The organism is Candidatus Dormiibacterota bacterium, assembly GCA_035635555.1.
Lineage (GTDB): Bacteria > Acidobacteriota > Polarisedimenticolia > Gp22-AA2 > Gp22-AA2 > Gp22-AA3.
Window position 1 is genome coordinate 1 of record DASQAT010000001.1, and the last position, 173,028, is coordinate 173,028.

Genomic DNA, 173,028 nt, shown 5'->3' on the forward strand with positions numbered 1-173,028 from the left:
CGCGCCTCGCCAACCCGGGCCAGGCCGACCGCGACCACGACGGCCGCGGCGACGCCTGCGACAACTGCCCCGACGCCCCCAACCCCGGCCAGGAAGACACCGACGGCAACGGCACAGGCGACGCCTGCGGGCCGTAGGATCAGCAGCCGGCTCAGGATCCCTCGGATAGCCCGCGCCGGCGGAACACGGTCGATGTCTCGTCGGCGCGCTGGCGGACCCAATCCGGGTGGCCCTCCATCGCCTCGACGAGCGGCGCATCGCGCGGCAGGATCGCCAGGGTCACTCCCATCGAGACGAGCGCGTCCGACCAGCCGGGGCGCGCCATATAGATGTCGGCGTAACGCTTGAAGAACTCGTCGCCGTACATGTCCCACCGGCCGTCCACGAAGACGCGCGCCTGCGGCCATTCCAGTATCAGGTAGCCGCCCCAGACGTCCGGCGTGAACACCGGGCCCGCGGGGACCGTCCCGTCCCGCTTGAGCGCGGCGACCGCGCCGACGGGGAATTGTCCGGGGTCGAAGCCGGCGCGCGGCAGGAGACCCAGGATCGCCAGGATCCAGACGATGACGATCGCGGCGACGGCGTAGGCGCCGCCGCTGCGCTCTTCGCGCAGACGCAGCGCCGCGAGCTGATCACGCGTCGGTCCATCCAACCGGGCCCGCAGGAGCGACGAAACACCGCCCGAGATCACCAGCGCACCGAAGAGGGTCATCAGCTCGACGTGGCGGATCGACGCGAAGGCCATCGCGGTCGTCAGGGCGAGAGCCAGGAGCGTGCCCGGATGGAACGGGCCGGTCGGACCGCGCCGCGGGCGCTCCGCTCCGCGCAGCCCGCCCACCACACCCGCGATGCACAGACCGGTGAAGACGAACAGCGCCAGACCGGCCCGGTCGTCGGCCGCGGCCGGGGCGAACTCGGTCGTGGCCTTCAGGGCGGGGCCGTGAATCGTGAAGAACGAGATGAGATGCGCGGGCAGCCGCCAGCCCCACGGGTTGAGGAGCGTGCAGGCCGCCGCGACGACACCCGCCGCGACCAGGGGCCGGACCAGGGATCGGCTTCCGGGGGCGCCGGCTCTTTCCGGCGACGGCGCGGCCTGGACCGCGACGACCTCTCCGAGCCCGTAGCAGAGCAGGACACCGAACGCGACGAGGAAACCACCGTGCAGATTGGCCCAGAGGAGAGCCAGCGGCGGGAGCCAGAGGAGGAGACGGCTCCCCGACCGTCGGGCGACGACCGATTCGAGAGTCACGGTCCAGAGGACGAGACACACGACGGTCAGGAGGTGCGGCCGCGCCAGCCAGTGCGAGGACGCGGTCGCCGCTGCGGCCACGACGGCTCCGAACGCCGCCAGGACATCGTCGCCGCGGCGCACCAGGAAACGGAACAAAACGACATGCGGGAGGGCGATGAGCAGGGCCACCGCCGCGACCAGGCCGTTCCACCCACAGGCCCTGTACAGGAGGGCGGAGCCGAGATCGGCCAGCCATTCGTGCGCGAACCATTCGGCGCCGGCGTGGGTGCCGGAGAAGGGGTCCACCCTTGGAATCTGCCGGTGATCCAGGATCCAGGACCCGGTCGCCACGTGCGTCGCCGCGTCGGCGTCGCCGAACAGCCGGCCTCCTCCGATCGAAGCCACGAGGATCACCAGGAAGACGACCAGAAGATCGGCGAAGCCCGGGCGCAGCCACGCGTGGGAGAACGCGGCCCGTCGCGGGGCGACGCTCATCGCGGAGCGCCGGCCCGTTCCAGGTACCCCAGGAATTCCGCGGAGGGCTGCAGAAAGTTGATGCCCATGCCCACGCGGCCGGTGGACAGGAACTGCACCGGCCCCTCGCGCGCCCACACGACCTCGCCGCGCACCTGAAACGTGCCGTCGGGGAACTTGAGCTCGAGGTTGAGGACGGTCCCCGGCGCGAACACGCGGATCGCGCGCACCATGATCCCGCTGCGGGAGACGTTTCCGGAATATCCGATGAACTGCGGCTGGTCCGGGCCGTAGCGCACTTCGACGCGGCGGCGCGCGCGCTTGCTCGACTGCTTTCCCTTCGTCATGGTCCGGACACGCTCCTGGCGCGCGCGCGATCCTACCATCACACGGGGACTCGCATTCGGGAGCCCGGCGTGAGGGGATTCGCCGAGCCCCGGTGGCCTCAGGACCCGCCCGTGTCGAAGAACCCCGGACCCACGCGCATGAAATGCGTGATCTCCGGCGGCAGGAAGTGGTAGAGCACCGTCGACGCGAGCGTGTGCGCCAGGGCGAGGGCGAAGAGGTTCGGGCAGCGGCGGAACAGGGCGCAGAAGCAATAGGCCGCGCCGAAGGTCACGACCGTCAGGAACGGGTTCGGCAAATGCAGCGCCCCGAAGATGGCCGCGCAGGTCAGGTCGTGGGCGACCTCACCGCGCACGACACCGGACAGGCGCCGGCCGATGACGCACTGCAGGCCGTATTGCTGGAACAGCGCCCACGGGTAGCCCCACAGGAACGCCAGGGCCGTTCGCAGCGGATCCAGCGCGACCCCGCCGCCGAGGCGCACCCCGAGGGCCGCGGTCAGGATCAACGCCGGCACGATCACGAAAAACGCCTCCCGCAGCGCCCGCCCGAAGGTGTCGAGACGGATCCCCAGGTCGGCGGCCGTGTCGTTGTGCCGCACGTGCAGGAGGAACGCGAAGGCGAAGAACAGGACGAAGCCGGGCGCCGCGTAGGCCCTCGATCGCGGCTCGATGATCCAGATAAAAACCAGAAGATAGACGACGACGAGGACCACCTCGAGGGCCGTGACGAAATCCTCCCGATCCAGGGGGAGCGCCGCTTCCCGCGCCTGCGCGTCGCTCATCTCATCCCTTGAAGAACAAGGACCAGGTCACGTCGACGAGCGTGTGCGCGATCGCCGGAGCCAGGATGCGGCGGGTGCGCAGGTAGACCCAGCCGTAGGCGAGACCCGCGAGCGTCGCCAGGATTCCGTAACGCCAGTCGGGCGCGTGCGGTCCGTTGTCGAGGTGCGCGGCGCCGAAGACGAGCGACGCCACGACGAGCCCCACGAGCGGCCTGCCGGTGCAGCGCACGAGCGTCGTCTGGATGAACCCCCGGAACAGCACCTCCTCCGGAAGTCCCGTGAAGATCAGGATGACCAGGCCCCCCGCCAGCCCGAACAGGGGTGCGCCGTCATGCACGCCGAAGATCAGGAATCCGGTCCGCAGACCGATCGGGACCCCCACGGCGGCGAACGCGGCGAACGAACCGGTGGCGGAGGCCACGTCGCGGGCCCCCACGCGCAGCGTCAGTCCCGCGGGGTCGAAGCCCCGCGCCACGAGCATGAGGTAGAGCAGGAGATCGAGGCCGAGCGGACTCATCAGGAAGGAACCGGTGCTCCCGTGCGGCCATGGGAAGGATGTGACCAGGAGACGGAGCTCGACCGGCAGCCAGATGCACAGGACCACGAGCGTGTCCCCGACGAGCCGCAGCCTGCCGCGCGGCAGGACGACCGCCAGCACGGACGGAACGCCGATGTACAGGACGAGGCGCAGGATGCCGGCCAGCGTCGCGACGCCCGGGATCGACCAGTAAACCAGGCACGGCGCGAGCAGGACCGCGGGCAGCGCCGCCGCGCGCAGCGGCCGGCCGTCGACCCAGACCTTCAGGCTCTTCACGCCTCGACCCGACAGGAGCACGGGGAGCGGCAGAAGCAGGAGCCCCAGCGCGAAGAGGGACAGGACGAGCCCGACGATCTCCCGCGGCTCCATCCCCGCGCGCCGCGAGACCAGATAGACGGCGCCGACCGCCAGAGCCACCGCGAGGACGGCCCGCGCGACGCGCCGTGGGCTGAGGAAACCGCTCGACGCACTGGAAGGAGTCATCGCTATAGAGATACCCCCGGCGGGGCGCCGGGGCAAGGTTCAAAGGACGTCCTTGAGGCGTTCGCGCGAGATGTTGGCGCCGCACAGGACGATCACGATCGTGTGATCGGCGCGTCTATCCTTATCTTTAATGCAGCCGGCGACGGCGACGCCCGCCGCCCCCTCGATGAGCGTGTGGTGGCTGTCGATCACCAGCCGCATCGCGTCCCGGATCTCATCCTCCGTGACGAGGATCGAACGATCGACGTATCTCCGGCACGACTCGAGAGTGATCGCCCCGTCCTCGACCGCGCCCGCGGTGCCGTCGGAGAGCGTCGGCTTCGACTCCATCGCGAGGATCCGGCCCGCCCGCAGAGAGTGGTGCATCACGGCGGAGTTCCCGGGCGAGCAGGCGACCACCTCGATCCGCCGGCCGATCTCCTTGAGGTAGCCGCCGATCCCGGAGATGAGACCTCCGCCGCCGAGGGCGACGTACAGTGCGTCGATCGAATCGAGCTGACGGGACAGCTCCAGACCGATCGTCCCCTGGCCCGCGACGACGGCGGGGTCGTTGTACGGAGAGACATACACCTGCCCGTTGTCCGTGGCGTAGCGCCGCGCGAAGATCTCGGTCAGACCCGAGTCGATCGCGTGCGTGCGAACCTCCGCCCCGTACGACCGGATGTTCGCGATCTTCGCGGGCGAAGCGTTCTCGGGGACGTAGATGATGCCCGGAATCCCCAGCTCCCTGAGGCCATAGGCGACCGCCGCGCCGTGATTGCCCGACGACGCCGTGACGATCCCCCGGGCGCGCTGCTCCGGCGTGAGCGACAGCAGCCTGTTCATCGCCCCGCGCAGCTTGAACGAGCCGGTGATCTGGAGGTTCTCCATCTTGAAGAACACGCGCGCGCTCCCCGTGAGGCCGATCCCCCGCGACGCATCGACGGGCGTTTCGCGCACGTGCGGACGGATGCGCTTCTCGGCTGCGGCGACCTCGGCCTTCAGATCCACGGTCGGGCGGACCTCCACGGGGACAGGTCGACACGCTACCATGAAACGGAGAGGGGGCGGGGGGCCAGCACGGTGACAAGCAGGCCGGTGATAGTCTACAAGGTGGTGCCGAGAGTGTTGCGGCCGGGGAACGAGCCGCGCATCCGTCCGGCGTACGGCGCTCCCCGGGCCACGCCACGCGAACGGTCAAGCGGAGGCCAGGTGCTCCCCACTCGAATTCGACGAGTCCGTGCTCCTGGAAGCGCGATCTGTCCGGCTCCCGACCGGCCCGCCGGACGCGCGCATTTCCAGGCACGTGTCGCGGCCCACGACAATCCAGTGTCCGCCGGCGGACATCAGCCGGGTGTGCCCTCGAATCGTCGCGCGCAACACTCTCCGCGCCACGTTGGGTCGCATGGGATCTGACGCCCCGCCTCCCCATCGCCGGAATCTCCTGTCGTACGTCGAGCACCTGTCGCGCTTCGGCCCGCGCGACGCCTACCTGTGGAGGGAGGGGGTCCGGTGGCGCCGCCGCACGTATGCCGACCTGCATCGTCGCATCCTCGCGTGCGCGGCGATCCTGCGGGACGCGGGGCTGCGGCCGGGCGACCCCGTGCTCATGCAGGGGCCGGACGGCGCCGACTGGGTCGAGTCGCTCCTCGGGACGTTCTGGGCCGGCGGCGTCGCGGTCCCGCTCGAGACGGGCACGCCGGACGATCTGCGCGCCCTCATCGCCTCGAGGTGCGGCGCGCGCCTTCTCCTGGCGCCGGCGGGCGCGTCCCCCCCGGAGGGTGTGCGGCGCATCGACTTCGGATCGTGGGGAGAGATCGCGGCCGCGGCCCCGTCCGCCGGCGCCGACCCGGGACCGGAGGAGCGGGCGGAGATCATCTTCACGTCGGGGACGACGGGCGACCCGAAGGGGGTCGTGCTCACGCACGGCAACCTGATCTCCGACTTCGCGTCGATCGAGCGCGGCTACTTCAGGCGCGAGGCCCTCGTCCGCCGTTTCGGGGAGGTGCGCTTTCTCTCCACGCTGCCCCTGTCGCACATGTTCGGGCAGGCCCTCGACGTCTTCCTGCCGCTCACGATGGGACTGACGATCGTGTTCGTGCCGGCGCGCCCGGCCGACGTCATGGAGGCGGCGCGGCGCATGCGCGCCTGGGGGCTGTTCAGCGTGCCGCGGCTGCTCGATCTTCTGGGTGCGGAGGTCCGGCGGGCGCTCGCCTCGGAGGGAAGGCTCGAGGATCTCCTGCGACGCCAGGAGCGGCACGCGGGCCGGCCGTTCTACCTGCAGGCCCCCCTCTTCTGGCGCGTGCAGCGGATGTTCGGCTGGCGCTTCCGCCTGATCGTGTCCGGCGGGGCCGCGCTGCCGGAGTCCGTGGACCTGTTCTGGAGGCGCAGCGGCTACCTCGTCGTGCAGGGTTACGGCCTCACCGAAACGGCGCCGATCGTCTCGGTCTCCAATCCGTTCGACCGCAGGGCCGGAAGCGTGGGACGGCCTCTCGCGTCCCAGGAGGTCACTCTGGGGCCCGGCAACGAGATTCTGGTTCGCGGTCCGAACGTGATGTCCGGCTACCTGGGGACGGAGCCGTGCACCACGCCGGAAGGCTGGTTCAAGACCGGCGATGTCGGCGAGTTCGACGACCGGGGCCGGCTGCGGATTCGCGGGCGCCTGAAGGAGGTCCTCGTCACTTCGGAGGGGGAGAACGTCTATCCCGCGGACGTGGAGTCGGCGTTCCAGGGTCTCCCCGGCGTGCGGGACGCCGCCGTCGTGGGCCTGCCGCTGGAGCGCGGCGATCGCGTGCATGCCGTCCTGCTGCTCGCCCCGGGTACCGATGCGATGGACTCGGTCCGCCGCGCCAACGAACGCCTCCTGCCGAAGCAGAGGGTGCGCGGCCACACCGTCTGGCCGGAGGACGATTTCCCCCGGACCCACGGCGGCAAGGTGCGCCGGGGTCTGCTGCGCGAGCGCGTCCTTGCCGTGGAGCGCGGCGCGTCGGGCGACTCCGCCTCCCGCACGATCGAGAGAGCCGCGTCCGCGGGCGGAGTGCGCCGGCTGATCGCGAGCCTGGCGCGCGTCCCGCCGGAGAGTCTTCAGGAGACCACCCGCCTCGCGGAGGGGCTCGGCTTCGCGAGCCTCGACCTGGTCGAGCTGGCGGCGTCGTTCCAGGATGAGTACGGTCTCCGTCTTCCCGAGGATCGTCTGGGCTCCGCGACGGTCGGAGACCTCGAGCGGCTGGCTGCAGCCGCCGCGGCCGGCGAAGCGCGGGGGACCGGGGGGCTTCCGTCCGGCGTGGTCGATGGGTCCGCGGGCGCCGAGCCGGCGCGGACGACCCGCGGCGCGGGGCCGGCGTCCGCCGCCGGCGGGCAGGCCACGCGCGGCGGTCTGAGGATGCCGCGCTGGACGCGATTCCCGCCCGTCCGCCTGGCGCGGAGGTGCATCGAGGAGATTGTTCTCGTCCCGTTCGTGCGCTTCTACGCGCGACCGGAGGTCGAGGGGCTGGAGCATCTGAAGGGAACGCGGCCACCGTACCTGTTCGTGCCGAACCACCGCAGTTTCATGGACACCGGTCTCATCAAGGCGATGCTGCCGCGTCCTCTGCGGGGGCGTGTGGCCCCCGCGATGACCACCCGCTACCACCGCGTCTTCTTCGGCGAGGCTCCGGGCGGTCGGGCCCGGTATCTCAAGGAGCGGCTCCAGGTCCTCCTGCTGGAGCTCCTCTTCAACGTCTGGCCCCTCCCCGAGACCGCGGGTCTACGCGCCAGCCTGTTGTACGCCGGGGAGCTCATGGATGAAGGGTTCTCGATTCTCGTCTTTCCGGAGGGCCGGCACGTTCGGCCTCCCGGCATCGATCCGTTCAGGAAAGGGATCGGGATCTTCGCGCGCGATCTGCGGGCGCCGGTCGTCCCCGTGTACATCGAGGGAACGGACGAGGTCCTCCCGGAGCGGCGGTATTGGCCGCGCCGCCGCCGGACGCGCCTGGTCATCGGCCCGCCCGTCGGCATCGGTCCCGACGTCGATGCCTCGGAGGCTGCGGCCCTGATCGAGGCGGCCGTCAGACGTCTGCAGACGACACGGGGCTGACCTGTCCCAAGGCCGGCCGGGCCGCGCGTCCTGTCCTCCGCAAAGGACCGGACGCGTCCCCTCGGGACGACACGTGTCATGCCGGTGTCCGCCCGCGGGCGCCTCGAGTCATCACGACACGCCTCGATCTTCTTCTCGAGAAATTTTCCGCTGCACCGGCGAAGCATATTGGAGGTCAACGACTTGCGCCGTCGTCGCCGGCCGGGTCCCGGCCCGGGCGGGCGGCCGTCGGGAGCGATTCCAGGGGCGGCGGCACGCTCCCTGCTAGGACCGCTCTAATGTCACTCGACCATTCAATTGAATGTCTTGGTTCAACGGAGGCACCATGGACTCAAGAAGATCCGCGCCGGTCGCCGGATGGGGGGCGTGCATCGCGCTCCTGTCGTCGGCGATTGTCTTCGTCGTCTTGTCGAGCGGTTGCGCCCAGGGGCCGAATCTGGGCTTCTCGAAATCGGTCCCGGCGACGCCGGAAGAGCTCCTCACCGAGCTCAAGGACCATCAGCAGAAGATCGACAAGGCGACGGAAGACATGCTGCAGCGCATCAACGAGTTCAATCAGACCAGGCAGGGCGGCCAGCGCACCATCCAGTTCAGCGAGATCTTCGGCCAGGACTTCACCGACCAGCAGAAGGACGTCCTGAACCAGATGATCACGCAGGAGAAGGACGTCTCCTACAAGTCCATCCTCCAGCAGATCGTCGCCGACCGCGACTCGATCCAGGGGCTGCAGGAGAAGGTGATGCATCTGGAGCAGTCGCTGCCGGACCAGTTCGTGGTCGCCAAGAAGGGGGACAAACAGCACGATCTGGCGATGAACTACCTCGTCAGCGACGCGAAGCTCGATGAGGCGAAGGCCAAGACGCTCCTCAATCAGGTGGACCAGACCGACGAGCTGCTGGCCGGGAACAAGGTCTGGTTTTTCTACGACCAGGGGCGCGACACATTCCGCACCTATGTCACCCAGGGCGAGGCGGGCCAGACCCCCCTCGCCGTACGCCGCGCCATGAAGCGCCGTCTCATCAAGGAGAGGGACCAGGCGGTGGCCCAGAGGGACGAGGCGTCGGCCGCGAGGGACGAGGCGGTGCGCACGGTGAACGACCTGCAGCAGGTCAAGACGGGTCTCGAGGCGGACATCTCCGGTCTGCGGCAGAACAAGGCGGCCCTGGAGGCCAGCGTCGAGCGTCTCTCGGGCGATCTGGCCTTCCGTACGAACAGCCTCTTCTATCACGCCGCCAACGTGCGCGACTTGAAGGACAAGGGCGTCCTGACATCGGTCCTGAAGCGCGTCCAGGACGTGAAACCGGTCAATTACGACACGGCTCTCGATCTGCGCGATTCGAACACCATCACCCTGGCCCCGGCGGCGTTCGGGCTGGACCATATCGGAAGGGTCCGCGTGCTCCCGAACATCTTCCAGGAAGGACGTGATTTCAAGATCGAGACGTCGGAGGATTCCGGCGTCGCGAAGATCACCATCCTGGATCCGGAGCTGTTCAAGGGCAAGGAAGTCCTGCTCGCCGTCGGCGGGTAGGACCCGCGACTGTGCGCCCGCCCGGAAGGCCTCCGGGCGGGCGACTTGTGCCCCGGGCGGTGCGCGAGCACCCCACCCAGACCCCCGCTCCCCCGCCCGGGGATCCCTTCCTCTCCCGACCCGCCGCAGTGATCTCCCGGCCGCATTGATCCCACGCGAGACCTGGAAAGCCGAGAGCCCTCAAGTCGGCCCCCCGCGCAACGCCCGGGGGAGCTGCGCGGGGAGAATCCCCTTCGGGGTTATCATGGGCGGCTTTCCGAGGGAGCGATGACACGTCAGGAGGACAATCCGACCGTGCATCCGGACGAGACGTCCGGAGCGATCGGTCCGGTCACCCCGCCGGAGCGCATCGCGTCCGTCGACGTGCTGCGTGGGTTCGCGCTGTTCGGGATCCTCCTCCTGAACATCACAGCATTCGGACTGCCGAACGCGGCCTTCTCCGATCCCACGGTGGCCGGCGGCGCCTCGGGAGTCAACTTCGCGTGGTGGTTCGCCAGCCAGGTCCTGTTCGAAGGGAAGATGCGGACCATCTTCTCGATGCTCTTCGGGGCGGGAGTGGTGCTCCTCACCGGACGAGCCGAGAATCACGGCGGCGGCGCGCGCGTCGCCGACATCTACTACCGCCGGACGATGTGGCTCATCGTGTTCGGTCTCCTGCACGCCTACCTCATCTGGTCGGGCGACATTCTCTACGGCTATGGCGTCGCGGGCCTGTTTCTCTTCCCGTTCCGCCGTCAGTCCGCGAGGTTCCTTCTCGCGGCGGGTCTCATCGTCCTGGCGCTCGGAGTGCCCAAGTCGGTCCTGGAGGGTCGCCGTCTCGATTCGCTGCGCGTCCGGGCGGGTCAGGCGGACGCGGCCGCCGCCGGCGGCAGGGGGCTAACCGAGGAGCAGATCGAGGCGCGAAGCGAGTGGCGCGACACGCTCAAGGGGATGAAGCCGACCGCCGCCCAGGTCCGGGAGGAGGTCGAAGCGCACCGCGGGGCCTACGTCGCGCTGTTCCTGAGGCGGATGGACGAGGTGTCGGAGGGGGAATCGACCGGGTTCTACCGGTTCGGCTTCATCGACGTGGCGGGGATGATGCTCCTCGGAATGGGATTGCTGAAGCTCGGCGTCTTTTCCGCCGCGCGCTCCTCCCGATTCTACGCGGGCCTCGCGCTGTGCGGATACGGCGCCGGCGTTCCGATCACCTGGTACATCACGCAGCGGGACGCCGCCTACGATTTCGAGCCGGCGCAGATGTTCTTCGGCTGGAGCGGGTACGACCTCGGCCGGCTCGCCGTGGCCCTCGGGCACATCGCCGTCGTCGTGCTGGTCTTCAAGAGCGGCATGATGCCCGGCCTCACGCGCCGGCTGGCCGCAGTCGGACGGATGGCCCTGACCAACTATCTGGCGACGTCGATTATCTGCACGACCCTGTTCGAGGGATACGGCCTCGGTCTGTTCGCTCGGCTGCAGAGGGCCGAGCTGCTCCTCGTCGTCCTGCCGATCTGGATGGCCCAGCTTCTCGGGAGCCCTCTGTGGCTGCGCCGTTTCCGGTTCGGGCCGATGGAATGGGTGTGGCGCTCCCTCGTCTACTGGCGCCCGCAGCCGATGCGGCTGGCGGCGGCCCTGCCGCCGGCACCGCTCCCCGCCGCCGCGGCGCCGCGCGTCCCGTCGTCCGGTCGATGACACGGGACGGGACGCTCGGATTTTTCCGGGCGCTGCGGCGCAAGTATCGCGAGGATCACGTCTCGATCCTGGTCAGCAGCCTCGCCTACTACATCTTCTTCTCGTTCTTTCCGATGCTGCTCCTGCTCGCGTCGATCATCGGGTTCGTGTACGGCATGGGCGAGGAGTACGCGCGCCTGCCGCGGCAGCTCCTCGGTCTTCTGCCGTTCAGCTCCGAGTACATGACGAACGCCCTCGAAAAGATCATCCGCGCGCGGCGCAGCCTGGGTCTCCTCGGGTCGGTCCTCCTGATCTGGAGCGCCACGGCCGCCTTCGACAACATGCAGCAGATCCTGAACCGCATCCACCGCGCTCCGACCATGCGTCCGTTGTGGCGAAGGCGTCTGCTCGGTCTCCTCCTCGGGCTCATCGTGATGCTGTTCATCCCCCTGTCCGTCGGTATTTCCGCCCTGCGCCCCGTGATCGCAAGCGCCCTGACGGAGCGGACGCTTCCCGGCCGGTGGGAGTCGGCCCTCCTGACGCTGTGCATGGCGGCGCTCGGGATCGCCTTCAACTTCATCCTCCTCCTGACCCTCTACCTGTTCGGCCCCTCGGTCCGCCGGCACTTTCCGCAGACGTGGGCCGGCGCCCTCGCCGGGGCGGTCCTGTGGGAGGCGACCAAGGCGGTCTTCGGCCTCTACGTGCGCTCCCTGTCCTCCTACAAGATGCTCTACGGTTCGATCGGCTCCGTCATCGCCGTCCTCCTCTGGTTGTACGTGTCGGGGACCATTTTCGCCATCGGCGCGGAGGTCAATTTCGTCCTGGCGGCGAGGCGCTCCAGGCACGCGCCGGCGGGGCGCTGAGGGAAGGCTCTCTAGAAAGCCCGCGACTCCCGATCCCGTCACGCCTTGTCCAAGGAGCGGCTGAGCGCCTGCGAGCATCGGTCATGGTCCCGGTGTCTCCCGGCCCTCGAGGCCGCGGGACCCGGGGGCGGCCTCGTGCTCGGCGAGGAGCGCGCGCAGGGCCCGGGCGATCCGCCGGCGATCGGCCTGCAGCCGCAGCGCGCCGCGCGCGTTGCGCAGGAATCGGAGGGCCTCCCGCGTCCGGCCGAGATGTCTTTGAAACAGGTCGCGGCGCTCCACGTATATCCGCCACGAGGGGATCAGGGTCAGCGCGTAGATCGCGGCCACGACCGCCCCGGTCGTCCGGCCCCGGCCCGCGGAGATCCACAGGAAGACGATGAGGATCTGAGCGGGCAGGGCGATCGCCGCCCCCAGCCACCCTCCGTACGTCGACCAGGCCACCTGCTGCACGAGCGGCGAGCGGGTCCCGCCGTCGGCCTTCCGCGACTCTTCGATGCGGCGTGCGAGGCCGCCCAGGAGATACGAGCTCCAGCGCGGCAGGAGGCTGTTGATCCAGCCGTACAGGTTCAGCAGGAGAAGGGTCCCGTGCGCCAGGAGGCCGCGGAGGCTTTGCCACAACGCCAGGGTCGGATGGCGCTGGCGGACCGCCTCGTCGGTCAGGCCGGTGTCGAGGAGGCGCCGGTCGTAACGCGCGAGCTCCGTCTCGAGATCGGCGACGCGCCGCGGTTCCGTGCGGTTGACCTGCTGCAGCGCCCGCGCCACGCGCTGCTGGCGCTCGACGCGCGACTCCATCGGCGCGTCCGGGCTTCCGAGCAGGTCGGCGGCGCGGTCGATGAGCCCCCCCAGCTCCTCCTTCTCGATGTTGACGACGAGGTCGCCGATCTCGCGCTGCAGCCTTTCCGTGCCTCGCTCGACGACCTCCGCCTCCCCCGCCGCGGGGTCGGGATGCAGGTCCCTCAGGCGGAGCGGCGCGCCGATGCGGATCAGTACGTCGCTCCGGAAGCGCTGCTTTGCGGAATAGCTGATCCCCACCGGGACCCAGGCCACGCCGAGACGGAAGCCGGCCGCCTGCTCCGCGGCGTAGCCGAAGCGCACCGCTCCCCTGCGGATCACGTGCAGGTGCCGGGCGTCGGTCGAGATCCCCTCTCCGAAGATCGCCATCACCTCGCCTGCCAGGAGTCTTGGAACACACGTCTCGACCGCCCGGCGGTTGCGTTCCCTGGCCAGCTCCTTGTCCCCCCCGTACTCCATCGGGCGCGCCACGCCGACGACGCCGACCGACCGCGCCAGCCAACCGAGAACGGGCGCCCGCGTCAGCGTGTCCTTGGCGATGAAGTTGACCCGGCGTCCCGTGATCTGGGTCCCCACGAGACAGGCGTCCGCGACGGAGTTGGGATGGTTGGCGACCAGGATGACCGGATCGGCGGCCGGGACACGGTCGCGGCCGGTTACTTCGATGCGGCCATAGTAGAGACGAATCGTCTGGTCGAAGAGGGTCCTCGCGAAGCGATACAGCCAGCCCCTCGGCACGAAGAGAGCATACCATCCGTGGAGACACGGCACCCCGTCAAACCGTTCCGGGAGGGTGTGCTAGTATCCACGGTCAGAGGCACCGGGCTCTACCGCTGCGGTACCATCAGGAGAACACACATGACGACGCGCGACGTACGCGGGAGGCGGCTGCCGTTTCCCGTTCTGCTGCTGCTTCCCTTGCTGGGTGCTCCCGTCTCCGCGATGACCCTCGATGACTACGGCTCACCGTACACGTCCGCCGGGGAGGTCCAGGCGGCCCAGAAGATCCTGCTGGGCGATCACTACTTGAAAGCCGGCCGCTACGAGGCCGGACGCATGGACCAGAACACAATCGACGCCGTCCGGGTGTTTCAAAGGAGACACTCGATCCCGGACAGCGGGATGCTCGATCGGGAGACCGTCGCGCAGCTCGTTGCCCACGGGTCCTCGCTCGGGGCCGAGTCCGCGACCGCAGCGGGTTCGGGAGCGCGGACGATCCAGGGATCGACGGTCGCGGCTCCGGCCGGCGCCCGGGGGGGCGAGGTCTCCGGGACGGCTCCGGGCGCTCGCTCGATGCCTGTGACGGCGGGCCCGGTCCCCTGGATGATCGCTCTCGGCGCGACGCTCCTGGGCGGAGGTCTTCTGCTGGCGCGGCGCCGGCGGGCCTGACGCCGGAGTGACTCTCTCGAGGGACGGAATGCGCCGCACGGTCGGCCACGTTGCCCTGATCGCCGGGGCGTCGCTTCTCGTCTGCGCCGCTTCGATCACAGTCCGGGGATGGATCTGGCAGGGGCGGCACGCCGACCTGTTCGCGACCGCAGCGGAACCCGCCTCCGGTGCCACCCGATCCGTCGGCGCTCGCGTGGCGCCACGTCCGCCGCGACGCGGCGAGGCGCTCGCCCTGTTGCGCGCGCCGCGCCTGGGAATCGAGACGGTGGTCGTCGAGGGAACCGACCCGAGGAGCCTGTCGCTGGGACCGGGTCACCTGGAGGGGAGCGCCCTGCCCGGAGCCCCGGACAACTGCGTCATCGCCGGCCACAGGGACGGACCGTTCGGCCGGCTGCGCGCGGCGGAACCCGGCGATATCCTGGAGCTCTCGGGTCGAGCCGGTGACGTGGCACGCTATCGGGTTCTGTCGGTCGAGGTCGTCGGCCAGGACGACACCCGGCCGCTGGAACCGTCAGGGGAGCCCCGCCTGACCCTCGTCACGTGCTATCCGTTCCACGTCCTCGGCCGCGCCGGCCGGCGCTTCGTCGTCCGGGCCGCACGCCTCGACGATCGCGGGGCGCAGGAACTGCTCTAGCGCCTGAAGCGTGCCAGGTCGAGATCCTTGGCGGCGAGGTACAGGAACATGGTCGCCATGGCGTCCTGGTCGACCCCCGACGTGTTGTCGTACACGCTGACCACCTCGTATTGGTGATCCTTGTAGAGCGGGATCCCCTCCGCGCTCGACAGGAACTCAACCTCCGCCAGGCCGACGCGATCCGGGACCTGCCGCGCGTGGCTCGTGTAGACGGTCGTGCCGCCGGTCAGATCGCGCAGCTCCACGGACTCTGCGAATGGGTGCAGGTGCGCGGCCACGTAATGCGGCGTCGTGTCGTAGGGCAGGGCCAGGAGCCTCGTCACCAGGGTGTGGTTCTCCTCGCGGCCCGGCTTGACGATCCAGTGTCCCGAGAAGGTGCGCCCCTGATCGTCCTTGAGGACGGCGGAGTACTGCGTGCCGGCGTCCACCCCCACCTGGCACCCCTCGCCGTGCAGCTTCGCGTCGATCTCTCCGGCGCGCAGGGCGAAGTACCCGTCGCTGCCGCCGATGAGCTTCATGCCGAACACGGCTCGCGGCATGAGCGGCGTGAGTGGACGCGCCAGATCGCGATCGCGCACGAACTCGATGCTGATCCGGTGGCGCACCTCGAACGCGTGATCGGCGATGTTGTGGTTGAGCACCTGGGCGGCGACCTGCACCGTCTGGTTCGACAGCACCGGCACACCGAACCCGGGCGGCAGGCGGATCGAGAGCTGTCCCTGCGCCAGCGAGAACAGCCGGCCGCTCGACGGCTGCAGCGCCGTCGGGAACTCGTACAGGACACCGGGCCCGGGGCGGATGCTCAGGTTGGTGTGGCACATGAACTCCCGCGACATCTCCGTCTCGCCGTCCGGGGCCGTCATGACCGCGTCGAATCCGGTGATCCACAGAAGCTCCGGGCCGGCTCCGGGATCGATCTCGAAACGCAGCGTCCCCATCGGCCCGGTCATCGACTTGTAGATCCTGTCGATTGTGTAGGTCTCGGTGAGGATCTCCTTGCTGTAGACAGCTGCGCCCTGCACCGACGCCGTGGCCCGGGGCGGCTTCACGATCGGCAGGCGGCTCGTGGCCCGATCCCCGAGCCCGTCGCCCGGGCCGCAGCCGGCAGCGGCGGCGGCCGCCAGGAGGACGGTGACGACGAGTGTCGCGGATCGCACGGCCTGCGGACCCTTGCGAGAGAACGTCGGCGTACGGGCGGGTCGTGTGTTCAGGGTCCCGGGCCTCCGGTCTCGTCGTCGACCGCCAGCCGCCCGCGCAGCCAGGCGCCCAGGTCGGCGATCTCGTCGGCGTTGACCTCGTGCTGCATCGGGTAGGCATTCCAGTTCACAGAGTGCCCGACCGCCTGCAGCCGGTCACGGGCCTGCTCCCCCAGCTCGGGCGGGATCATCGAATCGTACAGACCATGCGCCTGGAAGATCGGGATCCGCCGGTTCATGTCGCTCCACTCCTTCTCGAGCGCCTCCGCTTCCGGCAGGTAGGTCGAGAGCGCCACGACACCCGCCACGCGTTCCGTGTAGCGCAGGGCGACGTGCAGCGCGACCACGCCCCCCTGGGAAAACCCGGCCAGGACGATTCTGGTGCTGTCGAGGCCGCGCTCGCGCTCCCGGTCGACCAGGTCCGTGACCTGGGCCACCGACTCGCGGATCCCCTTCAGGTCCGGTTCACTCCCCACGCTGAGCCCCCGGATGTCGTACCAGGCCCGCATGACGAGCCCCATGTTGATGGTCACCGGACGGCGCGGGGCGTGCGGGAAGACGAAGCGCACGCCGAGCCGATCGAGCCCGAGATACGAAACGATCGACTCGAAGTCGTGACCGTCGGCGCCGAGGCCGTGCAGCCAGATCACGGCGCCACGCACCGGTTGGCCGGTCACCACCTCGACGCCAGGCAGGTAGTCCTTCAATCCAGCAGCCTTTCGCAGCGCTGATACGGCACCAGGTCCTTGAAGCCTGATGCCCCGACGACCACCTGGTCGCCGAGCTTGACGCCGTCCCGCCCACCGACCTCTCCGCAGTACAGCTCCGCGACGAGGACCATGTTCTCCTGCAGGACGCGCTCGCCGTTCGGCTGCGGATCGCCCGGGTAGGCGACGCTCGGGCTCTCCTCCTCCAGTCCGATGCCGTGGATCATGACTTCGTAGCGCTGTGGCATGAACTTCGCCGGCAGGCGCGGCGCCCGGTCCGCGAGGTCACGGCAGGTGATGCCCGGGCGGATCAGCGCCCGCAGAGCCGTGAGCCAGTCGTGCGCGATCCTGTACACCTCCCGCTGGGCGGGCGTCGGCCGGACGTCGCCGCACAGGAACGCGCGCGACACGCAGAAAAAATACCCTTCGATCCCCACAGCGTCGGTGTCGACGTAGACCAGGTCACCCGGTTCGAGGACGCGCGCGGTGGCCTCGGCGCGCCAGGGGTTGGTGTTCGGGCCCGAACAGACGGTGCTGGTGGCGAGGTGCTCTCCGCCGCGCCGCAGCAGGGTGTCGGCCAGGACGGCCAGAAGCTCCCGCTCGCGCACGCCCGGGGAGACGGCGCGCTCGAAGTCGGCGAGCATCTCCATCAGGATGGCGCCGTTCAGCTCGAGCAGCGCAATCTCTTCGGCCGTCTTGATTTCGCGTGCGGCGATCGTGACCGGCGCCGAGTCGACGATTGCGATCCCCTCCCGCTGCAGGGCCAGGTATCCGGGCGTCCCGAGCCGGTCGACGGCGAGGGGGCGCCCCCCGACACCGATCTCGCTGAGCGCCGCCGCGGTTTCGCGCGCGAAGGTCCGGGCGTGGGCCTCGGTGTCGTCGTAGAACTCCCAGGCGTGCATCGGGCGGACGTCGGACTCGAGGCCGCGGAACAGGTGCATCGAATTCGGGTGCTCGTAGAGGATCGGCCGCCCCTCGGCCGGGACGAGAGCACAGCGGACGAAGGTCGTGTTGCTCCAGATCGGCATCGCGGAGGCGCCGGTCGCGTAGCGGACGTTCGGCTCGTTGAACAGCAGGCAGGCATCGATGTCCCGGGCGCGCAGCGCGGCCTGCAGCCGCGCGAGGCGTCCGGTCCTGAGGCGGGCGGCGTCGACTGGATCCGGCATCGGATACAGTATGCTCGGTTCCCGGGATTGTGCGCGCGACATTCCACGGAACGAAACGGGAGGTGATTCGATGAAACGCGCCGTGTCCCTGGGGGCTCTCCTCCTTCTGACGATGGTCGCGGCGGCCGGGGCCGGGACCCGCCCCCTGAAGCCCGCCGACATCTTCAACCTCAAGGAGGTCTCCGATCCCAAGGTCAGCCCCGACGGACGCTCCGTCGCCTACGAGGTCACGTCCCTGGACGCCGATCGGGACGAGAGCGACACCGACATCTGGATGGCGCCCCTCGCGGGCGGGGAGGCGATCCGGCTGACGGCGAGCCCGTACTCGGAGACGAGCCCGCGCTTCAGCCCCGACGGGCGCTACCTCGCCTTCCTGTCGGACCGGGACGGGACCTGGACCCAGGTCTGGCTCATGGACCGGCGCGGCGGCGAGGCGGTCCGGCTCACGGATTACAAGGCCAACGTGTCGGCGCTCGCCTGGTCGCCGGACGGCGGCCGCCTGGCGCTCATCGTCAAGGATGTCGATCGCGACGATCCCGAGACGGCGGGCGACAAGGGTGGCGCGGCTCCCGGGGACAAGGAGAAGCCGCCCAAGCCGATCGTGATCCGTCGGCTGAAGTTCAAGAGGGACGGCGAGGGTTACCTGACGGACCTCCGCCACCACGTCCACGTCTTCGACGTCGCGACCAGGAAGAGCATCGCCGTCACCACCGGTCCCTACGACGACGGCGAGCCGGCGTGGTCTCCGGACGGCCGCTCGATCGCCTTCACCAGCAACCGGACCCCCGATCCGGACAGCAACGAGAACACCGACATCTTCCTGGTGGAGGCGAAGGCGGGCGCGGTCCCGCGCCGGCTGACGACGTCGCCGGGAACGGACGGCGCCCCGGTGTTCAGCCCGGACGGCCGCGCGATCGCTTTCGTGGCCGGCGGCGACCCGAAGGACATCTGGTACGGCACCCTCGATCTGGGCCTGGTCCCCGTCGGCGGCGGCCCCGAGACGAACGTCACCCGCACGCTCGATCGCGTCGTCGCCGCGCCGCTCTTTTCTCCGGATGGAAGATCGATCCTGTTCATGGTGGAGGAGGGAGGGAACAGCCATCTCGCCCGCGTTCCCGCGGGCGGCGGCCCCGTCGAGCGCGTCGTGGACGGCGAGCTGGACGTCCAGGCGTTCGACGTGGGAAAGGGAGGGGAGATCGCCGTCCTCTCGAGCCGGCCCGACCAGCCGTCCGAAGTCTCGGCCCTGGCAGGCGGCGCCCTGCGGCGGGTCAGTCACGTGAACGACGCCTTCCTGAAGGGGATTGCCCTCGGACCGGTGGAGCGCTTCAAGGCGAAGAGCCGCGACGGAACGATGGTCGACGGTTTCCTGGTGCGGCCGCCCGGCGCCCCGGCGCGGGCCAGGCTCCCCTCGGTCCTCCTCATCCACGGCGGGCCGAACGGCCAGTATTCCACCGCCTTCGACGAAGAGTGGCAGATGCTCGCGGCCCGGGGCTACGCCGTCGTCGGCGCGAACCCGCGCGGCTCGACCGGCTACGGGCGGGCGTTCAGCCGCGCCATCTTCGCCGACTGGGGGAACAAGGACTACGACGACATCATGGCGGCGATCGATCACGTCGTGGCGACGGGCGCCGCCGACGCGGACCGGCTGGGGGTCGGCGGCTGGAGCTATGGCGGAATGCTCACCGACGTCGTGATCACGAAGACGACCCGCTTCAAGGCGGCGGTCGCCGGCGCCGGCGAGGCGAACGGCTTCGCGAACTACGGGGTCGACGAGTACGTGTACGCCTGGGAGATGGAGGCGGGTCTTCCGTGGAAGAACGTGCAGACCTGGATGCGTCTGTCTCCGTGGTTCCAGATCGACAAGGTGAAGACTCCCACTCTGTTCCTGGGAGGCAACGAGGACCACAACGTGCCGATCGTGAACTCGGAGCAGATGTACGAGTCGCTGCGGCGGCTCGGGGTCGAGACCGAGCTGGTCGTCTATCCCGACGAGTTCCACGACATCACGCGGCCGAGCTTCCAGAAGGACGTCCTCGAGCGTTACATCGCCTGGTACGACAAGCATCTCAAGGGAGCCGCCCGATGAATCGCGCCGTTCGCCTTTCGATCCTCGCCCTGGCCCTCGCCTGCGCCGCCGCGGCGGCGCGAACCGCGGGCCCCTCCGACCCGGACACCCCCGAGCCGGGCTCGGTGGAGGGGATCGCCCGCTTCACGACGGAGCCGCGCTTCCTGAGCCCGTGGGTGGCGTACGTGCCCGCGTCGGACACCGTCCCGTCCCCCACGAAGCGGCTCGGCCACCTGGTCGGCGCCCCCGGGGAGCTGACGCACGCCGGGGCGATCCAGGCGTACGTGCGGGCGCTGGCGGCGGCGTCCCCCCGCGTGCATGTCGAGACGATCGGCCGGACGGAGGAGGGACGCGACATCGTCCTGGTCGCGATCGCGGACGAGGCCGGTATCCGCGATCTGGCGCGGCTCAAGGGGGCGACGGCCGCCCTCGCCGACCCGCGCCGCACCAGCCCCGAGCAGGCCGAGACGATCATCGCCACGGCGCGGCCGATCTACTACTTCAACTGCGGCCTGCACGCCGACGAGACCGGCAGCGGCGAGATGTGCATGGAGCTCGCCTACCGGCTCGCCGTCTCGGAGCAGCCGATGATCCGCGGCATTCGCGAGCGGGTGCTGGTGCTCATCAACCCGATCGCCGAGCCGGACGGCCGCGACAAGGTCGCCGACTGGTTCTACCGTTACCTCAAGGGAAAGACGGATTTCGACGCGCTGCCGCGCATGTCCCCGCCGTACTGGAACCGCTACGTGTACGTGGACATCAACCGCGACGCGCACCAGAAGGCATTCGCGGTGACGCGCGCCGTGCACGACATGTTCTTCGACTACCACCCGACGGTGGTGCACGACCTGCACGAGTCGATAGCACTGCTGCAGACCTGGAACGGCACCGGCCCGTACAACCCGCACCTCGATCCGATCGTCACCAGCCAGTTCATGGAGATGAGCCTGCACGAGGTCACGGCGCTGACGGCGATGGGGATGCCCGGAGTGTGGACCTGGAACTTCGGCGAGAACTTCGGCCTGCACTATCTCGACTCCGTGGCCATGAACCACAACAGCATCGGGCGAGGCTACGAGACCTTCGGGAACACCACGCCCGAGACGACGTCACGCAGCATCGCGGGGGGCGGCGGCGAGCAGGAGGACTACCTGAGCGTCGAGTGGTACCGGCCGGTGCCCCCGCCGCAGAGCTTCCGCTGGTCGATGCGCGACAACGTGAACTACCAGGAGACCGGCGCCCTGACGATCCTCGACTGGAGCGCCCGCCACGCCGAGGAGATGCTGAGGAACTTCTACCGCACCGGCTACAACTCCTGGCACAAGGGGGTCGCCGAGAAACCCTGCGCCTTCGTCATCCCCGAGGACCAGGCCGACCGGCTGCGCGTGGCCGCGATGATCAACCGTCTCCGGGACCAGCACATCGAGGTGGGCCGCCTGACGTCCGATCTGAGCGTGGCCGAGGGGACCTTCCCGCGGGGGTCGTTCATCGTGAGGCTCGACCAGCCGTATCGCAACTACGCGGTCGATCTCCTCGAGCCGCAGCGCTTCCCCGCGGAGGCCGAGAACATCCCGTACGACGACGTGTCCTGGGCCTTCCCCGTCGGGTTCGGGGTGACGACGGCGCGCATCGACGACGAGCGCGCGCGGACCGCGCCCCTGGAGCCGCTGCGATCCGACGTCGTGCCGGGCGGCCGGGTCGCCGGCGACGGGACCGTCTTCCTGCTGCGCGACACCGGGCAGGAGGCGCTCCTGGCGGCGCGCGCGCGGCTCGCGTCGTTCAAGGTCGAGATCGCCGAGAAGGCGTTCCGCAGCGGCGGTCAGGACTACCCGGCCGGCTCGTGGATCGTGCCGCGCCGGGACGGTCTGCGCGCGGCGCTCGACGCCGCGAGCCGCGACCTGGCGCTCGATTTCCGCGGCGCGCCGGGCCTCCCCGACGTCCCCCGCCACGAGACGACGCTGCCGCGGCTGGGCCTGTGGGTGCCGTGGGCCGACACCGACTACATGGGATGGATCAGGCTCACGCTCGATCGCGAGAAGATCCCCTACGCCTACCTGCGCGACGAGGACGTGCGGGCCGGCGGGCTCAAGGACAAAGTCGACGTGATCGTCTACGGCCCCTTCTGCCGCCTCGAGCTGCAAGGTCAGATCCACGGTATCGCGCCGACCGCGGGGCCGATGCCGTTCAGCAAGACGCCCGAATACCCGAGCCTCGGTCTGCCGGTCTCCTCGGAGGACATCACCGGCGGGCCCGGATACGTCGGGCTGGAGTCGATCCGGCGCTTCGTGGAGGAAGGGGGCATCCTCCTGACTCTGGGGAGCGGCTCGGCTCTCGCCCTCGAGGGGGGTCTCGTCCGCGGCGTGCGGCGCGCCCCGGAGGGAAGAGTGTTCACCCCGGGGAGCGAGCTGCGCCTCAGTTTCGACCGGCCCGATCACCCGATCTCATACGGCTACGGCGGCGAGACCACGGTCTTCCGCAACGACGAGCACGTCTACAACCTGCCGCTGCGCTGGGACACCATGGCCTACTGCACGTCCTGCCTGGAGGGGCCGGTCGACCGGCGCCCGGTGGTCGCGACCTGGGGGGGCGCCGGCCCGATGGTCGTCAGCGGCGGCATGCGCGGCGAGTCCGATCTGAAGGGACGACCCGCGGTGCTCGACCTGCCGATCGGCCGCGGTCACGTCGTCGCCTACAATTTCAGCCCGATCCACCGCGACATGAACCGCTCGGATTACCGTCTGCTCTGGAACGCCGTCCTCAACTGGAGCGCGTTGCCCCGCTGAGGGGAGGCGGGCGGGGGCAGGCCAGGGGGGCGGGGCACGGGTCCGGCCTCGCTGATCGCGAGGCCTCCCCTCTCTTCGGCCTTCGCCGCCCACCGCGCTGTGAAACGCGCGGCGGGGCCCCGGCTCAGGCTCTCAGAAGGCCCCGCCCCCCTGGCCTGCCCCCGCCCGCCCCGCACCACGGCGAGTGCTTGAAACTAAAAAACAAATGTGTTCTGCCGTCTTCGAGGACGCGGGACGGCATCGGTGATGACGGGGTCTCGTGGTCGGCGTCGTCTCCGCGGTGCGGGGCGGGCCCGCAAGGGGGGCGCGGGGCCTTCTGAGACCTCGCGACGGGGCCCCGCCGCGCGCTTCACAGCGCGGTGGGCGTCGCGAGGCGAAGAGAGGGGAGGCCTCGCGAACAGCGAGGCCGGACCCGTGCCCCGCGCCCCCCTTGCGGGTCCGCCCCCGGCGGCCTCAGCGCGTGGCCGTAGCCTCCGGGACGACGATGTCGCCGAGGTTCAGCTCGCGCCCCTTCCGCCCGAGCGCCGCGAGGTCGCCTGCGACCAGCGCCTTCCATTCGGCCTCCAGGCCGTCCAGCTCGCGCACCTGGTCGGTGAAGACGTCGCGCTCTCCCTTCGTCGGCGCGCCCGTGCCGTCGACGGCGAAGCTGAGCAGCGGGCTCAGGCGCGCGTACAGTCTCGCGCCCTTCGCCAGGATGTCGTACTCCACCTCGGCCTTCGGCTGGTGGATCTTCTCCTCGAGGGCGTCGCACTTCGACACCAGGTCCTTGGCGGCCTTCGTCCAGTCCGCGGCGCGCGCGCTCCCCTCCAGGGCCTCGCCGCGCAGCGCCACCTGCTCGCGCACGGAACGGATCTGCGCGACCAGCAGCGCAAGTCTCGTGACCTGCGCCTGGACCTTCTTCGCGAAGGCCACCTGCTCGTCGATGTCGGGCTTGGGAACGCTGAGCCGGGGATCGTTGCGCACCTCGAGCGGGGCGGTGACCGTCTTCCCGTCGACGGTGAGCCGCACGGTGTAGGTCCCCGGAACGGCGCGCGGGGCGGCTTTCGGGTTCCCCTCGGTCTTCGCCTTCTTGATCACCGTGGCGCTGTCGTACTCGAGGTTCCACACGGCGCGCTGCACGCCGGCGTCGGTCGACAGGGCCGCCTTCTCCGGGGGATGGCCGGGACCGTCGGGGTCGTCCTCCTCGAAATCGGGCGGTTCCTTCTTGCTCGACAGCTTGCGCACGACGGCGCCGCCCGCGTCGACGATCTCCATCGTGACCTCCCCGTCGATCTTCTTCTTGAGGAAGTAGCTGATTGCGGCGCCGTGCGGGGGGTTCTCGCCGGGCCCCTCGCCGTGGAACGACGAGCGGTACTCCCAGCGGACCGCGGGCCGCGGCGGGAAGAGGTGCACGGCGCTTCCCGCGATCTGGCTGGACCATTCGCGGATCGGCGTCAGGTCGTCGAGAATCCACATCGACCTGCCGTGCGTCGCGAGGACGAGATCGTCCTCCTTGACGACGAGATCGTGCACCGCGACCGTCGGCAGGTTCAGGCCGAGGACCTGCCAGGTGGCCCCGTCGTCCCGCGAGAACGAGACGCCCCTCTCCGTGCCGACGTACAGGAGCCCCTTGCGCTTCGGGTCCTCGCGCACCGCGTGCAGGTAGACGTCCTGAGGGAGCTTCGCCGCCAGGCTCTTCCAGGTCCTGCCGTAGTCGGTCGTCTTCCAGATGTACGGATGCGTGTCGTCCATCCGGTGCGCATCCACCGTGACGTAGGCGGTGGCGGCGTCGAAGGGGGACGGCTCGATGGAGCTCACCGTGCCCCAATCCGGAATCCCTTTGATGTTCGCCGTCAGGTTCGTCCAGTCGACGCCGCCGTTGCGGGTGACGTGCACCAGGCCGTCGTCGCTGCCGACCCAGATGAGCCCCTTCTCCTTCTGCGACTCGGCGACCGCGAAGATCGTGTCGTACCACTCGACCCCCGTGTTGTCCCCGGTGATCGGCCCGCCCGACCACTTCTGCTTCGTCTTGTCGTTGCGCGTCAGGTCGGGGCTGATGGCCTTCCAGGTCTGGCCTCCGTCCTCCGTCCGGAACAGCACGTTGGCGGCGTGGTAGACGACCTTCGAATCGTGCGGCGAGACGTGGATGGGGGCGGTCCACTGGAAGCGATAGCGATTGTCCTCGGCGCCGTGGCCCGACCAGTTCTCGGGATAGGCCGAGACGTTGCGCGCCGTGCCGGTGCGGTGGTCGTAGCGCGTGATGATGCCGAAGTACTCCCCCGCCCAAACGACGTTCGGATCGGACGGATCGGGCGCCGTGAACCCGGCCTCACCGCCGCCGACGTCGTAGCAATCGGCGTTGGCGATGCCGTCCGACGACAGGCTGTCGCTCGGACAGGAGGCGGTTCCGAGGTCCTGCATCGCCCCCGACACGCGGTACGGCACGGAGGTGTCCGCGGCCACGTGGTAGAACTGCCCGAGAGGCAGGGCGGGCGCCGTCCAGGTCTCCCCGCGGTCCCAGGACAGGTCCACGCCGCCGTCGTTCCCGCCGATGATCCGCTTGGGGTCCTTCGGATCGATCCAGAGGTCGTGGTGGTCGCCATGGTGCGCCCCCTTCACCTTCTTGATCGTCTTGCCGCCGTCGAGCGTGCGGAGCATCGGCACCTGCGGGAACCAGACCACGTCCGCGTTCGCGGGATCGACGGTGAGCGTCGTGTAGTACCAGGCGCGCTGCCTCAGGGCGTGGTGCCCGCTCACGAGGTCCCAGGACCCGCCGCCGTCGTCGGAGCGGAACAGCCCCCCCTTCTCCGCCTCGATCAAGGCGTACACGCGGCGACCGTCGGAGGGGGCGACCGCGCAGCCGACCTTCCCCCAGATCCCTTCCGGCAGGCCGTGCCCGGTGAGCTGCTTCCAGCTGTCGCCGCCGTCGCGCGACACGTACAGACCGCTGCCCGGGCCGCCGCTGGTCATCTGCCACGGGCGCCGGCGCGCCTGCCACAGGCCGGCGAACAGGACGTTCGGGTTCGAGGGGTCGAGACAGACGCTCGAGGCCCCCGTGTCCGCGTCCTTCTTGAGCACCTGCTGCCAGGTCTTTCCTCCGTCCCGAGTGCGGTACACGCCCCGCTCGGGATTGGGACCGAAGGCGTGGCCAAGGACCGCCGCGAAGGCGACGTCCGGGTCCTGCGGGTGGACGACCATCGTGCCGATCTGCCCCTCCTGTTTCCAGACGTGCGACCAGGTCTTCCCCCCGTCGGTCGACTTGTAGATGCCGTGTCCTGCGGCGACGTTGCCGCGGATGTTCGCCTCCCCCGCGCCGACATAAAGGACGGCGGGGTTCGAGGCCGCCACGGCGATCGAGCCGATGGAGGCGTCGTCCTGGTCGTCGAAGACCGACTTCCACTCGAGTCCGCCGTCGTCCGACTTCCAGACTCCTCCCGAGGCGGACGCCGCGTAGTAGACGAGGGGGTTGCCGGCGACCCCCGCGACCCGCGCCACCCGGCCGCCTGCCGCGGGGCCGACGAGCCTGAATTTCAGGCCCTTGAGCTCCTCCGGTCCTTTCGAGGGCTTGTCGGGCTCGTCGGCTGCGAAGGCGAGGGGGGCCGCGACGAGCAGGGTACAGAGCAGGGTGACGCCGACGCGAATCGGATGACGGGGCATGGTCTCTCCTCTCACCAGCGGATGAAAGGCTCGCTCCTCCCGGACACTCAGCAGGGGGAGCGGGATTCTACCCCATTCTCGCGGCGCGGATGAGATCGGGGATGGGCGAGGGCCCGGACCTGCTCCTAGTCGAGACGGCGGACCGCCATGAGCGTGATGTCGTCGGCCTGGGCGGCCCCCGAGCGGAAGGCCCTCAAGTCGTGCAGGAGCGCCCCGACCATGTCCGGCGCCGCCTGCGCGACGTTTTTCGCAAGGTGGCCGGTGAGGCGGTCGATGCCGTACTCCTCCCCCGAGTTGTTGCGCGCCTCGTTGACGCCGTCGGTATAGAGAAGGATGGTGTCCCCCGGCGACAGCCGCAGACGGGTCGAGGTGAAGCGCGCGTCGCAGAACATCCCGATCGGAATCCCGGTGGGGGCGACCCGCTCGATGTCCCGGCCGCGGACGATCAACGGCGGGACATGCCCGGCGTTGCTGATCTCCACCTCGCCGCCGCGGAGGGCGCGCCCCAGGACGAGTGTCGCGAAGTGGCTGGGGAGCGCGCTCTCGCAGAACAGGCCGCTGGCGCGCGTGACCAGCTGGTCGAGCGGCAGGTTCAGGGGCACCAGGGCGCGCAGGGTGGCGTGCAGGTGCGCCATCAGCATCGACGCCGCGACCCCCTTTCCGGAGACGTCGCCGATGGCGAAGTAGAGGCTGCCGTCCTGGGCGCCGACCGCGTCGCAGTAGTCCCCCGAGACCGGGCCCGCCCCTTCGTAATGACGGGCCACCTCGTAGCCGGGGAACCTCTGGCTGGGGGGAGGCAGCAGACCGCGCAGGACCTGCGCCGCGAGATCGAGGTCGCGCTCCAGGGCCTGCCGCTGGGTTCGCGTCAGGTGATCGAGGCAATACTCCATCAACGGGTCGGCCACCAGTCGATCGGCCTCGATCGTGTCGTGGCAGGACTCGCAGATGCCGAACGTCCCCTTGTCCATGCGATTGAGCGCAGCGTCCACCTCGCGCAGCAGACGCCGGACCTGCTCGTCGCCGGGGATGAGATCGGCGGCGTCCTCGAGCTTCTGGCGCCTTTCGGTGAGTTGATCGCGCAGAAGGGCTTCGACCGGGCTGGCCATGATTCACCTCTCGCACTGGGCTTACGCGCCGGGCGGGTGATTCGGGTGCAACATACATCAGATGAGCGGCGGCGGGGGGAGGTTTCGGCGGAGCTCGGCTTGCCGCAGGCGGGCCCGCGCCTTCCGCAGGACCAGGCGCACGCGGCTGCTGATCCAGCCGCGCTCGACCGGGCCCGGCACCGCTTGCGCCCTGTCCCCCGCTCGGGCAGAATGACGGCACGCGGGGCCGCGGAGGCGCCCGCGCACCGGATCGAAAGAGCCGTGGGAGGAGAGATGATGCGATGGGTCGTCCTTGTCGCCGCCGGCGCGCTCGTCGGGGGAGTCTCCGTCGCGCGGGGAGCCGTCCCGTCGGGAACCCCCGAGACGTTGCACACGTTGGCCTCCGAGTACTTCCACTGGCGCGATCAGAGCTACCCGGTGGCGAGCAGCTCGCAGGGGCTGCACACGTGGGACGACCGGCTGACCGATTATTCCGGCACGGCGGTCGCGGCGCGGCGAAAACACATCGCCGAGATCCAGGCCCGGGTCCGTTCGATGCCGGGGAACGGCTGGGCCAAGGACGATCGGATCGACTGGCTCCTGTTCCGCTCGCAGATCGACACGATCGAGTTCTTCAACCGGGTCCTGGATCCCGAGGCGACCGATCCCCAGGTCTACGTGGACGAGTGCAGCAACGCCATCTTCTCTCTCCTGAAGAAAGAGTACGCCCCTCCGCGGACACGGGCCCTCGCGGCGGCGGCGCGGCTGAAGGGGATGCCGGCCCTGCTGGATCAGGGGAGGGCGAACCTGACGCGTCCGGTCGGTCTCTACGCCAGGCTCGCCATCGACGCGGCCCGCGCCATCGACCCGCTGTTCAAGGACAGCCTGATGACCCTTGCCTCCGACCTGAAGCCGGCCGAGCGCGACGATCTCGCCAAGACGGCCGACGCCGCGGTCGCCGCCGTGCACGGATTCGCCGACTGGCTGCAGAAGCGCCTGCCGCAGATGGCCGAGTGGAAGCCGATGGGCGAGGCCCATTACAACGAGCTGCTGCGGCGCTCCTATCTCCTGCCGCTCGACGCGGGTCAGGTGGAGATGCTCGGCCGGGCGGAGCTGGCGCGCTACCGGGCGCTGGAGGCGCTCCTCCCCGACCCCTCGATGGCCGACCCGAACCCCGCGCGCAGCCCCTCCGTGCCGAAGGACCAGGAGGAGTTCCTGAAGGCTTACGAGAGCCGTGAGGACGAGATGATCCGCTTCCTGAAGGAGAAGAACCTGGTGACGCTGCCGCCCGATCTCGGTCACTTCTCCATCCGGCAGCTCCCCGCGGCGTTCAAGCCGACGAGCCCCGGAGGGTTCATGAACCCCCCGGGGATCTACGACAGCGATCCGGGCGGCTTCTACTTCATCCCGACCTACGACCCGAAGAGCGCCAACTTCTACATCCGCGCCGCCATCGAGGACCCGCGTCCGATCCTGGGTCACGAGGGGATCCCCGGCCACTTCATGCAGCTGTCGATCGCCAATCACCTGAAAGACGAGATCCGTCGCCAGCACGGCGACGGCGTGTTCATCGAAGGATGGGCCCTCTACACCGAGGAGATGCTGACGCGCACCGGCCTCTACCCCGAGGGATCGGCGGCGCAGGGGCAGGTGCTCCGTCTGTCGCGCTACCGCGCCGCCCGCATCGGCGTCGACGTCAACCTGCACACCGGTCGCTTCACGTTCGAGCAGGCGGTGAAATATTTCATGGAGGCGGGGGGCCTCGACCGCGAGGCGGCCGAGGGGGAGGCGGCCGGGGCCGCCTCCTCGCCCACGCAGAAGATCACCTACATGGTCGGCAAGTGGCAGATCATGCGGCTGCTCGGTCTCTACCGCGACCGCAAGGGGAAGGAGTTCCGCCTCGGCGCCTTCCATGATGAACTTCTGAAAAGCGGGAGCCTGCCGCTGTCGATCGTCGAGTGGATCCTGCTCGACGATCCCGGTACGCTCGAGGGAGTGCTGAAGCCGGACGCAGCGCCGAGGGCCAACTCAGCTCGATAGCCCGATTCCGAGAAGGTCGAGGACTCGCAGCAGAAGTCCCGGCCGCCCGCCGGCATCCACTCGGCGCAGGGCCCGTGTGACCACCCGCACCGAGGCGGATCGCAGCGGCTCGGGCGGGTAAGGGAACGGCTTCCTGCGCACCAGGGAGAGATCGAGCAGCGGGCTCGGGCGCCCCAGCGTCAGGTGCGCCAGGATCTGTCCCGCCATGTGCGTGTTGGCGATGCCGTGCCCCGTATAGCCCAGACCGTAGACGACTCTCCCGTCCTCCGCCGAACCGAAGAAGGGCGTGAAGCGCGTCGTGGAGCAGATCGGTCCGCCCCAGGCGTACGGGAACTGCAGATCGGCGAGCGCCGGGAAGTGCCTGCGGAAGCTGTCGCGCAGCTCGGCGTAGTGCCGCTCGGAGTGATCGCAGCTCGCATCGACGCGGTTGCCGGGGTAATACGCCGCCTCGCTCGTTCCCCACAGCACACGGTTGTCGCGTGTGAGCCGGTAGTACTTGAAGAAGGCGCGCACGTCGGTCACGCCCTGGCGCCCCCGCCAGCCGAGGGGCTCCATCCGCTCCGCCGTGAGCGGCTCGCTCACCAGGATGTAGTCATAGAGCGGTATGAACCGGCTCAGAAGGCGCGGGAAGATCAGGTGCGTGTAGGCATTGGTCGCCAGGACGACGCGGCGCGCCAGGAGTTCGCCCTCGGCCCCCGCCGGGACGGAAGCCTGGACGCGCGCCGCCGCGGCCTGCAGGCGCAGCGCGGCGGCCTGCAGACGGGTCGCCGCCGCGCCGGTCGCCTCCATGTGCGACGAGGTCCCCGGGATTCCCGGGACATGGGCCGTGCGCAGCCGCACGCCGTCATGAGTGCGCTCGACGTCCGTCACGCGGGTCCTCTCGTGGAAGACGACCCCCGCGCGGACCGCCTCACGCTTCAGTCCCTCCACGAGCTTGACCGGGTTGACGAGACAGCCGCGAGGATTGAAAAGGGCCCCCTCGTAGCGCTCGCAGTGCACCTCGGCCCGCGTCTCGGCGCGATCGAGGAGCCGATAGTGCGTCATCCCGAGCGTCCGGGCGACCTCGAAGTCCTCGCGCAGATCGTCGACCTGCGACGGGAGGAGGGCGACATGCAGCTGTCCCGTACGCTCCAGATCGCAATCGATGCGGTTCTCCTCCAGGAAGCGCAGCATGCCCTCGAGGTTCTCGACCCCCAGGCGGGCCAGGCGGGCCGCCTCGGCGCGCCCGAAGTGGGCGATCGCCAGCCCGTGCGAATGGTCGATGCTCTCGCCCACCATTCCGGCGTTGCGGCCGCTGGCCCCGTACGCGGCGATCCCCTGCTCCAGGACGACGACCTCCAGTTTCGGGTCGAGGCGTTTGAGGAAGATCGCCGTCCACAGCCCGGTGAACCCCGCGCCGATGACGGCGACGCCCGCCTCGCGCCGCCCGACGAGCGGCGGATCCGACTCCCTCCGCCTCTCGGCGAGCCAGAAGCAGGCCTGCTCGATCGGCCGTCCATTCCCGGAAAACCCGGTCATCGAGGAACGCTCCTCCCCTCGGGCGACTTGCGCCGCGATTTTATCACGCGAAAAAAGCGGCCATCGGAACCGCGTCGCCCGCGTCAGGCGGCCGTGTAGCCGCCGTCGACCGGCAGCAGGACGCCGGTGAGGAAGCTCGCCTCGTCGCTGGCGAGAAACACGACCGCGTCGGCCGCCTCGCGCGGCCGGCCGATGCGGCCGATCGGGTGCGCCTCCCCGAGACGCGCGCGGAACGCCTCGACCGTGAGGCCCAGCTGCCCCGCCTCCTTCACGAACAGCGGCGTGTCGATCTCGCCGCAGCAGATGGCGTTCACGCGTATCCCGCGCCGCGCGTAATCCAGGGCCATCGCCCGGGTGAGCTGGGCGACCGCCCCCTTGGTCGCGCAGTACGCCGCCGACCCGTGGTCGCCGACCAGACCGGCGACCGAGCAGTTGTTCACGATGACGCCCCTGCCCTGCGCCAGCATGCGCGGCACGACGTGCTTCGAGACCAGGTAGACCGACGTGAGGTTGACCGCCAGGATCCCCGCCCATTCCTCTTCGGGGATCTCGTGCACTTCATGCGGCACGAACACGCCGGCGTTGTTGAACAGGATATCGATGCGGCCGTGGGCGGCCAGCACCTCCTCGACCAGGCGCTCGACCTGGTCGCCGCGCGACACGTCGCAGGCGATGGCGGACACCCGGGCGTGCCCCCCGTCCTTGAGCCCGGCCGCGGCGGCTTCGCCCCGCTCGCGCGCGATGTCGGCAATGACGACCCGCGCCCCCTCCTCGAGGAAGCGCTCCGCGGTCGCCAGCCCGATGCCCGACGCGCCGCCCGTGATCAGCGCGATGCGATCCGTGAGTCTCATGCAGTCCTCAGTTGTTACCACATCCGACGCCGACGGGTCCATTGATTCCTGCCCGCGAGCGGGACGATAATCCACGCCGTCCAGCACAGGGCCCAGGGGCCTGGTCTCACGACGTGATACGCGGTGCTCGCGCGCGTAAGGCGGCGCCGCACCGGGAGGGGGAAGGCATGGCGAGCAGGGGGTACGACGTCATCGTCATCGGCGGGGGGCACAACGGGCTCGTGAGCGGCGCCTATTTCGCGCGCTCCGGCGCCCGCACCCTGGTCCTGGAGGCCCGCCACAAGGTCGGCGGCGCGGCGGACACCAGCGCCCCGTTCCCGAACCATCCCGAGATCAGGGTCACGACGTACTCGTACGTGATGTCGCTGATGCCGCCGACGATCATCCGCGAGCTGAAGCTGAAGGACTTCGGCTACAAGGTCACGCCGTTCGGCCCCTACTACCAGGCCTATCCCGACGGCCGCGCCATCAAGGTGTTCGCCAGCGATCACGCCCGGAGCCATGCCTCGATCGCCCAGTTCTCGAAGAAGGACGCCGAGACGCTGCCGAAGTGGGAGGAGTGGCTGAAGGGGGTGGCCGACGTCCTCGGACCGCTGCTGCTGCGCGTGCCACCCAAGCTCGGCTCGATGGCCCCGGGGGATCTGCTGGCGCAGGCCCGCACCGGGTGGAAAGTGCGCGGCCTCGGGGTGCGCGGGGTCGCGGACGTGACCCGGCTTTTCTCCATGAGCGTCACCGACCTCCTCGACGACTGGTTCGAATCGGACGCCATCAAGGGGATGCTCGCGATCAACGGAGTCATCGGCACCTGGGCCGGACCCGACGAGCCCGGGACGGCGTACGTCATGCTGCACCACTCGATCGGCGACGTCGGGGACGGGCACCTCGGCTCGTGGGGCTTCCAGGAAGGGGGCATGGGGGGGGTCTCCGACTCCATCCGCCGCTCGGCCGAGAGCTTCGGGTGCGAGGTCAGGACGAAGGCCCCCGTGGGGAAGATTCTCGCGCGCGACGGCCGGGTCACGGGTGTCGCCCTGAAGAGCGGTGAGGAGATCCTCGCCCCGGTGGTGGTGACCACCATCCACCCCAAGATCGCCTTCCTGCAGTGCCTCGACAGGAAGGATCTCCCCTCCGACTTCGTGACCGACATCGAGCGCTGGAAGACGCGCTCCGGCGTCGTGAAGATCAACGTCGCGCTGTCCGAGCTGCCGAGCTTCCGGGCGGACCCCGGCACGAATCTGCAGGAGCACCACACCGGGTCCGTCGAGCTGTGCTTCTCCCCGCGCTACGCCGAGCGGGCCTTCCAGGACGCGCACATCGATCGCAAGGCGGCCACGGCACCGTTCGTCGACGGGACGATCCCGACCTCGCTCGACCCGACGCTGACCCCCAAGGGCGTCCACGTCTTCTCGATGTTCACGCAGTGGGTGCCGGACGACTGGAGCAAGGAGCCACACCGCGAGGAGCTGGAGGCCTACGCCGACCGGATCATCGACCTGTACACGGAGCTGGCGCCGAACTTCAAGCGCGCCGTCATCGACCGGCAGGTGATCGGCCCCTACGACATGGAGAAGGAGCTCGGGCTCATCGGCGGGAACATCTTCCACGGCGAGCTGTCGGTCGACCAGCTGTTCCACATGCGGCCGGCCCCCGGCTACGCCGATTACCGCACGCCGATCAAGGGGCTGTACCACGGCTCCTGCGCCACGCACGCCGGCGGCGGCGTCAACGGAATCCCGGGCTGGCAGGCGTTCCGCCAGGCGAAGGCGGACGGAGCGATCAGGAGAACGGCATGAACACCGTCGAGAAGTACCGCCTCTACGTCAACACGCACTTCCTGAAGAAGGTCCAGCCGATCGTGGTCGATCGCGCGCAGGGGGCGAAGCTCTGGGACGAGGCGGGGCGGGAGTACATCGATCTCTTCTCGGGGATCTCGGTCGTCAACGCCGGGCACGTCCGATCCGAGATCGTCGAGGCTGCGGCGGCGCAGATGCGCCGACTCGTTCACTGCAACTCCTACCTCTACCACAACCGGCCGACGGCCGACTTCGCCGAGGCGCTGGCGTCGATCATGCCCTCCCGGGACCTCCGGGTCTCCTTCTTCGGCAACAGCGGCGCCGAGGCGATCGAGGGGGCGATGCGGCTCGCCAAGCAGTTCACCGGGAAGAGCGAGTTCGTCGCCCTCGAGTTGTCGTTCCACGGACGCACCGTCGGCACCCTGAGCGTCACCGGAAACTGGAACCGCAAGAAGAAGGGTGGGCCCTATCTGCCCGGGGTGGCCTTCGCCGCCGCCCCCTATCCGTACCGCAGCCCCTACGGCACGGACCCGGCGATCGTGGCACGCGAATGCGCGCGCGATCTCGAGCGGGCGATCGACCTGCGCACCTCCGGGGACGTGGCGGCCTTCATCGCCGAGCCGGTCCTGGGGGAGGGCGGCATCATCGTGCCGCCCCCCGACTATTTCAAGCGGGTCAAGGAGATTCTCGACCGGCGCGGCATCCTGTTCATCTGCGACGAGGTCCAGTCGGGCTTCGGACGCACCGGTCGCATGCTGGCGATCGAGCACTCCGGCGTCGTGCCGGACATCGTGGTCACGGCCAAGGGAATCGCCGACGGATTCCCCCTGTCGGCGTTCACCACGCGGGAGGAAATCGCCAAGGCATTCACACCCGGAGACCATCTCTCGACTTTCGGCGGCAACCCGGTCTGCTGCGCGGCCGCGCTCGCCAATCTCGAAGTGTTCCGCAAGGAGAGGCTCGTGGAGCGCTCGGCCTCAGCGGGAGCGAGGCTTCTCGCGCGGCTCCAGGAGCTGGCCGCTCGCCACCGGCTCATCGGCGAGGTGCGTGGTTGCGGACTGATGGCCGGCGTCGAGCTGGTGGAGGACCGGGACACGAAGACGCCGGCCGCCGATGCGGCCGGCGACGTCCAGGCGCGCATGCTCGAGGATGGCTTCCTGATCGGCGTCGGCGGCTACCACGGCAATGTCCTGCGGCTCCAGCCGCCGCTCGTGATCGACGACGCCGACCTGGACCGCTCCGTCGCCGCCCTCGACAAGGCGCTCGCCGGGGCCGCCCGCTGAGGTTCGCGGCTCCCTAGGAAGCGTCCGCGTCGAACCGTCTGCGCACCCGGATCCCGTACTCTCCGATCCCGCGGTAGAACGTCGAGCGCTCCTCCGGCCCGAGTGTTTCCGGCAGGACCACGCCGGTCCGGCCGATCTGCCCGCGCAGCAGCATCAGCGCGAGGGTCGCCGCGGGCACGGAGGTGACGAGCGACACGTCGCTCGTGCCCCGCACCAGAGCACTCGCGGTCCGGAGATCCGGCGACTCCGACCACAGCGTGACGCGCATCCGGCGGCCGTCCTTCCGGCCGCTCACCTCGCACACCACCATCGATTGGCTGTTCAGCCGGCCGCCCTCGACCAGATCCAGAAGTCTCCGAGGGGCGATCGTCCTGGGGAGCTTCTTCATCAGGACGTCGCGGGAACTCACGCGGATCCCGCCGACCGCCACCGGCTCCTCGTCGAGCAGACCGAGCCCCTGGACCAGAAGCCGCCAGGCATCGATATCGGGCTCGCCGATCTTGTAGTCGCAGAAGCGCACGGGCTTTCCGACAAACAGCGGCAGGGTCACTGGCTCCTCGTGGGCGTGCAGATACACCTTGCCGCGGCGTCCGATCGGCGGCGGGAAGTCGTACATCTCCTCGCCGCTGAAGATGGGCACCCTCTTCGGCGTTCCGTCCTCCCAGATCAGCGGCTCGGTCGCGCAGTCGAGCAGGAAGACCGGCAGCGACCAGAGCGCCACGAACACGTCGCACGTCGTGACGGAGTAGTCCCGGATGCGGATGGCGTCGACATCGTCGAGACGGTCCGCCCCCTCCCGCGCCATGACATTCGTCAGCCCCGGCGCGCTCCCGCCGTTGACGAGGGCGGTCCTGCCGGACGCCTGCCATTCCTCCGCATGCTCGAGCTGCTCGATCGGCAGGCCCCGCCGCTCATAGAAGCGGGTCGAGGACAGGTCGAGATAGTGACAACCGGCCCGCAGGGCGGCCAGCATGACGCGCGGGATGAATTCCGGCAGGGCGGTGTTGACGACGAGGTCGAAGTCTCCCGACTTCAGGAAGAGGATCGTTCCCTCGAGGTCGCCCGCGTCGACCCGCCCCGTCCGAATCTTGGCGCTGCCGAGGTTGGCGGCCGTTTCTGCCGCCCTGTCCGGGTCGATGTCGGCGAGGACGAGCGTGCCGACGTCGTCCGCCCTCGACAGGACGTCCGCGACGACGTTCCCCTGCGCCCCCGCGCCGAGGACGAGGACGCGCCGGGTCTGTCCCTGCCGCATGGAGAGATTCTACATGCGGGCGGCAGGGGGGGGAACCGGGTTACGTTGCTGTACCCGGGCCCCGGGGACGGTGCGCGCTTGATTCAGCCGGGCCTGAGAATTAAGTTTCCGGGGCAGGGAGGAGACTGGCCGGAAGAACCTCATTCATGAGCAACATCGAGACCCAATCCGGCGGCTCTCTCATCCTCATCGCGGACGACGACCCGACGATGCGGGGATTCCTGCGCGAATCCCTCGAGGCCGAGGCGTTCAAGGTCATCGAGGCGGTGGACGGCGCGCAGGCCGTGTCGCTGTTCACGAGCCAGAAGCCGGACCTGATTCTCCTCGACGTCAGCATGCCCGGGATGGACGGATTCGAGGCCTGCGCGGCGATCCGCCGGCTGCCGGGCGGGGACGTGACGCCGATCCTGATGCTCACCGGCCTCGACGACTACGAGTCGGTCAGCAAGGCCTACGAGGCGGGCGCGACCGACTTCAGCGTGAAGCCGATCAATGTCCTCGTCCTCATCCACCGGGTCCGCTACATGCTCCGGGCCAGCCGGACGCTCGCCAAGATGCTGCAGAGCGAGGAGCGGCTCGCCAAGGCGCAGCGCCTCGCCCGTCTCGGCAACTGGGAATGGGACCTGAACTCGGGCGAGCTGCACTGGTCGGAGGAGATGTACCACCTGTTCGGGATCGACCCGGGAAACTGGGCACCTACGCGCGACAAGCAGCTCGAGCGCGTGCACCCCTCCGACAAGGACACGGTGTCGCGCGCCCTGGTGGAGGCCCTGCGCAACGTGCGTCCGTACAGCCTCGACTTCCGCATCGTCCTCCCGGACGGAACGGAGCGCTCCGTCCATGAAGAGGCCGAGGTGATTTTCGACAAGAACCGCACCGCCGTGCGCATGCTCGGGGCGACGCAGGACATCTCGGATCGCAAGGAGGTCGAGGGGCAAATCCGTCTCCTGGCCTACTACGACGGTCTGACGCTCCTGCCGAACCGGCGTCTGTTCATGGAGAAGCTCGACCTGGCGCTGGAGAACGCCCGGCGCAGGGAAGGCAGCCTCGCGGTCCTCTTCCTCGATCTCGATCGGTTCAAGCAGATCAACGACACGCTCGGGCACAGCGCGGGCGACCGGCTTCTGCAGGGAGTGGCGGAGCGTCTCCGGAAGTGCCTGCGCAGCAGCGACGCCGTGGCGCGGGGCGAGGCGATGAACCTGACCGACGACGTGGCGCGGCTGGGAGGGGACGAGTTCATCGTCTCGATCACGAACATCGCGCGGGGGGAGGACGCCGCGCGGGTCGCGCGGCGCGTGCAGGAGGCGCTGGAGCCACCGTTCAAGCTGGACGAGAACGAGGTCTTCGTGACCGCCAGCATCGGCATCAGCCTGTTCCCGCAGGACGGGGACGACCTCGAATCGCTTCTCAAGAACGCCGACTCGGCGATGTACCACGCCAAGGACGCGGGGCGCAGCAACTACCAGTTCTACAGCAAGTCGATGAATGCCGCCGCACTCCAGAAACTTACGCTCGAGAACAAGCTCCGCCGCGCCCTGGAGCGCGAAGAGTTCCAGCTCTATTTCCAGCCCCAGATCGACGTGCGCTCCTGGTCGATCATCGGCGCGGAGGCGCTCATCCGCTGGCGCCATCCCGATCTCGGCCTCGTTCCCCCGGCGGAATTCATCGGGCTCGCCGAGGAGACGGGGCTCATCCTGCCGATCGGGGAATGGGTCCTGCACACCGCCTGCGCCCAGGCGAAGGCCTGGCAGGACGCCGGACACGGACCCCTGGTGATGGCCGTCAACATCTCGGGACGCCAGTTCCGCGGCAAGAACCTGGCGCAGACGATCGGCCAGACGATCGGCGCCTGCGCGCTCGATCCGCGTCGCATCGAGCTCGAGATCACCGAGAGCGTCCTGATGCACAGCGTGGACGAGACGGTCAACACCCTGAAGACTCTCAGGGCGATGGGTCCGCGGATCGCGGTCGACGATTTCGGGACCGGCTACTCGTCGCTCAGCTACCTCAGGCGTTTCCCGATCGACACGCTGAAGCTCGACCAGTCGTTCATCCAGGACTCGGTCAAGGACCGGGGCACCGCCGCGATCGTGGCGGGCGTGATCGACATGGCGCACGGCCTCGGGCTGGAGGTGATCGCCGAGGGGGTCGAGACGGCGGAGCAGCGCACGCTCCTGTTCCAGGACGGCTGTCACATCATGCAGGGATATCTGTTCGGCCGGCCCGTCCCCGCCCCGGAATTCGAGCAGCTTCTCGTCACCAAGAGCAAGGGGCAGTCGCTTCCGGCCCAGACCGGGACCTAGGCGTCCCCCTTGCCCCGCCCCGGGCGGGGTGTCAAGCGGCGGCGCGCGCCCTGCGGCCCCGCGTCGCGAGGAACAGGAGCGCGGCCACGGCGATCACGGCACCCGCCACGGCCCACTCGCGCCCCGTGACGCTCGTCAGCATCCAGAGGATCACGGCGCAGGCCGCCCAGGGGATCGCCCGCTGGGCGCGCGCCCGGAGGGAGGCCCGGGTCGAGACCTCCCGGCGCCGCAGCTCCCGGGCGGCGAGGCAGCACGCGCCGTAGAGGATCAGGGTCGCCAGGTTCGCGAGGATCGCCAGCGTCTCGAATCCGTTCGTGATCGCCAGAAGACAGACGAGCCCGCTCTGGAGGAGGATGGCGACGTACGGAGTGTGGAAGCGCGGATGGACCGCGGCGACCTGCCGGGGGAGAAACCCGTCTCGCGCGAAGGCGTAGAGGGCGCGCGGGACGGCCAGGGTCATGCCGCTCACGTAGCCGAACATCGACACGATCGCCCCGGTCAGCATCAGCGTCCGCCCCCAGGGACCAAAGACGCCCGCCGCCGTCTCCGCCAGAGGCGCCCGCTGCGTCGCCAGGCCGGCCCCCAGCACCCCCTGCGCCACCATCTGGAGCGCGAGGTAGAGAAGCGTGATCACCGACATGGCCACGAGGATGGCCCGCGGCACCGTCTTCCGGACGTCCTGGATCTCGCCGCTCGGGACGAGGGCGCTCTCGACGCCGCTGAAGGCGAAGATCAGGAGGATCGAGGCGCGCGCCACGGCGGCCGGCGCCGGCCGGAGCGTCCAGACGAGGTTCGACGGCCGGATCGCCAGCACGCCGGCGACGACGAGGAGGAGAAGCGGCAGGAGCTTGGCCAGGGTGGCGACCGCGTTCACGAGGGTCCCCTGGCGCACCCCGAGGACGTTGACGCCGGCGAGCAGGAGGAAGATCCCGACCAGGATGAACCCCCGCGAAACGGGCCCGTCGAGGGGCGGGACCAGTGCGCCGATCGAATCGATGAAGATCGTCGAGACCGCCGCGACCGCCAGCGTGCCGAGCAGCCAGACCAGGACGCCGGCGAGGAATCCCACGAACGGTCCGAAGGCTACTTCGACGTAGGCGTACGGCCCCCCCGTCATGGACACGCGGCTGCCCGCCTCCGCGAAGCAGAGCGCGATCAGCCCCATCGCGGCCGCGCACACGAGGTAGGCGATCGGCGCGGCCGCGCCGAGCGACGCCGCGGCCGCCGCCGGCAGGCGGAAGATCCCGCCCCCGACGGTGACGTTGACGATGCTGGCGGCGAGCCCCCAGGCCCCGACGACCCGGAGGAGCGAGGCTTCGGCGGCAGGTTTTCGCATGGCGGGCAGAATTGTAGGTCAGCGCGCCGCGAAGCGGCGTGACGATCGCGGATTATCCGAGTCGGGAGCGGCGGACCGGGCTCGCCTGGACCGGTTCCTGTCCCTGGTCCAGGACCTCCCTCACCTTGCGCGCCAGGCCGTCGGGAGTGAACGGCTTCTGCAGGAAGGCGGTCCCGGGGTCGAGGATGCCGTGGTGCACGATGGCGTTGCTGGTGTAGCCGGACATGTACAGGACCTTCATGTCCGGCCGGAGGGTCGCGAGACGCTGGGCCAGCTCGCGGCCGCCCATCTGGGGCATCACGACGTCGCTGAGCATCAGATGGATTGCGCCCGTGTGCTGCTTGCAGATCTCGAGAGCCTCGAGCCCCTCGCCGGCCGCGACCACCGTGTAGCCGTTCATCTCGAGCATCTGGCGGACGAGCTCCCTGAGCTCCTTCTGGTCCTCGACCAGCAGGATGGTCTCGGAGCCTCTTGGGATGTCCGAAGGCCGGCCGTCGCGCGTCAGCCTGTCGACGACCCCCTCGGCCTGCGGCAGGTAGATCTTGAAGGTCGTGCCGCGTCCCGGCTCGCTGTAGGCCCAGACGTTGCCGCCGCTCTGCTTGACGATTCCGTAGACGGTCGATAGCCCCAGCCCCGTCCCCTTGCCGGGGCCCTTGGTGGTGAAGAACGGCTCGAAGATGTGGGCCATCGCCTCCCGATCCATCCCGCACCCCGTGTCGCTCACCGCGAGCAGGATGTAGGCGCCCGCGCGGACGCCGACGTGCCTGGCGGCGTAGGTGTCGTCCAGATCGACGTTCGCCGTCTCGAGCGTCAGCTTGCCCCCCTGGGGCATCGCATCCCGCGCGTTCACCACGAGATTCATGATCACCTGCTCGATCTGTCCGGGGTCCGCCTTGGTGCGGCGCAGGTCGGCGGCGGGGGAGATGATCAGCTCGACGTCCTCGCCGATCAGACGTCTCAGCATTTTCTCGAGGTCCACGACGATGGTATTCAGGTCCAGGACCTTCGGCTCGAGGATCTGCTTCCGGCTGAACGCCAGGAGCTGCCGCGTGAGAGAGGCGGCACGCATCCCGGCCTTCCGGATTTCGTTGATGTCCCGGCTCATCCGATCCTCGGCCGGGATGCGCCCCAGCAGGAGCTCGGTGTAGCCGTTGATGATCGTCAGGAGGTTGTTGAAGTCGTGCGCGATGCCCCCCGCCAGCCGTCCGATCGCCTCGACCTTCTGGGACTGCCGCAGCTGCTCCTCGCTGCGGCGCAGCGCCTCTTCCGCCTTCTTGTGCTCCCGGCGCTCCTCCGCGTCCCGGAGCTCGCGCTCGACCGCGGCCCCCAGGCGGGTCAGCTTCCCTTTGGTCAGGAAATCGTGCGCGCCGCTCTTCATGGCGATGGCGGCGGTCTCCTCCCCGATCGTGCCGGACACGATGATGAACGGCAGGTCCATGCTCCGTCGCTTGATGATCTCGAGGGCGTGCATCGCCGTGAACTGCGGCATGGCGTAGTCGGAGATGATGAGGGACCAGGGCTCGCGGTCCAGGGCCTCGTTCATGGCCGCCTCGCTGTCGACGCGATGATAGACGGGCTCGTAGTTCTGGCGTCTGAGCTCGCGAAGCAGGAGCTCGGCGTCGTTCTCGTTATCTTCGAGGATCAGGACGCGCAGCGGTCGTGTCATCGTCCCATCAGGCCGGCATGGGCGGCGAAGCGTTGGTGACCAGCCAGTAGAGGCCGAGGTGCCCCGCAGCCTTCACGAACTCCGCGAACTCCACCGGCTTCTGGACGTAGCTGTTGGCGCCCGAATCGTACGCCCCGACCAGATCCTTCTCCTCCTTCGAGGACGTCAGGATGACGATCGGCAGCAGCTTGGTCCGCGGGTCGGCCCGCAGGCGGCGCAGGACCTCCAGACCGTTCACCTTCGGCAGCTTCAGGTCCAGGAGGACCACGGCGAGCTGGTCCAGCCGGATCCGGGGCGGTTTCCCGGAGGACCCCAAAAGATAGTCCAGCGCCTCGCTGCCGTCGCGCGCCACGACCACCTCATTGAGGATGTTGTTCTTCTTCAGCGCCCGCAGGGTCAGCGCCTCGTCGTCCGGGTTGTCCTCCACCAGCAGCACGATCCTCTTGTCCTCCATTCGTTCCTCCCTTTCCGAGCGTGAAATAGACCGTCGCCCCCTTGTCGGGAGCGGCGATGGCCCAGACGCGACCGCCGTGCCGGTTCACGATCCGCTGGACGGTGGCCAGACCGATCCCGATGCCCGGGAACTCGTTCTGGCCGTGCAGACGCTGGAACGCGCCGAACAGCTTGTCGACGAAGGCCATGTCGAAGCCGGCGCCGTTGTCCTGGACGAAGTACCTGGTCTCACCCGAACCGCCGTCGATGCCGAACTCGATCCGGGCCGGGGTCCGCTTGCGGGTGAACTTCCAGGCGTTCCCGATCAGGTTCTGCAGGACGGCGCGCAGGAGCGCCTGGTCCCCCTCCGCGACGGCCCCTTCGGCGACCACGCACTCGACCTGACGCCCGTCCTCGCTCTGTAGCAGATCAGCGACGATCTCCCGCGCCAGCGAGCTGAGGTCGACGCTCCCACCCTTCACTTCGGTGCGGGTGACGCGGGAGAGGTTCAGGAGGCCGTCGATGAGCTGGCCCATCTTGACGGAGGACGCGACGATCCGCTGGAGCGAGTCCCGGCCCGCCTCGTTGAGGGAATCGGCGCAGTCCTCCATCAGGGCGTGGCTGAACCCCTCGATGCTCCGAAGGGGCGCTCGCAGGTCGTGCGACACGGAGTACGAGAAGGCCTCGAGCTCCTTGTTGGCGATCTCGAGCTGGGCGGTGCGCTCGGCCACACGTTGCTCCAGGCGATCGCGGGCGGTCCGGAGCTCGGCCTCCTGTTGCCGGATCTCCTCGAGCATCTCGTTGAAGGCCCCGACGAGCGAACCGATCTCGTCCCGGCTGCCGCCCGTGGCGCGGACGGAGTAGTCCTTCTCCAGCGTAACCTTTCTCGCGGTCTCGGCGAGCCCGAGGATCGGCTGCGCGATGTCCCGCTGCAGCCGCGTCGATATGACGAGAGAGATGAGCAGCGAAAGGAGCAGCACGCTGGCGAAGATCACGACGTCCCGCGCCATCGTGCCTGTGATCTCGCTGAGGTCCGATGCGATGACGACGGTGCCGATCGTCTTCCCGTCGAAAAGGATCCTCCTCGACAGGAGGAGCCGATCCTCGAGCATCCGGGCGCCCGGGCCGGTGTCGAGGGCGCTCTCGACCGGCAGGGTCGTCCCGGCGGACGCGTCGCGGACGTACGTCGCGAACAGCCGGTGGTCCGCCGTGTACAGTCCGGCGGCGCGGACGCGCGGATCGGCCTTCAGCGCCGAGAGCGTCGTTTCGGCGGACTTCGGATCGCTGAACAGCAGGGCGGAGAGGCAGTTCGCCCCCACGATGTCGGTCTGGACCGACAATCTCCGCACCAGTTTCTCGCGCAGCTCCATGAGGTCGAAGCTGATGATCACCGCGCCGACGATGAGCAGGGCTATGGTCTTGCTGACGATGCTGGCGAGGACCAGCTTCCTCTTGATCGAACCGCCGCCGAACAGTGCCATGCGTCCTAGACCCCCTCACGTCCGGATCCGTCGACGATCCGTCCGAGTTTCATGAGCTGGGCGCTGATCTTGAGATGGGCGCGCTGCACGGCGGCGACGTTGATGTCGAAGCGCACCTTCTTGTCCTCCGTCCGGAACGCGATCTGGCCGCCTCGCGAGGCGAACCGATCCAGGTCGCCGACGGTCAGGACGGACGCGCCTTCCAGGGCCTTGAGGATGGAGGGAAGGCGGTCCCGTTCCGAGTTGCTGATGAAAAGAACGTGGCTGTCACGGGCGTCCTTGATGTTCGCGAACCTCTTGACCACGAGCCTCCTGCTGTTCACGCTCTTGCCGCGGAAGGTCTCGTCGAGGATGGCGCCGAACGGATCCTCCCCGAGCACACCGACGACGACCGTCTCGGCGGTGCGGGAGTACGTCTCGGAGGGCCAGTCCACGAAGGTCGTGAAGTAGTAGAGGTAGGCGGCCTTGATCTGGTACTCGGAGAGCACGCCCTTGGCCGTCTCGTCTCCGCGCGCTCCGCCGCCCGCCGCCAGGAGCATTCCCCCCAGGCACAGGACCAGGAGTCGGTGCCGGGACGCCGCTACCATCGTCGCGCGATCCGGCCGTACACACTGCGCTCGACCTCGACCCTCGCGACGCTTCCCCCGGCGAACTCCGCGTGACGGGAGTCGAGGAGGTTTTGCCCGGCCACGGCGAGCTCGAAGCCGGCGCCGAGACGCCGGCTGAACAGCACGTCCATCTCCGTGTAGGCGTCGACCGACTGGCTCGGCAGCCGCCCGACGTACCTCAGGGTCACGTCCAGCCCGAAATTCCGCGGCAGGTCCAGCGACGACCTCAAGTTAGCCATGCGGCGCGGGCTCGATCCTTCCGTGGAGTTCTCCGTGGTCGTATCGAGGCTGTCCGACGACGGGAGCAGATCGATCTCGAGAAAGGAGCACGAGCCGGCGAGACGCCAGCGGCCGGCGGGGTGCCAGTCCAGCGAGAGCTCCGCGCCTCGCGCGTCCGCCGTCATCCCGTTCCCGAAGCCGAGCGGAAGGACTGTATGGCTCGGCGGTGGGGAGGTCTCCGTGAAGGGGACGCCGGGCTCCAGGCTCAGCAGACGCGCGTAGTCGTTCTGGAACAGCGCCAGGTCGACGAACAGACGCTCCATCGCCTGGAGCCGGTAGCCCAGCTCGTACGCCGTGAGCCGCTCCGGCTTGAAGTCCTTCGATCCGATCAGACGCGCGAATGTCGGCGTCGTGGGCTCGACGAACGCGGTCAGCGACAGATCGGTCTCGATCCGCGACGGCACGCGCAGCGCCCGCGAGGCCGCGGACCAGAAGACCTGCTTCGATGACGGGCTGAACACGACGCGCAGGTTCGGCTGCGAATTGAACCCGCTGTAGTCGTTGTGCTCGAACTTCGAGCCCACCGTCAGGGTCCATTTCGAGGGCACGATCCGGAACTCGTCCTGCACGAACCCGCTCAGCACGTCGTCGGTCCGATCATGGGGGACGATCTGAAGCGTCGGCACGGATTCGGTGACCCCGGAGGTCAGACGGTAGCCGGCGCCCCACAGAAGGTCGTGGCGCGAGGCGATACGAAGACTGTGCCGGAACTCGACGTCGTAGGTGTCCCGATCCTCCGTGAACACGGCCAGGTCCCGGTGCGTTCGGTCGCAATAGAACTGCAGCGTCGTATCCGAGCCCTCCTTCAGGCGGTGCTTCCACAGGCCGAGCAGGTGGCCCCCGGAGAGGTCGGCATCCTTCTCCACGAGCTGGATGAACGGCGACGTGTAGGTCGTGATGGCTTCGCGCTGGCCCGCCTTCCCGGAGTAGAGGTCGCCCTGGAGCGTCAGGTGATTCTGTTCGCCCCGATCGGCGTCGGCGCGGAACCCCGCCAGCCCCAGGTGCCAGGCGTCGAAGTCGTCCCCGTTCTGATGGAACTCCGCGTCCCGATCGGAGTACTTGGCGTACGTGCGGATCGCCACGTCGCTCTTGGTCCTCCATCCGAACCGGCCGGTCGCCACGGCCCGGTCTTCGTTGCCGCCGCGCAAAGAAGCGTACGAACCCTGGGTGGCCTGGGCGCTCTTGGTGATGATGTTGATGACCCCGTTGACCGCGTTCGCGCCCCACAGCGTCGCGCCCGGGCCGCGGATCACCTCGATCCGATCGATATCGTTCAGGATGACGTCCTGCACGTCCCAGTAGACTCCGGCGAACAGCGGGGAATAGACGCTGCGCCCGTCGATCAGGACGAGCAGCGACCGGGAGAGCGTGCTGGTGAAGCCGCGCACGCCGACCGCCCAGGTGCTCGAATTCGCCCGGGCGACCTGCACCCCGGGCACCAGGCGGAGGAGGTCCGGGAGGGTCGTGGCCCCCGAGCGCCGGATGTCCTCCGACGTAATCACCTGCACCGCCGCGGCCGCGTCCATCAGCCGCTCCGGCTTCTTCGAGACCGACGTGACCTCCAGGTTCATGACGGCCTCGAGGCCGATGGTCGTGAGATCTGCGGGGGGCTCCTCGCAGCGCGCCGCGTCCCCCGAAGCGGCGGCCGCGGCCAGGAGCGTCGCCGCCAGGAACGCTCCGAGACGCTGTGCGCTGGACTGCACGCGGAGGTGTGGGACAACCGCGAGGGGCACGGTGCCGGCGAGTCGTCGAGCCACGAGACGCCTCCGCACAAGGATCGTCCATCGAAAACTGCGTACTTCTACGCAGCCGGGAACACCCTCAACGCCAGTCCGTGATTCAAGTTAGGGCGCGCGACGTCCAAGTCAAGGACACGCGCCGATCGATCGCCGATTCCACGGAGCGAGGGAAAGACCGAGGACGGATTTGTAATGCGGACCCCGTGCGTCCGGGCCCGGAGCGCCGAAGCCTACCCCGCGCCGGCGGACTGTTCCTCGGGAAGGGCGGCCGCCGAGGGGGCCGGCGCGAAGGTCAGCCTGCGGCGGAACTCGACCTGGAGCAGCGCCAGGACCAGCACCGCCTGGATCGCCGTCGAGACCACGGAGAGATACCATACCGCGCGGATCTCGAAGCCGGCGCGCCTCGAGAGCAGGAAGGCCGGAAGCGCGAACAGAAGAAGACGCAGGGAGGAGCAGGCCAGAGGCGGCAGGGTGTGCCCCATCCCCTGAAACATGCTGGAGCTCGTGAAGATCAGCCCCATCGCCAGGAAGTTGTAGGAGATCACGCGCAGGTATTCGCCCCCGAAGGCGACGACGTCCTGATCGTTCGAGAACGCGCCGATCAGGGCCTCGGGCGCGATGTGGCTCAGGATCGTGAACAGGACCATGAAGGCGGAGACCAGGATGGAGGCCGACCTGAACGTCTCCCGCACGCGCTCGGCGCGGCGCGCGCCGAAGTTCTGCCCGGCGAGCGGGGCGGCGGCGAAGCTGATCGCCACGACCGGCAGGAACATCGACTGCATCACACGGGCTCCGATGCCGAATCCGGCCTGCGCCGCCGCGCCGAAGCCGCGGATGATCGAGTACACCAGCACCATGTAGACCGACATCAGCGCGAACTCGCCCCCGGCCGGCAGGCCGACCCGTGTCATGCCCCACCAGATCGGGCCCTGCGGCTTCCAGCGCGCGATCGAGACTTTCAGATAGTTGCCCGGACGCAGAAAGTAGATCCAGAACATCACGGTCCCCACGACCATGGCGATGAACGTCGCCAGGGCCGCTCCCGCCACGCCCAGCGGGTGCCCCGTGCCCCAGCCGAGGATCAGGACAGGCGCCAGAAGGATGTTGAGAACCACGGTCAGGATCTGGATGCCGACGGTCGGCTTGATGACACCGCTGCCGCGCAGCGCCGATCCCATGGCGACGATCACGAACTGCAGCAGCATCGCGGGGATGAACCAGTTCAGATACTGGATTCCCAGCCGCGCGGTCGCTTCGTCGGCCCCCAGCCATCGGCAGTAGGGCCCGCGCAGAACGAGCCCGAGGACCGCCACCACGAACCCCACGACCAGCGACAGCACGAACGCCTGGTTGAACACCAGGCCGGCGTGGTCGTGGTCCTTCTGCCCCACCGCGTGCGAAACGAGCGTTGTCGTCCCGACCCCCAGGGTCTGCGTGATCGCCAGGACCACGATCATGAGATTACCCGCCAGCCCGACGGCGGCGATGGCGTCCTTCCCCAGCCGCCCGACGAAATAGAGATCGGCCAGGTAATAAAGGGTCTGGAACAGCATGCTCACAGCCATGAAGGAGGAGAGCGCTATCAGGTGCCTGTTGACGGATCCCTGGGTGAGGTCGTGCATGGCGCCGGATCATACCACCGGCCGGAGCGCCGGCGTCCTCGACGGCCCACGGCTTGCGCGACCGGCCGACGTGGTGGACAATACCGGCCCTTCGATGCACAAAGGAGACGGACGGTGAGAGGACAGTCGGCGTTGTTCGTCGCAATTCTGGCGTGCCCGGTCACGATCGCCCCGCTCGTCGCGGCCCCCGCGATCGAGAAATCGGTCGTCCGCATCGTCAACCACGCGCAGCGCCCCAGCTGGTACACGCCGTGGGGGACCGGGGCGATGCAGTGGGCGACGGGAAGCGGCTTCGTCATCGAGGGCGGGCTCATCATGACGAACGCGCACGTCGTCAGCGATTCCCGCTTCCTCGCGCTGTTCCTCTACGGCGACCCGAACCCGCACGAGGGGCGGGTCGTGGTGGAGGGGCACGACTGCGACCTGGCGCTGATCCGGCCGGTCGAGCCGAAGATTCTCGAGGGCGTGCCGGCCCTCCCGATCGGCGGCCTCCCCTCCCTGCGCTCCATGGTCGAGACTTATGGATATCCGAGCGGCGGGGATCAGATTTCGTCGACGCAGGGTGTCGTGTCGCGGATCGATCGCCAGCTCTACGCCCACTCCGCCGCCGACGGGCACCTGGCGGTGCAGACCGACGCCGCCATCAACCCGGGCAACAGCGGCGGTCCCGTCGTCCAGGAAGGGAAGATCGTCGGCGTGGCGTTCCAGAACAACAAGGCGATGGAGAGCGTCGGGTTCTTCATACCGACCGAGGTGATCCGTCACTTTCTCGCCGACGCCAAGGACGGAACGTACGCCGGCTACCCGGACCTCGCGGTGCGGACCGCCTCGCTGGAGAACCCGGCCGCCCGCCGACTGGCGGGCATGCAGGAGGGGGAGTCGGGCGTGCGTGTGGACTGGATCGCGCCGGACAGCAGCGCCGACGGATGGCTGCGGACCGGCGACATCCTCCTGCGCATCGAGGGAGAGACGATCGCGAACGACGGCAGCGTCGCGTCCGGCGAGCTGCGGCTGCCGTTCGGGCTCCTCGTCGACCGGCGTCAGATCGGCGAGACGCTCCCCGTCCGGATCCTGCGCGAGGGAGCCCGGAAGGACCTGGGCATCCCGCTGAAGGGATACCCGGAAAACCTGCGCTACTCGAACCAGTACGACCGCCGGCCGCGCTACTACGTCTACGCGGGCCTGGTGTTCGTGCCGCTCGACCGCGAGATGGTCAAGACCTTCGGCGACGACTGGATGTCGGACGCCAGCTCCGAGCTGGTCTACGAGCTCTTGTTCCGCCCGCAGGGCGAGCCCGCTCTGCTCAAGAAAGAGCGCGTCGTCCTGCTCCGGCGTCTGGATTCTCCCGTGAACGCGAACATCCCTTTCTTCAAGAACATCCTCGTCGACAAGGTCAACGACAAGACGATCGATTCTCTCGAAGACCTGGTCCGGGCCATCGAGGAGAACAAGGCGCCCTACCACGTGTTCGAGTTCGGCTACTTCGGCCGTGTGGCGGTTCTCGATCGCGCGGAGGCGGACAAGGCGAACGCGCAGATCCTGAAGGATTACGGCGTCGCGAAGGACCGGAACCTGTGAGGACGATCACCTGCATCCTCCTGTCCGCCCTGGCCACCCTGACGCTCGCCGCCCAGACGACGCGCGTCTCCTTCGAGTCCCAGGTCGTGGTCCTCGTGGTCACGACGCAGGACTACGACGAGTGGCGGCCATGGGAGAAGAAGACCCCCGAGACCCGGACGGTGCAGGCCGTGGTCCTGGACGGGTCCCTGATCGCCACGACCGCGGACCTCGTCGAGAACGCGACGGTGATCTTCGTCGAGAAGCACGGGCGCCCCCTGCGGGAGCCGGCGCGGATCGTCCACGTCGACGCCGACGCCAACCTTGCGCTCCTCACCGTCGACAAGCCCGGCTTCTTCGCGGATCTCACGCCCGCAGCGCTCGCGCCGTCCATGCCCACGGAGGGACAGGTGAGCACGGTCCGCTGGCGATCGGGGCAGCTGGAGATCTCGGCGAGCCGCATCTCGCGGATCGAGGTCGGGACCAGCTACCTCGGCGCCCTCGAGCACGCTTCCCTGATGGTGGAGACCGATCTGTCCGGCGGGGGCTGGTCGGAGCCGCTGTTCGCGGAAGGCCGCCTCATCGGACTGACCTTCGCCCAGGACGAGAAGAGCGCGACCGTGACGCCGGTGGACATCCTGCGCGCCTCCCTCGAATCGGCGCGAACGCCGGCCGGGTATCGCGAGTTCGCGAACCTCGAGCTGTCCTGGGAGGTCAACCGGGATCCGGCGCTGACCCGGTATCTCGGCCTCGAGGGGGAGCCCCGGGGGATCCTCGTCACGCAGGTGCCCTGGGGCAGCTCGGCCTGCGGCGCCCTGTACCCGCGCGACATCCTCCTCGGTCTCGACGGCCACGCCATCGACGCGGCCGGCAACTACCAGCACCGGCGCTACGGTCAGCTGAAATTCACGCAGATCGTCGTGGACGGGCACCATGCGGGCGACGTCATCCCCGGAGAGGTGCTGCGCGACGGGAAGAAGGTCCCCGTCCGGCTCACCCTCCGGCCGGCCAGGAGCGCCAACGACCTCGTGCCGGTGCGCACGGGCGGCGCGGCCCCTCCGTACGTCATCGAGGGGGGTCTGGTGTTCCGCGAGCTCGACGGGGAATTCCTGCGGACCTGGGGAAAGGACTGGGAGAAGAAGGCTCCGCCGTTCCTGATGACGGGCTACGACCTGTTCCGTACGACCCAGACACCCGGCCGGCGCCGCGTCATCCTCCTCGCCTACGTGCTTCCGTCCGCCTACAACCTGGGATACGGCAACCTGGAGACCCTGCCCGTGGCTCGCATCAACGGTCGCGACGTCGATTCGATCGCCGATGTGGACGAGGCGTTCCGGCACCCCGAGGGAGAGTTCCACAGGATCGTCTTCCAGCCGAACCCGGTGCGCGCCGAGCTCGTGCTCGATGCCGCCACACTCGACAAGGCCACACAGGAGATCCTGGACGAGTACCAGATCCCGGAGCGGCGCCGTCTGCGCAAGACTCCGCTCCCCGATCTCGGGGGCGCCTGTCCTGACCGCCCCGCAACGCATGGCGCGCCCTGACCGTCAACAGGAACATTCCGTCTCACGTGTAACCGCCGGAGGATCCCGGTCGTCTGCTGTTGGGGGCGCCGCGCAGTCTTCTTCCGTCTGCCACGCGCTGCGGGAGGACTCGGTCGTGCGAAGAATCGACACACAGTGGACCGGTCGGGCGCAGACGTGGCGCCTGTTGACCCGGCCGGCGTGCCTGCTCATGGTGGTGCTCCTGGTGCTCTCCTGCGGCGGGGCGAGTCTGGAGAGCAAGGCGCTCGATCGTCCGATCACGGTCGATGGCAAGGCCGAGGACTGGCGCGACTCTCTGACCTATTTCAAGGATGCGGGGATCGCCGTCGGCGCCTTCAATGACCAGAAGGACCTCTATGTCTGCGTCACGTCGTGGAACCAGGAGATCAGCCTGGAGGCGATGAACCAGGGCCTCACAGTCTGGTTCAGCCCCGGCGGAGCGGCCGAGAAGCGGTTCGGGATCGAGTACCCGCTCCTGCAGGACAGGCTCGGGCACGACCGGCAGGGGGCGAAGGAGCAGGGGGATCCGCTGTTCGCGGAACAGGGAACCGTCAGCCACGTCGCGCTGCGCGGACCGGGCGTGAACGATCGTCGCATCCTCGCCGTCCCGGATGTCCCCGGACTCGAAGTGACGGCCGCCGCCGTGAACGGCTCTCTTGTCTACGAGCTCAAGGTGCCCCTTGTGAAAAGCGACCAGCATCCGTATGCCGTCGGCGCACCCGCCGGCGGGGCCGTGGACGTCCTGTTCGAGACCACGAGCATCCAGGTCCTGCCGGTGCCCCCTGGAGACGAGGGGAGGGCGAGGGGCGGAGGCATGGGAGGCCGCGGCGCAGGAGGCTCGCGCCGGGGGATGGGGGGTGGCCGGGGCCGCGGCATGGGGCGTGGCGCCGTGGGGAGCGGGTCGAGCGATGCCGAAACCGGCTCGAGCCTGCCGAGGATCCCCAAGCCGATGCAGTTCACGCTGAAGCTTCGGCTCGCGCCGTAGTGTTGAGGCGTAACCGGCCGACCCTCGGCCGCGTCTTGATTGAGTGAACGGGGCGCCGAGCGCCCCATCTCGTGAGGGAGGACTCCATGAATGCAGGAACGAAGGTTTCGACGGCCGCCATCGGTCTGGCCCTTGCCGGCCTGTTGACGGCGGGCTTCACCCATGCGGGAACGCCGCCGATGGGTCGCGGTCACGGCGGGCACGGCGAGCCGATGATGCATCTTCTCTCGCAACTCAACCTCAACGACACGCAGAAGACTCAGGTCCATGCCATCCTCGAGGACGAGCACCCCAGGCTGGCGCCGCTTTTCGAGGCGAGCATGAAGGCGCACCAAGCCCTCCAGCAGGCGATCCACGCGCGGAATTTCGATGAGAGCGCCATCCGCGCCGCCGCGGCTCAGGCCGGGATCGTGGAAGGGGACCTCGCCGTCGAGAAGGGGCGCATGGCATCCAGGATCCGTGCGGTGCTGACCCCGGACCAGCAGAAGCAGATGGACGCTCTGCACGAGCAGGCCGCCCGGCACCACGGGGCGTGGGGCGACGCTCCGGCGGAGGACCCGGCCGACCCGGAGTAGCACCGGGACCGGCGGCGCGAAGGGCGCGGACTTGGACGGATGGCGAGTGCTACAATGCGCCAGCTAGGGGACCCGATGAACACGACCGATCGCGGAAGACTCCTTCGCACCTACCCCGTGCTGAAGGAGCTGCCGCCGGAACTGCTCAGGAGGGTCGAAGAGACGGCGAAGCCGATCCAGGCGCACGCGGGCCAGCGGCTGTTCGGCGACGGCAGCCCCTGCACCCATTACCCGCTTCTCCTCGAAGGCACCATCCGGGCCTCGAAGTCCAGCCCCGATGGTCACGAGATCCTCCTCTACCGTCTCAACCCCGGGGAGAGCTGTGTCATCACCGTCGTGGCTCTCCTGGGCGAGACGACCTATCCTGCGATCGGAACGGCCGAGTCCAGGCTCTCTTTGTTCGGCGTCCCCCGGAGTGTCTTCGTGGAGCTGGTCCTGCAGTCCCCCGCCTTCCGGGTCTTCGTCTTCGACTCTCTCTCGCAGAGGATGGCGCACCTGATGGCCCTCATCGACGACGTGGCGTTCCGCCGCGTCGATCAGCGGCTCGCCCTGCGGCTGCTCCATCACCGGCAGCCGATCACCGCCACGCATCAGATGCTCGCCGATGAGCTGGGGACGACCCGCGAGGTCGTGAGCCGGACCCTGGAGGCCTTCCAGGAATCGGGGATGCTCAGGCTCGGGCGAAAGAGGATCGAAATCCTGGACCGGAACGCGCTGGATCGGGTCCATCGGATCGAGGCCGGCTCATGAGAGGGAGCCCACCCTCCGGTCCCGAGTCGACGATCAGCTCGTTCAACGTCTTCCCAGGACCGGAGGGGAACGCTCCCTCAGGGTGATGGAGGGTGTGGGCAGTGGTTGCAGCGAGGCTATGCCCGCCCCGGTCCCCCTTCTGTGACTCTGGTCACGCTCGGATCAATTTTACAAACTCGGAGAGGGGGGCCGCCGCTCCTACCGGACAATCTCCAGCCTGGCGAAGGTCCGCCTGAAGTCCTGCTCGGGGAGGAAGGTGCTGAAGAGGAGCTCGTGCCCTCCGGCTGCCACCACCCGGACGGGCAGGAGGCGATCGTCGTGACGCATCGCGTCCGGGAACCCCTGACTTTCCCCCCGCTCGTGGACAATCCCATTGAAGACGTCGAACATCACGACCCTGCGGTCGCGCAGGTACTCGTAGGGGGCATCGTGCTCGTGCCCGACGACACCGCGCTCCTTGAGCGGAAGCCGCGCGATCGTGGCGTCGTTGATACCGCGGCGGTCCACGGTCGGCCAGTCCGTGTAGTAGGGCACGGCCCCCGCGCCGCCCACGCACAGGACCAGGTCGGGAGGAAGTGAGCCGTCGTCGATGAGGCCGCGCAGGAACCGCCCTTCCGCGGCGCGTCTCTCCGCATAGGCCTTGATGTCCCGGAGACTGGCGACTCCGCTGTGCTCCCGCCCCGGATCGGGGGCCTGGGCCGCCAGGTAGGTGGTGCCCAGGAGCGCCACGGCGGCGGCACCGGCCAGCGCGCCTCGCACGAGACGCGGTCCCGGGATCCATCGCAGGCCATCCCCGACGAGCAGGTAGAAGAAGGGCATCACGACGACGAGAAAGCGGTATTCGAACCGGTCGCCGCCGATGAAGGCCAGGTACGCGAGATAGCCGCCCAGCATGAAGAGATAAAGCGCCGGGGCGAAGCGCTCCCTGCGCAGGAGCGGCAGAAAGAGGAGCGGCAGGAACCACACGATCCGGTAGTCCTCCGCGAACAGGCGGATATAGCGCAGCCCCTGCTCCCACCACGCCCCGGCGACCTTCGCGTAGAAGGTGTTGGGCAGCCATGCGCCGTAGTAGGTGTAGCGCCAGACCACGTGCGCCGCGACCACGTCGACATAAGGGAAGGCCCAGATGAGTGCGGAGCGCACGCTGCGCCTGCGCGCGAGAAGATCGCCCAGGAAGAACAGCCCCGCGATGCCGGCGAACAGGGCACCCTCCGGACGAGTCAGAGTGGCCAGGGCGAACAGGATCGAGGAGAGGATGGGGAGGGAGGACCCCGTCTCGCGTTCGCGCACGAACGCGACGCTCGCCGCGAACACGAGCAGCGTGAACAGCATCGTCTCCAGTCCCCCCGTGCACCACGCCGTGAAGCTGCGGCCGGCGGCCAGGGCCAGGGGAGCCAGCCAGACGAACGGGCTGCGCCAGCCGATCCTGCGGGCGGTGTCGAACACGAGCGCCGCCAGGAGCACAGCACCGCTCGCGATCCCGAGCAGGTTCGAGAAGACCTCGGGCTTCCCTCCCAGCCGCAGGACGCCCGCCATCAGGATCACCCAGAGGAAGTTGGTGTACCCCTCGACACGCTCACCGGGGTTCCAGACCAGACCCTGGCCCGCCGCCAGATGCCTGGCGTAGCGGAAGCTGATGAAACAGTCGTCGCCGAGGAAGAAATGATGACCAACGTTGTAGCAGAAGAGGACGGCTGTCAGGAGAAAGAACGGGAGGACGATTGCCAGAGCGCCGCCGCGCGGCAGGAGGATGCGACCCCGCTGCGGCCCGGGCTCCCCTGGTGGATCGGCGGTGGCGTCCGCGCTCCTGTCCATCGGCAAGCATTGCAAATTCTAGCGCACCCTTGGCTCCCTCTGGAAGCGTGATGAGGAATTCGAGGGCGCCCTGATCGCGAGCGGCGCTTCGCCCCCCCCAATCATGTTCAGGGACGGCGCGCGATCCAGGCGAGGGTCAGCGACACGCCGATGTCGGGTGTGTTTTCGAAGTTCGCCACGTTCTCGGTGACGGCGAAGCCATAGACCAGCTGCCCGCGGACGGTGCGCAGGCCGAGGCTCGCCTGGAACTTGTCGGCCTTGAGCTGGTCGAGGGTCGTGTCGCGGACCGTGCTCTCGCTGGCGTAGAGTTGGACGATCGCGTTCGTGTGGGGCGTCACACCGACCTCCCAGGCCGCGGTCAGCGTCGGAATCACCACCTGCCTCAGCGCCACGCCGAACACCTGGCCGTCCGTGCGCACGACGCTCGCGCCGAAATAGACCGCCTGGCGCGAGAACTTCCCCTGCAGCGAGGCCTGCAGGCCGTAGTCGTTGCTTCCCGTCGACAGGAACAGGCGCTCGCCGCGCCAGGCGATCTTCATGGCCCCGTCGAGAACGAGCCCCCACCGCGAGCCCGAGAGCGGCCAGGAGTGGCGCAGCCCGATCACCGGGTCCCCCAGGCCCCCCTCGATCGGCGGAGACAGGAAGGACGTCTTGATCCCTTCGACCGAAAGGACTCCCTGGAAGCGGTTGCGGGCCACGAGGTCACGCCCCTCGGTGTCGAGGCCGAACGTCTTGTGGAACCCCTCGATCGTCCCGTCGAGAAATCCGCCGGTGAAGTCGTACGCCGAGAGCGTGAGATAGGCGGACGAGTGGCGCGTGAGGCCGTAGTGGAACGTCAGGTCCAGGAGACCGAACTCGCCGTCCACGAAATAGGCGTCCTGGCCGAGATTCAGGATCGCGTCCGCGTCGGCCTGCGTGAGCGGGCGGCGCTCACCGCGCGCCTCGAGGTAGGACTTCACGTTGTCGCTCATCACGAAGGTGTTGCTGTACGACACGTCGGCCTCGATCGCCCAGGACCCGGGGCCGGCCGAGACCGCGTGGGCCGGGAGCATGTCGAGACGCAGGAGATTGAACGGAGTCATGTCGCGGATCCTGAGCGGCCCGAGGAGCTCGGTCTCGCCGCGCACGGGTGTCGCGGCCAGCCCCAGCAGGACCACGACAAGACCCGCCGGAACGCGCCATCCGGCCCGGGTGATCATCGCGCCCCATCACCTCGTGCTCTTCGGCGCCGCGGTGCCCGACGGAGCGGGCGTCGAGGCCGCCGTGAGCTCCGGCGCCCGCCACCCCGCCGGATCGGAGAGCTTCCAGCCGCCGCCGAGGGCCTTGTAGAGCTGGACGAGGGTCGCGAGACGCTCGAAGCGGATCCGCGCCAGGGCGTTCTCGGCCGGGAAGAGCTGCTGCTGCGCCTGGAGCACCTCCAGATAGTCCGACAGGCCGCCGACGTAGCGCGAGTTCGAGAGATCGACCGCCTGGCGAAAGGAGGCCACGGCGCCCGCCTGCTCCTTCTCGGCTGCGGCGAGCTTCTGGTACGCAACCAAAGCAGTCGCCACTTCCTCGAACGCGCCGGTGACGCTGCGCTCGTACTGAACCTTCGCCTCCTCCCACCGGGCCAGGGCCGCGCGGTGCTCGTTCTTGAGACGCCGCCCCTGGAAGACGGGACTGAGGAAGCCGCCTCCGACCGACCAGGTCCGCCCGTCGCCGAACAGATCCGACACCTGGCGCGACACGCCGCCGAAGGCGCCGGTCAGGCTGAGGGCGGGGAAGAAGTCGGCCACCGCGACGCCGACCTCGGCGTTGGCCGCCACGAGCCGCTGCTCCGCCCCGCGCAGATCGGGGCGGCGCTCCAGCAGGTCCGACGGCAGACCCGCCGGAATCTCCGCGGGCAGGAGCTGATCGTTGAGGAGAGTCCCGCGCGGGATCGACTCCGGGGGCCGCCCCAGGAGGAGGGCGATCCGGTTCTCCTGGGCCGCGATCTGCCGCTCGAGGTCCGGGATGCTCGCCGATGTCGAGGACAAAGACGCCTGGGCGCTGGATGTCTCGAGCGCGGACGCCGCCCCCGCCTGCAGGCGCCGGTCGAACAGGTCGTAGGTCTCCTTGAACGCCCCCGCGGTCCGCCGGGCGATGTCGAGCTGCAGATCGAGCTGGCGCAGCTCGAAGTAGCTGGTGGCGACATCGGAGACGAGCGACAGCAGGACGCCCCGGCGCGCCTCCTCGGTGGCCATGTACTCCGCCAGCGCCGCCTGGTTCAGACGGCGGATGCGCCCCCAGAGATCGATCTCCCAGGTGAGGCCGAGATTGACGTCATAGAGGTTCACCGGTGCTGTGCCGAGCGTCGAGCCGAGCGACTGCCGGCTGCGCGACCAGCCGCCGTCCGCCTGGATCGCGGGGTCGAATCCGGAGCGGACGATCCCGGCGCTCGCCCGCGCCTCTTCCACACGCCAGGCCGCGAGACGCACGTCGTAGCCGTTCTGGAGCGCCTCGTCGATCAATCCCTTCAAGGCGTCGTCCTGGAAGATCTCCCACCAGGCCCGGTCGGCCAGGGAGGCGGCCGCGGTCGCGGCTTCGTCCCCCCGGATCTGATCGGGTGTGGTGACGGGAGGTCTGGTGTATTCCGGCCCCACGGCGCAACCGGTGACGAGAGCACCCGTGAGTGTCACAGCCGCGATCGCAACGAGGCGTCTCATGTCCGCTCCCCTCCTTCCGGGCCCGCGGGCGTGCCCGCCGGAAGCGACTGCAGCATCGACGTCGTCCCCGCCTCGGCCCTTCGCTGCGACAATCGGCCGACCATCACGAAGAGAGCGAGGGCCGCAACGATGACGAGCGCGGTCGCCGCCAGCGCCCCCGCGATCGCGATCTCGCTCCTCAAGTTTCGGACGCGCGACATCAGCAGTCTGATCATTCCCCCACCTCCTGCCGGACCGGCTCGGCGCCGGGGAGCCACGCCTGCCCGGCGCGCAGGAACGACACGCGGTCGAGCACGCTCTCCTGGAACCGCTCGAGGTACAGATAGATGACCGGAGTGACGTACAGCGTGATAAACTGGGACACGACGAGCCCGCCGACGATCACGAGCCCGAGCGGCCGGCGCGAGGCGCCGTCGGCCCCGTAGCCGAGCGCAATCGGGAGGGCCCCGATGACCGCGGCCAGCGTCGTCATGAGGATCGGCCGGAAGCGGTCCATGCTGGCGTCGTGGATGGCGCGCTCGGCCGTCTCCCCCGCCGCCACCCGCTGCCGGGCGAAGTCGACGATCATGATTCCGTTCTTCTTGACGATCCCCATCAGCATGAACATGCCGACGAACGCGTACAGCGAGGCCTGCTCCCCGAACAGGTAGAGCGTCAGGAGGCCGCCGACGAGCGCCGTGGGGAGGGTCGACAGCACCGTGAGCGGATGGACGTAGCTCTCGTAGAGGATCGCCAGGATGACGTACATGACGAACACGGCGAGCGCCATCAGGAGGGTCAGGCTCTTCACTGTGTCCTGGAAGGTCAGCGCCTCCCCCTGCAGACCGGCGCGCAGGGTCTGCGGCACCAGCGGCGCGGCGGCGGAGCGGATGAAGTCGGTGGCGTCGCCGATGGCGACGCCGGGCTTCAGGTTGAAGAAGATCGTGACGCTCGTGAACTGGTTCAGGTGGTTCACGGCCTGCGGGCCGAGCGTGGTGTTCCAGGTGACCAGCTCGCGCAGCGGCACGAGGTTCTTCCCGTCGTCCGACTTGATGTAGAGGAGCGACAGGTCCTCGGGCCTGGCGCGCGCGGCGTCCTCGACCTCCAGGATGACCTGGTACTGGTCCTCCGGTTTCTTGATGAGATAGAGGTAGTTCTGCGAGTAGGCGTTGCGCAGGAGGGCCAGGATGCGCGTCTCCGACACACCGTAGGTCTTCGCCTGGTCCCGCCTGATGTCGATGTCCAGGTTGGGGGTGTTGTTGAAGTAGTCGGACGAGAGCGTCAGGAAGCCCGGGAACTCCCGGAGCTTGCCGAGAAGCTTCGACGCCACGTCGTACACCTCGTCCGAGTCGACGCCCGACACCGTGTAGGCGTACTGCCCCTGGTTCTGGTTGGTCGCCCCGGTGCTGATCTCGAGGACAGGATAGGGACGCAGAAATGGAAAGACGCCCGGGATGCCCCCGAGTCTTCCCATCAGCTGCGCCGCCGCCACGGCGATCGGCCCGCGCGCCGCCGCCGGCTTCAGGAAGGTGAAGGTGATCCCCTGGTTCGAGGCGACGAAGTTGCTGTTCCCCGTCATCGTGAAGTCCATCAGGACGTTCGGGTCCTGATGCAGCGCGTCGTCGACCCGGTCCTGGATGGCGTGCATCTGCTCCGGCGAGGAGCCTTCCTTGCCGATGAACACGCCGAAGACGACGCTGCTGTCCCCGGGGGGCAGGAAGGCCTTGGGGATGGCCGTGAACAGCAGGAACGTGCCGGCGAGACAGGCGGCCCAGACGATCGCCGAGACCCAGCGATGCCGCAGGAACCACCAGAGCGACGCCCCGTAGCCGGCGAGCACCCGCTTCTCGGCCCCGCCGATGACCCGCTCCATCCAGGTCTTCTTCGATCCCTCGCCGCGCTCCTTCAGCATCCTGGCGCACATCAGGGGCGTCAGGGTCAGCGACACCAGCCCGGAGGCGAAGATCGCCACCACGATCGTGACGGCGAACTCGCGGAAGATCCGCCCGACGAGGCCGGTCATGAAGACCAGCGGGATGAACACGGCCGCCAGCGAGATCGTCATCGACAGGATCGTGAAGCTGATCTCCCGGGCCCCGTTGAGGGTCGCGTCGAGGACCGTCTCGCCGCGCTCCAGACGCCGCACCGTGTTCTCCAGGAACACGATGGCGTCGTCCACCAGGAAGCCGATGGCGAGCGTGAGGGCCATCAGCGACAGGTTGTCGAGGCTGTACCCCAGGAGCCGCATCGCGATGAAGGTGAGCAGGAGCGACAGCGGCAGCGCCACGGCCGGGATCAGCGTGTCGGTGGCGCGCCCCAGGAACAGGAAGATCACCAGCACGACCAGGACGAAGGCGATCAGGAGCGTCGCCTGGACGTCGCCGACCGAGTGGACGATCGACTGCGAGCGGTCGTAGATCGGCGTGACCCGCACCGAGCCCGGGAGCTCGGCGGAGATCACCGGCAGCTCCTGCCTGATGCTCCGGGCCACCTCCACCGCGTTCGCCCCGGCCTGGCGGTTGACCGCCACGACGACGGTCGCCGACGGGACCGGGTAGCCGCGCACCCAGAACCTCATGTTGATCCGCTCGTCCTGGACGGAGTCCTCGGCCCGCGCGACATCGCGCAGGTACACCGGGTCGCCCCCCTGCCCCCCGACGATCAGGTTCTCGTAGGCTCCGGCCCCCTCCAGCTGCCCGCGCGGCCGCAGGAGCGCCGTGCCGGCCGCCCCGTCGAGCTGTCCCGCACCGGCGTAGGAGGTGCCGTTCTTGATGGCGGCGGCCAGGTCGTCGACCGAGATCCCCCTGGCCCACATCGCCGACGGGTCGGCCTTGATACGCACCGCCGACTTGGTGCCGAAGACGTTCACGCGCGACACACCCGGCAGGATGCTGATCCTCTGGCCGACCTGCGTGCTGCCGTAGTCGTACAGCTGTCCCGCGGTGACCGAGTCGCTCGTGAGGGCGATGTACATGATCGGCTGATCGTTCGGGTTGGTCTTCGAGAACGTCGGCGGCGACGGCAGGTCCACGGGAAGACTGCCCGTGGCCTGCGTGATCGCCGTCTGCACGTCGGTGGCGGCCGCGTCGATGCTCTTGCTCAGGGCGAACTGCAGCGTCATGCTGGTGTGCCCCTGCGTGCTCTTGGAGGTGACCAGCTCCAACCCGTTGATCTGCATGAACTGCCGCTCCAGGGGCGTGGCGATGTTGTTCGCGATCGTCTCCGGGCTCGCGCCCGGGTAATCGGCCTGCACCTGGATGACCGGATAATCCACCGCCGGCAGATCGTTCACCGGAAGCGCGCGATAGCTCAGGACACCGAAGAGGATGACCGAGACGGTCAGGACCGCGGTCATGACCGGACGTCGGATGAAGGGCTCGGAGAGGTTCATGACTCACCTCGCGCGCCCGCGGGCGTGGGGTCTTGTCTGGCCGTGGCGCTCGGTTCTTCCCGTACCTTCCCTCCGGGGGTCACGCCGAGCTGGCCGTTGACGACCACCCGTTCGCCGGAGCCCAGGCCCTGGTCGATTACCACGAGCTCGCCCTGGCGCTGGCCGGTCTTCACCGGCCGCAGCTCGGCGGTGTCGTCCGGCTTCACGACATAGACGAACTGGCCACGGGCCGACATCTGCGGCGCCGTCGCGGGCACCAGCACGGCCCCCGGGAGCGTCGACAGGACCAGGCGGACCTTGACGAAGCGCCCCGGCCAGAGGCGGTGATCGGCGTTCGGGATGGTGGCGCGGAGGGTGACGTTGCCCGTCCCGGCCTGGACGGCGTTGTCGAGGAACGTCAGCGCCCCGTGAAGGGGGCTGTCGGGCTCATCAGGGAGCCGCACTTCGACGTCGAGCGTCCCCCTCCGCATATTTCCCTGCACCGCCGACAGATCGTTCTCCGTGACGGTGAAGTCGGCGTAGATCGGGTCGAGACGCTGGATGGTCAGCAACGAGCCGCTGTTGGCCGTCACGACGTTACCGATGTCCACGAGCCGCCGACCGGCGCGCCCGTCGATGGGAGAGCGGATGGAGCAGTACTGGTGATTGAGACCGGCGTTCTCCACGGCCGCCTTCCCCTGCTGCACCTGCGCCACGGCGACGTCCACCGCGTTCTTCCGTGTGTCGTACTCCTGCTGCGAAATCGCCTTCGTCTCGACGAGCTGCTCGCCGCGCGCCAGCTGGATACGCGCGAAGTCGAGCGCCGCCCCCGCCTGCGCGAGGTTGCCGGCCGCGGAGTCGAGCTGGGCCTGGTACGGCCGTGGATCGATGGTGAACAGCGCGTCCCCCTTCTTCAGATTGGCGCCGTCCGTGAAATGGATCTCCGTGATGCGCCCCGAAACCTGCGGCTGGATGGAGACCATCTCGCGCGCCACGACCTTGCCGATCCCGTCGAGATAGACCGGCACGTCCCGCGTCACCGCCGCGGCCACCGAGACGGCCGCGGGCGGCCGCTGAAACGCGGAGACCGCGGCCTTTTCACAACCGACGAGTGCCAGGACCCAGAAAACGACGGCGCTTGCCTTGACGAGTATCGAATTCACTTGGTGTTCCTCCTCGGGATGAACTTCTTGAAGCTGATCTTCTGGAGCCGGGGATCGAGGCATCTGGCGAATCGCCTGCAGGCGGAGAAGTTCAGGTCACGGAGCGCCTTGAGCTCCACGGGAGTCAGCTCGGTTCCCGAGCCGATCAGCTCCTGGAGCGCCGCCTCACGCTCCGTCTCGAACCGGCGCCGGAAATCCTCGTCGGTCGCCAGCCGGCCTATCACCTGCTCCACGTTTCGCTGCGACATCGTCCTCACCTCCAGCGCCTGTTCGTACTTCACGACTCGTGCCAACTCTGCGGAGCACTGAGATCGGGCCGGCAAGAGGCTGTCGGAGCGGCACTTGCGCCGCCGCCCCGAATCGGCCGTGCGCGAACGGGGACTGCTTGAAATCAGACAGGTGCGGGAAAACCGTCGGCGAAGCGGGCGCACGGCACCCCCCGAACGTTAGAAACCCCGGGCCGTCGAGCGGCCCGGGGTCCCTTGCGGAGGGAACTGGCTTCAGTGGCGGGAACTTCTGAGGAGGAGAATGAACGTCACGTAGTGCGTCACCAGGAGCCCGGGCACCCAGAACGCCGGGATCCAGTAGGCCGGGCCCATCGAGACGGGAGCCCCGTAGATGGTCGCCAGCGCGATCGCGACGACCAGGTCGAGCGTCCCGACGATGTTGAAGACCCACACCAGCCGCCGTCCGGCGTTCCAGTCCTTGAGCACCGCGGGAATGGACGCGAAGGCGAGAAGGGCGGTCAAGAGGTCTCCCAGCGCGGCCGGATACGCGAACTGCGGAGGCATGCCCGGGTACACGGCCCCGCGGGTCAGGAACATGAGCCCTAGGTGCCGGAGCGAGTGCACCAGCAGAATCGGGACCATCACGGCGCGCGGAGCGAGGTCTCCGAGGCGCGGCAGCAGGTAGATCCGGGCCGCGACGTAGAACACCAGCGTCGTGCCGATCAGGTTGAGCGTCAGGATCCGGTCGAGAATGGTCTGCATGGCTCCTCTTCCTATTTCACACCGCGTGCCAAGCCGCCCGAAATCGAGCGTGAGCGAGACAACGGACTCACATTGCAGAGGTTACGATTGGTGCCCGGCAACGGAACGGGCCGGGATGGATTGCGGGGAATCAGACAGGTGCGCGGAACCGGTCAGCGCCAAGATCGGCCAGCCTCTCCGGCGGGTGCGACCCGGACGGTGATTGGAACTCAGTTTCCGGCGAGCAGCAGCCAGGCCAGCAGGGCGGCGGATTTCTGATCCGCGCCCCAGGGAGCGCCCAGCGGCTGTCCAAGCGCCCGGACCGCCGTGGCCAGCTGCGCCGGAGTTTTTCGCAGCTTCGAAGCCGCACGGTCGACCAGATCGCGCTGGCGAATCCGGACGACGGCGAGATTGCATCGCCGGCATCCCTCCGCCAGCGCGTCGCGGAAGTGATTTCCGTCCGCGGTGTGGATCAGGGCGTGCGAAGCGAGAACGGCGGCGAGACTGTCCCCCTTCCGGCCCGAGGAATCGAGAATCCCCGCCGCCCGGGGCGCGGGCCAGCGCTTGACGGTCTCGTCGATCAAGGCGCGGATCGCCTCGTGCGCCATCGACCCGGCGCTGCTGCGGAGGCGCGCCAGACGCTCCTCGGCCTTGTCCACAGGAAGCTCCTCGACCTCGTGATAGGGCTGCTTCGATCCGGGCAGGCGGGGGTCCGCCATCTCGACGCGGTTGCGTGTCAGGACCAGCGGATTATCGGTGTCCCCGGCGACGATCACGACGGCGGCCCACCCGGAATGCGGTGCGAATCCCAGAACGGGCCGAGGATCAGCCACGGGGCCCGGCGGAGCCTTCCCCCAGGCCGTGCTTCTGCATCCGGGAGTAGAGCTGCGAGCGGGTGATGCCCAGAAGGCGCGCGGCGCGCGAGCGGTTGTTCTTCGACTCCTGCAGCGCCTTGGTGATCAGATCGCGCTCGACACCGTCCAGGCTCACGCCGCCGGACGGGAAGGATTCGGCCGCGCCGTCGTGACTGCGCGCGGGGGTCGGGGGCCCGACGCCGATCGGCAGGTGCTCGACCGTGATCAGGCCGCCGTCGCACAGGATGGTGGCGCGCTCGAGGGCGTTGCGCAGCTCGCGGGCGTTGCCGGGCCACGGGTAGGAGAGCAGCGCTTCGTGGGCCTCGCGCGAGATTCCCGCGGCGGGGCGGCCGACGGCCGGTCCGATCTCCTCGAGGAAGGCCTCGGCCATCGGCAGGATGTCCTCGCGCCGCTCGCGCAGCGGCGGCAGGCGGATCTCGAAGACCCGCAGCCTGTAATAGAGGTCCTCGCGGAACTGTCCGCGGGCCAGGGCCGTCTCGAGATCGCGGTTGGTCGCCGCCACGATCCGCACGTCCGCCTTCATCGGCCGCGTTGCGCCGAGGCGCTGGAACTCGCGCTCCTGCAGGACCCGCAGCAGTTTCGCCTGGACGGCAGGGGTCATCTCCCCCACCTCGTCGAGAAACAGGACGCCCCCCGCGGCCTGCTCGATGCGGCCGGGCCGCGCCGCCACCGCCCCGGTGAACGCCCCCTTCTCGTGCCCGAACATCTCGGACTCCAGAAGGTTCTCCGGCAGGGCGGCGCAGTTGAGCGCCACGAAGGGGCCGCGCGCGCGGGGCGAGCCGCGGTGCACGAAGCGGGCCACGACCTCCTTCCCGGTCCCCGATTCCCCGGTGAGCAGCACCGTCGTCTCGGTCGGCGCCACCTTCGTCGCCTGGGTGAGGACCGCCTTCCACTTTCTCGAGTCGCCGACCACGCGGCGGTAGCCCCGGCTCGTCTCCAGCTCGTCCCTGAGCGCCTCCACACGCTGCTCGAGCCGGGCGGCCCGGTCGCGCGCCTCGGCCGCCTTGCGCTCCTCCTCGGCCAGACGCTGGTGGGACAGCGCAAGACTCACGTGATCCGCCACCCGGCGGGCCACCGGGACGTCCTCCTCCGAGTACTGGCGCGGCGTGCGCGACGCGAAGATCAGCGCGCCGAGACCGCCGTCGAGCCGAAGCGGAATCTTGAGGACCGAGCGGGTCCCGTGCGCGCGGCACCAGGCGTTGCGCCCGCAGCCGTCGTCCGGCTCCTCCTCGACGTCACGGATCAGGACGTACTCGGGCTGCGGCTGGTCGATGTATTTCTCCGCCAGCTTCATCTTCTTCGGGAGACCCTCGACCGGCTCACCCGAGACCGCGTCCACGGTGACCTCGCGGCGGTCGGCGCTCAGCGAAGTGAGCACCAGACGGTCGTGGGGCAGGACCGGACCCACCACCTCGGAGACCCGGTTGAAGACCTCCCGGATGTGAAGGCTCCCGGCCATCGTCAGAAGCAGCGAGTCGATGGCATCCAGGCGCCGCCGGCGCGCGGCGTCGAGGCTCCACAGTCTCTCGTGCTCGAGGGCCAGTCCCAGCAGCGTGGCGATCGGCCGGATTGCCGCCTCGTGCTCGACCGTGAAAGCCGCGGGGCGCCGGGACCAGAATGAAACTGCGCCGGCGAGCGTCTCGCCGCGGACGAGGGGGGCGCGCAGGCCGGACCGCAGACCGCGCTCCAGCAGCAGGCGATCGAGGACGTGGCGCGGGTCGAGCTCGCGCTCCGCGTCGTCGATGCGGATGACGCTCCCGGGCGCCACCCGGATGGCGGGAGAAACATCCTCGGTGCGGAGGGTGCGCGGCAGATCCTCGGTGTTGCCGGAGATGGCATACACCGTCCACGTGTCCGTCGCCTCGAGGCGACCCACCGCCATGATGTCGAACGGCAGGACGGTGGCCGCGGCTTCGGCGACACCCGTGAAGACGTCCTTCAGCTCGAGGGCGCCGGAGACAGCCTGTGCGATGCGACCGAGCGCGACTGCGAGGGGGGCAGGAGCCATGATCGTTGCACCCGGTTCGCCGCGGCCCGACACCGCGACGATCCCGGCCGTCCTGGTTGTCATGTTAGCTCCATCATAGCACGCAGGAATGTCGATCCCGGATCAAGTCAGCAGCCACAGACCACGGGCCATCATCGCGGCCACGAAGACCATCAGCACGACCAGGGCGCCCTCGAGATCGTTGATCCGGGCGAGGAGCGCCACGCGGGCCATTGTGGACGTAGAAGTCGGTCTCCTTGTCTAATCCCGCGAGGACGCGTGTGAGACCGGTGCCGATCCAGAGAAGCGCCGCGATCCCCCAGACGTTGTCCGCGGCCAGCACCCTTCGGATCGCGTCACGATCGAACGTCTTCGATCGCAGGGCCCGGCCCCGCAGGAAGACCGATCCCAGCCCGATGCCGAGCGCCAGCAGGTGCAGGGCCGAAAACAGGGCCGCGATCAAGAGCGCCTCTCCTCGTCAATCCCGGGCGACGGTCCGAGGGCCGCCGCGCGGCATGCCTCTGTCCCGACGCCATCCTACCGTGACATCATGGCTGACGTAGGGAGGCGCCCCCGGGTGACAGGTTTTTTCATGAGATTCCGGCTTTTCGCATGAAGGGGCTCCGGGTCGCGGTCATCCTGCTCGTCGTCCTCGAGGCGGGCTGGATCACCTTCGACGGGGCGCAGGCGCTGAGAACCGGGGGGTATCTGAAGCCCCGCCTCGGCGCCTACGGCGGCAGGGTGGGCGAGTGGACGAGGGTCGCCTCGGTGCTCGGCGCTCCACCCTCGTCCACCCGGGCCAAATGGACGCTCATCGGGTACGGCATCGCCTGGCTGTGCGCGGCGTTTGCGTTCGCCCGCGGCGCCGGCTGGGCCTGGTGGGTCCTGTTCGTCTTCGCCGGCGGCGCGCTCTGGTATTCGATCCTGGCTGTGCCTCTGTTCCTGGCGCAGATGCTCCTGCTGATCGCCGTGCGCCGGGACACCTGACCGCCCGCGCGCGAAGGCGTCCCGCCCTCCCCATCCGGCGGGACGCATTGTCCAGTGAGGCGCTCTTGACCTACCATTCCCGCCGCCCGGGAGGGGCGACGGGCCCCGCTCCGGCAAGGGAGGTGCTGCGATGCCGTTCGGAAGCCTGTGGCTCCCCGTGATCGTCTCCGCCGTGGTCGTCTTCGTGGCCAGCTCGATCCTCCACATGATGTTGAAGTACCACAAGGCGGACATGAAATCCCTGCCCAACGAGGAAGCCGTGCGTGAGGTGCTCGCGAAGGGGAACCTCGCGCCGGGTCTCTACCACACGCCGTACTGCGCCGATTTCAAGCAGATGAAGGACCCGGCGTTCATGGCGAAATTCGAGAAGGGACCGGTCGCGATGATCACCGTCCTGCCGAAAGGGGCTCCGATTCTGCAGAAGCACCTGGCTCTGTGGTTCGGCTTCAGCGTCCTCGTGAGTTTCGTCGCCGCCTATGTCGCGCGCCACACGCTCCACCCCGGCGACGACGGGATGCTCGTCATGCGGATCACCGGCACGGTCGCCTTCGCCGGCTATGCCCTGTCGCAGATGAGCGACTCGATCTGGAAGGGGCAGCCCTGGTCCAACACCGCGCGCGCCCTCCTCGACGGCACGATCTACGCCGTGCTCACCGGGCTGGTGTTCCGGCTGATGTGGCCGTCCGTGTAGGCTGAACCGAGTCTCAGTGGCGCAGATCCGGATTCCGTCCCCCCTGGGCGGGCTCGGTCTCGACACCGGTCACGGCGAACCACTTGTCCTCGCTCCCGGCCAGGATGAACACGATCGGAGCCACGCAGGGGTTGGGGAGGACCAGAGTCGCATCGATGTCGGAATTCCCCCTGACGGTCGCGGGGAATCCCTGAGTGGTGACGTTGGACGTACCGACCGCAGTCTCCGATTCCTCCGTGAGGCAGCTCACGGTCGCCCGGAACGTCGGCTCGTCGTTTTTCCCGATCTCGCCCGGGGGCGTGCGGGGATCGTTGCCGAAGACCAGCCCGCGCACCCTGAGGTGAAGGAGCCCGTTCACGTCCAGAGTTCCGTGGACGGAGCCGGCGATGACCCACGGCGCCTCGTCGCCGACGATCCCCCGAATCGGGTTCGCGTCTCCGATGAATGGTCCGTCCACTCCATACATCCTGTCGAATGCGATGATCCTGGGGACCCGCGAGAGGTCCTCCCGCATGTCCTCCCTTCCCGTGAACGCCAGACTGACAGAGGCCAACAACACGCCGACGACGACGGTTCCGCGGTCCATGGCTTTCCTCCCTTTCTGGGATCGACGGCAGCATCCTAGACCCGGAAATTCCGGCCGGCAAATCACGCCGTGATGCGTGCCATCCGCCGGCTCACGGCTTCCCCGGGGCGTCCGGCCCGTTCGCCACGCAGCCGATGCGCACCTCGGACCAGTCCTCCGGGACAGCGTCGGGGTCGCTGTCGTCACCGCCGTCCCAATGCACGCTCACGAAGCACAGCACCTTCTCTCTCTCGTAGCCGAAGGCCGTGCCGTCCGGTCCGTCGGCGTCGTATTCCGGGTTCTCCTTCCAGCCGCGCTCGACGAACCACGTCCCCAGGCGGACGTCCGGCAGCGGCGTGTTCTTCAGCGCGGCAAACGTCCCGCGCGCGTGGACGCCGCAGCCCGGCCGTTTCTTCGTGCTGCGCGGATCCTCGACCGGCCCATCCGGCCGATCGACGCTCGCTCCGGGAAACGTCTTCAGGAGCGTTGCCGCGGCGTCGCAGGCGTCCAGGACGGCAGCGGGGAGAGCGGAGCGCGCGGGAGATTTCGCGGCGCCCTTCGGCGGACGCGGGGCGGACGCCGGAGGGGCCTGCCCGGAGTCGCCCGCGAGCGTCAACGACACGGCCATGGCGAACATCAGAACGACGTCCGATCCGATCGTTCGAGCATGCATCACGTTCCTCCCGATTCCATCGTCATGGAGGGCCGGCGGGTCTCGACACGCCGGGCTCCGGCTCCCCGAAGAAGCTGCGGCCTCGCCGCTCCGATCCGAAGAGCAGCACGGCCGTCAGCGAGACGATCACCACGAATTCGAACAGAGCGAGGGCCGCCGGATATCCCACTCGTCCGGCCAGGGCGTACTGCAGGCTGTTCGTGGGCGCGGCGAACAGGATGCCGAGCTGGTAGGCGAGCCCGGGCATCAGCCCGCGGGCCGCGTCGGGGGCGAGCTCGTTGAGGTGGGCGGGGATCACTCCCCACGCCCCCTGCACCCCCACCTGCATCAGGAAGGCCCCCAGGGCCAGCACGGGCAGGCTGTGCCCGAAGGCCCAGAGCGGGATCACCGCGAGAGACAGCCCGAGGGCGAACATCATGCTCCGCCGGCGGCCGCTCTCGGAGAAGTGCCCGAAGACGATCGCCCCCAGGACCGCCCCTACACTGAAAAGGATGGCGATGGAGGACACCGTGCCGTCCGCCAGCAGGTGCGTCGTCTTCAGGAAGTCGGGGTACAGGTCCTGCGTCCCGTGCGAGAGGAACATCATCAGAGTCATGAGCGCGATCAGATAAACGAAGCTCCTGCCGTGCCCGGCGACCGCGCGCAGGATCGCGCCGACGGTGGGAGCGCGGTTCTGCTGCCACGCCTCGGACTCGGGCACGCGCAGGCGGATGTAGAGGGCGAGCAGGGCCGGGACACCGCCCAGCCAGAACATCGGACGCCAGCCCCAGGCCGGCAGAACCAGGCGCGCGCAGACCGCGGCCATCAGGTAGCCGATGGAGTAGCCGGATTGAAGAATGCCGCTGAGCACACCGCGCCAGCGCCGCGGTGCTATCTCCATCGCCAGCGAGGCTCCCACCCCCCACTCCCCGCCCATGCCGATGCCGTAGAGCGCGCGCAGCACCAGGAAGACGGTGTAGTTGGGTGCGAAGCCGCAGCCAAACTCGATGAGGGAGAAATAGATGACGTTGGCCATGAGCGGCCGGCGCCGGCCGTAGCGGTCGGCGAGCATGCCGAAGATGACGGCACCGACCGGGCGCAGGGCCAGCGTCGCGGTCAGTGTGGCCACGATCGCCCCCTTGGTCACGCGGAACTCGGCGGCCACGCGGTCCATCATGAACACCAGGATGAAGAAGTCGAAGGCGTCGAGCGTCCAACCGAGGAAGCTCGCGGCGAGCGCGTGCCTCTGCTCGGCGCGGGTGTAGACGCGGGGGCCGGCGGGGCGATCGGGGAGCGTGCTCATACTCGTATCGTACCCTGAGCGCCCGTGGCCGCTCACGCCGCCGGACGATGGCCACTAGGCGTCCGCGCCGTGGTCGGGTAACATGCCGCCCTTCCGAGGAGGAGCAGATGCGGCGACGCACGAGGGTCCTCATCATTGTGCCCTGCCTGTGGCTCTTGAGCCTCGTCCCGGCTCCGCTGGCCGGCGAGAAGCGACCGATCACGGAGCAGGACCTCTTCCGGTTCGTCTGGATCGCCGACCCGCAGATCTCGCCCGACGGCTCGCGCGCGGCGTACGTGCGCGTCACCGTGAACGAGAAGAAGGAGGGTTACGAGACGCAGATCTGGATGGTCTCGACCCGGGGAGAGGCGCCCGCGCGACTGACGGGCGGCCCTCGAGACGCCGGCCCGCGCTGGTCCCCGGACGGCCGCCGGCTGGTCTTCACGCGCTCGCTCGACGACGGCGGGCAGCCGCAGCCTCCGCAGCTGTACGTGCTGCCGGCACACGGCGGGGAGGCGTGGCCGCTGACCACCCTGCCGAAGGGGGCCGGCGCTCCCGCCTGGTCGCCGGACGGCAGCAGGGTGGCGTTCCTGAGCGGCACGACCGACGAGGACATCACCCGTGCCGGGAAGAAGAAGGGATCCGGCGATGCCGAGCGCGAGAGCGACGTGCGGGTCGTCACCTTGGCTGTGTACAGGGAGGACGGCGAGGGGTACGCCGACCCGAAGCATCATTCTCATATCTGGACGGTCGCCGTGCCGGCCGAAGCGGACAATGCCACCGCACCGAAGCGGGTCACCACCGGTCCCTTCGACGAAGGGCCTCCGGCGTGGTCCGTCGACGGGACGCGGATCTATTTCACCTCCGATCGCAACCTCGAGCCCTATTACGAGCTGCCGACCTCGGCGCTCTACGCGGTCCCCGCGGCGGGCGGAGAGATCACGCGCGTCGTGGCGATGGAGGGGGTGGTCGGGCCGTTCCGCCTCGGTCCCGGCGGACGCCAGGTCACGTTCGTCGGGGCGGTGACCCGCCCGCCGCGCTCCTACGATCAGCCCCGGCTGTTCGTGTCGGACACGACGCCGGACTCCAGGCCGCGGTTGATGGCACCCGATCTCGATCGCGACGCCGGGTCCGGCATCATCGGCGACCAGCACGCCCCGCGTGGAGGGGCCGGGCCCTCCCCCTTCTGGACGGCGGACGGCCGCTTCATCATCGCGGCCGTGTCGGATCAGGGCACGGCAAATCTGCGACGCTTCGACGTCAAGGAGGGGCGCACGCGGATGGTCACGAGCGGAGACCAGGAAGTCTCGGGCTGGACCGCCACGCCCGACGGCTCGCACATCGTGGTCCTGGTTTCGACACCCACCAACATCGGGGATCTCCACCTCGTCGAGGCCGACGGCACGCTCACACGGCTGACCGACGTCAACCGGGAGCTCTTCTCGGGGCTGAGGCTCGGGGAGCCGGAGGAGATCCGGTACACGAGCTTCGACGGCAGGACGATCCAGGCCTGGGCGCTTAAACCACCCGACTTCGATCCGCGCAGGAAATACCCTCTGATCCTCGACATCCACGGCGGGCCGCACGCCGCCTATGGGTACAACTTCTTCCACGAGTTCCAGACGATGGCGGCCCGGGGTTACGTCGTCCTCTACCCGAACCCCCGCGGCAGCACGACGTATGGCCAGGAGTTCGGGAACATCATCCAGTACCGCTATCCGGGAGACGACGCCCGGGATCTGCTGGCGGGCATCGACGAGCTCGTCCGGCGCGGCTACATCGACGAGACGAAGCTCGGCGTCACGGGCGGGAGCGGCGGAGGCGTCCTGACCAACTGGCTGATCGGACATTCCACCCGCTTCGCCGCCGCCGTCTCGCAGCGCTCGATCGCCGACTGGTCCGCATGGTGGTACACGGCCGACTTCACGCTGTTCCAGCCCACCTGGTTCCGGGGCGCGCCCTGGGAGCAGGCCGACGACTTCCACGCCCGTTCGCCGCTGAGCTACGTCAGCGAAATCAGGACACCTCTCATGCTCATCGAAGGCGAGGCCGACTACCGGACGCCGCCGGCGACCGGGGGTGAAGAGATGTTCCGGGCATTGAAGTATCTGCATCGCCCCGTGGTCATGGTACGCTTCCCCGGCGAGTCGCACGAGCTGTCGCGCTCGGGCGGCCCCTGGCATCGCGTGGAGCGTCTGCAGCACATCATCAACTGGTTCGACATTTACCTGAAATCCAAGGAACTCCACATCTACGACATCGAGGGTGCGGAGACGCCTCGGAAAACGGCGGGGCCTGCAGGCGGGTGAGCGTGCATCCCTCGGCCGGCGGGGCCGCGGGCCGAGGCGAGGAGACGGGAATGAGGATCGCCGTTCCGAAGGAGACGAGACCGGGCGAGCGTCGCGTCGCGCTCGCGCCGGACTCGTGCAAGAAGCTGGTCCAGGCGGGATACGCCATCTCGCTCGAGAGCGGCGCCGGCGATGCGGCCTTCCTCCCGGATGACGCCTTTCGCGAGGCGGGGGCCGCGGTCGAGACCGACGCGGCGGCGATGGTCGGCTCCGCCGATATCGTTCTGCACGTGAACCCGCCCGCGGCCGACGGCGCGGTACGCGATGAGATCCCGTGGATGCGGCCGGGAACGATCCTCCTGGGGTCCCTGATGCCGCTGCGGAACCCCGAGGTCGTGCGAACCCTGGCGGCCCGCCGGATCACCGCGTTCTCGACCGACGCCGTCCCGCGCACCACGCGCGCGCAGTCCATGGACACGCTCTCCTCGATGGCCAACATCACCGGCTACAAGGGGGTGTTGCTGGCCGCGACCGAGCTGGGCAAGTACTTCCCGATGTTCATGACCGCCGCGGGGACCGTCTTCCCCGCCAGGGTCTTCATCATCGGGGCCGCGGTCGCGGGGCTGCAGGCGATCGCGACCGCCAGGCGGCTGGGCGCCAACGTGTTCGCCACCGACGTGCGGCCCGAGGTGAAGGAGCAGATCGAGAGCCTGGGAGCCAAGTACGTCGGCGTGGAGCTGAAGGAGAGCGCCTCGGCCGGAGGGGGATACGCCCGCGAGCTCTCGGAGGCGGACAAGGTCCGCCAGCGCGAGCTGCTCGCGGAGCAGTGCGCCCTGGCCGACATCGTGATCACCACGGCGCTGATCGGCGGAGTGACCGCGCCCAAGCTCATCACGGCGGCCATGGTGAAGAGGATGCGGCCCGGCTCGATCATCGTGGACCTCGGGGCGGACGGCGGAGGCAATTGCGAGGTGTCGCGGCTCGGGGAGAGCATCCTCGTGAACGGTGTCCGGATCATGGCTCCCCTGAATCTCCCGGCCACCATGCCGACTCACGCCAGTCTCCTCTTCTCGCGCAACCTGGCCGCCTTCATCCTGACGTTCACGAAGGACAAGTCGTTCGTGCTGGATCTCTCCGACGACATTCAGAAGGCGTCGATCATCACCCGTGAGGGCGAAATCCTGCATTCGAGGACGAAAGAGGCCCTGCAGAAGGTCCGCGTCTAGGCCCATTTCACCCAACTGATCTTGAAAGGAGGCGAACACGTATGTCCGGACGGCAGATCGCAGGGCGGGTCGTTCCGCTGATCGGCGCCGTGGCGGCCACCGTGGCGCTTGCGCAGACGCCGGGTGACCTCCCTCCGCCCGCGACCGCGGGCGCGCTCCCGGCCGCGGAGTCCGCGTCTCTTGACTACTGGTCGATGCTCTTCGTGTTCATGCTGGCGACCTTCATCGGGGTCGGCGTGATCAGGCGCGTGTCCCGTCTCCTTCATACACCGCTCATGTCCCTGACCAACGCCATCTCGGCCATCGCGGTGGTGGGCTCGATCATCGTCACAGGGTCCGAGCACCCTCTGCATATCCGCATCCTGGGGGCCATCGCGCTGTTCGCCTCGACGACCAACATCGTCAGCGGCTTCCTGATCACCGACCGCATGCTCAAGATGTTCAAGGGAGACGGGGGCCGGAAATGATTGTCGCCTTCACCCAGCTCTCCTACGTGGTGGCGACGGCGCTGTTCATCCTCGCGCTCCACTGGATGAACGACCCGAAGACGGCCCGCCGCGGCGTCTACGGCGGCGTGGCGGCCATGTTCCTCGCCATCCTCGCCACCTGGGCGCAGCCCCAGGTGATCGTCCACCACGTCTGGATCGTCATCGCCATCGCCCTGGGCTTCATCGTGGGGTGGCCGCTGTCGCGCGTTCCCCTGACGGCGGTGCCGCAGCGGACGGCCCTCTCCCACTCGTTCGGCGGGCTCGCCGCGGGCCTGGTCGGCACGGCGGAATATTTCCTCTGGCTGGGCGAGGCCCCGGTCAACCTCACGCCGTTCCGCATGACCGCCATCATCGCCGAGATCATCCTCGGCTACCTGACGTTCACCGGCAGCCTGATGGCCGCGGGGAAGCTGCAGGAGATCCGCTGGATCCCCCAGCGGCCCGTGACCTTCCCCCTGCAGAACGCGCTCAACATAGGCCTCCTGCTCCTGGCCGTCATCGTCGGCGCGGCCCTGGTCCTCAACCCCGCGGCCCCCTGGTCGGCCACGGCGTTCCTGGTCATCATCGGCCTGGCGCTCCTGTTCGGCGTCCTGCTCATCATCCCGATCGGCGGCGCCGACATGCCGACGGTCATCTCCATCCTGAACGCCTACGCCGGCCTGTCCGCGGTGGCGATGGGCTTCGTGCTCGACAACAAGCTCCTGATCACGGCGGGGGCGCTGGACGGCTCGAGCGGTCTGATCCTGTCGGTCATCATGTGCAAGGCGATGAACCGGTCGTTCTTCAACGTCCTGTTCGGCGCCTTCGGCAAGGTCGAGGCCGTGAAGGCCGCCTCCGGTCAGAAGGTCTACAAGACCGAGACGATCGAGGGGGCGGCGCAGCTTCTCGAGCAGGCCAGCCTCGTCGTGATCGTCCCGGGCTACGGCATGGCGGTCGCCCAGGCCCAGCACAAGGTCCGCGAGCTCTACGATCAGCTGAAGAAGCGCGGCATCACCGTCAGGTTCGCCATCCACCCCGTGGCGGGGCGGATGCCGGGCCACATGAACGTGCTGCTCGCCGAGGCGGACATTCCCTACACCGACCTGGTGGAGATGGACGAGATCAACCCGGACATGCCGCAGTGCGACGTGGCGCTCGTGGTGGGAGCCAACGACGTCGTGAACCCCGCGGCGCGCTACGACAAGTCCAGCCCGATCTACGGCATGCCGATCATCGACGCCGACAAGGCCCGGACGGTCCTCGCCATCAAGCGCAGCAAGAATCCCGGGTTCGCCGGAATCGACAACGAGCTGTATTTCTCGGACAGGACCTGGATGCTGTTCGGAGACGCCAAGGCGGTCGTCGGCGAGCTGGTCAAGCAGCTGTCGGGCGGCTCAGGGATGCACTGAGACCAGCCTAGCGCTGGGGCGCGACCGCGTCGATGAACTGGGTGTGGTGCAGGAAGTCCTGGACCAGGGCGTCCCCCGCCTCGGCGTCCTCGCGCGGCACCGCGAGTGTGACCTCGTGCACGTCGTGGCCGTCCTGGTCGTACAGGAAATAGGCCAGCACGGCGATCTGCTCGCCGGTCTTCGCCTTCTTCTCGCCGACGTAGCGGAACCCGTGGAATGGCGCCGGGATCTTCCCGTCGTCGACGAGTGTTCTGAACTCCCGCTTCTCCATCTCGGCGGTGTAGTCGCGGTGGAACTGCTCCTGATCGTCGAGCAGGCTCTGCGGATGGGCGAAGACCGTGAGGCGCGCGCCGGTCCGAGCGTGGGTCCACTGCGAGCGGGCGTCATGGTTGTCCTTGAAGAACTCCCAGTCGGCCGCCTTGCGGCTGCCGCTCCACGCGCCGTCCGCGGTCGAAACATCGAGATCGCGCTCCAGGCGCGGACGGGCGGCCGCCGCCAGCGGGAAGGCGCCGGCCACCAGGAGCACCGACAGCACTCCGCCCGCGAGGCCCATCTTGCGCACCCGCTCGCGCCGCCCCTCAGGCTCCGGGATCGAGCGCGCCCCGAGGACCTGCCCGACGTGGATGCTCTCGATCTTGGTCAGGAAGAGGAACAGCGCACCGATGGCGAGGGCCGGACCGATCCCGTCCGACTCGGACGAACCCATGAGCATGGCCAGCCACACGGCGAAGAGCATGGCCTCGCCCAGGAAGTCGAGCGTCCCCAGGAGGGGATAGCCGAGGTAGAAGAGACCTGCCCCCGGGAAAGCGAGGGACAGCAGGGTCGCGAGCCGCGTCGACCGGAACCGGACGCGGCAGCCGGAGCACGACTCCGGCGCCGGCGGCACGGCGGCGCCGCACTGCGGGCAGTGCCAGAGCGGCTGAGCCTGCGCGTGCGCGGCCCCCTCGGCAAGGAGCCGCGTCTGCAGCTTGGGAAGCAGAAGATTCAGGAGCTTCTTGTCGCCGCCGAACCGGATCCTCCATCCCTGCTTCTTCCCCTGCGCCGGGACCGCGGTCAGCTTGCCGAACGACAGCTTGAGACCGCCGAGGCCGCGGTACGCGTACGAGCGAATCCGCGTGCCCGGTCCGTTGGCCCGGAAGTTCAGGAGAGCCTCGACGATTCGCTGATCAGTGAAGACGAGGACGACCTGGTGGTAGGCCAGGACGAAGTGGCCGAGGCCGATGGAGTGCAGGAAGGGCGGGACCTGGGTCGCGTAGACGACATGCAGGATGTGCTCGCCGGGCTGCAGGAGGCGCTTCACCATCGGGCGGACCGCGTTCCACTGCTCGCGGCGCTTGCGCTGCTGCCGGCCGCTCAGGAACTTCGAGGCGCCGGGGAACAGGTCATCGGGGGACGACTTCCCCGCCTGCTCCACCAGAGGCCGGTCACCGAGCGGTCCCAGGAACTCCGGTTCGATTTTGTAATCCCCAGCGCTGCGCGCATCCATCGGCTCACCTCCGCGAACCCAAAGTTATTCCCGGAAGCGGCGCCGTCAACCGCCGCGGGCCCCCGATTTGGACGGAGTGCGCTACAATCCGCCCGGCCGGCCCGGAGGACGGCCGATGATCCTGAACGAACGCATGACGTCACCCCGACCCGCTGACCATTCCGCACTGGATCGGCAGGATTCTCCGCGGCCCGCATCAGCGTGGACCGCTCCGCTTGCGGTGGCGGCGCTCGTCCTCCTCACGGCGCTGGTCTTTTACCAGGCGCTGGCCGGGGGAGTGTTCGTCGACTCCGACTTCAGCCAGGTGTTCGAGCCGCAGCGGTCGGCCCTGCGTCAAGGAATCGAGGCCCGGGGCACGCCGCCCGGCGGGTCGCTCTTGTGGACTTCGCGGTTCGGAAACGGATCACCGGTCCTCGCCAATCCGCTGCACGCGGCTCTTTATCCGCCCAATATCCTGTTCCGCCTCGCGACTCGTTGGTCGGTCGCGCGCCTGCTGACGCTTCTGGCGCTCGCCCACATACTCTGGGGAGCGATCGGCGCCTGGTTCCTGGCCCGCCTCTGGAGAATTGAACCGGCGGGCGCCTGGGTGACGGCGGTCGCTTTCGGTTTCTGCGGGCTCAGTGTGTCGGCCATCGCCTCGCTGGCCATCGCGTGGACAACCGCCTGGCTTCCGTGGCTGGTGCTGGCGGGCGAGCGGCTGCGCCTCGCGCCGCGCGGGAGAGTCGTGGCGGCGCTGTTCCTGGCCTTCGTGCTCGCGATGATGATTCTGGCGGGGGAGCCGTTCGTCATCCTGGCGGGCGTGGGACTTCTGGCGATTCTTCAATGCGAGGGCTGGGGGGAGGAGCGGGGCTCACGGCGTCGCGGGTTGGGTGCGCTCCTCGGCGGGGTCGCCGGGGGCGTCGTCCTGGCCTCGCCGGCTCTGGCCGCCACGCTCCGCTATTTACCCGCCTCGGTGCGCGCCGCCGGTTTCCAGGACGAGGGGATCCTGCAGTGGTCCTTGCATCCCCTGGAAATCCTCGGGTTCCTCGTGCCTGGAGCCTTCGGCGATCCCACTCTGCGCGGGCTTCCCGGCTTCTGGGGCAAGGCCCTGGTTCCGGGCAGAGACCACGAGCTGTTCGCCGGACTCTATCTCGGCGGCCTGGTGATCGCCCTGGCCGCCGCGGGAGCGATCGGGTCCAGGCGGCGGGAGCGTCTGCTTCAACTCTGGATGGGGATCCTCCTCCTCCTGGCGCTGGGACGATACGGGCCGTTCTACCACATCCTCGTGCGTCTGCCCGGCGGCGATGCCCTGCGTCATCCCGTGAAGTGGCTGGCGCCCGCCATGCTGGGCGTGGCGCTCATGGCGGGGCGGGGGGTGGGGGTGTTCACGGCCGCGCCCGCGTCCGGTGAGCGGCGCCTCTCGACGGCTGTCGTGTCGATCACGCTCGCCGTCCTGGCGATCGCCGCGCTCGTGGCCTCGGCGGCAACGGCAGGCCTCGACCGTGTCTTCGCGGGCCTGGCGCTGCTCCCGCCGCAGTATGCGCATGAGATCGACCCGCTGACCCGGCTGGTCCGCACCGCCCTGGTGCAGGGCTCGACCCGCTCGGCCTTGCCGCTGCTTGGACTCTTCGCGGCCCTCGCGCTTCGCGCTCGGGCGAAATGGGGCGGGCGACCCCGGGCGGCCGCCGTCCTGGGCTGGGTGGCGGCCGTCCTCGTGACCGCCGACCTGGCGCAGGCGAACCCGCGCCTGGCTCCGGTCGCCCCGGAGAGCTTCTATCGCGTGGTCCCTGCCGCGGCGCGCGCGGTGCTGGACGATCCGGAGGGGCACAATCGTCTGTACATCGAAGAGCCCTGGAGTGTCGACGACGTATTCGTCGATCCGCCGCTCACCGCGATCGATTTTTTCCAGTGGCAGCGACAGACTCTTCAGGTGTATGCGGCCGCGAGCTACAGCATCGATCTGGCGTTCAACATCGACATCGAGGTCTTCACCACCCTCCATTACGCCCGGCTCGGTTACCTGCTCGACAAAGCGCCGCTGCGGGAGAAGCTGATGCTCCTCGGCGCCGCCGGCGCCACGCACCTGGCCACGCACAGACCGTTGAGCGACGCGCGCCTGCGTGCGGTCGCGGTCCAGCCGGGACGCATGGAACGCCCCCTGCGCGTGTTCCGGAACCTCCTGGCCGTTCCCCGGGCCCGCGTCGTGCCGGCCGCCACCGTATACCGCGACAACGCCGGCTTCATCGAGGCGGTCCGGCGCGGTCCCGATGACCTGTTCTTCCGCACGACGCTGATCGAGCAGGCCGACGCAATCCCGGCGGCGTCTCCGGGACCAGCCGCCGGCGAAGCCGGGCCCGGCTCCCCTGCCGGGGCGCGCACGGCCATCATCCACAGAGACACGGGGAGCGAGCTGGCGATCCATGTGACCGGCGCGGGCGGATACCTGGTGCTGAACGACGCCCTGGTTCCCGGATGGTCCGCGACGGTGGACGGCCGGGCGGCGCCGATCATAAGGGCCGATTACGCCTTCCGCGCGGTCCCCGTTCCCGCCGGCGACCACGATGTGATGATGAGATATTTCCCGTGGTAGCAGCGTTGACGGGTGCCGGGCCGAAGAGGACGGCGAGCGGACCTCTTCACAGGTAGAGCACGAACAGTCTCCGGAACCCTTGCCTCTGGAACGCTGCCGGGGCGTCCTTCCACAGATCGGCATTCCCGTACATCGGATGGTCGCAGAGACAGTGCGCGCAGTGCGGACACATCTTCGACAGGTGGGAAGAACCGAGGTGGTTGCACCAGGCAGCTGCGAACAGATCGAACACGCCGTGGCAGTAGATGCACCCTACGCGGTGATCCTGCAATGCGGGATCATAATGGTTCATTGCGTGCGCCCTGTCCGTCAAAGGCGGCACCCCCGATGCGCATCCTGTTTACCTCTCTGGCGCTACCCGGCAAATCCGGATTGATCCGCAGTTTCTGGGGAAATCCCATGTAGGAGGGAGAGCCGGAGGGAGCGGGCTGCGCTGCGGCGGCGGGACGGATCAGGGAGCGGCGGGCCCTCGGACGCGGAGGATCAGGGCTCCGCCAGGTGGTTGCGGATCGCGTAGCGGACGAGCCCGCTGAGGCTGTCGAGGCGGAGCTTGCGCATGATATTGGCGCGATGCGTCTCCGCCGTCTTCTTGCTGATGTTGAGGCGGCCCGCGACCTCCTTGTTGGTCTTGCCGTCCGCAAGGAGCAGCACGACCTCGCGCTCGCGATCGGTCAGCTCGCGGACCGCCGCGGGTCGCCCGTCCTTCGGCGCCGACTGCAGGAACGAGTCCAGAACCAATTCCGCGATCCGGGAGGTGAGAAACGGCTTGTGCCGGGCGACGGACTCGACGGCGTTCACCAGGTCGCGCCCCGCGTCCGATTTCAGGATGTAGCCCCGCGCTCCTGCAGACAGGACCTCTCGCGCGAGGTCCTCGGAGGTATGCATGGTCAGGACGAGCACCTCGGTCTTCGGCGCCACATTCCGGATCTGGCGGGTCGCGTCGAGGCCGTTCAATCCGGGCATCGTAACGTCGAGGACGACCACATCGGGCTGGAGCTCCTTCGCCTTAAGGACCGCCTCCCGGCCGTCCCCCGTCTCGCCGCACACCCGCCAGTCGGGATGGCTCTCGATCAAAGCCTTCACACCGCGTCGGACGACCTCGTGGTCGTCCACGACAAGGATGCGAAGAGATCCCACCTCACGCTCCTTCCTGACGGACGGGGTCACGAGGCGTCCGCCGTCAGCGGAATACGCACCTTGACGGTGGTGCCCCCTGGCCCGGACGCGATGTCGAGCACCCCCCCGACCTGTCTCACACGCTCCTGCATTCCGATGATGCCCACGCCGGCCGGCATCGAATCGACGGAATGCCCCTGATCCTGGATACCGCGGCCCTCATCACGCACCGACACCTCGACGCCGAAGGGAACGCGCTCGATCCGGACCCACGCGCTCGAGCTCCCCGAGTGCCTCTGGATGTTGGTCAGGCTCTCCTGGACGATGCGGAACAGCGTCGTTCTGATCTCGATCGGCAGCATCCCCGGCTCGATCGAGCTCTCGAGTTTCACCTGGATGCCGGTGCGCCGGGCGAAAGTGTCCGCGAACCACTTCACGGCCGAGAGCAGGCCGATTTCGTCCAGGAGCGGCGGGTGAAGGAGGGCGGCGAGATCATGAAGCTCGCGCGCGCACCCTTCCGCCAGGGACCGGCTCTCCGCGAGCGCCGCGCGCGCCTGCGGCGGCAGGTCCTCGGAGTATTTCTCCGCCAGCGCCAGGTTCATCGCCAGGGCCGACAGGCTCTGGGCGGTGCTGTCGTGCAGCTCCCGGGCGATCCGCCGCTGCTCCTCGTCGCGCAGCTGCAGGAGTCGTCCGGACAGCTCCTTCACGATCAGCTCGGTCCGCTTGCGCCGGCTGATGTCCCGTACGGCGAGAAGCATCGTGTTCGTCAGGTCGCCGCCCCGTTCGACTCCGCGGGCGGAGATCACCACCGTCTTTCGCCCGAGACCGGGGAACTCGGCCGTCATTTCGAGATCTTCGAACCCGGTGTTGGCGACGGTCACGCCCCGGAGCTTCTCGAGGACGTGGGGTATGTTCCATTGGCCCCGCCCCAGCTCGTGGAGGTGACGGCCCTCGGTCTCGCCGGCCGGGACCTGGAACATCTCGTAGAACGTCCGGTTGGCCATTTTCACCCGGAGGTCCCGGTCGAGGACCAGGAGCCCCTCACGGACCGTCTCGACGATCGCCTGGGCGAGATTCTCGGACTCCTGAATCCTTTGCAGGCTGCGTTCCAGGTCGTCGATGTCCACGAACGCCAGAACGGCGCCGTGGATCCTGTTGTCGGTTGTCTTGTAGGGACGGATGCGCAACGAGTACCAGCGTCCCTCGCGGTCCTGCACGGCGCGCTCGCGGACGCTGACCGAATCCATGACTTCGACGATCAAACCTTCAAGGTCGGGTACGGCGACGTTTGGCTTGATGTCGGTGATCCGCCGCCCCACGTCGCCGGGGATCAGGTTCAACATCTTCTCGGCCATGGGGGTGAAGCGGCGGATCCGGAGGTCGGGCCCCAGTATCACCATGGCGATGTTGACGCTGTTGAGCACGTTGGTCAGGTCGTTGTTGGTCTGGCCCAGCTCCGTGTTTCTGTTCTGCAGCTCCTCGTTGAGCGTGCTGAGCTCTTCGTTCGCCGATTGGATCTCTTCCTTCGAGGTCTGCAGCTCCTCGTTCGTGCTCTGCAGCTCCTCGTTGGCGGAGAGGATTTCCTCATTGGCGGATTTCAGTTCCTCGTTGGTGGCCTCCTGCTCTTCGATGATCGCCTGGAGGTAGTCACGGGCGGCCGCCAGTTCCCTCCTGAGACGTGCCGCCCCGCGATCCTGGGCTGACCTCGTCTCCCGGGGCGCCTTCTTGACGATCCCCGCCGGCCTCGACCCCGGCGCCTCTTCGAAGGTCACCAGGAAGAAGCGTTGCGCCGACGGCTGGAGCTTGAGCGGGATCACCTCGATGCCGATCGTTCTGGACTTCCCGTCTCTCCGGAGGGCGATCCCCTCGATGCGAGTCGGCTCGTCCCGCTTCCTGGCCTTCTGAACCGCGGCGCGGAGGTGGAGCGCCAGACCCTCGCGGGCCATGCGCAGGAGATTGAGGCTCGCCTGGCCGGGCGCCGGATCCAGATAGCCACCCGTCTGGCCTCGAAACTGCAGGATGTCCAGGTTCTCGTTGATCAGGACGCTCGCCGGGGCATACCGGGCCATCACCACCCGATCGGCCTCCCGGAACAGGTCCGGGCCCCGGCCGGCGCGCGCGACGGCCTCGCCGGTGTCCGCCTTGACGAGGGCGTATTCGTTGGAGACGAAGCTCAAGTTCAGGCGCGAGGGGGTCGCCCTCCTGGCGTAGATCCGGTGCCTGTGATCCACGGGGGTGAACAGCTCGGCGAAGCTGCCGATGGACTCCGAGCTCCCGAGCCAGAGAAACCCGGTCGGCTTCAGGGCATAGTGAAAGATCGGCATCACCTGCTTCTGCAGCTCCGTCTGGAGGTAGATGAGCACGTTGCGGCAGCTGATGAGGTCGAGCCTGGAGAAGGGCGGGTCCCGGGTCAGATCCTGTCTCGCGAAGATGCACAGGTCACGGATCGACTTGCTGACCTGATAGCCGCGATCCACCTTCGTGAAGAAGCGACGCAGGCGATCGGGCGGCACGTCCGTGAGAATGTTCTCCCGATAGATCCCGGAGCGGGCCGCCTCGATCGCCGATTCGCTCACGTCGGTGGCGAAGATTTGGACCGCGACACCGGGCATCCTGTCGCCAAGGAAATCCGTCAGGCCGATGGCGATGGAGTACGCCTCCTCTCCGGTCGAGCATCCCGGCACCCAGGCGCGTATAGACTCTTCCTCCGTCCGGGACCTGAGGATGTTGGGGAAGACTATGGTCTTGAGGGCCTCGAACGCCTCCGGATCCCTGAAGAAGCCGGTCACGTCGATGAGGAGATCCTCGTAGAGCTCCTGGACCTCCTGGGGTTTGTCTTTCATGAACGACAGATAGTCCTCCAGCCGCTCCATCCGGTGCAGGACCATCCGCCTCTTGATACGGCGCTGGATGGTGTTCTTCTTGTAGAGCGCGAAATTGACGCCGGACGCGCGGCGCAGGGCGAGGAAGATGCGGTCGAGGACGCCCTTGTTCTCCTCGAGCAAATCCTCCCCCACCGGCGCTGTGGCACGCACGTACGGATGGCGCACGATACGCGAAAGCTCCAGGGCGATGCGCTCGGGGGGCATAATGAAATCGACGGCTCCCGCGGCGACCGCGCTGTGCGGCATGCCGCCGTGCCGTGCCGAGTCCTCGCTCTGGGCGAACGTGATCCCTCCCTCGGCCTTGATTTCCCTCATCCCGGCCGCGCCGTCCGAGGCCGTCCCGGAGAGGATGATCCCGATCGCCCTGCTCTTCTGGTCCCGGGCCAGTGAGCGCAGGAAGCCATCGACGGGCATGTGCTGGCCGCGGACCTCGCTGCGGGGCTTGAGGCGCAGAATGCCTGCCGATATCGTCATGTCCACGTTGGGAGGGATCACGTAGACGTGGTTCGGCTGGACGATGCTGCCCTCGGTGACCTGGACCACCGGCATCGTGGTTGTCTTGGCGAGCAACGCGCCGAGAAGGCTCTCGTGCGTCGGGTCCAGGTGCTGGACGAACACGAAGGCCATGCCGGTGTCGGTCGGGAGGTGCCTGAGGAGCTCGGTGACCGCCTCGAGCCCACCCGCCGACGCCCCGATGCCGACGATCGGAAATGGCTCTCGCGCCGGATCGGGCGTCGCGTCGGCCGCCTGGGCCCTCAGGGGCGACGACGGCCTCGGGTTCCGGCGCGACGTCCGGCGTTTTCGATGTTCGCCGCTCCTGCCGGGCTCCGTCTCGTTCATGGGTCGCCTGTTTATAGGAGTGACGCTATACCGATGCGCCCGTCGTCGTCAAGACGAGGGGCGAAGGTTTGAGGGCGATGGTGGCAACGAGGATGGCGCTCCGGTGGACGATGTAGGGCTTTTGCTCCGCCCGTCTCAGGTGATGATCCGATGGCTGCGCAGCAGGTATTCGTATATTTTCCTCTGATGGGCCTCGATGGCCGCCACCTGCGCCCGAAAGGGGTGCACGATGCCGATCCAGGTTCTTCTCGCTGACGACCATCAAATGGTGCGTCAGGGTTTGAGGGCGATGCTGGAGAACGAGGGGTTCAGGATCGTGGGCGAGGCCGGCGACGGGCTCGAGGCGGTCCGCGTAGCCGGGCGGGTCCATCCCGACGTCGCGATCCTCGACCTGGTGATGCCGGGCCTCAACGGGCTGGACGCTGCGCGTGAGATCCGCCGGGCATCTCCCCGGACCAGGGTGATCCTCCTCACCATGCACACGGAAGACGCGTTTGTCCTGGAGGCTTTGCGGAACGGGATCAGCGGCTACGTCCTGAAGATCCAGGCGGCCCTCGATCTCATCCAGGCGATCCGAGAGGTCGCGCGCGGGGCGGTCTATCTGAGCCCCGGCGTGTCGCGGGTCGTCGTCGAGGCCTACCTCACCAATGCGGACTTACCTCCCGATCCCCTGAGCCCGCGCGAGCGCCAAGTCCTGCAGCTCGTCGCCGAAGGGAAGACCACGAAGGACATCGCCGTCCTTCTGGGGGTGAGCCCGAAGACCGCCGAGTCGCACCGGACGCAGATCATGTCGAAGCTCGACATCCACCATGCCGCCGGACTCGTCCGCTACGCCATCCGCCGCGGCCTGATCGACGTATAAGAGAGCGACAGGTGCTCCCAGGTCGTGCACGGCGGCGGCGCCGATCCGAGCCGACCCGCTCAGGCGTCTGCGTCAGCCCTGTCTCCGAGATTTGCCCCATGCGGCGACCTGCACGATGCCTCCGCGCTCGCTTCGGGTATCCCCACGCGGCTGGATCGCCGTCTCTCGGCCGGGGAGATGCGCGATCACGGTGAGTTCGCGCCGCTCGCGACAGCCGCACGACAGATTCTCCCGTGAGTTGACGCAGCCATTCTCCTGGCCGCACGCGTCGCACACCACAAACTCGTGCGGTTTCAGGGTGAGCGTCCATTCACCGGGGTCGAAGTCCAGACGCAGGTAGCAGCGTCGCCGCAGTGAATCGTCCATGGACTCGAGCAGCAACTCGTACCGGCGGGGGGAATCGGCCTCGATTAAGACGCTTCCCCACGGCAGGGAGATACGCTTCATGCCCTTCCTCCAACCAAGTGGGTTCTGTTCGTTGTCGGTGACGCGGCGGATCCTAAGAGGCGCGAAGCGGGATGGCCATCCGGGGAAGCATGTAGGGATGGAAGAAAACGACCCTACGCGTGCCGGCCCGCCCTGCTCTTTCCGTTAAGGCCCCGTTCAGGCTCGACGATTAGATTCCATCCTGCTGTCGGGCGATGTGCGGCCCGCGCATCCCCGCGCAGCACACCACCTGTAAGGAGTCCATCCTGATCACGAGGCGACCGGCACGGTGCGGGACAATCCTCCTGGCGGCGGCGATCCAGATGGTGCTCGAAATGCCCGGGACTTTGACCGTTGCCGACGACCAGGCCGCACGCTCCGTCACGCTCCAGGAGGCGGTCGCCAGCGCCGACGGGGCACCGGAGATCATCGCGGCGCGCGCCGGCGAGGCGGCCGCCGAGGCGGCGGTCCGCGTGGCGCGCACGATTCCCGATCTCGAGCTCTCGATGACCACCAACTCGATCACCGCCCGGGAATCCGCCTCGGTCCTGGTCCCCCTGCCGTGGCCCGGGAGGGGGCCGAGGATCGAAGCTGCGACGGCGCGCCTGCGCACCGCCGGGCGGAGTCGCGACGAGGCGCTGTCGACCGCACGTCGGGAGCTGCGGGCGGCCTGGTTCAGCCTCGCCGCGGCCCGGCAGCGCGCCGCGGCGGCGGCGGATAGAGAAACCCGCGCACACCGCAATGCCGATGCCGTCGCGGCTCTCTATAGCGAAGGGCGCGTCGCGCGCCTCGAGCAGGTCCGCGCGGACGCCGAGGCGGCGCTCGCGGTCTCCGACCGCACGTCCGCCGATGAGGGGCTCCGGACCGCGGGCTCGACTCTGGCCACGCTGATGGGCCTCCCGCCCGGTTCCACGGCGACGACATCGGGACCCCTTCCCGAGCCGGAGCCGGAGACATCGCTCGAGGAGGCCGTGGCGCGCGCGCGCGAGGGCGCTCCCGAGGTCCGGGTCCAGGCGGCCGCGGCGGAGGCCGCTGCCGCTCAATGGAAGCTGGCGCGCCGTCTGCGTGCGCCGAGTCTCGGCCTCAACGTCGGGGCCGACTGGAGCGACCCGACGCAGGAGGGGACCAACACCTTCGCGGGGGTGAGCCTCGCCATCCCGATCGCAGGCTCCGCATCCGCGGCCGTCGCCGCCGGCGAGCGCGACCAACAGGCCGCGCTCCTGGAGCAGGCGCGGCGCCTTGCCGCAGTCGCCGCCGAGACCGCCTGGGGGGCGACGCGCGCGGCGCGGCTGCGGTTCGAAGCGATCGATCACGACGTCCTGCCCGCGGCGCGCCAGGCCGCCGATCTGACACGGCTCGCCTATCGCGAGGGGAAGGTGGACGTCTTCCGTCTGCTGGATGCCGAGCGCCTCCTCTCCGACACCGAGGCGGCCCGGGCGGACGCCTACGAGGCTTGGGGCACGGCCCACGCCGATCTCCTGCGTGCGACCGCACGGGACGGCCCGTGAGACCGACCCCGGCCGCCGCGGCGCTGGTCCCCCTGCTCGGTCTGATCGCCTGCGCGCGGGAGACGGAGCCTCCCGCCGACCGCGCCGCATTCGTCAGGACGGCGCGCGCCGAGACCGGCACGATCACCGATTGGATCCGGCTGTACGGGCGCATCGTCCCGCCCCCGGACCGGGACGCGACGCTCGCCCCCCTGGTCGCCGGCGCCCTGCTGGTCGTCCCGGTGCGCGAGGGGCAGAGCGTCAAGGCCGGCACTGTCGTGGCGCGTGTCGAGCCCGCTTCCCTGGACGACGTCGTGCGCGCCGCCGAAGCGGCGCAGCGCCGGGCGGAGGCGGAGGCCGCGTACCGGAAGAGCGCCGCGGCGCGCACGCTGTCGCTCGTGGACAAGGGGGTCGCCTCCCGTCAGGACGCCGAGGCCGACCAGTCGGCCGCGGTGTCCGCCGACGCCGCGCTCGCCGAGGCGTCCTCCCTCCTGGCGACCGCCCGCCGGCGGCGCGGGTGGGCGGACCTGCTCGCCCCGTTCGACGGGGTGGTCGTGCACGTCTTCCGCAGGCCCGGAGACTCCGTCGACGGAACGCCGTCGACGCCGGTCGTCCAGGTCGCGTCCGCCCTGGGCGCGCAGGTCGCCGCGGAAGCGACGGGGGATTCGCTGTCCAGGATCCAGGCGGACGAGCCCGCGGAGGTCGTGGCCACGGGCTCGCCGGACAGAGCGATCCCGGCCCATGTGCTCCGCGTCGCCCGTGCCGTGGAGGCCACGACCGGCTCGGGGGAGATCCGGCTTGCCTTCGACGGCGCCGCTCCCTCCCTTCCACTCGGCCTGGGCGTCGAGGTGCGTATCGCGGTCGGCCGCCACGAGCGCGCCACGACCGTGCCGGCGCGCGCGCTCCGACGCGGGGAAGGACAGGCCGCCGAGGTGGTCGTCGCGCTGAACGGAAAGGCGGTGGTGCGCAAGGTGACGACCGGCTTCTCCGACAAGGACCGGGTCGAGATCCTCTCCGGTCTGTCCCCCGACGAGACGGTCGTCGTGGACGATCCGGTCGGGCTCGCCGACGGCATGGACCTGAAGGAACGTCCGTGAGCGGCGGCGATCTCTACTCGGGACTCGATCGATACCGGACGCTCACCCTGACGCTGACGATCGGGCTGATGTTCGCGGGAGGCCTGTCGCTCTGGGGCCTCGGCTCGGGCATCTATCCCGAGGTCGAATTCCCCCGCATCGTCGTGGTGGCCCGCTCGGGGGACATGCCCCCCGAGCAGATGCAGGCGTCCGTGGTGCGGCCGCTCGAGCAGTCCCTCGCGACGGTGATAGGCGTGCGGCGGATCCGCACGCGGATCATCCGGGGCGCCGCCGAGATCGCCCTGCAGTTCGCGGAGGGGACGGACATGTGGCGTTCCCTCCAGCTCGCCGACGCCGCCATCAGCGAGGCGCGCAGCCAGATCCCGCCCGACACCGAAATCGAGTCCCAGAAGATCACTCCGGCCGACTTCCCGATCCTCTCGTTCAATCTGATCGGCGGCACCGCCACCAGCCGCCGGGAGGCGGCCGATTTCATCGTGCGCCCGGCCTTCTCGCGCGCCCCCGGCGTGGGCAGGGTCGAGGTCGTCGGCGGCGATCCGCGCGAAGTCGAGGTGGTCGTGGACCCCGCCCGCCTCGCGACCCTCCGCTTGCGACCGTCCCTCCTGGCGCAGCGGGTGGGGAACGCCATCGTGCGGCGGGCCGTGGGGCGATTCGACCAGGACCGGCAGCTGGTGACGATCGTGGCCGAGACCCGGGTGTCGGACCCCGCCGACCTGAGCCGCATTCCGGTGGCCGCCGGTCCCAACGGATCCGTCGCCCTTGGAGAAGTGGCGCAGGTCTTCGACGGCGCCCCGGACCGGACGCTCGCGGTCCACGCCCCCGAGGGGGACGCCGTCCAGATCAGCGTCTCCCGCGTGGTCGGAGCGTCGGCCCCGGACGTCGTGCGCGAGGTCCAGGAGATCGCCGCGGCGCTCCGCCTGCCCGAGGCGATCCGCCTGGTGCAGGTCTACAACCAGGGGGAGCTGATTCGCGAATCGATCCTCGGCATCCGCGACGCCATCGTGATCGGCATTCTCCTCACCATCGGCGTCCTGGCCTTCTTTCTGCGGAATGTCCGAGCGGGAATCCTGGCGGCGCTCTCCGTCCCCGTGACGCTTCTCGTGACCTTCCTCGCCATCCGGCTCACCGGGCAGACGCTGAACCTCATGTCCCTGGGCGGGATGGCGGTCGCGATCGGCCTGGTGATCGACGACGCCATCGTGGTCGTGGAGGCGATCACGCGCCGGATCGACGAGGGGGAGGCCCCTGAACTCGCCGTCCGCGGCGGCCTGCGGGAGATGACCGCCCCCGTGGTCGGGACGACCGTGACGACGGTCGTCGTCTTCGTTCCCCTGGCCTTCCTGTCGGGCATCGTCGGGAGCTTCTTCGCGGCGCTGGCTCTGACGCTCGTCTCGGCCGTGCTGATCTCGCTCTTCTTCGCCGTGTTCGTGCTGCCCCTCATCGCCGGCCATTTCCTGCGCCCGCGCCCGGCGGCGCGCGCGGTGTCCGGCAGGGGGCTCGGCGCCCGGTACGCCAGGACCCTGCGCCGGGCCCTCCACCGTCCCGCGGCGATGGCCGCCGGCGCCTGCGCCCTGGTCCTCCTGGGCGCTTTCATCGCCACACGGATCCCGTCGGGCTTCCTGCCGGAGATGGACGAGGGGGCCTTCGTCCTGGACTACTTCCTGCCCGCCGGAACCTCCCTCGAGGCCACCGACGCCGCGGCCCTGCGCATCGAGTCGATCCTCGGCCAGACGCCCGGCATATCAAACTGGAGCCGCAGGACGGGAGCCGAGCTCGGTCCCGTGACCGCCACGCAGCTCAACCGCGGCGACATCGCGGTCCTTCTCAAACCGCGCGGGATGCGTTCTCCCGCCGAGGACGTGATGGACGAGGTGCGCGGACGCGTCGAGCACGAGCTGCCCGGCGTGCGCGTCGAGTTCGTGCAGATCCTCGAGGACGTCCTGAACGATCTCGCGGGGAACCCGCGCCCTCTCGAGGTCCGGATCGTGGGTCAGGATCAGTCCGTCCTGTCGCGATTCGCCGACGAGGTCGAGCGACGCCTCCAGGACACGCCGCACCTCGTGGACTACTACCGCGGCGTCGAGGGGGAGGTGCCGGTCCTGCGCTATGCCCTGCAGGGGGATGCCGCGCAGCGCGCCGGGTTGAGTCCCGCGGAGGTCGGCGAGGACCTGGCCACCGCCCTGCGCGGGTCCGAGGTCGGGTCGGTGCCGCGTCTGGATCGGCTCGTCCCGGTGCGCGTCCGGTTCCCCGACGCCGTGCGCTTCCGCGCCGAGGCCCTGGCCACGTGGCCCCTGGCGCTCGGACCGTCCGCGGCGCCGATCTCCTCCCTCGCCCGCGTGGTCGAGGACAAGGGGGCGAGCGTCCTGCTGCGGGAGAACCTGAGCCCCGCCGCCGTGGCGACGGGGGACGTGGAAGGGGGGGACCTGGGAGGGCTCGTGAAGGAGGTCCGAAGACGGCTTCACGACATGGTCCTCCCTCCCGGCTACCGGATCGAGGTCGGTGGCCGGGCGGAGAGCCAGGCCCGCGCGTTCCAGCAGCTGGTGGTCGTCCTGGTCCTCGGCATCCTCGCCGTCTTCGCCGTCCTCGTGGCGCAGTTCCGCGCCGGTCGCGCGGCGCTCCTGGTGCTGCTGGCGGTCCCCCCGGCCCTCGCGGGAGGGCTTCTGTTCCTGGCGGTCGCGGGGGTCCCGCTTAACGTATCCTCTTTGATGGGTCTCGTGCTCCTGGTCGGCCTGGTCGTCAAAAACGGGGTCCTCTTGATCGACATCGCGCTTGAGCGTCTCAGGGATGGTCTGCCGCTGCCGGTGGCGCTCTCGGGGGCGGGACGACGCAGGCTGCGGCCCATCCTGATGACGACGCTCTGCACCATCTTCGGGCTCCTGCCGCTGGCGCTGTCGCTCGGGGCGGGTTCCGAGCTGCAGCGGCCGCTGGCGGTCGCCGTCATCGGCGGACTCCTGTTCTCGACCATCGCCACCCTGTACATGCTGCCTGCCCTGGCCGGGTTCTTCCTGCGACACATCGGGGAGCAGGCGCCGGGCTCCGGCGCTCCATGAGCCCCGGAGGCGGGCGGCGCATCCTGCTCGTCGAAGACGACGCCGAGACACGCGAGGCCGTGGGGCGGGTCCTCGCCGACGATGGCCACCACGTGACGAGCGTCGATCGCGGCGAGGCCGGGACCCGTGCCCTCGCGGGCGGCGAAATCGCCGCCGTGGTCCTCGACGTCGGGCTGCCGGACGGGAGCGGATTCGATCTGTGCCGCGCCTGGCGCGCCGCCGGCGTGCGCGTCCCTGTCCTGATGCTGACGGCGCGCACGGACGTCTCGTCTCGCGTCAAGGGACTCGACGCGGGGGCGGACGATTATCTCGGGAAGCCGTTCGCCCTGTCGGAGCTGCGCGCGCGTCTGCGGGCGCTCCTGCGCCGTGGGGCCGACCCGGAGCGGCGGCAGGTGCTGCGGCTGGGCCCGGTGACTCTCGACTTCGGCCGCCGCCAGGCCTTCGTCGGGAAGACCGAGGTCCCGCTGACGCGGCGCGAGATCGACGTGCTCGAGAGGCTCGCCTGGGCCCGCGGTCACGCCGTGTCGCGCGCCGATCTCCTGGAGGAGATCTGGGGAGAGTCCACGCCGGAGACGGCGGCGAGCCTGGAGGTGATCGTCGCCCGCGTGCGCCGGAAGCTCGAGCGGGGGGACAAGGAGTCCCTCATCCGCACGGTTCGCGGCTTCGGCTACGCCTTGGCCGGCGGTCCCGGGGGAAAGACGACATGAGCGCCCGCTCGCTGACCACGCGCGTGCTGCGGGGGACCGTATTCGTGGCGCTGGCCACCGCCCTGGCCGGGGCCGCCACGGCGACTCTGATCGCCCGGGGTCTCTGGGAGGCGCACGAGCGCGGCGCGCTGCGCGATCTGGCGGCCGGACTGGCGGGGGCGGTCGAGCGCGAGTCGGCCGAGGAAGGGGGCACGCTGGACGCGGCGGTCGCGGAGGCGCTCCGGGAGAGCGTGACCGCGGGGCAGCGCGCGGAAGTCTGGCGCGGGTCGGTCCTGGTCGCATCGAGCCCTCCGGGATCTCCGCTCGGTCCTCCCGCAGGATCCGGCGCGACGGCGCGCGAGGCGTGGCTCGTCGAGACCCGCTCGCTCTCGGGCGGTCTGATCCTTCTCGTGGCCGCGCCGCGCGAGCGGCTCGCTGAGGGGCTCCGCATCTTCGGCTGGTCGCTGCTTCTCTCCGCCCCGGTCTGCGTGGTGCTCGCGCTGCTCACCGGCCGCGTCGTCGGGCGGCGCGCCGCGCGTCCGCTCCTCGAGTTCCGGGATCGCATCGCCGCGGCGCGGCCGTTCGATCCCCTGCCGCAGGGCCCGCCGCCGGATGTCCTGGAGGTGGCCCAGCTGGAGGCCTCGTTCCGCGGTCTGTGGGAGCGGCTGCGCCGGGCAATGGCGCGCGAGGTGGAGTTCGCGGCGAACGCCGCGCACGAGCTGCGCACGCCCTTGACCCGGATCCGGCTGCACGCCGAGCGAGCCTGCGCCGAAGCCGGCGCCGCGTCCGCGGAGCTGCGCGATCTGACCGAGGAGATCGACCGGGTGGTGCGGCTCGTCGACTCGCTCCTGGTCCTGGCGCGGGATGCCGCCTCCGGGATCCCGGCCGGCGAGGCGGTGAACGTTTCGGATGTGGCCGCGGTCGCGGCGCGGCGCGTGTTCGCGGGGACGGCGCCGCCTCTGATCGAGGCCCCGGACGAATCCCTCGTGCGGGGGGACGAGGCGCTGCTCGGGATCGCCGTGGAGAACCTGCTCGACAACGCGCGCAAGTTCTCTCAGCCCGGCCGGGCCCCGCGAGTCGTGGTCAATGGAGACGGCGCTTCGGTCCGGCTGACGGTCACCAGCCCGGGGACCCGGATCCCGCGCGGCGAGGCGGAACATCTGTTCGAGCGTTTCTACCGCGGCCCCGAGGCCCGGGTCGCGTTCGCCGGGCACGGGCTCGGGCTTCCCCTCGCCCGTCACATCGCCCGTTTGCACGGCGGCGACGTCCGCTGCGTGTCGGGGCCCGACGAGGAAGCGTGCTTCGAGCTGACGTTGCCGGGCTGGCATCCGCTGGAGAGCGAGCGGCCGTCGAGCGAAGAGCGGTCCTGATCCCTAGCCGGCCGGACGGACCACGAGGATCTTCCCCTCCGGCCCGTCCGCGACGTACGCGACCCCTTCGTCGGTGACGACGGCGTTGCGCGCTCCCTTGGCGGTCGGGCTCGAGGAGATCCGCAGCAGCGTGCCTTCTTCGTCCAGACGGGCGACGGTGAGCGTCGCCGCGCCGGCCGCCGCGGCGTACACCGTCCTTTGCGCCGGCAGGAAGTCGAGATTGTCGACGCCCGCCCCCGTCTCCACTCTCGAGAGGATGCGACCATCCGCCGAGGCGGCCAGGGCCTCGACATGGTCGGTGCAGGCCACCATGAGGAAGCGGCCGTCCTCGGAAAGGGCGAGGCCCCTCGGTCCTTCCTCGCCGCAGGCCGGCATCCAGGTCGCAGTCACCTTGCGCGTCTGGGTCGAGATCCGCAGGGTTCGATCCTTGTCCTCGAGGTTCGTGTAGAAGAACCCGTGAGCGTCGTCCACGGCATAGCCTTCCGGATCGCCGTCCAGCGTGATGCGGCCGGCGGTCTTCGGCGCGCCGGGGGTCTTCACATCGAGGATGACGATCGATTGATCCCGGGGGGTCGTGACCCAGACCTCCTTCGTGGCGGCGACGAACGCCACACCGTCGGGCATCGAGGCGAGAGTCGCGCAGCCGCGGCGCTCCAGCGTCACCGCGTCTACCGCGCACACGCTCGAATCGGCGCGGTCCCCCACGTACACGACACCATCCCCCACCGTCGCCGAGCTGGGTCCAACCTTGCGCTTCTTCCCGTTGCGCTCCACATCCGCGACCGGGAATTTCTCGACCCGGCTGATCGCCTGCGTGCGCGTGTCGATCACGTCGGCGCTGCCGGTCCCGCCCGCGGGGACCCAGACGCGGTGCCGGGCCCGATCCACGACCAGGTAGTCGAGGGCGACGCCATCCGCCGGAGCGCCGGGGAGGAGGAGAGACGTCACCGCTGCCGACGTCGCGACCGGCGGCGCGGGAGCGGGCGGCGGGGGCGCAGCGAGGGCGGCGGTCACGACGAACAGGGTGACGAGCGGAAAACGTCCTCCTCTCAGCACATGCATGACAGACCTCCCGTCTGGATCAGGGTCACATCAGTGCTTCTGCAGGCCGGCGAGCGCCGCGAGCACCTCGTCGCTGTGCGCGGCGGGGTCCACCTGGGTGTACACCTTGGCGATCTTCCCCTCCGGATCGATGATGAACGTGTTCCGCGCCGCCAGCTTCGAGCCCTTGTACTCCATCGCCGAGCCGTACGCCGCCGTGACCTTCGCGTCCGGGTCCGAGAGCAGCGTGAAGTTGAGACCCTCCTTGGCGCAGAACCCCTTGTGCGAATCGGCGCTGTCGACGCTGACGCCGAGGATCACGGCTCCGGTCTGTTCGTACTTCGCCAGGTCGCGCTGAAAGTTGTGCGCCTCGAGCGTGCAGCCGCTCGTGAAGTCCTTGGGGTAGAAGTAGAGCACGACCCACTTTCCACGGTAGTCCTTCAGGCTCGTCTGCTTTCCTTCATTCGTGGTGAGAGTGAAGTCGGGAGCGGGCGTCCCGGCCGCCGGGAGCCCGGCGGCGGGGCCTGCCGGTGCGGCCGCCGCGAGCGCGACGGCGCCGGCGACGAGAGCGACGGACGAAAGCAATCTTCTGATCATCGTGACCTCGACTCCTTCGTGAAAGGCGGCGCGGTCATTTGCGCAGCAGCTTGAAAGCGTGCGTCCAGTCGTTCCGCAGGAAACCGGGGACGCACCAGAGGATGCACAGCGGCTCGATGGCGCGGGCGGCCTCGGCCTTCCCCATGTCGGCCGTCTCCCAGCCGAACTGCTCCAGAATGCCGGTGACGGTCTTCTTCGCCCCCGCGTCGTTGCCGCAGATGAACATGGTCGGGGGGCCGCCCTTGAACTCGGGATTGACCATGCAGGCGCTGCCCACCGAGTTGAACGCCTTGACGAGCTTCGCGCCTGCGAACTCGCGCTGCAGCCTCTCCATGAGCGATTCGTCGAGACTGGTGAAGAGCTTCAGGACGCCGTTCGTCGGAGGCGCATCGGCGATCGGGTTCGTCACGTCGACGACCGTCTTGCCCGACAGATTCGAAGCACCCGCCGCGCGCAGCGCCTCGGCGCTCGCCGTCCCCTTCACCGCCAGGACGACCATCTCGCCGGTCTTCGCCGCCTCGGCGAACGAACCGACCCGGCCCTTCGGATTCTTTCCCGTCCACTCCTTCAGCTTCGCCGGCTCGCGCGTCCCCATCACGACTTCGTGGCCATGCTTCAGGAATCCGCTCGCCAGAGTCTTCGCAACGTCGCCCGAACCGAGCACTCCGACTCTCATGGCCTCCTCCATCGTGGGATAGGAGGACTATACGCCACCCGGGCGGGCGCGGCGACCCGCTCATCCCCTCTGTCCCGCCTCACCTCAATGAAAGACCTGGTCCTTGGGCTCGATCAACCTCACATCGCCAAAGTTCGCCTCATAACGTTTGAGATTGTCCTCGAGCGCACCGATGATTCTCTTGAGGTGTCCCGGGGTCACGACGACCCGGGCCACGAGGTGCGTCCCCGCGGGAGAGTTCAGGAGCCAGTCGATGATGAATTCCTCCGGCGTGTGGGACACCAGCATGTTGTTGCTGTACCGCCCACGGGACATCTCGTCGCCCGTGACGACTTGAATCATTCCCTGCGGTGGTGCTTTCGGTTCGTTCGCCATGGTCAGGACTCCCTGTGTGTTGTGTTACAGGACCGACATGATACCGTGAGGGGCTGGCGGTCGAGGACCTTTGACCGCTCGGCTCAATTCACCGGCCGCCGACGACCCCCTCCGGGAGAGCCCCCGGCTCCGGCGACCTTCAGCGTCACGGTGACCGAACGGCTCAGCGGGACAAGGCTGAGAAGGTCCGTCGCGGTGATCTGGAACTGCGCGGTCGTGTTCCCCGACTCGATCGGAGCCGTCATGCCGGCGGAAAGCAGTGCCGTATCACCGCTCCCCAGGCCGTTGATCCGGCTCGTCGACAACCGGACCGGCCAGGGGCCCGACGCCGACACCTGGTAGTTTTGACTGTCCGGGCTCATGTTGATCAGCCCCAGCGTGATGGCGCCCGTCGCACCGGGTGTCAGAGAAATCGTGGATGCCTGCGCCGCCAGCTCCATGTCGTCGCTGCCGCCATTGAGCGCCTCGGCGATGTCCTTGGCATTGCCTAAATCACCGCGACTGGCTTTCGGATCGCAGACCGTGAGCTCGATCCGGCTGAGGGCCTCATTGACGGTGCTGGCGCTGGTCAGGCGGGGGAGATCGAGAGGCCGTCCTCGCGTCAGACGACCCGTCTCGAGATTGAGCCAGACATCGAGGAGCGTCAGCGCGGCTCTCGCCCTGATATCGTTCCGGGGCAGCCGCGGCTGGAGGGCATCGCAACTGATCGAAGCGCATTCCGGGAAGACGCTCGAACTCTTCCCTACCTCCGCGAACAAAGCTTGAAGGTCCGACGGACCGATCTGGTGAAAACCGTCATCGCTGCACTGGTGCGCCCAGAAACCGGCGCCCCGGGGCTGGGAGAGCTCGAAGGCGCCGACATCGCAGCCTGGTCCCTGCGGCCTGGGTACCCCTCGCTGATCGGTCGTGATGGGAAGGCCCTGCTCGTCCGTGCAGGCAGCCGCGGGAACGTGGTCGACGGCACGACCGCCAGGCAGCAGGGCCACGGTGTAGGTGGGCCCGAGGTTGTCGGCCAGCAGCGGAATCGGAGTGCCATAGTAGGGCTGGCTCTCCAGGAACTGCGTCCAATCGATTCCAACCACATCACCACTCAGGCCATCGCTCATTCCCTGGCAGTTTTGGTTTTCGCCCAGGATGCTGCCGCCGAGCGAGGTGATGCTCCCCTCACAATCATCGGGCAATAGCGCTGCATCCGTGAAGTTCCCGGCGATGATGCTGTTTTTGAGAAGGAGCATCCCGGCCGATGGGAAACGGACCCCGCCCCTGACGTTGCCCGCAATCGTGCTGCTCGCCGCGATCGTCGTCGCCCCAGGGGCGGCATATGCGCCGCCGAGTCCACCCGCCCCCATGAAGCCTTCGTTCCGGCCAATTGTGCTGTCGACGATCCTCAGCGTTCCGGCACCGTTTGCCGCGCCTCCGTTGCCTTCCCCCTGGTTACCAGAGACCGTCGATCTGATCAGTGTCAGGGAACCTCGATTTGTGATCCCACCGCCAAAGCCGTATTGCTGCCCACCCGCTCCGGTCCAGTTGGCCATCACCGTGCTCTGCAGAACCGTCGCCGTGCCTTCATTGTTCAGGCCGCCGCCCCGCCAGTACCCGTTCCCACCGACTATCGTGCGTGTCAGCGTCAAGGTACCCAGATTGTGAATGGCCTGTGAGGCGCCGGAGGAATTGCCGGTAACCTGCCCGTCCTCGACAGCCATCGTCCCGGAAGTGTCGTTGAACAGGGCGATCCCTTGCAGGCCGTGGGCCCTGTCACCGTGGCCGGAATTACCGGAAATCGTCGTCCCGACCATCGTGACCTGCCCGTTGCTGTAGATACCCCCGCCGTATGCGTCCTCGCCATCAGCCTGGTTTTGCTCGATGGCGCTGTTGTTCAGCACGAGAGTGCCGCTGTTGAAGATCCCGCCACCCTTGACGGAGTCGTTACGGAATCTGTAGGAGCAAAAATTATTCTCATCACAGGTCTTGCCACTGACCTTGTTGGACCGCACGGTCGAGTCGTTCAGCGTGAGCGTGCCGTTGTTGTAGATTCCGCCCCCCTCCTCAATAATCGGCTTGCCATATGGCCAGGGGACGATCGTCGGTTGCAACAAGCCGTTTCTGACCGTCAGCATCGAGATCGTCACGACCGCCGGCGAGGCGACATTGAATACACGGCCTGTGAGGTTGCCATCGACGATCGTCTGATCCCGGCCCAGGCCCGTGATCGTGAGGTCCTTGTCGATCATCAATTCGCCCGCGGTCAAGACGATCGGCAGCCCGGCCAGAGCGGCGTCAAATTGAATCTCGTCCCCCCGCGAGGCGACCGTGATGGCATCCCGGAAGGATCCCGGCCCGCTGTCGTTGGGGTTGGTCACACGAATGGTCGCGGCCTGCAGCCCCGGAGCCAGAACCGCCAGCGCCCCCAGGAGCGCGCCCAACAGCTCAGCGAATGGCCTCGTCCTCATTGCTGGTACCGTGAGAGATTTGCATCATTATTGATCCAAGCCGCAATCTCTCGCAAGGGGATGGATGATGTGCGCCGGCAGGAGGACTGAGGGGGGGTGCCGGCTCAGAGTTCGGCCGGCACCCCTGATGTAGCGGGATCCCGAACTGCTACTTCTTCTTCTTGGACGTCTTCGTGGCCTTGGCCACCTTGATGGCGCTCACGCCTTCGTGATCCCCATTGTCGTTGTCCTGGCAGGTCAACGTCACCTTCTGCCCTGCCTTGAGTGTTTTCAGCGAGCCCACGGCCTGGTCGAGGACCGGCACGGTCATGTCCGTGCCGGTGTCGTCCTTGAACGTGATTTTCTTGCCTTCCGGGTCGACCGAGACGACCGTGCCGGCCATGTTGTGGGTCTTACCTGACGCGAGCACAGGGCTGCGGTGAGCCAGGACCGAAGTGGTCACGAACACGGCGAAGACCAACAGAAGCACTCTTTTCATTATCCCTCCCCGGGAGCGTTATGGTTTGCCCCGATGTGGCGCGATGCTACCACACTCGCATTCGCCGGGACCCGGCGCGCGATTCAGCGCATTGAAGATGATACCGTCCAGAAATCTGGACAGGCCCTGGAGTTCCGTGTGCCCTGCCCTTCCCGCCGCCTGGACCCTATATTGCCGCGGATGACGAACGTCAACGGCTGAGGAGGGAAGCGACATGCACGCATTGATCTCCTTCGTCAAGAAACATCCGGTGATCGGCGGGGTCTTCTTCGCAATCTTCGGCGTCTTCATGGTCTACGTGAGCATCGACGGCGCGAAGCGATTTCGTCTCTATGAGAACGCCAAGGAGCTCACGGGCCAGGTTCTGTCCATCAGGGAAGCGAGCCGCGTCCCACCCCGCTTCGATCTCACGGTCTCCTGGTCCGACGGTCCATCAGCAGAGCAGACCGTCATCCGGACCGGACCAAAAGCGGCGGACGACCTCAAGGAAGGCGATTCGGTTCAGATCCTCGTGAGCAAGGTCAATGGCGCCGTTATTCTCGCGTCCCAGCGCCCCGAGGACAGCCCGCTCAACCTGGCCGGATTCGAGGCGACGCCTATCATTTTCTTCGGGATCGGCGCTTCGCTGTTCGGAATCCTGCTGGCGCTGTACGGAAAGCGGTGGCTGCAGAGCGTCTAACCCGCTGAGCAGACTCCGCGGCGGTACCCGCAAGTTCCTTGCGCCCAGGTGAGCCTTGACCGCACATTTCCATAAAGGCCACTGCGGCCACCCTGACAAAATTCAGGACCCGTGAGGGCGAACCGTGAACAGTCTGCGAGCCTCTTCCGTGCTATTTCTCACTCTTGCGAACGTCGCAACTGCGGCACAGCTGCGGTCCGACATCAAGTTGTCACCGGGCGGGCCCGTCGGCACCTGGGACGGCTCCTTGGGGGCCGAGCTGATCCTGACGGACAACGCGCATGACCTCGTTGAGCAGTGGAATTTGATCAGGCAACAGCCGGTTGCTCCAGCTTCAGAAGGATGGCCACGATTTGTTCTCATCTATCGCGACAGCAGCACCGCCAAACGGGGAATCCCCCTGCAGGCGGGGGTATTCTTCACGGGCTGCGCCTCCGGCGGGGACGGCCGCTGCGACGCAGTGGTCCGCTACGCCGTCGAGGCGCCCGGCGGACGCAGCTGGATTGAGCCGCTGACGAACACCCTGTGGGCCCGGCCGGCACCCACCGGGGAGAGAGCGACTGAATTCGGGGAAGGGACGCTCGACATCGTCATCGGCCCGGACGACCCCCTCGGCGCTTATACCCTGCAGGCCGAAGTGCTCGACCAGATTTCCGGCAGAAGGGCGTCCCTGTCTCGAACGTTCACCGCCATCGAAGCGGGCGCCGCGGAACTGGACGGAATCAAAGCCGGCGCCCGCGCCGTCCTGGCAGGGGCGGATCGTCTCGAGCTGCTCTCTCTCGATCCCGAAGCCCCTCTGAGGTCATCGTCGAAGGGCTTCCACGGATTCAAGATCCTCGGAAAGACGGTGATCACTTCGGAGGATGACCGGCGGCGTCTCTTCTTCGCATTGAACAAGGGAGAGGCCGAGACATCCGGGATGCTGGCTTCTTGCTTCAACCCGCGCCATGGAATCCGCGCGTCGAAACATGGCCAGATGGTCGACCTCGTGATCTGTTTCGAGTGTCTTCAGGTCGTGGCTTATCTGAACAACGACAAGGCGGGCGGCTTCCTCACCAGCAAATCGCCTCAGCCCGTGTTCGACAGCCTGCTTTCCAAGGCCGGGGTCCGCTTCGCCGACAAGAAAACCAACGGCAGTTGAGAACGTTCGTCGGACACCCCCCGGCCGGCTCGCCGTGATCGGGCCGGCCGGGGAGGCCGGGACAAGGTGCCTTACTTCCTGCCTATGGTCACGGTCGCCGTGCCCGCGGGGGAGACGCAGCCCGCGGCCGAGATCTCGGTCACCGAGAGCGTGACACTTCCTTTGGTGCCCGCCGTGAACCTGATCCGGCTGGTGCCCTGGCCGGCGGTGATCGTGCCGTTCGAGATGCTCCAGTTGTAGCGGCTGCCCGAATGGCTCGCCACCGAGGCGATCAGCCCCGACTGATTGGGTCTTGCTGTCGAGGGGGCCGTGATGACCGGCGCTGCGGGAGGGGCCGCGACCGAGACCAGCGCCTGCGCCGTCTTGCTGCCCACGGCGTCGCGCGAGCAGGTGACTTGAAGCGTCGCCGAGTAATCGCCGGCGGTCCCGTAGGCGTGGGTCGTGGTCGGCGAAGACTGCGTCACGGGCGCGCTTCCGTCGCCGAAGTCGAACCGGTAGGAGACGATCGCGTCGCCGTCCGGATCGTACGATTGCGATCCATCGAAGGTGACCGACAGCGGCGCGCAGCCGGTGTTCGGAGTCGCCTGGAGCACCGCCACCGGCGGGCCTTCCGGGCTGCAGGCCTGATTGGTCCGCACTGTGTACGTGCCGGTGAACGCCAGGCTGTCGGGCATCTGATCGTAGAGCGCCGTCGCGCCGGCGCCGATGTTCGCGGGGTCGCTGCTCTGCGACACTCCCGAGACGAAGCCGCTGATCGTGTCCCCGGGGTTCAGGCCCAGATCGCTCGCCTTGACGACGATGACGACCCTGCTGAAGGGCGAAGCATAGCTGCTGCTCGCCTCGGCAGGTCTGGCTGTTCCGGGGGTCACGAAGCGACCGTCGATTCCACCGCCGGAGTTCGGGCCCGGGGTGTAGGACTGGAAGACCGGCGTCGGCCCTGGCCAGGCCATGTGCACGCCCCTGTAATGAAAGGTCGTGGCCGGGGCGGGGTCGGGTATCTTCATCGCGACGTACCAGGCCGAGCCCGCAGGCTGCGGCGATTCTCCCGCGTCGGTGTTGATGGTGAAGGCCAGCCTGACGACTCCGTCCGTGGAATAGGGCTGCGAGATCTGGAACGACAGCAGGTCCGACCCGGGCGGGGCCGGCGTCGTCGTGATCCCCACCACGGCGCTGGTGTCCCCCGAGGGGTCGGTGAGCCTGGTGAGGCCCGGCAGGGCGCAGACGTTCTCCGGCGGTGGCGGGATCGCCACGGTCAGGTTGACCTCGTCACTCGAGCCGCCGGCGCCGACCGCGTTCTGCGCCTTGACCACGTAGTAGTAGTGTGCGACCGAGGGATCGGCCGTCGCATCGTCGAAGGTGGTCTTGACGTTGCCGGTCTGTCCAAGGAAGACCTCGCTCCCGGGCGAGGTCCCGCGGAAGATCTGGTAGTCGACGATGTCGGAGCCGCCGTTGTCCGGCGCCTTCCAGCTCAGATGCGAGCCGGCCGCATCGCGTGTTCCGGACAGACACGGGGGCTTTGGAGCCACCGGCTCGACCGTGTCGTTGGCGGCGAACAGCCCCTTGCCGCCCGACTGCCGCGCCACGCGCATGAAGGCGGTGAAATCGTTCTCCGCCGTGCCGGCGACGCATCCCGGGCTCACGCAACCGTCGCTGTAGCCGTACAGGACGCGGCCCTTGTCGTCCACGGTGATTTCATTGAAGTCCAGCAGGTTACGGTCCTGGTGGCTGCCACCCTGCTGCCACACCCCGGTCGTGCTCTGGACCGGATCGTTGGGCGTGGCGTTGACCGTGACCCAGGTCCTGCCGCCGTCATAGGTCGTGGCGATGAACGCGTACCAGATCCCCGGGAAACTGTTCGCCTGGTAGTCGCCGGCCACATTCGAGCCGATGAAGCCGCAGGCGGCACGGCCCGGGCTGCCGCCGATCGCCTCGGTGTGCACGGCGTTCTTGATCCCGTGCGACGCGCCGATGTCGAAGTCATTGATCCAGGTCAGGCCGCCGTCATGGCTGACCTTGACGTGGACATGCCCTTCGGGCGGATTGCCGGCCGGCACCGGCTCGTTGTTGACGTAGCAGTAATAAGCGGTGCTGTCGCTGTCGATCGCCACGGAGGGATCGGCCCCCTGGGGCTGGGACAGGCTCCCGCCGACCACGAATTCGGTCCAGGTCGTGCCCGCATCGGTGCTCGTCACCCCTCCCTGTCTGCCGTTGCACTGCCTGACCGGCAGCCAGGCCGTGCCGTTCGGCGCAACGTGCACGTGGCCGTGCAGACCGCCGCAGCCCTGGGGACCGCTCCCCGTATAGGCCGGCACGCCGGGGCCCCAGGTCATGCCGAGGTCGAGGCTGCGCTGGCACATCGCCGGGCCGACGACGTCCTGCGAGCAGTACAGCGTGTTCTCGCCCTGGTTCAGCGGTGTGCCCAGAACGGACAGGGACGCGGGGAACGGTCCGGTCCCGATCGTCTCGTGATCGGCGCCGCCGTCGGGCGGGCCAGCGCCGACCTCGATCCACAAATCCCCATCGTTGTCGCTATAGGCGTAGACCGCGTTGGCTCCAGCAGTCGAGTTCGAGGCGAAGGTGCGTCCGCTCTTCTGATCCGTGAACAGGATCGGGTCGAGCCCCAGGTTGGTGGTGAGAGTCGATCGGTCCTCCCAGAGAGCCTCGCAGCATTCCGGCAGGGCCGGGGTCAACAGCTCCGCCGGCGTGAGGCGCCAGATCGGCCCGAGATTCATCGTCAGGATGCGCCCGCTGTGCGGGTTGAACCCGATGTTGAACTCCCCTTGCGAGCCGTTCTCGGCCGAGGTCCCCTCCGGCGCGTAGAAATTCCGGTAGCGCGGCACGCCCGGCGCCGTCGGATCCGGGCCGCCGAAGCCGCTGCCACCGCCCCCCGATCCCGAGAGCAACTCAATCTTCACGCTGACGCTCTCGCCGGTCGGCGTGTACGGCACGACCTTCACGGTGAATGTCCTCGTGCCATCGGCGACCGGGCTGATGGTCGCGACCTCGGGATTCGCGCTGCTGGCCGACTGGTAATCGGCCGTCTGGCTGCCGTCCGTGTTGATGACGGTCCCCTTATAGATGTAGAGGTCGTAGTCCGACTTGCCGCTGCCGGCATCGATCCAGCTCATCGTCACCTTGATCGCGGCGTTCGGATGCGCGGCGGCATAACCCGACGGCAGCGTCACCGTCAGGGCGAAATCATCGCAAGGCTGGACGGGATTGAGGCATTCGGGGCCGCTGTCCACAAAGAGCACCGGGGTCGGATTGACGCCGGTGAATGGACCGGACGTGTAATTGACGGGACCGGACGCGTCCGTAAGGGTCCCCGACGGCGGCGTGGCGGCCAAAAGCCATGCGCAGATCGGGAGAATCCAGGAAATGGCCGCGAGCAGCACCAAGGTTCGGCTCTTCATTTTCCCCCCTCCATGGACGGGAGTCTTCGGGCTCGGTTGTTTCCCTTAAGGCGGGCGGAAACTACGTCACAATCGAGACGGGGGCTATCAGGTGATTACTGGATAGGCTCGCGTGAATACTACTGCAGGGCGTGTCGGGGGAATACCTGACGCGGAGATTGGACGCTCCCTCACCCGTCCTTCGCGGTGCCGGCGGACCTGCGGGCCGCCCGGGCGTCGAGCACCTCGCGCACCTTGCGGGCCAGAAAGTCCGCGGTGAACGGTTTCTGAAGGTAGGCCACACCATCGTCGAGCACGCCGTGATGGGCGATCACGCCATCCGTGTACCCGGACATGTAGAGCACGCGGATCCCGGGTTGGATGTCGGCGACGCTCTCGGCCAGCTGGCGGCCGCTCATCTGCGGCATGACGACGTCGGTGAGGAGGAGATGGATGGGATGATCGTGGCCGCGGACGAGATCGAGCGCCTCGCGGCCGTTGCGCGCCTGGAGAACATTGTAGCCGTTGATCCGCAGCATTTCACCGGCCAGCAACCGCACGGTTCGATCGTCTTCGACGAGGAGCACTGTCTCTGAGCCGCTCGGAAGCGGCGGGGTCGTCTCAGCGGCCTCCTCCGGGGAGACCTCCCCATCCACGCGCGGCAGGTAAATCTTGAAGGTGGAACCCATCCTGGGTTCGCTGTAGACCCAGATGTAGCCGTCGCTCTGCTTGACGATCCCGTAGACGGTCGCCAGACCGAGCCCCGTCCCCTTGCCGAGCTGCTTGGTCGTGAAGAACGGCTCGAAGATGCGCGCCTGGGTCGCCAGATCCATGCCGCTGCCTGTATCGCTCACGGCGAGCATGACGTAGCTCCCCGGCCGGGTGGGGACGTGCTTCTTCGCGAAGGTCTCATCGAGATCGGCGTTCGACGTCTCGACGACGACCCGGCCGCCGTGCGGCATTGAGTCACGCGCGTTCACGACCAGGTTCATGATGATCTGCTCGACCTGGCTGGGGTCCGCCTCGACGTGTCCCAGGTCCGGCTGGAGCGCCGGGTTCAGCTCGATGGTCTCGCCGATCAGGCGTCGGAGCATGGGAATCATCTTGGTGACGCTCGAGTTCAGGTCGAGCACCTGGGGCTTCAGGACCTGCCTGCGGCTATAGGCGAGGAGCTGCCGGGTGAGGCCCGCCGCCCGCTCGCCGGCGATGCGGATTTCCTCGATGCCGGTCCTGGAGGGCTCCTCCACGGGAAGACGCCTGAGCAGGAGTTCGCATTGACCGAGAATCGCAGTGAGCAGGTTGTTGAAGTCGTGCGCCAGGCCGCTCGCGAGCCTGCCGATCGTCTCCATCCTCTGAGCCAGGCGGACCTGCTCTGCGCGCGTGACTGCCTTCGACGAGGCGGGACCAGCGCGTGCTCGGCGTTTGGGCGGCCGCCGCCTGGCGATGACCCTCATCCCCGGGTCATGACCATCGGGCGCGTAGACGGCGGTGCCGCCACGCGGGGAACTCGTGTCTCATCAGCGTGTCACCTTCCAGGTTCGAGATGTTTTAGTACGCACGCACGGGCGAAGTCATCCGTGGATCCGGGGGGGCCACGTACGTGGAAATTCTGCCGAGGAAACCACCCCCTTCCCGCGAAAGCGCGTCCGTGCAATCACGGACGGTGGTCGGGAGCCACCCCCGATGCCTTCCGGGGCGCGGATCTGCACACTACCCTCGACGACACAGGGAGGGCCTTCCATGCAAGTCACAGCACTCGCCGAAGCGGTCATGGGCTCACGACGATCCAATGGCTCCATTTCTCTTCACGATCTCGAGGTCCGGCTTTCCCGCGCCGGGCTCGAGGAGTTGGCTCGCGCCGTGGCTTCTCTGCGGCAACGCGCGAGAATAATGAAAGAGGACGGACCCAGTGTCGGCCCGCATCCTTGGATCTGACGCCCTTCTAGGACCCCTGCGCGGGCAAATCCGGGACGTGATCGCGGCGCGGATCGCGACGACGCTCCACGAGGCTCTTCTGAAGTTGCTCGGTCGGCCCGGATACGTTCTCCACCCAGACGCATCGTGCCGGGCCGGCACGCTCGCGCTCATGGTTCTCGAAACAGTGAGCCGCGAGCCGATCGGGAGGACAGCGCTTCTGGCCGCCGCGGCGGTGGAGCTCCAGATGGAGGCGGCGTTCGTCTTCGACGAAGTGGCCGACGCGACGCCTGGTGCGAACCGGAGCGAGGATCTTGGCCTGGCGATCGCCCTCCTGACTGCGGGAGCGGCCGCGGCGGTGGAGGCGGCCGCCGACTCTCCCGATCGAGGCGCCGCGATGGATCACTTCTGCCGGGCGTACAGCGAGGCGTGCGCGGGCCAGTTCCTCGACGCCGCGCTCCAGGGACGGGCAGGAGCGACCCTCGAGGAGGCACTTCAGATGACGCGCTTGAAGTCCGGGGGCCTCGGGAGGTTCGTCACCGGGTTTGCGGCCCGCATCACCGGAACGGACCGACACGCTGTCGCACTCTTCGAGCGGTTTGGCGATCACACCTTCACGCTCGCGCAGATCGTCGATGACCTGCGCGACGCGTGCGCTCCGGGTGAGACATCCGATCTGGCGCAGCGGAAAGCGACCCTGCCGGTCGTCTTCTACGGCCGGGTGATTGACTCTCCGGCGGCCGCCGATGGTATGCTATCCTGCGATATTCGCGATACTTACGAGTCCTCGGGCGCCCCGCTCTACGCCGCAATCCTCGCCCATGCGTACTTGAGCCGGGCCAAAGAGGATCTGACATTGCTGGCGCGGCGTGGATATGCGGTCGGAGGGCTCGTCGCTTTTCTCGAGAGCGTGGACTCGGGCGCTGGGGCTACTCTCAGCGCCGCACGGAGCAGTCTGGTCGCCTGACGGGTCACGGCTGGGAGCCTCCGCAATCCTCCTGACCTTTTTTCTGGTCGTGGCGTTCGCAAGCGTCGCGATCCAAACTCCGGGAAGGCTCGGTCTCAGGTTGGGACCGTGCGGGGACAATGTATGCGTCGACTGGGTGATGCCGGCTGGACTTGCCTGGTACGACGGCGCCCGCCCCGGCATGCGGGTCATCGCGCTCGACGGTCTGGACGCCCACGCCGCGGCCGGTTTCCATCCTCTGCGGGAGGTCGCGCTGCTGGCTCCGGGAGGCCGGAGCGTTCTGGCTCGCGTGACGTTCGAGGCCATGAACGTGCCTTTCTGGGCTAGTGCCTCCCTTTGGCTCACCGGGGCTCTATTCGCTCTTCTTGGCTCGGTCGTCCTGGTGCGGCGACCTGATGCGCCAGTCGCCCGTCTCTTCGCGCTCTTCGCAGGGCTCACGGGAGTCGCGCTTGGAGTGTCGCCGGCCTCCGGCGGCCCTCATCCCGTGTGGGCGCTCGTGGTGCAGTTTGTGAGCCTCCTGGGGGTGGCGACAGCCCTGCCGGCGTTCGCCACCGCCTTCGTGGGGGAGTGGAGCGGACCCCGGACCGTCCTCCGGCTTTTCTGGCTGGCCGGCGGCCTGCTCCTGACCGGCTACCTGGTCTCCATTTTCATTCTTCCCTCTTTCTACAGCCAGGTGCGGGTCGCCTTCGCCATTTACTTCGTGGGGAGTATCCTCGCCGCTCTCATCGTGCTCGCGCGAAGGACGTTGTCCCACCCCCCCACACGGTCAGCGCGCGACGCCCGCCTCGCACTGGCCGGTATCGCCTGCGGCACGCTTCCCTTCGTCGGTCTCACCCTGATTCCGCAAAACACCGTGCACAGCGAGATCGCACCGGGATACGTGACCGCGATTCTGTGGGGCGTCATCCCCCTGACCTTCGCGTACGCCATCCTCCGCCACCAGGTCCTCGGCATCCGCCGTCTCGTGCACCGCGGCATGGTCCATGGCATCACGGCGACGATCACCCTGGCTGTCGTCTTCCTCATCGTCGTCGCGATCGACTCCCGCGGCGACGGGGTTCTCCGGGCTGCGCACCCCGCGTGGTCGACCGCCGCGCTCGTCGCGCTCGGGGCTCTTCTCTTTCACGTCCTGTCCCGGGGCGTGCGCGTCCTGGTCGACCGACTCTTCTATCACGACGAAGTCGACTCGGGGACCTTGCTGGCGGCCATGCGCAATGATCTTGTCGGAAGCGCGCACGTCGAGGAAGTCGTGGCCGCCATGGTGAAGAAACTGCGGGAGTCGCTGCGGCTGGAGGCCGTTCTCCTGTTCCTGGGGACGACCGCCGAGACGGTGCGCGTGGCTGCGTCGGCCGGAACGCGCGCGGACGAGAGCATCGAATATATCCGGCCGCGCCTTCTCGCGATGGATCTTGACGAGCACGGAATGTCCGAGACACGATGGGACTCCGACGTGCTGCTCATCGCCCGGCTTGAGACCGGGGTCCACACGCTGGGTTTCCTGGTACTCGGGCCGAAGGAGAGGGGCGAGGTCTTCCTCCGCGAGGAGCGGCGTCTGGTCGAGACCGTCACCCCGATCCTCGCGCTCGCGATTCGCGAAACGAGCCTTCTCGCGGAGCTGCGCGAAGTGAACGAGCGCCTGACGGACGCGCAGGAGGCCGAGCGCGGGCGAATCGCGCGCGACCTCCATGACGGACCGCTGCAGAAGGCGATTCTGCTCGGCGGCGGCGCCGACGTGGCGCTTCGCGACAGGAACGGTGTGGCCCGCGAGCTTGCGGCGGAATTGCGCGAGGTGTGCGCCCGCCTCCGGCCGGCCATCCTCGACGATCTGGGCCTCGTCCCGGCCCTCGAGTGGCTGTTGGAGCAGACCGCCCAGGGATTCACCGTGACGCCGCGCTTGACGCTGCGCGGCATGACGGAAGACGATCGCCTGGCGCCGAATACCGAGCTGGCGCTCTTCCGCGTCACCCAGGAGGCCGTGAGCAACGCCCTGAAGCACGGTCACGCCAGGTCGATCCACGTCTCGCTGTCCAGGACGATCAACGGCGTCGAGCTGTCCGTCACCGATGACGGCAACGGCGCCGCGTTTGCCGGCGATTCGATGCGCGGCCTCGGCATCCCGGGGATGCGCGAGCGCCTCCGTCAGGTCGGGGGGAGCGTCTCGATACTGTCCGACGGAAGAACGGGGACCATGGTCTCGGCCCGCATTCCGTACGTGGTTCACGGAGAACAATGAATCCAGCGATCAAGGTCCTCCTCGTCGATGATCACCTCATGTTCCGCGAGGGAATCCGGAACCGGCTGGCCCGTCACAGCCGGTTCAAGGTCGTCGGGGAAGCCGCCAGCGCCGAGGAGGCGATCAAGATCCTGCAGCAGACCGCTCCTTCCATCGTGATTCTCGACATCCGGATGCAGGGGCCCTCCGGCATCGACCTGGCCCGGCGTCTGCGTCGCGAGTGGCCGGACGTCAAGATTCTCGTCCTCAGCGGGTATGACTTCGACCAGTATGTCCGCGCCCTTGCCCGCATCGGCATCCACGGATATCTGTTGAAGGACTGCCCCCAGGAGGATCTCATCGAAGCCCTCGACGAGATCGCCCGGGGCGGGGTCGTGCTTCCGCCGCGCATCGCGTCGAAGATCATGCGCAGCTACGCCTCGGATTCGGTGAACGAGGGCCGAAACTCAAGATGGGACCTGACCGTCCGGGAGATCGAGGTCCTGGAATGTCTTCACGAAGGACTGCGAAACGCCGATATCGCCTCCCGCCTGGATATCTCTCCCCGCACGGTCGAAACGCACGTGAGCAGCATCATTTCGAAGCTCGGCGCGCACAGCCGAACCGAAGCGGTGCGCAGGGCGGTCCAGGAGAGTCTGATCCGCTAGGAATCCGCGCACGCATCGCACGGCCCTCCACGCTCAACCCGCCGCTCTGGGCCGCACCAGATGCAACGTGACCACGAACAGCGCGGCGCCGATGATCGACCAGACGACTGGGAATGACCCGTCGCCTATGTGAAGGGCCAGCAGCTCGCGGACGCCGAGGGCGCCTGCCAGCCACGAACCGAGCAGAGCGCCCACGAATCCCAGGGCGATCGACGTCAGCCAGCCGCGGTGCGAGTACCCGACGAGCGTCTGGGCCACGCTGCCGCAAACTCCGGCCACCAGCAGCAGCAGGAGAAAATTGAGAGACATGGCCGCACCTCTGGCTTCGAGGCACGGACATTGCTCGAGGACGGGTCGAAGGAGTATCGTGGGGCTTACATGAGCCGAACCAGGATATTCGCCATCGTATTGATCGCGGCCGGTGTATTGGCGCTGCTGTACGGCGGGTTCACCTACACCAAGGAGTCGCACGATCTCAAGATAGGCTCGCTCGAGGTGTCGGTGAAGGACAAGGAAACCGTCAACGTCCCGACCTGGTGCGGCGTGGGGGCGATTGTGGTCGGGACCGTCCTGCTGGTGGCGCGCCGTCAGCGCGCCTGAGGCGCCCCCACCTTCCGTTCCATGGTCTCCCGCTCACCTGCGCGCGCGTCCAGGGGCCGGCCACGCTGGAGACGCGCGCGTTGGATCCGGAAGGGGACCGCGCGGCGCCTCGCGCGGTGGGGCCGGCGCCTGGTCCGGTCCGCGCGACGCTTCATCAGGGCCCTGCGGACCGCGCCGCCTTCTGTCAGGGTCCTCGCGACCGCGATCGTTCTCGTCGCGGTGTGGGCCGTGGCCAACTGGGCGTATCAGGCGATCCGCAAGCCGACCGAGCTGTTCTTTCCCGTCAGCGGCGCTCTCGCAAAATCTCCCGCCGAGACGTGGCAGAGCTACGCGCCGCTCTTCAACGAGCATGCGACCGCCGTCATCACCCCCGCGCTCCTGGCCGCGCTCGCCCAGATCGAAGGGGCGGGCAACCCCCTGGCGCGGACGTACTGGCGGTGGCGTCCGGCCCGGAATCCGTTCAAGGTGTACCAGCCGGCGTCGAGCGCGGTCGGCATGTACCAGATGACGGACGCGACGTTCAGCGAAGGGAAGCGCTACTGCATCCACGACCACGTGGTCGTCGAGGTCGGCGGGTGGCTCGACGCGAAATCGTGCTGGTTCAACGTCCTCTACAGCCGCGTCGTGCCGAGTCATGCGATCGAGATGACGTCGGCCCTCCTGGATCGCGGTGTCGCCGTCGCGATCGAGCGCCATCGTGTCGCCGGCGTCACCCCCGAGCGGCAGCAGGATCTGGCCGCCGTGATCCACCTGTGCGGGCCGACGGCGGGGGACGCCTATGTGGCGCGCGGCTTCCGCCTGGCCGCCCACCAGCGCTGCGGCGACCACGACGTCGGCGCCTACCTGGCGCAAGTCAACGCGATGAAACGGCAGTTCGCCCGGATGGCGGCTGCCGGATAGAAGTTCCCGCCACCCGGTCCGGGCTACTTGGGAATGGAGAACTGTCGAAGGCGACGTCGCTGCTGAAGGGAGGGCCGGCGGGCGGCCGGAGCTCGTATCGCGTCAAGGCGCAGGCCTTGACCCCGTCGACCAGCAGGTCCCTGACCTCCATCGAGCCGATCATGGAGTAGAAGCGCTTCGTCGCATCCAGGTACGCCGCTCGTCCACTGACGCGCTTGATGGGGCTGATGTAGCTGGTGAAGTTCAGGTCAACCCAGTATCGTGTCTCCTGTTGCCATTCAGCGCTCCGACTGGGCGTGAGACTCGACGAACCAGAGGTCCTTGTCGACGTTGCGCGAAATCTCCGTGAAGATGTCGGCGGTGTCCTTGTCGCCGATCTCGTCGGCCCGGTCGATTCCCTGGCGCACCACCGATCCGAAGTAGGCGAGGCTGCGCGACAGACATTCGACGTGCTCCTTGCCGCTGGCGATCGTCAGGGGATATTCGGGAAGCTGCGATTGCTTCACCACGGCGCGGACCGTCCCTTCCGCCGTGCCGCCGAGCTGCAGGATGCGCTCGGCGAGCAGATCGGCGTAATCCCCCGCATGCTCGTACACCTTGTCGAACAGCTCGTGGAGCGCGATGAAATTCGGCCCCTTGACGTTCCAGTGCGCCTGCTTGGCGTGCGTCACGAGATCCACCGCATCCGACAGACGCTCCTGGAGGAGGCTCGCCACCTGAACGCGGACTTTCTCGGGAATGTCATTCTTGGTCTTGTGCATGCTTCGTCTCCGTAAGAATCAGCCCTTGATAAAGGAAATCAGCTCCTCGTTCACCATGTACTTGAGAGTCGTGCACATTCCGTGCGGGGCGGACGACGGGCTGCCCCGTGCCCCAGTCCTTGTAGATCTGCGTTCCGTCCTTGGTCGTGATGGTGTTCATGGGACGCCCTCCTGTGTCGCGCGACTCCCGCGCCGAGGGATGGACTCGATTCCTGACTCGCCCGATGCGAAGGAGTATAATCCTGGCCGACCCGTTCTGCCCAGGTTTTCAGGATGCTTCGACCCGGCGTCGGAACCGCGACGGCGGGCACGGTGACGGACGAATGGCTGAGATGACCCCGGCCGAGATTGAGGCCTTCCCCACCCTGACCGCGGGGCAGATCGCGCGGATCGCCCCCTTCGCGCGCGAGCGCGATCTCGTCGACGACGAAAGCCTGTGGGAGGCGGGGGATCGCAACAGGCCGATGTACGTGATCGTCCGGGGCGAGGTCGAGATCCTGTCAGGGGCCGATCACGTGGTGACCGTGCACAACGCCGGTGCGTTCACGGGGGACGTCGACCTCCTGTCCGGCCGTCCGGTGGTGGTGCGGGCGCGCGCCCGGGGCGCCGCGCGCGTGCTCGAGCTGCCTCCGGCCCGGCTGCGCTCGATGATCCAGACGGACGCGGAGCTGAGCGAAATCTTCCTGCGCGCGTTCATGCTGCGCCGCCTGGCGCTGATGGCCCAGGGCGGGGGGAATATCGTCCTCATCGGCTCGCGCCATTGCGCGGGCACGCTCGCGCTGCGGGAGTTCCTGACCCGCAACAGCCAGCCGCACGGATATCTCGACCTGGAGGGGGACCCGGCGGTCCAGGAGACGCTCGACAAGTTCGGGGTCGGTGTCGACGACGTGCCGGTCCTCATCTGCCGGGGGACCCGGGTGCTGCGCAAACCGACGATCGAAGACGTGGCCGACTGTCTCGGGTTGAACGATCTCAACGAGGCGGTCGTGCGCGATGTCGCGGTCATCGGGGCCGGGCCGGCGGGTCTGTCGACCGCCGTCTACGCGGCGTCCGAGGGGCTCGATGTCCTGGTGCTCGAGGCCCGGTCGCCGGGCGGGCAGGCCGGCTCGAGCTCCAGGATCGAGAACTACCTGGGCTTCCCGACGGGAGTCACGGGGCAGATCCTCGCCAGCAGCGCCCTCGTCCAGGCCGAGAAGTTCGGGGCGGAGCTCGCGGTGGCCCGCACCGTGTCGCGGCTCGGGTGCGATCGCCCCTATCGCGTGGAGCTCGGCGCAGGCGTCGTCGTCCAGGCCCGCTCGATCGTCATCGCGACCGGGGCCAAGTACCGCAAGCCGGACCTGCCGAACCTGTCGCGTTTCGAGGGGGTCGGCGTCTATTATGGAGCGACGCAGGTCGAGGCGCTCTTCTGCCGCGGTGAGGACGTCATCGTCATCGGGGGCGGCAATTCCGCCGGCCAGGCCGCGGTCTTCCTCTCGGAGACGGGCCGCCACGTGACCATGATGGTCCGCGGCGCGGGGCTCGCGCAGAGCATGTCGCGTTACCTGATCCACCGCATCCAGGAGACGCCCAAAATCACGCTGCTCACGAACACGCGCATCGTGGCGCTGGCGGGGGACTCGCGGCTGGAGAAGGTGACCTGGCGCGATGGAAACGGGACCGAGACGACGGCGGACATCCGGCACGTCTTCATGATGACCGGCGCCGACCCGAACACCGCGTGGCTGCAGGACTGCGTCGCCCTCGACGATCGGGGATACGTGAAGACGGGTCCGGATCTCGACGCGGGGGCCCTGGCCGCGGCTCGCTGGCCGTTCGCGCGCCCGCCGATGCTTTTCGAGACCAGCCGGCCCGGCGTGTTCGCGATCGGCGACGTCCGGGCCAACAGCGTCAAGCGCGTCGCCGCCGCGGTGGGCGAGGGCTCGGTCTGCGTCCAGCTGGTGCACAAGGTGCTCTCCGAGTCGGTGGCCTAGGAGGACGCGATGCCGAAACGATGCACGCACCTGGATCAGGTTCGCGACGTGGCCCCGCGAACCCCCGACGGCTGCGAAGAGTGTCTGGCGATGGGAAGTGAATGGGTTCACCTCCGCCTGTGCCTGTCGTGCGGTCATGTGGGTTGCTGCGACGACTCGCCCAACAAGCACGCCACCAAGCACTTCAGGAAGATCCATCATCCGATCATCCGGAGCTTCGAGCCGGGCGAGGACTGGGGCTGGTGCTTCATCGATGAGGTCGTCATGGAGCCGGCGCCCGGCGCCGTAGGGCGGTCCCGATGATCCATGAGGCGTGGCCTCCCCTCCCGCTGGATCAGTGGGAGGACACCTGCAACACCCTGCAGCTCTGGACGCAGATCGTCGGCAAGACCCGGCTCGCGCTCGCGCCGATGCAGAACCACTGGTGGCAGGTCGCGTTGTACATCACGGCGCGCGGCCTCGGGACTTCCCCCATGCCTGACGGCGAGCGCACGTTCGAGGTCGACTTCGATTTCGTCGATCATCGGCTGCTCGTCCGCACGAGCGACGGCCGGACGGAATCGCTCCCGCTCGTGCCGCGAACCGTGGCGGACTTCCACGCTCGCTACCTCGAGGCGCTGCGATCGCTCGGCATCGAACCGAAGATCCGTCCCGTGCCGAACGAGGTCGCGAACCCCCTGCCGTTCGACAAGGACGACGTGCACCGTTCCTACGACCCCGACGCCGCCTGGCGGTGCTGGAGAGTTCTCGTTCAAGCCGATCGGGTCCTGAAGGAATTCCGCGGACGCTTCCTGGGCAAGAGCAGTCCAGTTCATTTCTGGTGGGGGAGCTTCGACCTGGCGTGCACGCGGTTTTCCGGACGAACGGCGCCGCCGCACCCCGGGGGCCTGCCGGGCCTGCCCGACTGGGTGACGCGGGAGGCCTACTCGCACGAGTGCATCAGCGCCGGCTGGTGGCCGGGAAACGGCGGCGGGCCGGTGCGCGAGGCGTCGTTCTACGCCTACGCCTATCCCGAGCCTCCGGGTTGCTCCCAGGCGACGATCCGGCCCGCGGAGGCGTCCTACCACCCCGTGGTGCGCGAGTGGATCCTCCCCTACGCCGCGGTCGTTCGGGCGACTTCCCCCGACGCTCTCGTCCTCGACTTCCTGGTCAGCACCTACGAGACCGCGGCGCGGCTCGGAGACTGGAACCGGGCGGCCCTGGAAAGAGCGGTGCTGCCCGGCGCGACCTCTAGACCGCCTCGGCCAGGGTGAGCGCGAACCGATCGACGCTGTCGATCCATTGCGCCCGGACGCTGAAGCCCGAGCGCTCCAGCATCGAGACGACTTCGGGGGCGTCGTACTTGTACGAGCTCTCCGTCCAGATCATCTCCCCCTCGCCCATCACGAATTCCAGGTCGGCACCGCGGATGCCGATGCGCTGCCTTCGAGCGCTGCGCAAGTGCATCTCGATGCGCGAGTGCTTCTCGTTCCACAGCGCGCGATGGGTGAAGCCGTCGAGATCGAAGTCGCCCTGCAGCTCGCGATTGATCCGGGACAGCAAATTGAGATTGAACGCCGCGGTGACGCCGAGAGGATCGTCGTAGGCGAGAAGCAGATCCCGCTCGGGCTTGACAAGGTCGACGCCCAGGAGGAGAGCGTCGCGCGGATTGAGAGACGCCCGCACTGTCCTGAGGAACGCGTCGCGCCCCGGTGGATCGAAATTGCCGATATTCGACCCGAGGAACAGCGCCAGCCGGCGCCCCTTGACCGACTTCGCGTGCCCGAACTCCTCGAGTCCGGCCTCGTACGTTGTCTCGTGGGGCATGAAACGGACGTTCTTGAAGCCTTCGAGCGCCCGGCTCGCCTGGGCGAGCGCGCTTCTGGACACGTCGACGATGTGCAGATCGAGAGGACCCCGGCCGGACCCGGCCCCGGCAATCAACGCGGACAATTTAGCCCCGCTCCCGGCGCCCAGCTCGATGACGGTCGTGACGCCGGCGTCCAGGATCTCGCGGGCGTGCGCCTCGAGCAGGCGCAGCTCGGCGCGGGTCAGCGAGTACCAGGGCAGCCGGCAGATGGCCTCGAAGAGCGCGGAGCCCAGCTCGTCGTAGAGGTAGTGCGACGGGAGCTGCCGCGGCTGCAGCGTCAGGAAGTCCCGCACGTCGTCCGCGAACCGGCATCTCGAAGCCGGGGTCGTCGTGAAGAGCGTCGTCAGCGTCGGCGTCATGCGAGGTCCCTCACGCACCTGAACTTTGCATAGACGTAGGGGTACCGCGCCCGGAACCAGTTGCGGAAACTGGGACGCAGAAGCTCACGCGCCGTCGCCGACGAGGCCCCCTTCATCACGAAATGATCGCCGTCGAAGAAATCGGCCGAGTACTCCGGGTATGCCGCCATGGCGCGAAACCCCGGGAATGGAGCGAATGGCGTGCTCGTCCACTCCCATCCATTGCCCACGAGGTCATCGACGCCCCAGGCGCTGCGTCCGTCGGGATGGCTCCCGGTGGGCGCGGGGTCCCAGCCCGTGAAGTCGAAGACGCCGTGGCGAGGGTCCGCGGGGGCCTCCCCCCAGGGAAACGGGCGCTCATCCCCCTCGGGCGTGCCGTACGCCGCGCGCTGGAACTCCGCCTCGGTCGGAAGTCTCACGCCCCGCCAGCGGGCATAGGCTTCGGCCTCCGCGTGACTGACGTAGACCGGCCAGGCGAGCGGGAGGGGGATCGGCTCGAACATGCCGCGCCAGGTCCACCCTTCCGATCGACGCTCCCAGAACAGCGGGTGCCGGAGGTCCGCCTGCCGCACCCAGTTCCAATCGTCCGGACGCCAGAAGCGCCGCTCCTGATAGCCGCCGGCGGCGACGAAATCCAGGAAGGCCGCGTTGGTCACATTGCCGCGCTCTATCGCGAAGGCGCGCACCTCCTCGGAATAACGCGGACACTCGTTGTCCCACGCGAACGACACCGAAGCGCGATCGACTCCCATCGTGGCCCGGCCCGGAGGGATCTCGATCCACTCGCGCGACGGCGAAGCGTCTCCGATGCGCGGCCGGTAGCCGGAAGGACATCGTTTCTGATCCCACGGCAGTCGATGCAGCATGTAGTGCAGGGTCTCCTGGTGCATCGCTTCGTGCTCGAGGATCACGAGGACCGCCTCGGAGCGATCGAGCAGCGGATGACCGGGCCGGTCGATGTCGGCATGAGTCAGGGCGTCGATCACCCGCTCGTCGGCTTCCCGCGCGAAACGGTCGACGACCGTCCGGCCGGGCCAGCGCTCGCGGTTGCTCCCGGGATCGCGCGCCGGCTCCTGGTCCGTGGGCGGATCGATGCCGCGCGCGAACAGCGACTCGAGCTCGGGGTCGATGCTGGCCCCTCCGAGGGCGGTCTTCACCAGCGTATTGAAGCTGAACGCCGGCACGTGTCCTTCGTAGAAGACGATGGGATGTCGAAGGGGGATCGGTTCGCCGTAGCGGGCGTTCTCGTCGGTCAGGAGATCGAACAGGGCGCGGGATCGCTCCCTGTTGCGGCGGTACCAGGAGATGAGATCTGCGCGCTCGATCGAGCTCGATCTCTCCGGACGGCGCGCCTGCTCGGTAAGCGAAGGACGCAGCATCGGGGCCCCCCCTCCTGCACAGGGTGCGCGGGCAACCGCAATTCTTCGTGTGGCTCGACCGGAAGGGTACCACCGATCGGTTCCGAAGGGAAATGGCTGACCTGTGGCGGACGGGGCTTTGCGGCCGCCCGGGTCGTCACGAGTCGGGCCGTAGCCGCAGCCCCTTCGGAATGACCAGCCTGCCGAGGCCCGCAAACAGGGCCTGGACCAGAAGGGCGAGAAGAGCGGCAGGCACGGCCCCCTCGAGAATCAGCTCCAGGTCGTCGAGCCGGATGCCGGTGAGGATCGGCTGGCCCAGGCCTCCCGCCCCGATCAACGCACCGAGGGTCGCGGTCCCGACGTTGATGACGGCGGAGGTCTGGATGCCGGCCATGATCGCCGGCGAAGCGAGCGGAAGCTCCACCTTCAAGAGTCTCGCCGCGGCAGAAAGGCCCAGAACGTCCGCCGACTCGAGCAGGGCGGCCGGAATGGCGGCCAGACCGGTGACCGTGTTCCTGACGATGGGGAGAACGCTGTAGAAGAAAAGCGCGGCCACGGCCGGGGGCGTTCCGATGCCGAGCAGCGGAATCATGAGGACCAGGAGCGCCAGCGACGGGATGGTCTGGATGACGCCGGCCACCGCCAGGATGGCCGCCCCCAGCCTCCTTCGGCGGGCGGCGGCGACACCCAGGGGCAGTGCGACCAGGATCGCGGCGCTCAGGGAGGCCGCCACGAGCGCGATGTGCTCGACGACGTACCGGCCGACCCGCCGCGCCCTCCCCTCGCCCCCCGCCTCCCCTTCCATTCCGAGAGCCGAGGCGAGAAAATCGACCGCCACGACCCGCTCGGGGGTGCGCTCCAGCTTGACGCGCGCGTTGAGGCGCTGCATGTCGCTGGCGGCGATGCGCCCTTCGAGGACCGTCAGCGACGCCAGGGCCGACGCCGCGCGCGAGGGGAGATCGAGTCGATAAAGGATGACGGCGCGGTACCTCGGAAAATGTCCCAGATCGTCGTCCAGAACCCTGAGATGGTAATAAGGGATCTCGGCGTCCGTCGTGTAGAGATCGATGGCGTCGACGTCGCCTGCCGCCAGGGCGCGGTAGGCCAGGTCATGATCGAGCGATCGCACCTCGGTCTGCGGCAACCCGTAACGCTTCTTGAGGGTCGGCCAGCCGTCGCGCCGGTTCAGAAACTCCTCGCTGAAGGCAAGCCGGAGCCGCGGGAGTCCGCGCAGATCGGAGATGCGCGTCACCCCCAGCCGGGAGGCGTCTTTCTCGCTCATCCCGAGCGCGTAACTGTCCTCGAACCCGAGAGAGCCGGTCATCCCGACCCCGCGCGCGGCGAGGGCGCTCCTCAGGGACTCATCGCTTCCATCGGGCGGCGCGTCCCGCACGATGTCTTCGCGGATCGTCCCGGTGTACTCGGGATACAGGTCGATCTCTCCCGCGAGCAGCGCGTGCCAGAGCACCTGGGTGCCCCCGAGCTGCGCCCGGTGCTCGGCGCGCGTGCCGGTGCTGCGCATCACCTGTGTGATGACCTCACCGAGCACGACCGATTCGGTGAACTTCTTTGAGCCGACGCGCACTTCGGGCGGGGCGCCGCGGCAGGATGCGCCCCACAGCGCGACGGCGAGAGCCGGAGACAGGACGACAAGACCGCGTAACGGGCGAGTCATCGGACCGCACCGGGCCGGCTCTGTGCATGGATGAACCGGGTGACGAACGGCTCGGCCGGGTGCTCGACGAGGTCCCGCAGGGGACCCTGCTGGACGACGTCTCCATCCCGCAGGAGGACGACGCGGTCGGCGAAGAACTCGGCCTCGACGAGATCGTGCGTGACGAGCACCACCGTCTGTCCAAGCACCTTGAAGATTTCCCGGAGGTCCGTCCGCAGCTCCGCTCGAATCATCGGGTCGAGCGCTCCGAGCGGCTCGTCGAGGAAGAGCAGCTCGGGTCCGAGCATCAGGGCCCGCATCAGGCTGACCCGCTGGCGCTGCCCACCCGAGAGCTGTGCGGGAAAGCGATTCATCCCGTCGCGCGGAAAGTGGGTGAGTTCGATCAACTCCTCGAGCCGGCGCTGGATGCGTCCGGCGTCCCAGCCGAAGTAGCGCGCCGCGAGCGTGACGTTCGCCGCCGCGGTCATGTGCGGGAAGAGTCCGCCTTCCTGGATCACGTACCCCATGCGCCGCCGCAGCGTTCCCATCGTTTTTGGAGCGAGGGGCTGCCCCCACAGGAGCACTTCCCCCTCGCTCGGCCGCGACAGTCCGGTCAAAAGACGCAGAAGCGTCGACTTCCCGGAGCCGGTGGGGCCGAGCAGGACATTGACGCCGGCGCCCAGCGACAGTGTCGTCCTCTTCAAGGCCTCGTTGTCGCCGTAGCGCTTCGCGACACCACGCAGCTCGATGATGGGGGCGTCGAAGGGGGGAGTCAAAGTGTCGATAATTCTATCATCAGGCACAGGCAGGCGAACCCGGGGTTGGAGGTTCCGTCGCCTCGATGGACCGGCGCTCGCTGAAGACCGCCAGGATCTACGACGGCCGCCCGTTGAGCAGGCTCCCTCCGGCCTCGGGGCCTCACGCTGCGTCCGCGGGACCGTTTTGTGCTTGCGATCCGCCCGCCTTCGGCGTACACATTCGGGTCGATGGAGGCCGATTTGTACGCACGGAGCGGGCGTTCCTTCAGAGCGATGACTTTCGTGGCCCTCCTCGGATTCGCGCACGCCGTCGCGCTGGCCGCCGGGGCCCGCTCGTTCAAGAGCGGAACGATCCAGATCACCGCCGACGGCTCGACCGTGTGGGTCGTCAACCCGGACCATGACTCGGTGTCCCGCATCGACACCGCCACCGACACGGTCGTCGAGTTCCCCCTGCCGCAGCCGGGCGGACCGCCGATACGGCACAATCCGTCGGGTCTCTCGGTCATGGAGGACGGCAGCGAGGTGTGGGTCGCCTGCCATGACTCGGATCGGATCTACGTCCTGAGGGGACCGGACGGAGCCGTGCTCGCGCGCATCGATCTTCCCTGGGGTAGCGGACCGTATGGCGTGGCGCTGTCCCGCGATCAGACCCGGGTGCTGGTCACGCTCCTCCGCGGCAGCCGCGTCGGGCTGATTGACCGCGCCACGCGGCAGGTCATCTCGTTGCTGGACACGTTCCGCAGTCCGCTCGGCATCGCCTGGATGGAGGACGGCGTCTCCGCCTGGATCACCCACCGGCATGTTCTCGATCGGCTGCCGCGCGTGAGTCGCGTCGATGTTTCCCCTCCCGGGCCGCGGGTGACGACCCAGGAGCGCACCGACGGCGCGGGACCTCAGGACAACGCGGCCCTTCACGACGCCGATCCGACCCACAACTTCGCCGAGGGCGGGTACCTGAACTTCCGCGGTCATCTGGCGCAGCGTCCCTCCACGACGCGAGTCTGGGTGCCGACCCAGTACGACAACCGCAACCAGACCGTCATCACCCCGGACTCCATCCTCCAGGCGACGCTGCGGCAGATCGATCTGACGACGCGGCGCATCCCGAACACGATCAACGACAAGATCATCCTGTCGGCCCGGCAGGTGCACGATCCCCAGACCTCGATCTGGCTCGGGCCGGGCTGGGATCTGGGCGTCGCTGGACCGGACGACCTCGCTTTCTCGAGCGACGGCGCGACCGTCTACGTGGTGGGAGAGCTCAGCGAGAACCTGGTGGTGATGCCGGCCGCGACGCCTCCCTATCGTGATGGCGTCGCCCCCAGTCCCGTGCTCGTGAGCGTCGGACAGCGTCCGCAGGGAGTCGCCGTCTCTCCGGTCGCCCTCGGCGGCCGCCAGATCGCCTATGTCGCCAACATCCTCTCGCGTGACGTGTCCAAGGTCGACGTCACCAGCTGGTCCGGCTCCTTCGAGCTCGCCCGGATCCCCGTGACACCCTCGACCCCCGAGCCGAGGTCGTCCTCCTTCCTGAGAGGAGATCGTCTGTTCCATTCCTCGGTGGACCCGCGTGTCTCCTCGAACCACAAGGTGGCTTGCGGATCGTGCCACATCGACGGTGAGCAGGACGGGCGGGCCTGGGACCTGCAACATCTCCCGGGAGCGCACGGCCCCCGTCAGACCCAGTCGATCCTCGGGCTCGGTCTGTCGATGGGCCCGCCCGACCCGGTCACGGGGCTCGGCCAGCTCCACCGGTCCGGCGACCGTGACGAGGTGCAGGACTTCGATCACACCTTCCGCGGCCCGCAGATGGGAGGCACCGGGTTCATCTCCGCGCCCCTGCTTCAACCGGACCTCGGCCCGCCCAACGCCGGACGCGATCCCGACCTCGACGATGTCGCGCTGTACGCGCTGACCCTGCCGCCTCTCATGCGGAGCCCGCACCGAAATCCCGACGGCACCCTGTCGGAGGCAGCCGTCCGCGGGGCGACCTTCTTCGTGGGCGGCGGGACACGGCCGGCCGACGCGAGGTGCGCCTCGTGCCACGTCCCGGAGACGGGATTCGTCGATTTCGCCTTTCACGATGTGGGCGAGCGGCACGATGCCGGAGAGGCCGAGCTGAACACGCGGCCGCCGCTGTGGGGCGTGAACACAGCGTCCCTGGTCGGCGCCTGGGACTCTCCGCCGTACGTCGGCGCCGCGCAGGCCAAGGATCCCGAGACTCTCGTCGAGGAGATCCTCGACTTCCGCAGAGCGGGGCGCTCGGCGCCCCATGGCACGGTCTCCGGCCTCACCGGTCGTCAGGTGCAGGACCTCGCGGAGTTCCTCGCGTCCATCGACGGCGGCACCGCCGCCGCAGAAGTGCGCGGTGTGGCCGACCACTCTCCGCCGCGCGTGGTGCGAGTCGAGGCGGCCTCGTTGACGCGGGTCGATGCCTGGTTCAGCGAGAGCGTGTCGCCGTCTGCCGCCGTCCCCGCCGCCTGGACGCTGCACGCGGTGGGCGGGGCCGACGCCCCGATCCTCGCCGCCGCGCTCGATCCGCAGAACGGCGACCGGGTGACCTTCACCGTCGGGCCGCTCCACCATGACTGCGGTCCGGTGACTTACGCGCTCGTCCCGCTCGGGCCGATCTTCGATCTCGCCGACTCGGCCGGCGGCGGCACCGCCAACGCCCTCGACGTCGCCGATCCGTCCAACAGCCGCACGTTCGTCATCGGCGACACGCTCACCGTATCGTTCGGGGCCTCGGGGTACGAGAACTTCACGATCCCGGTGCACGACTCCGGCACGGTCTACGGGAGCCCCGCCGGAGCCAACGGCTCGGTCTGGCTGCGCTCCAACAACGGCGGGACCCAGCGCAACACGGATTTCCTGCGCTTTGAGTGGGAGGCGGCCTTCGCGACGACCGGGACAGCTTCGCCCGGCAGCATCGTCGATGCGTCGTTCTCCATTCTGCCCACCTTCGGAGACGCGCAGGTGATCGAGGCGCGCCGTGTCCTTCAAAGATGGTGGGACTACGGGGGCGGCGATCAGACGCAGAACCCGGTCAATCCCGTCAATGGCCATGGCGGGCCCACCTACAGCTACAGCGAGTTCAACGTGAAAAGCTGGAACGCTCCCAATGCGGGCTCCAGGACCACCGGGGTCAACGGCCAAGCGGTCTCCGATTATCTCGGCACTCGCGACACGGCGTTCGACCCGGATGTCGTCGTGAGCATGAGCGGCCTGGGTCAGCGGGCCGTGTTCGGCGGAGCGGGAGTCCTCGACGCCTTTCGCTTCTGGTTCCAGAACCCGTCTCTGGACCAGGGGTACGCGCTGCAGCTGACGAGCGCGGCGAAGCAGGAGACCCGCTTCCACGCCGGTGAAGAGGAGGTTCGGCATTACGGTCCCGTGATGTCGCTCACCTACGTTCTCCCGGCGACCACCGGCCCGCCTCCGCCGGAGGTCTCCTCATCGGGCTCGGGGGCGCCTCTCATAATGGACCGGGGAGCGGGCGGTGACCTCTTGATCTCGTTCCAGGATCTGGGAGGCACCGTTGGCGGGTACAACATCTATGAAGGGACGCTCGGGGGCGGCTACACGCACGTCCCCAAAGCGTGCGCTGTCGCAACCACCCGGGTCAACGGCCTGCGGCAGGCTCGCGTGACACCGGCCGCCGGTAACACCTACTACCTGGTGACCGCCTCCGATCCATGCCAGGAGGGGATCAGCGGCACCGACTCATCCGGCGCGCCGCAACCCGGCACCAATCTCACCTGCCCGCCGTGACGAGCGAACCAGGACCATCCCCCGTGCGCGCCGCTGCCCCGGCCGCCACCGCCGCCGGGCTCAGCTTCCAGGCCGCCGGACGGGGCGGGGGACGAAGGGTGGCGCCTGGAGACGCCGCCCCTTGTATGCTCTGACCTCTCCAAAGCGGCGTCCGGCCTCCCAGTCCTCGCGCGCGGCGACCATCTCTTCGGTTGTCCGCGCCACGAAGTTCCACCACATCAGGATTGTTTCGCCGAACGGCGCACCTCCCAGGAGCAGCGCCCGCGCCGGATCGCCTTCGCAGGAGAGTACCAGCTCCCGTCGCCCGCAGCCCAGGTAGTAGAGAGTGTCGATCGAGAGCGGCTGGCCATCGAGACGGCACGTCCCCGCGAGGGGCACGAGGGCGTGCTCGTACTCGTGGTTCATAGGGAGGGCGAGCCGGTTGTCGGCCAGCACCGAAACCTCCGCGGCCACCAGGGGCGAGAAGGTGCGCGCGGGCGAGCGCACGCCGTCCAACCGGCCCATGATGACCGTCGCGCCGCCACCCTCCGACTCGACGACAGGAAGTGAGCGATGCTGCTCGAAGGCCGGCGCGGTCTCTCGCGCCTCATTGGGAAGGGCCACCCAGAGCTGAATGCCTCTGAGGTGCCCGCCGTTCTCGGTCGACGTCTCCTCCGCGTGCGCGATCCCCCGCCCCGCCGTCATCAAGTTAAGCACCCCGGGGATGGCCAATCCCTCGAGGCCGAGGCTGTCGTGGTGAAGCAGATCACCTTCGAGCAGCCAGGAGACGGTCTGGAGGCCGATATGGGGATGAGGCGGAACATCCATCGGCTTTCCGGATGAGAAGGAAACGGGGCCGTAGGAATCCAGGAAGCACCAGGGGCCGACCGTCCGTCGCTGACTCCGGGGAAGGAGACGTCGGATCGGGAGACCGCCGAGATCGGTCAGGCGTCCGGGTAGCACCTGAAGCGTCGGCCTGGCGGCCGGTTCGCTGACGCACAATTCGACTTCGGTCGTCGGCAGGAGATTGCTCATCGCGGCACCTCGTCGAACATGGATGATACACCCGGCGTTTCTGCGACAATGAAGGATGCGCATTCGAGAAATCGACCGATTCCTGAGCAGGGCCAGAGCGGCGGGCGCGCTGGGGGCGGTGCTGCTCGCTGGCTGGGCTGGTTGTTCGGACCGCCCCTCCCTTGCGCAGGAAGAGACGGGCGGCAAGCCGCCTACGACGCTCGAATCGGCCGCCCCCGCCGCCCCGGCCCCCGCACTCGCGATGCCACCCCGCCCGGTGAGGGCCCGGTTCGGCCTGGCGCTGAGCGGCGGCGGCGCACGTGGCCTGGCTCACATCGGCGTACTCAAGGCTCTGGAGGAGCTGCGGGTCCCGGTCGACGTCATCACCGGTACCAGCATGGGGGCGGTCGTCGGGGGCCTCTATGCCTGCGGGATGTCTCCCGACGAGATCGCCCGGGTGGTGGAGCGGGTCGACTGGGCCTCCCTCTTCGACGACCGTCCGCCACGGCCCGACCTGCCCTACCGACGGAAACAGGACGAGAGCAGCGCCTTCATCGACTTCGAGCTCGGCCTCAAGAGCGGCAGGATCCTCCTGCCCCGGGGCCTCATCGCCGGGCAGAAGATCGGGTTCCTGTTCAAGTCTCTGACCACCCGCGCGGCCTTCATCGACGACTTCGACCACCTGCCGATCCCGTTCCGGGCGGTCGCGACGGATCTCGCCGACGGCTCGATGGTCGTGCTCTCCCGGGGCGACCTCGCCGACGCCCTGCGCGCCAGCATGAGTCTCCCCGGCACCCTCGCGCCCGCCGAGATCGACGGCCGCCATCTCGTCGACGGCGGCCTCGTCCGCAACCTCCCGGTGGACGTGGCGCGCGACGCGGGCGCCGACATCGTCATCGCGGTCGACGTGACCACTCCGTTCGATCCGGTGGAGTCGCTGAAGACTCTGGCGGACGTGACGCGGCAGGTCGCCGACATGGTGACCCAGGACAATGTGGCGGGGCAGATCCTGAGCGCCGACGTCTTGATCCGGCCCGACCTGGCGGCGATCTCGGCGTCCAATTTTGCGGCCGGCGCGGAGGCGCTCCGGCGCGGGGAGGAAGCGACCCGCGCCCAGGCGGCCGCATTGAGCCACTACTCCCTGCCGCCCGACGCGTTCGAAGCCCACCTCAGGGAGGTGCGGGGGACGCCCGCGGCCCTCCCGGCGCGGATCGACTCGGTCCGGATCGACGGGACGAGCCGCGTGGAGCGGCGGATCCTCGAGAGAAGGATCCGGACGCGCCCCGGCGCGCCCCTCGACCTCGACATGGTGCAAGCCGATCTGTCCCGTCTCTATGGCCTCGGCGACTTCGAGAAGGTCGATTACCGGCTGTCCAGGACGGACGGCGGCGCCGATCTCCTGTTCCACGCCGACGAGAAGCCCTGGGGCCCGAACTATCTTCGATTGGGACTGACGTTCGTGAACGATCTCGAGGGGGACAGCGACTACGGCGTCCGGGCGCGCTACACCCGGACGAGAGTGGACGCGCTCGGGGCCGAGTGGCGCAGCGACGTCAAGATCGGTCGCGATCGCCGACTGACCTCGGAGTTCCACCAGCCGCTCGATTTCTCGGGAGTCTTCTTCGTCGCACCGAGCATCACCGGGTTCGATCAGTTCAACAACCTCTACGACGGCGACCGGCGGGTCGCCGAGTACGAGCCGCGGGGAGCGTCCGTGGCGCTGGACGCGGGTGCCGAGCTCGACCGGTACGGGGAGGTGCGCTTCGGCGTCGTGCGCGGGAAAGTGAAGGGGTCCGCTGTGATCGGGACGAGCACCTTCCCGAAGTTCGACATCTCGACCGGCGGCTTCACCGGGCGGGTCGTGATCGACCGATTGGACAGCCCGTACTTCCCGTCGCGGGGCAGGTACGGTCTCGTCGACCTGTTCCTGTCGCGCCGATCCCTCGGCGCCGATCTTTCCTATGACAAGATGTCGGGGTCGTTCGCGCAGGTGTTCCACCGGGGGCGGCATCGGGTCTACGTGTCGCTCGACGGCGGGACGAACCTCGGCACCGAAGTTCCCTTCTACGACGACTTCTCGGTAGGCGGGTTCGGCTCCCTCTCGGGATTCAAGGATGGCCAGCTGCGCGGCCCTCTCTTCGGCGTGGCGCGCCTCGGCTACTACGTCAGGTCGGGACGGCTGTCGGGACGGTTCGGCCGCGGCGTGTACCTGGGCGGCTGGGTCGAAGCGGGGAACGTCTGGGCCAGCCGATCCGAGGCTCGTTTCGACAACCTCATCTACACCGGGACGCTGGGGGCCGGCGTCGACACATTCCTGGGCCCGGTCTATCTGGTGTACGGCCGCTCCGACGACGGCCATGGCTCGTTGTACCTGAGCCTCGGCCGCACCTCCTTCACCGGCACGAACGCATCTGTCTTCAGGAGTTACTAGCCTGTTTCGGAACGCAAGTCTTGCCTTGGAGGTGCCGTGACGAAAATGCTTGACCGCAGTGAAGCCATTGCACGCGGAGACGCTCCTCCCCCGCCGATCGCCCGACTCATCGGTTTCGACCTCGTCTCGGTCAAACCCGGCGAAGCGCGTGTCGATTTTCAAGCGACGGAGGCCCATGCCAATCCCATGGGTACGCTGCACGGCGGCGTCCTCTGCGACATCGCCGATGCCGCCATGGGAATCGCCTATTCAGCAAGTCTCGACGAGGGTGAATCCTTCACGACGCTCGAGCTCAAGATCAACTTCTTGAAGCCGATCTGGAAGGCGCGGTTGCTCGCTGTCGGCCGGGTGATCAAGCAAGGTCGCACCGTGGGACTGGTCGAGTGCGTCATCACCGACGAGAAGGGAAGCCTGGTCGCGCGCGCGACGAGCACCTGCATGACTCTCCGGGGCGAGCAGGCCCAGGGGAGATGAACGCCGGCTTCGGACGCATGTCGGTAGTGTTCCGAGGGACGATTCATGGATTTCCCTGATGGCCGCAGGCTGCCTTGGGAGTTATAAGAACACGCGTAGGGAGGCCATGACGGTGGGGACCGCCGCCGAACGCATCCGCAGCAGCGTCACGACAATCGGGCTCGCCCATACCCTGCACGATCTGACCCTGAGGGCGGCCAACCGCGCCCTCGTCGTCAAGATCCTCAAGGGCATGACGGCCGAGCGCGTCAACGCCGCCTTCCTGACCTGTCCAAAGCCCTACCGCCCGATGTTCCTCGACGCGAGGACGCTTCGAGAATTTGGCCGGGATCCGGCCAACGGCTTGCCCGAGAGTTTTCTCGATGAGGCTCTCGCCAAGGGGGACGAATGCTACGGCATTCTCGACGGAGAAACCCTGGCCGCCTATGGCTGGTACGCCCGCACGCCGACGCGAATCGATCCGCCGGACCTCGTGCTCCACCCCGGCCGCGAATACGTCTATATGTACAAGGGATACACCCACACCGGCCACCGCGGGCGGCGCCTCCACGCGATCGGCATGACCCTGGCCCTGCAAGAGTACCTGGCGAGAGGTTTCAAAGGGCTCGTCTCGTATGTCGAGTCCAACAATTTCAGCTCGCTCAATTCGGTCACGCGAATGGGGTACGAGATATTCGGCACGGTCCATGCGCTGGAGATGTTTGGAATCCATTTCCTGCACGCCAGCGCCGGCTGGGCGGCGCACGGCGTCCGGGTCGAAAGGGGCTGAGCTGCCGGTTCACTTAGATTCGTTCCGCCGCACGCGCGACGTGTCGTAACGACCGGCCCTCAGAGGAGCTCTTCGATCACGTGAATCGGCCCGTCGGCGAGGATCTTCCCGGTGCCGACGGCGAGTGTCCGGTTCAAGAAGGAGTATTTCGGCTCAGCAGTCTCGAAGCGCGGCAGCGTGCGAAAGTAGGGAGCTCCCGGCGCTCCGTCGTCACGGATCCCCTCGAACGTCATGTGAATGAGGGCGCCGTCTTCGGTTTGAAGCGTGATGCGCAGGTCGAGCTCGACGACGCCGTCGGGGCGTTTGACCGTCCAATCGCCGCCCCCCGGCAGTACCTTGCCGCGAAGCCTGTCCCCTTCGAACGAGCCGCCGGTGATCGGAAAGGTGACGCGCGTGCCGTGAGGTCCGGCGCCGACGTTCTGCGTGGGTGCCGTGTCGAGACGAAGTGTCATCAGGGGACGCGTTCGCATGGCAGGTCTCCTGTCGGCGGGTGGCGGAGGGGAAGCCGCGAGGGGCACGTGCGCGCATCCAGCGAGCGTCGCGAACGCGGCCAGTTTGAGAACGTCTCTTCGTCGACTGTCCACGGCGCCTCAGAGGATCTCGTCGATCGTGTAGATAGGGCCCTCGGCGCGCCGATCGCCGCTCGATACAGCGAGAAGCCGGTTCAAAAACACGTACTTCGGATGCCCGGTCTCGAAGCGCGGCGTGGTCCGGAAGTAGTAGGTCGAGGGGTCGACTCTCTCGCCACGCGCGAGCGCCGCGATCACCTCCGGCGGACCGTGACGAAGTCCGAACGACGTCATGTGGATGAGGGCGCCGTCGTCGGTCTCGAGCGTGAGGCGCAGGTCGAGCTCGAGGACGCCGTCTCCCCGGAGGAGCGTCCAATCACCGCCGCCGGGCAGTACCTTTCCGCGCAGGCGCGGGCCCTCGAAGTGGCCGCTCGCTATCGGTGCTGTGACGCGCGTACCGTGAGGCACTGCACCGATCTTGTGTGGGCCCACGACCGCGACCTGCAAGGTCATCAACAAACGGGATTCCACTCGCCCACCTCGCTTCGCCCTGCTTCGGCTGAATCCGAGCTGCTTGTACCCCGAATCATCAGGGATCGCAAGAGGCACGCATATTCACTCCCGTTGCGGACGAGTAGGCACTTCCTCCCGCTTCGACAATGTCGGAAGGAAGCAGGAGGCCTCGTCGAGATGGAGTTTCGACACACAAGGGGATCTCTGACGCCGGGTCTTTGACGCGCGAACCCGTGCCGGCCAGGCGCGCTTGCGCCCCGCGCATACCCCTCCTAAATTCACCCTGTCCCGCTGTCGCGGCACTGTCCCGCGCAGCAACTCGACGTCTGGGAGGATTCACCGATGCGAATAGACCCGCTCGCGCAAGTCCCGATCGTGGCACTGCTCGCGGCCGGCGCGCTCGCCATGGCGGGATGCGTCTCCAACAGCCGGTACGTGCAGGTCGTGCAGGAGCGCGATCTGCTGGCGGCGAGCAACGAGGCGCTCAAGGGTCAGGTCGACAATGCCAAGCGCGACAGCGAAGCCCTGGCGCAGGAGAAGGCGATGCTGGCCCAGGAGAGGAACGACCTCGCGACCAAGAAGACGGCCCTCGAGGAGAAATTGTCCCAGCTGCAGACGCAGGAGGATGCGCTCGGTTCGAAGCTGCACGAGCGCGAGCAGGAATCCCACCGGCTGCAGGCGACCTACGACGGTCTGGTCGCCAACCTCAAGAAGGAGGTGCAATCCGGCCAGGTCCAGGTCCAGCAGTTGCGCGATGGCCTGCGCGTGAACGTCGCCCAGGACATCCTGTTCGACTCGGGCTCGGCCGAGGTCGACAAGAGCGGCACGGATGTCCTGCTCCGAGTGTCGGCTCAACTCAAGAAATCGCCGCACCAGATCCTGGTCATCGGACACACCGACAACAAGCCGATCGGCCCGGCTCTCGTCAAGCAGTACCCGACGAATTGGGAGCTGGCCGGGGCCCGCGCGGCGAGCGTCGTTCGTCTTTTCGCCGATTCCGGGCTCACGACCAGGCGCCTGCTCGCCGTGTCGATGGCCGACGTCAAACCGGTCGCATCCAACGCCACCCCGGAAGGACGGGCCCGCAACCGTCGGATCGAGATCCGCCTGCGACCGGTCACGGTCGAAGATTAGTGTCCAGTTTCCCGCTACATGAAGTTCCGGGTGTGAAGCGCGGAGAGCGTCTCGGCCTCCTTCGGCGCGAAGCCGAGTCTCTCGAGGCGCCGGCGACGGCCGGTGTCCATGTCATTCTGCAGCCCGACGACGCGGTCGAAGCCGACGGCTATGTCGGCGGGCTCCCACGATCCCGCCGCCAGCAGGATGAGCGCGTCGAAGACTTCTTCGTTGAGCCCGGCCGTGTGCCGGAGGGCATCGTGCCGTCTCTCCACCGCCGCCGCGAGGCGCGAGCGCAGGCCGGGCTCATGGGTGACATGTCGCTGCAGGTGGGCCAGACCGAAGGCGACGTGTCTCGACTCGTCCTGCGCCGCGAGACGCGCCACCTGCCGCGTCACCGGGTCCGGGGCGTTCGCGTCGAGGAACCGCAGAAGCGACAGGAACGAGCCTTCCCCCAGGACGGACAGAAGGAACGACGCGAGAGCGAAATCCGGCTCATCGAGCAGCGTCTTGAGCGAGGCCTGCCCGCCGGCGGTCGAAAGGCCCATCTCCTTGCGGACGAGGAGGGCCCGCCGGGTGAAGACCTCGACGTGCCGCGCTTCGTCCGCTGCCTGGATCGCGAGCACCTGCAGGACCTCGCGGAAGTGGGGATGGATCCGGGCCAGGAAGGAGGCCGGGATGATCAGGGCCGCGATCTCATTCTCGATCAGATACGTCATCACCTGGACCACCGCATCCTCGATCTCCGCCGGATGCGTGATCGGCGCGCTCCAGTCGATCGCGGTCGCCGGGTCCCACTGCGCTGCGGCGGCCTGGGCGTAGAGGGCGGCGGCCTCGTCTGCCCAGACGGCGTCCTTCCGGTCGAGCGTGAAGTCGAAGGCGGGGCTTCCCGGCTCGACGCGCGCGCCGCGGGCCGCGAGGCCCCAGCGTGACGATGGGCGCTCGACCACGCCCCCGTGTGCCGCGGGATCGGGCGCACCGGCCGTCTCCGCGCCGCCCCAGCGACCCACCTCGGCCGGTCCACGCGTGATGAACGCGACCGGTCCGTCCACGCCGGTGCCGGGGGACGGAGGGTTCATCGCGAGGGTATGCCCCTGCGATCGACACCAGCCGCGGAGATGAATCGCCAGCTCCGGGTTTGTTCCCGCCACCTCGAGCCGGGCTCCGGCCGGAATGTCGCGCAGGGCCCGCTTGACGAGGAGATGCCCGCCGCGCTCGAGCCCAAGGTCGCCCAGATCAATCCGCCGCGGGGTGCCGTTCACGCGATCATCCGTTCGTCCCGGCCCTTCCCTTCATCCGGGCGAGCCATCCGTCCAGCGTCCCAAAGACATCGACCGCCCGATTGAGCCGGGCGTATCCCTCGGTGCGGCCGGGGAGCCACCGCTTCAGCCCCTCCAGGTCCAGAAGCGGCCGCGCGACCGGGTCCTCGTACTTCATTCCGAGAAGGAGATCCACGAACCGCCGGATGAGATCGATCGGCGCGTCGTCCAGGACGGTGATGTTGCAGTGATCGTACGAAGGGGTCTGCGCCAGGACGCGTGTCGACCCCGGCCGCAGGGTTCCCTCCTGGGTGAACGCGAGGAGGTTGGCGTCCAGCATGCAGGCCGCCTCCACTCTTCCGGCGATCAGGGCGCGCGCCGCTTCCCTCTCCCCCCCGACGTGATCGCCGTGCTTGCCCACGAGAAGGTCGTGCCTCTCGACACTGACATCCGCTCCCGGACGAAGCCCGCTCTCCGCGATCAGCAGGAGAGGAATGAGCGTGGCCTGCGGCGAGTCCGAAGCGCCGACCGCGACCCCCTTTCCGGCCAGGCCGCCGATCGCCTGGATCTTCGAGTCGGCGCGGATGACGATGACCGAGGTGAGATCGCGGTCGGTGTCGCGCATCGCGACCGCCCTCGCCTTCTTCCCGAGCAGGACTGCGGCCCGTTCCGTCTCGATCCATGCGAGCGGAGAATTCCATGCGACATGGACCTCGCCCGCCAGATGCCCCTCGACGAGTCGCTCGTAGTTCGAATAGAGAACGAAGTCGAAAGGAAAGTCACGGTCGGTGAACCAGGACTTGAACCCCTCCCAGATTGTCACGACCTTGGGGTCGTAGGCGACGGCGCCGAGCGTCAGCGTCTGCACGAGGGTCTTCTCTAGAAAAGCGGCAGGCCGCAGACGGCCTTGCCGATGAAGTCGTAGAGCTGGTCCGTCGTGGGCGCCATGACACTCGCCGCCTGCGCATCGCGGAAATAACGCTCGACGGCAACCTCCCGGCGATAGGCCGCCCCCGCGCAGACGCGCATCGACGTCGCCAGGACCTTGAGCGCCGTCTCGGCGGCGGCCGCCTTGCACTCGAGGACGCGCAGCATCGCGTCCTCGCGCCCCGATTCGACCGCGTCGATCGCGTCGAGAAGGAGGGCCTTGGCCATGTCGGTGTCGACGCGCATGCGCGCGATGTAGGCGCGGATCGTCGGGAAGTCGGCGAGCGCTGCGTCCATGTGAGCATAGCGGCTCCCGGACGCGTGGGCCGCGGTCCGCGCCACCGCCCCTTCCATCAGGCCGACCGAGAAGGCCGCGCTCATGAGATTGAATGCGGGCAGGACGGTCTGCATCATGATCGCGAACCCTTCGCCGTCATCGCCCAGGCGGGACGATTGGGCGATCACGACCCCCTCCGCCGTGACCGGGCGCGAGTCGTTGCCGCGCAACCCCAGCCCGTCGTAAAGGCTCGGCATGCGGATCCCCTTCGTGTCCGACGGGACGAGCCAGAGAGTGCTGGCGCCTTCCGCCTTCACCGGCCGGCTCGACCAGACGTAGGCGGTCGCGCGGCCGGCTGCAGTGATCCAGCTCTTCTGGGCGTTCAGCGTGATCCGACCGTCGGCGCCGCGTGTCGCGGTGCTCGTCGGCGCCCAGAAGTGGCTGCGCGAGCCCGACTCGGAGAAGGCGAGCGTGCTGAGGTGCCGCCCCGACGCGATCGCGCCCCGTACCTCGACCGGGCCATGCTTCTCGATGACCGCCGTCCCCGCGTAGTGCATCGTGAGGACCATCGCCGTCGAACCGCACTCCCGGGCCATGCACTCGACCGCGAGCGTCGCGGCTCCGATCGTCATGCCCATCCCGCCAACCTCGCGGGCGCTGAGGAGGCCAAGAAGTCCCTCGCCCGCGAGGGCGTCCATCGAGGCCTTGGGAAAGGCGCCCTCGCGATCGACGGCCTCGGCGTGTTTCCTCGCGACGTCGACTGCGACGGTGTCGAGCTTCTTCCTGAGTGCGGGGTTGATTTGTGGCATCGCCAACGCTCCATGATCGAACGCCCCCACCCGGGGCGTCCGACATCTGGAGCCGGCGTCAGCCTCGGCTGGGGGGCATTCGAAGGCGGGGCCTGAGTCCCTCAGGCCATGTGAAGGTTCAGATTCGTATCGATCTTTCCATCTACGTCCTCGCCGCGCGGGCCCGGATGGGGCCCGCGAGAATCACCCCATATTATACGAAGCAGCGCCGGCTTCCGATGAGTTTCCCTCAGGGGCAGGCGCCCGGGGCCGCGGCAATCTCGGCATCCCGCGAGCCCTGCTGCGAGGATGTCCCCTCGTCGTAGGTGCCCGGCCCGCTGCAGACGTTGACCTCGCGCGCGAGATACCAGTAGGCGTCGCCGCTGGGCGGCTTCCCCCCATCGGAGACGGAACGCCCGGCCTGGTCGTTGCCGAGACAGATCTCCGTCGCCGCCGTGAAGTTCCCGCCCGAGGACGCCAGACTCGAGATCCGTCCGCGCACCAGATCCCCCGCCTGCCCGCCTGCGAGCGGCGTCCAGGAAATAGTCGCCGAACCCCCGGAGCCCGTGACGGAGAGCTCCGGACTGCCGACGATCGGCGGAATCGAGTCGTCGACCACACCGTCGCAGTCGTCATCGACGCCGTTGCAGACCTCCCCCGAAGGGGGTCCGGGCGAGCATTGGTACTGGATTCCGCCGTTGACGCAGACCGTCCCGTAGGAGCGCTGACAGGCGCCGGTGCCACAGATGGCGCCCGGCAGGTACAGGCCGCCGTCGTCGAGCGGGCGCCCTTTGAATCCGCCCCAGACGATCAGGCGTCCCGGGCCGGAGAGGTATGCCCCCCGGTCGAACGACCGCGGGAGCGGCTCCCCCAGCGTGGTCATCGCCGACCAGGTGCCCGCCGCGTAGCGCCCGCCGCCGCCGATCGGGCGGCCGAGCGTGTCGTCACCCCCCCAGACCAGCATGTCGCTTCCGGTCCAGACCGCAACGTGGCTGCTGCGCGCGGCCGGCGCGCCGCTCTGGGGCAGCGCAAACCACCTGCTCAGCGCGGGGACGAAGCGGGCGCCATCGGCGAGCGCGTTCGACGCGACGTCCTGGCCGCCCCAGACGATCATCTCGGTCCCCGTCCAGATCGCGCTGTGGTGCGCGCGCGCCGTCGGTACGAAGAGGGGGCTGACAGGCGCCCAGGTATTGCTCGCGGGATCGTATATCCCGCCCGTGTTGGTCACGGGCGCGGTCTGCGTCCCGCCGCCCCAGACGATCATCCTGGTGCCGGTCCAGATCGCGGTGTGAAAGACCCCCCCCGCCGGGGCGTTGGTCAGGGACGTGGAGCTCCAGGTGTCGGTGGTCGGATCGTAGACGCCGCCGGTTCGAAGGACGTTGCCGGCCGCGTCGAGTCCCCCCCAGACGATCATCTTGGAGCCGGTCCAGACGGCCGTGTGGTACATGCGAGGCGTGGGGGCGTTGAGCGGGGTCGTCGGGTCGACCCATGCGCCGAGGGAGGGATCGTACTGGCCGCCGGTATTCGTTCTCCCCGAAGCCGTCGATCCGCCCCAGATGATCATGGTTTTTCCAGTCCACACCGCGGTGTGATTGAGGCGGGGGGCGAGGGCGCGGGCCAGCGGGAGCGCCGTCCACAGGCCGGTCGCCGGATCGTAGGTCGCCCCGGTCTGCGTCAGGCCCGAGGCCACAGTACCGCCCCATGCGATCGCGGTCGACCCGGTGCTGATGAGGGTGTGGCCGTTGCGCCCCTCGATGGCCGCTTGAGGAGCGATAGGGGTCCAGTTGTCCGGCTCGGAGACGTAGTCCTCGTCGGCCACGCCGTCGCAATCCTCGTCCACCAGGTTGCACGAGGCGTCGAGCTGGCCTGGATGGATCGCGGCGTTGCCGTCGTTGCAGTCCTGCGCGACGGTGTAGCCGTCCTGGTCCTGATCGCAGGGGTCCGGCCGACCGTCGAACGACAGCTCCATCCGGCCGAACGGATAGCACTGCAGGCCCCCAACCAGGGGGCTGAAGCTGTGCTTCACGAACAGGACGTACTCCTGACCCGGGATCAGCGGGAACCGGACCGTGCCTTCGGCGACGGCCCAGTTGACGGCCGGGACGAGTGCCGGATCGACACCGAGCTCGAGAAAGCCGTCGCTCGCGCCCGGATGGACGGTGGCTCGGCTGTAGAGCCAGCCGTTGGCGTTGGCGGAGCCCTGAAACGTCTCGTTGAACGCGACCTGCGACGATTGAAGGGGGGCGTCGGCGGCCGGGCACTTGTTGCCGCCGTCGCACGCGCACAGCCCGGGGGCCAGCGGGCAGGAGAAACAGCTCGTCGGCACCGGGCAAGGGGTCGTGCAGGGGTAAAGGGCGGGATCGCACTCCGGGGGGACGAACGCGCCGCCGCCGCTGCCGCAGACGAGAGCGCGGCAGAACGTGTCCTTGGGGATGACCGCCACCTGCCCGACCGTGGGGTAGACATTGACCGGGCCGGTGCATTGGCCGGCGACGCAGGTGCCGCCGTGGCAGTTCGCGCTGGTCGTGCACCCCCCGATGTCGGGACACGAGCCAATGACGCGCGAGAACGTCAGGACGGCGTCGCTCCCGCCCGCCGTGAAGAAGGCGTAGATCTTCTGGTACGGCTCGCCGTCGAAGGACCTGGTCAGGTTCTTGTCGAGCTTCTGAGCGACCGCCGGAGGTGTGAGCGGCAGGTGGAGGACCGCCACCGCGGCCCCCGCCAAGGCGATCCTCGCGACACACCGCATCATGGCGCGCACACCGACGGAACGGTCGCGAGGTGCACGGTGATCGCCGCGTCGAGAGGACACGGCTCGGACGACGGATACGGGGCGTAGGTCCACTTCAGGAAGAGCGCGTACTCCTCGCCCGGCAGCAGTCCGAAGATCCGGATCTGCGCCTGCCCGACCCAGGGACTCACCGGCGGCAGGCTAGTATCGGTATAGTCGGGTCCCAGGAACTTGAGATAGGAGCGACCGCTGGCGCTCACGGGCGACGCCTGCGACAACACCCAGCGGGGGTCGGCGACATCCACGAAGGTGTCGGCGAACGGAAGGTCGCTGACCGGGGCGACCGGGTCGGTTTCGCTGCAGGTGTCGCACAGGCAGAGTCCGTTGACGTTCGAGGAGGGGTTGGTACACGAACCGCCATCGCACACACCCGTGGGGCAGGCCGCGGGGGGCGGTCCCGGGGCGCACGCCGCGATGTCGCAGAACCTCGATTTGCGCAGCACCGCCACGTAACCGACCTGGACCGATTCAGGGTAGCGGCAGAGCCCGTTCCGGCACACGCCGCTGGCGCACTGGCTCCCGCTCATGCAGGGCTCGGCGGGGACGGCGCAGTCATCGGCGGGATGCGCCAGAGTCAGAACGGCTTCGTCGCTGTCGGCGGTGAAGAAGGAAAAGAACGGCACATACAAGCGTGTGTCGGTCGGGATCGTCGGGCGCTCGACGCGCTCCTCGACGACCCCCGCGGCGGCCGGCGCGTGGCCCGCCGCCAGAAGGCAGCCGATGAGGGCGGCACGGACCGCCCGCGCGGCGAGGCATCCACCCCCGGTCGGCTCGCCTCGCCGCCGGGCCTCGCGCTCCATCATGCCTCGGTATTCCCGTATCCGGAACATATATAAATGAAGGGAAAGCCACCCGTTTCTTGACGTCAATATACGCCCAAACCCGGCAAGGGGGGTGGGAAGGAGTCTAGAATTCCCGGCATGCGTAGGAAGATCCCTCCGTGTCTCGCATGATGAGCCGCGCCCGCCTCGTCCTGCTCATCCTGCTCGGGGCAGGACCGACGTTGCCGGCATCGGCCGCGGCGGGCTCCGCGTCGCCGCCCCTGCTCGTACCCGGTCACGAGCTGCGGGTTTCGCTCGACGGCGACGAGGGGCGCGCCGTCCTTCTCCGCCTGCGCGCCGGCGACCACGGTGCGGTGCGTCTCGTGCGGCAGACCGCCCCTGTCGCACTGGTCCTCGTCGATCCCTCGGGCACGGAGCGCCGCCGCGTCATCCGCGATCCGGCGGAGACGGCGGACTCGGACTGCCTGCTGCCGGCGAGGCCGGACACCGCCTGGGTGGCCGACGCCGCCGGCGCCTGGACGCTCAAGGTGCTTCCTCCTGCGGGCGCGGCCCCGGTCGAGGTGACGCTCGTCGCCGAGCGCCGACGTCCCGCGTCGGAGGCGGACCGGCGGGCATGGGAGGCGGATCTTCTGGATGCCCGGGTCACGGGGCTTCTCGACGACGGCCGGGCCGCCGACGCGGTGGAGGCGGCGCGCGCGCTGGTGGAGGCGCGCGAGCGGGAGCATCGCGGGGACCGGGTCGCCCTCGCGAGCGATCTCGCCTACCTCGGCCGCCGTTTCGCCCTCATCGGGGCCTGTCAGGCGGGGACCTGGGACGCCGCCGAGACCTACGTCCGGCGGGCGCTCCTCCTGCGTGCCGCAGCGCTCCCGGAGAGCGATCTATGCGTCGCCGAGAGCCGAAGTCTCCTCGCCTCCGTCCTGTACGCCCGCGGCTCATACGAGGAGGGAGAGGTCCTCGAGAAAGCGGCGCTGGCCGCGAAGACCGCGGCCGGACCGGCCGCCGCGCCGCAGCGGCGCGCGGGTCTGCGCGACGTCGGGCTCCTGCTGTTGAAGCAAGGCAAGTACACCGAGGCGGAGCCTTTTCTGCGCGGCGTCCTCGAAGCGATCGATCGAGAGCCCGCCGCCGACGCCGGGGCGCGCCCCCGCGCGCTCCAGGCCCTGGGCGAGCTGCTTCGCGCCCAGGACCGCTACGACGAGGCGCGCGCCCGGTTCCAGGAGGCCCGGACTGAGCTCGATCGTGCGCCGGCGCCCAATTTCGTCCGCCTGGCGGATGTGACCAGCAGCCTCGCCGGTCTCTATCTGGATCTGGCGGAATACGGCGATGCCGAACGCGAGGCGCGGCGCTTTCTCGACATTCTGGACGCCCACCCCGACGCCCTGACGCCGGAGCAGCGGGTCATCGGGCGGAACAACCTGGGGGAGATCTACCGGCGCCAGGGGCGACTCGAGGACGCCGAGCCGATTCTCACGGACGCGCTGGCCGCGGCCCGCCAAGCGCTCTGTCCCGAGAACCCGACGCTGCTGTTCTTCCGCAACAATCTGGCCATGCTGTACGCCGACCGCGGCGAGCGGGAGCGCGCGGAGGCGCTCTACCGCGAGTCCCTCGACGCCACCGAGCGCGCGCTCGGTCCCAGGCACCCGAGCGTCGCCCAGTGCCTGCACGATCTGGGCGGGTTCCTCCAGGCCTCCGGCCGCGCCGCCGACGCGGTGTCGCTCGCCGACCGCGCCCTCGCCATCCGCGAGGAGGTCTTCGGCCCCGATCACCCGGTGACCGCGTCCACGCGTCTGGAGCGCGCCCGGGCGCTCCTGGATTCCGGGAATCCGCCGGAACGGGTCCTGGCCGAGGTCCAGCGCGCCCGCACAGCGCTCGCCGCGAGCGCCGTCGACCCGGAATCGGAGGTGGAGGCCGGCGTGCTCGAGGCCGACCTGCTGCGGCGCCTCGGGCATCGCGATGAGTCGGTGGCCGCTCTGGAGAGGACGCTTCTGGGGATCGAGCGCCTCCGGCCGCGCCGAGGGGGCGGTGAGGCCACGCGGGCCGACTTCCTCCGGCGCCATCTGGCCGACTACGACCGGAGGATCGCGTGGGCCGTCGAGAGCGGCGACGCGGCGGCGGCCTTCGCGTGGACGGAGCGCTCGCGGGCGCGCGCCTTTCTCGACGTCCTCACACTCGGGACCGGTGACGTGCGCCGATCCGTGGCTCCCGCTGAACGGACCCGCCTCGAGGCGCGCGAATCGGAGGCGGCGGCCGAGCTGGCGGAGGCGCAGGCGCGGGCCACGTTCGAGCGCGCCCGGGCCGATCTCTCCCGCGAGGATCGCCGGCGGCGGCTGGTGGATCTGGACGGACGGGTGGACAGGGCGGCGCGGGCCCTGCGGCTGGCCCAGGACGATTTCCGCGCCCACAGCCCTCTGTGGCGCGACGCCATCACCGCCGCCGGCGGGACGGTGACCGCTGAGGAGGCGCGTCGCGGCGTCCTGTTGCCTCCCGGCGGCTGGCTTCTCGAGTACCGCATCGGCGCCGAGGCCTCGTGGCTGTTCGCACTGCCGGCGGACGGCGGCTCCGTCGAGGCCATCCCCCTGGCTCTCGACGGCGACGAGGCGCGGGTGCTGGGCGTCCGGCCGGGTCCGATCACGACGGCGATGCTGGAGACGATCCTGATCGGCCGCGCGAAGGGGGGCGGCGTCCCATTGCTCCTGCGTCTGGCCTCACCGCCGTCATCGGTCGCCGACGACGAGGAGGAGACCGTCTCTCTCCTGGCGGTCCTCCGGAGGGCGCTGATCCCCGATCGCCTCTGGCGCCGGGTGCGGCGCGCGCCCGAGGTGATCCTGGTCCCCGACGGTTCTCTCCTGATGCTGCCGTTCGAGGCGCTCGTGACGCGCGGCGGCCGCGACTGGCGCGATGCACGCCTGTGGCTCGATGACGGCCCGGTGATCCGCTACGCGGCGTCGGCGACGTCGATCGTCAACCTGGCGCGCCGGCCCGCCGTTCCGGCCACCGGTCCGCCGCCGGTCCCAGGGCGACCGCCCGCGGCCGCGTCCCCCTGGGTCCTGTCGGTCTCCGATCCAAATTACGGCGGGCGCTACCCTCCCCTGCCGGGCACGGCGAGGGAGAGCGCGGCGCTTCGTGACGCCTTCCGGTCGGCCGGGTTCCCGGACGCGGTGAAGGTCCTGGCGGGGGACGCGGCGAACGAGCCGGCGGTGCGCGCCGCCCTCCCCGGAATGCGTTACCTGCACCTCGCGACCCACGGACTGGTCGATCCACGGAGGAGCGATCTGCTCGCCGGCCTGGCGCTCGCAACACCGCCGGGCACGCCGCCGGGACCCGAGGCGGACGGCCTGTTCCAGTTGTTCGAGATAGACGCCACGCGCGTGGACGCCGAGCTCGTCGTCCTGTCGGCGTGCGACTCGGGCGTCGGGCGGCGCATCGAAGGGGAGGGAGTGTTCTCCCTGGCGCGTGGATTCTTCGCGGCGGGCGCGCGCCGCGTCGTAGCCACGCTCTGGCCCGTCTCCGACACGTCGAGCGCCGATCTCGTCGGCGAACTGTTCCGCCGCATGGCCGACGACGATGCCGCGGCCCGCGACGCACGGCCGGCGGTCGCCCTGCGCGACGCAAAGCGACTGCTTCGCTCCCGCCCCGACACCGCGGCGCCTTTCTTCTGGGCGCCGTTCACGTTCAGCGGCCTGCCGTAGACGGGCGGGGCGCGGAATGGATGTCGGGGAGCCAATTGTGCTGGGGATGCGGCCATGCCTGGATCACGATCCCCCTGCTGGCCTGGCTGGCCCGAATTATAGGTGCCGTTCTTGCACGCTGCCATGGCTCACACCAGGCACGCGAGGCGAACCGTCTATAATCGTCGGCTCCATGGCGCTCAACGTCGGCAGAAGGCTCGGTCCATACGAAATCCTCGACCCCATCGGGGCCGGCGGCATGGGCGAGGTCTACAAGGCGCGCGACACCCGGCTCGACCGCATCGTCGCCATCAAGGTCCTGCCGGCGCATGTCTCGTCGAATCCCGATCTCAGGGCACGTTTCGAGCGCGAGGCGCGGGCCCTGTCCGGATTCCAGCACCCGCACATCTGCAGCCTGTACGACGTCGGGCGCCAGGAGGACCCCGGCGGGTCGGTCGACTTCCTCGTCATGGAATACCTCGAGGGGGACACGCTGGCGGCGCGCCTCGCGCGCGGCGCGTTGCCGACGCCCGAGATGTTGCGCATCGCCATCGCGGTCGCCGACGCGCTCGACAAGGCGCATCGACAGGGCGTCGTGCACCGCGATCTCAAGCCGGGCAACATCATCCTGACCAAGGGCGGCGCGAAGCTGCTCGACTTCGGCCTGGCGAAGGAGCGGCGTGCCGGCCTGGCCGTCGACTCGATGACCGCGAGGCCGACTCAGGCTCAGCCGCTCACGGCGCAGGGCACGATCGTCGGGACCTTTCAGTACATGGCGCCGGAGCAGATCGAGGGGGCCGAGGCCGACGCGCGCGCCGACATCTTCTCCTTCGGCACCGTCCTCTACGAGATGGCGACCGGCCGGTGTCCCTTCGAGGGAAAGACGCAGGCCAGCGTGATCGCCGCGATCCTCGCCGCCGAGCCGCAACCGATCACCACGCTGCGCCCTACCGCCCCCGCCGCCCTCGATCGCGTCATCCGTACCTGCCTGGCGAAGGATCCGGACGAGCGCTTCCAGTCCGCACACGACCTGCTGCTGCAGCTGCGCTTCATCGCCGCCGACAGCTCAGCACCGGCGGCGGCCGCGGTCGCCGGACGGCGCGGACGGCTGTGGGGCAACCCGCGTATCGCCTGGAGCGTGGCCGCGCTGTCCTCGTTCCTGGCGGTTGGGACGATCTCGATGCTGATGCGCGCCCCGGGGCCCGCGCCGCAGCCGGTCCTGCGCGCCGTCATCCTGCCGCCCGAGAAGGTGGCCCTCGACGTCACGGGCGATTTTGCCGGACCGGCGGTCATCTCGCCCGACGGAACGCAGGTCGCCTTCGTGGCCCGCGCTGAGGGGATCAAGTCGATCTGGGTGCGCCCCCTCAACGCGCTGGCGGCGCATCGCCTCGACGACACCGAGGCTGCCTCGTTTCCGTTCTGGTCCGCCGACAGCCGGCAAATCGGGTTTTTCGCGGAGGGCAAGCTCAAGCGGGTTCCGGCCGCCGGCGGCCCGACGGCGATCGTGGCGACTGCTCCCAACGCACGCGGCGGCACGTGGAGCAAGGACAACATCATCGTCTTCTCGCCGGACTACCAGGGCGGTCTCCTGCGCGTCCCTGCCTCGGGGGGCGCCGCGGTGCCCGTGACAGCCATCGACTCGCACAAACACTCCACGCACCGCTGGCCGTTCTTCCTGCCCGACGGGAGGCACTTCCTCTATCTCGCCACCAATCATGCCGGCGGCGACCCCGAGGCGAACGGCATCTACTTCGCATCGATCGACGGCGGAGAGCCGCGATTCCTGATGCCGTGCGTCTCGAACGCCGTGTACGCCAACGGCCAGCTCCTGTTCCACGCCCAGACGGCGCTCATGGCCCAGCCGTTCGACCCCGGGAGCGGGCGATTCCTCGGCGACCCGGGCGCCCTCGTCGACGGCGTGCAGTTCGATCCCGGCATCTGGCGCATGGTCTCGAGCGTTTCCGAGACCGGGACGATGGTGTACATGCGCGGTTCGGCGGTCCTCGGCTCCGAGCTGGCCTGGTTCGATCGCACCGGCAAGGAGGTCGGGTCGCGCCTGCCGCGGGACAGTTACCGGGACCCGACCGTCTCCCCCGACGGCAGGAAGCTCGCCGTCGCCCTCGGCGATCCGTTGCGCACCATCTGGATCATCGATCTCGCGCAGGGCACGCGGGCGCGCCTCACCTTCGACACCGCGGTTCACATCAATCCCGCCTGGTCGCCCGACGGCAGGTACGTCGCCTTCACGTCCGGCGCCACACCCGGCGCCAGCATCCACCGGAAGGGCGTGGATGGCACGACACCGGACGAGCTGCTCGTCGAAGAGAAGGACGCCACGTTGCAGGCGCCGGCCTTCTCGCCGGACGGCAAGTATCTCGTCTACCTGCGGGCGACCGGGCCTTCGGGAAACGGAATCTACGCCATGCCCCTGGCCGGCGATCGGACACCGCGGGTCGTGGTCCCCTCTCCCTCGGCGCAGGCGGTGCTCAGTTACCCCCGCGTCTCACCCGACGGGCGCTGGCTTGCCTACGGATCCAGCGAAAGCGGACGCTCCCAGCTCTACGTGACCTCCTTCCCGAGCGGCTCCGGCAAGTGGCAGGTCTCCATCACCGGCGGCGACATGGGAGCCTGGAGGCGCGACGGCAGAGAGATCTACTTCACGGGCGGCAGCGAGCTGCAGGCGGCGGACGTCACCGCGGTCGGGGGCCAGTTCAATCCGGGCCCCCCCCGGACCATCGCGCACCTCGGCAACGCCATCGCGAACGGACGCATCTTCGACGCGATGCCGGATGGCAGTCGATTCATAGCGCCCATCGTGCCCACCGACGCCGCATCGCTCATGCACCTGCTGGTCAACTGGCCCGTCGAGCTCGAAGCGAAGAAGTGAGGATGGCGGAGGGCACGATGACAGGCCAGCGCCACCCGATTCTCTTTCCTCTGCTCTTCGCGGCCTTGCTGGGCGCCATCACCCTCATCCTGGGCGAGGTCGCTCTTCGGACGTTCCTCGAGCGAGCGCTGGGCAGGCCCCCCGCGGACGCCGAACGATCCGCCGAGCACCAGTTCTGGCAACGCGACGATTCGCTCGGCTGGTCCAACATTCCCAACGCGTCGGGACGCTTCACCAATGGCGCGTTCGACGGCCAGGTCCACTTCGACGAATTCGGAAACCGCATGAACGCGCCCCGGGGGACCCGGGTGGCGGGCTACCGGAATATCTTCTTCCTGGGGGACAGCACGACCGCCTCGCTGGAAGTCGACGATGACGAGACCGTGCCCGCCCTACTCGAACAGGCCCTCCGGCGCCGGGGCCAACGGGTCAACGTCATCAACCTGGGCGTACGTGGATACGGGACGGATCAATCAGCGCGCAAGGCGCTGATGCTCTCCCGCAGCCTTCCCCCGGATGAAATCGTTTACATGTACGTGGAAAACGACTCCTGGGACAACAACGTGCTGCGGGAGCCCGGCCGCAAATACGGCAAAGGGATCTATCTGCGCCGCGAGGGGGAGCCATTGTTCGCTTCGTACCGCGACCCCGTGCCCGAGGACCCGGAAGACTTCCTTGGCATAGTCGTATTCGATCAGGCCTGCCGTCCCGCCCTGCACACCGGGACCTGGAAAAGAGATCCGCGTCCTCACGAGACTCCGCGCCGGTGGCTGGACGATCATCTCTACCTCGCACGCGCTCTCGGCCGGGTGCGCCACGCCCTGGAGGATCCGGATCCGTCGAGCATCGACCCCGATCGGATGATTCGCGAGCAGGGGATCGCCTGGAGCGACGACTTCTTCCTGGCCTATTCCGACTCCGGGATCGTCGGCCGCCGCTGCGCCTCCTACTTCGACGCCCAGATGCGCTTTCTGCTGGATCGTTTGCGCCGGATTCCAGGACTCAGGCGCCTCAGCGTGGTGCACTATCCAGACTGGGCGGTGGCGAAGAATCTGAGGGAGGGACTGCCGTCGCCGCGAGTGGACAATTTCCGTCTCCTTGTACGCGAAGGGCTGCTGGACGGCTACCTGGATCTCACGGAGCTCTATCTCCGGGAGCGGATCCGCCCGGGGGATGTGCAGTGTCCCTACGACGAGCACTTCTGCGAGCGGGGACCCAATGGCTCGCCACGCACATCCTGCACTGGCTCGAGCCGGCGCAATGAAGCGTGGGGTGCAGACCCTCTTGCACATGGTCGCGGCTGATGGTAGATAAGAATCTGCTTTTGCTCACCCCATTGCTGGTATGGGAACCGGATGCCCGAGTTACCGGCGGTGCCGCCGGCCACGCGGGATGGGCCCGGCCCCCTGTCCCCGGAAGCCTCGATGGGCCGCGAAAGGAGAACGCAAATGTATAGGCCGATTCGCAACGTCGTGCGCTTCGTGCTGTTCATCGGTGTGCTCGCGTTACTCTCGGTAGCGCTGTCCACGTCCCTGCCGAGCAACACGCCCTACGTATCCGCCCTCTCGACGGCGAGCCTTGGCTCGGACGCGCTCGCCGCCCCGAAATGCAACCACAACTTCTGCAGTCACGGCACCTTCTGCGTCCGGGATGTGTCGAGAAATATGAACTGCACGCAGACGGGCACCATGAGCTGTACCGCAGTCTCCTGCTAGCGTAAGCGTCGGGAAGGGGGGCCGGTGGCACCGCCGGCCTCATTCGAGCCATGGATTCAAAAGCATCACTTGACTCCCGGACTGCAATTCCGCTCCTCGGAGAGATCTGTCCGGCTTCCTTTCATCCGGAATGCACACACAACGGTTACGGTTCTTGGCGGTGCGCAGGGAGATCGCGGTTTGCTCGCGCCGATCATGCGCTGCAGAAAATCCATGGCTCGAAGTGCTTTGTCGCGTTGTTCAGAGTATCTGGCCGTGTACGGGGATGACGATTTCGGGGATCGTCCGATCCCCAAAAAACCGGGCAGTCCCCGTCGGTGCAGACGAGAGTCTCGGGAGGAGGGGAGCCCAGTCGCGCCGTTGGTCAGTCCGCATTATTTCCGGGGATGTTCCATCGAAGCGACGGCTGATCTGATCGGTTCCCCGGGACAGCGAATGTCGCAGGAGGAAGGCTCTGCCGGCCACGGGCTCGATTCCGTCCCCCAGCCGCTCGCGTTCTGCCCTTCACGATACTGCACGAGGTAGAAGAACGCTTTCCCCGTAATTGGGGTCGCTCCGATCGGGCCTTCGGAGTAACTGGCCTCGGTCCGCCCCACTGCCAAAACGTGCACGGGTCCAAGCCTAATCTCTCCATTCGACACACTGATTTGACTCACGTCACCCTGGATCACGTCGTACATCTCGGCACCGCTGACCGCGTTCCAGTACAGGTGCGCCATGCCCGGAGTACCGTCGCCCTCCAGGCTCAGCATCACAGGCTCGGGGCCGGTCCCCTCGTCATGCGGCACAGTCACGATCCCCAGAGCTGATGCCGTATTCCCCGACGCATCACGCGCTGCGTAGGTCAGCGTGTACACCCGCCCTGGTCCATCCCCCGAACGCTCCGCTCGCAGCAGCACGGAGGCGTCTGGTGTGCCGATGGAGGCGTCTTGGATATCCCCCGTCGTGTTCCCGTCCCCGATCCCTGACGCGTCGTCGGGCTCGCTGCTGGTTGCAGAGAACAAAGTGACACCCGCCAGTGGATCACAGGCATCCCTCACCTGCCACAACGCCTGCACTGGTACGATGCGGTGGTTGGGTGGCCAAAGCAGTGTAGAACTCAAGGCCAATGTTAGTTGCGGCGGTATCGTGTCGACGATCTCTACCCTCTGCTGGCAACTCGAATGGTTGCCGCTCGAGTCCGTGGCTTGCCAGATGACCACTCTCGCGCCGAGTGGAAGCGTGGCAGGAGCATCGCTCACGACTTGCGGCTTGGTGTCGCAAGCATCGGTGACAAGCGGGGACCCAATGCCCCCCGAGGTCGCTGGACATTCCAGGGCGATGCCCGGGGGACAAGCGATTATCGGAGCAGTCGTATCGCGGAGAACGGTTTCACCGTCGCATTGGGTTCCTGTCCCGTCGGAGCGGCACTGCCGCTTGCCGATCACCTGATGACACTCGTCGAGGTCAGCGCTGCACGCTGCCCCCACGTCAAAGCCTTCGTCGATTAGGCCATCGCAGTTGTTGTCGGTTCCATCGCATGATTCCGCAGCACCAGGATGGACAGCTGGATTGTTGTCATCGCAGTCCCCCTGACACACACTGAACCCGTCTCCGTCACCATCCAAGGAGACAGCGTACCGGCCTCCCGTATTGGTAGGCGGCCCGCCGATATTGCCACCCCACACTACCATGTAGCTTCCCGTCCAGATCGCAGTGGCCCCAGGTCCATCCAAGGGAGCATTCGTCCGGGAGATGAGAGCCCAGGTGTCCGCGACCGGATCGTACCGGCCACCGGCGTCATACGGGCCGTAGCCTATGCTGCCTCCCCATACGACCATGAGCCTGCCTGTCCAGATTGCCGTGTGACCCTGCCGAGCCGCGGAAGCGCCAAGGGTCGACGTGGAGGACCAAGCGTCGGTTGCGGGGTCGTAGCGGCCTCCAGTGTTCAGTGCGCCAAGCGACATGTTGTAGCCACCCCAGACGACCATGGCGTTCCTCGTCCAAATGGCGGTATGCCCCACCCGAGGCGTGGGGGCGCCGCTCGTCGAAGTGGGGGTCCAGGTGTCAGTCGTGGGGTCATACCGGCCACCACTTCTCAGATGTGAAGACCCGTCCCGACCACCCCAAACCACCATGACGCTTCCGGTCCAGACGGCTGTATGGCCCGCACGAGCGGCGGGGACACCGTTCATGGTGGTAGGAGCCCAGGAATCCGTCCCCGGGTCATATCGACCGCCAGTGCTAAACACGGAGAAATTGTTCGCTCCACCCCACACGATCATCTCTTTCCCAGCCCATACGACCGTATGACCTGAACGGGGCAAGGGGGCGTTTATCTGGGACGTAGCATTCCAGGCGTCCGTTGAAGGGTTGTATCGACCGCCGGAGCTCAGAATGCCGCCGGGACTTCCTAGCCCTCCCCACACGATCATTTCGTTTCCCGTCCAAACGGCCGTGTGGAAATAGCGTGCAGAAGGCGCCTCGGTGGTCGCAGTTGGGGTCCAGGTGTCGGTGGCGGGATCGTAACGGCCGCCGGTATTCATGCCACCGCCAAATCGGTCTTCACCTCCCCACACGATCATTTCGTTTCCCGTCCAAACACTCGTGTGGTTCCAACGTCCCGTCGGGGCCCCGGTCCCCGACGTTGGAGTCCAGCTGTCGGTGGCGGGCTCGTACCTCCCGCCGGTGTTGAGCGAACCAGACGCCGATCCGCCCCACACGACCATCACACTTCCCGTCCAAACCGCGGAGTGCTTCCAGCGAGGCGCGGGAGCGTTTATCGTCGACGTAGCACTCCAGACGTCGGTCGCCGGGTCATAGCGGCCACCGGTATCGAGCAACTCACTCGCCGTGGCGGACAACCCACCCCACACGACCATCTCGTTCCCAGTCCAGACGAGTGTCTGACCGAAGCGTGGTGACGGTGCGTTGATCGACGACAGGGGTGTCCACGTATCAGTCGACGGATCGTAGCGACCGGCGGCATTCATGGTCGTCTGGGTGACGCCGCCCCAAACAATCACGACTCTGCCAGTCCAGACGACAGGGTTTCCCACACGTGGCGCTGGCGTTTCGATCGTCGACATGGGAGTCCAAATGTCTGCGGCAGGATCGTATCGACCGCCAGTGTTGAGAGATGAGCGGCCGTCATAGCCGCCCCACACGACCATGACGCTGCCAGTCCAGACGGCACCCGCCTGTTCGCGAGGCGAAATTGCGTTGACCGTCGAAGTGGCCATCCAGGTATCGGTCGTCGGGTCATATTGTCCACCCGTATTCAGCCACGGTGAAGCAGGCGATAAATCCGTAAGCCCGCCCCACACCACCATCCGCGTGCCGGTCCACACAGCAGAATGTTTGGTCCGAGACAATGGGGCATTGTTCGTAGAGGTCGGGGACCAAGTGTCCGTGGTCGGATCGTACCGTCCACCGGTATTGAGAAAGCGGCCTCCCTGGCCACCCCACACGACCATGAGGCTTCCTGTCCAGACAGCAGTGTGGTTGGAGCGATCCGATGGCGCGTTGGTCGTCGAGATGTCTGTCCAGGTATCCGTGGCGGGATCGTAGCGGTTGCCGATGCTCGATTGCGAGTGTCCGCCCCACACGAGCATGAGACTTCCAGTCCATACTGCGGTCTGGCTGTCGCGCGGAATAATACCGAGCGACTGATTGTCCCACGTGTCGTCCGCTGGGCACGTCATGCTGGGGACAGGGAGCGAAAGGTCATCCTCGGCAACAGTGACTTGCTCGAGAGGCGGCTCATCCAGCGACGCCTCGACAGAATGCCACCACACGCCCCACTCCAACTTTGCCAGAGAGTACGTAACAACATCCATCTCACTTTCGCTCTTGGACAAGATGACACGGACGCTGAGGCTATCTCTGTCTTCTTCGATTGGCCCAATCTCGCCGATCTGTTCCGGCAACCGCGCACGAAGTCGATCGAATTCCTCAGGCTCGACCAAGCCCTCGGGCAATTCGCGTTCTTGATGATGAGCTGCTTCTATTGACGCTTCGGGCTCTCTTCGCCGCTCAAAACCGCCGCGCAGAAGACGCGTCACCCTTCTGGATGGGTGGCTCGACCACGGATTGATTGTGCCTTTCACGAGCTGCTCACGGAGCGCTTCAATCGCCTGGCGCTGCTCGTCGTGAATATTCCTGTCGTACGCGAAAAAGCTTCTGGTCAAGCGGTCGATGAGCCTCGGACCAGTCAAGCATTCTTGGATGAGGAAAGGATCGCTCCCAAGTGCTGCATACAGTTCACGGAGTCTTTCGGGCATCCGGGTTTGCCGGGCGATGCGCTCCGTCTCCCTTCGGAGCATTTCGGCCGTCACCGGCGTATGCCAGAACCTCTCAAGCGCCACCCTTTTCTTGAGGTAGGTTCTCACTTTTTGTTCGAGAATTGAAACGGGGACGGCCTTTTCGAACGGCTTCGTCGCGCCAATCTGGTGGGAGTAGTAGACACGTTCAATGGCTTCTTGCGCCTTGACCCGATCCTCGAAGGTCAGATCGCGCGCAACTGCTTTGACCGAGGGAGCAAGTGCGACAACCAGCGAGAGCAATGCAGGTGGAGCGAAACGACGGCGCATGGCTGCCCTCTCCTTCAGACTCAGGTCGAGGCCGACTTCGACGGCTCTCGGCGCTGGTGGAATGGGGCAAGAGATGCAAATTGTGTACGCCAGACGGGGCCTTCTGTCAAGTAGTTCCGATGCCACCTCCGGTGCCCGCCACGCCTCTCCTGCGTCAGTCCTTGTCGGAAGAGGCCCCCGCCGTCGACTGCGCCGGCTTCGCGTTGTCCTCATCGGCCCGAGCAACGGTGGGGGCGACCGTCTCTCGCACCACGATCCCTCTCTACACCTGCGGCACATACAGGACAGCAGACTGGTGGAGACGGCTAGACGGCCACGCGGCGGAGCTCTCTGTCTGCGGGCGTCACATGCTGCCGACGAGATTGAAGAATGCGCCTCGGTGGTCGTAGCTCAGGTTGGTCAGGTCATCGGAGAAGTCGGTGAAATTGTAGCCGGCTCCGACCTTCAGGTGCTTGCCGAGGTAACGATAGATCGCGCCCAGCCCGCCGCTCCGGCGTTGACTGACATCCGGGAGATCGAGCATTCGCCCCTCGACCATGCCCTCCCAGTCCTTGCGGAACCGCCAGTCCGCACGCAACACCACGAGGTGCGCGGCGTTGTCGAAGAACACCGGCTGCTCGCGATCAAGGCTCACCTGTCCCAGGCGGTAGGCATACTTCCCGCCGATCGACCAGGCGGCCGTAAGGTCGTAGGTCAGATCGAACGCCGCGATGTGGCTCTTCTGTATGAACCCGGCCGGGGTGTCCTGCGCTCCTACCTGACCGGTGGTCGGGAGGTTATAGAAGTACGTGTACTTGGCCAGGGCGCTCAGCCGGTCGTGCCGCACCGGACGGTACGCGTAACCGACCACGGCCTCGGTGTAACCGCCGTTGTAGAACTCGCCGAGCGAGCTGTTGCTGAACGAGTGGTTCAGCTTGCCGATCACGCGCCAGTCCGGTGTCAGCTGGAACTTGAAGCTGTTGCGGAACAACCACGCGGTCCTTGCATCATGCGACGTGTCGAGTTGTTCCGCGTCATCCTGGCGATACTCGATCGCGCTCGAGAGCTGAACCGTATCCCGGTTGTAACCCATCCGGACTCCAACCGCCGTGCGATCGGTCTGAGCGCCGGTCTGTGAATCGATCAGCGTGCCGAACTCGGCGCTGCCGCCGAGGTTCCAGCGCTCTTTTGCCACGAGGTTGACCCCCGTGGCGTGCGTGAGGCCGCTCTGGGACCCTACGTCCTGGTGACGCTCCTCGAGATAGACGCTGGACCTGTCGGAGAGCCTTTGCTTCACGCCCGTGACCATGCTGCTCCGACGGACCGGCACGCTGGCGTCCGGTTGGTCGTTTTCCAGCAAGTAGTTCAGGTACAGACTGGTCCGCTCAGAAACCAGGAAGCTGGTGCCGAGCCTGCCGCCGGGCCCAAGGTCCCCGTCGGATGCCTCCCCGTCGAGCTTGAAGCGTTTCGTCAGGCGATAGGAGCCGCCCGCGCCGATGCGCCCGTTGCCTTCACGGTCGCCGCTCGAAGCGACCGTATCCTGGACGAAGCCATAGGCGCGCCATGAGGTGCCCGGGTCGAACGCGACCTGCGCGACCGCGTCCGTGCGCTCGCCCTGTTCCTGGGTCAGCGGGACAACCGGCGAGCGGTCCTCGCGCAGATCGTTACGCACGCCGGTGCTGACGCTCCACTTGTCGGTCAGCCTGTAACCCACGTCCAATTCCATCGCCCTGCGCTCGAGCCCCAGCTGTTCGGTGCTCTGATCGCCCTTGGCCGCCAGGCTCAGACGACTCGTCACGGGCATCTTGAACGTGCCGCCGTATTGCTCGATGTCCTTGATCGTCGACTGGTCCGGAGCCGAGTAGCCGGAGTCGCGATTCTGCTCATAGAGAGTGAGGCGGCCCCTGGCTCCCGTGATGAAGTCGCCGAACCCGACGCTCAGGTCGGCGCGATAGGCTCCGGCTTTCGCATCCGTGAACGACAGGGGGTCGAAGCCGGAAAAGCCGAATCCGCCGTCATTGGACCGCAGCGAGCTGGAAACGAGACCTTCGCTCTGGCCCGCCTGCACCTTGAACCAGGAATCGGTGCTCTTCCGCAAGGTCAGGTCCGCGGCGCCGAGCTTGCTGGTGACGTCTCCTTCGTGGTTGGAGTTGGCGGTCAGTCCAACCCGCACGTGGTCGCCAAACCAGTAATGGCCCTGGCCGCCGGCGGCCATCGCGTTCAGATCGCCGAAGCCGGGCGTGAACTCATAGCGCGCCACCAGAAAGGCCTCGTCGCCGCTCACGCCGCTGGTGCGCACAAGCAGGTTGTCGGCGGCATTCCACGACAGTGGCTCGGAAAGCAGCAGCCGGCCCTGCAGGTAGTCGATGTCGTAGTCGATGCCGGGCCGCAGGTCCACGACCCCCGTGACGATCTGCGAGTCCTTGTCGCGGATCTCGATACGCACGCGCTCGGAACCCGTCAGGATGTCCTGGTGGTGCAGGAAGTAGAGCGACCCGCCGGTTCCCCGGAACTCCTCGAAGCTCGGCACTGTTCCGGGTTCGGCGGCGAATCCGTCGACGCCGCTCCGTCGCTCGCCAAAGCTGGTGGTGTCTTCGGAAACATAGTGCGCGTTGGCGCCGTACAGTCCGCGATCGACCTGGGCCAGCTCGTTGCCCAGAAAGCCGACCTTGAAGTTGCCCCACATCCCGTAATTTTCGCCACGGCTCGCCTTGACGTAGAGCTTGCCCAGGGTCGGCGCCATGTCTTCCACGGAACCGTCGTCGCCGAACGTCGGGTAGTGAGAGTCGGGATCGATGCGCCGGAACAACGAATCGGGCGACTTGTCGAGGAAGTTGCTGAACATGTCCTTCACCGGACCTTCGCGGGTATCCGCGCTCGCCGTCAATCGCCAGGTCTCGTTCACCTTGCCGTTCACGTAGAACGCCAGACGACCGTCCACGGAGGAATCGAAGGGCTGCGGAGCGTTCTCGCCCTGGAGCAGATCGACCGGACCGTGCGAGTGGGTGTCGGACACCGTGAGGTCGGCGACGCCGACGTAGAACAGGTCCCGGCGCTTGAACTCCAGGTCGCGAAGATACAGAGAGCCGTTCCCTCCATCGTCGAGCACCGCGACTTCGACCGTATGCGCGCCGGGCGGAAGGATCTCCTCTGCGACGAAGTTGCCTTGCGGGTCGACCGGAACCTGGCGGCCTGCCACCCAGACCGTGTGGCCCATCGGTATACCGCTGCCCTGCACCCTCACCGTGCCGCCGTTCATCGGAATCTGGTGGCGCGCCAGGTCACTCTCGCCGTAGGCGGCCAGCAGCTCGCTCGGCGGCGCGGCCGCGGCCGGCGCGCCCTTCACCCCTTCCGCGGGCTCCCCGCCGCCGGACTCGCGGACCAGCCACAGCGGCCGCGCATCCGTCTCGTCGAAATGGCCCGCCGCGTCATAGGCCCGCAGCACGTACTTGAGCTCGCGCACCGGCCCCCGGAGGCTTTCCGCATGCGGCTGCCACTCCGCCTGGCCCGCCTCGTCGACCGCGATGATTTTGAGCGGTGCGGCCTGTAATGACTTCTCCGGCTCGAAGATTCGTATTTCGGCACGCTGGATGAAGCTCGAATAGTTGTTGTACATCCGGAAACGCACGACCGATGCCACTGGACCGCCGCCCTCGCGGCTCACCGCCACGGCGACAGGATGCGCCGCGACGGCGAGCCGAGGCCGCGACTCGAGATTGTCGAAGTGGAACTGGATCCTGGACTGGTCGAGCGCGACGTCGGTGCAGCGCTGGATGTCGGAAGAGCTGCGACCCGGGTCGTCGATCGGCTTGCCGTCCACGGTGATTCGCATCACGTTCAGATCGAAGGGGCTCTGCGGACTGATCTCCCGGTTCATCCGCGTGACATCCACGCCATCGTAAGTGTCGAGCGGCACCGGTTCGTCGTACACGACCTGCACGCGCACGAACGATCTCTCGCCCTGAACGAATCCGCCATTGACGACGTCGTCGGTCTGGACGTAGCCGCGCCCCTCGTGCTCCGCCCGGGCACCCGACAGCTGCGGATCCTGCAGGACGAGGTCCATGGCGCGGCGCGCCCGCGCCGCGGAGAGGCCGACGTCGTCGCCGTACACGTCCGCGGTGCGCCGGTCGAGGCGCTCGTTCTTCGTGTAGCCGATGAACCGGAGGCGCGGGTTGGTCCGATCGGCGATGTCGGTCAGGGCGCGATGCAGGTCCGCCGCGTATCCGGGCGGAATGATGGGCTGGCCGTCCTGGAGCGCGAGCTCCGCAAGGGTGCCCCAGGGGGGATCGTAGACCTTGGTCGTCAGTTCCTCGCCCACATCGCCGGGACAGAGCTGCGGCTCGTCCGGCAGCTCCTGGAGCGGATCGTCGTACCAGAACTCCGCCTCGATGCGACGATTCAGCGCCCGCCCCTGCGCCGTCTCGTTGGAGGCGACCGGCTGCGAGGCGCCGCGACCGTCGCTGTCGATCGCCGAGGTCTTCAGCTTGAGGGCGTCCTTCATGGCCAGCGCGACGCGGCGCGCCCGCGCCTTGGAGAGCGCAAGCGGGGTACCGTAGATGCGCTCGTCGCGGGCGCTCAGCGGGGCGTCGTCCGTGTAGCCGATGAATCTGACCGTCAGGTTCTGCTTGTCGTGCAGATTGGCGAGCGACTGCCGAATCTGCTGGATGAAGGCTTCGGAGATGGGCGTGGTGTCGTCCTCGTACCGCAGCGGAACGACGAGGTTCCTGACGCGCGCCCGTCGCTCCTGGCCTTCCTTGTACCGCATCTTGCACACGGTCTCCGTTCGGCAGACCTTGATCCGCTTGGTGTCGTCCGGGACGACGACTTCCTCTTCCTTGGAGGCTTTCCGGACTTCGTCGTACCAGACTTCCACTTCGACGCGACGGTTGAGCGCCCGGCCCTCTTCGGTGTCGTTCGAGGCGACCGGCTGCGTGTCGCCGACCCACTCGTAGGTGATCGCTTCGGGCGGCAGCCCGAGCGTCTTCTTGAAATACTCGGCCACCTCGCCGGCGCGCTCCCGCGAGAGGCCCATGTTGTCCCCGAACTGGCGTGCCAACGGTTCGGAGAGCCGCTGCGAATCGGTGTGCCCGACGAAGTGGACGCGGACGTTTTTCCGATACCGCATGCTCTCGAGGATCCGGGTGAGCTTCGTGACGTAGTCGGGCGGAATCTTCGCGACGCCGGATTCGAAGTGGATCGGCGGGACGACGTTTCTCAGCTTGACGGTTTCGAGCTTCTGGCCGACGACCTGCCGGGTCTCCAGCCGATCGCCCCGCTCGCCTTCGCGCAGCGTCTGCTCCTGTGCCCATTGCCGGAAGGTCTGGTCAGAGGACAAGTGCCGCTCGACCGCCTCGCCCGGCTTGTCCTCGTCGGGCGAGGCGTCGCCCGCGGAGGCGGTCATCGTGAACCCGACCAGCAGGAACGCGAGGAACAGCGGCAGAATGCGGCGGGTGTTCATGCCTGTCACCCGCCGCCCGGCGCGCGCACGTCGGGTTGCTTGGGCGGGCCGCCCCGGCGCCAGAAGATTTCGGGCTCGATGGTGAGCGGGTAGGAGTTCGCCGCGTCCCAGGCATCGGTCACCTGCCGCTTGACCGCTTTCACCCGCCGGTCGACCAGGGCCGCGTCCTCCGTATCGGCGACGTAGGACAGCCGCAGGACCGCCGGCGCCTTCCGCAGCTCCTGGACCAATAGATTGATTCGCGGGCGCCATTGGACGCGGATGTCGGTCGAGCCCGGCTCGAACGCCGCATCGGACAGGTCGATGGCGACCACGCGGTGGATCGACGCCCCGAAATCGATGCGCAGGGCCTTGCCCCGCGTGGCGCGCTTGACCTGCAGCTGGTCCGTCGACATCCGGAAGCCGCTCGGCAGGGTCCGGTCGTCGAGCTTCAGGACGAAATTGCTGCCACGGCCCTCATGGGGCGTGATGGCGCAGGTGATGTGGTACCGCCCGTATCGATCCGTCGTCGCCGCCAGACCCCGATCGGTCACCACACGCACGCCGGCCAGGCCGCCTTCGCCGTCGTCCTGCACGCGGTTGCGATTGGCGTCGTTGAAGACCTTGCCGATGACGTCGGTGCAGTCGAACGTCGGGTCGGGCACGATCCGCACGGTGGCGGTCGCTTCGCCGGAGATCGGGGCGCCGGTGATGCCGATGAGCACCTGCGCGCGGTTCACGTACTCCCCCTCGCTGACGCCGGCGCCCACGGCGAGCAGCAACTTCACCGTGTGCGACTCGGTGCCCGCGATGACGAGCCCGTTCCATCGAAGCTCGCGACCCGCGACCGACGGCTCGGTCGGGACGCCGTCGAGAACCGCGGAGCCCTTGACGTAGCTGAATCCCGCCGGGAAGCGATCGACGATGCTCACGTCGGTGAGCAACAGGCCCGCCACGTTGTGCACGTCGATCACGTACGGAACCAGCTGCCCGCGGGTCACGTTGATCAGCGGCGTCGTCTTGGAGATTGCGATCGAGCCGTTGATCTGAGGATCGAGCGGAATGTGGTTGTCGAAGATCTGGCTCGAGCCGGGCGGCTGGCTGCCGTCCAGCATGAGGCGAAGGTAGTAGACCGTGCCCGCGCTGCGTGCCGGCACCGAGGTCGCCGGCGCGAACTCCGAAGGCTGCACCTCGCAGAACAGCGCGGTGGCCGGGATGACGTCGCTGGCGCTGCCCGGGCAGGCCGGCACCGAGAACGGCGGGGGCGCCGGGCCGGACGCCGGCGGGATGATCTGCGACGGGCCGGCGACGTAGGTCGTTCCCGGAGGCACCGCGACCTGGATGAGGTAGTCACCGCCGCTCGGGCAGGCGGGGTCGCTGAAGTTGATGTCGAACTTGTAGTAACCGTCCGCGAGCGTGACCTGCCCCTGCTGGACCGGATCGTCGAAGCAGCCCGCCGGCAACGCGGTGGCGCTGCCGGCCGCCAGCAGGGTCAGGGTCGCCCCGGCGACCGGCGTGCGCGCCATCGAGTTGTAGACCACGCCGTTCGGATCGATCGGCAGGTTCAGGCCTTGCAGATTCCCGCCGGACGGCGCGATGATGTCGCTGATCCGCTGCAGTCCGTTGGTGAACAGCGAGGACGCCCGGCCGAGCATCGCGGTGTTCGGGCCCGCGCCCGGGGCGCGGAACCGCAGCTCGTACTGCACGCCGTTGAGATCGTTCGGCTCGACGCCGACGATGCGATAGGCGCCGGCGGCGTCCGTCAGCACCGAATTCCACAGCACGTTGTCGCGGTACAGGTCGACCGTCCAGCCGGCCAGCGGGCGCTCGCCGGCACCCTTGACGTTGTCGAAATTGGCGTCGTGCCAGACCGCGCCGTTGAGAACGGCAAAGCCGGGGATGCTGCCGACGACGATCGAAACGCTGGCGCTCGCCGTCTGGGTGGGCGTGTTCCAGGTGACCACGCCGGTGTTCGTGACGACCGTGCCCAGCGCGAGCGCCGGGTTGAGGACGGCCCGGAACCTGAGCGTCACGCTCCCGCCCGGCGCCAGCGGACCGTTGAGCGCGCCGTAGTCGGCGGTGATCGTCGAACCGGCGACGCTGACGCCGGCCGCCGAACCGTTCATGACAGCGGACCCAGGCACGTAGGCGAGCTGGCCGGGCGGCAGGGTGTCGGTGAGGACCACGCTCAGGGCGGGGACCGCCGCGATGTTCGTCGCCGTCACTAGGTACTCCAGCGTGGAGCCGGGCAGGGCCGGGCCTCCGCCGACCACGAGGACCTGCTTCGTGATCGAGAGCTGTTGCACCGCGCCGACCACGACGACCGTCGGCTGGGCGCCGTTCCCGGGATTGCCGTCGCCGTCGGTGAGCAGGCTCGGCTGCCCCGTGCTCGTCACGACCGCCTGGTTGCTGATCAGCGTGCCCGCGGGGGTGCCGGCGTTGACGCGCAGGTCGTACTGGAGGACCGCGGTGGCGCCGGGCGAGATCGTGCCGGCGCCCGGACCCGGCAGCGGCGGCGTCAGGTCGGACGAGCTGATGTTGATGCCCGAGGCGAGCGGGGCAACGCCGCCGTCCGGCTGCCCGACCGGCAACCCGTTCAACACCGTCGTGTTCGCGACGTAGGTCGTATTGGCCGGAACCGCGTCGGTCAGGACGACGCCTGTGGCGGGGATCGCGGCGGAGTTCTGGACGGTGATCGTGTAGCGCAGCGTGTCGCCCGGATCGACGACGCCCGGCGTTCCCAGATCGACGAACAGCGCGACCTGCTTCGTGGCGTACAGCAGCGGATGGTTGCCGACGATGTCCCGGGTCGGATCGTTGGGGATCGGCGTGTCCGGATCGTCGGACGGCTGGTCGATGACGCCGTTCGACACGGCGCTGACGAAGCCCTGGTTCGAGATCACCGTGCCGTCGGCGACGGTCGGGATCACGACCACGTCGAAGGTGATGGTGGCGACGTTGGCCGGGTTGCCGGACGCGTCGGCCGGCATCGAACCCGGCGTCGGATTGGCCGGCGAGTGGATCGGCATGCCGTTCACGAGCGGCGACAGGCCCGCGACGTCCGCGACCACAGTACCGTTCAGGGTCGTGCTGCCGGCGACGTAGGTGGTGTTCACGGGCGGCACCGCGTCGCGCAGCACCACGTTCACGGCGTCTTCATTGCCGATGTTCTTGACCGTGATGGTGTAGCGGAGCGTCTCGCCGGCGAGCAGGACGTTCGGGTCGCCGGTGAGGTCCGTCGAAATCTTCTGCACCCGGAAGGCGGCTGCGGACACGATCGTCACCCGCGTCGGATCCTCGTCGCCCGCAACGAAGGGATCGGCGATGCCGTTGACGGTCGGGTCGTCGCTCACGCCGAGGGCCGTGCCGCTGGCGGCACGGAACGTCGCCTGGTTGCTGATGACCGAGCCGTTGGCGAGGGCCGGCTTCAGGGTGATGTCGAACTGGACGACGAGCTGGCTGCCCAGCGGCAGACTCAGGTTGCGGACGTCGAGGACTCCCGTGCCGCTGGGGCCGCCCGCGCTGTTCGTGTTGCTGACGTCGGCGCCGGGAGGGACGCTCACGATCGTCAGGGTGCCGGCCGCGAAAGCCGGCACGGCGTTCATGGCGTCCATCACGTCGTCGATGCGGAAGTTGGCGAGTGGCTGGTCGGTGGTCTGGAAGCGCAGCGTGTAGCGCAGCCTGTCGCCGGGCGCGGCCGTCGTCGCGGGACTCGCCCCGCTGGTGAGATCCACGACCGTCTTCTCGAAGAAGTAGCCGAAGAGGTCGACCGTTACGGTGTGGGCGTCCTCGTGGTCCGCGACACCGACGGTGCCGTTGGTGAGCGTGCGGTTGGTGACGATGCGGTTGGGGTTGCTGCTGTCGCCGTTGAACCACTGGATGGCGCCGGCGACGTTGGTGAGCGTGATGCCGTCCTGCGTGCCGGCGTCGAGCTGGGTGCGGTACTGGACGATCAATCGCTCGCTCGCCCCGATGCGCGCCGCGGGGGTCAGCATCGTGAGGTCAAGGCGGCAGGCGGGCTGGCCGGTCCAGCTCAGCGTGTAATCGGTGCCGGCGACGAGCGGGCCCTTGCCCGGAACCGGGGTCACGCCGTCGGCGGCGAAGACCCGGGCGTTCAGGATCTGGGGCGCGATGTCGCACATGCCGCCCGTCGGGCCGTCCGGGAAGAGGTCGCGGAGGGAGACGTCCCAGGCGTCGATCGACCCGGTGTTCTGGACGTCGAGTGCGAAGTTGCCCCATTGCCCCAGGTTCATCGTCGCGGGACCCGACTTGTTGACGACGAGCACGGGCCCGGAGATGGTCAGAGGCGGCGAGATGCCGTTCTCGCCCGGCAGCGGCTCGTAGAACACCTTGTCGATGAGCCGTCCGAAGTCCCACTTGGCGGTGTTGACGAACTGCTTCCCCACGACGTTCGTCGGCGTGTTGTTCAGGACGACCGTCAGGTTGATGACGAACTGCCGCCCGGCCCTGACGATGGGGATGTTGTCGAAGGTGAGCACGTTGCCGACGTTCGTGAACGTGTGCGGCACCGGCGTGCCGTCGTCGAGCCAGGTGGCGGTGTGGCTCACATAGGTGAGATCCACACCCGTGGCGTTGAGGTCGTCGACGACCGTGATGCTGTGCAGGTCGTTCGGCGACCCTTGATTGTCGAGAATGGTGCCCGTGGCCGGGTCGAACAGGACCGGGATGATCAGCTTCCAGGTGAAGGGGACACCGACGGTGACGAAGGGCGGGCCCGGCGGATCCTGCTTGTCGATCTTCTCGACCGGGATCAGGATGTTCTGGCAGCCTTGATTGAGCGTGCTTGTCGAGCCGTTGACGAACCAGAGCTTGTTCTCGTGACTGGCGTTGCACGACATGTTGCCCGTGAACACGACGCTGTCGAAGATGACCAGCACCCCCCTGAGGGTGCCGTCGAAGCTGAAGTTGCTGGTCATCGGGTTGGACGCGGGGTAGTTCCGGATCCTGCAATTGCCGTCGATGTTGATCTGGGGGGGAGGGACGGGGTAATTGACGAATCCGTCGACGATCCCGCCGGCGTCGGCGACGCAATTGATCGCCAGCGCCGGGACGGCGGTCAGCAGAGACAGTGCGAAGAAGAGCAGCGCCTTCGCACCGATTGAATCCCTGACAGTCATGGTCGCCCTTGCTCCCCTGAACCGGTGATTCGTCGCTGGAGGGAGGGAGCGAGGCCGTCCATGTGGACGGATTCTGGCGGTCCCGCCGTCTTGGGGCCCCTCCCAGGGCTCGTTAGACCGGTGACTTTGCGTCGCCATCTTTCGATGGCTTTGCCTTTGTCAAAATCGCGTCGAATCTCAGCTTCTTCAAATCCTCCCCGGCTTCACGCCGCCGGCAGGAAGTCGATCGGGTACGCGATCGTCAGCGCCTGCACGCCGTCCTTGGCTCCGAAATTGATCGTCCGGACGATGTTCACGACCTGGGCCGCGAGATCCGGCGCATTCATGTCGGACGACTGCAGCTTGCACATCGACACGCTGCCGTCCGCCTCGATCGTCAGACGCAGCACCATCTGGCCCTTCAAGGTGGGGTCATTGCGCAGCGCCCGGTTGTAGAGCCGGTAGAACGACGCCTTGTAGCGGTCGAACACGATCTGTATCTCTTCGTCGGTGCGGGAAGGGCCCGGCCCGCCGCGCGACAGCGGTCGGCCGCCGACACCGCCGCTTCCGCCGCCGCCACCTCCGCCGCCGCCACCTCCAGCGATCGGGCTGGTCGCGCGGCCCACTGCCACGCCCGGAATTCCGCCTTCCCCGCCTCCGCTGCCACCTCCCACGCTGTGGCTCAGCGAGGCGAGGTTGATGCCGCCGCTCGAGCCCGGCGCATTGGTCGTCAACGTGGAGGGTGACGATGGCTTGCCCACGTCATTGGCAGCGCCGTAACGCGCCTCGGCTCCGAGGCGCGGCGCGATCTTCTTGTCCCGTGCCAGGCTCGCGAGCTGGTCCCGGAATGCCAGGATGCCGGAATTTCCCACCCTCTGCCGTGGCGATGCCTCCGCCACCGGGGCCGGCTCTCCCGGCGCGGCTGGACTCGGCTTCGGCGGAACGACCGGGGAGGGTGGGAGCCGGGCCGTAGACGCCTCTCGCGACGGAGGACGAGGGGCCGCGGGCGCGGAGACCTCGATCCGCGGTGGACGATGGAAGACGACGTCGACCTCTGTTTTGGGGCGCGGGCTGCGGCTCAGCGCCTCCGCCGGCACCAGCAGCACCAGGACCATCGCGAGGACATGGATCGCGAGGCTCGTCAGCATGCTGCGGGTGGACGGAGCCCCGGATGTTACAGACACGCTTCTTCCGGATCCCACGGTTGTAGCCAAGGAACCACCTCAGTCGGTCGTGATGAATTCGATCGTCAAGTCGTCCACCTTCGATTTCGCGAGATCGACGATGCGCAGGACCCCCTCGTAGTTCAAGCGGTTGTCGGCTGCGAGGAACAGCACGCGCTTGTCCGCGGGCCGGCCGCCCAGGATCTCCGCCACGCGCGCGGGCAGGTCGGCCGCAGGGATCTCGCGATCGGCCAGGGTCACGCGACAGTCGGCGGGGAGCCCCTCCCCCGGCGGCGGCTCGAGGATGCGGCAGTCCGTGGGCACGATGGTCAGGATCACCTGCGATTCCTCGGCCTGCGCGGGCACGGCATCGGCGGAGGTTCGAGCGATGTTCACGTCGTAGCCCTGCAGGAGGAGGGGGACGACGACCATGAAGATGATCAGCAGCACGAGGACCACGTCGACGAGCGGCGTGACGTTGATCTCGGAATGCAGGTCGGAGCCGGATGCGCCACTGTTGAGCTGCATGATGTCAGTCTCCCTGCGCCTTGGCGCCGGCGCGCTTGGCGATCAACCCCACCCCGTGGAAGCCGGCCTGCTCGATCACGAGCATGGCCTGCCGGACTTCGCCGAGGCGGAGCCGCGCGTCGCCCCGGATCACGACCTTGAGATCCGGATCGTCGCCAGCCGCGGCGCGCAGACTTTCGCCGAAACGCTCGGCTGCGACCGGCTGATCCTCGATCCACAGCCCGCCGGCCTGGTCGATGGTGACCAGGATCCGGGTCCTCTCGTCGCCCTGCTCGCGCGGCTTCTTCGTGTTCGGCAGGTCGACATCCGGTCCCTTACTCAGGGTCGGCGCCATCACCATGAAGATGATCAGCAGCACCAGCACCACGTCGACGAGCGGCGTGACGTTGATGACCGCCTGCAGCCTGGCCGGCTCACCGAGCCGCATGGGCCGTCCCCGTCATTTTGACCAGCGGCTTGCTCTCCCGCGCCATGACCTCCGGCACCTTGAACAGGCAGTTCACGAGCTGTGACGAAGCCCGGTTCATCTCGACGTGGAAATTCTCGAGCCTGCCCGTGAACTGGTTGAAGGCGACGACGGCCGGGATCGCGACGAAGATGCCCAGGGCGGTCGCGACCAGGGCCTCGGCAATGCCGCCCGAGACCGCGGCCATCCCGCCGGACCCCGTGGCCGCGATGCCCCGGAAGGCGTTGATGATCCCGACCACGGTGCCGAAGAGGCCGATGAACGGGGCGATGGAGCCGATCGTGGCCAGGAACCCGAGACCCCGCTTCAGCTGGATCAGCACCTCGGACATGGAGTCCCTGAGGGCGCTCGTGACGAGCTCGAGCGAGGCGACCGGATCGCCTCCGGTCTGGCGCACGCCCTCGTACTCGAGGATGCCCGCCGAGACCACCTGCGCCACGTGGGAGACCTGGTGCTTCCCCAGGGCGTCGATCAGTTCCTGGACCTCTCCCCCGTGGAGGAACTTCCCGAACACGGGCTTGAACATCTGCGACTGACGCGTGGCCAGGCGGAAGCGGCGGTGCTTGTCCACGATCAGTCCCACCGAAAAGATGGAGAGCGCGGCGAGACAACACATGACCGCGGCTCCGAATAATCCGACGTTTCCCAGCAGCTCCGTAAAGCTCATGACTCCTCCTTGCTCCTGAGGCTGTTGAAGTGGTTCATCGCATCACTTCCGACCTGACCTGATCTCGTAGTAGCTCAGGGCCCGCATGAAGACTTCCTTGTCGACGGGCTCCCTGGAGTCGTCGAGCATCGGCGAGAAGCCGGCCGTGTCGCCGAGTTTCGAGCTCTTCCAGGGAACTATGACCAGCGACTTGGGCGTTTCCTGATTGCCCAGGATGGACATGCCCAACGTCGGGTCCTCTTTCTTCGCGTCTTCCTTCTTCGCGGCTTCCTTCTTGGCCTTGGGCGCATCATCGGCCAGCGCCACACCGGTCGCCAGCAGCAGCACCAACAACATGCTCCGGCTCATGGTTTCTCCTTCTTGCTTTTGCGGTTGCGAAGGTCGGCAATCCATTTGACGACATCGGCGTCATCGGGAACGATCCGGCTGTACGCCTCGTAATGCTCCAGCGCGCACGCGGTATCCCCGAGATACAGGTCGCACAGGATGGCAAGGTTCCTGTGCGCATAATGAAAGTCGGGGAACTGTGCCAGGGCCGCCTCATAACTGGCGCGCGCCAGCGCAAACTGCCCCTTGCGCCGCTGCACCAGACCGAGCTCGTTGTAGGCTGCGGGATGTTTGGGACTCAATTCCAGCGCCTTGTGCAGGCTGGCCTCAGCGTGGTCCAGGTCGCCGGTCCTCGCGTACGCGATGCCGAGATCGATGTACGCGGCCATCGCTTCGGGCGCCCGTTCGGTCACCTTGAGCAGCGCGGCGATGCCCGGCTCGTACCGCGATTCGTTCAGCATGCGCACCGCCGCCTCGTAGTCGGCGCGCACCCCGGACGGGACGCTCACCGGCTGCGTGATCGTGAACCCGCCCGGATCCCGCTCGACCTTCGCCTCCGCGACGGCCGGGCGCACGTCACTCGGCTCCGTCACCGGTGCCTTGGGGGACTGGGAGGCGCAGCCGACGATGAGAGCCGGCGCGAGCACCACCGCAACGGTGACGCGACGCATCAGAGGGGTCTTCATGGTTTCACGTCCGTCGGGGCCGGTTCACCGGAGGGGTGCGGCACGGGACGTCGGTACACATAGCTGTCGATCGAGTCGAGGAATCCGTTGCTCATTTCGTGTTTTGCGTAGCGCCCCGGCACCATGTCCGCGAGTCTGCCGAGACTCTTCTCGATCCACGCGTTGAAGACGCCGGCCCGCAGCAATTCCAGGTTCTTCTCGTGCAGGCCGATGGCCTTCTCCTCGAACGGAAAGGCCTCCTCGTCGAGGGCCTGCTCGTACGCTTGCAGGTCGGCGGGCTGCAGGTCGGACGGCCGCTCCGACTCCGTCAGCGAGCGGCTGAAATCGAAGTAGACCTCGGCCATGTAATACGTTGCGGCCGCCGTCACTTCACCGATTTCATACTCCACCAGCCCGTCCATGGCCTCCATCGCGGCATCCATGCGCTTCTTCTTCTCCTTCAGGCTGGCCTCGAACGGCTGCCGCAGCTTCACAGCCGCGAATTCCTGGTAGACCTGCTCCGCGAGGACCAGTGCCGAACGCCCGGCGAGCGTCCGGGTCCGGGCGTTCCTCCCCGGCCCGGCGGCCGCATCGATGCGCACGATTTCCTTCAGCTGCTGGTGGTAGAGCGGCACGTCGTTCGCCGCCTTGTGTATCTCGGCGATCTTGAAGCGGGTCTCGAGGGCCGCCTCGACCGGCCGGGGAAACTCGTCGACGTAGCGCCGGTACGCGCCCAACGCGCGATCCCGGGCATTGGACTTCTCGTAGAGGTCTCCCGCGACGAGCAGCGACTCCCTTCGCAAGGTCTCATCCCCGGACTGGGATGCGACCCGCTCGTACTCCTCGGCGGCCCGCGACAGCTGGCCGCTCTCCCGGTAGGCGTTGGCGAGCTCTCGGGTGGCCTCGAGCTGCAATTTGTGCTGCGGGTAGGCGGCGCGAAACGCTTCGAGCACGCCCGCCGCCGCCGTCCAGTCCTTCAACCGGATCAATGCGGCGCCTGCGTCGTACTCTGCCGTCGGACGGATGCTGGAGGTAGGCGCTTCCGAGCGAATCCTCAGGAAGTGGCCTGCCGCCGCGCGATAATCCCCGGCGGCGTTCGCGATCTCACCCTGCTTGTAGATCGAGGCGGCAAGATTGTCGACGAGCGCGGCGCGCGACTTGTCGCCCTCCGGCGTGACCGCCAGCACCTGGGTGTAGGCCTTTTCGGCCTGCGGGTACTCGGCGATCTCGAATGAGCCGTGCGCGACGACAACCCACGCGGATCGCCGGAGACCCGCCTTCGCGTCGGGATAGTTATCGATGACGCGCTGGGCGATCGCGACGGCGGTCCGGTAATCCTTCAACTCGTACTGGTCATCGGCGGCCGCTCCCAGCACCGCCGCGGCCTGTTCGTGCTTCGGGAATGCGTCGGCGAATCTGAGCGAGCTTGCGACTGTCTCGCGCTTGACGGCATCCTGCTGCTCTTTGCCTGCAATCTTGAGCTGCTCGCGGTATGCATAGACCGCGGCGTAGCCCGCGGCCGCCGACTGCGGATGCGGCGGGTATCCGTAGGCCGTGTGCTCGTACTGCTTGGCCGCCTCGCTGAAATCCTTGTTCTCCAGGAGCAGGTCGGCGAGCCGGTAATTGATGGGCGGCGAGTCGGCGTCCGTCGGAAAGGACTCGAGGTACTCTCCGTACCATCGGAGGGCCTCGCGATAATTCGCTAGCTTATCCTCCGCTTTCGGCTCGCTCTGATACTGGGCGTGATAATGCGTGGCGAGGTCCTTCAGGTTCGTCTTCAGGAAGGCCAGCACCTCCGGCGATTCTTCAGGTTTGACGTGTCGCCAGTATTCGGCCTTCAGCCCATACTTGGACGCGAACTCCCGCTTCGACTCGAGCACGAGCTTGGGGAACCCGCCCTGGGTGAAAGTCTCAATGACGCGCATGCTGAAACGCGGCGCGGCGCGGTGGAACGGATAGAGGTCCACGAAAGCCTTGTACGTCTTCGCCGCGTCGTCGTAGCGCAGCTTGGCAAGGTAGTGCTCGCCAAGATTGCTGTAAATACGATCCTCATAGGGGCGGCTCCCGAGAGTGGAGAAGAACTCCCGAATGGCCGGCGGTCCGCCGAGGTTGCTGAAGCTCAGGCTGATGACTCGAAAGGTATCGGCGACGCGACGATCGTCCTCCTCCTCGTGCGTCTCATCGAAGTTGTAGCCGATCGATACCTTGTGGTCGAGCAGCGTCACGTACTTTTGCAGGGCTTCCTCGTAGAGATCCTGCTTGTAGAACGTCCAGCCGAGCTTGTAGAGAGCGAGCTCGTAGAACGAGGAGCCGACGTCCAGGCTGATGACCGCTGAATAGGCGCTCTCGGCGTCGCGAAATTGCCTGCGGGTAAAGAAGTACTCGCCGCGCCTGAACTGCACTTCGACGTAATGCTCGGAGTGCGGATTCGCCCGGATCATGCGCTCCATGGTCGCCATGGCCTCTTCGGTCCGACCCAGCTCGTCGTACGCACGCGCCATCTGATAGAGGACCTTGTCGCTGTTCTCGTAACTCGGATAATCCTTGAGCAGGCGTTCATAGAGGGCGATGGCCTCGAGTGGACCGCTGGGATCGACCTCAGCGGGCACCGCGCCCGCCGGCGAGGCGCCGGCGCTGCCGCCCGCCGGCATCCCGCTCCCCGCGGTCGTGCGCCGCTCGAAATCCCGTTCGGATTCCCGCGGCCCGGCGCCGGCGACCGCAGCGGCCGGATGGGACGTGTCGGCCTGCGCATCCGCGGGTCTCTCGGCAAGCAGCGGAGCGGCTATGGGCCGCAGATTGCTTTCACCCTCGCGTATGCCGAACTGCTTCTCGATTTCCAGGTCCGCGAGACGGCGCATCGCCTCGGGAGTCATCGCCGTCTCCGGCGTCTCTTCGAGGAAGCGCCGGTAGCCCTGCATCGCCTGATCGAGACCCTGCTCGACCGTCACGTCCTGCACGTCCGGGCGCACCTTGCGCAGATCGGCCAGCGTCGCCTGCGGGTGGCGCGCGGCGCAGCCGACGACGAGAGCCGGGGCGAGCAGTATCGGAGTGGCGAAGCGGCGCATCAGCGTCCCTCTGCGCCGGGCTGGGCGCGCGCGGCCCGATCGTAGCTGTCGGCGACGCCAAACCGCGCCTGGGCCTGCTGGGCCACCAGGCGTTCCCGTCGGGCTTTGAGCTGGTTGATGGCGACGGTCTCGATCAGGGTGCCCTGCCGGGCCATCAGGCTGCTGACGCGCTGCAGAGCATCGCCGACGCCCGCGCGGAGCCGTTCGATCTGAGCGTCGTAGCCGACATAGCTGTGCGTCGCCGCCTGCCTCGTCCTGACGAAGGAGTCGTACTGCCGGGTGAGAGCATCGACTCCCGCGTTCAATTCGTTCAAGTGCGTGTGGGCCGCGGTCAGCCGCTCGGGGTACTCGGTTTCCAGCCGCCACCTGACGACGCCGCGCAGGCGGGCCGCGCGTTCACGAAGCGCGAGCGATTCGGGACGATCGGAGCGGCCGAGCTGTTTTTCGATGAGTGCGATGCGCTCGAGGGCCGTCAGCTCCTCCGCGGTCGCCAGATCGTCGGGCCGCGGCGCGGTCAGCATCGCGTGCAGGCGCTCGCCGAGGTGCTTGCGCTGCTCGAGTCGCAGGCGAATCAGCGAATCCAGCTCCCGGAACTGGGCGTCGACCTCCGGCAGCACCGGATCGTAGTTCTGCCGGCGCAGCCGGATGATGTCGTCGAAGGCCTCGAGGCCGGTCTTCCAGGCCATCAGCCTCGCTTTGAGATCTTCGAGGTCGAGGTAGTTGTGCAGCGCGGTCTGGAAATCGTGCGTGGCCATCAATTCCATCAGGTAGTAGGTTTCCGGCGCCTCCGGCAGACTGCGCAGGCGGATGACCCAGGTTTCGTCCTGCCGGCTTTCTTCGCGGACGAGCGCATTGAGAAACCGCCCCTCCTGGATGCTGGCGATGGATGCGTCCACTCTTTCGATCTGGCTGCTGAACAGCTCGAGCGCCTGGCCGTACAGGATCGCTGCGCGGCCGTTCAGGTTCAGGCTGGCGTAGGCATGCGGCGCGGCAAGTACGGCTTCCTGGACCGCGGCATCCGTCGGCTCACGCCCCACCAGGATGTTCCACGGGACGAGCGCGCGGTCATACTGCTGGGCCGAGGCTTCGGCCCAGCCTGCCCGCAGCAGAGCCAGGTTCGAAAACGGTCCCTCGATGCGGACGCGGTCCCATGAGTGCTTGGCCCGCTCAAAGTCGTTCGACTCGAACAGCATGGTGCCGAGCACCAGATTGGACTTGTCGCGGATCGCGAGACCGGCGGGATCGCCGGCCGGCAGCTGCCCGGCCTTGTCCAGCTGCTCGATCGCTTCCTTGGGTCGTCCGTCCTGAAACAGCGCGATGCCGAGGTTGTAGGCGGCAAACCCCGCCAGGTTCGGGTCGTTCCGCAGCTGCCTGAGCACCTCGACGGCGTCGCCCGGCCGGCCCGTGGCCATGTCGATGTTCGCCCGCAGAAACTCGACGTCGTCCCTGATCCCCTCGGGCACCTTCCCCTGGATCCGCGCCAGCGCCTGCTGCGCATCGTCGAGCTGATCCTTCTGGAAGTGGATGCGGGCGAGCCTGAAAGCGGCCTCGTTTCGCACGGCTTCATCGACGGCGCCTTCGAGCACCGCCTTGACGGCGCGCCCTGCGCGGAGGTGCATGCGGTAGTTGAGCTCGAAGTCGCCGACATCGAATTCGGCGTCGTTGATGTGGTAGTGAAGCGTATCGAGTCGGGGCTCATCGAGACCGTGGTACTGCGCGAGCTCGGTGTCGAGCCGCTGGAGCGCATCGAAATACTGCCCCTGGTAGAAGTGATAGAGGGCATCGCCGAAATAAGGATCCCTCAGATCGGCACACACGGCTGGAGGGACGGCAAGTCCCAGGACCAGGCCGAGCCCCATGAGCCGGTGTGACGCTCGTTTCATCGGTTACCATTCCCCAAGCGTGATGGGCTTGCTGGAATTCGAGCCGGCCAGCGTCAGCCCCAGCAGCTTTGGCTTCACTTCCTTGCGGAAGGCGAAGTGGTCGGTGCGGCTGAAGTCCGCTCCGCCCTCCAGCTTGCCGTCGACAAGCACCTCGAGCTGGTGATCCCCGGTCGTCACATTGCCGACGTAGATGCGTTGCACGCCCCCCTTGCGCAGGGCCTCGAGCTCCTTGAGGCTGTAGATCGAGTGCGCCGCGAGCTGGCCGTCGATCTTGAGCCGCACGGCGTCGAGTCGCATCGAGTCGCCCTTGGCCAGCGAGACGAAGATCGCGACCTGGGTCCCCGACGGATACAGCAGCCTCTCCTCCAGCCGGCTCAGCTCCGCCGTGATCCGGAGGACGTCTGATTTGATCTCCTGGATCTGCTCGTCGAGGCCCCTCATCTGCTGTTTCTGGTCGTTCTGCTCCGCCCAGCCGTGGGCCGTGGCCAGGCAGATCAGGAAGGCAAGGACGAAGACGCGCGCTGCCGCCGGAATGGACCCGCAACGCTCGATGCCAAATATGTTCGTGATCCGGTTGAGTCGGACCATGGCGCCCCCCCAAATGACCTTCCGGGACGCTCACCAGAACGCCCCGCATAATTCCTTTCCCATACATTGGTTAGATACCTTTCTGAAGCAAGCCGATCACAAACTTGTTTGATCTCTCGGCGAGTTCTGCTTGAAGCCCCCACACAATCCCGATTCGATCCCGTCAAGCCTGTGTCGCAGCCGGGGGCGCCCAGATGAGGGTCACCGGCTGGAGTAACGTCGAGCACCGGGGGTGCCCGGAAGGCCTCGGAGGCGCGCGCGGAGCAGAGATGAGGAGTGGCGGGCTGCCCGCAGCCCCATCGGCGAACGGCTTTGCGACACCAGCCGGAGCTTCCGTCGCCGGCTCATTGACGAGCACGACGCCCGCACAAACGCTCTTGCCCGGCGCGCGCGCGGTTCCTACATTCTCCATGTCGATCGGTGCGGGACGCCCCTCGCCACTGGCTTGTTCCCGCGCCCCAAACGAAAGGGAGGATCCGATGCTGCTGAATTCTCAGAGGTCTTCACGGCGGACCCACTGCTCCGCGCACGTCCGTGCCCTGGCCCTGCTCGCGGCCGGAGCCCTCGTCGGCGGAGCCTCGACAGCCTGCGTCTCGACGGTCCGATACAATGAGGTCGAGCAGGAGCGCGACGCCCTGGCGGCGCGCAACGAGGCGCTCAAGAACGAAGCCGAGAACGCCACTCGCAACGGCGAGACGCTGGCGCAGGAGAAGAGCGCGCTCGAGACCGAAAAGACTGCGCTCGAGTCAAAGCTTGCGACCCAGCAGACGCAGGGGGAGGAGCTCGGCTCGAAGCTGCACGAGCGCGAGGAAGAGGCCCGCAAGCTGCAGGCGACCTACGACGGCCTCGTCAAGAGCCTCAAAAAGGAGCTGAAGGCGGGACAGATCGAGGTGACACAGCTGCGCGACGGCCTGCGCGTGAACGTGTCCCAGGACATCCTGTTCGACTCCGGCTCCGCGTCGCTCGACAAGAGCGGCACGGCGGTGCTCAGCAGGGTCGCGACCGAGCTCAGGAAATCGTCGCACCAGATCCTGGTCATCGGGCACTCGGACAACAAGCCGATCCGTCCGACGCTGTCCAAGCAGTACCCGTCGAATTGGGAGCTGGCCGGGGCCCGTGCGGCGAGCGTCGTCCGGCTCTTCGCCAATTCGGGGCTCCCGAACAAGCGCATGCGCGCCGTCTCGGTGGCCGACTCCCAGCCGGTCGCGTCCAACAAGACCGAGGAAGGACGGGCCAAGAACCGCCGCATCGAGATCCGCCTGCGCCCCGTCTCCGCCGAGGGTTAGGGTCTCGCCGGGGAGCCGCTGGCGCTCAGAGACTCTTGAGCGTCGGCGGCACCCTGGCGATACGAGCCTCCTCTTCGGCGCGGTATTCGGCGATCCGGCTCCGAACAGCTTCGGTGAGCGCACGCCGGAGAGCAGTGGCTTCAAGATCCCGACAGTAGGCCGGCGTTCCGGGCTGCTGCCGCCAGGAGTTGTCGAGATCGCCACCGTCGACAGGGTCGAAGCCAAGATCGTCGACAAGATGAAGCACCGTTGCCTTGGCGTCCAACGAATCGCCGAAGACCGAGAGAGCTGTCCGCCCCGTCGTTCCCCTCGGAGCGCCCTTCTCGAGCAGGCTCCTGGCCACGATGTTGTTGAACGCCTTGACGACGGGACGCCCGATCTGCCGCGCGACCCACTGGCTGTCAAGCATGCCCCGGTCGATTGCATCGATGCGGCCATCGCGAAGCTCCGGATGGTAGTTGCCGGTATCGATCACGACGACTCTGCTAGGCACATTCGCAAACAGCTCCCGCGGAAGAACAGCGACGGCCTTCGTTGGGATCGAGATCATGACAATCTCTCCTGCTTGGGCGGCGGTGACGACAGAAACGGGCGTCGCGCCGATCTCGGCCGCCAACGCGGTCAGGCTCTCCGGTCCTCTCGAGTTCGCAATCGAGACCAGATGTCCGAGCTTGGCGAGATGGCGCGCAAGTGTCCCTCCTATGTTTCCAGCGCCGATGAATCCGATCCGCATGGGCATGCCTCCTATTCCGGAGTGCCTTCCTGCATCGGGTCCGAGGGGGCGCGCTCGCGCCGCGCGAGCATGATGAACGGCAGCCCGAGCAGCTCGACGCCGGCGCCGACCAGGTAGGACGTCGCGTAGCCCCACGCGTCGGCGGCCCTGCCAAGAGCCGGCTGGACGATGACGCCTCCCGACGAGCCGAGGAGATTGTAGGAGGACAGGACCGTGGCCCGCTCCTCGGATGGTATCAGGCCGTTGATGAACGCCTGGCGGATCGGCATGGTGGCGGCGAACACGACGGCCCACAGTCCCATCAGCGCCAAGGCCGCCACGAAACTCGGCGCAAGCCCGATCAGGGCCAGCGCGGCCGCGCTCGTCACCGACCCGGCGAGCAGCAGCGTCGTCCTCCTTCGAAATACCCTGCCGGCATAGGGCACAAGGGCGCCTCCGACGATCTGGGCGCCCGCGACGATGGCCGCCGCCAGGCCGGCGACCGCATACGATCCGCTGCGTCCATAGAGCTCGAGAAGGTACGGCTGCATCGCGTAGAAGGCGTAGATCCCGACACCGGCCTGGAACGGTGCGGCGAGCATCAGCCAGCGCACCGGCGCGTTGCGAAGGCCGTGCTGAAGCGATGATCGCAGAATGCGACGGATCTCCTCCGGCATCGATGCGCTTCTCTTCGGCGTGAAGCCGAGGTCGCGCATCGACACGAACGCCACCGCGAACGTCAGGCCGAGCACGACCGACCTCAGGAGATACGGCACGCCGAGATTCGTGACCTGGGCGATGATTCCGCCGGCCAG

127 protein-coding genes and 1 riboswitch are annotated in these 173,028 nt (G+C 68.1%); of the genes, 51 read left to right on the plus strand and 76 right to left on the minus strand.

The annotated features are described in order from the left end of the window. A partial coding sequence (locus VEW47_00005; protein ID HYS03549.1) for a thrombospondin type 3 repeat-containing protein occupies window positions 1–137 on the plus strand: 137 nt, incomplete at its 5' end. Between the two features lie 14 nt (window positions 138–151). Here VEW47_00005 and VEW47_00010 read toward each other — a convergent pair. The 5 genes from VEW47_00010 to VEW47_00030 form a co-directional block, all read right to left on the minus strand. Then, window positions 152–1,726, minus strand: coding sequence for a hypothetical protein (locus tag VEW47_00010; protein ID HYS03550.1), 1,575 nt, complete (start codon window positions 1,724–1,726; stop codon window positions 152–154). Beyond that, window positions 1,723–2,052, minus strand: a complete 330-nt coding sequence (locus VEW47_00015; GenBank protein HYS03551.1) for a PilZ domain-containing protein — start codon at window positions 2,050–2,052, stop codon at window positions 1,723–1,725. Before VEW47_00015 ends, VEW47_00010 begins: the two co-directional genes overlap by 4 nt. Before the next feature lie 98 nt (window positions 2,053–2,150). After that, window positions 2,151–2,834 (minus strand): CPBP family glutamic-type intramembrane protease, encoded by a 684-nt coding sequence (locus tag VEW47_00020; GenBank protein ID HYS03552.1) that lies wholly within the window; start codon window positions 2,832–2,834, stop codon window positions 2,151–2,153. A gap of 1 nt (window position 2,835) precedes the next feature. Further along, a complete protein-coding gene (locus VEW47_00025; GenBank protein ID HYS03553.1) occupies window positions 2,836–3,855 on the minus strand; it encodes a type II CAAX endopeptidase family protein in 1,020 nt (339 codons plus the stop codon). A gap of 39 nt (window positions 3,856–3,894) precedes the next feature. Beyond that, entirely contained in the window at window positions 3,895–4,845 is a 951-nt protein-coding gene (locus VEW47_00030) for a threonine/serine dehydratase (protein ID HYS03554.1), read from the minus strand. A gap of 394 nt (window positions 4,846–5,239) precedes the next feature. Here VEW47_00030 and VEW47_00035 point away from each other — a divergent pair, with 394 nt between their 5' ends. The 4 genes from VEW47_00035 to VEW47_00050 all read left to right on the plus strand — a co-directional run bounded on the left by VEW47_00035 (window position 5,240) and on the right by VEW47_00050 (window position 11,950). Next, on the plus strand, window positions 5,240–7,909 hold the full coding sequence (locus tag VEW47_00035) for an AMP-binding protein (GenBank protein HYS03555.1): 2,670 nt from the start codon (window positions 5,240–5,242) through the stop codon (window positions 7,907–7,909). A gap of 325 nt (window positions 7,910–8,234) precedes the next feature. Continuing rightward, window positions 8,235–9,440 carry a hypothetical protein gene (locus VEW47_00040; GenBank protein HYS03556.1) on the plus strand — a complete coding sequence of 402 codons (1,206 nt, stop codon included), beginning with the start codon at window positions 8,235–8,237 and terminating at the stop codon, window positions 9,438–9,440. Between the two features lie 267 nt (window positions 9,441–9,707). Further along, window positions 9,708–11,108: a DUF418 domain-containing protein gene (locus VEW47_00045; GenBank protein HYS03557.1), complete on the plus strand. Its 1,401-nt coding sequence runs from the start codon at window positions 9,708–9,710 to the stop codon at window positions 11,106–11,108. Next, window positions 11,105–11,950 carry a YihY/virulence factor BrkB family protein gene (locus VEW47_00050; protein ID HYS03558.1) on the plus strand — a complete coding sequence of 282 codons (846 nt, stop codon included), beginning with the start codon at window positions 11,105–11,107 and terminating at the stop codon, window positions 11,948–11,950. The genes VEW47_00045 and VEW47_00050 overlap by 4 nt, the downstream gene beginning before the upstream one ends. An 81-nt stretch (window positions 11,951–12,031) precedes the next feature. Here the strand turns inward: VEW47_00050 and VEW47_00055 are convergent, their stop codons facing one another. Further along, window positions 12,032–13,480: a 1-acyl-sn-glycerol-3-phosphate acyltransferase gene (locus VEW47_00055; GenBank protein ID HYS03559.1), complete on the minus strand. Its 1,449-nt coding sequence runs from the start codon at window positions 13,478–13,480 to the stop codon at window positions 12,032–12,034. Between the two features lie 120 nt (window positions 13,481–13,600). On the opposite strand from VEW47_00055, the gene VEW47_00060 reads away from it, so the two are divergent. Both VEW47_00060 and VEW47_00065 read left to right on the plus strand, forming a co-directional pair. Continuing rightward, window positions 13,601–14,131, plus strand: coding sequence for a peptidoglycan-binding domain-containing protein (locus tag VEW47_00060; GenBank protein HYS03560.1), 531 nt, complete (start codon window positions 13,601–13,603; stop codon window positions 14,129–14,131). Between the two features lie 28 nt (window positions 14,132–14,159). Further along, entirely contained in the window at window positions 14,160–14,765 is a 606-nt protein-coding gene (locus tag VEW47_00065) for a class D sortase (protein ID HYS03561.1), read from the plus strand. Here the strand turns inward: VEW47_00065 and VEW47_00070 are convergent. The 3 genes from VEW47_00070 to VEW47_00080 are packed head-to-tail and all read right to left on the minus strand — an operon-like array spanning window position 14,762 to window position 17,834. Continuing rightward, complete coding sequence (locus VEW47_00070; GenBank protein ID HYS03562.1) at window positions 14,762–15,922, minus strand: hypothetical protein; 1,161 nt, start codon at window positions 15,920–15,922, stop codon at window positions 14,762–14,764. The genes VEW47_00065 and VEW47_00070 overlap by 4 nt on opposite strands. Window positions 15,923–15,972: 50 nt before the next feature. Next, window positions 15,973–16,668, minus strand: coding sequence for an alpha/beta fold hydrolase (locus VEW47_00075; protein HYS03563.1), 696 nt, complete (start codon window positions 16,666–16,668; stop codon window positions 15,973–15,975). Next, on the minus strand, window positions 16,665–17,834 hold the full coding sequence (locus VEW47_00080; protein ID HYS03564.1) for a Xaa-Pro peptidase family protein: 1,170 nt from the start codon (window positions 17,832–17,834) through the stop codon (window positions 16,665–16,667). The genes VEW47_00075 and VEW47_00080 overlap by 4 nt, the downstream gene beginning before the upstream one ends. 70 nt (window positions 17,835–17,904) lie before the next feature. Between VEW47_00080 and VEW47_00085 the strand changes: the two genes are divergently transcribed. Both VEW47_00085 and VEW47_00090 read left to right on the plus strand, forming a co-directional pair. After that, the gene (locus VEW47_00085) at window positions 17,905–19,920 is read left to right on the plus strand and encodes a S9 family peptidase (GenBank protein HYS03565.1); all 2,016 of its coding nucleotides are present in this window, start codon (window positions 17,905–17,907) and stop codon (window positions 19,918–19,920) included. Next, complete coding sequence (locus VEW47_00090) at window positions 19,917–22,682, plus strand: M14 family zinc carboxypeptidase (protein ID HYS03566.1); 2,766 nt, start codon at window positions 19,917–19,919, stop codon at window positions 22,680–22,682. Before VEW47_00085 ends, VEW47_00090 begins: the two co-directional genes overlap by 4 nt. 453 nt (window positions 22,683–23,135) lie before the next feature. Here VEW47_00090 and VEW47_00095 read toward each other — a convergent pair whose 3' ends face one another. Beyond that, window positions 23,136–26,318 (minus strand): glycosyl hydrolase, encoded by a 3,183-nt coding sequence (locus tag VEW47_00095; protein HYS03567.1) that lies wholly within the window; start codon window positions 26,316–26,318, stop codon window positions 23,136–23,138. Window positions 26,319–26,443: 125 nt separating this feature from the next. Further along, window positions 26,444–27,424 (minus strand): SpoIIE family protein phosphatase, encoded by a 981-nt coding sequence (locus tag VEW47_00100; GenBank protein HYS03568.1) that lies wholly within the window; start codon window positions 27,422–27,424, stop codon window positions 26,444–26,446. 273 nt (window positions 27,425–27,697) lie between these two features. On the opposite strand from VEW47_00100, the gene VEW47_00105 reads away from it, so the two are divergent. Beyond that, the gene (locus tag VEW47_00105) at window positions 27,698–29,443 is read left to right on the plus strand and encodes a DUF885 domain-containing protein (GenBank protein ID HYS03569.1); all 1,746 of its coding nucleotides are present in this window, start codon (window positions 27,698–27,700) and stop codon (window positions 29,441–29,443) included. Here VEW47_00105 and VEW47_00110 read toward each other — a convergent pair. After that, window positions 29,432–30,961, minus strand: a complete 1,530-nt coding sequence (locus VEW47_00110) for an FAD-dependent oxidoreductase (protein HYS03570.1) — start codon at window positions 30,959–30,961, stop codon at window positions 29,432–29,434. The two genes, VEW47_00105 and VEW47_00110, sit on opposite strands and share 12 nt — an antisense overlap. A gap of 83 nt (window positions 30,962–31,044) precedes the next feature. After that, complete coding sequence (locus tag VEW47_00115) at window positions 31,045–31,812, minus strand: SDR family oxidoreductase (protein HYS03571.1); 768 nt, start codon at window positions 31,810–31,812, stop codon at window positions 31,045–31,047. Window positions 31,813–31,979: 167 nt separating this feature from the next. On the opposite strand from VEW47_00115, the gene VEW47_00120 reads away from it, so the two are divergent. After that, window positions 31,980–33,602 (plus strand): NAD(P)/FAD-dependent oxidoreductase, encoded by a 1,623-nt coding sequence (locus VEW47_00120; GenBank protein ID HYS03572.1) that lies wholly within the window; start codon window positions 31,980–31,982, stop codon window positions 33,600–33,602. Then, window positions 33,599–34,885: an aspartate aminotransferase family protein gene (locus tag VEW47_00125; protein ID HYS03573.1), complete on the plus strand. Its 1,287-nt coding sequence runs from the start codon at window positions 33,599–33,601 to the stop codon at window positions 34,883–34,885. The genes VEW47_00120 and VEW47_00125 overlap by 4 nt, the downstream gene beginning before the upstream one ends. Window positions 34,886–34,898: 13 nt before the next feature. Here VEW47_00125 and VEW47_00130 read toward each other — a convergent pair whose 3' ends face one another. Next, the gene (locus VEW47_00130) at window positions 34,899–36,137 is read right to left on the minus strand and encodes a saccharopine dehydrogenase NADP-binding domain-containing protein (protein HYS03574.1); all 1,239 of its coding nucleotides are present in this window, start codon (window positions 36,135–36,137) and stop codon (window positions 34,899–34,901) included. 146 nt (window positions 36,138–36,283) lie between these two features. On the opposite strand from VEW47_00130, the gene VEW47_00135 reads away from it, so the two are divergent. Then, the gene (locus tag VEW47_00135; GenBank protein ID HYS03575.1) at window positions 36,284–38,440 is read left to right on the plus strand and encodes an EAL domain-containing protein; all 2,157 of its coding nucleotides are present in this window, start codon (window positions 36,284–36,286) and stop codon (window positions 38,438–38,440) included. A gap of 31 nt (window positions 38,441–38,471) precedes the next feature. Here VEW47_00135 and VEW47_00140 read toward each other — a convergent pair whose 3' ends face one another. The 7 genes from VEW47_00140 to VEW47_00170 all read right to left on the minus strand — a co-directional run bounded on the left by VEW47_00140 (window position 38,472) and on the right by VEW47_00170 (window position 47,603). Continuing rightward, window positions 38,472–39,776 carry an amino acid permease gene (locus VEW47_00140; protein HYS03576.1) on the minus strand — a complete coding sequence of 435 codons (1,305 nt, stop codon included), beginning with the start codon at window positions 39,774–39,776 and terminating at the stop codon, window positions 38,472–38,474. A gap of 52 nt (window positions 39,777–39,828) precedes the next feature. Continuing rightward, window positions 39,829–41,442 (minus strand): response regulator, encoded by a 1,614-nt coding sequence (locus tag VEW47_00145; GenBank protein ID HYS03577.1) that lies wholly within the window; start codon window positions 41,440–41,442, stop codon window positions 39,829–39,831. 7 nt (window positions 41,443–41,449) lie between these two features. After that, a complete protein-coding gene (locus VEW47_00150; GenBank protein ID HYS03578.1) occupies window positions 41,450–41,896 on the minus strand; it encodes a response regulator in 447 nt (148 codons plus the stop codon). Then, on the minus strand, window positions 41,802–43,355 hold the full coding sequence (locus VEW47_00155) for an ATP-binding protein (protein ID HYS03579.1): 1,554 nt from the start codon (window positions 43,353–43,355) through the stop codon (window positions 41,802–41,804). The genes VEW47_00150 and VEW47_00155 overlap by 95 nt, the downstream gene beginning before the upstream one ends. A 5-nt stretch (window positions 43,356–43,360) precedes the next feature. Then, window positions 43,361–43,942: a YfiR family protein gene (locus VEW47_00160; protein HYS03580.1), complete on the minus strand. Its 582-nt coding sequence runs from the start codon at window positions 43,940–43,942 to the stop codon at window positions 43,361–43,363. Next, window positions 43,936–45,999, minus strand: coding sequence for a TonB-dependent receptor (locus tag VEW47_00165; protein HYS03581.1), 2,064 nt, complete (start codon window positions 45,997–45,999; stop codon window positions 43,936–43,938). Before VEW47_00165 ends, VEW47_00160 begins: the two co-directional genes overlap by 7 nt. 212 nt (window positions 46,000–46,211) lie before the next feature. Further along, on the minus strand, window positions 46,212–47,603 hold the full coding sequence (locus tag VEW47_00170) for an MATE family efflux transporter (GenBank protein HYS03582.1): 1,392 nt from the start codon (window positions 47,601–47,603) through the stop codon (window positions 46,212–46,214). Between the two features lie 114 nt (window positions 47,604–47,717). Between VEW47_00170 and VEW47_00175 the strand changes: the two genes are divergently transcribed. The 5 genes from VEW47_00175 to VEW47_00195 all read left to right on the plus strand — a co-directional run bounded on the left by VEW47_00175 (window position 47,718) and on the right by VEW47_00195 (window position 53,014). Continuing rightward, the gene (locus VEW47_00175) at window positions 47,718–49,181 is read left to right on the plus strand and encodes a serine protease (protein ID HYS03583.1); all 1,464 of its coding nucleotides are present in this window, start codon (window positions 47,718–47,720) and stop codon (window positions 49,179–49,181) included. Continuing rightward, complete coding sequence (locus tag VEW47_00180) at window positions 49,178–50,704, plus strand: hypothetical protein (protein HYS03584.1); 1,527 nt, start codon at window positions 49,178–49,180, stop codon at window positions 50,702–50,704. Before VEW47_00175 ends, VEW47_00180 begins: the two co-directional genes overlap by 4 nt. A 115-nt stretch (window positions 50,705–50,819) precedes the next feature. Next, on the plus strand, window positions 50,820–51,689 hold the full coding sequence (locus tag VEW47_00185) for a hypothetical protein (protein ID HYS03585.1): 870 nt from the start codon (window positions 50,820–50,822) through the stop codon (window positions 51,687–51,689). Between the two features lie 86 nt (window positions 51,690–51,775). Then, window positions 51,776–52,264 (plus strand): Spy/CpxP family protein refolding chaperone, encoded by a 489-nt coding sequence (locus VEW47_00190; GenBank protein ID HYS03586.1) that lies wholly within the window; start codon window positions 51,776–51,778, stop codon window positions 52,262–52,264. A 75-nt stretch (window positions 52,265–52,339) separates the two neighbouring features. Continuing rightward, window positions 52,340–53,014 carry a Crp/Fnr family transcriptional regulator gene (locus VEW47_00195; GenBank protein ID HYS03587.1) on the plus strand — a complete coding sequence of 225 codons (675 nt, stop codon included), beginning with the start codon at window positions 52,340–52,342 and terminating at the stop codon, window positions 53,012–53,014. Between the two features lie 198 nt (window positions 53,015–53,212). Here the strand turns inward: VEW47_00195 and VEW47_00200 are convergent, their stop codons facing one another. The 10 genes from VEW47_00200 to VEW47_00245 all read right to left on the minus strand — a co-directional run bounded on the left by VEW47_00200 (window position 53,213) and on the right by VEW47_00245 (window position 65,939). Next, entirely contained in the window at window positions 53,213–54,829 is a 1,617-nt protein-coding gene (locus VEW47_00200) for a hypothetical protein (protein HYS03588.1), read from the minus strand. Window positions 54,830–54,936: 107 nt separating this feature from the next. Then, on the minus strand, window positions 54,937–56,028 hold the full coding sequence (locus tag VEW47_00205) for a DUF3187 family protein (GenBank protein HYS03589.1): 1,092 nt from the start codon (window positions 56,026–56,028) through the stop codon (window positions 54,937–54,939). 9 nt (window positions 56,029–56,037) lie between these two features. Beyond that, window positions 56,038–57,513, minus strand: a complete 1,476-nt coding sequence (locus tag VEW47_00210; protein HYS03590.1) for an efflux transporter outer membrane subunit — start codon at window positions 57,511–57,513, stop codon at window positions 56,038–56,040. Continuing rightward, complete coding sequence (locus tag VEW47_00215; GenBank protein ID HYS03591.1) at window positions 57,510–57,728, minus strand: hypothetical protein; 219 nt, start codon at window positions 57,726–57,728, stop codon at window positions 57,510–57,512. The genes VEW47_00210 and VEW47_00215 overlap by 4 nt, the downstream gene beginning before the upstream one ends. After that, window positions 57,725–60,883, minus strand: a complete 3,159-nt coding sequence (locus VEW47_00220; GenBank protein HYS03592.1) for an efflux RND transporter permease subunit — start codon at window positions 60,881–60,883, stop codon at window positions 57,725–57,727. The genes VEW47_00215 and VEW47_00220 overlap by 4 nt, the downstream gene beginning before the upstream one ends. Continuing rightward, the gene (locus VEW47_00225) at window positions 60,880–62,025 is read right to left on the minus strand and encodes an efflux RND transporter periplasmic adaptor subunit (GenBank protein ID HYS03593.1); all 1,146 of its coding nucleotides are present in this window, start codon (window positions 62,023–62,025) and stop codon (window positions 60,880–60,882) included. The genes VEW47_00220 and VEW47_00225 overlap by 4 nt, the downstream gene beginning before the upstream one ends. After that, the gene (locus VEW47_00230; protein HYS03594.1) at window positions 62,022–62,306 is read right to left on the minus strand and encodes an Os1348 family NHLP clan protein; all 285 of its coding nucleotides are present in this window, start codon (window positions 62,304–62,306) and stop codon (window positions 62,022–62,024) included. The genes VEW47_00225 and VEW47_00230 overlap by 4 nt, the downstream gene beginning before the upstream one ends. A 219-nt stretch (window positions 62,307–62,525) precedes the next feature. After that, window positions 62,526–63,014, minus strand: coding sequence for a hypothetical protein (locus tag VEW47_00235; protein ID HYS03595.1), 489 nt, complete (start codon window positions 63,012–63,014; stop codon window positions 62,526–62,528). Between the two features lie 209 nt (window positions 63,015–63,223). Beyond that, on the minus strand, window positions 63,224–63,826 hold the full coding sequence (locus VEW47_00240) for a hypothetical protein (protein ID HYS03596.1): 603 nt from the start codon (window positions 63,824–63,826) through the stop codon (window positions 63,224–63,226). Next, window positions 63,819–65,939 (minus strand): sigma-54-dependent Fis family transcriptional regulator, encoded by a 2,121-nt coding sequence (locus VEW47_00245; GenBank protein HYS03597.1) that lies wholly within the window; start codon window positions 65,937–65,939, stop codon window positions 63,819–63,821. The genes VEW47_00240 and VEW47_00245 overlap by 8 nt, the downstream gene beginning before the upstream one ends. Window positions 65,940–66,467: 528 nt before the next feature. On the opposite strand from VEW47_00245, the gene VEW47_00250 reads away from it, so the two are divergent. Next, window positions 66,468–66,842 carry a hypothetical protein gene (locus VEW47_00250; protein HYS03598.1) on the plus strand — a complete coding sequence of 125 codons (375 nt, stop codon included), beginning with the start codon at window positions 66,468–66,470 and terminating at the stop codon, window positions 66,840–66,842. Between the two features lie 130 nt (window positions 66,843–66,972). Next, a complete protein-coding gene (locus VEW47_00255) occupies window positions 66,973–67,533 on the plus strand; it encodes a hypothetical protein (protein ID HYS03599.1) in 561 nt (186 codons plus the stop codon). A gap of 13 nt (window positions 67,534–67,546) precedes the next feature. Here VEW47_00255 and VEW47_00260 read toward each other — a convergent pair whose 3' ends face one another. The 3 genes from VEW47_00260 to VEW47_00270 all read right to left on the minus strand — a co-directional run bounded on the left by VEW47_00260 (window position 67,547) and on the right by VEW47_00270 (window position 70,053). Further along, entirely contained in the window at window positions 67,547–68,119 is a 573-nt protein-coding gene (locus VEW47_00260) for a hypothetical protein (protein HYS03600.1), read from the minus strand. A gap of 91 nt (window positions 68,120–68,210) precedes the next feature. Beyond that, window positions 68,211–68,771: a hypothetical protein gene (locus tag VEW47_00265; protein HYS03601.1), complete on the minus strand. Its 561-nt coding sequence runs from the start codon at window positions 68,769–68,771 to the stop codon at window positions 68,211–68,213. Window positions 68,772–68,793: 22 nt separating this feature from the next. Then, complete coding sequence (locus VEW47_00270) at window positions 68,794–70,053, minus strand: MFS transporter (protein ID HYS03602.1); 1,260 nt, start codon at window positions 70,051–70,053, stop codon at window positions 68,794–68,796. Window positions 70,054–70,160: 107 nt separating this feature from the next. Between VEW47_00270 and VEW47_00275 the strand changes: the two genes are divergently transcribed. The 4 genes from VEW47_00275 to VEW47_00290 all read left to right on the plus strand — a co-directional run bounded on the left by VEW47_00275 (window position 70,161) and on the right by VEW47_00290 (window position 75,422). Continuing rightward, window positions 70,161–72,341 carry a S9 family peptidase gene (locus VEW47_00275; GenBank protein HYS03603.1) on the plus strand — a complete coding sequence of 727 codons (2,181 nt, stop codon included), beginning with the start codon at window positions 70,161–70,163 and terminating at the stop codon, window positions 72,339–72,341. Between the two features lie 50 nt (window positions 72,342–72,391). Further along, window positions 72,392–73,546 carry a Re/Si-specific NAD(P)(+) transhydrogenase subunit alpha gene (locus VEW47_00280; protein ID HYS03604.1) on the plus strand — a complete coding sequence of 385 codons (1,155 nt, stop codon included), beginning with the start codon at window positions 72,392–72,394 and terminating at the stop codon, window positions 73,544–73,546. Between the two features lie 194 nt (window positions 73,547–73,740). Beyond that, entirely contained in the window at window positions 73,741–74,013 is a 273-nt protein-coding gene (locus tag VEW47_00285; protein HYS03605.1) for an NAD(P) transhydrogenase subunit alpha, read from the plus strand. Continuing rightward, window positions 74,010–75,422 (plus strand): NAD(P)(+) transhydrogenase (Re/Si-specific) subunit beta, encoded by a 1,413-nt coding sequence (locus tag VEW47_00290; GenBank protein HYS03606.1) that lies wholly within the window; start codon window positions 74,010–74,012, stop codon window positions 75,420–75,422. The genes VEW47_00285 and VEW47_00290 overlap by 4 nt, the downstream gene beginning before the upstream one ends. Window positions 75,423–75,429: 7 nt before the next feature. Here VEW47_00290 and VEW47_00295 read toward each other — a convergent pair whose 3' ends face one another. After that, window positions 75,430–76,908, minus strand: a complete 1,479-nt coding sequence (locus VEW47_00295; protein ID HYS03607.1) for a hypothetical protein — start codon at window positions 76,906–76,908, stop codon at window positions 75,430–75,432. Between the two features lie 220 nt (window positions 76,909–77,128). Here VEW47_00295 and VEW47_00300 point away from each other — a divergent pair, with 220 nt between their 5' ends. Next, window positions 77,129–79,477, plus strand: coding sequence for a YfhO family protein (locus VEW47_00300; GenBank protein HYS03608.1), 2,349 nt, complete (start codon window positions 77,129–77,131; stop codon window positions 79,475–79,477). A 46-nt stretch (window positions 79,478–79,523) separates the two neighbouring features. On the opposite strand, the gene VEW47_00305 is transcribed toward VEW47_00300, so the two are convergent. The 3 genes from VEW47_00305 to VEW47_00315 form a co-directional block, all read right to left on the minus strand. After that, window positions 79,524–79,769, minus strand: coding sequence for a hypothetical protein (locus VEW47_00305; GenBank protein HYS03609.1), 246 nt, complete (start codon window positions 79,767–79,769; stop codon window positions 79,524–79,526). A gap of 191 nt (window positions 79,770–79,960) precedes the next feature. Further along, window positions 79,961–80,614, minus strand: a complete 654-nt coding sequence (locus tag VEW47_00310; protein ID HYS03610.1) for a response regulator transcription factor — start codon at window positions 80,612–80,614, stop codon at window positions 79,961–79,963. 26 nt (window positions 80,615–80,640) lie between these two features. Next, window positions 80,641–84,318: a chemotaxis protein CheB gene (locus tag VEW47_00315; GenBank protein HYS03611.1), complete on the minus strand. Its 3,678-nt coding sequence runs from the start codon at window positions 84,316–84,318 to the stop codon at window positions 80,641–80,643. Between the two features lie 196 nt (window positions 84,319–84,514). Here VEW47_00315 and VEW47_00320 point away from each other — a divergent pair, with 196 nt between their 5' ends. Continuing rightward, on the plus strand, window positions 84,515–85,180 hold the full coding sequence (locus tag VEW47_00320) for a response regulator transcription factor (GenBank protein ID HYS03612.1): 666 nt from the start codon (window positions 84,515–84,517) through the stop codon (window positions 85,178–85,180). 72 nt (window positions 85,181–85,252) lie between these two features. Here VEW47_00320 and VEW47_00325 read toward each other — a convergent pair whose 3' ends face one another. Beyond that, entirely contained in the window at window positions 85,253–85,627 is a 375-nt protein-coding gene (locus tag VEW47_00325) for a hypothetical protein (GenBank protein ID HYS03613.1), read from the minus strand. Window positions 85,628–85,821: 194 nt separating this feature from the next. On the opposite strand from VEW47_00325, the gene VEW47_00330 reads away from it, so the two are divergent. From VEW47_00330 to VEW47_00350, 5 genes are read left to right on the plus strand one after another with little or no spacing between them, the layout of a single operon-like run. Beyond that, on the plus strand, window positions 85,822–87,114 hold the full coding sequence (locus VEW47_00330; protein HYS03614.1) for a TolC family protein: 1,293 nt from the start codon (window positions 85,822–85,824) through the stop codon (window positions 87,112–87,114). Then, entirely contained in the window at window positions 87,111–88,190 is a 1,080-nt protein-coding gene (locus VEW47_00335) for an efflux RND transporter periplasmic adaptor subunit (GenBank protein HYS03615.1), read from the plus strand. The genes VEW47_00330 and VEW47_00335 overlap by 4 nt, the downstream gene beginning before the upstream one ends. After that, window positions 88,187–91,240, plus strand: coding sequence for an efflux RND transporter permease subunit (locus VEW47_00340; GenBank protein ID HYS03616.1), 3,054 nt, complete (start codon window positions 88,187–88,189; stop codon window positions 91,238–91,240). Before VEW47_00335 ends, VEW47_00340 begins: the two co-directional genes overlap by 4 nt. After that, the gene (locus tag VEW47_00345; protein HYS03617.1) at window positions 91,237–91,947 is read left to right on the plus strand and encodes a response regulator transcription factor; all 711 of its coding nucleotides are present in this window, start codon (window positions 91,237–91,239) and stop codon (window positions 91,945–91,947) included. The genes VEW47_00340 and VEW47_00345 overlap by 4 nt, the downstream gene beginning before the upstream one ends. Beyond that, a complete protein-coding gene (locus tag VEW47_00350; GenBank protein HYS03618.1) occupies window positions 91,944–93,296 on the plus strand; it encodes a HAMP domain-containing sensor histidine kinase in 1,353 nt (450 codons plus the stop codon). The genes VEW47_00345 and VEW47_00350 overlap by 4 nt, the downstream gene beginning before the upstream one ends. A gap of 3 nt (window positions 93,297–93,299) precedes the next feature. Here the strand turns inward: VEW47_00350 and VEW47_00355 are convergent, their stop codons facing one another. From VEW47_00355 to VEW47_00380, 6 genes are all read right to left on the minus strand, one after another. Further along, entirely contained in the window at window positions 93,300–94,358 is a 1,059-nt protein-coding gene (locus tag VEW47_00355; GenBank protein HYS03619.1) for a PQQ-binding-like beta-propeller repeat protein, read from the minus strand. A 30-nt stretch (window positions 94,359–94,388) separates the two neighbouring features. After that, a complete protein-coding gene (locus VEW47_00360; GenBank protein ID HYS03620.1) occupies window positions 94,389–94,934 on the minus strand; it encodes a peroxiredoxin in 546 nt (181 codons plus the stop codon). Between the two features lie 34 nt (window positions 94,935–94,968). Further along, entirely contained in the window at window positions 94,969–95,610 is a 642-nt protein-coding gene (locus tag VEW47_00365; protein ID HYS03621.1) for an NAD(P)-binding domain-containing protein, read from the minus strand. 84 nt (window positions 95,611–95,694) lie between these two features. After that, window positions 95,695–95,985, minus strand: coding sequence for a DUF3467 domain-containing protein (locus VEW47_00370; protein ID HYS03622.1), 291 nt, complete (start codon window positions 95,983–95,985; stop codon window positions 95,695–95,697). A gap of 83 nt (window positions 95,986–96,068) precedes the next feature. Next, window positions 96,069–98,408, minus strand: coding sequence for a choice-of-anchor Q domain-containing protein (locus VEW47_00375; GenBank protein ID HYS03623.1), 2,340 nt, complete (start codon window positions 98,406–98,408; stop codon window positions 96,069–96,071). A gap of 175 nt (window positions 98,409–98,583) precedes the next feature. Beyond that, on the minus strand, window positions 98,584–98,913 hold the full coding sequence (locus VEW47_00380; protein HYS03624.1) for a hypothetical protein: 330 nt from the start codon (window positions 98,911–98,913) through the stop codon (window positions 98,584–98,586). Window positions 98,914–99,127: 214 nt separating this feature from the next. Between VEW47_00380 and VEW47_00385 the strand changes: the two genes are divergently transcribed. Together VEW47_00385 and VEW47_00390 are read left to right on the plus strand one after the other, a co-directional pair. Continuing rightward, window positions 99,128–99,592, plus strand: coding sequence for a hypothetical protein (locus VEW47_00385; protein ID HYS03625.1), 465 nt, complete (start codon window positions 99,128–99,130; stop codon window positions 99,590–99,592). Between the two features lie 124 nt (window positions 99,593–99,716). After that, window positions 99,717–100,733 carry a hypothetical protein gene (locus VEW47_00390; GenBank protein HYS03626.1) on the plus strand — a complete coding sequence of 339 codons (1,017 nt, stop codon included), beginning with the start codon at window positions 99,717–99,719 and terminating at the stop codon, window positions 100,731–100,733. A 71-nt stretch (window positions 100,734–100,804) separates the two neighbouring features. Here the strand turns inward: VEW47_00390 and VEW47_00395 are convergent, their stop codons facing one another. Both VEW47_00395 and VEW47_00400 read right to left on the minus strand, forming a co-directional pair. Continuing rightward, window positions 100,805–104,146: a PKD domain-containing protein gene (locus VEW47_00395; GenBank protein HYS03627.1), complete on the minus strand. Its 3,342-nt coding sequence runs from the start codon at window positions 104,144–104,146 to the stop codon at window positions 100,805–100,807. A 170-nt stretch (window positions 104,147–104,316) separates the two neighbouring features. Beyond that, entirely contained in the window at window positions 104,317–105,474 is a 1,158-nt protein-coding gene (locus VEW47_00400; protein ID HYS03628.1) for an ATP-binding protein, read from the minus strand. A 623-nt stretch (window positions 105,475–106,097) separates the two neighbouring features. Here VEW47_00400 and VEW47_00405 point away from each other — a divergent pair. From VEW47_00405 to VEW47_00415, 3 genes are all read left to right on the plus strand, one after another. Further along, the gene (locus VEW47_00405) at window positions 106,098–107,006 is read left to right on the plus strand and encodes a polyprenyl synthetase family protein (GenBank protein HYS03629.1); all 909 of its coding nucleotides are present in this window, start codon (window positions 106,098–106,100) and stop codon (window positions 107,004–107,006) included. Between the two features lie 139 nt (window positions 107,007–107,145). After that, window positions 107,146–109,239 carry an ATP-binding protein gene (locus VEW47_00410; protein ID HYS03630.1) on the plus strand — a complete coding sequence of 698 codons (2,094 nt, stop codon included), beginning with the start codon at window positions 107,146–107,148 and terminating at the stop codon, window positions 109,237–109,239. Then, window positions 109,236–109,886 (plus strand): response regulator transcription factor, encoded by a 651-nt coding sequence (locus VEW47_00415; protein ID HYS03631.1) that lies wholly within the window; start codon window positions 109,236–109,238, stop codon window positions 109,884–109,886. Before VEW47_00410 ends, VEW47_00415 begins: the two co-directional genes overlap by 4 nt. A 33-nt stretch (window positions 109,887–109,919) precedes the next feature. Here VEW47_00415 and VEW47_00420 read toward each other — a convergent pair whose 3' ends face one another. Continuing rightward, entirely contained in the window at window positions 109,920–110,195 is a 276-nt protein-coding gene (locus VEW47_00420; protein HYS03632.1) for a GlsB/YeaQ/YmgE family stress response membrane protein, read from the minus strand. Window positions 110,196–110,264: 69 nt separating this feature from the next. Between VEW47_00420 and VEW47_00425 the strand changes: the two genes are divergently transcribed. Together VEW47_00425 and VEW47_00430 are read left to right on the plus strand one after the other, a co-directional pair. Continuing rightward, a complete protein-coding gene (locus VEW47_00425) occupies window positions 110,265–110,486 on the plus strand; it encodes a hypothetical protein (protein ID HYS03633.1) in 222 nt (73 codons plus the stop codon). 228 nt (window positions 110,487–110,714) lie between these two features. Further along, on the plus strand, window positions 110,715–111,386 hold the full coding sequence (locus tag VEW47_00430; protein HYS03634.1) for a lytic transglycosylase domain-containing protein: 672 nt from the start codon (window positions 110,715–110,717) through the stop codon (window positions 111,384–111,386). A gap of 278 nt (window positions 111,387–111,664) precedes the next feature. Here VEW47_00430 and dps read toward each other — a convergent pair whose 3' ends face one another. Both dps and VEW47_00440 read right to left on the minus strand, forming a co-directional pair. Next, on the minus strand, window positions 111,665–112,147 hold the full coding sequence (dps, locus tag VEW47_00435) for a DNA starvation/stationary phase protection protein Dps (protein HYS03635.1): 483 nt from the start codon (window positions 112,145–112,147) through the stop codon (window positions 111,665–111,667). Next, the gene (locus VEW47_00440) at window positions 112,128–112,307 is read right to left on the minus strand and encodes a hypothetical protein (GenBank protein HYS03636.1); all 180 of its coding nucleotides are present in this window, start codon (window positions 112,305–112,307) and stop codon (window positions 112,128–112,130) included. The genes dps and VEW47_00440 overlap by 20 nt, the downstream gene beginning before the upstream one ends. Window positions 112,308–112,470: 163 nt before the next feature. On the opposite strand from VEW47_00440, the gene VEW47_00445 reads away from it, so the two are divergent. The 3 genes from VEW47_00445 to VEW47_00455 are packed head-to-tail and all read left to right on the plus strand — an operon-like array spanning window position 112,471 to window position 115,370. Continuing rightward, on the plus strand, window positions 112,471–114,117 hold the full coding sequence (locus VEW47_00445) for an FAD-dependent oxidoreductase (protein HYS03637.1): 1,647 nt from the start codon (window positions 112,471–112,473) through the stop codon (window positions 114,115–114,117). Between the two features lie 9 nt (window positions 114,118–114,126). After that, window positions 114,127–114,420 (plus strand): UBP-type zinc finger domain-containing protein, encoded by a 294-nt coding sequence (locus VEW47_00450; protein HYS03638.1) that lies wholly within the window; start codon window positions 114,127–114,129, stop codon window positions 114,418–114,420. After that, window positions 114,417–115,370 carry a DUF5996 family protein gene (locus VEW47_00455; GenBank protein HYS03639.1) on the plus strand — a complete coding sequence of 318 codons (954 nt, stop codon included), beginning with the start codon at window positions 114,417–114,419 and terminating at the stop codon, window positions 115,368–115,370. Before VEW47_00450 ends, VEW47_00455 begins: the two co-directional genes overlap by 4 nt. Here the strand turns inward: VEW47_00455 and egtD are convergent. The 4 genes from egtD to VEW47_00475 form a co-directional block, all read right to left on the minus strand. Then, window positions 115,348–116,325, minus strand: a complete 978-nt coding sequence (gene egtD / locus VEW47_00460) for an L-histidine N(alpha)-methyltransferase (GenBank protein ID HYS03640.1) — start codon at window positions 116,323–116,325, stop codon at window positions 115,348–115,350. The genes VEW47_00455 and egtD overlap by 23 nt on opposite strands. Then, a complete protein-coding gene (locus VEW47_00465; protein ID HYS03641.1) occupies window positions 116,322–117,704 on the minus strand; it encodes an SUMF1/EgtB/PvdO family nonheme iron enzyme in 1,383 nt (460 codons plus the stop codon). The genes egtD and VEW47_00465 overlap by 4 nt, the downstream gene beginning before the upstream one ends. Before the next feature lie 136 nt (window positions 117,705–117,840). Further along, window positions 117,841–119,358 (minus strand): glycine betaine ABC transporter substrate-binding protein, encoded by a 1,518-nt coding sequence (locus VEW47_00470; GenBank protein HYS03642.1) that lies wholly within the window; start codon window positions 119,356–119,358, stop codon window positions 117,841–117,843. Beyond that, window positions 119,355–120,089 (minus strand): ATP-binding cassette domain-containing protein, encoded by a 735-nt coding sequence (locus VEW47_00475; GenBank protein ID HYS03643.1) that lies wholly within the window; start codon window positions 120,087–120,089, stop codon window positions 119,355–119,357. The genes VEW47_00470 and VEW47_00475 overlap by 4 nt, the downstream gene beginning before the upstream one ends. Before the next feature lie 288 nt (window positions 120,090–120,377). Here VEW47_00475 and VEW47_00480 point away from each other — a divergent pair, with 288 nt between their 5' ends. Further along, the gene (locus VEW47_00480) at window positions 120,378–123,863 is read left to right on the plus strand and encodes a hypothetical protein (protein ID HYS03644.1); all 3,486 of its coding nucleotides are present in this window, start codon (window positions 120,378–120,380) and stop codon (window positions 123,861–123,863) included. A gap of 60 nt (window positions 123,864–123,923) precedes the next feature. On the opposite strand, the gene VEW47_00485 is transcribed toward VEW47_00480, so the two are convergent. After that, window positions 123,924–124,877: a pirin family protein gene (locus VEW47_00485; protein ID HYS03645.1), complete on the minus strand. Its 954-nt coding sequence runs from the start codon at window positions 124,875–124,877 to the stop codon at window positions 123,924–123,926. Between the two features lie 55 nt (window positions 124,878–124,932). On the opposite strand from VEW47_00485, the gene VEW47_00490 reads away from it, so the two are divergent. From VEW47_00490 to VEW47_00500, 3 genes are read left to right on the plus strand one after another with little or no spacing between them, the layout of a single operon-like run. Then, window positions 124,933–127,287, plus strand: coding sequence for a patatin-like phospholipase family protein (locus VEW47_00490; GenBank protein HYS03646.1), 2,355 nt, complete (start codon window positions 124,933–124,935; stop codon window positions 127,285–127,287). A gap of 45 nt (window positions 127,288–127,332) precedes the next feature. Next, window positions 127,333–127,761, plus strand: coding sequence for a PaaI family thioesterase (locus tag VEW47_00495; GenBank protein HYS03647.1), 429 nt, complete (start codon window positions 127,333–127,335; stop codon window positions 127,759–127,761). Between the two features lie 58 nt (window positions 127,762–127,819). Beyond that, window positions 127,820–128,530, plus strand: a complete 711-nt coding sequence (locus tag VEW47_00500) for a GNAT family acetyltransferase (protein ID HYS03648.1) — start codon at window positions 127,820–127,822, stop codon at window positions 128,528–128,530. Between the two features lie 59 nt (window positions 128,531–128,589). Here the strand turns inward: VEW47_00500 and VEW47_00505 are convergent, their stop codons facing one another. Further along, window positions 128,590–129,000, minus strand: a complete 411-nt coding sequence (locus VEW47_00505) for a DUF3237 domain-containing protein (protein HYS03649.1) — start codon at window positions 128,998–129,000, stop codon at window positions 128,590–128,592. Window positions 129,001–129,120: 120 nt separating this feature from the next. After that, the gene (locus VEW47_00510) at window positions 129,121–129,552 is read right to left on the minus strand and encodes a DUF3237 domain-containing protein (GenBank protein HYS03650.1); all 432 of its coding nucleotides are present in this window, start codon (window positions 129,550–129,552) and stop codon (window positions 129,121–129,123) included. 342 nt (window positions 129,553–129,894) lie between these two features. Between VEW47_00510 and VEW47_00515 the strand changes: the two genes are divergently transcribed. Then, complete coding sequence (locus tag VEW47_00515; protein ID HYS03651.1) at window positions 129,895–130,686, plus strand: OmpA family protein; 792 nt, start codon at window positions 129,895–129,897, stop codon at window positions 130,684–130,686. A gap of 14 nt (window positions 130,687–130,700) precedes the next feature. Here the strand turns inward: VEW47_00515 and VEW47_00520 are convergent, their stop codons facing one another. The 5 genes from VEW47_00520 to VEW47_00540 form a co-directional block, all read right to left on the minus strand. Further along, window positions 130,701–131,927 carry a ferritin-like domain-containing protein gene (locus VEW47_00520; GenBank protein ID HYS03652.1) on the minus strand — a complete coding sequence of 409 codons (1,227 nt, stop codon included), beginning with the start codon at window positions 131,925–131,927 and terminating at the stop codon, window positions 130,701–130,703. Between the two features lie 4 nt (window positions 131,928–131,931). Beyond that, a complete protein-coding gene (locus VEW47_00525) occupies window positions 131,932–132,792 on the minus strand; it encodes a PhnD/SsuA/transferrin family substrate-binding protein (GenBank protein HYS03653.1) in 861 nt (286 codons plus the stop codon). An 11-nt stretch (window positions 132,793–132,803) separates the two neighbouring features. Next, window positions 132,804–133,937 carry an acyl-CoA dehydrogenase family protein gene (locus tag VEW47_00530; protein HYS03654.1) on the minus strand — a complete coding sequence of 378 codons (1,134 nt, stop codon included), beginning with the start codon at window positions 133,935–133,937 and terminating at the stop codon, window positions 132,804–132,806. Window positions 133,938–134,166: 229 nt separating this feature from the next. Continuing rightward, entirely contained in the window at window positions 134,167–136,641 is a 2,475-nt protein-coding gene (locus VEW47_00535; GenBank protein HYS03655.1) for a MopE-related protein, read from the minus strand. A 23-nt stretch (window positions 136,642–136,664) separates the two neighbouring features. After that, entirely contained in the window at window positions 136,665–137,510 is an 846-nt protein-coding gene (locus VEW47_00540; GenBank protein ID HYS03656.1) for a hypothetical protein, read from the minus strand. A gap of 146 nt (window positions 137,511–137,656) precedes the next feature. Here VEW47_00540 and VEW47_00545 point away from each other — a divergent pair, with 146 nt between their 5' ends. The 4 genes from VEW47_00545 to VEW47_00560 all read left to right on the plus strand — a co-directional run bounded on the left by VEW47_00545 (window position 137,657) and on the right by VEW47_00560 (window position 145,756). Next, a complete protein-coding gene (locus VEW47_00545; GenBank protein HYS03657.1) occupies window positions 137,657–141,175 on the plus strand; it encodes a CHAT domain-containing tetratricopeptide repeat protein in 3,519 nt (1,172 codons plus the stop codon). A gap of 172 nt (window positions 141,176–141,347) precedes the next feature. Beyond that, window positions 141,348–144,041: a protein kinase gene (locus VEW47_00550; GenBank protein ID HYS03658.1), complete on the plus strand. Its 2,694-nt coding sequence runs from the start codon at window positions 141,348–141,350 to the stop codon at window positions 144,039–144,041. A 17-nt stretch (window positions 144,042–144,058) separates the two neighbouring features. After that, a complete protein-coding gene (locus VEW47_00555) occupies window positions 144,059–145,345 on the plus strand; it encodes a hypothetical protein (protein ID HYS03659.1) in 1,287 nt (428 codons plus the stop codon). Window positions 145,346–145,489: 144 nt separating this feature from the next. Continuing rightward, window positions 145,490–145,756 carry a hypothetical protein gene (locus VEW47_00560; protein HYS03660.1) on the plus strand — a complete coding sequence of 89 codons (267 nt, stop codon included), beginning with the start codon at window positions 145,490–145,492 and terminating at the stop codon, window positions 145,754–145,756. 374 nt (window positions 145,757–146,130) lie between these two features. Here the strand turns inward: VEW47_00560 and VEW47_00565 are convergent, their stop codons facing one another. From VEW47_00565 to VEW47_00620, 12 genes are all read right to left on the minus strand, one after another. Next, window positions 146,131–150,327 (minus strand): MopE-related protein, encoded by a 4,197-nt coding sequence (locus VEW47_00565; protein ID HYS03661.1) that lies wholly within the window; start codon window positions 150,325–150,327, stop codon window positions 146,131–146,133. Between the two features lie 343 nt (window positions 150,328–150,670). Continuing rightward, window positions 150,671–155,767, minus strand: coding sequence for an OmpA family protein (locus VEW47_00570; protein HYS03662.1), 5,097 nt, complete (start codon window positions 155,765–155,767; stop codon window positions 150,671–150,673). A 5-nt stretch (window positions 155,768–155,772) separates the two neighbouring features. Continuing rightward, window positions 155,773–160,884: a hypothetical protein gene (locus VEW47_00575; GenBank protein HYS03663.1), complete on the minus strand. Its 5,112-nt coding sequence runs from the start codon at window positions 160,882–160,884 to the stop codon at window positions 155,773–155,775. A gap of 72 nt (window positions 160,885–160,956) precedes the next feature. Next, window positions 160,957–161,049: riboswitch (cyclic di-GMP riboswitch) on the minus strand. 38 nt (window positions 161,050–161,087) lie between these two features. Then, on the minus strand, window positions 161,088–162,047 hold the full coding sequence (locus VEW47_00580; protein HYS03664.1) for an AgmX/PglI C-terminal domain-containing protein: 960 nt from the start codon (window positions 162,045–162,047) through the stop codon (window positions 161,088–161,090). A 39-nt stretch (window positions 162,048–162,086) separates the two neighbouring features. Further along, window positions 162,087–162,554: a biopolymer transporter ExbD gene (locus tag VEW47_00585; GenBank protein ID HYS03665.1), complete on the minus strand. Its 468-nt coding sequence runs from the start codon at window positions 162,552–162,554 to the stop codon at window positions 162,087–162,089. A gap of 4 nt (window positions 162,555–162,558) precedes the next feature. Beyond that, entirely contained in the window at window positions 162,559–162,981 is a 423-nt protein-coding gene (locus VEW47_00590) for a biopolymer transporter ExbD (GenBank protein ID HYS03666.1), read from the minus strand. Beyond that, window positions 162,968–163,687, minus strand: a complete 720-nt coding sequence (locus VEW47_00595; protein HYS03667.1) for a MotA/TolQ/ExbB proton channel family protein — start codon at window positions 163,685–163,687, stop codon at window positions 162,968–162,970. The genes VEW47_00590 and VEW47_00595 overlap by 14 nt, the downstream gene beginning before the upstream one ends. A gap of 42 nt (window positions 163,688–163,729) precedes the next feature. Then, the gene (locus tag VEW47_00600) at window positions 163,730–164,035 is read right to left on the minus strand and encodes a hypothetical protein (GenBank protein HYS03668.1); all 306 of its coding nucleotides are present in this window, start codon (window positions 164,033–164,035) and stop codon (window positions 163,730–163,732) included. After that, window positions 164,032–164,685 carry a tetratricopeptide repeat protein gene (locus VEW47_00605; GenBank protein HYS03669.1) on the minus strand — a complete coding sequence of 218 codons (654 nt, stop codon included), beginning with the start codon at window positions 164,683–164,685 and terminating at the stop codon, window positions 164,032–164,034. Before VEW47_00605 ends, VEW47_00600 begins: the two co-directional genes overlap by 4 nt. An 11-nt stretch (window positions 164,686–164,696) precedes the next feature. Beyond that, window positions 164,697–167,744 carry a tetratricopeptide repeat protein gene (locus tag VEW47_00610; protein HYS03670.1) on the minus strand — a complete coding sequence of 1,016 codons (3,048 nt, stop codon included), beginning with the start codon at window positions 167,742–167,744 and terminating at the stop codon, window positions 164,697–164,699. Next, the gene (locus VEW47_00615) at window positions 167,744–169,627 is read right to left on the minus strand and encodes a tetratricopeptide repeat protein (protein ID HYS03671.1); all 1,884 of its coding nucleotides are present in this window, start codon (window positions 169,625–169,627) and stop codon (window positions 167,744–167,746) included. The genes VEW47_00610 and VEW47_00615 overlap by 1 nt, the downstream gene beginning before the upstream one ends. Window positions 169,628–169,630: 3 nt before the next feature. Beyond that, window positions 169,631–170,215: a hypothetical protein gene (locus VEW47_00620; GenBank protein HYS03672.1), complete on the minus strand. Its 585-nt coding sequence runs from the start codon at window positions 170,213–170,215 to the stop codon at window positions 169,631–169,633. A gap of 479 nt (window positions 170,216–170,694) precedes the next feature. Here VEW47_00620 and VEW47_00625 point away from each other — a divergent pair, with 479 nt between their 5' ends. Continuing rightward, on the plus strand, window positions 170,695–171,501 hold the full coding sequence (locus VEW47_00625; GenBank protein HYS03673.1) for an OmpA family protein: 807 nt from the start codon (window positions 170,695–170,697) through the stop codon (window positions 171,499–171,501). A gap of 25 nt (window positions 171,502–171,526) precedes the next feature. Here VEW47_00625 and VEW47_00630 read toward each other — a convergent pair whose 3' ends face one another. Both VEW47_00630 and VEW47_00635 read right to left on the minus strand, forming a co-directional pair. Beyond that, entirely contained in the window at window positions 171,527–172,234 is a 708-nt protein-coding gene (locus VEW47_00630; GenBank protein ID HYS03674.1) for an NAD(P)-binding domain-containing protein, read from the minus strand. Between the two features lie 11 nt (window positions 172,235–172,245). Further along, window positions 172,246–173,028 (minus strand): MFS transporter (locus tag VEW47_00635; protein HYS03675.1); only part of this gene is annotated, 783 nt, incomplete at its 5' end.

What these genes read in the sequence shown, in the direction of transcription:
- VEW47_00010 (HYS03550.1), bottom strand. Translation starts at nt 1,726, where the DNA reads ATGAGCGTCGCCCCGCGACGGGCCGCGTTCTCCCACGCGTGGCTGCGC.
- VEW47_00015 (HYS03551.1), bottom strand. Translation starts at nt 2,052, where the DNA reads ATGACGAAGGGAAAGCAGTCGAGCAAGCGCGCGCGCCGCCGCGTCGAA.
- VEW47_00020 (HYS03552.1), bottom strand. Translation starts at nt 2,834, where the DNA reads ATGAGCGACGCGCAGGCGCGGGAAGCGGCGCTCCCCCTGGATCGGGAG.
- VEW47_00025 (HYS03553.1), bottom strand. Translation starts at nt 3,855, where the DNA reads ATGACTCCTTCCAGTGCGTCGAGCGGTTTCCTCAGCCCACGGCGCGTC.
- VEW47_00035 (HYS03555.1), top strand. Translation starts at nt 5,240, where the DNA reads ATGGGATCTGACGCCCCGCCTCCCCATCGCCGGAATCTCCTGTCGTAC.
- VEW47_00040 (HYS03556.1), top strand. Translation starts at nt 8,235, where the DNA reads ATGGACTCAAGAAGATCCGCGCCGGTCGCCGGATGGGGGGCGTGCATC.
- VEW47_00045 (HYS03557.1), top strand. Translation starts at nt 9,708, where the DNA reads ATGACACGTCAGGAGGACAATCCGACCGTGCATCCGGACGAGACGTCC.
- VEW47_00050 (HYS03558.1), top strand. Translation starts at nt 11,105, where the DNA reads ATGACACGGGACGGGACGCTCGGATTTTTCCGGGCGCTGCGGCGCAAG.
- VEW47_00060 (HYS03560.1), top strand. Translation starts at nt 13,601, where the DNA reads ATGACGACGCGCGACGTACGCGGGAGGCGGCTGCCGTTTCCCGTTCTG.
- VEW47_00065 (HYS03561.1), top strand. Translation starts at nt 14,160, where the DNA reads ATGCGCCGCACGGTCGGCCACGTTGCCCTGATCGCCGGGGCGTCGCTT.
- VEW47_00080 (HYS03564.1), bottom strand. Translation starts at nt 17,834, where the DNA reads ATGCCGGATCCAGTCGACGCCGCCCGCCTCAGGACCGGACGCCTCGCG.
- VEW47_00085 (HYS03565.1), top strand. Translation starts at nt 17,905, where the DNA reads ATGAAACGCGCCGTGTCCCTGGGGGCTCTCCTCCTTCTGACGATGGTC.
- VEW47_00090 (HYS03566.1), top strand. Translation starts at nt 19,917, where the DNA reads ATGAATCGCGCCGTTCGCCTTTCGATCCTCGCCCTGGCCCTCGCCTGC.
- VEW47_00095 (HYS03567.1), bottom strand. Translation starts at nt 26,318, where the DNA reads ATGCCCCGTCATCCGATTCGCGTCGGCGTCACCCTGCTCTGTACCCTG.
- VEW47_00100 (HYS03568.1), bottom strand. Translation starts at nt 27,424, where the DNA reads ATGGCCAGCCCGGTCGAAGCCCTTCTGCGCGATCAACTCACCGAAAGG.
- VEW47_00105 (HYS03569.1), top strand. Translation starts at nt 27,698, where the DNA reads ATGATGCGATGGGTCGTCCTTGTCGCCGCCGGCGCGCTCGTCGGGGGA.
- VEW47_00110 (HYS03570.1), bottom strand. Translation starts at nt 30,961, where the DNA reads ATGACCGGGTTTTCCGGGAATGGACGGCCGATCGAGCAGGCCTGCTTC.
- VEW47_00115 (HYS03571.1), bottom strand. Translation starts at nt 31,812, where the DNA reads ATGAGACTCACGGATCGCATCGCGCTGATCACGGGCGGCGCGTCGGGC.
- VEW47_00120 (HYS03572.1), top strand. Translation starts at nt 31,980, where the DNA reads ATGGCGAGCAGGGGGTACGACGTCATCGTCATCGGCGGGGGGCACAAC.
- VEW47_00125 (HYS03573.1), top strand. Translation starts at nt 33,599, where the DNA reads ATGAACACCGTCGAGAAGTACCGCCTCTACGTCAACACGCACTTCCTG.
- VEW47_00130 (HYS03574.1), bottom strand. Translation starts at nt 36,137, where the DNA reads ATGCGGCAGGGACAGACCCGGCGCGTCCTCGTCCTCGGCGCGGGGGCG.
- VEW47_00135 (HYS03575.1), top strand. Translation starts at nt 36,284, where the DNA reads ATGAGCAACATCGAGACCCAATCCGGCGGCTCTCTCATCCTCATCGCG.
- VEW47_00140 (HYS03576.1), bottom strand. Translation starts at nt 39,776, where the DNA reads ATGCGAAAACCTGCCGCCGAAGCCTCGCTCCTCCGGGTCGTCGGGGCC.
- VEW47_00145 (HYS03577.1), bottom strand. Translation starts at nt 41,442, where the DNA reads ATGACACGACCGCTGCGCGTCCTGATCCTCGAAGATAACGAGAACGAC.
- VEW47_00150 (HYS03578.1), bottom strand. Translation starts at nt 41,896, where the DNA reads ATGGAGGACAAGAGGATCGTGCTGCTGGTGGAGGACAACCCGGACGAC.
- VEW47_00155 (HYS03579.1), bottom strand. Translation starts at nt 43,355, where the DNA reads ATGGCACTGTTCGGCGGCGGTTCGATCAAGAGGAAGCTGGTCCTCGCC.
- VEW47_00160 (HYS03580.1), bottom strand. Translation starts at nt 43,942, where the DNA reads ATGGTAGCGGCGTCCCGGCACCGACTCCTGGTCCTGTGCCTGGGGGGA.
- VEW47_00170 (HYS03582.1), bottom strand. Translation starts at nt 47,603, where the DNA reads ATGCACGACCTCACCCAGGGATCCGTCAACAGGCACCTGATAGCGCTC.
- VEW47_00190 (HYS03586.1), top strand. Translation starts at nt 51,776, where the DNA reads ATGAATGCAGGAACGAAGGTTTCGACGGCCGCCATCGGTCTGGCCCTT.
- VEW47_00195 (HYS03587.1), top strand. Translation starts at nt 52,340, where the DNA reads ATGAACACGACCGATCGCGGAAGACTCCTTCGCACCTACCCCGTGCTG.
- VEW47_00200 (HYS03588.1), bottom strand. Translation starts at nt 54,829, where the DNA reads ATGGACAGGAGCGCGGACGCCACCGCCGATCCACCAGGGGAGCCCGGG.
- VEW47_00205 (HYS03589.1), bottom strand. Translation starts at nt 56,028, where the DNA reads ATGATCACCCGGGCCGGATGGCGCGTTCCGGCGGGTCTTGTCGTGGTC.
- VEW47_00210 (HYS03590.1), bottom strand. Translation starts at nt 57,513, where the DNA reads ATGAGACGCCTCGTTGCGATCGCGGCTGTGACACTCACGGGTGCTCTC.
- VEW47_00215 (HYS03591.1), bottom strand. Translation starts at nt 57,728, where the DNA reads ATGATCAGACTGCTGATGTCGCGCGTCCGAAACTTGAGGAGCGAGATC.
- VEW47_00220 (HYS03592.1), bottom strand. Translation starts at nt 60,883, where the DNA reads ATGAACCTCTCCGAGCCCTTCATCCGACGTCCGGTCATGACCGCGGTC.
- VEW47_00235 (HYS03595.1), bottom strand. Translation starts at nt 63,014, where the DNA reads ATGCAGACCATTCTCGACCGGATCCTGACGCTCAACCTGATCGGCACG.
- VEW47_00245 (HYS03597.1), bottom strand. Translation starts at nt 65,939, where the DNA reads ATGACAACCAGGACGGCCGGGATCGTCGCGGTGTCGGGCCGCGGCGAA.
- VEW47_00250 (HYS03598.1), top strand. Translation starts at nt 66,468, where the DNA reads ATGAAGGGGCTCCGGGTCGCGGTCATCCTGCTCGTCGTCCTCGAGGCG.
- VEW47_00255 (HYS03599.1), top strand. Translation starts at nt 66,973, where the DNA reads ATGCCGTTCGGAAGCCTGTGGCTCCCCGTGATCGTCTCCGCCGTGGTC.
- VEW47_00260 (HYS03600.1), bottom strand. Translation starts at nt 68,119, where the DNA reads ATGGACCGCGGAACCGTCGTCGTCGGCGTGTTGTTGGCCTCTGTCAGT.
- VEW47_00265 (HYS03601.1), bottom strand. Translation starts at nt 68,771, where the DNA reads ATGCATGCTCGAACGATCGGATCGGACGTCGTTCTGATGTTCGCCATG.
- VEW47_00270 (HYS03602.1), bottom strand. Translation starts at nt 70,053, where the DNA reads ATGAGCACGCTCCCCGATCGCCCCGCCGGCCCCCGCGTCTACACCCGC.
- VEW47_00275 (HYS03603.1), top strand. Translation starts at nt 70,161, where the DNA reads ATGCGGCGACGCACGAGGGTCCTCATCATTGTGCCCTGCCTGTGGCTC.
- VEW47_00280 (HYS03604.1), top strand. Translation starts at nt 72,392, where the DNA reads ATGAGGATCGCCGTTCCGAAGGAGACGAGACCGGGCGAGCGTCGCGTC.
- VEW47_00285 (HYS03605.1), top strand. Translation starts at nt 73,741, where the DNA reads ATGCTCTTCGTGTTCATGCTGGCGACCTTCATCGGGGTCGGCGTGATC.
- VEW47_00290 (HYS03606.1), top strand. Translation starts at nt 74,010, where the DNA reads ATGATTGTCGCCTTCACCCAGCTCTCCTACGTGGTGGCGACGGCGCTG.
- VEW47_00295 (HYS03607.1), bottom strand. Translation starts at nt 76,908, where the DNA reads ATGGATGCGCGCAGCGCTGGGGATTACAAAATCGAACCGGAGTTCCTG.
- VEW47_00305 (HYS03609.1), bottom strand. Translation starts at nt 79,769, where the DNA reads ATGAACCATTATGATCCCGCATTGCAGGATCACCGCGTAGGGTGCATC.
- VEW47_00315 (HYS03611.1), bottom strand. Translation starts at nt 84,318, where the DNA reads ATGAACGAGACGGAGCCCGGCAGGAGCGGCGAACATCGAAAACGCCGG.
- VEW47_00320 (HYS03612.1), top strand. Translation starts at nt 84,515, where the DNA reads ATGGCCGCCACCTGCGCCCGAAAGGGGTGCACGATGCCGATCCAGGTT.
- VEW47_00325 (HYS03613.1), bottom strand. Translation starts at nt 85,627, where the DNA reads ATGAAGCGTATCTCCCTGCCGTGGGGAAGCGTCTTAATCGAGGCCGAT.
- VEW47_00330 (HYS03614.1), top strand. Translation starts at nt 85,822, where the DNA reads ATGTGCGGCCCGCGCATCCCCGCGCAGCACACCACCTGTAAGGAGTCC.
- VEW47_00345 (HYS03617.1), top strand. Translation starts at nt 91,237, where the DNA reads ATGAGCCCCGGAGGCGGGCGGCGCATCCTGCTCGTCGAAGACGACGCC.
- VEW47_00350 (HYS03618.1), top strand. Translation starts at nt 91,944, where the DNA reads ATGAGCGCCCGCTCGCTGACCACGCGCGTGCTGCGGGGGACCGTATTC.
- VEW47_00355 (HYS03619.1), bottom strand. Translation starts at nt 94,358, where the DNA reads ATGCATGTGCTGAGAGGAGGACGTTTTCCGCTCGTCACCCTGTTCGTC.
- VEW47_00360 (HYS03620.1), bottom strand. Translation starts at nt 94,934, where the DNA reads ATGATCAGAAGATTGCTTTCGTCCGTCGCTCTCGTCGCCGGCGCCGTC.
- VEW47_00365 (HYS03621.1), bottom strand. Translation starts at nt 95,610, where the DNA reads ATGAGAGTCGGAGTGCTCGGTTCGGGCGACGTTGCGAAGACTCTGGCG.
- VEW47_00370 (HYS03622.1), bottom strand. Translation starts at nt 95,985, where the DNA reads ATGGCGAACGAACCGAAAGCACCACCGCAGGGAATGATTCAAGTCGTC.
- VEW47_00380 (HYS03624.1), bottom strand. Translation starts at nt 98,913, where the DNA reads ATGAAAAGAGTGCTTCTGTTGGTCTTCGCCGTGTTCGTGACCACTTCG.
- VEW47_00385 (HYS03625.1), top strand. Translation starts at nt 99,128, where the DNA reads ATGCACGCATTGATCTCCTTCGTCAAGAAACATCCGGTGATCGGCGGG.
- VEW47_00395 (HYS03627.1), bottom strand. Translation starts at nt 104,146, where the DNA reads ATGAAGAGCCGAACCTTGGTGCTGCTCGCGGCCATTTCCTGGATTCTC.
- VEW47_00400 (HYS03628.1), bottom strand. Translation starts at nt 105,474, where the DNA reads ATGGAGACGATCGGCAGGCTCGCGAGCGGCCTGGCGCACGACTTCAAC.
- VEW47_00410 (HYS03630.1), top strand. Translation starts at nt 107,146, where the DNA reads ATGCCGGCTGGACTTGCCTGGTACGACGGCGCCCGCCCCGGCATGCGG.
- VEW47_00415 (HYS03631.1), top strand. Translation starts at nt 109,236, where the DNA reads ATGAATCCAGCGATCAAGGTCCTCCTCGTCGATGATCACCTCATGTTC.
- VEW47_00420 (HYS03632.1), bottom strand. Translation starts at nt 110,195, where the DNA reads ATGTCTCTCAATTTTCTCCTGCTGCTGCTGGTGGCCGGAGTTTGCGGC.
- VEW47_00425 (HYS03633.1), top strand. Translation starts at nt 110,265, where the DNA reads ATGAGCCGAACCAGGATATTCGCCATCGTATTGATCGCGGCCGGTGTA.
- dps (HYS03635.1), bottom strand. Translation starts at nt 112,147, where the DNA reads ATGCACAAGACCAAGAATGACATTCCCGAGAAAGTCCGCGTTCAGGTG.
- VEW47_00440 (HYS03636.1), bottom strand. Translation starts at nt 112,307, where the DNA reads ATGAACACCATCACGACCAAGGACGGAACGCAGATCTACAAGGACTGG.
- VEW47_00445 (HYS03637.1), top strand. Translation starts at nt 112,471, where the DNA reads ATGGCTGAGATGACCCCGGCCGAGATTGAGGCCTTCCCCACCCTGACC.
- VEW47_00450 (HYS03638.1), top strand. Translation starts at nt 114,127, where the DNA reads ATGCCGAAACGATGCACGCACCTGGATCAGGTTCGCGACGTGGCCCCG.
- VEW47_00455 (HYS03639.1), top strand. Translation starts at nt 114,417, where the DNA reads ATGATCCATGAGGCGTGGCCTCCCCTCCCGCTGGATCAGTGGGAGGAC.
- egtD (HYS03640.1), bottom strand. Translation starts at nt 116,325, where the DNA reads ATGACGCCGACGCTGACGACGCTCTTCACGACGACCCCGGCTTCGAGA.
- VEW47_00465 (HYS03641.1), bottom strand. Translation starts at nt 117,704, where the DNA reads ATGCTGCGTCCTTCGCTTACCGAGCAGGCGCGCCGTCCGGAGAGATCG.
- VEW47_00470 (HYS03642.1), bottom strand. Translation starts at nt 119,358, where the DNA reads ATGACTCGCCCGTTACGCGGTCTTGTCGTCCTGTCTCCGGCTCTCGCC.
- VEW47_00485 (HYS03645.1), bottom strand. Translation starts at nt 124,877, where the DNA reads ATGAGCAATCTCCTGCCGACGACCGAAGTCGAATTGTGCGTCAGCGAA.
- VEW47_00490 (HYS03646.1), top strand. Translation starts at nt 124,933, where the DNA reads ATGCGCATTCGAGAAATCGACCGATTCCTGAGCAGGGCCAGAGCGGCG.
- VEW47_00495 (HYS03647.1), top strand. Translation starts at nt 127,333, where the DNA reads ATGCTTGACCGCAGTGAAGCCATTGCACGCGGAGACGCTCCTCCCCCG.
- VEW47_00500 (HYS03648.1), top strand. Translation starts at nt 127,820, where the DNA reads ATGGCCGCAGGCTGCCTTGGGAGTTATAAGAACACGCGTAGGGAGGCC.
- VEW47_00505 (HYS03649.1), bottom strand. Translation starts at nt 129,000, where the DNA reads ATGCGAACGCGTCCCCTGATGACACTTCGTCTCGACACGGCACCCACG.
- VEW47_00510 (HYS03650.1), bottom strand. Translation starts at nt 129,552, where the DNA reads ATGACCTTGCAGGTCGCGGTCGTGGGCCCACACAAGATCGGTGCAGTG.
- VEW47_00515 (HYS03651.1), top strand. Translation starts at nt 129,895, where the DNA reads ATGCGAATAGACCCGCTCGCGCAAGTCCCGATCGTGGCACTGCTCGCG.
- VEW47_00530 (HYS03654.1), bottom strand. Translation starts at nt 133,937, where the DNA reads ATGCCACAAATCAACCCCGCACTCAGGAAGAAGCTCGACACCGTCGCA.
- VEW47_00540 (HYS03656.1), bottom strand. Translation starts at nt 137,510, where the DNA reads ATGATGGAGCGCGAGGCCCGGCGGCGAGGCGAGCCGACCGGGGGTGGA.
- VEW47_00545 (HYS03657.1), top strand. Translation starts at nt 137,657, where the DNA reads ATGATGAGCCGCGCCCGCCTCGTCCTGCTCATCCTGCTCGGGGCAGGA.
- VEW47_00550 (HYS03658.1), top strand. Translation starts at nt 141,348, where the DNA reads ATGGCGCTCAACGTCGGCAGAAGGCTCGGTCCATACGAAATCCTCGAC.
- VEW47_00555 (HYS03659.1), top strand. Translation starts at nt 144,059, where the DNA reads ATGACAGGCCAGCGCCACCCGATTCTCTTTCCTCTGCTCTTCGCGGCC.
- VEW47_00560 (HYS03660.1), top strand. Translation starts at nt 145,490, where the DNA reads ATGTATAGGCCGATTCGCAACGTCGTGCGCTTCGTGCTGTTCATCGGT.
- VEW47_00565 (HYS03661.1), bottom strand. Translation starts at nt 150,327, where the DNA reads ATGCGCCGTCGTTTCGCTCCACCTGCATTGCTCTCGCTGGTTGTCGCA.
- VEW47_00570 (HYS03662.1), bottom strand. Translation starts at nt 155,767, where the DNA reads ATGAACACCCGCCGCATTCTGCCGCTGTTCCTCGCGTTCCTGCTGGTC.
- VEW47_00575 (HYS03663.1), bottom strand. Translation starts at nt 160,884, where the DNA reads ATGACTGTCAGGGATTCAATCGGTGCGAAGGCGCTGCTCTTCTTCGCA.
- VEW47_00585 (HYS03665.1), bottom strand. Translation starts at nt 162,554, where the DNA reads ATGCAGCTCAACAGTGGCGCATCCGGCTCCGACCTGCATTCCGAGATC.
- VEW47_00590 (HYS03666.1), bottom strand. Translation starts at nt 162,981, where the DNA reads ATGCGGCTCGGTGAGCCGGCCAGGCTGCAGGCGGTCATCAACGTCACG.
- VEW47_00595 (HYS03667.1), bottom strand. Translation starts at nt 163,687, where the DNA reads ATGAGCTTTACGGAGCTGCTGGGAAACGTCGGATTATTCGGAGCCGCG.
- VEW47_00600 (HYS03668.1), bottom strand. Translation starts at nt 164,035, where the DNA reads ATGAGCCGGAGCATGTTGTTGGTGCTGCTGCTGGCGACCGGTGTGGCG.
- VEW47_00605 (HYS03669.1), bottom strand. Translation starts at nt 164,685, where the DNA reads ATGCGTCGCGTCACCGTTGCGGTGGTGCTCGCGCCGGCTCTCATCGTC.
- VEW47_00610 (HYS03670.1), bottom strand. Translation starts at nt 167,744, where the DNA reads ATGCGCCGCTTCGCCACTCCGATACTGCTCGCCCCGGCTCTCGTCGTC.
- VEW47_00615 (HYS03671.1), bottom strand. Translation starts at nt 169,627, where the DNA reads ATGAAACGAGCGTCACACCGGCTCATGGGGCTCGGCCTGGTCCTGGGA.
- VEW47_00620 (HYS03672.1), bottom strand. Translation starts at nt 170,215, where the DNA reads ATGGTCCGACTCAACCGGATCACGAACATATTTGGCATCGAGCGTTGC.
- VEW47_00625 (HYS03673.1), top strand. Translation starts at nt 170,695, where the DNA reads ATGCTGCTGAATTCTCAGAGGTCTTCACGGCGGACCCACTGCTCCGCG.
- VEW47_00630 (HYS03674.1), bottom strand. Translation starts at nt 172,234, where the DNA reads ATGCGGATCGGATTCATCGGCGCTGGAAACATAGGAGGGACACTTGCG.